Source organism: Njordella aestuarii (assembly GCF_056494165.1).
This window is the reverse complement of sequence record NZ_CM151397.1, coordinates 2,479,868-2,710,553: the sequence shown is the minus strand read 5'-3', so window position 1 is coordinate 2,710,553 and position 230,686 is coordinate 2,479,868. Positions and strand designations below refer to the sequence as shown.

The following is a 230,686-nucleotide window of genomic DNA, read 5'->3' as shown; positions in this document are numbered from 1 at the left end:
GGCTCGAAGGCTGCTCGTTGCGTTTGCCGCAGTCGCATCGATTTGCGTTTTCGTCCCGCCAAATGTATTTGCTCAGGTTAGCGATGCACCACCTTCTGCCGCAACTAACGGTCAATCAGAAGAAACGGTCAAAGGTCCACCTGTAAAAGTCGATGTTAATCCAGCAGCGCGGGACGAAGAGATCCAGAATCGATTGACGCGGATTCTCAAAGCAACGACTTGGTTTCGAGAAGTTGACGTGAGTGTTCAAGAGGGCGTGGTCTTTCTACGCGGCCGAACTACCACCGACAATTCGAAAGAGTGGGCGGGCAACTTGGGGCGAAGTGTTCAAGACGTCGTCGCTGTCGTGAATCAAATCCAAGTCGATGATCCTGAAATTTGGGATACATCTGTCGTCGAAGCTGAACTTACCCGCATCAGCCGATCGGTGCTGCGAGGCGTCCCCGTGCTCGCTTTCTCGATCATTATACTGATCATCGCGGCATTCCTTGCACGCTTCGTTGCCCGGAGCTCGTTATCAATACTTGGGAAGTATGTTCAAACAGATCTACTTCGACAGGTTGCTGCCAAAACAAGTGGCATCGCTCTATTCGTGATTGCCTGTTACCTCGTCTTGCAAATCGCAGGGCTTACGAGGTTAGCTCTCACGTTCGCAGGTGGTACTGGCTTGTTAGGCCTTGCGATTGGTATTGCCTTCAGGGATATCTCCGAGAACTTTCTAGCTAGTCTTTATTTGAGCTTGCGGAAACCATTTGAAGTTGGTGATTTGATCGAAGTCCTTGACAAACGAGGGTACGTCCAACGTGTGACTTCGCGCACAACGATTCTCATGACGCTCGAAGGCAATCATGTGCAAATTCCGAATGCTACTGTCTTCAAGAACGTTCTGACTAACTTTACAAGTAATCCGACGCGCCGAGTCGATTTTGCGATGTCAATCGATTTTGATACTTCGATCGTGAAAGCACAGAATGTCGCTATGCAGATTCTACGCGAGCATCCTGCAGTTCTGAGCGAACCGGAGCCTTGGGTCCTAGTGGATGGATTGAGCCCGACTCGTGTAAATCTACGCGTATATTTTTGGCTGAACGGAAACCACCATAGCTGGTTGAAAGTCAAATCAGCAGTCATTCGCCAAATCAAACGTTCGTATCAGCAGAACAATATTTCGCTGGCAGAAGGAGGAGCTCCCGTCGTGCGTCCAGTAATTGAACTTCTGGAGCCGGATTCGGGGCAAGTATCCGAGGATGCATATCAACCAAACATTTCGAGCTCAGTAAGCAAAGATGACGCTACAAGTCCCGAACCTGTTGCTTCATCCGCCGAAGGCAATTTGACGAATGAAGCAGACGTTATCCGCGTTCAAGCTAAAACGGCGCGGCTGCCTGAAGAAGGTGAGAACTTGATCGCCGATAGTCCTCCTTCGAAGGCATAACCCTCCATTTTGCAGGAGAAGATCCATGAACAAAATGTTTTTCAGCGATGACAATGCACTAGTGCGAACCTTGGTTGTAGGCTTCCTCGCCTACACGATCCTAATTGTAGTCCTTCGCACCACAGGGAAGCGAACTCTATCAAAGCTGAATGCATTTGATTTTGTTGTCACGGTTGCGCTAGGATCGACTCTAGCAACGATTTTGCTTAGTAAAGATGTCGCCCTGGACCAAGGCGTCCTTGCATTCCTCATTTTATGCGGCATGCAATTCGTGGTAACGTGGCTCAGCGTGCGGAGTTCTTGGCTTCGAGGAATTGTCAAAAGCGAGCCAAGGATGCTGATGCACCGAGGCGAACTGCTTCCAACGGCGATGAAGCAAGAACGGATCACGCGCGACGAGATCGAAGCATCGGCCCGTTCGGCAAAGATTGACGATCTTTCCAAGGTGGAAACAGTTGTTCTCGAAACGGACGGAACGATGAGCGTCATTCCGAAACAATGTGCCTAGTCTGATGTTTGTTCGAGCTTCTCTTCGTGCTGAAGCTAGTTTCCAATGCCTCCGTACCTTAGTCCTAGTCAATCTATTCCTAAGAAGTCAGTCCGCGCGACGTCCGAGGCATCTTTCGCAACAAAGTCGTACCAATGGTTACTCGTGTGCGATTCCGCAGATAAAAGTTAGATCTTCTACCAGAGAAATCTTTATCATACTGCCATTACAAAGTATCCGCCTCCGAATCGGCTGACCGACGTGGTATCACAACGAACATTACGATTAACAACGACATGATTCCGCCGATCATCAACCACTCCCAGGGACGCAACTTGTATTCCGAACGGAATTGAAGTTCTAGTTCCAACGGTGCGTTCTCTTCGACTTGGACGCTACGGCTGAAGCTATAAATTGTTCCTTCCTCTGGCACGCTGATTACGATTGCTTGAGGTGCGGGTTCCGTCGTTCGTTGATGCTGGACCAAACGACCTGCAATCTGTTGCAATACTGCGTTGTCTTCGCTTGTATTACCAGCCAATAGTTGGCTCAATTCTTGCGGTCGAAAATTCAACTGGTCTTGCTGTAGAATCGGATTCATCTCCGCGGCTTGTCGCATCTGGTCGTTGTCACTAGCTTGAGCTTGGCCTAGGTCATTGTCCAAGTACAATCGCTGGCGACGTGTGTTCAATCCCACGATGGCTTGCTGGGTTTGCAAATTCTCGAGCTGTACTCGTGCGTCTTCGTTCGAGGCGGCATCAAGTGCGTTGCTGTTAGCGACGTTGCTGAGTGCTCGCTGCGCCTTCGTTTGCTCGCCAGCTTGCAACATTTGAGTCGCTTGCGCAAGCATCTGTTGAGCCTGCTGCGCTTGTGACTTTCGCTTGTCGTCAACCTTCGACAGATAGAACGATCGATCGTAAACGCCGCGACTGTCTTGCTGGATCAATTCCAAATCGCCTTCATCGTCGGTTAACTCGAAACCCCGTGGTGCGATAACGTCCCACTTCACATTCTCTAGCGGAACATTTAGCAACGGACTGGTCAGCTTCAGATCTCGCAGGCTCTCACCCGTAAGCAAATAGACGAAGCGCACTTGAGCAGTCCGATCGTCAATGCCGGGCAAAATGTAGAACTGCCAGGAATTGGCGGCACCACCGCGCCGGATCGAGTGCACACTCTCGCCATTGACGAAGATGTTGAACAGTTCGCCTCCCTCGGGCAACGTGACGCTCAGGCTGCTGCGCTGAATGACTTCCACTGTCACGTCGACGGCTGTCAATTGATCACCGGTGGGCGATAGCAACGTTGTAAGCTTACCCTCAGCCACTCGCAGCTTCAGCGAGTCTGCAAGTGCGTGGCGAATCACTCGCAAGGCTAGCGGAGTCGTCGGAGTGATCGCCCGCAGGGATAGGGCGGGCGCGGTGCGATTACCGGATTCACGAAGTGTGGCCGGAACGACGCTCCAATCGACTCGTTGCCATCCCTGAGTCATGTTACCTGGCTCAATCTCCAAGCGTCCGCCAGTTCGTACTGCAAAGAAATAGGCGAGTTGCCGCGTTTCCGGGAAACCGACCACTTTCAACGTCTCGCTGTCGTTGGCTCGTTCGCCGCGACGTTCAAATTCAATTTGAAATTGTACGCGACCAATAACACGCTGCTTGAATTGCAATTCCCAGCGATCCGAGTCCGGTGCGGTGCGCACAAAATCAGCGACGGCCTTGCCAGTGGCACGGATCGTTTTGATCTCTTCGGCGTCCGTGATTGGCAGAACCACCGGTAAGGAACGGATCGACGCGTTCTGGACTTGGAAGTCAGCGATAATGGTCGATCGCGTCTGACCTTCACGCAGCGTCACTTCATGAAGCACATCGCCAGTGATCCACGCTTCCAATTTTTCTATTCCTAACACCAGGTCCCAGTCTCGCTGCAACAATCGAAACGCAAGAGCCCCTTCGCCGTGACCACCTAGTGATCGTGGGTCAATCTCAGAAACGTTCTGCCGCGTGATCGCTCGCAGGCGCAGACCCGTCATGGGACGAACGACCAAATCACCTGATTGACGGTCTGCTTCATTCACTGCGAAGCGTGGCACTTGCCAATCAATTGCATCGGCTGGTGCTGCACCAGCTAGGGACAACGCAAACGCGTGGTTGCCGATGGTCTTGCCATTCAAATGCATCACGACTTGTCGCATCCCTTCTTGATTAGTTTCGACCCAATGATGCAACGCTTCACCCGAGAGCGATTCGACTTCCAAGCCTGCTGGCAAAGGAAAACTGAGTTGGAACAAACCGGTGCGCGTGATATCGACGTTAAAGTTGATGTTAAGCAAGGTGCGTTCATCGCCGATCGACAACGCTTGTCGACTGATGATGCGAACCTCTGACGTGACCGGCGCGACACGAACATCGATCGAGCCTTCCTCCGAGCCATATCGGTAGACGCGATGCAGAACGGCTTGTGCGTTCTTCGATAGAGTCGCATCGAAATCGCTAAGGCTGACCATCGACAATGCGGCTGAGTCGACTTTCTCCGGTTGAGCATCCGAGCCGAAGGCAACTCCTATCAGCCCCACTTCCCCGCTGGCTTTCTCGACGCGAAGTGGAGTCAAAGCCAGTTCCGTCGGTAGCGTATCCAAGCTTCGCTGCGTCTCGATCAGGACACTAAATTCGGTGCTGACGGCAACTTCGAGTTGCATCTGAAGGCGACGACTATCGGCGTCAAACTGCCAAGAAGCAATCGGGCCTTCAACAGTGCTAACCGTCAAGCTATCGGGGATGTTGACGACTAACTCTCGGATCCGACCCTGCGACGTACGAATGTCCAAACGATGGCGTCCGTCGACCACGCCAGGGCCAGGTGTATAGAGATGCGAACCTTCGACAAAAAACTGTGTTTCCTCCGTCGACAAGTCTCGCGATTGTGGCTGCAGAACGATCTGAGCAGGGCCGGAACTCAAGAGCAGCTTCGCTCTCGTTTCCGCTTCGCCACCTTCGATCGATTCGATGCGAACGGCCGTGCTGCAACTGACTTCCCACGCCGGTTCATCAAGTCGCAAATCCACTTCATGCAAGGCCGCGTGACCGGTCAAAACGGGAATGCCTTCACCCGGTTTGATCGCCTCCAATCGATACTCGAAAGTAGCAGAGTAACTTTTTGGCTGTATTGGCTCGGGTTCGCTATCGTCAGTAGTCTCACGCACCGTTGCCTCGGCCGGTTGCTCAGTCTCCTCATCGAAAGGAATGGTCACGACGTAAGTCAAACCACGATCGGCAACATTGATTTTGTTCAGGCGAAGCTTCTCACCTTCGAATCGAGTCAAGATCGCGGGTGCTTGTAGCAATACAAACTGATCCCCGGGGATGCCGGTGACTTGAATCGAACCTTTGGCATTCAATCGGGCTTCCTTCGCCGCAATCTGCCACTCCTGGAGCAGCGAGTCGGCTGATTCCATTTCCCCTTGTGCAACGTTTGGTTCTTGAGCTCGTGCGACTGACTGGTTACCAAACGAGACGGCACTCAAGGACAATGCCAACAGCAACAGCCCTGTGACCACTGACGGACTTTCTCCACTAGCAGTCGTTGTCTTTGACGGATCAGGAGTATTGCGGCTGCGTTGAGCAAAAAAATCGTGACCGCATGCTACAGCGGTGGGTATGAGAAGCCTGACTAACGTTATCGCAGCGACCACAACAAAGAATCCGACGCCTCCGTTGGGATGCATCAACACGCCCACGATTATCAATGCCAATCCAACTGCCGTGAAAAGTCGATTCGCTTTAACCGCGTGAGTAAACGCGGACAGGGCCAACAACAGACCGCCGGCAGCAATGAGCCCAATCCCAACCCATGAGATTTGGACTCGCCAAGCAGGTACATTTTGCACGCTCAGCGCGATCATTTCGCCCGCTGCAATGACTGGCAAGTTCAGTTGCATGGGCGTTGGAGTATGCAGATGTTCCCACGCATCCCACGCTGCGATGGCCGCTACGACAAGAGTCACCGAAAAGCAGAGCACGCCCAAGAAGCGTACGCTTCCTCGTACCGCGAAAAACAAACCAAACAGAATCAATGCCGCGATGGTCGCCAATGGCGGCAGACCTCGATTCGCCAACCAATCGAATCCAGTCGGCCAAAGCACTGGCATCGTAGGCTCGACTGTTCCACCGCTCGGAAGCAACACGTGGTTCTCATCGCCGCGTACATTCCACTGTGTCTTCAGTACTGGCGCATCAACGATTGGCAGCAACAGTTCGGCGCTATCGCTATCAACCGAGGGTTTGCCAAGCCGCAATCCAACTTCAATCGGGACGTTCGGGTCCGCACCGCCTGGCAGTGGAATCAACGTTTCATTACCTGTTTGCCTCGCGGTTACCGGTTGCCCATTCACCGTCACAGCCCATAACTTGACAGGCTCGCCAGGCAACTGCAGTCGCAGCGTACGTTGGCCACGCGACTTAACGTAATACAACACGTCGGTAACCAATTCACCATCAGGCGAGACACGACTGTTGGCTTCGGAAAACTCTACGACTTGTCCAGCGGTTGTGCCGGGTTCAAACCAAGTAACCTTCAACGTCAGGTCGAATGGTCTTTCGGTATACTGCCATGTTCCAAGCGACGGTGCGGTGCTGAGCAGTCGAAACTCGCCGGGCAGTTCCAATGGATCCAGTACCAAGAGCTGATTCGAAACCAACAGCGGTTCGATCTCAACTTGTACTGGGCTGACGATCTCGATGTAACCTCGGTCTCCTTGAACGTTCAGCGGCGTGATGACGCCTGCCGAAAACGAACCGTCGGCTTCATTCGGCTTCTCTTCAAACGTAATCAGTGCGGTGTACGAACCAAGTACGGGTTGGTGCAGCGTGATAAGCAGTTTGTCTCCCTCGCGCCGCCAAGTCCGAACGTCTTGCCCATCCACCGTGACGTTGCCCAGAGACTGTGGTACCGTCAATTCGAAATCCGCGGTCGGAGCGCCCGTAACCAAATAGTTCACCAGTGCACTGCCGTAGATCGTTCCTTGGCTGAGCGAATAGAGATGAAACACGTCCGATTGGATGCTTCGTTCAAGCTGTTCGATTATCATCGTCGCCGACCAAGCTGGCTCACGAATGCGAAACGCTTGCTGCAAGTTTGGTTGCGGCTTGGGAAAGTACGACAGCGGCTTTTCGACTAAGAGGTCTACGGACTCTGCGACGATTCGAAATCCAGGCGAGCCGACCACGCCGATGTCTCCGCGAACGCCTTTGGCTTGCGGAAACTCGATACGCGGTAGCGTCCATGAACCCGCTGCGGCTGTCTCACTCTTTTCCAATTGCAGGCTAACAAGTTGTCGGCCTTGTACATCACTTTGAAAGATAATTTTGACGTTGCGTTTTTCATCATCGGTAGCCGACGCTACGACATAATCCGCCAAGCTTGCGCCGACCACTGACACCACGGAGTAATCACCAGGGACAGCGAGATCCCATTCTCGAATGGCAGCTTCTCGAATGTCCAATTCGATATCAGCTTCGATCACGCGATCCGACTCAGAGAGTTTGTATAACACCAATGCATTGATATTAACTTCAGGTTGCACTCGATCGGCAAGAAGCGAAAAATCATATTCTGCACTAGGGAAGCGGTATACAAACGCTTGCCTCGCCTGCAAGGCTTCGCCGGGATATTGCTCAGGTGCGAGCTGTGTCAGGCCCTGCAAGTTTGCTGCCTCAACTCGAACCGATCCCACATTGGACACTCGCAAATAACCGGAATGCCGAATAGCTCCGACTGGTCGCAATCGTAAACCCTCGACACGCACGGGAAAGGCATCAAGTGGCGTTTGGCTGCGAACGCGCACGTTGCTTTCGCCTGAGATCGGTTGGCTAAGCGTGATTTCGAGCGACTGTTGATCACCTTCGCCATTGACTTTCCATCCGACGAGATTGTCACCTTCCACATCGACGATCTCGCCGGGGCCAAGTAACTGAATACTGAGCGATTTCAATTGTCCCTGCAGTACTTGGTAGATAAGTTGATGATCCTGTCTCAGCAGTCCTGTTCCAACTTGAGCTTCGACACGAGCCGTCGTCGTAAAGAAAAGCTTCCCTTGATTGGAACTCTGCGCATCCTTCCATTGCAGATGAACTCGCCCAGTTGCTGGTAAAAATCCACGCCAAGCGTCGTCTTCGGCGACGGGAACGATCGATTGCGGTTCACGACGAAACTCGATTTCCGAAGCAAATCCCTTCAACGTCAAGGGTACAACAGCGCTGGCCGCAACCGTCAAATCCATGCTTCGCCAGTTGGCATCGGGCGAAGTCACGCCAGCGACGAACTTCAAGTCGATCGGAAACTCACCTGTTGCAGGGAACACCAACTCATAAGCTGGTCCTTCAGCTGTATTAATGAGCTCCAATCGATAGTCGGACGTGGTTGGCAGTTCGCTAAACGCGGCGTTACCTGATAAGACACGCAACCTTGCCCCCGCTTCGGAGACCTTCGCCTTTGCTGACAAAGCGAATCGCACCGATTTGTCGCTGGGCTCCAGTTCGCCGATCAACGAGGCATCAAACAGCTCGACCGGCTCCGGCGCAGTGCTTTGTCTTCTCAAGCTAAGCAACATTCTTCCGCCAGTCGACGTTTGGAAGTGATTCGAATGCTGCTTGGCCGTAAGCGAAACAAACCCATCGGCCAACGTCACCCGCCCTGTCAACTCAGGTGCATAAGTAATCTCGATACGCGAGTCAAAGCCGATCGCCTTGCCAGCAGCGAGATGCGACAATTCAATATCTGCCGGAGGTCCCGTGTATGCGTGGCGAAGACCAACGACTGCAGTTGCGACGAACTCATCCGTTTGCGGTTGCACGTCACTTTGTTTCACTTGCAAGTCGAGGTACTTTTCGTCGCCTTTGCTGCGCACCGACCACGATTCGATCGCATCGCCGGTGACTTCAATCACTTCACCTGGCCCATTCAATCCTAACACAACCGTCGCCGGTTTCCCTTGGACAACTCGAATGGTTAGATTAATTGACTGCTCGATTGCTTCCGATCCTACACGCACGTCAGCCCGCGCATTTGCAGAATAAAGGAACGCGGGTTCGGGCGGTCGCGATGGTCCAAGCACTATCGTGGTGGTGGCATCCTTGGTCGTCGAACTATCAGTCTCTTGCGCCGATGCCAACGAACTAACGAACAGAGACACGATGCTGACTAAAAAGCAGCTCGTGATAAGATTCTTTGCGTACACGATGCAACTCGTTCTATGTAGATAAGACTTCATGGTTTGACCTGGGGCAGATGCTTAACGCGGTTACTTTTCGCTCATTTGACGCGCAGTATTAATCATGCTTTGCAACTGCTGCACACGAGTGGACGATTCAAAGCTCTTTGGCAGCGACGTCAGAACTTCAGCCAGCGATTTGTATTCAACACTCTCACCTAACGCATCACCGCGAAGCTTTGAAGCGAACAGGGCCGCGGTTGCAGCAAGTCGCAGCCGAGGGTTCGCTTGCTCGATACGAACGGGATTTGGTTCATAAGGAATCGGCCATCGTCGCTCGACCATTCTGCCCGTGGCGAGGTCTTGAAATCGAACGGAGACTGATCCGATGTCTCCACGACCATCGGGCTTGGGTTCAAAGTGGTACAACGCTACTCCGGCCTCCGCCGCAGCCATTTCAGCCGCGTCAACCTTGTCATTCCGAAAATCTTCTTGCTTGAGCAGGTGTTTTTCAAATCCCAACAGTTTGTAATGCTCAACTCGATCTGTGTTAAATTCAACTTGGACTTTGACATTCTTGGCCGCCGGCCGCAATGCGCCGGCGATCTGATCGGCAAAGCCGGAGCTTGCTTCTTCAGCGGTGTCTAGCAAATAGTATCGGCCATCGCCTTGGCGCGTCAGCGCTTCCAACACCTCGTCGTTCAGTCCTTGAGCACTGATACCTGCTGCGTCAAAAGCGATTCCTGCATCGCGCATTTGCAGAACCATTTGTGACAAGTTCGCGGGATCTGCATCGCCCAAGTTTACCGCACCATCTGTCATCATCACGATGCGGTTCTGTAGGCTGGAAGCAGTTTCACCGGAGGCTGCTTCGGTCGCCTTCTCCATGGCCAACTGCAAAGCCGCTTCGATGTTAGTACCGCCTTCGCTCGGCATACTTTCAACCAACCGCACCAGTTCCGCAGCGTTTGAACCACTCACCCGTTCGGCCAACAACCGCGGTGTATTGGCAAAGCTGATCAGCGTCACCTGATCGTCAGCACTCAGTTGTTGTGCAAGTGCCTCAAACGCTCGTCGGATAGTAGCTCGTCGATCAGGTCGCTCCATGGAGCCTGAATTATCAAGCAACAGAGTCAAACGGAGAGGCACATTTTGCGAACGTCCGGTCGCTGCAGTTCTCAGTGATACCCTCACCAAATTGCGTTGCATCAGGAAAGGATGAATCGCTTGTTCGATCTGGCATACGACACGTTCGTCACTCGAGGGCAACGCATCGTAATAGTCAAATGCGTTAACGAATTCTTCAACTCGAACTTGGGAAGCATCTGGCCACTGGCCATTAGCTAGGGCAGCTTGCGCTAGTTTGAACGAGACATCGCTGATATGAAGCGAGAATGTCGAAAACGGATCTCGACTGGCAGACAACTCCTCTAAGACCGTTGTGCGTGCAGGAATCCGCCCCAAAGAATTCCAACCTAACAGTTGTGATTTATCCCTTGCCAAAATGGTACCGAAATCGCTTTGCGAAGGAGCGTTCCAAGTAACTATGTCGTTCCCCAAAGGAGACACGCCTGCGATACCATTGGAAAAATTTCTAGTTAGTTCTTCCGACGGTGCGATTTTTTTGCCAGCGGTTATTTCAGATTCCTTCTTCTCGCCATCGGGCTCACTATCGCTAAGCCTTCGTGCAGCCAGTGGTTGGTCAATGTTTAGCTCGCTGCTGTCAAATATCCTAACACGCGGACCGCTCCTTCTGTCATCCCACTTTCTGTTGTCGAAACCTGATTCATCGACTCTCTCCGCAAGGCCTCGCGTTGTCGACTGTCCTAGCTGAGCGTCTCGATTCTCGGCCAAATATCGCGATTGGTTTGAACTAATGTTTGGAATGCCAGAGGAATCGGCTCGTCCACCTTCATTTCTAGCAGAGCTTTTTGCGTCCTGCGCGAGAGACAATGAGTATAATTCCGTTGAGCTCGAAGGACCTGACGCGGGTTGTTGAAGGGCTGGCAGTGAATCGGAAAATTCGTTCTCAATTGGTCCTTGTGGTTCGGTTGGAGCGTCCAGTACCGCTAGTCCATCGAGCCCTGGCGATCGTTGCAGATCTTCTTGTTCGCGGTTCTCAGCATAAAAATAGCTGGCTTCTGGAGATGCAAAATCAGATGCAACCGAAGGTGGAGCAGGATGTACGAGGCTTCTGCCGTTGGGGACATTGTACGCTAATGCTTCCCCACCACGACCGAAACTGTTGTCCTGAGATTCCATCAAGCCCTTGGCAAAATTGTCCGTCGCTGGCATACCTCCTCCTCCACCGTAACCGCCGCTCGAACTGCTCCCCCGTCCTGATCTCTCCTGTACAACCCCCTCCAAATTAAACCGACTCGAATCCTCGACCGGATCATTCCATTGAGTGGCACTGTGCGATTCTGGCGGTTGCGGATCACTAGCGCTCTTCATCTCCAACGTCTGCGCCAGAGGCACGCTTTGGATGTTGTCGTAAAGGTAGTATGGCTGCGGAAGCGTTTTGCTTAATGAAGCACCTTCGGCCGAAGAGAGTCCAACACTCGTGCCAAGATCAGTCAGCTCATCTTTAAGAGAACTAAGCGGCTTCTGTGCATACTCACGAGCATCCTTGAAGTCGCCATATCGCTCACCAACTGATGGGGCAACGAATGCATATGCATCTGTAGCGCCGCCTGCCGTCTCAACCAATCGACGCGAGGTCATCCGCTGCAATTGAAACATTGCAGCACATACCAACAGCGAAGCGACAGTGGTAAATCCCCATACCCACTTCCTCGTTAGGAATCGCTTGGACGAAGACAATTGCACTGTCTTCGATTGAGGAATCTCCTGCGACGGCGTTGCGTGCACGCGACCTTCAATGACTGCTAGAATCGACTGGCGGCGTTCTTCTGACAATTGCCAAGTGGACGGAGCGTCATCTTCATCGATTGTATCGCTCGTATCCATGTCGGAGAGCGCGGAATGCAAATGCTGCAACTGTTCGTACCATGCCGCCAAACTTGGCTCCTTGCTTAGCATCGACTCTAGCTGTGCACGCTCGAAGTCGGAAGCTTCACCCATTACCAATGCTGTTAGGCGAGCTTCCAATTCTGAATCGCTGTTATCTGAATAGAATGTGTCGTTCATTTCGAATCGTCGACTCCCAACGGTCGAAGCTTGCTTGCCAAACGCTGCATAATGTGATGTAAACGGTAACCTACGTTGCCGATGGATAATCCTGTTTGTTCGCTGATGTCACGGTACTTCAGCCCTTCGAAATATTTCAATCGAATTAACTGTTGATCGCTTTCAGACAGCTCGCCCAACGTTTGCCGCAATTGAATCGTCGTTTCCATCCTTGCCATAATCCGATCGGGTGCGCTTTCGTTTTCGTCCACCGACTGCGTCACCTTCTCGTCATCACACTGCAACGTCTCCCGTTTGCAGTTTCGCAGATGATTCAAACCCCTGTTTCGCACGCTGCGATACAACCACGCGCGGGGAGCATCCACTTTGTCCCAGCTCGAGTGCAACTGGAGGAATACTTCTTGTACGATCTCTTCTGCAACGACCCGCCTCCCTGTCAAAGAAAAGGCGTAGCGCAACAAATTCGCTTCCTCTGCTTCGAACAGCGATTGCAATGAATCACCCGCCCAGTCGCTGCGATCGTCAGCAACTTGGTCTAGATTAAACATCGGATTCGAAGGCATCGGGTTCAACATCGACTCACAACGCAATGTTCCGATGAAGGGCTATTTTGCATAACATTTTTGTTTGACGTCAAAATCGGCGACGGCCCCTTCAACAAAAGTGAAAGTACAGCCGTTGGCCCGACGCCGTATTGTGCTTTGAGGCAGTCGACTCGCAACGCAGCCTTTAGCGCAACATGCGGCGGATACAAGTAAGACCCCGGGATCGCGAAATTCTTAGGTACTCATGCCAAAAAAGTTCTATAAAGTGCGAGCTTGCCGCCGGAACTACTAGTTTCACTACAGAGTAAGCAAAGAACGCCCAGATTGTTGGCAACCCCGCGAAAGCGATCGACTTTTACCAAGCTATTTTGTCGAGTAGTTTTGGCCGCCGTCGCTGGAACCATGCAGTTCCGAGCATAAAACCTCCCGCAGTTTCAACGGGCCCCGGGTACCATCATATCGAAATGAGCGACAAATCTTGGCGCAACGACGCTGGATCGACATTGCTGATCGTGCGGGCGAAATGCTCAAACTCTAATGGCTGATCGCTCCCCTAGAGAACTCGGCCGCAAACCGCGATCTCATCCAAAAAGTATTCGAACGAAGGTTTCTACTGCCGAGTAGTGCCTTATCCGTCGGGACACAAAACAAAAACTAACACCTCTGCGGCCACACACATACCATCCAAATTAGCTTCAACACTGGCCTCGCATATCGAGATCGTGTAAAGTGCGAAGCGAGGCGTTGCTGGGCTAAATCGAGTACGTACAAAGGATTCCAATCGTGGCCCAGAGAAAGCCAAAGACTGGCGACGGCAAGAAAGACTTTCACGTAAAATCGCTCATGCCAAAGAAAGTGTTAGCTTCCGAAGCTTCGATCGAAGAACTGAAAGCCAGCATCCAGCAGTTGCAGGCGATGAACGCTGACTTACGTGCTGCCGTATCCGACTCCGAACGCCAGAGACGGCTGTACGAAACAGTTCTGAAGAACACGCCCGATTTCGTTTACGTGTTCAGCCTTGAGCATCGTGTGCTCTACGCTAACGATTCACTCATCAAAATGTGGGGTTTAGCACCTCAAGATGTCATCGGAAAGACATTTTTTGAGATCGGATACGAGCCGTGGCACGCGGAGATGCACAATCGTGAGATCGATCAAGTCCGAGCGACAGGAAAACCGATCCGTGGAGAGGTGCCGTTTACAGGGACCAACGGTCGGCACGAGTACGACTATATCTTCGTCCCAGTTTTCGGAGCAGACGGCCAAGTTGAAGCGGTCGCGGGAACGACTCGCGATGTGACTGATCGCAAGGAAACAGCGGACCAGTTGCGGCGTAATCACGATACTTTCTTTGCACTCATTCAGAACAACCCATTTGGCGTCTATATAGTGGATGCCGATTTTCGCTTGCGTCAAGTCAGTTTGGGGGCGCAAAAGGTATTTGAAGCAGTTACGCCATTACTTGATCGAGATTTCGCAGAAGTACTCAGGATCATATGGCCGGAGCCGTTTTCGAGTGAAATAATCGCGCTGTTCCGACACACGCTGACAACCGGCGAGCCATACTCGGCGGCGAGAACCATTGAGCGACGTGCCGACATTGAGTCTGTCGAATCCTATGACTGGCGCATCGAGCGCGTCAGTATGCCTGATGGGCGATACGGAGTCGTTTGTTACTTCTACGACTTAAGCGAACGTCAGCAGTGGGAAGCGGCGTTGCTGAATAGCGAAGAACGACTGCAGTTAGCACTCTCGGCCGCGCGCATGGTTGCTTGGGAGTGGACTCCTGTCGATGGCAAGCTCCGAGTGTCCGAAAATGCTTCGGATGTGTTTGGCTTGCGATCAAGCCTCGTCGATATCGAACAAGGTTTAGCGTTGCTGCATCCGGAAGATGCCATGGCGCATCGTGAAACCTTCCAAAAGGCGATTGACGCTTTGACTAGCTATCAAACACGTTACCGTTTGATTCGTCCGGAAGATGGGCAAACAATTTGGGTTGAGGAGCGGGGCCATGCTGTCCTGGATCAACCCAGCGTAGGCGTACGACTTTACGCTGTGGCAACCGATGTCACCGAACGACAGGTCGCCGAAGCCGCCTTGCGCGAAAGCGAGGATCGGTCGACGTTCGTCCGTCGCAGCAGTGGCGTCGGGTTCTGGTACTGTGATCTGCCGTTCGACGTACTTCAATGGGATGAACTAGTGAAAGCTCACTTCTTCTTGCCCCCCGAAGCGGAAGTCACGATACAAACATTCTATGATCGGATCCATCCTGACGATCGAGAGTCGACGCGTCTTGCGATTGAGCGAAGTATTACGCAACGAACGCACTACAACATCGATTATCGTACGTGGAACCCTGACACAGGTGCAACGCGATGGGTGCGAGCGATCGGGCGTACATTCTACAACGAGGACGGAACTCCGACTCGGTTTGATGGTGTTACACTTGATGTAAGCGATCAAAAACGGGCCGAGGTGAGCTTGAGGGAGAGTGAACAACGCTTCCGCGAGATGGCCAATGCCGCACCAGCAATGATTTGGGTGACGAACGAGAAACACGAGTGCACTTTTCTTTCTCAAAGCTGGTTTGATTTTACAGGACAAGACAGTGAAGAAGGGCTAAAGTTCGGTTGGATCAATGCGGTGCATCCCGATGATCGCGAACCAGCCCATAAGACCTTTGTTACGGCAGCTGAAAAAGGCGAATCCTTTGAACTTGAATACCGACTTCGCAACGGAAATGGTGACTATCGCTGGGCTATCGACGTTGGCAAACCACGCTTTAACGTCGCAGGCGAATTCTGTGGCTTTGTTGGGTCGGTGATTGAAGCTCATGACCGTCATGAACTTCAAAAGGCACTGACAGAAGCTCGCGAAGCAGCAGAAGCGGCGAACGAATCCAAGACAACGTTCCTAGCTAACATGAGCCATGAGATCCGCACTCCGATGACCGCGATCTTGGGCTACGCCGAATTGATGAAAGAATTGGCGCATGAGGAACAGGCGATTCAACATCTGCAGACGATTCATAATAATGGTTACTATTTGCTCGAGATTATCAACGACATTCTTGATATCTCGAAGATCGAAGCGGGCAAATTGGATGTCGAGTCCGAAGTCTTTCAGCCGCATTCCTTGATCGAAGACGTAAGAAGCATCATGGAAATCCGCGCACAAGAGCGTGGATTGACCCTTGAGGTGAAGTACGGCATGGTGCCAGAATTCATTCAATCGGATGCTAAGCGACTAAAGCAGATTCTGATCAACCTGGTTGGTAACGCAATTAAGTTTACTCACAGCGGTCGGGTGCAAATATGTGTAAATTTCGATGCCTCGACGAGACTTTTGAAGTTCGACATCATCGACACTGGCATCGGGATTTCAGCCAGGCAGATGGAACGTCTCTTTAAACCGTTCTCGCAAGGTGATGCCAGTGTCAGCAGGAATTTTGGTGGTTCAGGGCTGGGTTTGATCATAAGTCAAAGGCTTGCCGAAATGCTCGGAGGCACTATCAGTGCAAGTAGCAACGAGGGGCAAGGTAGTACTTTCTCGTTCAGCATTCTTGCTGGAGAAGATTCGGATTCGTACTTGGTCTTGGACGAGCGTAAACGTTTTGGAGCTCCAATAGCCACTCCCTCGAACCCCGGTGTTCCAACTAAACTTTCGTGCCATGTGTTGGTTGTGGATGATCGTCGCGATATCCGGTTCTTAAGCAGTCACATCTTAACAAGCTCGGGCGCAACGGTTGACGAATGCGAAGACGGGCTGCTCGCACTCGAATATGTCACCCGTTGCTTAAAAGAAGGTACCTGTCCTGATCTAATTCTGTTAGACATGCAAATGCCGAACTTAGACGGTTACGCAACTGCGGAAAGATTGCGATTGATTGGCTATTCAGGACCCATTGTCGCTCTCACCGCCGACGCCATGCAGCGGGACATGAATAAGTGCATCGAGGCTGGATGCAGCGATTATTTGAGCAAGCCAATTAATAAAGCTCTGCTTTTGAAGAAGGTCTCAGATCTAACGAAGTGATTGAAGGAAAAAATCACTCTAGAACGAAGCGTCGCCCGTTGCGCTTTCTAGGCCAAGAAGTTCACAACTTTGCCTTCAGGCCCGAGCGGTTATATTCATCCAGATAGTGTAAATCGGGACAACCTATTGGAGACTTTTAAGCCTTCAAGATTACTTGCCGAAGCCGACACATTACTGCCGGTTGTGTAAACCGCCGGTCACTTTAATCCTTGGTTACGCCTGTTCGATCACTTTCCAACCATCAATTGGTTTTACCGTAGCACAGCTCGGCCCGCCGTCTTTGCCAGTTCCGGGGATTGTAGCCTGTAGCGACAGCGCTGGGCACTCGAGAATCAAGTCGATCATTTCCCAGGTAATTCCTTGTAAGGGTATCTTGATGCGACGCTGCCAGCAGCTGCTGACCTGTCCGGCTGATTTTCCAATAACAATGTAAATAAACCTCCCAACCGGTGGGCCTTGTACGTGGGGGCCAGTAAAGTCCGGCAAGTCGTCAGAACGTCTGCCTTTGGCCACGATAGTACAATCGAGTGTAGTGTTGCCTGCCGATGAACGATGGATACAAATCGTCTTGTAGTTGCTGCCTTTGCCTTCCTGAATTCCGAAGTCGACTCCTGGGGGAGGATCAAGCAACGTAATGTGCAAAGGGACAACGTATTCCAATTTTGGTTCCTTTGGCATGTTAAACCTTGGCTTCTTCATAAAACACGGCCAGCCAAATCGTTGGCTCGTTAGGAATTGTCCATTCAACCCGGTGCCTCTGATGCGCAGCTATGTTAACGTGGTCACCGGGTCTCAACTCGAGAGACTCCTCCCCAATCGATAGCCGAGCCGCACCCTGAAGCAAGAGTATCCATTCGTGTTGGTCTTGATCGTACCAAAAACCTTCAGGCGACGCGTGACCATAGGAGACGATCCTTTCAATTCGAAAATCGTTTGCTTCCAACAGCGTGTTGAATAGTTCATCAGGAAGATTTGAGGGAAGATCGTGGAAGATATTGCCTGTCATTTAATGCGAGCCTTCTTGGATTGCTTTACTGACTTCTCTCAAATTGATTTTGAGCGATCACCGCACCGCTGACCATATTAGCTAACGTTTAAAAACGTACGTTGCTGTAGAATGCGGTTTACGAGAAATCTGCTCGGTGCGTTTCGCTTCGTTAAGGTCAACAAATAGCGAGAGTGCAACGTACACAAATTCATGGGCTATGGCTAACGTAGAAAACCAAACATGTTCGCGAATAAATTTCAAATTAGACAACTACTTGACGAACTTCAGCCTCCTGAAACCGGCAAGAAGACCATTATTGTGATTGATGACGATAATGCGAAGGTGGTATTGTTCGCTTTTGCTGCTGGTGCAGGACTTGCCGAACACATCGCGCCACTACCGGCGATAATTCAGATCCTGCTAGGTGAAGCACAACTTACGGTTGGCGAGGAGCAAGTGGAAGGCAAGCCGGGGACTTGGATTCAAATGGATGCCAAGACTCCGCATAGCATTCTGGCAACCACGCCGGTTGTCATGCTGCTAACTCTTCTGAAATAGCATATCTTTTCACGCGTCACGCCCCGACTCATTGCATTGACTAAGGACGACAAATGACCAGAATCCATCACATTAATTGCGGAACTCTTATCGTTGAAGGGCACTCAACCGCAATCTACCATTACCTGCTGGTCGAAGACAGTGGCAAGCTTGTTCTGATCGACACAGGCATCGGACTGCTGGATGTTCAACACCTGGTTGAATGAAAAAGACAAGTCACACCAGCACGCCCAGCAACGAATATCGCTCTGAGTGCACCAAGGTCGAACTCGGAAAAACCTACTTTAGCCAAAGCAACAAAATCAGTGCGCCCGAGGATTTGCTAAATCGTTAATCATTGGGCATTTGTTTTGTCAATCGGCAGAAGACTTCCTTGGGACTGCTGTATTTCTTTCCTTCTGAGTCAACTAATGCTGACATGGGCGTGTCGTTAAGACTGTAGCCAATTTCACTGAGCGCCATGCCATCTTCCAGCAGGTACTTGGCTCCTTGAACGTGTTCATTCATTGACCCAATAGCAGATCGGTTCAGAGGCTTGGCAACATATACAGCTTCAAAACTGGGTGCGATGAACTTGCGAAAAACGAACTGCTGTCCATCGTCGGCGGTGAAATCACGAATGGTATCTAGCGCTTTTGTTTTAAAGCTAGATAGGCTCGTTATGCCTTTGCCTAACATTACACAGCAGTAGAACGAAGCCGTATTCATCAAGATGATGTGCTGTGCTCGGTTGAAAATGAACAGGTGGCTTGACCAATCTGCAAGGGGATTTTCATCAAGCTTCATTTCAGCCAGAGCCCCCGCGTGGATCTTGGTGCTAAGCTTTTGAGATAGTCGTAAGATCATTATTGCTCACCGGAATTTTAAAGCCTACGAACATGAGCTAGATTTCAACTTGTCCGCAATGGTCAGTAATTACATCATTCGCAGATGAAAAAGTGAATCGGGCAGCGCTTAAGTTCCAGTAGATTCTAGCGGTATTGAAATGCCGATTATGCAACTCAATCGGCGTTCAGTTTCAGATCGACACAGCAAGCATCTTGGCGTCAAAAATGCAGTCCGCGAATGGCCGCAAGCCGCACTTCAAATAAAAAAGGCCGCTTACGAACTTGTCGCAAGCGGCCTTTTTAGTGGAGGCGGCGGGATTCGAACCCGCGTCCCGTGATACTTCCAAACCGGCTTCTACGTGTGTAGTCGACTTTATCTTCTTATCGCCTCGCTCTGCCGCCATCGACGGGCTGCTTTGCCAGGCTATCTCGAAACTTTTTTAACTACGATCGTGCCGAGCATGGATCGCAGCGGTCCGGATTTACGGCTGACACTCCAGCGCCTCCGACTAGCTCCGGGTGTCAGGGAAGCCTAATTAGGCCGCCAGTGCGAGGTTTTCCTCAGCAATTACTTTTGTGATCGGCTATTTACGTGGCTCACCGACCAACCACGACACGCCACCAAATTCTTCAATTTACCCGGTCGAAACCAGAAACGCCCCCTTAACACTTAAACGGTTCACTGCTTCGCATGCCAGAACCGGACTTACGTCCTGTCAGGATAACTTACAATTAACGCATTTAAGAATACGCACGGTTAAAGGCGGCGGTTTAGCCGACTTTTCCGTGACATTAACAATAGGCGAAGTATCGTTTTACTAACAGCCCTTTTAGGGAAAACTCCTTTCCGAGATCCCGCTAACCCTCGTTGAATGCAAGTTTAAGGGCCACAATTCGCCATAACGGTTGGATTGGGCTGGATTTGAGGGCAAATTCGGCGTGTTGCGAAACAACTTTAATGACCAGGGGTTCAGACACCATCCCCGGTAGAACTACAATATGGCTAAGGTCGGTTGCCACCTACAGGACACGAATGATCTGTCGCCAGACTGTAATTTATGCCTAGGGTGGCTTTGTAATTGGTCTCTGACCGAACATCTTTTCTAGACAAAATATATGTTGCGTTTCACTTTCAGTCTCACGACTCGCTGGCTTGCCATCGCATCGCTATTCTGCAGCATCAGCGCTTGTGACTTCCGCATTTCATTCGCCGCAGATCCTGACCTTGTCGGGATGTTGGCTGATGCGGTCGATCCCCAAGTCGCTGCTAGTATCGGTCTGAGCGACACACAACTGGAACAGTTGAACGGTCTGATTCGCCAACAAGAGTCGCGAGCATTGGCACTAGCTGACCAATTGCGGCGTTTGCCGCCGGAGGATCGTGCCGAGCTGAAGAAGCAATCAATCCGTGCGCTCGAAAAAGAGGCGTTCGACATCCTGTCGCTCCAGCAACGCTCGCAGTTAGAGAGGATTCGGCTGAATCGCATCGGTCTTCGATCGCTCGCTGAACAACAAGTCGTTGAGACGTTGGGGTTAAGCGAAGGGCAACAGGAACAAATCCAGCTGATTCTCGACAGCCGCATCGAGTTGCTCCGCGAGTTCGGTGCCGGTCAAGCCGATGCGGAAATGCAAAAACGTCTTCGGAAAACCCTTACCGGTGTCCAGTACGCGACTTGGCAAGCTATGGCAGGCGGCGTCGAACCCCAAGGAATTTCCGAAGCCGTCGCAAAAAGCCCATCGGATCAAACTGCTGGCGATGCGTCCACAGACGACATTGCGGCTAACGCAGATCCCGTTGATGAAACAGCACCTAATGCAGCCGCTTCCACTGCCGCTGCTACCATTCCCTCCAACGACGACTTCGACGCAGCTCCCATTGCAAAAGCAGAAACCGAAGCAGACCAACGTTACCTAGAACTCAATTTTAACGGGACCGACTGGTCAACCGTTCTGAAGTGGATCGCCACCGAAGCGGAACTGAGCTTGCAGATTGATACGATTCCGCCAGGGACATTTACTTACCGCGATCCCTATGCGAAATACTCTGTAGCCGACGCGATGGATATCATGAATGGCGTCCTGTTAGGCAAAGGCTATACGCTAGTACGTCGTCAACGCACGTTAATGGTGATCGACTTAGGAAGCGGCAAAGACGCGGAAGTAACGCGCGGTTTAATCCGAGAACTTGCCGAATTGGTAACGCCATCACAACTGGATAATCGCGGCGAATTTGAATTGCTCAAGTGTTTGTTTGTGCTTTCTCGATTGACCGTTGAAGAAGCCGAAACGCAGATTCGCCAATTGATCGGTCCACAGGGCTCGGTGATTCCGCTTGCCGCAGCTGGTCAGGTCCTTGTTGTTGAAACCGGAGCCAAGTTACGCTTAATTCGAAATATGATCGAACGAGCTGAAAACCCTACCGGCTCTCGAGCAGCGAAGATAGCAAACTTGCCTCTTCAATATGTTTCTGCGGAAGAAGTGCTCGCGATTGCACGCCCGCTCATGGGACTCCCTGAAGGCAGCAATACAGCGGATGGAATCAGTCTTTCAACAGATTCATTTGGCAACAGGATCTTCGCGACAGGAACTGCCGACAAACTACAGACGCTTCGTGATCTGATTACAGAACTTGACATCGCACCGAGTGCAAATGGGCCGACCAGCGTCAAAGTTGAAGTCCCTTATTTTGAATCCCATCAAGTTCAAGGCTCCGATCCTGAAAACTCGATGAACGTGTTGCAAACATTGCTTGCTGGCACGCCGAACGTTCGAATTTCGCTCGACAGTAAAACCAACAAGATTTCAGCCTTTGCAACGAAGCCGGACCATGAACTGATTGATAGAACGTTGGAAGAACTGTCTGGTTCGGGAAATCAATTCGTCATTATTCCTCTTAAACGAATTGATCCTCAAGCTGCCATTACCACCTTGGAAAAGTTCTTTGGAAAGGCAACGGATGCTGCTGCAACTGCAGCCGCCGGAGCTACTCCACGACCAATCTTCTATGGCGACGCAATGGCTCGCAACTTGATGGTCAAAGGTTCCAAAGAACAAGTTGACCAAGTAAAAAACATTATCGCACAAATCGAGGAAAGCGGCCCCAACCTCAGTATGCTAGGCGACAATGTCAAAGTCTTCCCAGGGACCGGCCGAAAAGCCGATCAGTTCCTGAGCCAGATGCAGATGCTGATGGATGCCAAGAACAAGAACGTTCGAATCCGCATTCGCACTCCGGAGAGCATCGAAAAGCCATCTGCAAGCAACAACGAAAACCGGAGAATGCTGTTAGGCAGTGAACCGATTCCTGCCGAAAAACCTGCTGCTGCGTCGAACGATGCAAAGACTCCAGCGAAGAACAGTCCCAAGGCATCGGAAGAGAAAGCAGCTCCGGCTCAACCATCTGCGATTAACAACCGGATTCGATCTGGACGTTTCGTTCAAGCTACGACCAACGGCGATGCAGAAATCGACGAAGTGCTTACCGAAGATGAAGAAGGAATTTCGGAGATCAATATCATCCAGACTCCATCAGGCATGATTGTAACTTCCGATGATCCAGAAGCACTTGCCGAATTTGAACAGATGGCGCAATTGGTGAATAACCAGCTAGCGTCGAGTCCTGCGGAACCAACAATTTTCTATCTTAAGTATGTACCCGCGGATGCAACTGCGGCCCTGCTAAAGCAAATTTTGACTGGTCAAGTCACCACAGGTGGCGGGGGAGGCGGTTTGTTGGGTGGCGTTGCATCGAGCATGTTAGGTGAAGTTGGTGGCGGAATCATGGGCAGCCTCCTAGGCGGCGGGGGTGGTAGCACGACCACGTCCGGTCCTGGGTTAAGCAGCGGAGAAGTGAGCATTATCCCTGACTCACGTTTAAATTACATTTTGGTTTACGCAAGCTCATCCGACCTTGATTTGATCGATGAGCTTCTGAAAGTGATCGACAGTGAAGATTCACCTATTGGCGTACAGACCAAGGGCAAACCTCAGGTCATTCCAGTTGTCTATGCTGACGCGACCGAGGTCGTTAACACCGTTAAGCAGGTGTTTGCGGATCGGATAGCACAGGCGCCCGGCGGCGCTGGTGGCGGCGGCGGCGGAGGCCGACAACCATCGGCTCAAGATTTTTTGCAACTGCTAGGCGGTGGTAGAGGTCGCGGCGGCAACAATCAAGGCAACCAACAAGCAGCGCAACTTCAGGAACAGACCATGACTGTCGTTGCCGATTCCCGAAATAACACGGTAATCGTCACTGGTCCAAATTCACTGTACGAACAAGTTAAAGAATTTGTCGAGTTCCTGGATCAAGGATCGGAAGATACGCAAGACACCTATGAAGTAGTAACGCTTGGTGGAAACGTAAGTCCTACGATCGTCCAGAACTCGCTAAAGGCAATCTTTGGTGCTCAAGCGCAAACGAATGTCGCGGGTCAAACACCCACGGCTCAGGGAGGTCCAGCTGGCACGTCCGCTTCGCCACAAGACATTCAACAACGTATGAATATGATGCGTCAGATACAAGGTGGCGCAGGCGGCTTCGGCGGACGTGGCGGCGCAGGCGGTTTCGGCGGTGGCGCCGGAGGGTTCGGTGGCGCTGGCGCAGGAGGATTTGGTGGCGCTGGCGGATTTGGAGGGGGTAATCGCGGCGGGGGCGCAGCGGGTGGAAATCGCGGCGGTGGAACCGGAGGCGCAAACCGAGGCGGTGGAGCGCGAACCGGTGGACGATAAGGTTGCATCGTTGTAACCTCTCTTGCACCAATACCTGCTGAAACTGTCGATAAGTAAGAACGTTTGGAACCGAACTATATGACTTTGCAAGTACCCGATATTCTTGTTCGACGTGGACTGATCGACTCACAGACGATGGAGAAGTTCTCGCGGGGCACGAGCGGTATGGCCGCCATGCAAATGGCAATTGATGAAGGGCTTGTTAACGAAGAAGCAGCACTCCAAGCACTCGCAGAAGAAACGGGCCTCGACTACATCGATCTCCGAAATGCGACAGTCGACCTGAATCTACTTGCAACTTTTCCGCAGAAGCTAATCTATCGCCACTCGCTATTTCCTATTCGACGCGAAGGCGACGCGATTGTCGTGGCAACGTCGAACCCACTCGATCTTTTCCCGTTGGACGAAGCAGCTGCGGCAACCGACTGCGCGATTATTCCAATCGTTGCAGAGCGTAACGAAATTGCCAAACTGGTCAAGAAACACCTGGGTGTCGGCTCCGAAACGGTGGAAGGTCTGATCGCAGCGCGAGCTGAGGAAGAAGACATCGAGCTGCTGGAAGAGATTCAGGGCGACGGCAGCGAATTGAGCGAGATGGCTCAAGAGGCATCTGTCGTTAGGCTGGTCAACGAAATCTTGATCGAAGCCGTCGACTCAAGAGCGAGCGACGTTCACTTGGAATCGCAAGCCTCAGGCTTAGTCGTTCGTTATCGCATCGACGGCATCCTACATACGCAGCCTGTTCCAGTCGAGATCCATCGCTTTCAAGCGGCGATCATTTCACGTCTCAAGATTATGTCGCACTTGAACATCGCCGAAAAGCGATTGCCGCAAGACGGACGTATCAAGTTGCGAGTACATCGACGCGAAATCGATATTCGTCTCTCAGTCATCCCGATGATTCACGGCGAAAGCTTGGTCATGCGTATTTTGGACAAGGGCGCGATGAAGTTCGATCTTCGCAACCTTGGAATGAGCGAAGAGACCTTCCAAATCTACAGTCAAATCATTCGTCTGCCGCACGGGATCATTCTCGTAACCGGCCCAACTGGTTCTGGTAAGACGACAACTCTGTATTCGTCGCTCTTGGAAATCAAGTCTCCAGAAAACAAGATCATCACGACGGAAGACCCTGTCGAATATCAGCTTGAGGGCATCAATCAAATTCAGGTGCATCCCAAGATCGGGCTCACGTTCGCTGCCTCGCTGCGTAGTATTCTACGTCATGACCCTGACATCGTACTGGTCGGTGAAATTCGCGATGCGGAAACTGCGGAGAACGCGATTCAGGCATCGTTGACTGGTCACACTGTGTTTTCAACATTGCATACCAACGATGCGGCTGGTTCGTTCACTCGTATCGTTGACATGGGGATCGAGCCCTTTTTGGTGGCGAGCACCGTGGAAGGCATCATGGCGCAACGGCTTGTGCGCAGGTTGTGCCCCAATTGTAAGGAAGCGTACAAACCAGACGCGGCAGATCTTCCCGTCGATTTTCCATGGGAAATGTTCGGCGACTCCCCTCTCTATCGATCAGTCGGTTGCCGAAGTTGTCGGGCTGTAGGATACTCAGGGCGAATGGGTATCTACGAACTCTTAGTTACGACCGAAGCAATCCGCCAATTGGCGCATGACCGCGTCAGTAGCTTTAAGATCAAGCAAGCTGGTATCAAAGATGGTATGAAGACTCTGCGGATGGACGCTTGGCGAAAATGCCTGGAAGGCAGCACGAGCGTCGAGGAAGTTCTCAGAGTCACCAAGAATGATTCGATTGGATAGGATTTATGCCAGATTTCACCTACACCGCACGCGATTTGACCGGTAAGAAGTCAACGGGCTCCATTACCGCCGCTAACGCTCGAGAAGCGTCCGCACAGCTTACAGCTAAATCGCTATTCCCGCTGAGCATCACTGCCGGAAAATCGACTGTTACGATTTCAAGCGGTCGCGTGAGCGGTGCAAAGATGGTCTCGTTCTACTCGCAGCTTGCATCCCTTCTAAGGAGCGGTGTTCCTTTGATGCGAGCCTTAACTGTTCTATCACAACAGTCGGGCTCCAAGACGCTGCAGGAAGTGCTACAAGACGTTAAGTCACGTGTTGAAGACGGCGAGGCGCTTGGAGATGCCTTTGCACGCTATCCCCGCGTTTTCAATATCATCGCCGTCAGCATGGTTCGTGCTGGGACTGAAGGCGGTTTCCTAGAAGAGTCGCTCGAGCGAATTTCTGGTTTCATCGAACAACAGGAAGAGCTAAAGGGAAAAACGATGGGTGCCCTTGCGTACCCAGGTTTTATCATGGCCGTCGGTGTAATTATCGTAACGGTCTTGCTGATTGTCTTCGTACCGAAATTCGACTCGATCTTTGAATCGATGCGGCAACGCGGGACGCTTCCCGGTGCGACCGTCATTTTGTTACAGATGAGTGCGTTCATGCAAAGCTATTGGTGGCTTTTGTTGATCGCAATTGTTGGCACAGTGGTCGGTTTGCGGACATATTTCCGCACAGAAATCGGCGCTAGAAGATGGGATCTACTGAAGATCAAAGTACCGTTGCTAGGTCCAGTACTGCTTAACCTCGCGGTCGCCCGATTTTGTCGCGTTCTTGGTACTCTGCTCCAAAACGGCGTAACGCTGCTCCGTGCTCTTGACATCAGTAAGCATGCGGCGGCCAATCAAATCTTGAGCGAATCTATATCTCAGGCAGTCGAAGAAGTTACTGCAGGGGAGCGACTTGCAAAGCCGTTGGATGCGAGCGGTCACTTTCCCAATACCGTAACCGAAATGATCTCCGTCGCCGAAGAATCCAACTCGCTGGACAAAGTCCTAGTCCAGATTTCCGATTCACTCGAGAAGACGACCTACAGACGGCTGGAAGTAGTGGTGCGGCTTTTGGAACCGCTTATGCTGCTGGTGCTTGCAATGATTGTGATGTTCATCGTGCTTGCACTGATGTACCCAATCCTAACCAGCTCAAGCACTGTGTAGTGACTTGCGTGACTGCGATTAGTTAAGTCGGTTTAGAGTTTGAAAGAACCGACTTGTTTGGGACTAGTACCTATAGATCTGCGGCCGAATAGTCAGGGCTTTTGCTCTTCCTCAACTTTGACACCGTCTTGCAACATCCGCAACGGCGGTGTATCCAAGTCATCAAATTGACCGCTCTTGATCGAACGGATACATGCGACTAGCGCAGCGCCGCCCAGAAGAATAGCAACCGGTAAAGCGATATAGATGACACTCATCGGTATGTCCGGGCGGCGACTGTCATGGAAAGGATGGTAAGCGAACTGATCGGCATCAATATAGCCGCAATCAGAGGGCTAATATAACCTGTTGCTGCTAAACTCACCGCAAGGATATTGTAACTCAGCGAGATTAAAAAATTGCGTCGTATGGTACTGACCGTATTGTGGCAGGCTTGAACCAAATCAGTCAATTGATTCAACCTTCCGCCCGCGAGGTAAACAGGGGCTGCATCTAAACTTGCGGCCGCGCCACCTCGAATTGCAATTCCCACATCGGCCGCCGCTAGCGCAGCCGCGTCATTGACTCCGTCACCCACCATCAACACAGAATGTCCTTCCGTTTTAGAAGCGCGGATCTGCGCCAGTTTGGCTTCAGGCGAAACGCCCCCCATTGTCAAGGCACGTTCAATCCCCAGCTCGCACGCAATGCTTTGTACTGTCGATGGATGGTCGCCGGATAAGATCCCGACTTTCCATCCCAATTCTTTCAGCTTCTGAACAACGTTCGATGATTCTGGCCGTAGTAGATCACCGACCGTTGCGATGCCTGCTAGCTGCGAATCGACTGCTACCAAAAGCGGACTAAACCCTTTAGTAGCAATTGCGTCAATTTTCTGCCTGTCATCGGGGCCAATCCTTATACCGGAACTCGTCAGAAACTTTTCATTGCCAACCAGTACACTGTGCCAACCAACCGTGCCTTCCATACCCAAACCAGTGATTTGACGAACACCATTCGCGGAAGGGATTGCTATACCAGTATGCTGGCAGTATCGCACTATGGAGAGCGCTATTGGATGTTGTGAATGTTGCTCGATTGCGGCCGCCAGGGCAAACGTTTCGTGATCGCCTTCCCACTCGCGAACAACGATCTTACCCTCGGTAAGGGTACCAGTTTTGTCGAACCAAACGATTCCAGGGCGATTGATACGCTCCAATGAATCAGCACCACGAATCAGAATTCCTCGTTTCGCGCTTCGGCCAATCGCCATAGAAATCGCGAGTGGCGTTGCTAGAGCCAAAGCGCACGGACATGCAACAATCAGCAATGCAACAGTATGCCCGACGGCCGCGGAAAGTGAATACTGAGACCAACCTGCAAACACAATAACGGCTATGGCCAACACGATCTTGACGAAGCGACCACCGATTGCATCAGCCAATTGGACGATCGGCGCGCGATGAATGGCTGCTTCTTCGATCAGCGATGCGATGCGCCCGACTCGTGTCGCATTTCCAACTGCTTGTACTTCCAAATCTAGTTTTGCAGAAAGGTTGCAACTACCAGCTTCAACTTTATCTCCCGCAGACACATCTACAGGAGTCGATTCACCGGTGACTAGCGATCGATCAACCTGGGAATCACCTGCAGTAATAACGGCATCCGCGGGAAAAACTTCACCAGCGTCTACGCGGATTTGGTCACCGACTTTCAACAAATCAGCTAATACTCGCCGCGGCTCGCCGTTTGCCCCCAGCTTGTTTGCGTGGCGTGGAGTCAGACGCATCAACATAGCAACTGACTCAGATGTTTTTCTTTGTTGGCGAAACTGAATCCATCGTCCTACCAGCAGCAGAAAGACTAACATTGCCACTGAATCAAAGTACGATTCACCGTGCCCCAGCACTGCTGCGACGACGCTGGCCACTGCTCCGACGCCGATGCCGAGAGCAATAGGCAAATCCATATGCGGCGTCCGTGTTTTAATCGCCGCCCACGCGCCTCGAAAAAACACGCGACCTGGAAACGCCACACTGATAGCACTCAATACGACTCCAGCCGCATGCAACAAATGACGATATTCCGACTCCATGCCGCTGAACTCACCGGCGTAAAGCGCAACCGCGACCCACATAGCGTTCGCAGCACAGAATCCAGCTACCGCGATCCGAATTAGGTGATCTCGATTCTCGAGATTCGTCCGCGCTTGACGATCGCCTTGCATCAGAGGCGAGACTTGGTATCCCAATCGCCCTAACAAGCCACCAAGCTCACTAAGACGCAATGTTTGCGGATCGAAGACGACGTCTAAGGTATGGTCATTCAAACGCACTCGCGCTGAATGCCAACCAGGTTGCGTGTTCGCCGCTCTCTCAATAAGCCAAGCACATGCAGCACAGTGCAGACCTTGAATCGCTAAGCGGCTGCGCAGGAGTCCGCCGGCACACGCAACAGGGGCACTTTCACCAAGAGCTTCAAAATCGTCCAGCTCGTCGAATCGCCCCAAACGTGCAACGCTCTCCAGCGGATCGTTCCCGGCCAATTGATCTCGAAGTGCGTAATAGTCTTCGAGTCCCCAGGAGCGTATGAGAAAATACGCACCGCGACAACCTTCACAACAGAAGCTAAATTCCCCGGTAGCTACCGCTGGCGACGGCAATCCACAGTGCGCACACTTGCTCTCATGAGCAGTTTCAACTTTATTCGATGGCGAGATGGTCGACACAGCGGACTTGGCCCAATCCTAATTGGAGAGTTCAATCTGCAACGCAGCAGGGCAATGGTTCACGCTTCAGAACCCTCAGCGTCTCAGCTGCAACCGTCTGTGATTCGTCACCTTTATCCTCGTTGACATCGTGCATCATCGCATTATGAACACTACTTGCTTTGCTAGTCAAAGAACGCATGTCTACCGCCGCGCGACCGGTCGTCGTATAGACTCCAGAAACCAACAGTAGTATTGCACCTGCCAACGGAAGGGTACTTCGCAGCCTTGGCGCCAATTGCATCGCTCCAAAAACCAACGCGGTGAGCGCCGGAAGTGAACCCAGCCAGAAAGCCGTCATGACGATCATCGCAGATAGACCGTGCCCCGTACCTGCTGCGACCAGTAAGAACATGTATAACCATCCGCATGGCAACAACGTCGTTAGGGCGCCAGCCGCAAACGCTCGCGAAGAACCTGGCAGCCGATTTATTACAGGTCGCGTCTTTGCAATCGCAGCACTGATCCGCATCGAAAACCGGCCCTTACTGGACGAAGGCATGAGGACACGCGCGCGACGCGATCGGAAGTAGGCAACTAGTTTCACGAGTCCCAGCACGATCATAAAAATACCGGCAACACGAGCCGCAGCAGACTGAATGCCGATCGATTCACCACTTGCCGACAACAGGTAACCAGCTGCACCAGCCAGACTTCCCGCAATCAGATAAGTCGTCAGTCGCCCAAGATGATAGGCGGCCAGTCGGACGGACAAACGCGCACGGCCTGAAGTAGATCCAGTAGCCATCAGCGCGAAAGGCCCGCACATGCCAACACAGTGGAGACTACCGAGAATACTCGCCGCAAAAACTGCCAACAATAGTTCGGCGGAGACAAACAAGGAGTTCAACATCAGTTGATCGCCTCGGTTGTAATTGTTTGTTGAGCTATGAAATTTTCGTTATCACGGACGGCTATTAATTCAAATTCCCACATACCGTTACGCAACATGGTGGCCGTCCCGACATAGTGACCTTCACCCATGTCTCGCATCGCGATCGAAGCCACGTCGTTCGCGCGCGCGTGATGGTAGGTCGTCAACTCGATAGCAGCGCCGCTCACGCCTTTGCCGTCCTTGTCCCTTAGCGTCAGTACGACAGTTCGCTGACCGAGCGAATCGGTACCGGCGCTCGGCTCGATGGTCGCTTGCCAGCCAAGCTTATTGCTGGCCGACTGCGCCGCCATGGCCTCGTCCCAATGCAACGCTTTCTGATGATAGTCGGGCACAACTGCAAAAGACGGATCGCCAGTGGCGAGCACAATAGCCATCACGCCGATCAAAATCTGAGCCGTGAGAAAGGCGACCACGAAGGAACCCCAAAACCATGCGGCCTTGCGGTTGGCACGTCTTTCAAGTTCCGTCGTATTCAAACCGATCGATTCAACCATGAAATTATACTCTGCGTAAAACGCGATTGGCTTAGCCCTTAGGACCTAACAAACGATAGGAGACTCGACGCTCATTGCCCGAGTCGTCAGTGATTAAGAATTCTGCTTCAACATTACCAGTTTTGGCGGTCAAGTGCTTGGGAACTTTTACTAAGATCGGCACGACAGACGTTTTTCCTGGTTCGAGTTTCAAGCCTGATTCATCCAGAACCTGCAATACAACTCCAGCGGGCGACGAAGCACTTACATTATACGTCTGTTCGATTTGAGATCGATTCACCAGCCGTAGCCGCATTGAATTCTGCAGCTCACCGCTGACACTGTAAGTGTACGGGTTGCCGCCAGCTCGCAGGATCCTTGCGTCGAACGCATACTTGGTCGATAGGATGCTCAAGAACGCAGTTGCAACGATTCCCAACAATATAATGTACAACACCGGCCGCATGCGCAAAACTCGTCGCGGTTCGCCAGCAACTTCGTCTTGCGAAGTGTAACGTATCAACCCTTCCGGCTTGTCGATTTTACGCATGACTTCGTTACAAGCGTCAATGCACTGCGTGCAGTTGATACACTCCATCTGAAGTCCATCGCGAATGTCGATCCCCGTAGGGCAAACCGCAACGCAACGTTTGCAGTCAATGCAATCGCCATTTTTCGATGCGTTCTCAACACCAACCTTTTGCAATTTTCCGCGAGGTTCTCCACGCTTGATGTCATAGCCGACAATCAGGCTTCTGCGATCAAGCATGACCGATTGAAAGCGGCCGTATGGACATGCAATCAAACAGAGCTGTTCACGGAAAAAGAGGAAATCGTAAAGCATCGCAACGGTCGTCCCACCCATTACCAAGAATGCGAACGGATGGTTGAACGGTGAACTTCGCAGCCACATCGCAAGCTTATCGGTACCAACGAAGTATGCTAAGAAGGTGTGAGCGAGCGCAGCCGAAAGAATCAAATAGATGAAGAAACGCAGGAACTGCATCGGTGCGGATAGCTTGTTTCGAGGCTTTCCGCCCTTGCCCGTTGTACCTTCAAAAAGCCGATCAATCGGTCGAAACAGGAATTCCATATAAACGGTTTGAGGGCAGCCCCAGCCGCACCATACCCGCCCCGCCAGTGAAGTCGCAAAAGCGATCGTCAAGAAGATGCCAATGATCCCAAGTGCCAGAAGCGGTGTATCCGTCGGCAAAAAGGTCTGGCCCAAGATCGTAAACTGACGCGCCGGAATGTCGAGCAACACTGCAGGCTTGCCTCCGATCCGTAGATGCGGAAGCGATACGAAAAATGCGATCAACCCATAAGCCACAATTCTTCGCCGATGCCAGTGTTTACCTAGCGATAAGCTGGGGCGCAGCCAGCGACGCGAACCATCTCGCTCCAAAGTGCTCAGCACATGCTCGGGCGCATCCAATAACGGCAACTTGTCCGTCGCAGATTTCTCTTTCTTATTCGAGCAATTGCCACACGTACCGCTGCACTTTTTCGTTTCCGACAGCAGTGTCAGCGGTAGTCCGTCAGTAGAGTTTACATCATTGTTCGTAGGATTTTGACACATTTAATGTGCCTCATTTGCTTTCGCTAAAATCGACTCTTCATCAATATTCAATTATTATTCGGCTGGTGCATCCGACGCGGGTTCGTTTGCTACAACAGGTGGCACATACTCAGGCCATTCAGGAATTGTTTTTCCCTGAGGTCCCTTTGCTGTTCCACCCGGATTCGTATTTCGCAGACTGGCCACATAAGCAGAGACCAGTACTCGCTCATTTTGTCCCAACCGGTTCCGCCACGCGGGCATCGCGCCTTTGGCGGCCCCTTCATCGATCACTTTATAAATGTCATCGATCGTGTTGATATGGAGGTAGGCATCGTCACATAGGTTTGGACCAATCAAACCACCGCCAGTTGCGCCATGACAAGAGACGCAGTTGGTTTTGTAAACATTGGCACCGAAAGCAACCCAGTCGGGATCGTTCATGTACTTTACAAGCGTCTTTTCATCGCCAGCAAGCTCGCCGATCTCTTCGAACTGCAATCGTGCGTTATCAGCAACTTCGTTGTTGTAACGCTCCTCAAGCGACATCCCTTCGGTACCATGCCAGAACACCGCGTAGGGAAATGCGAATAAGATCGTTCCAACGAACAACCACTTCCACCAACCCGGCAGCGGATTGTCAAATTCTTGAATGCCGTCGTAGTTATGGCCTGTAAGCTCGTCCGTCGTACCGGCGCCCGAAAACCCTTTGACGAGAACTGACTGGTTCTCATGCACACTAGAATGTTGTGTACTACTCATCACGCGGATCCTCCACTTTGTCAGTGAGGGGGATCATCGCAAATCGATGGCTAGCCGTTGGCTTGAGCCGGATTACAGCATAAGTCATCATGGCGAAAGCAACACAAAACAGCACCAGTGCCCATTCGGCACAAACGCTGTAGTCAATCGCACGTAAGACGTCTTTCAACATAGTTGTTATGTATTAGTGATAGGTCAGGTAAGGGGGAAGTTCAGTTAGCGCGGCCCTGTTTTAGGTGGCCCGCGCGAAATTGGTTCAGTACAACACTTGCGATCACTGATTTATAGCGACCGGTTCCGCTTGCGAGTCGGCAGCGGCCGCTGCTGCAGCCTCCGCCTCGGCTTCCCCTGGAAGAACCGGCTCGGGCGTTTGCAATGGATCACGGGCAGCTTCGGGCTCGGGTGTCTTGAACGCGTCAACGCCCATCCGCTGCAGGTAAGCTATCAATGCAATCGCTTGTGAGTCGCTAACAGGCATATCTTTTCCAGCTCCAAGCGAAACTCGGATTGGCCCACCCTGAGCAACGATATCGGCCGCAATGGAAAGCGCTTGCTGTCTTGCAACCTCAGGTGCTTCCGAAAGCTCTATATCGTATTTGGCACCTAGCATCGATGCCGCCCACACGCGATCGGTCGTCTTGTTAAAGTCCAACTCTGTGGTCAGCAAGTGTCGGTACGAAGGCATAACGCTTCCGGGCGAAGTATTCTGCGGGTTGTCCAAGTGTGTCCATTGCCACAAACTACTTTGCTTGCCACCTTCACGAGCCACGTCAGGACCGATTCGGCGACTTCCCCATTGGAATGGATGGTCGTAAACGAATTCGCCTGGCTTGCTATACGCACCATAGCGTTTGGTTTCCGCCAACATTGGGCGAATCATCTGGCTATGGCAGTTGTAGCAACCTTCGGCGACGTAAATGTCACGTCCAGCCAATTCGAGCGGCGTGTAAGGCGTCACAGTGCTAATTGTTGGAATATTGGATCGAATCAAGAATGTCGGAATAATCTCAAACAGACTTGCAACCACGACCGCAACGATAACCCACACGGTGAATCGAATTGGTAAACGCTCCCAGCGACGATGCCATCCGAGCTTGGCCCAAACGTCCAACGATCGAGCCGCGTCGATTACTGGAATCGAAGCCAAATCGCTCTTTGGATTTGGATCCACCGGTGCAGGCAAATGTCGAAGCGGAACCGCCGAATAGACCGGCACATGGTAAACCTTTGGCCGAGTCATCCAGGTCATAAAGTAGTTTACGCCCAGCATTACAACGCCAGCCACAAACATTGCTCCACCAATTACACGGACCCACCACAGAGGTACAATTGATTGAACCGTCTCGACAAAGTCCGGGTAAGCCAACTGGCCACCATCGTCCATCGCACGCCACATAAGCCCTTGTGTAATACCAGCCGCGTAAATTGGCAGGATGTACATCAAGATACCAAGTGTGCCCAACCAGAAGTGCCACGTCGCAAGCTTGACGCTCCATAAAGTCGTCTGAAACAAGCGTGGCGCCAACCAGTAGATCATGCCGAACGACATCATACCGTTCCAGCCGAGTGCTCCCGAATGCACGTGAGCGATAGTCCAGTCAGTATAGTGACTCAGTCCGTTGACTGCCTTGACGCTAAGCATCGGGCCTTCGAAAGTGCTCATACCGTAAAAGGTAATACCTACTACGAAGAACTTTAGAACAGGGTCGACGCTGACCTTATTCCAAGCACCTCTCAAGGTCAGCAATCCATTGATCATCCCACCCCAGGAAGGCATCCACAGCATCACACTGAACAACATGCCGAGCGTACTCGCCCACTCCGGCAACGCGGTGTAATGCAAGTGGTGAGGACCAGCCCAAATATAAATGAATACCAGGGACCAGAAGTGCAGGATCGAGAGCTTATAGCTAAAGACCGGTCGCTCCGCCGCTTTCGGCAGAAAGTAGTACATCAAACCCAAGAACGGCGTTGTTAGGAAGAACGCCACAGCATTGTGCCCATACCACCACTGCATAAATGCGTCCTGCACACCGGCGTAGACCGAGTAGCTCTTGGTCGCATCGATTGGAATCACCAAACTGTTAAACACATGCAGCACAGTCACCGTCACGATCGTGGCGATGTAGAACCACAATGCAACGTACATATGCCGCTCACGACGTGTTACCAGCGTCATGAAGAAGTTTCCACCGAAGAAAACGAGCCATACCACGGCAATGGCCAAATCGATTGGCCACTCCAATTCGGCGTACTCTTTACCTTGCGTGATGCCCAACGGCAAAGTGACTGCGGCGGCGACTATGATTGCCTGCCAGCCCCAGAAGTGTAACCAACTGAGCGTAGTGCTCCACATGCGGGCCTTACAAAGACGCTGCGTGCTGTAATACACGGCGGCGAAGATTGCATTGCCAGCAAACGCAAAAATTGCTGCGTTCGTATGTAGTGGCCGCAATCTCGCAAACGATAGATACTGGCCATAGTTTCCCAGCCCCGCGAACAACTGTGGCATCACCAGCAGCACGGCCACAAGCAATCCTGCCGCAGTACCGACTAGAGCCCAAATGAGCGTCGCAGTTGCGAAGTAGCGAACGATCTTGTCATCGTAGCTAAAGTATTCCAGGTTCGAATTTCGGTTGTCACCGGAAGCGGCATCCGGTTGACTAGTTGCATCAGAGGGGCGATTTGAATATTCAGTGACAACAGTCGTCATCGTGACTGATCTTTTCGAAGATGAACGGATTTTGAATGTCTTGGTACGACCGGCCGGACCAATTACATGCTCTGTTTATCACACGCAGTGCCAAAGCGTCTATCTCACTCGCTGAACGAATTGTCGCATCACTCTTTACCCAGCGTTTTTGCCGGGATGCGACGCGATTAAAATTCTTTGATTCGTTCCAATCACTCGACAGCATGGCACACCGAAGTGGGCTAGGCGTGACGCACATGCACATAAGTGGCGTGCTCAATCGCACAAACCACTTAGAATGCGTTAGACTACAAAACATGGTGCGAATTATAGCGAAATTTTTGTGATCGTTTGTATCGTCCGCGCATCGGATTTCGCCAGCGTTTTCTACATGACTGCTTTGACGCGTCAATTGTGCATATCAGACTTGGGCCGGTGCGGTATACCTTTCGCAAAGCGGTCACCCATCATCGCTAACTCACGATCAAGGCTCACACCGTGTCGACCTCACTTGCTCCACCAGCCTCGCAGCTTTTAGAACGCTATCAACAACTCCAGAAGTATGTCGGTCTGGAGCCCCACGATTTCAAGCTGGCAGTGGACGCTTGGCCGTTGATTAAGCACATCGTCCCTGCACTGGTTGAAGATTTCTATGAAGAGATCCAGCGGCACGAGGCGACCCGCAAGATACTTTCCGAAGCGGCCCAGGTTAGCCGATTGAAAAAGACCCTTTTGAAATGGGTCGAGGAACTGTTCGCTGGTGTCTATGGCGAAGAATTCGTACTACGCCGCTGGGCAGTCGGTTACCGCCATGTCCAGCTAGGGCTTGGTCACGTCTGGGTAAGCGCCGCAATGACGCGACTTCGCGAAGGCTTGACGAAGGAGCTGCTGGCTAACTGGGAGGACACGCAAGCGGGCTATGCGAACACGTCATCGGCGATCCGACGACTGATGGATCTAGACCTGGCGCTGATCGAAGATGCATACCATGCCGAATCGGTAGCGCTACAAATTGCTCACGAGCGGGATTTTGCCGAAGGCATAATCGAAACAGCGCAAGCCGTTGTTATTCTTGTTCGCCCTGACGGGACGATCATACGCAGCAACGCCTTTTTGACTCAGCTACTGGAGAGCAAATCGCCAGAAGCTACCTTGGCGAGCGGGACGCGACCAGCCAAACTGAGCGAATCGCCAGTTGGAAACATCTTCGATCTCGTTTCGCCCGAACAGCACAGGTATTTAACTGGCTTTCTCGCCCAAGCGGCGTCTGGTGGCCAAGTGCGACCTTTTGAAACAGACCTGCGATTGCCTTCCGGATCTACTCGCCATATCCGTTGGTTGGCGCGTGCGTTTGTGAACTCGCCAGAGGGCAACGATGGCGCCAAATGGGAGTTCCCTCAAGGTGTTTCAAGTATACCGAATCGTTCGCGTGGAAGTTCGACTCGCGAGCCTTTGATACTGTGCGTTGGGCAGGACGTGACCGATTTAGCCGAGGCGCAGAGGCTATTAGTTCGCCAAGAGCGGCTAGCTGCGATTGGGCAAACGATGACGGGGCTTGCCCACGAGAGTCGCAATGCATTTCAGCGCAGCCAAGCTTCGCTGGAAACACTGCTGCTGGAATTGGAGGACCGCCCATCGGCCGTTCAGCTAATTGAACGGATACAGCGAGCCCATGATCATTTGTTGCACCTGTACGAAGAGGTACTCCAATTCGCACGACCAGTGCGATTGGAACTACAGTCGGTACGGATAGTTGGCTTGCTTCAACAAACGTGGCTGCATATTCAGCAAACGGGATCGACCGGAGAAATTGAACTGGACGTTGAAGCGAATGTGGTCGACGACGAGGTGCAGGCAGATCCGTTCATGATCGAGCAGGTTTTCAGAAATCTTCTCGAAAACGCAGTTCAGGCGAGTGAAAAGTCGACGAGGATCACTGCCACAATTGCAGACGCTTGGGTCGGAGGATTCCAGGCGGTGGAAGTTGTGATCAGCGATCGCGGTCGAGGCATACCGGCGGAATATTTGGAGCGACTTTTTGAGCCATTTTTCACAACTCGCTCGCGGGGCACTGGGCTGGGGTTGCCCATCGCACGCCGACTGGTTGAATCGCATGGTGGCACGTTGCGAATTGAGTCGGTAGAAGGAGCTGGTGCGAAGGCGATACTCATTTTACCCCGTCGCGCGGTCCCAGAAAAATCGTCCAACTACAGCGGTGAAGACACTCGACGTACGCACACTCCGCGTCAATCGGCGGAAGGTTCGCCCTAAGTCTCTACGTTTCGAGCTGCTCAATACACCCAGCCGTGGACGATTCGACGTGCGCGATCGCAGAGTGTTATCGACGCGTTTTCATCATGGCAATGCCGACGACCAACGCAATGACGGAGATAATTCCCCACTGCGGAATGGTCATGTGTTTGATGCTATAGGACAATCTTTCGCCGAAATTGCTGATAAAGCGACTGACTATATTTGTGGCCAACATCATGGCGACTTATTCCGAAAAGCACTGAAATGGAAACTTGAAAGCAGACGACCGAAATTCTCAAGAACATGATCGGGAAAGCTTAGGTTTGAGCTCACTGCGGGTCGGTGGCAGAGTTCTTGAGGCTCAGAAAAAGTGGGAAATTGGTTGTAGATGTAGGAGTTATATTGATTGCAAAGTCTGGAATGCGAGCTGTTTAGATGTTTGAGCGGCGTGGATTGAAATCCGCGGATGAAAGAGGAATTTGTTTGAGGTCAGGGGTTGCTTGCGTCGACAGAAGAGTTATATTTCTCCACTCAGTCGACCGCACAGGGAAGCAGTTCTTTGTCGGGCGATTTTCCGATGGAAACATTGGGGCCGTAGTTCAATTGGTTAGAATACCGGACTGTCGATCCGGTGGTTGCGGGTTCGAGCCCCGTCGGCCTCGCTCTTTCTCTTTCAGGTTTGTCGTCCATACGACATACCTGCCTCGCTGCACATGTCTTCTGCGGCGGAATTGCGTTTGCAGTTCGTCTGTCGCTACAGCGGCCTGATTATATGCCGCTATCAAGGCATCGCCCGACAAGCCATGTTCCAAATCTGCGTTGACGCGAATTTTCACGATTCGTACTATGGCTGGACCTATGGAAAACCAATCCCACATAGATCGAAATCAAGCGGCCAGAAGCCTTCTTCTGAACGGCACTCTACGAGCTGATCAGACGCCTTGCCAGAACGCCTCGAACGATCAAAGGAAAGCTTCCCTAACGGTCATCCGCAGCGGTGCTGATTTAGGTGTACATGTCGTTATCGATGAACGTATCGTAGTGGGGCGAGATCTTCATTGCGACATCACTCTGCATGACCATCGTGTCTCGCGGCAACATATCTCCATCACTCCACTCAGCGACAATCGTTACTTGGTCCAAGACCTCGGGTCAACTAATGGAACCAGGTTGAACGGCGAACAACTTTCGGTGCCGCAGTTATTAAAGAACGGAGACAAGATCGCGCTTGGCGAATCTGTGATCCGTTTCGAACTTGCTGATAAGATCGACGTCGACTACCAAAGCGAAGTTTCGATTTTGGTAAGCACCGATCCACTCACCGGCTTGCCGTCCAAACGTCGTTTTGATGAATCATTTGAGTTTGCGATTCAGTCCGCCATCCGAACGGCCCATCCGATCGCGTTGTTGATGATGGACATGGACGGTCTAAAGAAGATCAATGACACTCATGGTCATCTATTTGGTGCGCACACTATCAGTTGTGGCGGCCGGATTATCGCCCAGGTGTTACGCGGAGTTGGGCAAGCGTGTCGATTCGGCGGAGACGAATTCAGTGCGTTTCTTCCTAACCATGATTTAACGAGCGCGCTCGAAGTTGCTGAAAAGGTTCGATATGCCATTGAGACCGCCGGATTGGAAAAAGACGGCATTCCTCTTCGCCCGACGATTAGCATCGGAGCCGCCAGCTACCCTGTTGCAGGCACCACTACTCTAGAACTAACGCATGCTGCCGACCTTGCTCTCTATCGCGCAAAAGCCAAAGGCAAGAACTGCGTTTGTAGTTGATCACGACAAAGTAGTAACTAGTTCCCAATACTGCGTCATTACTTCGACTGTTTTGCAAAAATTTACCGCCCGGCTTCGGACACGGTCTAATTCTCCATGCAAACCGAGCCTCTCGTGGCAACAGCAGATCAGTCAATCAACGCGATCGGCTTTAAGAACAAGCTTTTCACGCCGTTGCCGACTGTGAGTGAGCCTCCGGCATTCGATTCGGAATCCTGACGAGCCTTGATCCAATCCTCATCACTTCGAAAAGATTGGAACGAATTAGCTGCGGCGTCTTTGGATGCATGCGCTAGCAGGTAAACCAACGCCACGGGAGCAGCATCCACGTTACCTTCGACTGCAGATGTCTCTTGCCCAACTGGCGCAAACATTCGAAGCAAATTTCCTACGCCGGTGTCATCGTCGCGGTACAGTTCAAAGTACGCTAAGTTTCGCATCCCGTGCTTCTCGAATAACTTCATGGTATGGTCGCGAAATCTAGCATGCAATTTATCCAAGTTACCCTCCGTCGCAATATATGTCCTCAGCTCCACCACATCGTTGGGCCTAACCTTTTGCCAGCCATCAGGGGAGAACGCCGTCGTTTGCAATCCGATCGACGCCATTGGCTTACCAAGCTCTGCCACTACGACATCGTGTTCTGACATTGGAATAGTCGGGTGAACGTCAGACCAAAAAAAGAATACACGCTCGTCCGTGCTCTCCACGGGCACCAATACGATTTTAACTTTAGCGTTTGAATTAGTACTGTCAGAAGTTTGACCCCGCAGTTTCGAAAAAGCGCTCCGCGCCTGCTCTTCACTTCCCTTAAATACATCCACTTGCATCGATTCAGCCGCACCACAAAAAGTCGCAAACCCAGAGAAGCATAAAGCGATAGCCGCAGCGAAAGAATTCGACTGGAACATGTTAGCCCCCTATCGTTCAGAATTGGAAACACATCCATGCTTCAAATAGTTTGCCACACACCGTCGGCACGGATATCTTACACAGTTGACAATGCCTAGTGCAGCAAAGCTTTCCTATGCACGTCGATTGATTCTTTCAGTGTATCCGATCCTGGGACGGAAATGGCTCAACTAACTGGGTGCCACAATTAGTTGAGCACGTTTCCTTTAAGGTTTTTTCCAGCCGAGGAGTCATACCCTCGGCGTTCTCCGAATCGCTCGGGTCGCTCAGCTGCGCTTTCATAATGTAATTTAGCGTGCCAAACGACGACCGCTCACGCGGCTTTAATGGGTTTGTATAACAACTGTCCACGTTCTGGGGTACAATGGCCGGAATATTCCTGGCGACAAGGTCAAGTCGTTACCCCCTGTGCTCAAAATACGTGAAAACTTTCAGAGACTAGCATGACGAAACATAGGTTCAAAAGAAAGCGATTCTTCGTAGAAGGCGGATCAAAAGTAAACCTTTCGAAAATCGATAATGGCTCCGGAAGTGAACTGGCCGATGAGGATAACGCAAGGGAAGCGATGGCAAGTGACTTGACGTACCTTCAAAAGCAACAGGAGAAGCTCTACGCCGAAGACAAGAAGAGTTTGATTGTAATTTTTCAAGGAATGGACGCTGCTGGAAAGGACAGTTGCATTCGTCATGTCTTCAGCGGCGTGAACCCTCAAGGCTGTGCCGTTCAATCCTTTAAAGCCCCCAGTTCCGAAGAACTTAACCATCATTATCTATGGCGGCCGATGCGAGCGTTGCCGGCTCGTGGCAAAATTGCGATCTTCAACCGCTCTTACTATGAAGAAGTCATCGTTGTACGAGTCCATCCCAACTTCTTAGAACCACAAAGAACTCCCGAGCTTAAGAATCCCGAACAGATCTGGAAGTACCGCTTCGAAGAAATCCGACAGTTCGAAAAAATGCTCGTTGAACACGGTACGCACGTCATAAAGTTCTTCCTCCACGTGTCTCAGAAAACACAATTGGAACGCCTCGTCGATCGCTTGGAGGAGCCAGACAAGCATTGGAAAGTTAACATCAACGATTTCGAGGAACGAAAGCTTTGGGACAAATACCAGGAAGCATATGAGGCCATGTTGCCCGCAACCAGTACGGAACAAACGCCGTGGTACATCGTCCCGTCCGATTCGAAGTGGTATGCCCGCGCGGTTGTCGCGGATCTGTTAGCACAGCATTTGGAGGCGATGGATGTTAATTATCCTGTCACTCCCGCCGAAACCTCCCAGCAGTATTTACAGCTTGCCGCAGAGTATCGGCTCAACGAAATGGACGTTGAACCGAAAAAGAAGTCGAACAAGAAAAAGAACTCTGAAAGCTAATCTGTCGACTGTGGACAATAAGTATGGACTTAACAATGTTTAAGTGCGAAACTTTAGGTGGCTGACGGCAAAGTGTGTCGAGATCAATTGACTTGAACTATCCCTGTCCGATCAAAAGAGAAAAATGCGAAACATAGCAGCGATTGTTCGTCCCTTTCTGGTCGACAAAATTTTGGATGCCCTCAAACTCGCCCCTATTGAAGCGATGCGAGTGATCGAAGTGCAAGGTCTAGGCCGTCAAAAAGACTACTTGGACGAGTACAGCGATACCGAGTTCAACACTTTGTTCTTGCCGAAAGTCGAAGTTAGTATCTATGTCAAACACCAACGCGCGGAAGAAGTAATCGATGCCGTTTTGCAGAATGCACGCAGTAATCGGATCGGTGATGGAAAGATTTTCGTCGTGCCCGTCGAACGCGTAATCGACATCGAATCGTACCAACCGGCTACAAAGTAGCTCCAACCTTTGATCGCGATATTAGAAAACAGAATTGATGGACGTCACTAACGAAGAAGAATATAAACGCGTTCAACGCCGCGAGTTGGCTCGGGAAAAAAACCGTCCGAAACCAGTACCGGCTATGGCTAAAAATGGGTTCCTACGGGTAATCGGTGGCGATCTGCGGTCTCGCAAGATTCAGTTTCGAATCGATCCAGATACCCGTCCGATGAAAGATCGCACCCGAGAGGCAATTTTCAACCTCCTCGGAAAGACAATCAAAGACTCTATCGCCATCGACCTCTTCGCAGGCTCAGGTATCCTTGCGTTCGAGAGCGTTTCTCGCGGCGCAACCTATGCCGTCGCCGTCGAGAAGATTCCATTTCGAGCAAGCGAAATTGTTGAGAATGCCAAGAGAATTGACTTGCTTGATTCAATGAAAATTCTCACGGGAGACGCGTTCAAGATATCATTCAACCCCAGCAAAGTCATCGAGTCACTTGAGTTGGACGAAGTGGCTCGGAACAAACCTTGGACTTTGTTTTGTTGCCCCCCGTATGAACTTTGGTCGAAAGCTCCAGACGACATGCGAGACTTGGTCGTAAAATGGATGGAGCACTGCCCTGTCGATTCCAATCTTGTTATTGAATTAGAACAAGCAACTGCTGGCGAGTTTCTGTTTGAAGATCGCTTGTTCGACTGGTTGCGACGCGACTATCGACCTGCGACCGTAGCGATAGGTACCAAGCTTCCTCAGTCCCCAACCTAACAACGTCGCCGCGACAGCAAGAGTGCTGTGCAAAGGGCTTGTTTAATCGTTGACCAGTTGTCTACGATCTCCGGAGAACGCTGCCAGTTCCTTCGTGTATTCATCGAAGAATGCATCGATCTCTGAATCTGTAAATACCTGGGCGTCAAACACAGCAGCAATACTCAGCCGATGGTTGTACTTGCAAATGCCCACGCCTACATGCGTGCCACGGCGGATGGGTGGCCAACCGTAAATAGCAAGTAGTTTTAGGTCGCCAACGGTCGATCTACCTTCGTCATCATGCCGACCGCGTCGCTGACGCGCGGTCACATCGCCTAAGTTTGTGACGACCGCCGTCGCGAGACATTGAAAGCGATGCATCAACGGCCGAACGAACCATCCAAGATCTTTAAATAACTCAAAGAGCTTCACAAAATCGTTGCCTAAACTCAAAGTGCGAATCGACTGCAACTGCTCTTTCACGCTGCTGAGCAACGTTTGTTCGGTTTTACAGGTGTCTTGGTCGGCCACTACAAATGCGAAACCAATCTTGTTCGCTGCCGAGAGTCGGATGTCTTGCCTGACGCGCATATCGATTGGCAAGGACACTCTCAGCCGGTGTTTTGTTGAGCCTTTTTGAGTCTTCCAGCGATGACAGACTTTGAACAGCGTCATAATCGCCCATTCGTTAACGTTGATCGATTGATCGCTAAACGCTTGCCGCAACTCGCGAAGTTCGTCCAGATCCAGGCTGTGGCAGCGAAAGCCAAGCGAAGCAGTTCCATCGACGCTCGACGACCTACGAGACTTACCTTGTATCGAAGTCGGGCCGCGGAAGTGGAAATGGTAGGCGTGAACAAGCTTTTCCCAGAACGTAGTCTTTCGTGTCTCGTGCGTAAGCTTTGGTTCTGGACATTCGCCCCGTTTGGCCAGCCGCTGCGAATCGAGCGTACGCCAACGTAGTAGTTGCTCGTCCTGCTGCGCTAGCGTTTCATAACAATTAGTGGCGTCTTCGATGAACAACCGCATTCCCAGTCCATCAGTAGCCCAGTGCACTGCATCTAAGGCCAGCGTTGTTTTGTTCTCGGATTGTATTACCAGAATCCTGAGATTCGGCTCGGTAAAAGCCTCACCTGCAGGACCGTTCCGCGATTCCCCTTGAGACCGGTTGATAAGTTTCAGTGCGACATGAGCAGCAGTCCGGGGGTCGCCAGCTCCAATCGCACCAGAATCACTCAAGTCCAAGGTACTGCTAAGCATGAATGCCAAGTCGAACGAAGATACCGGGGGCATACCCCAGGTTCGATCGTACTCCTGAACTCTTGCCAAGAGCATTGGATGTCGCACGATCGCACGCTTGAATGCTTCTGTAATCGTTTCCCTGTCAACAACACCTTCGAACAACATCACGATCTGAAAGCGCTTGGGATACTCTGCAACGTGATCCCAGATCAAGAACCTTTCCATTACAGTAGTCGTCAAAGGGAAGGCCGAATGGTCCTCGATTGCATCAGAGTTGATGTCGATTCGTTCCCATGGAATCGCATCAGCCATGCAAAGCCGCCCCGCCATCAACAACAATCGTTTGTCCCTGTATTAGATCCGCATCGGGCGAAAGCAAAAATCGAATAACGGCCGCGACGTCTTCAGGCATAAGAGCTCGACCGTTGGCAATCAGCATCTTCTCGTCAACTGCTTTGAAGAATTGATCGGACCCAGGAAGATTCTCGGTGGCATCGGTTCGTACTAGTCCCGCCAGAACACAGTTGAAGTAGACATTCTGAGGCCCAAGTTCCAGTGCCAAATGTCGCACCAACGCTTCGAGTGCTGCTTTGGAAGCGCCGATCAATCCGTACGCAGGCAAAGCGCGATGTGATCCATGACTTGATAGCGTAACGAACTTGAAGGGATCGTCGCGTCGGCTATAGAATATCTCAGCCGCTTGAGCCAGCAGCATTAATGGCAACGCATTTGTATGCATTGCCCGATCGAAATTTTCGATCTTGGCTTGCGTCACTGGTCGAAAGCCACCACCGGCCGCGTTGCTCACGATCCCATCGATGGTCCCCCAAACGTCCGCAATACTCTCCATCATTTCTTGAACATCTGAAGGTTCGGAAACGTCGGCCTTTACGATCAAAGCCTGCTGCCCCATCTGCTCGATCATATCGGCCACTTCAATCGCGGCGCTTTGATTCGATAGATAGTTTACGACTACATCGCAGCCATTTTCCGCCAGGAGCAAAGCCGTAGCGCGACCGATGCCGCGCGAGCTCCCAGTTACCAAGTATCGTTTTCCCTGTAGGTCATCCATAGCTTCAGCAGTTTACACTTATTTTCCTTAAATTCCATCGCCTGCATGCTCACAGATGAACATTTCATTGCACCAAAAAGTTTGAAACGCAGCGATACGCTCCTCAGATCTAGCAAGAACGCCGGCATGCTCGCTGTGGTCTAGCCCTGCTTGAATTTTGGGCAGCATTTCGAAGTCTTCTTTCAAAATCCGCTTGCCAATCGCAGCTTCAAGACCGCCCCATTTCTTCGCGACCCATCGCTTAAACTTCGAGACTCCCTCGGGCTGATAACCGAACTGCCGGATAATCGAGCGGCTGCGGTTGTGAGCGATCGGTACCACGCTTTGCACTAGAGTAATCGCGTCGGTAAAACTTGTCAGCAGGTTCGGGTAAAGATGATGATGCTCGTATTCACGGCGTGGTGTTCCGCCCAACCAGCTTACAAGATTGCTTTGCGCCCGCTGAAAGAAGAGATCGGTCCTGTTCTCGGCTGCAAACGGCATGTCAGTTTGAAAGGAAGAATGTCTGGAGCTTATTTTGTGATCCGATCGCATTTCGCCGGGATCGGTGCGGAAAGTATCGGGGTGGACGCATTGCACGTGGTATGCTTCGAGCGTGTTTTCTACCGCGACCTTCCAATTCGCGTCGTATTCAACTTCGTACTGCAGCGACATTGGCCAGTCTGCGGAGCATCGGCGGAGATAGATCTCGTACATCGGCCCCAGGTATTCTTCCAATGTTTTCACATTGCTACTCAATGTAATGAATACCAAGCGACCAACTACTTCCGAGCGGTACGTGGCAATTTTATTCGCCGCGCGATCGATCGGTGCTAGATCTTTTGCACAGGGAATCTTCCTTGTTAAGCCATCTTTTCCATAGCACCAACCATGATACTGGCAACTTAATTCTGTGGCGCTGCCCGCCTTTTCCGAGCGGATTAGGCTGTGTCGATGCGCACAGACATTCGATAAAGCCACAATCTCCCCGTCAAAATTGCGAACGATGATTGGTTCGTTCAGCAACGTCGTCGTGATAAACTTTCCAGGCTCGTTCAGTTCGTCGGTCGTACATACGAACTGCCAAGTGTTCTGCCGCATCCATTGTATTTCGCGTGCGCAGATCTCCGGCGTTCGATAAGCCGAGGCCGGGATGCGGTGTGGCAATTTTTGCTGTGCAAGAAAAGGCATTACGTTTATGCGAGCGGCAAGCTCGCCCAAACCGAATTCGAATACGTCGAGTCCTCATCTGCAGCTCCGCAATTGGTAGCCACATTCGAACCTCGACAGTTGACTCTATTATTAATGCACAAACGCAGTTCGATAGCTCCGAGCCGCCAGATAGAGCGTTCCACTATCAGATCGTACGTCAAAATCGAAACAAGCATGATCTTCGGCACGACTTACCATGCGGACGAACGTCAGCAACCGCTCCCCAGGCCTTGGCATGTGATTGATAAATAGCTGCTCGAACGCCATCGGTAAGCATACGGACGGCTTAATTGTCAGATACGATAGAATACCTGCGGCGTACAGCGCTGAATCAAGAATCGCACTCGGCACACGCCAGCCAACAGCATTGCGGTTTAAGCCTGCCAGTTCAATCAACGAAGGAGCGACCATTTCAGCGAGCATTCCCGCATCTGACAAAGCAAAACGCTGAATCAGGCGAAACGGTGCGCCTGAGTAAAATGAGTCTCCAGGTTGAGACCACTTTGGATGATGCCATTTTAAATCGTCGGCGCTGAAGGCAGAACCAAACTCTAATTGCTTCAGAGGCTGAATATTAAACTTTAACTTGCAATCGCAAAGCGTACGGTCCTTTCCGACCACAATTCCACTTCGATTGAGTGCGTCGCCGGCAAGTCGAACTTGAAGGCTGCGCTTGCCACTAGTGCTGGTGGACTGAATGCGAAGCCTATGGGGTTCATCGCAGAAAAATTTGAAAGGAGCGTGAATCTGCAATCCAGTAATACCAATCGGATACATTCGTTCGAATCCGCAACTTGATGCCTGCTCCCCTCGTCGGACTGACAAGGAATAGCTGTGCTGCATTGCAGATTCTACTATTAGCTCCAGCCCGACCACGGCGGGCAACAAAGGCCGATCGTTCAATCGATGCTCGATAAGGAAGGGATCTGATGTCGGCAGCAAAGTCGATTCCACGGTTTGTTCGACCGACTGCCCTTGCACAATCGAATGTAAAGATGCGATATCGATCAACGCGTGCTGGTGTGACGCTCGAGCGATATTGCCTTCTTGCTCAAGTGTTTCTGCCGGATAAAACGCACGGTGATAGCGATCATCGGTTATTAGCACTTCCGATTCACTTTCCGCAGATTCAATTTCGCGAATCAGATGTTGGAGCCCTTCTTCTGCTGGCATGAATTGCATACCAATGCTTTCAAGGGCAAGCTTCGTCTCGGGTTTGGTGGCCATACCAATATCGCCCCAAGCATGCCAGTGAAAAGCAATGCAACGAACGCTTGGTCGTTGCCATTTTAACCAGTCAGTAATCTTCGAGAGTCCATCGTTTGCTCCCGAGTAGTCCGTATGTCCATTAGCTCCGAAGCGACCGCTGATCGAACCAAAACCTATAAAATGCGTCAACGGTTGATCGGATGTTGCTTCGATCAAGTTCAACGCGCCATCCATCTTTGCTGAAAAACATTGCTTCACTTTCAACGGCAATTTGCGGTCAAACCTAGCATCTTGACCAATCCCTGCACCGTGCAAAACGCCTTGTATCGGCCCGTAGTTGGCTTTAACATCGTTCAAGACGGCTTGTAGTGCCGCTGCATCCGCACAATCACAAGCGTGATACTCGACCTGAATTCCAAGACTACGCATCCGCTTCAACGTCTCTTCGATCTCCAGCGTTTTTTCGACGTCCTGCCAGACTTTCAGCGGATTGCGACCGGAATAATGTTCAGCGTTGGCGCGAGCATGCTGCATGACTTGAATCTTCAGCGATCTCATGCCACTTTCGTCCAGCGACTTCCAATCTTCAGGCAAATCCATTAGTTTGGTAACGCCTATCAGATGCAATTCAAGCTGGTAACGAAGCGCGAGCCTTTCAGCCACAAACGCAGTGATGCCTCGCGCTCCTCCAGTACAAATCCATCGGTCTTTCGGTTTTGGCAGCATGTCAGCCCTGCCAATCGCCTCCTGTGCAACGGCTCGCACTACGGCGCGTCCTTTTGGAGTGTAGCTCACTTCCGTGTCATAGCTACCGTAAGCCAACTCCTGAAAAATGGAATCGACAGCCTTCACACGCGGCAATTTTCCCAAATCGATTAGCTTGAATGCGAGGCGGCGATGGCCTGCCATCCAGCATTCAATGATCATTGCTTTGACAAGCCCCGAGATAGCTCCCCCTTCTATCGCTATGGGAGCGGAGCCAAACGCAAACTCGCCACCGAGATTTGGGGTCGCAACGAGAGAGCAATCTTGACTTAGGTTACTGCCGAGGACAAGCGACAGCCACCGTTGGCAAAGCCAAAAGACAGAGTTAACGCCAATATTTCGACGTTGGCTCCACCATTCCGACGATGTTACCGTTTGTGCATTTACATCGTGAGGGGTTGTAATAAACAGATGCGGCAGCGGAGATTTCGCCCACTCTTTTTCGAGGATTTCAGGCCAGCGATCTGCATCGACCTCAGGCAAGTGCAGTGTCTCAATGCCCTCGTTCGCCAGTCGCTCCAACAATTCGTCTGCAATCTCATTTTCGCCGACGATGACCGCTCGGCCATAAAATCGCGGCTGCCCAACTTTCTCATGAGGAGCCTTGAGTTGCGTCGACAGCACGTAACGCTGCGTAACGCCTCCAGCTTGCGGCTTTGCCACACTCGCAGTTCGCGGGCGATCCAAACTCGTGGGCTTCTCTTCCTTTAGCTCAGATATTGCTGACTCGCCAGGAATTGCCTCTTGGAAGAACCGTGCACGAAATTGTCGCTCTGCCGTAAAACTATTCGCAGCTTGAACCGCGTTGCGCATTTTTACGATCGCCGCAGCGCTCGGTTTCGTGTTTTTGCGCACATGAGACACTGGATCTGCTTTAGCAACAACTGCACTGGAAAGACGATTTCTCTCTCTCAGCAAGCCTCCCTCAGGTGCAACAGCTTGAATATTATGAGCTAACTTCTCAGCGTCACGCGAAGGTTCTTTTTTTTTTGCCGGGACCGGGCTACCATTCGACGATTCTAACCTTGATTGCACCGAATCGACCGCAAGGACAGCAGAGTTTGAATCGGTAGCAATCTTGGTAGATAGATGATCAATAATGTCTTGCAAGGTTCGACAATTAATGAACGCCTTGCGGTCTTCCAGCGTGAGTTCAAATTCAAAGGACGACCGAACTTCACCGATCAACTGCGCAAGTTTGATGCTATCTAGCCCCAGATCTGATTCCAGTTCTGCGTTAAGATCGACCATGTCCCGAGGATAGCCGGTGTGTTCCACTACGAAGTCGACCATGAATTCGCCCAGCTCTTTTGCGGAGACGACAGGTGTAGCGACACTGTTTAGTGAGTTAATCGCGACCTCTGGCTTCTGAACGCTGCCAAACTCAGTCGCATTCGTAAATGGAAACTGATAACCATTCTTGATAGCGGGCTTTGGTAGACTCTCGCGCGTCGTTAGCTCAGACGTTTTCTTGTGGCTCTCGACTTGCGAAACAAAGTTAGCTACTTCCAAAGGTGTGCTTTGCTCGAGGATCACATCGCAGATGTCTGCGATAGACCGTACAGTGATACCACGAAATCTTGTTGTATCCAAATCGTAGGTTTGTCGAAGCTCGCCAAACAGTTGAACTTGTTTGATACTGTCGACTCCCAGTTCCGCCTCCAAGTCCCAGTGCGGCTCAATCATCTCGAGAGGATAGCCAGTATGCTCGACAATGAAATCGATGATAAACTGTTCCAGATCTTCGCGCGACGGCAATTCATTCGCGGTGACTGTATGCCCATTGGCTAAATTTTGCAAACTACCATTTGTCGGCACATAAACCAGTTCGTGCGGCGTGCTTTGCGGTGTTTTCGGCTCGGGTGCAGTTGCCGCAAAGGCAGCTTCATCCGACCGCGACTTGTCGACCGGTTTACGAACATTTGTCAAAGCGCTCTTGGCCCGCATTTCGGAACGCCGTGTGGACGTCGCATCAATCAAGCGAGATCTGGCTGAATCGTGGCGTGATGTTTCATGTTGAAGCGCTTTGGCATCCGCCGTTTTAGCTGGGCTAGAAGGAACGGTTTGCTGAACGCTCCCACGCGATTTGTTCGTGGACGATTCCGCTGAAGCTGGCTGCAGATACAGGTTGTCGGCATGAACAACTGAAATTTCAGAACCTTCCGCATTCAACGTTATCAGTTTGCACAGAATTTCGCCCGGCCCAACCTCGACAAACTTGCGTACTCTCATCGAACACAGTCGCTTCGTATCGCGCACGAAGTCTAACGGAGTAACAAGCTGCTCTACTAGATTTCTGCGGATCTGTTCTGGATCGGCAACGAACTGTCCGCTTACGGTGCTGTAAAAAGGAATCCGGGGAGGCTGGAGTTCCAACGTGTTCGCAAAAGCAATCAAATTCAGTTTAGCCGCAGTCAAAATGGGACTGTGGAACGCAGCTGGAACAGGTAGTCTGATGCAGGCGATGCGTTCTTCTTTTAAAGCAGCTTGGAATGCATCCAGGTCGCTTAGACATCCCCCAACAATCGTCTGGTTCGGAGCATTCCGGTGTGTGATTGTCAAGGAACTGAGAGTTCGCGAGCAAATCTTTTCAACCTTATCCGACGAAGCCGAAACAGAGACAAGTCCACTTGGCAATGACTGCGAGCAGCTTAGAACGGATTGCGCACGAGCATGAACAAACCGTAGAGCATTCTCGGGCGACCAAATCCCTGCAACTACCATTGCGGCAAGTTCACCGAGCGAATGGCCTAATACAGCATCAAACCGGCAACCATTGGCCTGGAGCGAAGCGGCGTAAGCAAGATCACTGATAAACATGCTCGCTTGGATTGGCCAAGTAACTTGCGCTGGCGGTCCATCTATTTTCCGAAGCAAGTTCACAAATGATTCGCTCTCCAACGATCGCAGAACTTCATCAAAGTGCTTGATCAAAGCCGTAGCGGCATCTGTCTGCATCAGCGGCTGTGCAAGAATCGCAAGAGACTGAGAGCCTTGACCAGGGAAACAGCCTACAGTGTCCAAACGAGATTGGTAAAACGTCGCAGACTTTCTCAAGCCAACGTCGATAGGATTGCTCGCAGGAGTGGCTTTAACGGGGCGAATCATTGATGAATCTATTCCTGATGTAACTTCTTTGTGGCGATCAGCGCCCACGGTATATCGTACTGTCGACCGGACGTTGCGTTCGCAAGTACTTGTTAACTCTCGCACAGTGCCAGCCGACCGAGCGTCGCCAGTCGCAGCTATGTCAGCCGCGATTCCGATTAAGGCTTCTGCGGATGCGATCTTGCCAATGCGGCGTTCAAGTTGTTCTAAGACTTTCGTCGCGGGGGTCGAAAGCGACAGCTTTTCTTGTGATTCAGTTTCAAACGTGACTGCGTCGATCAGACCAAGGACTTTAGCTTGGCGTTGCTCTGCAAAAGATTGCCGTTGCAGCGTAAATGCGACCACCCCTTCCGCCGGCCAGAGCTCAGCGAGTGAATTTTTTTGACCTGGCAACAGGTTCGCCGTCATGTATCTTGCAAAGGAGTAGTAGTCCAACGAACGAGTGCCAGCCGCACATACCACGCTGTCAACCGCTCCGGTCCGCAAGATTTGCATCGCAATATTGACAGCATGTGCGGACGATTGACCTGCAGCATCGAGCGCGAAGGCACCACCCATCAAGTTGAAGTGCTTTGTTATTCGAGAAGCAAGTGTGCTGCTCGTAAAGCTACCCGTTTCGTCTAAAAGAGCGGGCAGCCGATTAAGCAATGCTTGCTCGAACTCATCAAGTTGTTTTTCAGTAGCTTCATGGCTGTAGCCAAGCCGCTTGCAGACTTCACGCAGCTCTTCACGCGCGTTTTGCAGTCGCAAACCGATCTGCAAACCATGCCCAAACTCCCCTCCAAAGACTGTCCCAACTACAACAGACGCCCGGTTTCTTAAATCGGAGTCACCTAGAATTCCGCTCGCCTCAAGAGCTTCACCCGCCGCCTGCAAAAGCATAAACTGGAGAGGGTTAGCATTCTGAACTTGTTTGGGCGGAATGCGGTTCTTTCGCCAATCGAACTCAAAGTCATCAATGTAACCGGCTTGAAAGTCGAATTCGCTGCCGAGGTCGGTTTGATAAGCTCGCGGCAGCGCCGCTGGCCAACGTTGCGCTAAAGGCGGTCGGATGTAAACTTCGTCTCCCTTGACCAGTCGCTCAAGTGCCGTACCACGCAGTGCACCTGGGAGAACACACCCCAGGCCGACGATGGCAATCGGTTCTGCAATACGCTCGGATACCGAAGACGAACGGCGCCCGTTTATACTTGGGGAAGGCCTAGTATTGGATAACGCGTGGTGAAAATTCGGTTCGTACTGCTCCAGGACCACATGAACATTCAATCCGCCGATGCCGAAGGCATTCACGCCCGCAGTGCGCGGCGATCCATCAGACGGAGCGGACCATGGTTTGCACTCTGTCAAAACGTCGAATGGGACTTGGTTCCAGTCGATGGTTGTGTTCGGCTTCTCGAAATTGATGCTCGGTACTAACGTTCCATGCTGCATGGAAAGCAGCGTTTTGGTTAGTCCGGCAAGTCCGGCCGTTTCGAGCGTATGGCCAATATTTGACTTGACGCTGCCAATCGGCAGCCGCCGCCCGTTTAGTTTCGCACCGTAAAATTCAGCCAGCGCGGACGTTTCGGTCGCGTCGCCAACTTGTGTACTCGTAGCGTGCGCTTCTAAATACTGTAGTCGTTGAAGTTGAGCCTCATCGCGGTAGGCACGACGCATCGATTCGATCTGACCTTCGCGACGGGGAGCCCACAGACTCTTTCCACGTCCGTCCGACGCCATACCGATTCCGGTAATCACGCCTTCAATTTTATCGCCATCGCGAACGGCATCGGCCAGTCGGCGAACGACTAGCGTTACGAACCCTTCGCTGCTGATCAATCCATCCGCAGCATCGTCAAAGGGGCGCGAATCAGTGGCGCTACATGAATGTGCTTGCGAGAAAAGAATCAAACTGTCGACTTTGTTGTACGATGCACCTCCCACGATCGCAGCATCGATCTGGCCAGCATTGAGTGCAACACCAGCCAAGCCCAGAGCCACCAGCGACGAGGCACAAGCCGACTCAATTACGATCTGAGGCCCTTGTACGTCAAGCAATTTCGCGACTAAGCGTGCAATTGCATTTGCATCGACATGCGGTGAGGAACCATCGTGTCGATTCGGCCTTCCCCGCTCCATCGCTTTTTGAAAGAGCTCTTTGATAGAAGCTTGCGCATCTTGGGGCAATGATTGAAAGTAAGGTGCGTCATCCAGGTAGGACGCCGTGGCAGAAGCCATCGTCGCATAAACCAGTTCGCCCGAAACTCCCGCGCCACCACTGTGGCCTATGTAGATTCCGCAACGCTCACTGTTCTTTGCGGCGACAGCGTTCGCGCTGCAATTGACAAGCATTTGCTCCCAAGCCGATTTGGCGACTTGGGCGAACCGCAAATGGCACTCGTCCCATTCAGCAGCCTCTTCGGCGCTAATTCCGAGATATTCGTGATCGATTTCGTCGCGTGTGACGATCGCACCGACGTCACTGTAGGTAGTTGCACGTTTCTTCCGCGCAGTGTCCAAGAATCGTTGACGAGGCACGATCTCTTCTGGTAACGGACCAACTGCAGATCGACCGTTCTTGAGCAAATCCCAGAAGGCAGCTAAATCGTCAGCGCCGGGCAGCTTGCAAGCGACAGCGACTATCGCGAGCGGTTCTTGAATCAGTCCACCGCCAACGCTCAGCTCAGTCGCCGGTCTCTTCAGCTCGGAATCTTCAGGCATCTGTTACCTCACAAGTAACAGCTTCCCTCAAGTTTTCGTTGTCGTCTTCGCTCTGCAACTGACTGACGTGACGACCAGCGAACTCTGAATCGGGTGCTAGCTCCAGAAACAGTTGCGTGGCAACGGAACAAATTGCAGCAGCGTCGGCGACACCATCTGCCACTACTCCAACAATCATTTTTTCTTCAACGGCAGTGTGAAGATCGACATTGCCATCCAGCAATTCGCCCAACAACCAAGTGGGCATGTGCAGCCGCTGCAGCGGCAAACCATCGGCTTCACAATACCAAGTACCACCTTCACAACCCGCCAACGTCAACTGAAATAGCTTCGAGGACGATTTGGCCGCCGCAATATCAAGCTCAATAGCATGCCAGTGATTCAAGCGTTCCACAAACTGACTAACGCTGGCAATCGGCTGCGACTGGGCAAGCCCCGTCGTGTCACGAAACTTTTCGCTAATCGCAAAATCGAACGCAGTAGTAAGTGCTTCAGTATTCATGGCAGGCGGAGAATCGAGTCCGTCGACCGCAATGGTATGTGCGCGGTGAAACAACGGATCGTTACGAAAATACTCAGCGTAGGCCTCTAAATGAACGGTGAACGCAGATTCGTCAACGTCTTCGGGTGCAATGACGGTGGGGATATTCTGCCATTTCTCAATATTCCGACGAATTGCGTTCAAAATAGAGTTAGCAATGTCGTTCACCGTCGAGGGTTCCGGGTGCGTCAAGTGATAGATTTTGTCCCATGCCTTAGGTTGGGACGTAATTTTGCCGATTGCGGATGCAACCCAATCCACCGGTACGACGTTTTTTAGTTCGGAACCGTCCAAGCCCAAACCATTGATTACGTCAGTGATCGTCAAGTTCTCAAAGTCAAGCACACCGGCGGCATACAGTTCGCGAGCAAATCGAACCGCCGCATACAAGGTATGAAATGCGTTCGCCCAGCCATCCTGATGACGGCCTATAACAATGCTTGGACGATAAATCGTTTTGGTGGCGAAACATTCCGCATTTTGAACGAGCTTCTCTCCCGCCGCTTTGGAATATTCATACGGATTTCGAAATGGCGCATGGAGGTTCGCGGCCTGCTCCTTCGCTACTTCGGAGACATCGCCACAAACGTACGCTGTCGATATATGATGAAAGTGATCACAACCAATCGATTCCGCAAACTCAATTAAGTTCTTGGTCCCGTCGATGTTCGTTGCCAGCGGTTCGACCCCGGCCGCATCCATCTCAAAGCGAACGCTGGCTGCACAGTGAAGTACGTTCCTGAACCGCTTTTCAAGTTTCTTATGGACCTGCGGGTCGACATTTAAGCCCGCTTTCAAGAGATTTGCGTCGACCACGTACGGCCGAATCAGATGCTGTTGCGTATCGTTCTCCCAAAACTGAACGATTGACTCAACGCGTTGTTGGGCGGTAAAAGCGCCTCGGCCTCGAACCAGAACGCACACGTCGCGGCCTTGCAACAACAATTCACGTAAGACGAAACGTCCCACCAATCCTGTAGCACCCGTCAGGAGCCATCCGTTATCTGGATCGCAAGACGCTTGCTTTGCGGACAGTGGTTGCGCTGCCGTTTTACGACGTTCTCTGCGGGTTTTTGGGACGGTAATCAATGCAGTTATCACTCGAGAGGTATACAGAACGTCCTTGATTCTCCTAGTTTAGCTCGCGATAAGATTCAGACAATGAATTACTTTTGGCGGAGAACCTAATGGTTTAGCAACAGAGTTGTTTTTGAGCACCACTGCTCAAAAAACTATCAATTTTCGGAGATTTTTGGCCTCAAAATCTACCGAGAAGGCCAATTCTCCATATCACGACGCTTAACTTTGCGCCGCAAGCCAGCCTTGCCACCGACCTTCGATCTTCAGAATGGACGACGTTTGTGAGATAGTGCAACTCAAAAGCCCTCTTGGGGACAATTATATTCCTTCCCCAAAATTTGCGCCTCATTTACTGGCTTGCGATGAGTGCTGGACCGTCGTCTCAATGTGATCCTAGTAAAAATATGTCAAAAAAATTATGCTCAGCGGTATTTGCAAGAAGACATTCGAAGCGAACGTAGGAGTTATTCTGCTTGCTACGCAGCAACTTCCACGCGGCTCAAATTAATTTGCGTTTGGTAAAGGATCTAAGATCTGCTTCAATTAATCTTGTGCGAAACATAAAGTAGACCGTCAACCAACGATCTTAGTTAATAGTCCGACTCGAACTGTTTCAGATACCGCAATCCCAAAGAACTTCGTCAGGAAGAACTCACAGTGCAATTCGTTGAGCTATTCACCAACGTCGACCAACATCTGAACGAACTTGCGGGATCGATGGGGCCGTGGCTTTACATCATCCTGTTCGCCATCATCTTTTGCGAAACTGGGTTGGTGGTCACGCCGTTCCTGCCGGGCGACTCGCTCTTGTTCGCCGTAGGTGCACTGGCGGCTACGGACAATTCTCCCATCGCATTGCTGATTCTTCTGCCCGTGTTAATTGTCGCAGCGATCCTCGGCGATGCCGTGAACTATGCCATTGGAAGGTATCTGGGCCCTAAAGTGTTTTCTGCCGACTCGTCGTGGTTGTTCAACAAGAACCATTTGCTTAAGGCTCAAGCGTTCTACGAATGTTATGGTGGGAAGACGATCATCATCGCTCGTTTCGTTCCGATCGTGCGCACCTTCGCTCCCTTTGTTGCCGGAATTGGGAAGATGCGGTACGGCTACTTCTGGAGCTATAACGTAATCGGAGCGATCGCTTGGGTAACGGCCTGCCTGCTAGCCGGATTCTGGTTCGGAAACATTCCAATCGTTCAAGAGAATTTCGAGATTGTCATCCTTGCGATCATCGGCATCAGTGTCTTGCCGATCATGTACGAAGCATTCAAAGAGTGGAAACTTCGCAAGGCCGCCGTTCAGGAAGATTCGCCCAGCGTCTAGCGCAGGCTCGCATCAAACGACGGTAGGCATAAGTAAGACATGGCAAACGGCAGGCAGTACGATTAATCCAGATCTGACTGCTGGTAGGCTTCGCTGATTGCTTCAGCTGCCTTGGTCATATCAGCCTCAGTGGTATTCCATCCAATACTCAGACGGACCGCGGTCAGACGGTCACTTTCGCTGACACCACCCGCGCGTAACGAGTCAAAGGTGGCTTCATCCATTTCGGCTATCGGTGCGATCGTAGGAACGCTCGGATCCGATTCCACTTGATAATCCTCATCGATGACATCGCTCATCACATTGCCAAAACACTTCACGCAGATTTCCGGTAACCGTTGCATTACGGCTGAAGCGTTCTTGCCCTTGGTCAAAAACAATCGTGTGTTACACAGAACCGAATCGGAAGACGCGAGAGGCGCGAATACTTCTCCTAGGCACTGTCGTGTTGATTCATCAAACACTTGAAAAAGCTGGGTGCAGCGTGATTCGAAACGTCGATAGCTTTTCGCCATCAATTCCGCTGCGGCACCAAGTCCAACGATGCCCGGCACGTTAGGTGTACCATTTCGAATTCCTCTTTCGTACCATTCGCCGTTGATTAGCGGCGCTTGCACGACCTCGTTGCGTACGACTAATGCACCAACGCCTTTTGCCGCATACATTTTGTGTCCCGATATGGAAACAAGGTCGGCTTCTAAAAGTTCGGCCGCGATGTCTGCCTTTCCAATCGCCTGACAACAATCTAGATGAACCACGCACTGGTCACGTCGCCCACTTGCTCGCAGTAGTTCAAACAGCTTGGCAACAGGTTGCACAATTCCTGTCTCACCATCACCAAGGGTTAGGGTAAGAAATGTCGGGCGATCACCTATCGCCGCCACGATGGATTCAGGATCCCACCCGCCCATCGATCCTCCAGAAGCGACCAATACCGTAGCTTGCTCTCGAGCCAGATCCGCCGCGACTGTATGCGCCGCGCAGTGCTCCCAGTTCGTCAGCAGCAATTGCGTGTCGCGGCCGTGGGTGTGTCGCATAGCGTTCAGCCCACTTCGAATCGCAGTGTTCACTGCTTCGGTGCCGCCCGATGTGAAGATAACTTCGTGCGCTTCACAATCGAGCAACGCGGCGACATTCGTCCGCGCATCTTCCAACGCCTCAGCAACGGCTGCACCTGTCCAATGGCTGCTACTTGGGGAGCCATAGAACTCGTATAAGAACGGGAGCATCGCTTCGCGCGCAGCTCCGGCCAATGGCGTTGTTGAGTTATAGTCGAGATAGATGAGTCGCATAGGTTTCCTGGTGCGCCGCAGGACGGCCTACTGCCGAATCATGGCGCGGAATGCATCGATCAATTGAAGAGTTATGGGCCCGACTTTCCCATCAGCAACGATTCGGGAATCGATTTCAACGACCGGAATGACTTCGGCCGCGCTGCCGGTCAAGAAACATTCGTCAGCGACCAAAACGTCATGTCGCGTCATCGCGACTTCATAAGCAGGAATTCCCGCAGCATGCGCCAGTTCCAGAACGGCATTTCTGGTGATCCCTTCCAGAATCCCTGCGTCTTTGGGCGGAGTCATCAGGACACCTTTTTTGACGATAAAAATATTATCGCCTGTACATTCGGCCACTTCGCCTTTGTGATTCAACATCAGCGCTTCGCTGCAGCCGGCTTGCAGGCCTTCAATTTTGGCCAGAATATTATTCAGATAGTTGAGCGACTTGATGCGGGGACTGAGGGCCGCCGGATGGTTCCGAATCGTACTGGCGGTAATGATCTTCAGCCCTTTTTCGTACAATTCTTCGGGATACAGCGAGATCGAGTCGGCGATGATAATAATTTGCGGATCGCTGGTCCGGTTGGGATCCAATCCCAGTGCACCGGCTCCACGCGTGACAATTAGTCGAATATATCCGTCACTCAGGCTGTTTTGCCGTACCGTTTCGTTGACCGCGTCGGCCAAATCAGCTTTCGACATCGGAATTTCGAGCAGGATTGCTCGGGCAGATTCGTACAACCGATCAAGATGCTCGTTGAGCCGAAAAACTTTGCCGCTGTAGCTACGTAAACCTTCAAAAACGCCGTCGCCGTACAAAAGCCCGTGGTCGTAGACGCTAATTTTCGCATCTTCCTTTGCGAAGTACTTTCCATTGATATAAATCTTTTGAGGCATAATCCAAGCGTCCGGGGATGGTAACGAAATATCGGTTAGGGAAGTTAAAGAGAATTGTGTAGCTCGAAAAGGGCTTGCAAATCTAGTGCGGTCGGCGTCGACAATCAACTGTCGCGAGCCGTTTCAACCGCATAGCGTAAATTCAAAGCGTGTTCCTTTAAAGCGTAGGCGACCTGCGGAGTTAACGATTTTCCGCTTTGCAGAGAGCACGTCTGATAAAATAATGTTCATTTGCTTGTGAAAAACGCTTTGGTCTATGCAATATTGGCCCCAAGACGCACAATGACGCATCCGATTTTTCTCGTGAACTTCCAAGGGGCGTTGGCGCGAGATTTTGCTTCTGAAGCGGATAAGAAAAGCTGTGGATCGTCGTTTTTTTGCTTGGTTTTTACTACTTACAAGTCTCTTTTTCCTCTGGAGCAGCATGCAGCAACGCAAGGCGCTGAAGCTCCAACAGGACCAGATTGCCGAACAACTGCAAGAGGAAGCTGATCGCCAGGCGGCTGAAGAAGCCAAACAGGCGATGGCGAAAATGCTCGAACAATCGGACGTTCCCGCTCCGATCGAGGAACCGCTGAAGTTCTATTCGCTGGGCAGCATGAATCCCAACGAAAAACGCCCTCTCCTCGTAACAATCAGCAATCAGGGAGCAAGCGTCGACCGTATCGAAATGGTGTCGCAGGACAAGAACCAGAACTATACCTACCGGTCACTCGACAATCGCTTTGGATATCCCGGCTATCTCGCCTTCGCGGAAGTTGTTGGCGGTCTTGCGATCCAAAATATTCCGCCCGGCTCTCCCGCGGAAATCGCCGGCAACGTCGACCCGACTCTGCCAGATGGCCTGCAAGTAGGCGACATCCTAGTCCAGGTTGGGACTCAAGAAGTCAGAACTCTGACAGATTATTATAACGCGATGCGCAAAACCGAACCTGGCGACGACGCAAGGTTTACGATTCGCCGCGGCGCTGTACTCGTCAACGCAGGTCTTCAGGGCGAAGCGGCTCGAGCTAACTCGCAACCAACGATCGAACTGAAAGCTGTCGAGCCAGAAACTGAGCCAGCTATTGCGCCGGAGGCGGATTCTGCATCTGAGCCAGCGACTGCAATCAGTGAACTGCCGGAAGACTCTGAGCTTTCCGAAGCGGCTCAAGCTACGGACGGTTCAGCTGACGATAGTGCCGAACCATCTGCCGCCGTCGATCCAGCGACAGCGGAGACGCCTCTGGCCGAGGTAACTGAACTGAACGAAGCAGCTACGCCGGTTGTAGAAGATACCGCCCTTCCGGGAACGTTGATGCAATTTGACATCAAACTGCAGGTTCAACCGCTTGATTTGCTACGGAATTCAAACCGTTACCCAACCGAACAAATCGATGGCAATGAGCAGCGCAGTGCTCTCCTAACAACGTTGGCTTCGATCGGCAATCGCACGATTTCTGACGGCAAGCGTTTCATAACTGGTCTTGACGAAATACTGCAGCATAACTGGATCGGTAAGCCATCGGAGGATGGTAACAGTGTCGAATTTGAATTGCCGCTACGGCCGTTCTTGGCTGCAGCCGGAGTCGATGCAGACTTGACCATGGTGAAGACGTATCGCCTGAAAGAATATGATGCCGAAAACCCGCTGAACAATTTCGATTTCGAACTTACAACAACAATTCGTAACAATCGCGATGCTCCGGTCAAATTGTCTGTTCGCCAAGAGGGACTCAGCGGTCTCAACCTTGAAGGCTGGTGGTACTCCGTCAAGCAAAGCACTGCGTTTATGAGTGCGGCGGGCGCTCGGGATGTCGTGTTGTCCCGCGGCAATGACGAGCTTGAGCTGATTACGCGCCGTAGCATCGAGAGTGCCGCACGTGATGCGGCTGTCGCTAACACCGACGTGCCTATTCTCGGACCAGGTGATGCGGCCGAAGCTCGGAATCTCAAGTTTATCGGCGTCGACTCGCAATACTTCGTTTCCGCAATTTTGCCCAAAGACACAAACAAGAGTTCGCTTTCGAATTTAAGCAAAGCCGCCGCAATGGCGATCGCGGACTTGAAGCCACCTGGCGATGTTCAGGCAAGTAAATCGATCGCCATGAACGTTGGATTCTATTTTGATTCTGACGAAGTCGAAGTGACTCCCGCGGCCCCATTCGAACGTAGCTACCGCATTTTCGCAGGCCCGAAAGAGAATGATCTGCTAGCTCATTATCAACTATCCAATGTCATCTATTACGGTTGGACAATTTTTGCGTTAGTTGCCAAACCGCTCTCTTGGATTTTGCACCTCTTTTACAGCATTGTACAGAACTATGGCATCGCGATCATGATGCTAACTGTGTTAGTACGCTCGTTAATGTTCCCGCTTTCGTGGCGAGCTGCGGCGATGGGACAGCGGATGCAAGAGATGGCACCGGAGATCAAGAAAATCAATGAAACTTACAAGGATGATTTCCAGAAACGCAGCGTTGAAACTCAGAAGCTGTACAAGAAGTATAAGTTGAACCCAATGGCCAGTTGCTTGCCGTTGTTCATCCAGCTGCCAATCTTTATCGGTTTGTACCGCACGGTCAGCACCGACGTTGCACTGCGACAGAAGTCCCTTATCCCAGGTCTTGATTGGTGCAGCAATCTTGCCGGTCCAGACCAGTTCGCACTCTTTCCAGCTTGGATGCCGGAGATGCTCGCGGGCAAAGGTACCGGTTGGCTCGGGCCTTACATGAACTTGCTCCCAATCCTAACATGCGCACTGTTTATCATCCAGCAAAAGGTGCTGATGCCGAAAGCGACCGATGAACAAACGCTGATGACACAGCGAATCATGATGTTCATGACTGTGTTTATGGGGGTACTGTTCTTTCGCGTTCCAGCCGGTTTGTGTATCTACTTCATCACGTCCAGCATATGGTCGTTGATCGAACGTACAACTGTGAAGAAGTTTCTACCGCCAGCCAATCCAAATGTAGCTGTTGAAGGTGCGGATGGAACAGTGATCGAAGCAGCTCCTTATAAACCAGCCAAGCCTACGGGGCTGAAACGCGGATCGGAAAAGCCGCCCGAGTCTCTGAGCGACGTATTCCCGTGGCTGAAAAAGCGTTTTGGTAAAGATGGCAACGCGACCGCTGCCAAACCTGACCAGCGTGCGAATGATGTGGCTAATCGGACACGCACCAACAAACGCAAGAAAAAACGACCAAACTGATTCAATTGTGGCTCGCGTGACAACGAAAGCTTGGCTAGTTCACACGCGCGAACTACGATCGGTTTCTTCGCAAGTCACTGAATGCTTTTCATCTGCTAACAGCTCCCGTGAGTCAAACAACTTCTACCGATAACGCAAAAGCGAACGACTACGTAGCGCACGTTCCTGTAAACGTGCGCCCATGGGTGTTGACCGCGGCCGTTTTACACCTGAGCGTTGTCGCGATCTGCCTGTTCTCTTCGCACCGGCTATCCAACCTTGCGATCGACCTGTTAGGGTTTATTTCTCCCTACGCAACGACGCTCAATTTACGAATGGATCTTCAACCTTTAGCGGTGACGGATGTCGAATTGCTCGAAACACCGATCGCAGTTCGCTTTCGCAACTCAAAACCGACCGCTGATTCTCAGTGGATCGACTGGGCCAGTTCATCTCGCACGGTCGATGGCACTTACAGTTCATCGATTCGTCGCCAACGGTATCTTCGACAGCTTGAAGGCCTGTTGACGATTGAAAGCAGCGACGGAATTTCGCAACTGATCGCAGCGATGTTGAACGACATTCAATCCAAACCAGGGGCATCTGAAGTTGACCAGTTTCAAATCGTGCAGCTACCGATTGTGCAGTCGAATGAATGGGAAATCGCCGAGAAATTTCGTCGCGAAGGGAACTTGCCGACGGCACTGCAGCCGGAAGTACTCTTAGCCGCAAACATCGTGCGACTAGAGGACGGCTCAATTGGCGTGCTACCGGAAATTTCCGAATTGCGAACCGCTCCAGTTATCGAAAACGCCACCACGAATTCCAACTAGTTTTTAAACCAACAGCATCTCGTGCAAGATATTATCGCTTACTGGAAATGGTTGTGCAGCAGCAGTGGCCGTTGGTTTGACATGCAGTTTCTGCAACCGCTGCTTTCCGGGCATGCCGCTCTATGTAGGCTGTGTATCGGTGTCGCCTGCGTCCTCTTCTTCAGTTCGTGGTATGGTCGCATCGATACTTGGGCCAGCGACAGCGGTCCACTGAACACAGAGGTGGCTCGCTTTTTGATTGGTGATGGTATCGAAGGAACCGGATCGGCATATCGTTTGTCGCCGTTCTTCGATTTCCAAAGTTCAACCTTCGCCATTATTTACCTATTTTGCGGAACGATCGCTTCGTTTGTCCTCATCACCGGATTTGGTGGCCGCCTCAGTGCCGTGCCTGTTTTGATTTTGATGCTTGGCATCTTGCATCGATTCAGCATGCTCCAGAATCTAGGCGAACTACTCCTCTGTTCGATCGTTCCGTATTTAATGATCGATAGCGGTTGGGTCGGTCAGGCACCGCAACTCGGGTTTGCAGATAATCGTCGGCGGTGGACCGTCGGCCTAATGATAGGCTTGCTGAGGTGGCATCTCATGATTTGGGTTATGGCCTCCCTTGCCAGCCATCTTTCGCAGTCCATGTGGTGGGAAGGCAACGGCATCTGGTACGTCGCTGCTAACGGTCAAAGCCCACTTTTCACGGCTGATTTTATCGCGGCCAATTCATGGGCCTCTCCGCTCGTAAGCAATATTTGGTTATTGTCCCATCTTGCCTTCCTGACGTGCCTGGGTTTTAGCAAACTGAGGCCGCTGGGGATTGTTGTGGGAGTGTTTTATTGGCTGATGGCCTATCTGCTGACAGGCGACTCGATGTACGCAGTGGCTGGTGTCGCGGCGACCAGTTGCATCTTTTACGAGGCGAGTGACATCCTTAAACGTCTCAGGTCCTAGGATGAGTTCTCTCGTTTTGGTAACTGGTTACGGCGGGTTTCTTGGCAAAGCAATTTGCCAGCAGCTGATCGCTCGAGGATACCGCGTCCGCGGGCTAGCACGAAACAGGTACGACGAACTCGCCAAGATCGGTGTTGAAGCGATTGTTGGCGATGCCTCGGATGCAGACGTTTGCCATGCAGCGTCCAAATCCTGCGATGGCATAATTCATACAGCAGCCATTGCCAGTGTCGGTGGCGACCGCAAAGTATTCGAAAGAATCAATGTCGGCGCGACCGAATCGCTCATTGCCGCCGCTCGATCGCAAAGCGTGCCAGCCTTCGTTTATTGCAGTTCCCCAAGCGTCGTTTTTGCCGGTCAACCTCAGTGCAACATCGATGAAAGTACGCCCTATCCCACTCGCTGGTTAGCTGACTACCCGCGTACCAAGGCGATCGCCGAAGCGTTTGTGTTGGCGTCGAACTCCTCTAGCTTGCAGACATGTTCACTTCGCCCGCACCTTATTTGGGGACAGGGCGACAATCATTTGACACCTCGACTGATAGATCGATCGCGGCGAAATCGGCTGCGCATCGTTGGTAACGGCAAGAATATAATCGACACGGTCCATGTCGATTCAGCAGCTCGGGCACATGTGCTTGCACTGGAGAAACTTTGGGACAAGTCGACGGGCGTAAGCGGCAAGCCGTTCTTCATTACCGATGGCCAACCAATTCAGTGCTGGCAATGGATCGCCCATATATTACAGACAGCTGGGCAAGTTCCTCCTACAAAGCGAATCAGCATCAATGCGGCCTACAGGCTAGGACATGCGCTTGAGTTGGCCTATCGCGCCTTTAACATTCAGTCCGAACCGCCGATGACCCGTTTCGTTGCGCTGCAACTAGGGCTAGACCACTACTACAATATTGACGCAGCGCGGAATGCGTTAGGTTACGATCCTACTATTGACCGAGACGCAACTCTGCAAGCCATGGCCGGCTGGCTTCGATCGCTGTAATGCATTGGCGGATCAGTTCCTACCTGGCCATCGCCACGCCGCTAACTGCTGCGATCATTATGAAGAAGAAGATCATGGCGTAGAGGCCAATCATCACAATTGACAGATAACCAATGTATCGCCAAAACGAGAGTTGCGACTGAATAACGTTGGCAATCGAACCGCCGGCATACGACGCGCTCGATCGAGCACTTTGCGCTGCTTTGAAGAGAATGACCGCAGGGAGCAGGTAGACCAGGATGGCCAAGGCCAAAATTACGACCACTCCTACGATTCCTTCTACAACGTCCGATTCGCCCACGAAGACTCCAACAAACGACGCTGCGACAAACATGAACAAGATCCCCGCAAAGAGGAAACCGATTACCGCGAAGTAGGTCTGCCAGCGAGCTAGTGACGTTAGTGACTTCAGCAAGTTCGGCGGTAGTACGGTCGATGGAGTCTCTTGTGTGGGCAAATTTCCATACGAAGGTTCGTACGGGTTGTGTTCATCAACTCGTGGTTGCATGCGTACTGACTTTACTTGGAAGGCGAAAAAGTTTTCGGTGGTTGATCGTCGGATGGTTCGACCTTGTCCATATCATCGCCAGAATCTTCATCGTCCAAGTCTTGGTAGTTGATTGGCGAGATCGCTTTGCGAAGTGTCTTTACCATGTGTTGTACCGGAGCTTCGCGTCCAGTAAAGAGCTTGAATTGATACGCGGCTTGTCGGATAAACATTTCCATTCCGGAAATCGTTGGGCAACCGACCCCTCGAGCCATCTTCAGAAGTAAAGTCTGCTCGGGGTTATAAACCGTATCAAAAACCATCGTGCGTGCGTCGAGATCCTTTGTATCATAAGGCGAACTATCGACATCGGGGAACATCCCAACGGGAGTTCCGTTTACTAGAATATCAGGACGAGTCTCGTATCGATCAGACCAGGCAACCGGATCAGCTTTAATCTGCTTAGCAAGTCGATCGGTGCGATCCGCAGTTCGCGAAGTCAACTTCAGCGTCGCCCCCCGTGCTTTTAATCCATAGCCGATCGCTCTCGTAACGCCGCCCGCGCCCATCAAGAGAACTTGGCGGTTACGGAATGGATCTGGATTGTCTGATCGCTTTTTCATCGCTTCGGTCAAGCAATCCATGGCCGCGCGATAATCGGTGTTGAAGCCTAACAATTCGTTGGTATCGTTAAACACCACCGTGTTGATAGCTCCGATTTCTTGCGCTGCCGATTCAGCTTGACTGAGGTAGCTCATGATCGCCTCCTTGTGTGGAATGGTGACGCTCAATCCACGCACACCATTTTGCGGGCACCATTTCAGGAAATCAGCGAGGTCTTCAGGAGCAATGCGAAACGGGATGTAGCGAGCATTGAGCTTTTCTTGCTCAAACGCTGCGTTATGAATAAGCGGTGAATAGCTATGAGCCACGGGATCGGCGACGACGCCGAACAACACCGTTTCGGAATCGATACTGTCGGCTCGGTATACTTTCTTCATCTGATCAAAGGTCAGCTGCCCCGGAGCAACTCTGCGCTCTGACGAATACACGCAGTAGGTGAACGGTGCGTTGTAGCGAGATGCTAGAATTCGAGAAAGCGCGCCGGTCTCTCCCATGCTAATGCCAATCGTGGGCACGCGGGCTTCGCGCATTAACGCCAACATGCGTTCAACGTCACTGAAACTATTGGCTAGTGCGGCAATCTTGACGATATCAGCGTCCATCGCTGCCAGTTCACGATGAATTTCAACCAGATCTTCGGGCGTACCTTCGAAGTTATGCAGGCTGACGATTCTCTTCGTTTTACCGTACCGCGGAATCTTCATCGCGATATCGAATTCAAGATCGACATATTCGACGCCCATCGCGATTGAAGAGCGAAGCAACATTTGGCGTTCTTCTTCGCTGCGTTGCCAACGGCCACCGTCTTCAGCGCGGCGGCAAGTCACAATCACAGGCGTAGGTCGGTTCTTGAAGAGCCGAGCTAAATCGATGCTGCGTCCAATATAGTCGAGTCGAATTTCAGCAAGTTCAGCGCCCTCTTCGGCTAGGCGCAGGTGTTCGTTGATCGTCGTTTTGTGACGCGTCCGAGCGATTGTGACACAGATCATCGGCTATATTCAGTGCTCAAAAAAATGAAGTAACAGGCGCCCTGCCTTGGTAGTCCATAAAACAGTTTCGGTAGAGACTAAAGTTCAACAATTTTTCGGCATTCGCCGGTCGTCTCCCAACAGTCTTACATCTAAGCGAAAAATGTCGCGGAAATGCCCCGCAATTTTTCGCTCTTTATGCAAAGTCTAGCACCATTGTGATTAAGATGCGGCCGCGGTCGAGGGCAATTCCCATTCCAAAAACCGCTTTAGCAACGTGGGCCCCGGTTGAGTCAGGAAGCTTTCCGGGTGGAATTGCCATCCTTCCAAGGGCCATTCTTTATGTCGGACGCCCATAATTTGCTTTCCATACTTCTCGTTTTCCACCCATGCAGATACTTCCAAGCAATCAGGTAGCGTCGGTGGATCGATCACTAATGAGTGGTAGCGAGTGGCAATAAAAGGGTTGGGCAGGCCTTCAAAAAAACCTCGATTATCGTGACAGATTCGATCGGTCTTGCCGTGCATAAGCTGGGGAGCACGAACAATTTTCCCGCCTAAACACTGTCCGATCGACTGGTGGCCTAAACAAACGCCCAGCGTTGGAATCGTTGGAGCGAACTTGCGAATGGTCTCGACGCTGATGCCCGCTTCGCTGGGAGTGCACGGTCCAGGCGATATCAGAATGCGACTGGGTCGCAGTTTGGCGATGTCGTCGACCGTGATCGCGTCGTTGCGGTGCACTTGGATGTCGATCGTCGGATCAATTTCGCCGAGCCGTTGGACCAAGTTATAGGTAAAGGAATCGTAATTATCGATGACCAGTATCATTCGAGCGGTTTCGATCGGGAGGTGCCAAAATGGTTATTCAGTCCAGCCACTATTGCGGTGGTTGTTCAGCAATTAGAGCAACAATTCCGTAAAGTTGTAGCGAACGCTTTTGAAAAGTAAGTTGCTAGGCCGTTGATTATGGTTCGCGTCAAAGGTATCCTTTACGAAGAGTCTGCGGCTTGGCGGAATTATAAGCTGCAAAACTTCCCACCTAAACCAGGACGCCGACCGCTCGGTGTTCAGAATCATGAAAAGGGCTCGCGGTCAATAAAATCCCATCGGTTTTCAATACCTCGAGAGACTTTACAGTAGGCATAAACGCCTCAAACAACTTGCTTTTTGTCTCAACTTGCAGCAGCCCATTGGTACTTTCGTGCCCGTAGTCCGCTTCTGCTATGTGAAATCCAGCCCACCAACGGAGTTCGGTTCAAATGCCGTGTTCAGGTAATATCTTAGCTCGCCGAGGATTCCTTTCCGTCGGAGCTCTTGGAGCAGTCGGCCTATCGCTTGCCGATTTCCTCCGCGTTCAAAAAGCTCAAGCGGATCAAAAACACTACGACTTTATCGAAGCCAAAGCCGATAGCGTCATTCACATTTTTCTCCCCGGCGGGATGGCTCAACAAGAGTCCTTTGATCCCAAGCCTTACAGCCCGATCGAATATCGTGGCGAAATGGGAGTGACGAAGACCAACACTGGCGAAGTGTTCAGCGAAACGCTTCCGCGACTTGCCTCGATGGCCGATAAGGTTACCGTGATCCGCTCGATGACGCATGGCGAAGCGGCGCATGAACGCGGCGTTCACAACATGTTTACTGGTTACAAGCCGTCACCTGCTCTGGTCTTCCCAAGCTTTGGATCGGTCGTATCCCACGAATACGGTTCGCGAAATAACTTGCCGCCCTATGTCGCTATCCCTAACGTTCCCAATGAATTCGCAAGCAGTGGTTATTTGAGTTCGTCGTTCGGACCCTTCGCCCTGGGTGCTGATCCTGCGAATAGCGGCTTCCGAGTGCAAGACCTGAATCTTGCAGGCGGTGTCGACTTTGATCGATTCAAGCGTCGCCGCGATGCGCTAGAGAAAGTGAACTCGTATTTTGCGACGCGTCAGGCCAGCGACAATGTCGTGGCGATGGATTCGTTCTACGATAAAGCCTACAACTTGATCAGCAGCGATGCCGCTCGCGAAGCATTCAACATTGAAGCGGAAGACGCAGCCCTTCGCGATAAATATGGCCGCAACGAAGCGGGTCAACGATTACTCATGGCGCGGCGACTTGTAGAAGCGGGCGTTCGCTTTGTAACGCTGACATACTCCGGTTGGGACCATCACACACAGATAACAAATGCATTCCGCGGAGCGATGCCGCCGCTTGATCAAGCTCTTGCGACGTTGCTGGAGGATCTCGAAAGTCGCGGACTCTTGGATCGCACTTTGGTTATGGTCAGCAGCGAATTCGGACGGACGCCGAAGATCAATCCTGATGCAGGTCGCGATCACTGGCCAAAGGTCTTCAGTGTGATGCTCGCCGGCGGGGGCGTAAAACGCGGGTTGATCTACGGCGCTTCGGACGCGACTTCCACAGAACCTGATCTCAATCCAGTCGATCCAGCAGATTTGGCAACTACCATGTACCACCTGCTGGGCATCGTGGCTGACAAAGAATTGATGGCTCCTGGTGACCGCCCAATTGAAATTTGTGACGGTGGTAAATTGCTAACCGACATTATTGCCTAGCTTTCCTGACCGAATTGCAGACGCTCAATGTCGCTTGCACTGGCGGTGTTGAGTTAGTCTAACTGCCGCCCTGCCAGCCTTCCTACCATTGCATTCCCTCATGAAAAGCCCCATTTTGACGAGTCTTCTTCGATTTTGCCGACGTTCCGTTGCTCCCCACGTCGCCGTAGCCTGCTTCCTCTTTTCAGCCAGTCTGCTTGCTGTTGGCGCCGAACCGATTGTTAGACGTATCACTCCAGCCGGCGTTACGGCTGGGCAGACGCGGCAGCTTACGATCCTTGGCGAACGATTGTCGGACGTGACTGAAATTGTATTCTTCGAATCGGGACTGAAAGCGACTGGATTTGAAGTTGTCGACGATAATCAAATAAAGTTACAACTGGAAACCGATGCTACGCTTAACAATGACCTCTACGCATTTCGTCTCGCAACCAAATCGGGGTTAAGCAACCTGCGTTACGTTGGCGTCAGTCGTTACAAGTCGCTTAGCGAAGTTGAACCCAACAGCGATTTCGAAACACCGCAAGTTATCGAATTTAGAACTACCGTCGATGGTACGATTCAGAACGAAGACGTCGACTACTTTGCGGTCGATCTAAAACAGGGGCAAGTCGTCAGCATCGAAATCGAAGGACTGCGGCATGCTAATGACCGAAACTTCTTTGATCCTGCGATTGCGATTTTTGACGCCGACCGCTTCGAAGTTGCCAGTAGTGATGACACGGCCTTGTTGCGCCAAGACGGTTTGTGTTCTTATCAAGCTACCAAAGATGGACGATTCATCATCGAAGTGCGCGAGAGCGCGTTCGGCGGCAACGATGATTGCCTTTACCGCTTGCACGTCAGCGACCAGACACGCCCCATCGCAATTGTTCCAGGAGGCGGAAAACCTGGCGAACTGTTGAACGCAACGCTTATTGATGACCTAGGTAACAGTTGGCAAGAATCCTTTCAGCTACCCGAATCTGCTGTCGACAGCTTTGCAATTTGGTCCAATCGTAATGGCAATCAAGCAACATCGCCAAACTACGTACGCGTTGCAGCGATGGAGAATCACGTCGAAGCGGAACCGAACGGCGATATGAATAACGTCCCGGCAGTGACCAGCTTGCCTGCGGCCTTTCACGGCGTTTTGCAGGAACCAAACGACGAGGATTTCTTTGTCTTTACGGCCACCAAAGACCAACAGTTTGAGATTCGATCAGTAGCAAGATCTATCCTGCGTTCACCTGCCGATACGGTAATTAACGTCTTCAAGGTCGGCGGCGGACATATTGTTGGCAACGACGATAGTAGCGGTCCAGATGCTTTCGTCGACTTCAAAGCACCCGAAGATGGAAACTATGCGATCCGCGTGCTGGATCATTTACGCCGCGGTGGACTCGATTTCGCCTACCGAATCGAATGTGCTCCCAAACAAGCAGAAGTGTTTCCAACCGTCGTCGATCAAGAGCGGCTCGTATCCCAAACGATTGTTGTGCCTCGTGGCAGCCGCACTGCGATTGAGGTGAATGTGAATCGAAGAAACATCGGCGGCGACGCTGTTGTGAAGCTTGAAGGTCTGCCGCCTGGGTTGACTTGCGAACCAGCAGTCTGCCCGGCTGATCGTGGATCGGTACCGCTCACCATTCGCTGCGCCGCTGAAGCAAACCCAGTCGGCGCGCTCGCAAACCTAACTACGTCGATCACACGAGCGGAAAACGATATCGTAACTGGCAATCTCCGCCAACGTGTTCAGCTTATCATCGCTCAGAATGACCGAGACGTCTGGGGCTATGACGCCAATCGAGCTTCGGTTGCGATTATCGATGAATCACCGTTTGATATCGAGGTAGTCCAGCCTGGCGTACCTCTAGTGCGTGACGGTTCCATGGATATCAAAGTAAAGCTGCATCGTAAAGAAGGTTTTGATGGCCCCGTCCGATTGCGATTTTTGTACAACGCTCCCGGCATGTCCTCAAACGGTTCGGTCAAGTTTGAAAAGGACCAGACCGAGGTTGTCATACCTATCACGGCCAATGGCAATGCAAAACTTGGTGTATGGCCGATGTCGATCATGGCTTGGTCTCGCGTAGATCGCGGCGATATTCGCATCGCATCTGAACCCTTCACTATTGAGATCGCCGACCGGCTGTTCGAATTTGCCTTTAACAAAGCGATGGGTGAAATCGGAAAACCGGTCGATGTGCTTATCAACGCGAAATTACTTCGCGAAGTAGCCGGCAATATTGAACTTGAAATCCTAGGCGTACCACCTGGAACGACTTGCGCAGCACCAAAACTTCCGTTTGCACCGACCGATGATAAAGTTGTCTATCGGATTGATGTACCGGCAGATGCCAAGACGGGTAGCTTCAAAACGATTATCTGTCGCGCGACGGTAACAAGCGATGCAGGCGTGATCACACAAACGAACGGTAACGGCGAAGTTCAACTGGATGTTCCAATTGTGGCGCCGACTCCAGCCGCAACTCCCGAGCCTGCCAAAACAGAAGAACCCGCAGCGCCTAAGGTCCTGACGCGACTGGAGCAACTGCGAGCCATGAGGGAGTCGAAACAATGACCTTTTTAGCGATTCGTAATTTGTCCGCAATTTATTCCGCTTTGGATTTTCGTCCTATGCTAAATAACAAACCACTGCGCTGTAATCTTAGTACAGCGTATGTGCTATGGTTACTGATCGGCGCGTTCTGCTCACTTCCAAACGTTGCGTTTAGTGAAGAAACTGCGGCGGCAGCGTGGGAACGAATTGATCTTTATCCCACCGAAGTCTTGCTCAACGGCAAAGACGATTCGCAAAGAATCATCGCTGTTGCAACTCGCAGCGATGGAATCACCAAAAATGTAAGCGATCTCGTGAAATGGGATACGGACTCTGTCGACACATTCAAGTTGGATGCAGGCGTATTGACGCCGCTGGCCGACGGTTCAGCAATGCTACATGCTAACTGGAATGGTCTCGCTGCAAACGTTAAAATCACAGTCAGCGAATTCGACAGCCAACAATCGGTTAGCTTTATCAATGATGTAGTACCAATCTTGACAAAGGCCGGCTGCAACACTGGCAGCTGCCATGGTGCAGCGCGTGGCAAAGACGGTTTTCGCATCAGTCTGTTCGGTTACGATCCTCGCGGCGACTACAATCGCATCACTCGCGAAATCGGCGTGCGACGCATCAACATGGCAGTCCCCGAAAATAGTTTGTTGCTCTTGAAAGCAATCGGGGCAGTACCACACAGCGGTGGCAAAAAGATCGAGCCCGATTCACCGCACTATCACACGATTCTTAAGTGGCTTCAAGATGGTGCAAACCTTGATCAAGGCGAGGTTCCTTCGGTTGCCAAAGTTGATCTGTACCCCAAAACGATTGTTATGGAAGGACAAGGCGAAATTCAGCCAATGGTCGCCGTTGCAACATACTCCAACGGCAAGACCCGTGACTTGACGCATCTCGCGAACTTCACAACCAACAATGATCGCTCGGCAGCGGTCGACGTAACAGGCACTATCACCGCGGGCTATCGTGGCGAAGCCTTTGTTATGGCGAGATTCGACGTTCACTCCGTTGGCTCGCAAGTCCTTGCATTGCCCAGCGACCTGAGTTACACGCCACCGGAAATCAAAGGGAACTATATCGACGAACTGGTGGCTGCAAAACTTGAAAAAGTTCGGATCACGCCAAGTGGTCTCTGTACCGATGAAGAGTTTTTGCGACGAGTAACGGTAGATATCATCGGTCAAGTCCCCGAACAAGCCGATGCGCAAGCCTTCCTCGAAGACCAATCACCTGATAAACGTAGCAAGCTTGTCGATTCCCTGTTGGAACGCAAAGAGTTCAGCGAAATCTGGGCCGCCAAATGGGCTCAGATTCTCATGATTAAGAGCAATAACGAAGTCAGCTACAAAGCGGCGTTTTTGTACAACAGTTGGCTGACGAACAAGATTGCCAGCAACGTTCCGATCGATCAAATCGTACGCGAACTGTTGACGAGTTCCGGCGGTGTCTTTGACAATGCAGCGACCAATTTCTACGAAGTCGAACGCGATCGATTGAAGCTGTCTGAAAACACGGCTCAAATCTTTATGGGAATTCGCACGCAGTGTGCGCAATGCCATAACCATCCGTTTGACCGCTGGACAATGGATGATTATTACGGATTCACCGCCTTCTTCGCTCAGATCGGTCGCAAACAAGGCGAAGACTATCGACAGAACGTCGTCTTCAATTCCAACGGCGGCGAAGTCAATCATCCTGTCGGCGGCGCGGTCGTCAAACCGAAGTTCTTGGGCGGCGACGTCCCTGAAATTAAACCAGGCCAAGACCGTCGTGAAGTCCTGGCGAGTTGGATCACTAGTGAGGCTAACCCGTACTTTTCCCTGAGTATTGCGAATCGAATCTGGTCCCATTTTACAGGCACCGGAATTGTTGAACCCGTCGACGATTTCCGTGTTTCTAACCCCGCGTCAAACCCAGAGTTATTGGATGCCTTGGCGGGAAAACTGCGAGAGTACAAGTATGACTTTAAGCAAATCGTGCGCGACATTTGCAATTCGCAGACATACCAACGCAGCAGCATCCCGACAGCAGACAACAAGGATGATCTGCGTAATTATTCGCACGCTCAGCCGCGTCGCATTCCTGCCGAATCGCTGTTGGACTGCATTTGCATCGTGACAAATACCAAGGAAAAGTTCCGCGGACTTCCGATTGGTGCCCGTGCGACTCAAATTGCCGACGGTTCGACCAGCAACTACTTCTTGACAACGTTCGGGCGGTCCCCGCGAACGACTGTCTGCGAAAATGAAGCAAGCACCGATCCATCGCTCTCTCAGGCGTTACATTTGATCAACGGCAACAGTGTGAGCGGAAAGATCCAGCAAGGCAACTTGCTGAACACTTGGATAGAACAAGGCTTGGACGACGATCAAATTATTGAGCAGATTTATTTGCGATCGCTGACTCGAAAACCTACAGCAGAAGAGCTTGAAACGCTAAGACAAATCATTGCCGCTTCCCCCAATCGGAACGTCGGTCTCGAAGATGTCTTCTGGGCAACTTTGAATTCGCGTGAGTTCTTATTTAATCACTAACAATCCATTGCGTCCCTGAGCATCGCTTTGCTGTTAACGCCACTGTGGCGTAGCCAACAAGCGTCCTATTTCCTTGTACTTGATCCTTATGTTCGCAAAACGTCTGCCTTTACTTTTTGCCTTAACCACCATCGGTCCGTTCATGGCGCAGAAAACAATGCTCGCCGATGAAACGATGATCAACTTTGAAGATCATATCAAACCGATTTTTCGGGAGCATTGCGTTTCTTGTCATAGTGACTCCGACAAGAGTAGCGGACTTTCTGTTGAAACATACGCGGCTTCGATTGAAGGTGGATCGGGCGGAGCATCGTTGACGCCTGGCGATTCGGGCAACTCTCGTCTCTACAAGCTGGTTACGCACCAAGAGCAGCCGACCATGCCGCCTGATCAGGACAAGATCGATGCGGCTCAAATCGATTTGCTGAAAACGTGGATCGACCAAGGGATGCCCGAGAATAGTGGCTCACAAATTAAACGCAAGAAAGTGCAGGTCGCCGCGTCGGTAATGGGCGCCTCAGGACGTCCGGAAGGCCCACTGCCGATGCCAAACGATCTATTGCTTGAAACGCCACGCCACACGCAGCGAGCCGCGGCGATTGCAGCCCTCGCCGCCTCCCCTTGGTCTCCGCTGGTCGCTGTCGGCGGTCAGTTTCAAGTCTCGCTTTATCACGTAGAAACGGGCGATTTGCTGGGAGTCGTGCCCTTCCCGGAAGGAGAGCCCCAGTCGATAACTTTCAGTCGCGATGGCCGCCTCATGCTAGTCGGGGGTGGACAGCATGCCAAAATGGGAGTTGCCGCGCTCTTTGATATCGTTACTGGTGAACGCCTAACAACCGTTGGCGATGAGCTAGACATTGTACTTGCGGCCGACATTAGCGATGACAATACGAAGATCGCTTTGGCTGGCCCCCAACGTGTGGTTAGGGTGTACGACATCGCTACTGGGAATTTGCTTCACGAACTTAAAAAACAAACCGACTGGATCTACTCTCTGCGTTTCAGTCCCGACGGGCTATTGATTGCCAGTGGCGATCGTAGCAATGGATTAGTCGTCTGGGAGACTGATACTGGCAGAATGTATCTGGATTTGATCGGCCACAAGGCAGACATTCGTTCGCTCGATTGGCGTTCGGACTCGCTGGTGCTCTACAGCGCTTCGATGGATAACACCGTCAAAATGTGGGATATGAATAACGGTAATCAGATCAAGTCTTGGGACGCTCATGGCGGCGGTGTGACGGCAATCGATATCTGCAATGACGGCACGATCTGCACCACTGGTCGCGATAACTTAGTAAAGGTGTGGGATGCGGGAGGTAACAATGTCGGTCAAATGCCGAACCTCGCGGAATCGGGTATGGAAGCTGCTATCAGCGTCGATGGTCAATACGTTATTGCAGGCGATTGGCTCGGCAACGTCCGTCGATGGAAACGTGACAAAGTCGAAGACGAAAAGTCGCTTCCGGCAAATCCTCCAACTTTGGAAATGCAGATTGCACAAACATCGAAAGAGCTTGACGCGCTGACCGCAGCGCGCGACGCAGCGCAGTTAGAGTTGAATAAGCTAACGTCGCTGACACAACTTCAAGAGACGAGCGATGCAAAGAAGGCCGAGTTCGCTTCTCTTGGCGAAAAGCTTGCCGCACTTCAACAAACGATGACGGCGACCGAAGCAAAAACAGTTGAGCTAAAAGAAGCCGTCGAGCGAGAGAATGCAGCGCTCGAGCTTAAACGAAACGAACAATTAGCACTGAGTGACCGCGTCGCAGTCGCACGGGCTCAGCACGAATCGATCCAACAGAAGCTTGCTAGTCTTGAGAACGATCCCGCCTCGACCAATCCTGAGAGTGCTCAGTCAGAAACCAGTTCGGAGCAAAAGAACAGTCTTAATGAACAGCTTCAGAAGGCTGTAGCAGACGCCGACAACCTTCAAGTTGAAATGAATAACAAGCTCAAGGAGATCGATGACGCAGAAAAAGCGATTGATTCAATTCGAGCGAATTTCCAGCAGGAACATAATACGCTTGCCGTCACCAAAGTAAAACTGGCGGAAGTGGAGAAGGATCGCAGCAACATGGAGGCACAGATCGCTGGTCTCGATAGTTCGCTTGCAGAAGCTAAACAACAGCATGATCAAGCTCAAGCAACATTGCAGCAACACCAATCGGCAGTCGATGCTACTCAAACTCAACTCGTTAAACTAAATCAGCAAACTGAAAAAATTGAGGCCGAGCGAGCGGCGTTTGCTCAGGAGCAGCTCGAATTCGAAGCCAAACTGGCGGAACTGAAACGCGCCGAATCAGAGGCGATCGAACTGGCTGCGGCGAAGAAAGCGGCGATGGATGCCAAAATTGCTCAGATCGCGGAATTGCAAAAGCAAATCGACGATTTGAACGCCTCCAAGTCGACGTTGGAAGCTGAAAAGCAAGCGACCGAGACCGAGGTCCAGGAGAGTCAGAAAGTTGTCGCTCAAATCGCAGACCAGGCTTCGGAGATCCAGGGGGAACTCAAAGCCAGCGTCGAGGAGCAGGAAAGGTTTGAGCTCGCCTACCCAAAGAAGCAATAGAGCAGGTGGTTCAGCTGCGGCAGTGGCCTTGCCTTTTGGAGTAGATTGCGTATTTTCGATGGTTCAACGAGAATCATTACTGACAAATACGCTTGCCGGGCTATGGACCACACCGACAATTTGAACACCTTCGAGCGATGGACCCGAATCCTGTTGCTTGTTATGGGTTGCTCGATTTGTTTTTCGTTAGTGCCTCTGTTCTTTCCCACCGAATGGTTGCAGCACATTCATGATCTTTTAGGAATTGGGAAGGCCCCGCAGCAACCAATTTTTGAGTACATGGCTCGGTCACTGTGCGCGATGTATTTCGCACACGGGATTTTTGTACTCGCAGTCGCAAGCGACGTGCAGCGGTATTGGCCGTTAGTACGAGTCATCGCAGTACTAAATATGTTGCTAAGCGTTGTTCTCTTTGTGACAGATATTTCCGCCGAATTGCCTAAGTTATGGATCGCGTTTGAAGGTCCTCCAATTTTCGCCGGCGCTCTAATCTTGCTATGGCTATGGTATCGCGGCACGAAAGTTAGGACGGCAACGAATCTATTAATAAAGCCCAGCGAGTTAAGTCGCTAGGCTTTTGAATTTACAGTATCGATCGATCACAGGTCTTATCGTTCGATTTGACGCATCACCTGTTCAGCTTGTTGGCGATGCTGCGCGACCGTCTGCTTAGCATTTTCCAGCACTTGCTGTAGTTGACCGTTCGCCTTATCGCTGAGGACACTAAGGGTAGCTTCTTGTTGTAGGTGCGAAGCTGCTAACATTCCGACGAAAGCATCGTCGAACTTATCTTGATTCTCTTCAAGGCCAGCTCGTGCCTCTTGAGCAACCTTGTCTCCGATTTGCTGGTGAATCGATACCCATTGCGAACTCATTTGCATGTTGGAACCGTTACTACCCCAACTGCTATCATTGTCGCCATCGACCGGCGCGTTGCGTTGTGCTCGGTTTGCCAACTCGTCGATGCGTTCCCGCCCCGCTTCCGCTGTGTTTTGGATTGCTTCTGTGGCACGTTCTACACCGTCACCAATACGATCCGCCGCGTTTTCAAGGGGACGACGAACGCCATCTGCATCTCGATTCGCGTCTCGTTGAGCTTCGTTCAGTTCGCGAGTAGCTTCAACATTTGCTTGTCGCTGATCACGTTGAGCCTGGCGGACGTTATCAGTAGTATCGACCACACCTTGGTTTACTGACCGGTTTTGACCTTGATTGGCGTTATAGTTAGCTGCGTCGTCGCTCACAGGCTCATTCACAACTTGCGTTAGCTGCTCAATCAGTCGGTTGTGTTCTTGCTCAACCTTTTGAGCAAGTTCTTTTACGGCTGGCGTCTTGGTTCGTTGGACGCCATATTTAGCAAGCTCAACGAGATTCCGTTGGTCCGAGAGTACCCACTGAGCGATCTGTTTATTCATGACGTTGTGATCACCGCGCATCGCAACATCAGATGGTTGTGTTCGTGCATTAGCTTGCACCTCGGTGCCCGGTGTATTGGTGCCTTGCGCATTGGTTGGCGCTTGAGTGTAATTTTGCGTCCCCAATCCCTGGCCATAAGCGGCGCCGGAAAAAACAGTCAGTGCTAGTGCAGTTGCAAAGATTTGTTTACGTTTCATGATATTCTCCACATGATTGATAATCGAACGAGTGTTAAACATGTGGAGTTTCAATGCAACCAGTGTGCCTAGTGCGAAAACTTATTACGATTCGCTAGCTCGGACACAACCGTTTGCGATTTGTAAACAGAGCCCCAAAAACTGCAGTATCGTGGAGAAGATAGAGTTCTGAAGCTACCACTCACTCGTCGTCGCGGTGGTCAGCGGGCAGGGCAGACGTATTGGCAAAGGAGCAAGAGCCCCGCTTTGCCATAAACGTAGATAAACAAAAGTTAAGCAGTATCGCTTCTAGATTTCAAGAAACAGCCGCGTTGGGTCTTCGATAATCTCTTTGATGGTACGCAAGAACGTGACCGCTTCACGACCGTCGATAATGCGGTGGTCATAAGTCAGGGCCAAGTACATCATCGGACGCACAACGACTTGGCCATTGACTGCCACAGGGCGTTCTTGAATGGCATGCAAACCAAGAATCGCACTTTGCGGCGGATTGACGATTGGCGTCGAAAGCAACGAGCCGTAGATACCGCCGTTACTGATCGTGAACGTCCCCCCTTCTAAATCCGAAGGAGCAACTTTGTTTTCCATCGCCAACTTAGAATAGTCGCCGATCGCACGTTCTACTTGAGCAAACGACATATGCTCCACGCTGCGCAGAACCGGTACAACCAAGCCTTTGCCACCGCCGATAGCGATGCCGATGTCACAGTAGTTTCGGTGAACAAAACTGTTACCGCGGATTTCAGCGTTTACGGCTGGGAAGCGTTGGAGTGCTTCGCTAGCCGCCTTGCTAAAGAAAGACATGAAACCAAGCTTCACGCCATGTTTTTGCTGAAACGCATCTTTGTATTTAGAACGCAGCGACATGACAGGTTGCATATCGACTTCGTTAAAAGTCGTGAGCAGTGCAGCGTTATGCTGTGCTTCCACCAGACGCGTAGCGATCGTGCGTCGAATCATACTCATCGGCTTCGTTTCTTCGCGTCGTTCCGCTAAGTTCGCAGATCCGATCGCCATGGAACTGGACGAACGTGCCTCGACCGATTTTGACGATTCGAGCATAGCTCCTTGCGCCGGAGCCCTGGACGGCGTCGCCGGCTTCGCTTGGCTGGCTGCTCGCGCCACGTCTTCCTTGAGCACTCGGCCGCCAGGTCCCGTACCATTGACTGAACCGGACGCCATCCCCGCATCGCTCATCATACGTGCTGCGGCCGGCATGACATGACCACCACCAGTCGGTTGAGCAGGTGGGGCAGGCTTTTCGGCTGGCTTTGTCGCTGCCGGTGCAGCTGGAGCCGGTGTTGCATCCGAGCCAGCGGGCTTTTCCGATTCTTCAATCTCGCACAGCAAATCTCCCACCGTGGCGAATTCTTCAGCTTGCTTGGCAATCTTGCGGATGTAACCCGACGCCGGCGTGGGGATCTGCACCGACGCCTTCTCCGTCTCAAGTTCGACAATTTCAGTCCCGTTAGCGACCCATTCGCCTTCTTTCTTTAACCACGAGGCGATCTGAACTTCGGTGATACTTTCGCCAACACTAGGCACTTTGACTTCGATCATGGGCTTATTAATCTCTTCTATTCGAGTCGGATTGGGGCTCTATCCGAGATCGATTCCTGAAGTTGAAAAGTTGAAGTTAACTGTGGGATCCATCGTCGGTTTCCGCTTAAAACCGTCGGATCACGCTATTTTTCCCCAAAGTATAACAACGTTACGAATTTTCGATAAGCCGCGCTGAGCGTTCCCGCGATTTCGCCCTATTTTTACCAATCGGATTCGTCATGTTAGACTGCCCCAAGACGTTTCTAGGCGCGCTGCTACAATTGACAATACTTTCGAACAGCTCGTTCGAAATTTAGCGACATGGCCAGTCCCTTTTCCATCTTTTTCTAAACAATGACCAAGATTGAGCGAAATCCGACGCGAGCAGTTAAGATCGGATCGATTACAATCGGCAACGGAAATCCGATTGCCGTCCAAAGCATGACTGCGACAAAGACTACCGACGTCCCAGCGACCGTCGCTTTAGTCAATGATTTGCATGCCGCCGGAGCTGGAGTTGTGCGAATCGCCGTCGATAGCGACAAGGACGCCGAAGCGTTGGCAGCCATCCGCGAGCAGACGGAAGCGAATCTGTCGGTCGACCTGCAAGAAAATTATCGGCTGGCACTTAAAGTCGCACCCTACGTCGACAAAATTCGATACAACCCTGGGCATCTTTATCACCACGAGCGCAGCAAACCTTGGCAAGATAAAGTTCGCTTTCTGGTCGATGTCGCCCAGCAAAATGATTGTGCGATTCGCGTGGGCGTCAACTGTGGGTCGGTAGATCCTGCCCAAAAGGAAAAGTTTGACGAGTCAGACTCGATCGGACCAATGATCGCATCCGCTACGGAACATTGCGAACTGCTGGATAAGCTTGGCTTTTATCGCTACGTCGTTTCGCTAAAGGACAGTGACCCTTCGAAAGTTGTCGAGGTCAACAAGCAATTCGCTGAAATGCGACCTGATGTTCCGTTGCACTTGGGTGTTACGGAAGCGGGTCTACCGCCGGATGGAATTATCAAAACGCGGATCGCTTTCGAACAACTGATTGGGCGCGGCATTGGCGATACCCTCCGAGTGTCGCTGACCGTTCCAAATTCTCAAAAGTCCCAAGAGATCTCGGCTGGTCGCGAGATTGTGGACGACATCTACAATGGAAGACTGCGAAGCGTTGTCGCTTTAGACCCCTCGCGGCTTAACATCATCTCGTGCCCGAGCTGCTCACGTGTCGAGAATGAGGCCTTTGTAGAACTTGCGCAAGAGGTCAAAAAGATGACGACGTATGCAGCCGATTACGCGATAACGATCGCGGTTATGGGCTGTCGCGTCAACGGTCCAGGTGAAACGGACGATGCAGACCTGGGACTTTGGTGCGGTCCGAATCGAGTCAACCTAAAGAAGGGCACCGAGTCGCTGGGCGCATTTACCTATGACGAAATCATAGGCCGTCTGCGCAGTGAACTGGACGATCTGATCGCGGCTAAACAAAAATAAACCTCAAGCCCTACGGGATCTGGATATGCATTGGTTATTCTTCTTGGCTGTTTCGACATTGTCGCTTAATGTATGGAGCCAAGATAGCGAGCAGATTCCGCAGAATGAACTCGTCTCAAGCTGGCTAGAAGATGAAATCAGCGGCCTTGCACAGACTTACGTCTGGTTTCACTCGCATCCCGAAGTGTCATTTGAGGAAAAGGAAACCGCGCTGCAGTTCGCAAAACTGCTGAACGAAGCGGGGTTCGATGTAACTCAGAACGTCGGAGGCCACGGCGTCGTAGCTTTGCTGAAGAACGGCGATGGCCCTACGCTGATGCTGCGAACTGATCTTGATGGCCTGCCAGTTACCGAGCAGACGCCGCTTCCTTTCGCATCGACAGCCAAGTCGGTTTCTCCAGACGGTAGCAGCACCGGAGTCATGCATGCGTGTGGCCACGATGTTCACATGACCAACATGGTCGCGGTTGCTCGATTTATGGCTTCTCATCGCAACATGTGGCACGGAACTTTGATGCTGATTGGCCAGCCGGCCGAAGAGCGAGGCGCTGGGGCATCGGCGATGCTGAAAGATGGACTTTTCGTTCGATTTCCCCGTCCCGACTATGCCATCGCATTCCATGTTGCAGGAGACTTTGCCGCTGGTACCGTTAAGCTCACCCCGGGGCACGCGTTTGCAAATGTCGACAGTGTAGACATCAAAATTAAAGGCCGCGGGGGACACGGTTCCGCACCTCATACCGCAATCGATTCAGTCGTACAAGCGGCTGAACTCGTGGTATCTTTGCAGACGATTGTAAGCCGCGAAGTCAAACCCTCATCTCCTGCAGTCGTTACTGTCGGATCAATTCACGGCGGCACTAAACACAATATCATCGGAAATGATTGTGACTTGCAGTTGACGGTTCGCAGCTACAGTGACGAAGTTCGGCAACAAGTCCTATCGGCAATACAGCGCAAGGCCCGCGCGGTTGCGATGTCGTACAACGCTCCTGAACCTGAGGTTAATTTTAGCGAAGGGACGCCTGCCCTGACGAACGATGATGAACTGACCAAACGCATGCGAAAGGTTTTCGAAGAAGCAATTGGCGTCGACAATGTAGAGCTGGATGAGCCTTCCATGGGCGGCGAAGATTTCAGCCAGTATGGACTCGCCGGAGTTCCGATCTTGATGTACCGTGTCGGAACAGTTTCGCCCGAACGTTTGGCACGCTACAAGGAGAATGACATCCCAGTCCCCTCGCTCCACAGCAGTCTATACTACCCAGATTTTGAGCCTTCAATTCGTACCTCCGTGCGAACAATGGTCGCTGCGGCCTTGGAAATACTGAAATAAGTATGGGACCTGTGACCAAAGCTGACTGGCAGCTGCCGCCCGGTGTCTCACGAGCAACGTGGGATTATGTCTCGAATGAACGCATTGCAACGGACTACGATTCGTTTCACGCTGACCATGGATTGTTGCGTTACGATCAGCAGATTGTGAACGAAATGATCGAGTCGCCAGAGTTCACCGCGCCTAAAACAATTCTCGATTTAGGATGCGGGACCGGCCGCAGTCTCGAACAAGCCCATCTGCGAGGGCACCATACAATCGGTGTCGACTTAAGCCCCGCGATGCTCAGGTGCGCAGTAGACAAAATGTCCAAGCTGAGTGTCTCTCGTGCAGAAACATCGAAGCACGCTTGGCTTCACGCCAATATGGTTGAACTCGATTTTCTTCAGGACAGCACCATCGACTTAGCACTCTGCCTCTACAGTTCGTTGGGTATGGTGCGAGGTCGCGAAAATCGGTTGCGCTGCCTTCGGCATTTGCAGCGAGTGCTAAAGCAAAGTGGTAGGTTTGTGGTTCATGTTCACAACCGTGGCAATTGGTGGACCACTGCTGAAGGCCGGCGAAACATACTTCGCGACTCCAAGAGTAGAGTATTACAAGCATCTACCCATGAGGCGGGCGATCGCTATTACGCTTATCGGAATCTCCCAAAAATGTTTCTTCACATCTTTAGCCATAAAGAGTTACGTCGCGATTTGAAGCAAGCTGGCTTCGAACGTCAACAATGGATTTGGCTCAACCAATCATCCACAGGCCAACTCAAAAACCCTTGGTGGATTGGCCGAATTCGAGCGTCTGGCTTTATCGTAATCGCTCACAAATCGCCCTAGCTCCAAGTCTCGCCTTCTGTCGGCAACCGTTTGTAATACCGCCTTTTAGCGCCACCCGTTCGTAGTACCGCCTTTAGGCGGCATCGCCTCAATAAGACTTAAAATGTTTTTGCACAATCGCAAGGACATCCGTGTGAACTCCACCATTGGAAGCAATCAAGCTACTTGGACAATGACAAGTTATGGAATCTCCGACGCAATCCGTTACTTTGCCACCAGCTTCCTTGATCATCAAGATGCCTGCAGCCATATCCCACGGTTGAAGTTCAAATTCAAAAAACGCACCATATCGGCCATCTGCAACAGCTGCTAAGTCCAAGGCGGCGGCACCAAAACGTCGAATGCCGTGGACATGATGCTTCATCAGCTCTTCGATGCAGCGCAGCGTAGCCGACATCGCTAGGTCGCGATCGTAAAAGAACCCAAAGCAGAAAAGCGAGTCGCGAAAATCGGTTTCCTTGCTAACCCGCATTTTCAGCTGACCGTTGTAGGAGCCCTGCCCGGCAACTGCGAAATACCACTCGTTGTAGAATGGATTATGGACGATCCCCATCTCGATTTCTTCATCACGTTTATATGCGATTGAAACCGCGAACTGAGGGATGTGATGCATGAAGTTTGTGGTACCATCCAGCGGATCAACAATCCATTGCGTCGGAGTTGCAGTCGAAGCGACGAACGACTCCTCGGCCATCATTTCCGCTTCTGGATCAGCCTCCAAAAGCAGTTCGTGAAGGATTCTCTCCGATGCGAGATCTGCTTCCGTAACAAAGTTTGCCTTGCCCTTGGCGGATACTCGCATATCGTTGCGGAAAAACTTCATTAGCTCTTGCCCGGCAACATGAGCCGCATGAACCGCATCCTCCAAGAGCGGATGAGACAAAGCGGACGGAATTTTTGGCACTGACATCGAATACACCTTGGCTGAACAAACGTAGCATGACGGATCGCAACCGCTATCCTAACATTTATCCGAAATCATGCGACCAGAAAACAATTGCTCGCAAAAAAACTCACGCGAGCCTTGCTGGCTTCACAACTAAGCGTGAGTCCCGTAAGTGAGCTGAAGAAATTGTGACGGATTTTGCAAGCAGAGCTAAAAGGTCCAAGTTAGTTCGTCCCAGAGAAATACGAGATCGCGGTTCGATGAAAGCGCTCGAGTTGCTGCGCGATCCATCCTTCGTCCTTCTGCAATTCAACGGCCATAAGTGCAGCGACTTTTGGAGCCGCTTCGACCGCAGCTCGGGCGTTTAGAAACAAAGCACGATTTCGACGAGCCATCACATCCTCTACTGTGCGCGCCATCTCATGTCGCACACTCCAGACAACATCCGAAGCGTACAAAACCAAATCTGGATGCAATCGCTCGACAAGCAACGGATCGTTCTGTTCGAGCACACGAATCCTTGCGAGATCGGTACCATAATAAGACCGCTTCGCCGTCTCAGCTTCATCTCCGTTTCCGCTCGGACAACCATGAATGCTCAATGACATCGTTCGGCAAGGTCGCCACGCAAGGTCGGTCGCCTTGATAGCAAAGTCCACACAATCTTCGCTCATCTTTCGGACGGTCGTCCACTTTCCACCCGCAATCGTAACGAGCCCGCTCGGTGAAGCGACAATGGTGTGATCTCGTGAAAGCGAAGCCGTTCGAGCAGACTTATCACCACGGACCAACGGTCGAATTCCCGTGAAAACACTCAGAATATCATCCCGAGTAGGCGTTTCTGTCAGATATTGTGATACGGTGTCCAGCAGAAAATCAATTTCCTCTTGGCGAGCAAGCGGCTCAAGCGCGACATCTTGCAAAGGAGTGTCGGTTGTTCCAACTAGCACGTGATCATACCAAGGAATCACAAACAGAACGCGACCGTCGCTTGTCTTTGGAATAACCATTGCCGCATCAGACGGGAAGAAAGTTCGAGGAAGCACAATGTGGATTCCTTGACTAGCCGCCACCATCGACGCGATATTCGCATCGTCCATCCTGCGAACTGAATCGGTAAAAGGTCCCGTAGCATTGATAACGACCTTAGCGAGGGCTTCGTAGTCAACGCCACCCTCCTCATCGTGAAACTTCACACCGCAGACTTTCCCCTGTTGGTTTTTAATCAGCACTCGCACAGGAGCATAGTTGACAAGGCATGCGTCGTGTGAGCAAGCCGTTTGAGCCATGTTGATCAACAATCGGGCATCGTCAAACTGCCCGTCGTAGTACTGGACGCCGTATTTGAGTTGCGACTTTAGTACCGAAGGTAATAATGATTGAGCCCGAGAATTACCGAGTGATTCGGAGCGATCAAAACTATTCTTGATTGATAAAGCATCGTAGGCCTTCAGCCCAACAGCGTAATACAATTGTTGCCATTTGGTCGTGCAGGGAATGACAAACGCGAGACTGCTTACGAGATGTGCTGCGTTCTTCTTCAGCAGTGCTCGCTCACGAAGCGCGTCGCGGACAAGAGTTATGTTACCTTGCTGTAGGTACCGAACGCCGCCATGAATCAGCTTTGTGCTGCGGCTTGACGTACCCTTGCCAAAATCGGATTGCTCCAATAACAAACAGCTGAATCCGCGACTAGTGGCGTCCATTGCGATTCCAATACCAGTCGCGCCGCCGCCGATCACAATCATATCCCAAGCTTCTTGACGGTTCGCGATCCGGCTCAGCGAATTATTTCGATCCAGCAGTCTTCCTTCGTCGCCGATCATCGATTCTGCTCCCAAGCCCGCGAACGCTGAAGAGCTTCAGCCCACCTGGCTCTTCGCCTAGCCACTTCGTCAGCTGGCATTGTTGGCTCGAAAACGCGATCTGTTTGCCAGATGTTCTTGATTTCGTCCAAATCGCTCCAGAAGCCAACGGCCAGACCGGCCAAGAATGCCGCTCCCAACGCGGTTGTTTCGATGATCTTGGGTCGCACCACGGGAACTTGCAATATATCGGCCTGAAACTGCATCAGTAAATTGTTCGCCGCCGCGCCGCCGTCGACGCGCAGTTCATTCATCGCGATTTGAGTGTCGTGACGCATCGCATCGAGCACATCGGCGACTTGAAAAGCGATCCCCTCCAAGGCAGCCCGAGCAATATGTGCTTTGGTCGTTCCTCGTGTTAGGCCTACAATCGCTCCGCGTGCGTAAGAATCCCAATGCGGTGCCCCCAGCCCAGCGAAGGCTGGTACCAGGAACACATCGTCGCTATCTTTGACCGTCGCCGCCAAAGCCTCAACATCCGAAGATTTTTCGATAATACCCAAGCCGTCTCGCAACCACTGTACCGCAGCTCCTGCAACGAAAACGCTTCCTTCCAGCGCGTACTCGGTTGACTCACCTACACTGCAAGCAATCGAAGTCAACAGTTTGTTCTTAGACAGTGTCGGTTCCTCGCCAATATTCATGAGCATAAAACAGCCAGTTCCATAAGTGTTCTTGGCCATGCCATGTCGCGTGCAGTTCTGACCGAACAGCGCTGATTGTTGATCGCCCGCTGCACCAGCGACCTTAATCGGGCTTCCGAAGAGTTCCGCTGAGGTCTCGCCATACACGTGGCTGGACGGGAGTATATCGGGGAGCATGCATGCTGGAATGTCCAAGATCGACAGCAATTCCGGGTCCCACTGCTGTGTTCGAATATCCAGTAGCATTGTTCGCGAAGCGTTGGTCACGTCGGTAGCATGAACGCGTCCGCCGGTAAGCTTCCAGATCAGCCAGCTATCGATCGTACCGAACGCCAATTCGCCTTGTTCGGCGCGTTTCGACGCTCCGGGCACGTTATCAAGTAGCCAGCGGATCTTTGTAGCGCAGAAGTACGCATCGATCAATAGCCCGGTCCGTTGCTGGACGATTCCTTCGTGTCCCGCCTCCCTCAATTCATCGCAATATCCTGCCGTGCGTCGGTCTTGCCAGACAATCGCATTATGAATCGGCTCGCCGGTCTTCCGGTCCCAGATCAATGTCGTTTCCCGCTGGTTCGTAATCCCAATCGCAGCGATTTGACTGGCCGATATATCTTGCTTAGCCAGCACCTCTTGGGCAACCGCTAGCTGGGCATTCCAAATCTCACGTGCATCATGTTCCACCCAGCCAGTTTGGGGGTAAAACTGCTTAAACTCGCGTTGAGCCACGCCGATGACAGTCCCATCGTAGTCGAATACAATCGCACGAGAACTTGTCGTTCCCTGATCTAGCGCAAGAACATAGCCCATTAATGACACCTATTGGAGAGGAGACTAGGTCAAACAGCAACTGGTATAAAGGGAATCCATCGAGCATCTGATTATAGTGCAATTCAGCCCTCAACGTAGGTTGATTTAGTCACTAGCACGCTCGAATGCAGACCACCAAAGCGTATCGGGGTCTGATCAAAAGATCTCTCTTTTTCCGCTTTTAGCGGCTCAGTCCGCACTCTTTGGCTGAACATGATCGCATGATACCAAAATGATCGACCTGGGTTCCGCTACTCACCTTGCGATCTGAGCTGCCACCAACGCCGTCGCAAACTTTCGGTTTTCCTAAAGAATCAAAGGACAAGAATTGCCATTCTGCGTCCAGTCGAGATGATGAGCTAAACCAGATTGTACCGCTGCTTCTATCTAGCTTGCTGCGAAGCTTGGGCTACCATCGCAGGACGGTCGCGCAGCGGGATTGCAAGTAGCTCGTCTCTAAATGAAATCAGCCGAGCAGGTTGCTCGGCTGATTATTATCTATTTTTTCAAGAATTGAACTTAGAAGTACATGCCGCTGAAGGCGAAGTAGCCGAGAGCTGCGACGGTCATCGGAATTCCGTAAGGCAACAGCAACATGCGTGGCTTACGCTCCGATGCAATCTCGTAAAGTTTGTCGGCATTGCGGACGCGAAACCATTCGGCAATGATCATCTTGAACTGGCGGAAGTGATGTGACCAACGACCTGACCAAGCGACCATAATCACAGCCATGATGGCTCCGACAATTGTCGTGGCAATAAAGATGTTCAGAACGTGGTTTGTATAGACCCAAGCGCCAATGCCAGCAAGCAATTTCACGTCGCCCGCTCCCATGCCGCCCACGCTATACAGAACATAAAGCAACATCAAGCCTACAAATGTGCCCAACAAACTAAAGCCCAATCCAGACCAGCCACCAGCTACGGCACTGTAGGCCCAGCCGGAGATGATCATAGGAAACGTTATCCAGTTAGGCACCTTGAGGGCGATCCCGTCGATAACTGCAGCCACTACTAATACAACCGAGATCAGCCAAATGTGCCATTGTTGGCACGCCGATACTAATAATGTGTCCATCTGTCCCACCTGCGAGCGAAAATTAATTGAGCTCGAACCGATAGCAGTCGGTGCAGGCCCATGTTTAGTTTAAGTTATGCGAACGGTTGAGCGTTCGTCGATTGCGAATTGCACATGCGAATCGCATGCATCTTCAAGGTCAGCAGTTTAGCGGGCCGCAAAGATCCAGGCGATCGTCGCGGTAATCATGGTGCCCATGCAGGCGATCAATTCCCATGCGCCACTAATTGCTTCCAATGGAAAAAATGTATTTAACATGATTAGGAATTCTTTCCCGTTGTCCAAATGGTTTAGCGTTTTAAATAAATGCAACCGGCCGACGGCGTATTGCAGCCATCGGCCGATTGCCAGCAAGCGTAATCAAGTTAGATTACTTGTTTTCGTCAGCCGAAATTTGAGCTGCAACGCCGTTGAACGTTGCTTGAGCGTTTTGACCAATTGACTTAACAGCGGTCAAGCAAAGAACGATGATCAAGGACAACATTACCGCGTACTCTACTGCGGTTGGTCCGTCTTCATTCTTCAGAAACTTCTTTAGCTTAAGTGCAAAATTCTTCATCTCGAACCTCCAAAACTTGGAATCAGAGGGATGAGCTCTAACCCCGAACATACCTGCAATCAAATCTCGTTTATCCCGCTCACATCGCCATGTGCTCGAGCGAGAACGATTGCTATGAAATCACCCCGGCAGCCCGGAGCGGCTAATCGAACATCGAAAAGCTATAGAAAGCTAGGACACGAATAGATGAATTCAAAATCACCAGCTTGAGATAAACCACAGTTTTCGACATAGTCTCGGAGAGACGCGATTGCGCAATCCGCAACTTCGATACAACCGCTCGATTTTCGCTTTTGATGCTAAGCAAGAACTGCAATTCGTCGACGAAAACGTTTGAGTTGTTCGCAGAACGCTGCTGGATGCGATTCAGTACGAATAATCGATCAGCAGCAATTCACGCGCTCTGGTTGTTCCGGCAAAGCGGGCCAGCCGATCAAAATACTTTTCACGACCGGGATAGCAGCGTTTGAACGCTTGCCGCTTTCTCAACTATAATCAGACGATGGGTTGATTCCGTCTAGCGATTCGCAGTTAGAATGGAGAACCCGTTTTCGCCCCGCCTTTTTCGCCTGAAAGCTAATTCGTTGCCTGATCTAGCGTCGAACTTGCCGAATTTTGACTCGGACGAGTCCTCCAATGCGTTTGATATCGTCTTTTCGGTACCTTTTACTCATCGGGTGCGATTTACGAACGATGTTGCGCAGGCCGATTTTAGCGTGCTGCGACAGCTCCTCCATGGTGATCAAGCTCGAAATTCCCGCGTCCTGCTGCTGGGTGAAGAGAACGTGGCCCGAGCATCCGATTCGCTGTCGCGGTTGAACGGACTCCTCGAGCAGCAGGCGGACGTCGATCTTGTCGCGCCTTTGATCACGATCTCGGGCGGCGAGGGTATCAAGAACGATTCAAGGGCGGTGGAATTGGTTCTGAGCCTTATTAATACTCACAACCTCGATCGGCGCAGTTACGTAGTCGCCGTAGGTGGCGGCGCTTTCTTAGATGCGGTTGGATACGGATGCGCGATCGCGCATCGCGGCGTCCGCTTGGTGCGTATTCCAACTACGACGCTTGCCCAAGCGGACTCGGGCGTGGGAGTAAAGAATGCGATCAACTATTTTGGCAAGAAGAATTGGGTTGGAACATTCGCCGTTCCTTGGGCAGTAATCAACGACCGAGCGCTGCTCGATACCCTGCCCGATCGCGATTTCCGCTGCGGGTTTTCTGAGGCTGTAAAGGTCTCATCGCTGAAGGACGCCGACAAGTTTGATTGGCTGTGCATCAACGCGCACGAGATTGCCAATCGGAATATGGAAGTGGCTACCGAAGCGATCAAGATCTCTTGCGCAATGCACCTTCGACATATCACCGAGGGTGGCGATGCATTCGAAGCTCGCGAGGCTAGGCCGCTCGACTTTGGCCACTGGTCAGCCCATCGGCTGGAAGCGATGAGTGGCTATCGAGTTACGCACGGTGAGGCTGTAGCGATCGGTGTCGCAATCGACAGCATCTATTCTCATTTGGCTTTCGGTTTGCCCAAGTCGGACATGATGCGAATCTGCACCTGTCTGCATGACCTTCGTCTACCGATTTGGCATACTCTGCTCGAACAAAAATCTTTGCTCCTGGAAGGCCTCGAGGAGTTTCGTCAGCATCTTGGTGGCAGGCTGACCGTAACGATGCTCAAGGGCATCGGAGTTCCGATCGACGTACATGAAATCGATTCGAAATTGATGTGCGTTGCGCTCAGAAAGCTGCACGAGATTAGTACTTCATTGGCGACTACTGGTTCCATCGCCGCCAGTGAAAAGGCATCGTACACATCGGAAACTTGCCCGTAATCTTTCCTCGTTCCCAGGCTCTGCCTGGGAACGCACTGCCTTTGAGGCTCCGCCTCTCCTCTCGCGCAGCCATTGACAAAGCAAATACGCAGGCAGAGCCTGCTGTACAGCTGGTTACTAGGCAGAGCCTAGTAACCAGTAAGGGCATCGTACACGTGCCCGTAATCTTTCCTCGTTCCCAGGCTCTGCCTGAGAACGCACTGCCTTTGAGGCTCCGCCTCTCCTCTCGCGCAGCCGTTACCTAAACGAATACGCAGGCAGAGCCTGCTGTACAGTGGGTTACTAGGCAGAGCCTAGTAACCAGTAATGAAAGCGATTGTGATGCGTCATACCTCGTCAACTATGCGAACGAACGACAAATGATGCTCGCTATGCCTTAGATGAAATCCTATCCATTCCAATCGCGTAAGAGAACCCAGTACGGGATGGGGAGGATGCTCCCCCCGATATTGCTGAAAATTATCAATCGCTAACATGAGTCGGTCGCATTGTTCGCCTAACTCACAATTGGGCGGGGGCTGCAATTTGAAAGCGATCGCGGCCGGGATAGGTAGCCAGGGCGGAAAGCGAACACCAGTAACAATTTTACGGCATGGGCGAACGATCCAGCGCACTAGCTTCGGGAACCCGGCGGGTAGCGGAGTCGTATCAATTGAAGCCTCGAATGCGGCCGCCAGGTGATAATAGATTTGGGCAGTCGTCCAGTTCCCCTTGTTCACGTACCGACTCTCGGCCACCCGACAGATGTACGTTTTGAGCTCGTCTAGGTTATTGAAACGTATCATTTCGTTATTCAGACTTAGGAACTTTCCCCTCGTTCACAAGCTCCGCCTGGGAACGCACTGCCTTGGAGGCTCCGCCTCTCTTCTCCTCGCCTTTCCACTCGCTCATCAATCGCCTAACCAAACGCGCAGGCGGAGCCTGCAGTGCAGTGAGTTACCAGGCAGAGCCTGGTAACCAGCAACGGGCCTCGCGACGATGCGACTGTGACCGCTATTGGTCCTACTCCACGTTGCGAATAACCATCAGTCTCGGTTCAGTCATGTCTTCGATGGCATAACGAATTCCTTCCCGACCAAGACCACTCGCTTTCACTCCGCCGTAAGGCATGTTATCGACGCGCCATGAAGGCACGTCGTTCACAATCACACCGCCAACATGTAAATCGTTCCAAGCGGCAAGCACGCGAGAAATATCCTGCGTGAACACACCCGCTTGAAGCCCATATTGGCTTGCATTCACGCGTCGCATCGCATCGGAAAATTCGGAGTATGACTCCAAGACCGCTACCGGGCCAAATGCTTCCGCATTTACAATGCGCTGCGACTGAGGAACGTCTTCTAGTAGGGTCGGATTTACCAACAAGCCTTCCCGATCGCCGCCGCATAACAACGCGCCACCAGCATCGACCGCTTGCGATATCCATTCTTCCAGCCGTTTAGCTTCCCCTTCGGAGATGATCGGGCCGACGAAGGTGTCTTCTGATTTCGGATCTCCGTAAACTAGCGATCTAGTCCTCGCCACCAATTTCGAACGCACTTCTTCGTAAATGTCATCATGTATCAAGATGCGTTGAACACTAATGCAGCTTTGACCTGATTGATAGAATACACCAACGATCAAACGCTCTACGGCCAGATCGACGTCTGCATCGCAATGCACAACACAAGCCGCGTTGCCACCCAACTCCAACACAACTTTTTTCTTCCCAGCGTTCGATTTTAGTTTCCAGCCGACTTCTGCGGATCCAGTGAAGCTGAGAAACTTCAAGCGTTCATCGACCGTAAACGCTTCTGCATCGTTCCTCGCGCAAGGCAAAATCGAAAAGGCCCCAACCGGCAAGTCTGTTTCCGCCAAGATCTCGCCTATCATTAATGCGCTAACAGGTGTTAAGCTCGCTGGCTTTAACACGAATGGACATCCAGCAGCGATGGCTGGTGCAATTTTATGAGCGGTAAGGTTGAGTGGAAAATTGAAGGGTGAAATAAACGAGCATGGCCCGATCGGCACGCGTTTGACGAATCCATAGTAGCCCGACGCTCGAGGCGAAATCTCCAAATTCAAGACCTCACCTCCAATCCGTGTCGCCTCCTCTGCAGCCACCTTGAACGTGTCGATCAACCGAGCGACTTCGCCACGACTGTCCTTGATCGGCTTACCCGCCTCGACGCATAACACTGTTGCCAATTCTTCAGCCCGATCGCGAAATCGAGCAACACAATGTTCAAGTATGGCTTGGCGCTTAAACGGCTTTAACCGAAACATCGGCTCGCAAGCGTCGACAGAGAGCGAAATTGCTTTATCAATCACCTGCTTTGATGCGAGAGAGACTTGGTAAGCAACCTCTCCAGTCCACTTGTCGGTTACATCAAGCTTCGATTCGCTGGTGTGAGGTCGATTGCCGATGTAGTAAGGGTAGCTCTTCATGATTATCCCAGTTTAATACTGTTGTCATCGTTGCACAATTATGCTCCAACGTCGTTATCCCTTTGACTAACAACGACCGCCAGCGACCAGACGAGCACTGCTAAGAATAGCAGCGGGAAGCAGATCAGCAAATGAAGTTTGTTCGCGCGATAGGTTTGTATGACGACATACCACAAGCGGCGAACAAAAATTATGGGAAAGTTCAACCAGAACAATGAACGATTCCTAACAAACGGCAGGATTTGCCTCGCTTGCTTTGCAAGAAAATGTTGCCGGACAGCAAGTCCCCATCGCCATGAATGTGCCGTACTTTCAATGAGTCCAGCACGCGCGTGATGGTAAATCGCGAGGTTTCGAAAGAAATATACTCCGCGGTCGTCCGCCGTAAGTCGCTGCTCAAAGTCAAAGTCTTCGAACACGTGCAAACATTCGTCAAAGCCACCAACTTCTTCGAACACACAACGCGGGACGATCAAGTTAGCCGTCGGTTGAAAGAAGGATTTCCCTTCCCGACGGTATCGATGCCAAAGAAACCAACACGCGTAATGATCTGCCAGTGCAATTGGGTTCGCCGTCTGGCTTGGATGAATCAAAATCGGCCCGCCCATCGCCCCTAAGATTGGGCCCAGCCGCGTGTAATGCTCAACTGCGTAGCTTAAAACATCTTTCTCCACCGGCAATGCATCAGCGTCTAAGAAGTAGAGCAATTCGCCGGAACTCGCGGCTACTGCAGTGTTCCGATTGGCAGACGGGCCGATCTTATTTGAGACGACGAATGTGATATTTCGCGAAGTCAATTGCGAAAGTGTATCGTCTGAGGACTCTTGATAGCCGACGACAATCTCTTTTGTCCATCCGGCTGGGACGCTCAGCTCCATAAGGCGATCGAGCAGCGTCCCAAAGGTGTCTCCACCGTTTCTAACCGGCACAATTACAGAAACAGTTCGCAGAGTCATATTAGTTTAGCTCAATGCGGTCACACGAGCTCAATAATTCGTACTCCTTAGTCGCTCCAGTCAGATGACTCTGCTCATGTCGTTCTTTAGCATTCCAATAATGGCCACTCTTGAGTCCGGAGAATCCGAACAGGCTTATCCTTTCGTGAAACTCGAGTAGCAGAGCCGCCGCGGTGAATCCAATCGTCGGATGAGACACTTGTGAAAAAATTGGCATCAATAGACTTGCATCGTGCAGGCAAGGGGGATCGAACCCAAGCTTCTTGCGCATATTATTGATCGCTATCCAATCAAACGCTCGAGGACAATACGTGACCACTTCGCTTCCCACGTCCGGATTAGGCAAAATGCCTTTGACACGCGTCGGTTCGAAAACCCGCGTCCAGAACCGCTTCCAACGGGAACGCCCAAGCATTCGATCAACCAACCCATGGATGCACCAGTGGGTAGTCCGCATCCCTGTCTGATCTTCGTACCCGCTTAAACGAAAACTATTGCAGCGAATGATCGTCGCAAATGAGTCAATTTTCTTTCCCAAACCGCCAGCGATTGCTCCGTTCCCGACCAGTGCAATCGGAGTCTGTTTGGCTCGCATAACGTCTTCGGTTGATACTCTAGTTGCGTTTGGTAGAAACGGATCCAATCTCTTACTCATAGCGAAGCGCTTCGATTGGATTCAACTTGGAGGCTTTCCAGGCCGGATAATAACCAAAAGTTATGCCGACGACCATAGAAACTGCTACTGCAATAACCGCTGCTGATATCGATGGCTGCGTTGGCCAGTCCATCAGCTTGCCGACCAGCAACGACGCGCCACGACCAACGATTACACCTGTGAGTCCACCGACCAAGCAGAGCACAACCGACTCCGTCAGAAACTGGCGAAGTATATCTTTCGCTTTCGCGCCAACGGCCATTCGTAAACCAATTTCGCGTGTCCGTTCCGTGACCGAAACGAGCATGATGTTCATAATGCCGACGCCGCCCACGGCAAGTGAGACGGCCGCAACTGAAAGTGCTAATGCAGCCATCAAATCCACTGTCTTTTCCAACGCGTTCGAAACTTCCGCCATATCTTGTACTTTAAAGTCACTCTCGCCCGCATTCAACCGATGTCTGTCGCGAAGCAACGTCTCTATTTCGTCAATTGCGAAGGGTACAGCCTCAGGCGAAGCGGCTTGGACCATAATTTGGTGTACACTTTCGTTGCGAATTCGCTGACTTGCCATCGGAACACGGCGGCGTGAAGCGTTACCCTCGTCTGACTGTCCGCTAGAGTCTGAAACGCCGGCACCTGTGACCCGCGCTTTTACGGTCGTCCAAGGCGCGAGCACAATGTCATCTTGGTCGACTCCCAGCAAGTTAGCCCCTTTTTCGCTGAGTACGCCGATCACTTGGAAAGGAACATTCGTAATTCGTATCTCTTGCCCGATCGGATTCTCATCTCCAAACAAACGATTAACGATTGTCTGCCCAATAACGCAAACTTTTGCACCTGAGCGAACTTCGCGGTCGTCAAAGCAACGTCCCAGGGCTAATTCGCTCCAGTTGCGGATCGTAAGAAATTCTTCGGTTGATCCCACCAAGTATCTCGGCACCCAGTTCTTATTGCCATTGACCACTTGGTTCTTGTAGCCGCTGACAATAGGAGCCGCATGGATCGCAAAACTGGATTCGCGACGGATCGCCGCCACGTCATCCGGCGATAAAGTAGCTGCACTGCCACTGCCTTGCGATGCACCGCCACTTGAGACGGCCTCTGGGCTAACCATGATTGTATTGGCCCCCATGTTCGTAACTGTCAGCTGGATTGCTTGTGACGCGCCATTACTGATCTCCATCATCGCAATTACAGCCGCAACGCCGATGATGATACCCAGTGTCGTCAAAACAGTGCGCAGAAAGTTGCGACGCAGGGCTTGCATCGCAATACTTGCCGCGCTGAACAGCATCAAAAACCTCGTCACCAAACCACGACTTGAACGTAAGTTGATCGTGGCGGGCATCGACCGGTTGGCTAGATCGTCGCCGAAGTGCTTCTTGCTAAAACCACTGTCTTCAACGATTAGCCCATCAACCATTCGTATCACTCGGTCCGTATGGCTCGCAACTTCCGGATCGTGCGTAACAATTAACAGAGTAATTCCAGTTTCAGTATTCAGTCGCCGAAATAACTGCAGCGTTTCTTTGCTGGTTTTTGAATCAAGGTTACCTGTCGGTTCATCAGCCAGCAAAATTTGAGGTTGATTGATCAAGGAACGGGCGATTGCAACTCGTTGCTGCTCGCCTCCAGAGAGTTGTGCGGGCGTATGGTCTAATCGTTTCGCAAGCCCAACAATGCCGAGCAGTTCCCGCGTCCGCGCGTTCAGCTTGCGGAAAGAGAGCTGTCCGTGCGAATACGACGCGGGCATTTTCACATTGTCCGAAGCTGCCATACGAGGCAAAAGATTGAAACTCTGAAAAACGAAGCCAAGCTGTTGGCTGCGAATGATCGCCAGCTTGTCTCGGTTAAGTCGCGAGACTTCAATACCGTTCAGTTGATAGCTGCCTTTGGTCGGTTGATCCATGCAGCCAAGCAGGTTCATCAAAGTCGTCTTGCCTGAACCTGACGCTCCCATCAACGCAATAAATTCGCCTCGACAGATATCAAGCGAAACTCCCTTAAGAACCGGGACATCGACTTCGCCAACTCTGTAAGTCTTATGAATATCGTTCAAACGTATAATCACATCTTGCTGTGCATGTGCATCACTCGCAGCGGACTTTCCGGGCGCAAGCAATGCTTTGGTTAGCTTTTCTTGCTTTGCTGGTTGCGATGGCGCAGCGGTAGACTCAGCCGTTTTCGACGGTGGTCCAGATTTCAAATGCATTTTGACTTCATTGCGCACGCGTGGTTGCTCCCGTTATTTTTGGTTCGTTACGCGCGACACAAAGCTCGAGACAAAGTCTTGCTTCTTCTTCTGGACCAGACCGATAACCACCGCGTTATTGTCTTCTAGTGCGTCGCTCGCTATCTCTGTCTGTACTCCGTCAGAAATACCAGGTTCAACTTCAAGTGGACGGACAAAGCCAGGCGTATCTTGCACCCACAATGTCGGCTTCTCGACTTGCACGACCATTTTCCCAGGCTCCATCGACATAGTTGCTTCCACTAAATGCGAACCACGGAACTCGGGAGCGACTTCTTGTGCGGAAGGTTTCCAACGTAGAGCTTGATTTGGTACCAACAGAACGTCGGAGCGTTTCGTCACTTCGAACTGCAGGTTGGCGGTCATGTACGGCAACAGCTTACCGTCGTTGTTCTCGATCTCAACGATAACTCCATACGTCACAACGCTGTGCGCCGTGCTCGCGTTCAATCGAATTTGTGCGACCTTACCAAAAAATGTTTCGTCACGATAAGCATCGACGCTAAAACTCACACTTTGGCCAATATGAACTTGTCCAATATCAGCTTCGTTGACAGCAGCCCAGACCTGCATGCGACTCAAGTCTTTTGCGATCAGAAATAAGCTGGGCGCGTTTAGCCCGGCGACTACAGTTTGCCCGACGTTAACGCGTCGGTCTAAAATTATGCCATCGATAGGTGAACGTATGGTTGCAAAATCGAGATTGATCCTCGCTTGCTTCAACGCGATTTCAGCTTGTTTCACTTTCGCTTGGGCAATGGCCACTTCTGCTTCCGCAACACGGGCAGCAGTTCTCGCCGCTTCAAACTCACTTTCAGAAGCGGTTTCACGTATCTGTTCAGCTCGAGCAAGGTCACGCGCAGCCTGTTGTTCCTGTTCCGTGACACGAAATTTTTCCGCCTTTGCAAGTACAAGGTCGGCCTGAGCTCTTTCAAGCTCGGCGACGTATGGCACGTCATCCAACTGGGCGATCACGGAGCCCTTTTTCACTTTCGACACATAGTCTATTGTCTTGTTAGGATTTTCGAGATCTGGCCCAAAGCTCTTAATTCGACCAACGATCTGTGCCCCAACATCGACAACTTCGACCGGTTCGATCGTCCCCGTCGCAGTGATCGCATGAATAAGATCGCCCCGTTCAATCTTGACCGTTCTAAATTCAGCAACTTCCTGCGTGTCTTCGTTGACATAAAGGTAGCCAACGCCACCGACGATCGCAGCAAAAAATAGTAAGCCTAGCAGTTTCATAAATTCTCGTTAACCTCGAACAGTGCTGGAACACTTGCGTGTTGATCGACAATTCGACCGGCATCTAGCCTAACAACACGATCCGCATGATGGAAATATTGATCGTCGTGGGATATGACTACCACGGCTTTGCCACTACTTTGCAAAGCTGGCAGAATCTCTTCGTAAAACACTCGTTTGTACACGGGGTCTTGATCGGCTGCCCACTCGTCGAACACGTAAATTGGACGGTCTTCCAAGTACGCAGTCAGTAGCGCGAGCCGTTTACGTTGCCCCTTGGACAGGTCGATCGTCGAAAGTTTGCCTTGATCAACTTTAACGAAGCGGTCTAGCTCCAGGTGCTTGAGCAACGACACAAGATGATCTTCGCGACGACTGTGCTCCAAACCAAGTAGTGAATCGAACAGCACAGGTTCCGCGAAAACGACGGAAAAAAGCTGACGATACGCTTCTAAATTTTCATCGAGAACGCGTTTCCCATCAAGCTTAATTTCGCCCGCGCCCGCAACATATAAACCGGTAAGTAGCTTGAGGAAGGTCGTTTTGCCGCTTCCATTGCCACCAACCACAAAGATAACTTCGCCCGGCGAAAGTTCGAAATCGACAGGACCAAATGCAAATGCACGCTCCGTTGAATGGCGATCATAGTTGAATTCAACGCTTGAAAATTGAAGCGTGGTGAACTGATTGGCAATTCTTAAGGGCGGCTCATCGGCCTCGGGTGTAATTGCGGCGCCCAGCTCTCGAATTTTTTGCAATGAAACATTGGCTCGCGACATCAGAGGAATCCACGCGATAATCCGCTCCAGTGGCGTCATCAAATAAAGGATCGTCAACACGCACCCAGTCAGGTTCGCTGCAGTCATGCCTTCGCTTCTCGGCATTACAAAAATGAGGACACCAATCGCAATAAAGAATGTCAGACGCCCCCAACTGATTGCTGCCGCCTGAATGCTATAGCCTATCGTTTGGTTGCGTCGAACTTCGGCATTGGTCGACGTAAGCATGTCGTTTGCAAAAGCGTCCCGGCGTTGTCGATGCATCTTCAGCTCTTTCATGCCGTCAACCAAATTTCGAAGGTGCAGCATCAGAATGTCTTGTGCATCCCGCCCCCGAGTCAAATACTTCTTCGCAAATCCCGCCGTCATTTGATACGTCAGAAAACCTGCTACGATGAATGCAACCGCGGCGAACAGTACTTTGAGTGACAAGCTTCCGAGATAAACAAGCCCAAACACCAACGCCAGCAGGTTGCCGCATAACACAGGTATGCCTTGAACAGCCATGGCAATCATGCTGACATCCGTCGTGAGCGCCGACAGCGCGCGGAAAGTACCGATGGATTCAAGCTGACGTAGTGGTATTGCAAGAATTCTCAGGCATAGACTATTGAGAAGATCTGATACTGAGCGTTGCGAGACACGTGTCAGCAGAACTTGCGATCCTACATTCGTTACGATGATGATCGCACATAGTGTTGCGAACAAGGCAGCATCAAACCCGTTCGTCAGGCTCGAATCCTGCAAAACTTGATGGATTAATGCAATCAGCCCAACTGTTGCGAGCGCATTTAGTGCGCTCATGAGGATTGCAACTGACGACTCAACCCAAGATGCACGCAGCAGCATAAGAATCAACTTCATGATTTCCCTCCGCTGCTTCGATTGGGATCGACGATCACTCGTTCAACCAGCGAAGCGAGTTCGACGACTTCCGGTTTCGCCATCATACTGTAGTGCGATCCCGCTGTCTGGAAAGATGTGAATCGCTGACAAATCTTCTTCCATCGCGGGTCAACGGGTCGAACTGGACGAGCCGCTTGAACTAAGATAGCCTCCCCAGGGTAAGTAACCACTGTATGCCTAGCAATCGCTTGCAGATGAGCTTTGCAGACAGTTGCAAGTCGCCTAATCTCGGCTGCGCTACTATCGTTCACTTTCTCATCTCCCAAGACGCGTGATTTCTCTAAGATCAGATTCCATTGTTTTTCGATACTTAGCTTCTTGAGCGACTTGAGCGGAATTCCTAGCCGTGGAGCGATCTGTTTGACCACGGACTCGTCGGTGACCGCTTCCAATGATCGATCGCGGAGGCTTAAATGCGTATCCAAGAGAATGAGCGGTGACACTTGCTCGTTCGCCTGCAGCAGTTGGCGACCTATTTCCATTGCAAGTAAACCGCCCATGGACCAACCAATCAGCTGGTAAGGTCCAGAAGCCTGTTGCGACCGAATAGCTTCGCAGTACACGGTGGCCATCTTCACTAGATCATCATGCGGATCGTGTCGACCATCTATCCCCAGTCCTTGCAGTGCAAAAACAGGCCGCTGAAGCATCAACTCTCGCGCAAACGGTATAAAATTGACGATGTGCCCACCCAGACCATGGATGCAGAAGATCGGCAAACCCTTACTTTCCGAGTTTAATCGCACCAGATATTCTTCGGGCGGGATCGGCGATAGAGCAGTAACATCGCTACGCGGAACGAGTCTCGTTGGTTTTGGTGATAGCTGTAGTGGTTGAGTTGACTCGATCGCTTCGCCAATCAAGCGTGCCGCCGTACGAATGGTAGGTGCCGAGAACAACTGCGAGACTGGAATGTCGACTTTGTACTTTGAGCGAATCTGGCCGCCAATCTTGACCACCAGCAGAGAGTGACCGCCTAAATCGAAGAAATTGTCGTCTACACTGACGCTCTCGACGCCAAGAGTTTGCTGCCAAAGCTCGACAAGTTCTCGTTCAACGTCGTTACTCGGTGCAACGATTGTTCGAGGTTCGGCAGCATTCTGTTCTGGTTTCGGTAGCGAACGACGATCGACCTTTCCGCTAACGGTAAGTGGTAAGCGGTCCAGCACAACAACAGCAGATGGTATCATGTACTCCGGCAGTTTTGCCGCGGCAAACTCGCGCAAGTTCTTCTCGAGCTCGCCCGTGTGTTCTGGCTCCTTCGCAACACAATACGCCACAAGTCGCCGATCTCCGTTAAAATCAACGTCAAGCACTGCGATTTCACGTACGTTTACATGTGCTGCTAGAACCGCTTCGATCTCGCCGAGCTCAATTCGGAACCCTCGAATCTTGACTTGTCTATCTACGCGACCGAAAAACGCCAAGTTGCCGTCCGGCAGCCAGCGGACTAAATCACCCGTTCGATAGATCCGCTGCGAATTGTCCCAAGGAGCAGCAATGAACCGTTCCGAGGTCAACGCGTGGTCGTTCAAATAGCCTCGCGCAACGCCGATGCCACCAATATAAAGTTCCCCGAGACAACCTCGTGGGAGAAGTCTTTGGCGGGAATCGAGTACGTAAACCTGATAGTTCGGTAGTGGTTTACCAATTGAAATGATGCCGTGTTGATTGCGTTGCTCACTCGTTACCTGATAACTTGTTGCGCAGATCGTTGTTTCTGTCGGGCCATAGCCATTGGTCACTGTCGCGTGCTGGGCGAGAAAATTGACATCATCAAAATGAAGTGCTTCTCCTCCACTTAAAATATGCCTTAACGAAGGCATCTTCGTCTGCGCGGCGTTCAAGCGAGCTAGCACAGTTGGCGCCGCGGCGACAATCGACACTGAATATCGATTGACGAAGTTCGCTAGGCCATCAACGTCCAAGCGTTCGTCCTTGGTCGGAATAACAATCGTAGCGCCCGAGCACAGCGTTGGGAAGATCTCATTGATAGAAACGTCGAACGACAGCGATGTGTTGTGCAAAATCCTATCGGCCGGCCCCGTACGGTACGTTTCAATAAAGGATTGCACTACATTGATGACACTTCGATGCTCAACCAAAACGCCTTTGGGCTTACCCGTTGAACCCGATGTAAAGATTGCGTATGCCAAATTATCTGGCTGAACTTTTGGCAAGGACTTCGGTGAACTTTTTCCATCGGCAGAATCTTCAATGAGGCAGATTGAATCGATTCGAGCCCGTTCGAGCTTAGATCGGTGCTCTTGTGAAGTGACCGCGATCCTGGCCTGGGAGTCCGTCACAATTTGCTGGATACGTTCCGTTGGCAGCTGAGGGTCGAGCGAAACAAACGCGCCGCCAGCTCGCAGAACGGCAAGCATCGAAACAATAGCGTCAGTTGATCGGTCGAAGCAAATCGGAACGAGCGTGTCACGCGTGACTCCAAGTGACACAAGCCGGTGTGCAAGATGACTTGACTTGGCAGTAAGCGCTTCGAAAGTCAATGCCCCCTGAGCCGATTCAATTGCAGTTGCATAGGGCGTTTTTGCGGCCTGTTCTAAGACTAAATCGTGCAAGTTTGTTTGAGTGCGATAGGCTCGCGTTGTGTCATTCATCGACTCGAGCAACTGGCGGCATTCTTCAGTAGGTATCGCGTTCAGCTCTCCGACCGCTTCGTCGGGTCCGTTGATTGCACTCTGAAGCAACGCCTGGTACTGATTCGAAATTGCAGCGATTGTTGATTCGTCGAACATTGACGCATCGTAGCCCCACCAGCCCGACAGGCTATCACCCGATTCGACTAAGTTCAACATTAAGGCGAATTCAGCGTTATGCTCTGTTTCACCAGTCGAGAATGCTTCGATGGAAATCTCCCCTGTTCTGTTAGTCAACGCAGAGCCGCTTGCCTGAAGCACATTGAGCATTACTTGCGCAAAGGGATGTTGCCCGCCCGAGCGATCTGGTTTTAGCTCAGCAACCAATTGGTCGAAAGGAAGATCTTGGTGCTGGAAGGATTCTATCGTTGATTCTCGAATCGAATTAAGTTGGTGGAGAAAACTAACCCCGTCGCTCACTTGGTTTCGCAAAACGATCGTATTCACGAAAAACCCAACAATTGCTTGGGTCTCGGTTCTGTTGCGGCCTAAAATTGGGACAGCAATGCTAACGTCAGACTGTTGAGCGTAACGTCGCAATAGGATATTGAGTACCGTCAGATGGAGTACGAATGTCGTAACCCTTTGCTGTTGTGCAAACTTACGTGCTTGCGCTTGTAGGTCAGCCGGTAAACTAAACGCTAGACGCTCGCCACGAGACTTGTGCGATGAATGCGTATGATCAGCTGGCAAGCGAAGTGGCTCAACATCTGCAAGCTTGCGACGCCAGAACTCGACTAGTGCTGTCCGTGTTTCACCGTCCAACATCCGCCGTTGCCATTCCGAGAAATCGCGGTAACGATAATCCAGCGCTGGCAGATAGTGCGGTTTGCCTCGGACAAGCGCTTCGTAGATCACCGAGATCTCACGAAGCAGGATTTGAATCGACCAACCATCGATAACGATATGGTGCGCAGCAATAACTAACACGTACTCGTCTGAGGCGATTTGCATCAGTGCGACTCGCAGCAATGGCGCCGCCGTGAAATCGAACGGTTGGGAAGCAAACTCGACTGCTTTCGCGCGTACGTAGTCAGCATCAGTTGCCGTATCCTGTGATGAAAGATCAACGAACTCCAGTTGAGCTTTCGTACCTGATGCACCGACCACCTGCATCGGTACATCCTGAACCATTTCGAAGCTAGTTCGGAGCGATTCATGCCGATCGACAAGTGTATCGATTGTTTGCTGAAGCAAATCGAATTCGACCGGTCCGCGAATCAGAACTGCCGCGTGGAAATTGTACGCAGATGTACCTGGATTTAACTGTTGCAAGAACCAGAAGCGTTGCTGACCGTAGGACATTTCACTCCGGAAAGAGACGGCAGCGCGTTTGAAATCGATACGATCGGATACGACCTCGATTGACTGCAGGGTGTCGATTTGCGTAGCGATTGCGCGTACGGTCGGGTTCGCAAAGAGGTCGGACATCGGTAAATCGATTGCGAATCGATCACGCAACTTCGAGACAAGCCGCAATCCTATCAAGGAACTGCCGCCGAGTGCGAAGAAATCGTCCGTAGCACTCACTCGGTCGCGCCCGAGAACTTCAGCAAACAGTTCTGCGACAATCGATTCTGTGGGACTGCCGGCGGGAACCAGTTCATGCTCAACGGCACTCGCTTCCCAGTTCAACGGTGGCAACGCCTTGCGGTTCACTTTACCGCTGGACGTTAACGGAATCGCAGGCAAACTGACGAAAATCGTAGGTAGCATGTGCGCTGGAAGCGATCCAGCGAGGAACCCTCGAAGTTCATCGCTGCTGGCTGCGGTCGGACCTGAGCTTACAATGTAAGCTCCTATCTGCGGGTCGCCATTTGCCGTTTGCTCGACCACAACGACTGCGTCGCGAACTGATGAATGCTTCCGCAGTGCGATTTCAATCTCGCTGAGTTCGATTCTGAATCCACGGATCTTGACTTGGTGATCGGCACGCCCAAAGAACTCAAGCTTGCCATCTTCCCGCCAACAAACGATATCGCCCGTGCGATACATCCGAATATTGTCGCGTTCTCCAAACACTTGCAATTCAAATTGATCGGCAACAAACTTCTCCGCAGTGAGTTCGTCTCGATGCAAGTATCCATCCGCGACGCTCAATCCGCCCAGATACAACTCACCACGCACGCCAATCGGAACTGCTTGAAGATTCTGATTTAAGACATAGGCAGTCGTGTTATTCATCGGCCTTCCAATTGGCAGCCGCTCCGAGTGCATATCATCTGGTAGAAGCTCCGTCACAGTTGCGACCACGGTCGTCTCGGTAGGACCATAACTGTTGAGCAATCGGATATTGCTCCCAAGCGTAAACCATTGACGAAGTCGGTCAGGCAGTGCAGCTTCGCCACCGACGATGATGGTCCGAATGTTGGAAGGAACAAGCAGTGATTTTGCGTCGGCTTCGTGCACAATCTCATGCCAAAATCCCGTCGGGAGGCTCAGCACACTAATTTTGTGATCATTGCAACTTTGGAAAAACTTTCTTACTGAGTCGAGCATCGAGTTATCACGGAGCACCAGCGTTGCATTGTTGAGAAGTGCCAAGAAGACTTCTTCAACGTGAGCGTCGAAACTGATCGAAGCGAATTGTAACAGGCGGTCCTCGTCGCGGACTCCGTACGCATCCGTGGCAGCGAAGACATACGCAACGACCGCTCTGTGAGAAAGGACGACGCCTTTTGGCTGCCCGGTGGAGCCTGATGTGTAGATTACATACGCCGTCGCCTCAGGAGCTAGTGTTTGCGCTAAGTTTTCTTGCGACTGAAGGTCAATCTGATTTGTCTGGCGAACTTGCGTGATGAAACTGAGATCAAGCTCTCGATAAGCGTCTTCGATGCTATTTGAAATCAAATGCTTGACCTTGCTATCGAGCAAAGTAGCGCAATTCCGTGACGCTGGTGCTTTTTCATCAAGTGGTAAGTAGCCAGCCCCCGCTTTCAATACACCTAACAAAGCGATAAAAAGATCGATCGAACGTGGCAATTGAATCGCCACGAGCATTCCGGGTTGGACTCCAACCGATTGTAGTTGTCGTGCAAACTGATTGGCCGCCGCGTTTAAATCCGAATAGCTGATTTCGACATTCCCATCGACAATCGCAACTTTTTGCGGCGTTGTCCGAGCAGCTTGTTCGAATAAAGTGTGAAGGCAGGTCGACGTGCTGGAGTGTTGAATCGGTTGCCCGGCGGGAAATTCAAATGACTGGATCAGCTCTTTATCTGACGAGCTTCGCAACTCGATTTGCGCCGGAGCTACCGAAGCATGTTCAGTCGCCTGCTCAAGAATGGCATGCATCGATTCAACAATTCGTTGTATCGTCGAGGTCTTGAATAAGTCGACGTTGTACACCAAGCGACCAGTGTATGTATCGTCTTGCTCTTGCAGGACAAGATTCAAATCGAAATACGAAGAATGTGAAGGTGCGCCGTTGAGAGGCTCGAACGCTAATTCGGAGTTCTGACCAGCTAGTGGCGCATTGTTATGTAGCACGAACATCACTTGGAACAACGGATGACGGCTCGAATCTCGCGGCGGATTGACGGTACCGACAACTTGATCCAAAGTGAGATCTTGATGCTCAAATGCGTCCAGAACCGTCTGTTGAGTTCGATGAAGAACCGCCTCAAACGTATCGGCCCCATCTAGATCCGTTCGAAGGACCAGCATGTTGATAAAGTAACCAATCAATCCCTCGAGTTCATGCTTGCGCCGATTTGCAACGGGCGAGCCAATCGCAAAGTCGTTTTGTCCAGAGAATCGTGCAAGTGTGAGCTGGAAAGCCGCCAAGAATACCATGAACGGCGTTACACCGTTTGCACGCGAGCATTCACGGACTCGAGCAGCAATCTTCGGCGACATCGATATTTCGACGGAATCACCACGTGTAGTACGAATACTTGGCCGCGGCCGATCAGTAACCAAATCAAGGGCCGGTACCTCTCGTAGTTTCTCCCGCCAATATTCCTGCAGCTTCGCAAGGCGGTCACCTTGCAAAATCGAACGTTGCCAGACAGCCCAATCTGCATACTGTATTGGGAGTGCTGGCAGATTTGGGCTCCGATCATGGCGGATATCTTCGTAAGCCGTCAAGATCTCTCGTGCAAGCACACCTAGCGACCAGCCATCATGCACAATATGGTGCCAAGCGACCAAGATGATATGCTCAGTCTCAGACAGCTTCGCAATATCCAATCGGATAATCGGTCCGTTCTGCAGATCGATTCCTTGCGATGTGCGCTGACCTATCCAAGCTTCAATATTTCGTTGTTGCGTCTCTTTGTCTTGATCACTCAAATCGGTTAACCCGATGTTAGGCATACTCGGGAGTGCAATAAGTTGAACCGGTCGACCATCGATTTGCGGAAAAGTCGTCCTGAGAACTTCGTGGCGGCTGATCACTTCGTGAAGAGCAAGCTGCAAGGCACTGATCGACAGCAGGCCTCTTACACGCAACATCGGATACGTCGTATAAGCGCCGCTTTGCGGGTTCATCGCATCCAGGAACCAGAGTGCTTCCTGTGCAAGTGACAAAGGAGACTCGTCCGTCGTACTGCGACGCGTGATAGGTGGCAACGCGTGATGGTCAGATTTATCGGCGGTTTCTATGCGAACTGCGAGTTTGCGAATCGTCGGTTCCTCAAAGATCACGCGCAGTGGTAACGCGATATTGAGCTGTGATTCAATCCTTGCCATCACTTGCGCCGCTAGCAACGAATGTCCGCCGACAGTGAAAAAACTCGCATCGGTACTGATCGGCTTACGGCGAAGCACTTCTTCCCAAATCGCGAGAATTGCCGCCTCAATTTTTGTTCGAGGCTCGACGATCTCCGCAGTTAAAGCCGTTCGACTTAAGACGTCAGGTTTTGGAAGAATGCGACGATTCACCTTGCCATTGGGAAGCAGTGGGAGTTCCGGCAAAAAGATGAAACGTTCCGGAACCATCGCGTTGGGTAAACGTTCAGCTAAGTACGCCGCCAGTTCGTGCTCAGACAGTCGTGCATCATTCTTTGCGACGCAATAAGCAACTAAAAACTTTTCGCCTGAGTCATTCGCAGCCGCAAGCACGACGCAGGATTTTACGGCATCATAGCGAGAGATTGTTGCCGCAACTTCAGCAGGTTCAACGCGCACACCGCGTATCTTGACTTGGTCATCCAGCCGCCCCAGAATCTCAAGTTCACCGTTTGGCAAGCAACGACCGCGATCACCGGTGTAATAAACTAAGTCGAGCGGATCTTCGGTGAACGGGTTTGCGCGAAAATTAGTCTGGCTCTCAATCGTCCGGTCGAGATAACCATAACTTCGATAAGGCGTACGGATGGCAATCTCCCCCGGTTCGCCTACGCCACAAAGCCGTGTGTCAGCCAGCACTAACCCTTGAGCTTCCGGTAGTGTGCGGCCTACGCTTTGAATGCCGCTTGTCGGATTTTCATCAATGATCTTAAAACACTTGGCTAGCGTCGTTTCCGTCGGGCCGTACAAATTAACAATCTGTGCGTTGCTAAAGGTTTTAACAAGAGTTCCGCAAAGAGTATCCGAAAGCGGCTCACCCGCAGAAAACAACCATCGCAGTGTCGGACATGTCTGCTTGTGATCCCCACTCAGCCAATGCCGCATCAAGCTCGGCACCGAATGCATAGCAGTGATTCGTTGACGATCGAGCCACTGAACGATTGTTGGAGACAAAACGGCATCGCTGCTATTAGGGATGCACAACGTTGAACCGCTAATAAGCGGCAGAAACACATCGCGTAAAACTACGTCAAAGGAAAGTGCCGTAAGTTGAGCGATACGATCGCTTGCCTCGATACCAAACGTCTGTCGTTGCCACAAAAGGAAGTGACTAAGACCTTGGGAACTTCCCAAAATCGCCTTCGGCTTACCGGTTGAACCCGAGGTGTAAAAAATGTACGCTGGCCGATCATCGGGATTATGAACGTAATCGCAAGGCAAAGAACCGCCAGGCAAAGACTCATAGCCGATCTTTTGCAATGCTCCATTTTCAGTCGAAGTGATTCTGATTAAAAGGCTCGTGCCAGCAAGCCGCAGCATTTCGGACTGCCGTTCAGCAGGCAAGTTCGGATCGATGCACAAAAGTATGCGACCGCTCTTCTGGATAGCGAGCATCGCCGCGATAAGCTCGACGGACTTTTCCCCGACGACTGCGACGACGGCCTCAGGTGCATCAGAGCGAACTTCAATCTCTTCAGATATTTGATCAACTAAGGTCGCAAGTTCGCTGTAAGAAAGTTGGCGTCCGATATGCTCGACTGCCACACCGCTAGGATTCTGCTCTACTGCAAGGAGAAAAAGATCATTGACTGTAGGCAACTTCTTATAGTGTATCGGCTGCGCTGGATCTGGGAGATTTCGTAGAGTACTCGGACAAACTAAACTGAATGCACTCAGTTCCTGGTTAGGCGAGTGGGCGATTTGCTTCAGCAGCCACACATACTGATCGAGCATAATCTTGGCTCGTTCAGCCGTGAATAAGTCTGCGTTGTAGACGAGCCGCAATTCTAATTCTGCGGCTTTCGGCGTAGCATAAAGCGTGATGTCAAACTTTGCCATGTGTTCTGGCAACTCGACATGCTCGAGCTTGACGCCTGGCAGGTCCATTTCGGGCAGGTCAAAGCTCATCAAGTTAAGCATAACTTGAAAAAATGGTGTTCTGTTCGAACTGCGATCGATCGGAATCTCTTCCAGCAACCGCTCGAACGGAACATCCTGGTGGCTGAACGCTCCCATCGCGTTGTTGCGCACACGCGTCAACAGTTCACCAAAAGTCTGATTTGGCGCGACCGATGAACGAATGGCTAGCGTATTAAGAAAACATCCGATCAGCCCTTCTAGTTCCTGCCGATTTCGCCCGGCAACTGGTGTTCCGACGACGATATCATCTTGCCCGCTTAACCGCGCCAGTTGCAATTTAAGAGCGGCTAGTAACGTCATGAATGGCGTTGCTGCATGCCGTCCCGAAATTTTCTTAAGCTCGGTCCACACCTCTGCGTCCAGCGACACAACTACGCTCGCGCCACGATTCCCGGTAGACTGCTGACGAGGAAAATCGGTTGGCAGTTCAAGCACTGGCGCATTCGATAGCAACTCGCGCCAGTAAGCGACCTGTTGATTTTCGAACGCTTCGTTTTCACTATCCTTTTGCCAAACAGCATAATCTGCATACTGGATTTCGAGTTCATCGAATACCGGCTCAACACCTTGTACTAGCGCTTTGTAGCACTCCGTGAATTCTTTGGTTAGCACTCCTAGTGACCAACCATCAGAAACCGCATGGTGCATCGTGAATAGCGCGATATGCTCCAAATCAGAAACCCGCAGCAGCCCGACTCGAACAAGCTGGCCTGATTCTAAATCGAATGACCTGGACGTGAACCGTAGAATTTCTTCGTCGATTCGCGACGTCAGATCGCCCGGCAGCACTTCCGATAGGTCGCATACCGTAACTTGCATGGACCATGGGTCCAAGATACGCTGCATCGGACGGCCATCGCGTTTAACAAGTGCAGTTCGAAGAGTCTCGTATCGTTCTATCAAGATGTTCATCGATCGTTCGATCAATGGAACACTGATTCGACCGCGCATACGAATCGCAGCCGAAATGTTGTAGACCGGATTTCCCGGCGTCAGCTGATCAAGTACCCACAGTCGCTCTTGAGCATACGATGTGGCAAACTCAGATCCATCTGCTTCCTGGTTCAATAGCTCTTCAAGCATCTCAAGCCGCTGATCTGGCGAGAGGCCTGCGAGGTCGAATTCGCTATTCATTCCCGTCCCTCACGTCCGATGGCGTTGGTCGCCGCAGCACGAGCAAATCTTGAATCTGACGGTCCGTTAGGTTGGCAAGCTGTGAGGTTGCAGGGCTGCGCGTTGGCTTGCGTTGTAAACGAGGAATCTTATTCGACTGCGCGGGAGGTGTCGCTACCGGTTGCGTCGTAAAGTTACTCTCCTTGAGCGTTGGTTCGCTGGCCGCCGAACGGCAATCAACTGTGAGACGTGCTGCAGAATCGCTGTAGTTATTCTTGAGGTAGTTTGCTAACTTTGCCACCGTCTGGCTTTCAAACAACGCCATAAAGTGAATCTGTTCGTTGAGTTCTGACTGCAACAGATTTAGGAGGCTTCCAGCTTGCATCGAATCGCCGCCCAATTCGAAGAAGTTATCGTGTATTCCGACGCGATCGATGCCCAGCACTCTCGACCAGCGGTTCGCAAGAGCCTGTTCCAGCGTCGTCGACGGCGCAACATACTCGGTGCTCAACTCCGCTCGGGCAGCTTTGTCCTGTCCGTCTGCCAACGAAGAATCAACTAACTGGTTATCGATTGGTTGCTCTGCATGGGATTTACAAAGCCTAGCCGCTGAGCCGCTTCGCTGCGAAGCCATCAATACATTTTCCGGAATAGCGGCATTCTCGAGCCAGAACTTCTTATGCTGCCACGCGTATTTCGGAAGGTCAACCACGTTGTAAGGCGAAGCAAATATCGCTTTCCAGTCTAGTTCTTCTCGGTCGATAAATGTCTTGACAATTCCAGTCGCCTGTGGGAAATCGTGCATACTTTGCAGCATTGTCGCTGCTTCTGCTTTTGAACTCGCTTCGATTCCAGCGCGAATGCGATGATGTTCACGTCTCAACGCGGCATTGGCGCAGATGTCGTACCAAGAAGTATCGGTCGCGTTGAGGTAACTTGCGTATTTGCTCGCAAGTGCCTTCAGAGCGGCCTTGGATTTGGCCGAAAAGACCAACGGCAAACGAAGTTCAGGTGTTATTTGAGACGCCCGAGCAGGTCGCAAAGCGTCACTTGCACGCAGAATCAAATGTGCATTGCTGCCCCCAAATCCAAATGCGCTGACACCCGCCACATACTCACCGCCAGTTGTTTGCCAAGGCTCAGTTGCGCGGACTACTCGCAGCGAACCTTTATCGTTCGGTATGTTTGGATTGAGCCGCTCATGATTGATGGTTGCCGGCAATTGTTCATGCAGCATCGACAATGCGACCTTGATAACGCTAACAACACCACTTGCTGTCTCGGTGTGGCCTAGGTTCGTTTTAACTGACCCGATTCGCAAAGGATCCTGTGCGGATCGATTTTTTGCCATAACATTCTGTAACGCAATCGCTTCAATCGCATCGCCGATCAAGGTTCCAGTTGAGTGCGCTTCGACGTATTGAACGGCGTCGGGGGATATTTTCGCCGATTTGCACGCAGCCTCCAGCAGCAGCTCTTGTGATTCTCGGCGCGGCGCAGAGAGTCCATTTCCAGTCCCGTTGTGGTTGACTGCGCCTCCGGCAATAGTTGCGTATATGCGATCGCCGTTGGCCAGTGCAGCGGAAAGTGGCTTTAGCATTACAACTCCAGCGGCTTCGCTGCGAACATACCCGTCCGCATTTGCATCGAACGAACGAATTGTGCCATGCGGCGAACAAACACCAGCCTTCGTAAGGTTAATCGTGGTCAGTGGATTGAGAGTGAGGTTCACACCACCAACGATTGCAGCGGAACATTCTCCTGCGCGGATGCTGGAACATGCCTGCTGCATAGCCACCAAGGATGATGAGCATGCTGTATCAATTGCATAACTGGGGCCATGCCAGTCGAATGCATAAGAGATTCGGTTCGCTGCTCCGGCCAATGCGTTACCAAGACTTGCATAAGGGTTACCGGCAGTCGAATCTCCAATAATTTTGCCGATATATTCAGCGATTCCAATACCGATAAAAACTCCTGTGGCTGTCCCACGCAATGACTTCGCCTGACTGCCAGCGTCTTCCAATGCTTCCCAAGCGAGTTCAAGCAAGAGTCGTTGCTGTGGATCAATTATCAATGCTTCGCGTTCAGAAATGCCGAAAAATTGATTGTCGAATTGACCTACATCGTGGATGAAGCCACCGCGACGCGTGTTCATTTTCCCCGGCACTGACGGATCAGCATCATAGAAGGCGTCGACATCCCATCGATCGGAAGGCACTTCTTCGATCGCGCTTTGCTGATTGACTAAGAGATTCCAGTAACCATCCAAAGTCGTGATTCCACCAGGCAGCCGACATGCCATTCCAATGATGGCAATAGGCTCACTTTCACGTTGCTCAATTCTCGCAAGCCGCGCCTGAGTCTCTTTAAGAGCGTACACTGCGCGCTGCAGTGGAGTCATATTCTCGAAGCGCGCTGAATGATCGGACATATTGATTGATGTAGTAACTTGGTTGTACGATTCATGGATGAAGCAGATGTAACAGCGTAATCAAAGCTGTTCTAATTTTTCTCGAGATTTTCTAATTCAAGTAACTGCTCCATAACTAATTCGTTCATCTCTTCTTCGGATAGTGCGGCTACCTCAGCAGCCAGATCCACTTTGAAGATTTGTGTATCGTCGTCACTTGCTTTGCGATCTTCCAATGGATCAAGTGCCGAGTCAAAATCGGTAATTTCAATCGCTTTGCCACTGTCGGCAGATTTCATATTCGGAGTCGCCACGCCAACTTCTGCTGCGACATAATTGGTTAACGCATCCAAGGTAGCATAGTCGAACAAGATCGTTGGACTCAGTTTTTTGTCGATTGACTGACCAATTGCATTGCACAGTTCCACTCCCGTGAGCGAATCAAAGCCCAATTCGCTCAGCGGTCGATGTGGATCCGGCGCAGTAACAGACGTCCACGCTAGAATCTGTGCAGCCAGACTACTTAGATGGGAAGCCACGACAGCGAACTGTTCGCTCTTGGGTGTTGCAGCCAGCATAACCAACAGTGCCGCTTGAGCAGTATCTTGCGCCGATTCGGGCTTCAAATGCTGCGATGCGATATCGCTCAGCCACGGGGGAACTGCATTGCGGGGCAGACGGGAAACAAATTTGTCCCACTTCATCGGGATCACCGCAAGTTGTGTTAAGTTCGCCCGCAGGACGTGATGTAGGCACTGCATACCGCGAACTGGGTCGATCCACTCGACGCCAGCGGCAGCCCATCGTTTGTGATCGGCGGCGTCAAGGCTTGCGGCCATACCGACTTCAGACCATGAGCCCCAGTTGATGCTGATCGCTGGCAACTCCATACGTCGACGCTCGTGAGCCAGGGCGTCCAAGTAAGCGTTTGCCGCAGCATAGTTCGCTTGTCCAGGTGAGCCCATGATGGCCGATGCTGACGAGAATAAGACGAACGTCCTAATTGGCAACTCCAACGTCAGTTCGTGTAAATGTCGTGCACCGAGCACCTTGGCAGCAAAGACTTTCTCGAACCGCGACACTGTTAAGTCTTCGATCAAGCCATCGTCCAAGACACCTGCCAGGTGGAAAATTCCGATAATTGGCTTAGAGCCTGAAGAGAACCTGCTTAACACGTTCGAAAGCTCGTTCCGATCTGCGAGATTGCACTGCGCGGTCAAGATTTCGACGCCTTGATTGCGAATTTTGGCAATCGTTTGTAAAGCAGATTCGGTTGGGTTTGATCTGCCAACTAGCACGATCCGCGTGGCCCCGCGATCGGATAACCACTGCGTAAGCCTGAGACCTAGTCCACCGAGACCGCCGGTCACCAAATAGGTGCCATCGGCATCTATCACTCGCGACGCATTTAGGTCGACCGACGTATGACCTAATAACGGATCTCGCAGACGTGGCACGAGTCTTTTTCCACCGCGGTATGCAACCTGAGTTTCGTTTGACTGCGAGAGAACTTCAATCGCGAGTTGCGTCAGATCGCGAGGTTGAAAATCAGGGCTCAAGTCGATATGAGTGCAATGCAAATCTGGACACTCGTTTGCGATTACTCGGGCTAATCCATTTGTCAAACTTTGCAGTGGCAACATCCGCTCAGACGATTGGTCATCGGTATGTGGTACCGCTTGAGCTGAACGAGTGACGGTGTACAAACGGAAGCCCTTAGGAAGTCTGCTCTTTGCCAACGATTGGACAGTCTGAAGCAAAAGCCCCCAACCAACTTGCTGCGATCGGTCCAATGAAACAGGACTGTCATCTGTGATCGCTAGATTACCAAGATGAATAACGCTATCGGGTACGCCACAACGTTCGAAGTAGTCGGCCAGGCAATCGCTTGGCGTCGAGCAGGAATCGATCACGTCACAGCTGTGGCCAGCGCCTTCGAGTTGATCGGCAAGTTCCGTACTCAGCTTTGAACCGACATCCAGAAGCAAGATTCTTCTCGGTTCTTTAAGTTCATCGTCTGGTTGACTAACCTCGGTCGGCTGCTCAATCCAGGCAAGCTCCTTCATCCAACTAAAGTCTATCGGACTTGCGATGGTTGCCAGCCAGTCACGCGGCACCGCGACAAACTTTAAGTTTACTAATTGCAAAACAACGTCACCTGCTTCATCGCAGACATCCAACGATGCAGTGACGCTTTCGCTGGATGACATGTTTAGCTCGAGCGAACAACGAGATGGACGTTTGCTCGATACACTAGCTGTCACACGTTCGACGCTCTGCGGCGTTAGTAAGACTGGCGCATTCTGGATCTTTCGGGCGTACAGTTCGATCAGAGCAAAAATCTCATCGAGCAATGTTGGCGACAAGTGATACCTGCCTTGCTCTGCTCCTGTGTTTGGTTCTAATTGGATATCGAGCTTAACAAGTCCATCGTTAGGTTCGTCACGGTACGCAAACTTATTTAGCAGACTGAATCTTGAATCGTGCGCACTTCCGTTGCGTGACAGGTCATTTTCGAGTTCTTCGATGTCACGCCACTGTTGATTGCTATGTTGTTCTTGATTTGAGATACTAGTGCGTGATTCGACGGTTGTGATCGACGCAGTGCCGATCGTCTCATACTCGGCATTCACCCGCGTGTCCGAACCCACTGTGGAAGCGGGCTGACTCGCGCTAATTTTGATTGTTGGCGACTCGCCTGAGGAATCAACCACCGTTTGCAAGCACGCTTTGCCTTGACGCAGCAGAACGGGTACCCCCAACGCAACGTTGTCCAATGAGACTCTGTTTGCAGTTGGTAGAGACTGCGCTGCTGCCGCAACGAGGGTCTCAATTGCCGCGGCCGGCATCAATAGCTTTTGCCCATCAACGGACCTTACCAGGGTTGGGTCAATCGTTGTCGCTGAAATATTTTGTTCGAAGATCTTTTGCGGAATCGGCAAATTTAGCCGATTACCTAAGAGCGGATGGTGCTCGATGGCATCTTTTTGCTGGGCCTTTCCATCACGCAGGCGGCAAATCAAGACTTCGCCGCCAAAATATCGCGTCCGCTCGAATGGATATGTCGGCAGCGAAACTTTTGCCGCCGATTGCGTGCCGTTCACGGCCGGCAGATCCACTGCAGCGCCAACGGTGGAGAGCTGCCCAAGGCTCTTCAAGATTGACACCTGTTCGTGCTCACCTTGACGCAAGCTAGAAATCCATTGATAGCGAGTCGAATCTTCGACACAACGCATCGCCATGCCAAGCAAGATTGGATTAGGACCAATCTCAACAAACGTATCACAGCCAAGATCGACTAAGGCTTCAATGTTTTCGTTAAACCGAACTGCGTTTCTGGCGTGGTCTGACCAATAATGCGCTGATGCAAACGTTTCGCGATCAGCGATTTCGCCGGTGTAATTGGATGTAATTGGAATGTGTGGCTTCAGGAAATGACACTGGGCGGCTGCGGCATCGATTTCCGACAAAGCAGGTCGCATCAGGTGCGAATGGAAAGCGTGGGAAGTCGATAGGTCCTTGCAGCGAATACCAAGCTTTGTGAACCGCTTGGTCAACTCGTCTACTTCGGAGTTCGTGCCTGAAATTACAACGTTGGACGGACCATTGTAAGCGGCGATCGAGACGCTATCGCGAAACTCGCGAACATGTTCGGCAACCAGGGCAACTGGAGCGAGAACTGCGGACATTTTGCCGCCCTCTGGCTGCTTCTGCATAGCTTGAGCGCGTCGCGCAATCAGCGTGGCTGCGTCGCTTAAATTGAGCACACCACTTGCAACCGCCGCTGCGAACTCGCCGACGCTGTGTCCCATCACAGCATCGGGCTCGATTCCCCAGGCGGACCACTGGCGCAATAGTGCGTACTGGAGTGCAAAGATAGCAGGCTGGGTGTAACCCGTTTGATTGATCAGGTGACTCGCATCGCCAAAGAGCAGATCAACTACGGAGCGAGCAAGTATAGGCTGTAGAATGTTGTCGCATTGATCGATGGCCGCTCGGAATACCGGTTCGTGCTTGTAAAGTTCACAGCCCATTCCAGCGTACTGTGAACCTTGACCGGTGAACAGGAACGCAATCTTTGGCCGTTTGGACTTGAGTGGAGCAGACTTTGTCGCTTGTGAAATGTTCGCCGAGCCAGCAAAAACGCCGAGCTGGCTGGCGAGATCAGAAACAGAATCAACAACGAACGTTTTTCGGCACCGGAAGGCTTCGCGACCGGCGTTCAAGGTATGACTTACATTCGCCAGATCTAGACCTTGCGACTGGACTAAACTGACGTCGGACAATCCGTCTGCGACCTTCCGCGCGTACTGCTGAAGAGCGGCTGGTGTCTGGGCAGAGATAGCAACAAGCTGCAGATGCTTCTGGGACGGGCTTTGGGCAGTCGACTGGACGTTTGGAGCTTCTAGGATTATGTGCGAATTCGTGCCGCCAAAACCGAAGGAGCTGACTCCGGCGTATTGCAATGCGGTGTTACCAATGGTGCTGGTCGGAATTTGAAGCCGATTATCTTCCAGGTGTAAGATTGGATTCGGTTTTTGCAGGTGTAGATGCGGAGGAACTTGTTGGTGCTTCAGGACTAAGACGGCTTTGATAAGTCCCGCGATTCCAGCCGCACTTTCAGTGTGTCCGATATTGGTTTTTACCGAGCCGACCAGAAGTGGTTGTTCCGTTTCAGTAGGCCGATAAACATGCTTGATGGCTTCGAGTTCAATGGGGTCACCGAGCTTTGTGCCTGTTCCATGCGTTTCGACGTACCGAACTTCCGAAGGCCGAACGGAAGCTTGACTCAAGGCTTCGATCATCGCTTGTTCTTGCGCGGGACCGTTGGGTGCAGACAAACCGTTGCTACGGCCGACGTGGTTGACCGAGGTACCGCGAATGATTCCGTACACAGTGTCGTTGTCGGCGATGGCGTCTGAGAGTCGCTTCATGATGACGACGCCACACCCTTCGCTCCGGACATATCCGTTGGCTGATGCGTCGAACGCTTTACATCGTCCATCTGGCGAAAGCATTTGTGCCTTGGTAAGCACAATGGACATTTCAGGACCAAGAATCAGATTTACGCCACCGCTTATTGCAATGTCCGACTCTCTCTCACGCAAGCTTTTGCAAGCCAAGTGCGTGGTGACGAGCGAAGACGAGCAAGCGGTGTCTAGCGTTAAGCTTGGTCCGTGTACATCCAGGAAGTACGAAAGCCTGTTGGCTATGATCGAGTGGGAACTGCCTGTGCCATTGAAGACATCAATGTCGTCGAAGTTGGCCATCTGTCGCAAAACATAGTCACTATAAATTGCACCGATAAATACTCCGGTGCGCGTACCCGCAAGTGAGCTGGCGCGAATTCCAGCGTGCTCTAGGGCTTCCCAGGCGACTTCCAACAAGACGCGTTGTTGTGGATCGATGCGAATCGCTTCCCGTGGCGAGATATTAAAGAAGTCGCCGTCAAAATCCGTTGCATGGTCGACAAATCCGCCGTGCCGAGTGTTAATCGTTCCTTCCGCGAGCGAGTCGTCATTGAAGAATTCGTCAATGTTCCAGCGCTCGGCCGGAACCTCGGTGATTGCATCGCGACCTTCAATCAACAACTTCCAGTAATCATCAACGCTTTGGACTCCACCAGGAAAACGACAACCAATTCCGACAATCGCAATCGGTTCGGCGTCCGAATTTTCCGGTTTTTGGAGGCTCAGTGACGGTCGAGTCACGTGAGAAACTTCGCTCGAACTAACTTGCTTCTGATCTTGCGGCTTTGGGTGATCAACAAGCTGTATCGGCGCGGAGTTTGCAAGCCACTTTGCCAGTTCCGCAATAGTAGGATACTGGTAAATCGCAGTCGGTTCGAGCGGTCGGTCGAGCCATTCCGAGAGCTCGGCAGTGACTTCCACCGCATCCAGCGATGTGAGGCCAAGTTCGACAAAAGGTGCATTGCAATGTACAGCACCCGAGTGTAACTGGAGTCGCTGCGCAATATGGTCAACTAAGAAACGTTCGATTCCAGCCTGCGTGTCGGGGTCGCTATGGCTCGCGACAATCCCTTTACTTTGCACGCTCGACAAAGTGCCTTCGGCCAGCGGCAGTTTCGAAGTTGGCGATGAGTATTTCCAGGAAGCTATAACATGGAGTTCATTGGTCAAATACTGCTCGCGACATGCAAATCTCTGCGTCTTGCCGCTCGAAGTTTGCGGGATACTTCCGGCCTTTACTAGTACCACGGCCGAAACTAACAGCTCGTGGTGAACTGCCACGCTCTTGCGCAAGGCATCGATCGCAGCTTGAGTATCAAATTGGCGTACTCGTGGTTCAATCTCTTGAACAACAACCAATAACTCTTCGCCTTCGCTGTCGATTGAAAAGGCAGCACAATGATTTGGGCGAAACGCAGGATCTGCGTTGGATGTTGTAAGCTCGATATCGTCAGGGTAATGATTCTGACCACGAATTACAATTAGATCTTTGATGCGACCGGTGATGTATAGCTCGCCATCGACGATAAAACCCAAGTCACCGGTGCGCAAAAATGGTCCTTCGCCGGTTGACGTCATCGCTTTGAAAACGCGTGATGTAGCTTCAGGGTTACGGAAGTATCCATCAGCTACGCTGTCCCCCTGAACCCACACTTCCCCCAGCACTCCATCAACACAAGGGGCAAGCGTCTCAGGATCAACTATTTTAAAGCATTGACCTGGCAACTGTTCGCCAGAACCGATGAGTCGTTTTGTACGGGTGCCTTCGCCAGTTGCATCCTCAACAATCGCTTTACTCAGAGCAATGCTATCGACCGCGATCTGTTTCGGTTCGCGTCGTACGGATCCACCGCTGACGATGAGAGTCGCCTCAGCGAGCCCATAGCACGGATAAAACGATTTCGAGTTAAAGCCGTAGGGCGCGAAAACCTCAGCAAATCTGGCAAGAGTAGATGGTCGGACCATTTCCGCGCCTGAAAACGCGACTTCCCAGCAACTCAAATCCAACCCTTCGCAATTTTCCGCCGTGGCTTTGCGTGCAACGAGGTCGTAAGCGAAATCGGGCCCACCGCTCACGGTCGCACGGTCTTCACTGATCGTTTTTAGCCATCGCATCGGTTGCTGCAGGAATGCCGCAGGAGCCATCAGAGTGCTTGAACCGCGTGTGTAGATCGTTTGCAGTATACCGCCAATGAGTCCCATGTCGTGGTAGTTTGGCAGCCAGAAAACGCCACGACTTGCATCGGAGTTGCGAAACGCCTTCTGGATCAATCTGCTATTTGCCAGCAAATTCCGATGGGAAATGCAAACACCTCGCGGCGTCGATGTCGATCCCGAGGTGTACTGCAAGAATGCGAGATCGCTAGCATCACGCGGTCCATTGACGGTTATCTGCTCAAAAGCATTCGGCGAAAATATGTCTGCGATGCTGTCGGTGCTTATCCAACGCAGTTGCTTGGCGGAACTACCATGCATTTCGCCGGTCGTTACAAAATCGGATTCCCAAATCTGTCGCGAGCTTTCGGTTGTTAGGATAACCGATGGTTGTGAGTCTTCGACGATCGAGTGGAGCGCACCACGAACTCGGTTCCTGCGTGGCGGCGCGACCGGGACCGCGACTACACCGCTCAAGAGACATCCTAAAAAGGCCGCGATGAAGTCTAAGCCGGGTGGGTAGATTAGGATCGCTCGCTTACCGACTAACTTCTCGTCGACAAGCATTTGGGCAACGGACGAACTGCGAGACAGAAGTTCGTTGTAGGTCCACGAGTCTAATTCTAGACCGCTTTGATCGATCGATCGGAAAGCAACTTTGGATGAGTTATCGGCCAAGCTGCTTAATAGCTCGGCAAAAGTTGTTGCGGGTTTGGTCACGGTGATTTCTGATTGCTCAACGATTGAGGAGGTAGATCCATCTGCTTAATCGTTCTGGTGTCTTCCGATGACCGACTATGTGGGTTTCGACAATGCTGCTGGAGCATCACACGGCAAATACTGGTCCGCACCGACAGATGCTATGAGGTTGGATGATTAGCTGCCGATTTACGGCTGGCCGAAAGGATGTTTGTCGCCTTCGAACTGGAAGCTTCAGCATTGCTTGGATTTTCACATTGTCAATTTGCTAGCATTGATTTGAGCACTAATATAGCGCAAGTTGCCCAAGTTGCCTATTCTTCGCAAGCATTAGAGTTAAAGAGTTTCGAAAGAAAAAGTCCGCGTGTGGAACGGTCTTCCGAAGGTTGCCAGCCAAGATGTGGTATTCGTGCCGATCTGTAACCGGTTGAAAGCCCAATTTGCCGCCGGATCCACTCGGTTTGCCTCGTACTTATGCCTTGAATACAGCAACTGTGCGGGATCGCTCTCTAAGGCGACCGAGAATTGGTCGAGTGGAATCGATAGCCCAGCCCCAATCGCCTTGATGTAGGCTTCTTTACAAGTCCACACTTCAAAAAAACGCCGCCTGCTCTCCCCGGGCTCCAAAACTGAACGAATGTGCGCCACATCCTCGCAAGCAAAAAAGGATTCCGCCAATCCCAAGAAATCGACATCTTCCCGTACAACTTCTAAATCGACGCCAACATCACGTTGTCTAGTCACGGCGAGAGCCATCCAGTCCTTAGAATGCGTCAGGCTAAACTGCAGATCGTTTGGATTCTGATCAGATCGTAAGAAAGGCTTACCGAAGGCATTGGTTTCAAGCTGAATACTGCTGGGGTCCAGTCCGAGATATACTCCCAATACTCGGCGCATCAATGCGCGTCGTTGGGTGAATCGATACTGTAAATCGGGAAATCGGTAGCGATCGGCCCGAGCACACTCGTCTGGATCAAGAATGCACCGGCAACTTGCTGCCTCGGCTGGGTCTGGCGGCACGCGACCGTACCAGACGTGGACTTCATCGATAAGTTCTTGGAGGCGAGGGTTCTGCATGCTGGTGTATTGTAACGTGATTGCCCAAAGCGTGGGCTATGCGGTACCGGCTTCGCGGAAGGTCTGGCGATTCACGATCAATAATCGCTAGAGCACGGCGGAGTGCAATATGCGATTCTTAAATTCCTTTTTCAACAGCCCAATAGTATTGAAGGGCTCGATCGCCTTCTGAAGTGCACTTCGGATCGCGGCATAATCATCGTGTTTTTGAGATTGATCTAATGTGCGAAGCTTCGCGGAAAAACGTTCGATCACAGAACTCAACGCATGATTTTCGCAACTCAGGAAGCCAGTTTGAGCAGTATCACCATGCTCAGCGATCGCCTTCTCATGAAGTATAACACTGCAAAAGTATGCGGCGGTAAGGTCCATGAACAATTTCGGATTCGGCAGACCAGCGTAACACAATGCCACGAGCTGATCGATCCAACGAATCTCGCACTGTAGTTCACGTTGATAGCTCGCAAGATGTTGGGCAACATTGTGGCTCTCGAACACAAAGATTTTAGCAAGTCGCCCAATTCCGTGCAGCGAATGCGCAATTCCAGTACTGTGCAGTGGGTCGATGAATCCGAAGGCATTGGGTAGAGAAACCCAGCCGTCGCCGAACGCATGGCGATTGCATCGAGCAATTCGTTGCGAAGTAACCAAGTTCGCTGGAGAAATCGTCCCTTGCTCAAGCGACACTATTGGCAAAGCGTGCTGCAGCATGTTTCGCAGTGAAGGATATTTATGCAAAACCTCGGACCACTGCGAGTCGGCGCTTGTTTCACTTTGGTCGGTAGTCATCAGCCCAACACTGGTTATGCCCGAGTCAAAACGCAGCATCCAGAGCCATCCAGATTCAACAACATGGTGCTGAGCGGCGGCGTCAGGGTCAAAGATCGGGGAACTATCAAACCGACGATAGCCGTCAATGTCGTTTACGCTGCCGACTTGTTGGAAATGAGCAAAGATAGCTCGCGCATCTGTCAGCAGTTCTTGGCTGGCATCGCCTGCATGAAACATCGACTGAGCGAACTGGCCGTTACCGGTTGCGTCTAAAATCCACGTCGCCGTGCAAGGTAAGTGCGGCGAAGATGACGTTGCTTCGTGAGTAGATTTGATCGTCAACAACCAGCGGTCGGAAGTGCGTTGAAGTTCGCTGATGAGGCGATTGGATAAGAAATCTACACCGTAGCCTTGTGCAACATCGACTAGAAACTTGTCGACGTCGCTGCGCATCCAGTGCGTATCACTCATTTCGTTGTTGGCGGACGCTGCCACTAAAGCAGAATAACTATGCGAAGAATCGTCAGTGAACTCTTGGCCGGGTTGGTGACTGAAATAGCTGAAACCTCGCTTCAAACCGCAACGCAGCGTTGGATACGATTGTTTCCAGGATCCGTAGCGAGTCAGCGGCAGCCACTCCGCGATTCCGTATTGGTTGGCGAGACAGGCAAGTAGATTGTCAGCGATGGGAGTGCTCGATTCACCGATTGCAAAACGCGGGTGGCGATCGCGATCAATCAAGAGCACCTTTCGACCAGCTTTAGCAAGGATTGTCGCGAGTATACTGCCGGCGTATCCCGAACCGACGCATACAAAGTCATAGTGCCGCATCTTAGAATCTTGGACAATCGCAAGTTAGGCTCGCAAGGTCGATAGAAGTGTCAAGCCCATTCTGACTCCATGTTTTGAGGCGGTTCAGGCGAGGCTCGCGACAGCCGTCACATTGCCCGCTGACTTGATTCCAATTCCAGACGTCGACAGAACAAGTCTGCACATCGTTTTCAAGACTCATACAAGCCACAGCAGCAAGCTCAACATCTTCGGCCGTTGGCGGACAATATGCGCCAAGCGCAACCCATTGCTTCAGGGGCCCCCAATCGGCTCGCGTCGGTATTAAGCTAACGTGCCTCACTCCCCAGCGAAACGCATCTTGCACAGAATCGATGGTAGATTGCATTGCATCGACCCGGGTTTCGTCACAAGGCGGGGCAATCATCACGAACGCTCGACAATCCATATCAGCAGCCAACCATTCCGCGATGGTACGCCGCGCGTCCTCGCTGGTCATCTGTTTGTTAAGGCACTTCAGCACGCGATCATTGGTCGATTCTAGTCCGACTGCGATTTCGAGTTTTGCGGTGAGCAATGCTTGAAAAGCCCCGATATGCCGATTGTTGAAGAGCGGATGGTTCTCCACGACCACTCTTTTGTAAGGTTCACAAAGTTTTGCGATCGTATCGTAGTCATCCACAGGAATCGCAAGCGGATCAAAAAAGTTACTAGCATTATACAGCTTGATCCAGTCCGTCGTCTGCAGACCAGCCAGGGCAGCACCAATCTGCATCGGAATGTGCCCGGGTGGCGTTGGGCCATCGATCGTAAACTTCCACAAGTCGCACATGCTGCAAGTCAGCGGGCACTCTCTACCCGTCAAGAAAGCAGTCGTAGTTGTTACTTGCAAATTGCCATATCGTTCAACTTCCAGCAACGAATCAGCGGCGGGACGAGTGGTATCCACGTTCAGGCGAGGAACTCGATCCTGTTTGATTTCTGAGGCAGTTGGATGATGCAAAATTACACCAGAGCTGGGTTGGAATGCCTTACGAGATATCTAAATCTGTGCTTCTATGTCCATAGATTAGCAAATTCAAGTCGGTACGATTGTGGGTCGAGCGGAAAAATGGTCGTCGCTGCGTCGTCCGCCAGACTACCATGCTGGAATCGCCGTTTCGGAAAGACGGGCATGTCCACCTCGCACCAGTGTTTGACCCCAGCGCTTACGATCTGACCCTTGAGTGCATAGAGTTTTTCGTGGCTCCAATCCGTTAGCTCAATAAAAGGTATCCCTTCTGCGACATCGATTACGGCAGGGAGCGCGAATGGGCTAAAACCTTCAAAACCTAAAGTGGCCGCGGGAGCCCAGGTACGAATATGTCCGCGACTTTGCCCACCAGAATATGTCAACGAATGTTTAATTGCATGTACTCCCCAGCCTTCTTGATAGAGCATCATGTTGTTAAGCACGCTGCGAATCGTCAGCTCCGGGTTCTCTTCGATTGGATAATCTTTTAGGTTTTCATCGCCGCCATCGCCGTCGACTAGATACTTCCACTCCGGGTAAAGTTTTCGAATGCCTTTGCATAACGCCAGGGCCATTGTGCCACTCTCAACATCCAACCGTTTGTAATCTTCCAGCACAGCGATGGTTTCCTTCCAATCGACATCTCGGCTCGAAACGTCGATCACTTCCCAAAGCATATCGAGCCCGCATTGTTTGACGAATTGAGCCGCTTGGTCTGCATCGGCGGCTGAATTGTCAATACGAAGCGTGAACGCCTTGAGCCTCGCTGGACTTTCGCCGCGTTTGAGCAGCAAATCATTTAAGGTGATAAGGACTGCGCCGGAGTCTATACCGCCGGAAAACAGGACGCCGATCGGTGCAGCCTTGGGCAGCTTGTCCAGGTAAGCACTGCACTGCTGGCGAAGTGCTCCGATATAGTCACGCCCAATCAATGCGATATCGGTCGTGTAACGATTCCGCTCAGGCGTAAAAAAGCGTTCGTATTTTGGATTCGGATCAGGACAACCCACCAGTTCTACTTCGGTAACATAGTGCGCCGGGACCATGCGAGTGTACGATGGGTGGAATTGGTCGCCTAAGCCTAACACGTTTAAGCGCTGTCGAATCATTTCCATCCGTTGAGCGATGATCAGCAGAGGTCCATCGGTCTGCTTGGCAAGAAAATATCGCATAGGCCTTCCGATCGAGCGAGCCATGCGGACCGTGCGACCACTAATGGCCGCTATGGCAAACTGCCCCTGAATTTTGGCCACTTCGCTTGCTTGCCCACTGGCGACAAGTTTTTCAGCCGAGGCGTAATCCATATTCAGCAACATGTTCCCGGACGGGTCCATGAGATTTTCGACTTTGGAAACGTATTGCGTGGGATACATGGCTGCCTTCAGATAGAACTTGGTTGACGTCTGCGAACAATTTTACTCCAAGCATCATTCGAAGAGATACCCCAGGAGCTAAACTCTGCGCGGACGCTGGTGGGGGTGCTATTTCTGACGAGTCGCCTACAATTCGCGTTTTGATTTCCAAGCAAAACGCGACGAACCTGTGCGGCATGGCAAACGACCCAACAACAACCGAGCCGACCATTTGGACAGAAGCGAACGAACCACTTCGGCACGATTTTCCGCAGACCAATCGACGGATTCCTTCGTATTGGATGTGGGTAATCCTAGTGTTTGCCCTGGTAATTCGTGTCTCCGCCGCTTTCTATTGGCAGGCTCAGGCCGATGCAGACAACAGTTTCTTTCGGTTCGGCGACAGCGATTCTTACTGGTATTTAGGCGAGCGGATCGCCGACGGTGAAGCTTATGAATATACGGCTGGCGGTTCCAAAATTTTTCGCGCGCCCGTTTATCCAATGCTCTTATCTACAGTTGCTTGGATCGAACCGCAGCGGACCGCGGTGTTGGCGGCGCGGGTTCTGGGATGCTTGCTAGGCACGCTTTCGGTCGCCATTTGCTACTGGATAGCGCGTCGAATTGCCGGAGAACTGGCTGGGCTGTTGGCGGCCGTCATGGCGGCGACTTATCCTGGCGCGATTGGGATGAGCATCTTTATACTGAGTGAGTCGATCTTCTGCCCATTGATGCTTGGCTCGTTAGCCTTGTCGTGGTTAGCGTTCCAGCAATCTACAACTTCAGCTCCGCAAAAAAATCGAGACGAAAGCGAGCAAGTTGCAGCGGTGCGTTCGCGTGTGTGGAGTTCTTGGGTTGGATTGATCTTCTTCAGCGGTTTGCTCAGCGGCATAGCAACGCTGGCGCGGCCCAGCTGGATTCTTTGGATGGGGATGCTGACGCTCTATCTGACTTGCGCACTGGTAGCAAAGCAGGAGAGGCAGACGCGTTGGTTGCGAGTTCGTAGGAGCCTCGGATTGCTGACGCTATTCGCTTGCGGGATGGTCACAGCGATGACTCCGTGGTGGGTGCGGAATTACCAAGCTGTGGGGATATTTGTACCGACGACCTTACAAGTTGGAGCTTCGTTGTACGATTCGCTGCACCCAGGAGCTAGCGGCGGGAGCGACGAGGGGATGACTTTTAGCGGCGATTTCGCGCAAGAGCTAGCATACGAAAGGCAAAAGAGGCAAGCTGCGCAAGATACATCCGTCGCAGAAGACCTGCTGCCGTTTGAATATGCAGTCGATCAACGCATGAAACAGGCAGCAATCCGTTGGTCGCTCGCCAATCCGTCTGACGTCGTCCGGTTGAGTTTGATAAAGTTCGGCCGGACTTGGGTACCGCTTCCATCTGCCAATCAGCTGAACAACCGTTGGATTCGATCCGCGGAAGCTGCGAGCTATTTGGAGATTGTCGTGTTAGCCTTGGCCGCTATGGTGTGGATGCGTGGCAAAGCTGACGGGCTGATCTTATTTGCATTGCCGTGCATCTATTTTGCTGCGATTCATGCAGTGTTCGTCGGTTCGGTAAGATATCGCCAGCCGGCAATTTTAGCACTGTGTATCGTGGCTGGAGTCGGGACCGCAGGGATTGTGGTCGTATGTCAAAGGTGGATAAAGAGCCGAACAAAAATGAACTGACTTCTGGTCAGGTGTCCGCCGCTGCGCGCTCCGCAGGCAGCGTATGGGAAGGCCGACTTCTTTGGCTCCTAGTCATCATCTTGCTAGGTTATTGGGGGCATGGATGGATTCGGCAACGCGTCGATCCCGAGATCCGCATTCGAGCCCTCAAGATTCTGCGCGATCGATACCCTCAGCACATAATAACGCTTGAGTCGGCCCATCTGGTCGAAGGTAAAGCAATTGTGCTGGATGGCTTGCGTATCGCACTTCCTGGCACGCAAGGAACCAACGACGTCGCTCGCATCGGCCGAATAACTGCATCGGGAAATTTTTCACTGCTCAGCCTGGGAAGCGGCGATATTACGATCACCCAAGTGCACATCGATGACTGCAATGTTTCAATATGGCCGGTGAACGATAACGTCTGGTCGCTGCAGACATTGACCAGCAGCGGGCCGCTTCCTGAACAGGTTCCGCCGATTTACATCCGATCGGGAATCGTCAAACTGCAGAGCGAGCCGAATTCGGCTGACGAAATCATCTGCCACGACCTTAAAGCGCGTTTCCGAATCAATCACGCCGATGCCGCGCTTGCCGATCGACCTTATGAATGGCAAGCTCTGATTCGCAGTAACTATTTTGATCTTGTAAGCGTCTATGGAAGTGTGAGCCAAGACAAAAACGACTGGGCCCTTCAAGGTTCCGTGACTCGATGTAATTTTACTCCCGAGCTGACGAGCCGTTTGCCGAAACAGTTTCAGCAATCCCTTACGCAAGTCAGTGGGCTCGACGGCTACATAAGTTCCACCTTCGGCGTTCAAAAACCGCGCGATGGGGCTGTGGCATTTGAAGTCCGCGGCGATATCAGCAACGGCAAACTGATTCACCCACGTCTCCCCTATCCGCTGGAACAACTTGCTGGCCGGATCTACTGCCGAAACGATATGCTGCAACTTCGGGAAGCTACGGCAAGGAGTGGTGATGCGACTTTTACTCTAAATGCTGACGTCTATGGCATGTCCGCGTCAGTGCCGATCATTGTCGATCTGGATGCAAAACAACTGCCTTTGGATGATCGTCTGTATCGAGTGCTTTCGCCAAAATTGAAGGCGACTTGGGATCGCTTGCAGTTGTCTGGCATGGCCGACGCGGCGATTCGCTTTGCCTATGATGGAACTCAGTGGCAACCCACTGTTGATGCTCAATTCCGTTCCGGCACAGTGACCTTTGCGGAATTTCCGTATCCGGTCACCGATCTTACTGGTCGAATTCATTTGACGACAAAATCTGTCCTCTGCGACAAAGCAACCGGAATGGCTGGGGGATCGCCCATCCAACTGCGACTAGCGATGAATCGCGATTCGGATGTCTGGACTTACGATGCAGAGATCTTGGCAGAAAAGCCTATCAAGATCGACGATCAACTGCTCGACGCGCTCTCACCAATAGCAAAACCGACGACATCAGCCGAGCAATTTGTTCGATCCCTTCGGCCTTCTGGGCTCGTCCATGTACGCCATGCAAAATTCTCGCGAAAGAATGCGCAGGCTGCACCGCAGCAATCGATACGACTCGAGTTCGAGCGTGCCGCAATCGCTTATCAAGCCTTCGAGTATCCAGTTTTTGACATCCACGGTTCTGTGGCAATAGATAACTCCCGAGTTACCATTGAATCGCTATCGGGTCAGAATGACAGTGCGAACATTCATTGCCAAGGCGTTTCGATCTGTGACAAAAAGGGCTTGCATAGCCTACAACTTTCATTCAACGCCTTCGCAGTACCGTTAGAGGAAGAGCTTCACCGAGCACTTCCGCAAGGCACTCGGCAGCTTTGGGACGCGATTCAGCCCAATGGCGTGGTGGATCATGTCGCTATCGACATTCTTCAAACAAACAACGAGACCCCACTCGATATCGCAGTTCGAATCGTAGAAAAAGCTGGGGAGTCAAAACATAACAGCCGATCGGTTACGATTCGCCCCAAAGAAATTCCTTATCCGCTGACTGATATTAGCTGCCAGATCTCCTATCGCAACGGCATTGCAACGATCGATCAGATCTCAGGCCAACATGATGTTAGTTATGTGACAGCACAAGGTGAGTTTTTGGTGGCGGCGGATGGAACGTGGAATGGTGAAGTACAGTGGTTGCCGCAAACGCGTGTTATTGTTGACCAAAGTTTTCTGACTGCCCTACCCGGCTATTTGCAGCAACCGATTCTGAATTCGGCTTTCCGCGGGCCAGTTGGTGTCGTTGGTACGACTTCATTCACATCCAGCGGCGACGGCAATTCGATCTCGGTTCGCGATTGGAATCTGGAACTCGCCATTGAGGAAGGTCGTTTGGGCTGGGGCCAGATCGCTTCGGGAATTCGAGGCTCGGTCTACGTTCGCGGCCAGTATGATGGAACAAACATCCTAGCCAAGGGGCAGCTTGCGCTCGATTCTTTACTGGTTTACAACGTTCCAGTTCTGGAGTTGCGAGGGCCTTTCGCCATTGTCGAAGGCAATCTTCTGTTAGGACGAGATAGCGATCCGGTTGATTTGCCGATGGAACCGAACAGTACGCCCGTCGGAGTGCAGCCGGCTTCGTATCAAATCAGGCAGACGCCGCAGGCCAGTTTACAGCCGAAGAATATTGCGATGCCCGTTGCAAATGCTTCGCTGTCCAATCCTCGCGATCCAAACTTTCTCCGTCCTGCGGATGACCCGCAGCTTTTCTTGCATGCAAGCGATGTTATGGCGCGTTGCTTAGGCGGCAAGCTGTATCTACGCGGAAAGCATAACATCATGGGTGGCCGCTCCGAAGTAAGTTTGCAGCTACAGGAAGCGGAGCTGCGGGAGATGCTTATGGATCTTTCGCAAAATGCCAAGGGCGTAAGCGGTAAGGTGTGGGCTGAGTGTAACCTGCAAGGGTCGCTGTTCAACCAGCAGACTTGGACAGGCCGCGGACAAGCTTGGCTGCGACATGCAGACTTGGTTCAGTTGCCGGTTATGACGCGCCTCTTTCGAGTGCTGAGCATTAAAGATCCGGAAGGTGGAGCTTTTGAGAGTGGAGAGTTGCGTTTTGGAATCGATGGTGACCGAGTGCCGATCGACGCCCTTTCGCTTGACGGAGATATTATTTCGTTGCGTGGTAAGGGTTCGGTGAACATGCGCCGAGAGATTAATCTGGAAATGTTCGCTTATGTTGGCAAACGCAGCGTCATTGCAGCGCTTTTGGGACCTATAGTTAGTAATAACGATAACGCGTCGCTGCTGGCCATCGAAGTCGGTGGTACAGTCGATGCGATGGAATTTCGACAAAGCTTAAGCTTGATGAACCCCAACGCCGCTCAACTATTTCCAGAGCGATTCTTTGTACCAACTGTGGAGGCAAGATGAATGCAAGTCCCAATCAGTTCCAGCATTGCGGGAGTCGTCGGTTACGGCGCGACTCGTGATGCAAAAGTGCAAGGCACGGGCGTGGCGAACACGACTGCTGCTCCGCAGATCGGCCCTGCTCAGCTAGAAAAGAATGCCTCGACGGGCGACCGTGATGCTCAAGAGCAGTATATGGGAGACGGCGGACGCCAGCGGTCTTCGCCGGATGAAGCAGAAGAAGCCAAACCTCTTCTACTTGACCTGTTAGATTTACCAGCGGATCAACCTGAGTCAGGAACGCTCGACTTACGAGGCTAATCTAGACAGTTTTTCCAAAGCTGCATGCCTACCTCGTAGCGGCGTTCGCCTAGCACGCTCTTACAGTAGCCGCGTTTGCTTTGAACGATCTAGCCGTAGCTGCGTTCGCCTAGAACGCGGGTGAACCTGGGTGCGTATCCTGAAACCCGTGCGTATCCTAAATGTGGATCGGTTCCTGCAATGTGGATCGGTTCCTGCAATGTGGATCGGTTCCTGCAATGTGGATCGGTTCCTGCAATGTGGATCGGTGCCTGCAATGTGGATCGGTGCCTGCAATGTGGATCGGTGCCTGAAAACGGGTGCCACTGCTGGCTTGCCCAGCAGTGCTCGTGGCGTAACAGGAAAGCTCCCCAACACGCCCCCGGCTTCTGGCGAAGCCAGCTACGATGCGCTTGAGCGACGCGTTTCGACGATCCTAATTCAATTCGTCAAAATCCTCAAATCCGTTTGCACGAAGATACTCAAATTCAAGCTCTGCAATTCTTTCAAAACCGCTCGCTTTCAAAATTTCGGCTCGATGGTAGCGGTAGATTGCCAGGCCTTTGAGCATTGGATCGTTTTGCTTGATGCCTAGCGGGAGCTTCACCTTTTTAGCGTTGGTAGCCAAAGTCTCAGCTAGCTTCTTTGCCCGATCCTGCGATGCTTCAGGCAAAGATTCTTTGGTTCCCGTATCCGCAGGCAAACTATCAAATTCAGTTTCCTCAGCATCATCCGCTTCCTCAGTCGCAACGGTTTGTTCTAAATCGGTGGCTACATCATCCGCATCATCCGGTCCCAGTTCGGTTACTTCCGCTAGTTCGGCGACTTGTTCATTCGAAGGCGGCTTTTCTTCTGTAGACTTTTCGTTCGACTGATTGGATTGAGGTTGCTGAGACGCGTTGCTTTCCGCGACTGCGAGTGCTTCCAGTAGTTGGTCGTTACTGAAGGAGCTGATCACGTCGCGTCGTTGTATATCTTTGATGACTTTGATCATCGATTTCTGAGGAGACGCGAAGATCGCGGTATCAGTGCTGCGGAGTTGGCCGACGAGTTCTGTATAATTATTCAAGATCGCATCTTGCATCACCGGCAAAGCTTCCAGGTGACGACCTTGCGCGTGCATGACCCACGCCTTCGTATCCAAAAATGCTGAATTGCCACGATTGCGATTTTCAGACAGGACTAGATCAATAGCCTTTTCGGCCTCTTCCAGCTGCGTCCCCGCAAGCGAACAGGCGTACGCATACGAGTTGTTCAAGCTCGTTGGACGGTCTTCAGGGTCTGGGTAAACATTAGCTATCGTCTGAATGACCTTTTCATAGCGGTCATCGTCGAAGAGTAAGGATACAAAGATGCTGATAAGGTCAAAGCGTGTCGACTCGGATAATTTTTGGAAATCCTGATGAGTGAAAGCGTCTTCAAATAGTGTGATTGCCGAATCGACATCTCCCGCTTTTACGTAATCGATTAGAACCTCCAAGAGATATTTGGATCGCGCTTCGGGACGGTAGCCTTTGAGCCACGTCACAGCCTCCGGCAATTCCATTTTGGGTTGCGTTTTAAACGACAGTACTTCGTAGTCTTCCGACTTGACGATTTCAGGATTTATTTCTTTGGCTCTCGCTAGGTACTGCCGAGCCTGCTCGCGTTTGGGATCGTTTTCATCTTTGCTAGTTTCGTACGCTTGTTTAGCAGCGGCCACGTACCATTTCGACCGCTCGATCGGCAAAAAAGCGATGAGGGACGGTAAAAAGATGAGTGCGGCAAAGAAAAATGTGACCACTGCGATCAAGATCTTGTCTTTTCGTCCTGATTTATTCAAAAATTCGTCCATGGAACCTGGCCGCAAAAAGGAAAGGCGTGAAAACAAGCGGTTGCGAGTGATGAGCTTGCATCTTACGATGGATTTTCAGAAGCACCAAGTTCCTACGCTTGCAAAACCAACCTGGTTTTTGGGAGAATTTAGTCAATGCCGCTCTTCGAAATCGAAACGGACGCGCACATTATCGTAATTCTGGCAGATGACGAATTGGCAGCCAGGACGCAAGCAACCGAATATTTTCCGCACGACCGCGTGCGTCGGGTCGCCAAACGACCTCGCGACTGTTGGGTAATTTCCAAAGCGGCGCTTGGCCTGAGCGATACCGATAATCAGTTGTGCACCATCGCGCGAGATTGCTTGTCATCATCGTCGGGAGATAAAGTGCAAGCTATACGGCTCTATATGAATCGCACCGGCACAGACCTCGAGAAAGCTCGACGGGTCATCGAATCGAACATGGCGATGGGCTGGTAAACCGAGAACAGTTATGCTTACCACACAGCTCAGTCTGCTTGCTCGATTGCACAACTCTGACGATGTGGAAGCGTGGCGATGTTTCGTCGAATTGTACCAACCAGTTATTTATCGTTCGCTCTGCTACAAAGGCTTACAAGCGGTCGATGCCGAAGATGTTACGCAGCAAGTGTTATTTTCGATCGCTCAGACACTTGCCAAGCGTCCCCATGATCCTGACCGCGCCCGTTTTCGTACTTGGTTGCAACGAGTAATCCGAAATGCAGCTTTGAATGCCTTACAAAGAGTTCGCCCTGATCGTGCAGCGGGCGGAACCGATATGCTGCAAGCCCTTCACGTCATTCCCGAAAAAGAATGCGACGATGCATTGCTGGATCGCGAACATCGAAAGCAACTGTTCCGGGTCGCTGCGGATGGCATTCAACATGAATTCGAGCCCGAAACTTGGGCTGCGTTTTGGCGAACGATGGTTAATAACGAATCGATCGAAAGCGTTGCTCAGTCGCTGGGTAAACAAGTTGGCAGCATATACGCTGCGAGAAGCCGCATCATGCGAAGACTGCGGGAGGAAGTCGAGCGAATTTCGGAATAAGCGAAACCTGAAACTGTAGAACGACTTAAAATCTGCAATTCTTGCTGTCAGACCGCCGCAGCCTCGGTGTATAAGGCCTTAACCAAGCCACATTTGCGAGTCCTCGAACCGTGCTGGATGGCCTGACCATCGCCGATTCGAGTTCATTCGGGCGGTAATGCGTGGCACATGCGGGGGAGACCGCATTATAGGGCACGCGAACAATAGATCATGGCGAGTTATACTATAGAATTCTCCTAAACCTTTGAGCATATGATTGCGATGCACGAGCCGATTGCCTCTAGAACCGAAAGCTGCAACGATGCGTTGCTTGCTCGATTTCTAGACGGCAGGCTCGACGCCGACGAGCGAGCGGCTTTTGAATCCCACCTGAACACTTGCCTTTATTGCCGTGAAGAACTGGCTCAACAAGCTGCAGAGCCGGAGTTTTGGGAAATCGCATCGCTAGCCTTGGACACGCAGGGCGAAGCGAATTGCACGCCGCTTCCGACCCAGTTGCTCGATCTCGACAACCTAACGCAAGACAATCTGGGAATTGAATCGAACGAATCATACTCACGGGCCGGTAGCGAATCGTTCTTGCAACAATGGCTGGCCCCGTCGTCTGATTCCAATTCTATAGGGCGGATTCGCGACTATGAAGTGTTGGAAGTTATCGGTCGTGGCGGCATGGGCTTGGTTCTGCGAGCCTTCGATCCAGTCTTGAACCGCAAGCTAGCCATCAAAACGCTCTTGCAGCATCTCTCGCACGATCCGTCTGCCAAGCAGCGTTTGCTACGTGAGGCACAAGCTGCAGCGTCACTTCACCATCCACATGTTACACCGATCTTCAGCATTGAAACGTGGCGTGATGTCCCGTTGATCGTGATGCCATACGTCGAAGGCGGGACGCTGTACGACCATGCCTCGCGTAAAAGGCTGAGCGTTGATGAAATCATACTGGTTGCACACCAAGTCGCTCAAGCATTGAGTGCTGCTCACGGAATCGGACTAATTCATCGTGATATAAAGCCATCCAATATTTTGCTCGAAGACGGCTTGACTCGAATTCAGTTGTCTGACTTCGGACTCGCTCGCGTACAAGGCGATCTTACGATCACCGAATCCGGCATCCTGGCCGGCACACCTCAGTTTATGTCGCCCGAACAAGCAGAAGGACGCGTGCTCGATAGTCGCTCCGATCTATTCAGCCTCGGCTCGTTACTCTACTGGTTGGCTACAGGCAAGTATCCGTTTCAGGCAGAATCAAGCTATGGTGTAATCTTAAAGCTTGTGCACGACGAGCCGACGCCGCTTGCGGAACTTAATCCAACTTTACCGCCATATTTGCAGCAATTGATTCGACTGTTGATGGCAAAACGGCCCGGTGACCGATTGCAAGATGCAGACGCCGTGGCGAACCTTCTGGAAGCTTGTATCGCTCACCGCGAAAATCCTGCCGATTCGGCAATCCCGGAAAGATTGACGAAGATCAAGCCACAGCGGACGAAAAAACTCGTCACTTCGAAAGCACGCTTGTCGCTTGGCGTCGTCGCGTTGCTTTGTATGCTGTACCTGCTCGCTCGCATTAGCTCCAATCCAGATACAAAGTCCGCTGTTGTTCATGCGATGTCGGTGGAAGATCAAACGAAGGAGCAACATGATTCCTCTGGGCCTACCCTGCGCTATGGAGAGCTTGACGACTCTGATTTGCTGCAGATGCAAAGCGATCTAACTGCAGGCGACGATGTGCACTACTGGCTACGGCGACTTGCATACCTGGATGTGAGTAAAGTACCGCCGGAAGCAATCCCGTATGTGCAAAAATTTGCGGACTCAAGCGACCCTACGACACGGGAACTGGCGCTTGTAACGCTTCGAAAAAATCCATTTGAACTCGTTATGCCATACGGGCCATCCCAAGGCGAATCACTTGGACCAAAACCAGAGGAACCCGTTCCGGAAAATCCGTTTGTTGAAATTGAATAGCAACCATCCAATTTTGCAAGCCACATCTTCACAGACAGAAAGCATTAGTAAAGTGAAAACGTTTATCTTCCGCCTGAAGGTTGTCATCTGTACGCTGTGCTTTTGCTCGAGCGTATCCCTTTCGCAGGTGGCTGGCCAACGGCAGTGGAGCGATTCGACGGGACAATTCAAAATCGTGGCCAGCTTGATTGAAGTTCGCGATGGAAATGTCTTCCTCAAAACTAGCGAAGGCAAAACGATGAAAATCCCTGTCGCGCGACTTAGTAAGGCGGATCAAGAGTTTTTAGAAGGTGGCTCGAATCCGTTCGAAGAACTCGATGAGTCGGACATGCGGGGTGCTACCGCAAGCGACTCACCAACTTTTCAAGCTCCAAGTGCGTCGAGCGAGACGACTGTCGGCGACAACGACACAAATGCTAACTCGGATTGGTCGCAACCACATACAATCAATTGGGATGATGTACCTGAGCTTGAGCGATCTTTCGGATCGGAAAGTAATTTTTCACCTGTCGCGAGCAACGAGTTAACTTTCGAACCGAAAAAAGCATCTCTACCAAAGAAGCTTAACTTTTTCGAAGATATTCGTCGCCTCGAAGTAAACCCCACGTCCAAGAGAGCGGTCGTTGGATACACCGTGAGTTTCAGCGTCCCGAAACCGCTCAGCCGAATTTCTTTGCTCGATCTACCAACGGGCAAAGCCATCAATTCATTGCCGGTGGAAGCAGATATGTGTCCGCTGTGTGTGCTGAACGACGGAACTACGATCGTCATGTACGGCACTGGTCGTGATGGCATGGAAACGTCTGACCAGATACAGCTCTGGAAACTCAGCGGCAAGAAAGTCATTCGCACTGCGACGTGGATCCCTTTCTCGGAAGAGAGCGAATCGTTTGGCAAAAAGAATAACGCCGCAGTTGCCGCAGCGTTCCCACTGATCGATAACAAAGCTATCCTCTTGAGCGACAAAGGGCATTTGGTGTGCTTCGATATTTTCAAACGTCGACCGTTGTGGCATTCCCGACTTTCAGGCAACTTCGCAGTAGATCTGTCGCTTGATGGTAGTCAACTCTACGTAATGGTCGGCCACACGATCATGCAAGTTGATCCGCTGACCGGCGAAGTTAAGGCGTCGACGGTGATGGAAGGCGAACCGCACCTCGCTTGGCCCCGCATCAAACTGAGTCCGTCTGGAAAACGCTTGCTGATCAGCTTTACGACATCACTTCGAGTGCTTGATTTGACTACGGGAAAATGGATTTACGACATTACATTCGCGCAGAATGGCGGCATTGGGGCGCGGGGCCTAAGCTATCCGCATGAAGACTTTGCGCTGCTGGACGAAAGCCTGCTCGTGCACTTACCGACACAGATTAAACTATGCAGTTATCAAGGAGCACAGAAAATAGTCAGCTCGGGCAGCTCAACGTTCATCGGCTTGTTAAGCAATGAAGGTGGCATGGTGGTTCCATCGAAGATTCCTCATCCCAAAGCAGAATCCACCTTGAAGCAAGCTGAAAAGGATCCGAGCGTCTTCCTAATCCATCCAGGCGTCGAGGTCTCGATCAACGCGGCTGGGGTTGGCGGCCAATATCAACAAGAAGTCACTAAGTTTTTAACTAACCAAGCGACTGCGGCTGGCTATAAAGTGGTGCCGAATGCTCCTATTTCGATCGTCGCGACTGTCAGTGGGCCGACTCGCGAAGCGATCTCTTTTATCGCTCGGGGGTCGTACGTTATCAACAAGTACGAATCGTCGATAAGAATCGTCTGGAAGGGAAAGGATCTGTGGAAGACAAGCGGTACAAATGCACCAGGCATGCTGGCAACAGATCCCGGTCAAACCATTCAAGAGAAACTTGATGAACTTGGAAAGAGTCCTAGTTTGTACGTTTTTGAAAAAGCAACGTTTCCTAAACTTTTGCAGCAGCCAAGTGAAAACGCTCAAGACGCCAACATCGCTCAAGACGCGTTGTTGACCTCCAAATTTACCATGCAAGGCTTGGTCGATTCGAACTAAACCTAATTGGTGCCCAGGCAGATCCTGGGCACCAGTCCTAACTCGTTCCCCGGCTCCGCCTGGGAACGCATTGCCTCAGAGGCTCCGCCTCTCCTACTTGAGAACAAAGGAACATACTAATGTGGATCAGATCGGCAGTCTTTGTGTTATCGCTTTGTCTCATCACAAGCCTGGTTGGGTGTAGTGAAAAGACTGATTACCCTGCAGTAAACAAAGACCAAATTTCCCAAGTCACTCACGGCACAAAACTTGAAGCTGCTGTAACGCTGCTTGGCCCTTATCATGAGCCGACTTTGGAGCAACGTCGGCATTTGGAAAGCGTGCTTGAACGAATGCCTCCGAATGTGCGTAGCAATGCCCAGCGAGATCAGGCGGTTGCTTGGGGTAATAACGAATCGTTCTTCGCGGCCGTCGTCAACTCAGAAGGCGTCATCTGGGTGACTTCCTATCGCTTTTGATTGGCCGGTGCTCGATGCGATCGGTGCTCGACTCGCCCCGTGCAGAAGGTGGTCGAGGCATAAGTGTCGGTTGATTGAACTGAGTTCTAAACGAACGCAGCTACGGGAAGACGATGCAAGCGCATCCTAGCTGGCTTCGCCTAGAAGCCGGTCGAGCACTGGGTAGCTCTACTCGTTCCCAGGCTCTGCCTGGGAATGAAATGCCTCGGAGGCTCTGCCTCTCTTCCCCAACAACGGATGACTAAGCAAATGCGCAGGCAGAGCCTACAGTGCAGCCGGTCCCCAGGCAGAGCCTGGGAACCAGGGTAAGTGCGTTCTAAACGAACGCAGCTACGGGAAGACGATGCAAGCGCATCCTAGCTGGCTTCGCCTAGAAGCCGGTCGAGCATTGGGTAGCTCTACTCGTTCCCAGGCTCTGCCTGGGAATGAAATGCCTCGGAGGCTCTGCCTCTCTTCCCCAACAACGGTTGACTAAGCAAATGCGCAGGCAAAGCCTGCAGTGCAGCCGGTCCCCAGGCAGAGCCTGGGAACTAGGGTAGCCACGCAGGCAGAGCCTGCAGTGCAGTGGGTGCCCAGGTGGAGCCTGGGTACCAGGGAAGTCGGTTCACTCCGATAGCCAAACTAACTTGCGTTGGCTGATTTTTTGCGTTCCCAGCCGTCTTCCATATTTTGGATATACTGGCGAAGTCGTTCGTTTTCATCTGTCGTGCCTTTTAGCTTAAGCATATTCTCGACACGCTTATGCAATTCAACGCGGTTGACTGGCTTCGACAGAAAATCATCGGTGCCTGCTGCAACGCCGCGTTCAATATCACCAAGCTCGCTGAGTGCCGTGACCATCAACACCATTGTCTTCGACGTTGCCGGTTCAGACTTAATCGCATGGCAAACCTCAAAGCCATTCATCTTCGGCATCATAACATCCAGAAGCACCAAGTCCGGCTTGAAGTCCCGAACTTTTTGCATCGTGTCCGCGCCGTCGACTGCATATGCCAAGTCGCAGTTGACGTTGGTCAGGTAAGCTTCCAACAACTCACGGTTAGCAACGTTGTCGTCGGCGATCAAAATCCGCGGTGTTTCGCTCATTAACTAACAACCATTGAAGAAGCGCCGGCAGGGACGGGGAACTGATTGGCCATCGCATGCACGTCGCGTTTGATGTTCGCAAGTGTCGCCGTATCGTCCGACTTCTGCAACGCAGTCACGATCCATTTCGCGATCTGTCGCATCTGGTCTGTTCCCATGCCGCGAGTCGTCAGAGCAGGCGTGCCGAGCCGAATGCCGCTCGGATCCATCGGCTTGCGCGTATCAAAAGGAATCATGTTCATGTTGACCGTGATTCCGCATTCATCCAAGGCACGTTCAGCAATCTTACCGCCAATTCCAAAAGTCGTAACATCCACCAACACGAGATGGTTGTCGGTCCCCCCGCTGACCAGCCGGACACCTTGGCTCATCAAAGCTTCGGCTAGAGCAGCAGCGTTGTCGATAATCTGTTGGCCGTAGGCCTTGAAGTCTTCATGAAGTGCTTCGCCAAAACAGACTGCCTTACCAGCAATCACATGCATCAACGGGCCACCTTGAATCCCTGGGAAGACTGCGGAATTGATCGGCTTGGCAAATTCCTCTTTGCACAATATTAGTCCGCCCCGGGGGCCACGCAGCGTCTTGTGAGTCGTAGTAGTCACATAGTCTGCGACCGGCACTGGGTTGTTGTGCAGACCCGCGGCAACGAGACCAGCATAGTGAGCCATGTCGACCAACAATTTCGCGCCGCAGTCGTTCGCAATCTCCGCAAACTTCTCATGCGGAATTTCACGAGGATATGCACTCGCACCGGCAACAATCAACTTGGGCTTATGTTCAGCAGCCAGTTTTGCAACTTGGTCAAAGTCGATACGGTGTGTCTTTTGGTCAACGCCATATGAATGAAAATTATAGAGCTTGCCAGAAATATTCAGATGCATGCCGTGGGTCAAATGCCCGCCTTGAGCCAGATCAAGCCCGAGCACGCTATCGCCAGGTTTGAGCGCTGAAAGATAGACCGCGGTGTTGGCTTGGGAACCGCTATGCGGCTGAACGTTAGCCGCTTGAGCACCAAAAAGCTGCTTCGCACGGTCGATCGCAATCTGTTCCACTGTATCGACATGTTCGCAGCCACCATAATAGCGACGACCAGGGTAGCCTTCCGCATATTTGTTCGTCAGGACGCTGCCGACCGCGTACATGACATTGAGCGAAGTGTAATTTTCGCTAGCGATCATTTCGAGCCCGTTTTGCTGTCGAGCAGCTTCAGATTCGATAGCGGACCAAATTTCCGGATCGCAAGTTTGCAGTGGATTCATTCGAGTTCGAGAGAGGTTTTAAGATTAGTTCGGTGATTAGACAGAGTAATTATAGGTTGCTGTCCATTGTCGGAGCGCGCACAGTTAGTGTCAATCGGCGACTTTGCCCCAACTAACCAGATTCCACGATCGGCGGCGGACGAAAGCGTCGCGACTGGGAAATTTAATCCAAACGTCACGTTGCGTAAGCCCCGCTGCTGCGTTAGTCTGATTGAAGTTCAGCGGACGCATATGGCAGTGCCATGTCTTTTCAGGCGGGGTAACCAGAAATGATCTTGTCAGGTAGTGAGATCGACGCTCGGTTGGGACACGATCTGGATATTGCCCCTTACGATCGTTCAAAGCTGAACCCGAACAGCTATAATCTGACGCTGCACAACGAACTTCTAGTCTATGAAGAAGTCGTTCTGGATGTGAAATTCCCGAACAGGTTTCGTCGAATCACCATTCCAGAAGAGGGGATTATTCTCAATCCGAACCAGATTTATCTCGGGCGGACAGTTGAATATACGCGAACAGACCATCACGTCCCAATGATCGAAGGGCGGTCGTCGCTCGGTCGACTCGGTCTTTTTGTTCACGCCACTTGCGGGTTCGGAAATGTTGGATTCTGCGGCTATTGGACCCTGGAAATGTATACTGTCCAGCCGTTGCGGATTTATCCGGGAATTCCGGTTTGCCAGATCTTTTATCACGAAATCACTGGCGATATCCATCAGTACACTAGCGACAAGTACCAGTACAACCAAGACATCCAGCCCAGCTTGCTGTACCGCGAATTCCTTGGCGATGAGGCTCGAAGGAACGTCATTGATGGCACTTCAGACGAATTCCTTTTCCCGAGTGCTCGGGATAACTATTCCTGATCCACAGGCGATTCTCGGCCAGAAAAACTCCGGCGGCGAACCGCTGGAAGTTCGACTTTGGCGTTTGACGGATTTGGATTGCGACAAATCGTTCTAGTGAAAAAATGATTGCCGAGGTCTAGTCGTATTGACGCTGGCTTCCTTGGACAGATAAATTCATCTCGACCGCGCTGCAATGGATTGCCGCAAACCCGCTTGGCTCGAAAACCAGTAGCCAGAATGCACAAGGAAGGTGCCCAAAATGAACAATTCTTCGACAACTGTTTCGCCACCCGTACCACTATTGGACGTAAATCGCGGAAATCGCGAAGTGCGAGACGAGATTTTGCAAGCCGTTACAGCGGTAATCGACAGCGGACGCTTTCTGCACGGCCCGCAGGTTGGCGAGCTGGAAACGCAAGTCGCTGAACTATGTGAGACCAAACATGCGATCGGTTGTGCGTCGGGCAGCGATGCACTTCTGCTCGCTTTGATGGTTTTGAACGTTGGACCTGGCGATGAAGTAATTCTGCCAAGCTTTACTTTCTTTGCGACCGCGTCCTGTGTTGAGCGATTGGGCGCGACCATCGTATTTGCCGACATTGATCCGCAGACTTACAACATTTCACCATCGCACGTCGAGTCTTTGATCACCTCGCGAACCAAAGCCATCATCCCGGTTCATCTATTCGGACAATGTGCGGCGATGGATAAGCTAACTGCGATTGCGCAGCGGCATGGTATTTCGATCGTTGAAGACGCGGCTCAAGCAATCGGCGCGTCCTACGCGGGCAAGGCGGCTTGCTCTTGGGGAACCATTGGTTGCTTAAGCTTCTATCCGACCAAGAATCTGGGCGGCTTTGGCGACGGTGGCATGTTAACTTGTCACGACGACATGACAGCTGCTCGGCTTCGATTGCTATCTGCTCACGGCATGCAACCAAGGTACCACCATCGTGAAGTCGGCATTAACTCACGATTGGACACGATTCAAGCGGCTGCACTGGGCGTTAAATTCAAACGACTAGACCAATACACTCGAGCGCGGCAGGCGAATGCTGCTCGATACCGCATGCTGTTCGCTGCGTCGCATCTGGATGACAATTGCGAACTTCCAGCACAAGATGCCCAAGCCGTTCACGTTTACAATCAGTTTGGAATTCGTGTTCGCGGCGGATATCGAGACGCGCTGGTTCAGTATCTACAAGCACGCAATATCGGATGCGAAGTCTACTATCCAATCCCATTGCATCTGCAAACTTGCTTCCGACATCTGGGACATCGTACCGGTTCACTTCCTGAAACCGAGCGAGCAGCGAAGGAGATCTTGCATCTCCCGATCTATCCTGAGCTAGCGATTGACGAGCAGCACTTGGTCGTAGAAACGCTTGAGCAATACTACTCAACAGCATACGGTCGTAAGGTTGCCTAAGAAGTTCGTAGCTGCGTCCGCCTAGAACGCGAGTGAAGCTAGTTGCGTTTCCTTTTGGACGCAACTTCCTGAAAACGAGTGCCACTGCTGGCTTGCCCAGCAGTGCTCGTGGCGTAACAGCGAAGCTCCCTACTACGCCCCCGGCTTCTGGCGAAGCCAGCTACGATGCGCTTGGTTGCGCGTGCCTCCGCCTGAAGGCCGTACTACGAACAGATCCCCAGAAAGGGTGCCACTGCTGGCTTGCCCAGCAGTGCTCGTGGCGAAACGGTAAAGCTTCCCACCACGCCCCCGGCTTCTGGCGAAGCCAGCTACGATGCGCTTGGTTGCGCGTGCCTCCGCCTGAAGGCCGTACTACGAACAGATCCCCAGAAAGGGTGCCACTGCTGGCTTGCCCAGCAGTGCTCGTGGCGTAACGATAACACTTCCCAATACGTCCCCGGCTTGTACGCGAAGCCAGCCCAGCTACGACAAGCTCGCAAACCACCCATCTTACCCAAAACAAAAATCTCGCAAAACCGACAAAATCGGTGCGACCTGAACGTTCTAGTTGCCGATACGACTTACAGCGCAACTTCTCATTCGCTGCCCCACATGCAACGTTCCGTCCGCAATTTGAACGCCGAGCGACCTGATGTCAAAGATCGACGAAGCCAATAGCACCACGGCTGCGGCTAAGCGATTCGCGTTCGATCCGGAGATGGTAAACCAAGACCTTTCGTGGCTTTTGGCGTATCCACCGTTCTGCAAAATGGACCATCAGCGGTTTCCAAAGGGGGCTGAATCGGTCGTACAGATTTTGCAGCATGAGAGCCGCGTCAGGCATTTTAGCCAAGGCGACGTAATTATTCGTAACGGCGAGTACGCGAACAGTGCCTTCTTAGTCCTCCGAGGCAGCGTACAGTTGGTTCTAGAAAGCCTGCAGTTCGAAGGAAGCACCGCTAGTTCACCACTTCAAATGAACGTTTGGCAGCGACTTGTCGCTTCCATGCGTGGCGGAAAACCAAGTCGATCGCACACGAAACTCAAACGTGAAATACAATCTGCAGCAGACGAATCCGCGACGCTCAATAACGTAGGCGTCCGCAGTGGCGAGGATCGACCGCAGATATTCCTCAGAGATACGGACGCAATCCTAGAGGGAGCAACAAGCCATCCACTGGGCTCAGGCGCAATCTTTGGCGAGATGGCGGCAATGACGCGTTCGCCGAACGATTATACAGCCATTGCACGCGAGTCATGCACGATCTTAGAGGTCCGCTGGCAAGGACTTCGGCAATTGCGCCGTGACATAATGTTTCGAAAAGCTATCGATGATCGATACCGAGAAACATCCCTACAGACCTGGCTTCGCAGCCACCCGTTGCTTCAGTTTTGCAGCGTTGACGCCATTGAAACAATCGCTCGCAAAGCGGACTTGATCAGCTATGGCGAACGTGAGTGGTTCGTACAATACAAACAAGATCGGACTGCGAAGGTTGCTGAACAAATTGCGGCTGAGCCACTGATCTGCAGCGAAGGCGAGCATGCAAAGAACCTCTACATTGTACGTAGCGGATTCGCGCGAAAAAGTTATGCCTACGGGAGCTCTCACCGTACCATGGCATACTTGGCTCAAGGGCAAGCTTTTGGGTTCGACGAAATTTGCCACAATGCAACACTCAATAGCATCGAAGAGTATCTACCTTACCAGTACTCACTGCGGGCATTGGGTTATCTTGACATTATAAGTATCGACCGCGAAGCGATTCTGGAACATGTCGTTTCGTTTTGCCGCAAAGACGCGTTGCCGCCACCGATACTCAAACCTCGCTTGGATCGGTTTGCATCGATCACAACCGAAGGTCAATATCAACCAATCGATAACCCCAAAGCGGAATCGTTGCTGGAGTTTATCGTTGAAAATCGGCTAGTCAATGCAAAGCAGGCCATGATCATCAACACGGACCGCTGCACACGTTGCGATGATTGCATCCGAGCGTGCGCGGCAGGACATGGCGGAGTTTCCAGATTCAGCCGGACAGGAGTCGCGTTCGGCAATTTTCAGTTTGTCGAAAGCTGCATGCACTGCGTCGATCCGGTCTGCATGATCGGCTGTCCGACGGGAGCGATCCAACGTGACAATGAAACAGGTGTTGTATCGATAAACGATCCCACCTGCATTGGTTGTAAAACCTGCGCGGAAAGCTGCCCTTATCAAAACATCGTGATGGAAGTGATCGACGAAGCTGTTCCCGTGCTGGCAACCTCCAGCGCTACCGAATCGTCAAGCGGAAATGTAAAGATGGTAGCCAGCAAATGCGACCTGTGCCAAAACCTGCCCGGCGGCCCCGCCTGCGTCAACGCGTGCCCTCACGAAGCATTAGAACGCGTCGATCTGAGCGATACCGAGCGCATGCGAGAATGGTTACAAAGTCAATCGATTCGATTCGTTTAGCCAACTATGCATAAACTCAGACCCTACTTTTCACTTGCCGTCGTGGCGCTCGCAGTACTGCTGTTTGCAGCCGTCGAGCAATCCTACGCGCGAGCTCTCGGACGGACAGACCGCTTTACGGGATACTCGTTGGCAGCGGTTTGTTTGGTAGTTCTTTTTCTCCCTTTTCGGAAAATGTTTCCGTTGTTGAACATAGGAAAAGTCGCTGCTTGGCAACAGATTCATCATTTCGCTGGAGTCTTTTCGCTCGTCGTATTCTTCTTCCATGCAGGATACTCGTACGACGGATATTTAGAATCGATGCTAGGGGTCTTGTTTCTGTTGTTGAGCGTTTCTGGGCTGGGACATTGGTATGTCAATCGTCGTATACCGGTTCTCATGCGGACGGCCGGACAACCACTTCGCCAAGAAGACTTGGCCCCCAAACGTTCGACCATCTCGCAGGAAGCGTACTCGGTTGCACTAGCTGCTGCGTCACACGCCAACTCCGCTTGTTTAGCAGAATTTTACACGCGGAATCTTGCTGAATACTTTCATCAAGTACGATCGCTCCGATACTATGCAAGTCCTAACGGTAAGTTGCGCCGCCAATTGCAGATGCAGCTTGATGGGTTTGCACGTTACTTGGACGAGGCGGGCTTGGATGCGAAGAACGCGCTCAGTGATTTAGTTCGACATCGTGACGATGTCGACTTTCAAGCGGCGATGATGTGGCGTATCCGCTGCTGGAACATCATGCACTTTGCGTTCTCCTGGAGTTTCGTGGTCCTTGCAGTGATTCATATCTATGCCGTCCATGCGTTCGCGGGAGATTAGCTCATGCAACGCACAGCGCAGGTCGCTACCGACAAGATTTTACAAGGGCGCATAACGTCTCATTCGCAACTTAGGTTCCGTCGTTGGGCAGCGTGGCTGGGCCTTGCGTTGCTATTCATGGGCATTGCGGTTGCTAATTTCCAACGGCTGACGTTGAGCGTATTGGCCCCTGGTCCGCTATCCGATCCCCATGCACAGATTTGGCAAGGAGTCGCCCGATCTGAAAGTTGTAAGACGTGCCACCCTGGGCTTTCCGAAGAATTGACGCTCGAACAACTAGCCAGTCTTGACACGGCATCGCCCCCTTCACGAGCCATCCACCCCGGCATGTCACAAAGCCAAGCTTGTGCGAATTGCCATGCCGCGGAACTACAGAATTTGCTGCGTGGCACACCGCATGATCTCGAACTGGCAACGCTCAAATCGCTAAGTGAAGCAAGCAAGGATCAGCATGATTTCAAGTTGACAGCAATTATGAAGTCCCCTGCGGAAGCACCTATTGACTGGCAGTCACGATCCTTCATTTGCAGTGACTGCCATCGCGAACATCAGGGTGCTCATGTGTCGCTAGCCGCGATGGACAACAATCGTTGCCAAGCGTGCCATCAACAAAAATTTGATAGCTTCGACACCAATCATGCTCAGTTTACGAACTATCCCGAGCGAAAAACCGGGAGTGTCGCGTTTAACCACCGTTCGCACCAATCGCAACACTTTTCAAAAGCTGGAGCAACCTTCGACTGCAGTCGCTGCCATCTTGAAGACCGGCGAGGTATGACAAGTCTCGTCCGCTCAACTAGCTTCGAAAAGGCATGCGCTTCGTGCCATCAAGACCCGCTTTCCGTCGCACTCGCCGACGGTGTTGTGTTATGGCAGTTGCCGAATATCAGTCGAGACGAACTATCCGCGGTATCAAACCACAAGTTCGAATGGCCTGACATGGCAAGTTATGTTACCGACCTACCTGTTCAACCGCTGATGCGTCAATTGGTGTCCGAGCAGCTAGCAACAGAAGATCAGGGAAACGCGTGGAAGCTGATCACAGAGTTGGCTGTCACGAAAAACCTGGGGGATTTGAACATCGCAAATCCAGACGAGAGGTTGTTAGTTGAACGAACAGCGCTTGCGGCCAAGGCCATATTGCTGGACATTGCAGTCAACGGGCAAGGCGCTTTAGAGAAGCGACTCATCCGTGGCTCGAAAGACGACCAAACCTCGGCTTATGAGTCGCGGATCGCTAAAAAATTAGTACAAGGCGTTCCTCCTGAGCTGTTTGATGCAGCATTTCGTCGCTGGTTTCTGACTAATTCCGCCCCAGTTGAATCGGTCAAGTCGCCTTCCATGCTACCGTCGCCGTTTGCACCACCCGACACCGAGTCGCTGTTGATAGAAACGCCACAACGTCAAACGTTCACAGCGTTTGAATCAAACAACGATGACTTGCTGGACGACACGGATGCTGAAGACTTTAACGCGCCGGGACTTGAGGAGAAACCGTCGTCAACTGAAATTGCGGTTGGCGATCAAACGACCTTTGACGCTCGTAAGCATTTGCAGCATGGCGGTTGGATGATTGATGAAAACCGTTTGGCAATTGTGTATGTCCCAAGCGGACATGCGGACCCGTGGATGCAAGCGTATGCCGAATGGCTGTCGTACCGTCGAGACAAATCAATTGTCGACACTGAGTTTTTGAATCAAGCCGACTCCATCGTGTCGCGTTGTGTTGAGTGTCATCTAACACCAAAGGTCCGCGAAAGTCATCCAAGCGATTTAGCCCCGCTCACCGCAGCGTGGCAGACTTTCGAAGTGAACCCCGCAGAAAAAAAGCTAACTCGTTTCGATCATCAGCCACATCTCAACTTGCCGCAACTGCAAGACTGCACATCTTGTCATGTACTAAACGACACACCACCAGTCGCAGGAGTCTTTGTCTCGTCACAGTTGTCGCCCGTGCAGAGTCGAAACGTGATCGATTCTCATAGCGATTTTGTGCATATGCAGAAATCAAATTGCGTCACATGTCACAACTCTCACTCAGGCGTACAATCTTGCACGATGTGTCATGACTATCACATCAACTCATCGCCAGCTGCAGTGACGCTAACGCTTCCATAAATCGCGGTCACATTTGGATTGCTGCTGAAATAAGTGGTGGTCCCATTCTCTAGCGCTTCTCAGGTGCCATTCCGCACGTCTTGGGCACACTTTACACCGACTCTAATATTTGCAAAGTCTGAGTACTTGTCCAGATGGAAACCGCTTTGGGATTCGGACGTACTTGCATAAGTTGCAGTTACCATTTAGAACAACTCGTTGCAAAATTTTTGAAGGCGTCGAGGAGGCGATATTTTATGTCGAGCGGTTCGGTTGAGCAGGAATCGGAGATTGCAATTTCGTCCAATTTTTCACCATGCATGCAGATTCTGGTCAATCCGATTCGATTACGGATTGTCCAACTGTTGATGAGTGGCTCTCAAAGTCTCGAGCAACTGGCGACGGAATGCGGCATCGAGCTGGAGCTTGTTTTGGAGCACGTTACTGCGATGAGGAAGCAGGGTTTCCTGGACGAAGACGTTGCCGGGCGGACATCGTCGTGGAAAATGACTCGAGCTCATCTGACTCGGATCCTCAAGTGCATCGAAGTCGGGTTGACGAATTCTGTGGTGGAAGGCTGAGCCATCCCGTTCTGGCGAACGCAGGTACGGAAACAGATGCAAGCGCATCGTAGCTGGCTTCGCCTAGAAGCCGGTCCTGCATTGGAAAGCTCTACTGTTTCGCCACGAGCACTGCTGGGCGAGCCAGCAGTGGCACCCGTTTTCCGGAATTTGCATCCAGGGGAAAAGCATCCTGATTCGCCCGCGTTCTGGCGAACGCAGCTAGCTGTTTCGCCACGATCACTGCTGGGCGAGCCAGCAGTGGCACACTTTTGAGAGAGCTTATACGAACGAAAAGCTGGCCCTCAAACCTCCGCCCAACACTCAAGCGCAGCTATGCGTTACGAACACAGCGATTGGTAATTTTGCCGACTTCGCTGATTTCGATTTCAACTACATCACCGTCTTGCAAGAATCTTGGCGGATTTCGCGCCATGCCAACTCCTGGCGGCGTTCCGGTGTAAATAACGTCGCCCGGGTCCAACGTCATCACTTGCGATATGTATGAAACTAATTTTGCGGGTCCGAAAATCATCTCTCGGGTGCTACCATCTTGCAAGACTTCGCCGTTGATCGTGCACCGCACGCTCAGATTGCAAGGATCAACAATTTCACTCGACCTTACAATCGCTGGTCCCAGAGGAGCGAATGTGTCAAACGACTTGCCTAAAAACCATTGCTTGCCCGGCTTTCCAGTCTGCCAATCTCGTGCCGAGACGTCGTGCCCAACGCTGTAACCAAATATTGCCTCCGCCGCAGCAAATTCGTCGATGTCCTTGACCCGCTTGCCAATAACGATCACCAATTCCGCTTCGTAGTCAACTTTATCACTGACGCGTGGCAGTACGATATGTTCGCCATCGCCAATCATCGACGTAGGCATCTTGCAAAAGACGATCGGCTCTTCTGGAATAGCCGCACCTGTCTCCTCAGCATGATCGCGATAATTCAGACCGATACATAGGATCTTCCCTACCTCGCTGAGCGGCGCAAGCACTTGCAAGGGCTCTTCGGAAATCCCCAGACGCTTGGACAGATATTCAATGCGGGATTCGTACGTGTACCAGTTGGTTATGACTTCGTTGGTGCTGGTTGGCAACGTAGGATCGGCGATCGTGATGTCTTGAATTCCCGAGCTCGTGAGCAGACCCCAGCCAATTGTTTTGTTCGGACGGCGAAATCGACAGATTTTCATTTTCGTTCTTTGCTATAACATGATGATTGGTCGCGCTGGAATGCATAGAATCGGTAGCGTTAGCGATATAAACGCTAGCACCGTTCGCCAGCTTCCTATCTTGCGTTGGTCGTTGCGGCTGGGCGGATGTCCAAGTCCGATAAACCATACCAAGATGAGCATTAAGATAAATACCGGCTGGTTACTGTAAATCAGATATGCAACGCTGCTGAAGTAAGCGGTTCGTGCCACCCACACCGAATTCTTCCCAAGCAAACCGAATACAACGTGCCCGCCATCCAGCTGGCTGATCGGCATCATGTTGATTCCAGTAACGAGTAAGCCTATCCATGCAGCCATCAACAGCGGTGACGCAGCAGATGCACTAAAACCGTCGGACACGCCAAACGTTTTCGTCTGCATAAAGTAATCTAGCAACTGCAACAGAAGGGGCTCACCAAATCGCAGACCATTGGTCACAGCAAATTCTGGTTGCGTCTGGTACTTCAGTCCAATGATGGCCAGCGGTATCGCAACGACTAAACCGGCCAACGGACCAGCAATTCCAATATCGAAAATCTGCCGTCGATCTGCGCTGCGGCCATCCATCATGATCAGCGCGCCGCACGTACCAAACGGATTGAACGGAAAGGGGATAAAGATCGGATAGGACGATTCAACACGATAGATGCGTGTCATCACGTAATGCCCCATCTCATGCGCTAACAAGATACCCAGCAGAGCGCCCGAAAAAATAAGGCCCGTCTGCCAGTTCGCGATCAAACATTGTCGTATGCTGATTGCCGACTCTTGCTCCCAAGCCGAGGCAATAATCGTTTCCGGAGCCCACGCTGTTACACCAGCCCAGAATGTTGAAAAAACGGTTAAGACGAACATCAACGTCGGAAAAAACCATCGCTGAGTTCGAGGCTTCTCGGGAGCGAAATCTTCGTCGATCGTGATTGTGGCAGGTCGCAACTCGCTAAAGATGCGTTCCGTCTCTAATCCGAGGGGGTCCAAACGATTTGACAAGTCCAAGCTCTTTCGTACGACCGTAACAGTTAATCCGTCCACATCCACCATGGACCCTACGTCGCCAGCCCTCTCAGGGATCGCGCCACGTTATCAGATGCTAACGCCCGTCGATTTTACGGTAATTGTTGCTCAGCGCTAATCGCATGCTCAACGTTCCCCTAAACTTCGTCAAAATTTCGCTGCTCCGAGTCCATTTGGATAGGCTCATCCTTGACGGTTGCGGGCTTTCCTACGCTCCGGGCATCAAAATGCCACCAGGAACGGCAAAATCGAGCAGCACTTCGCAACTGCTCACGATCCCAGAATCAGGGCCGAACGGACAAAGCTCCGCTCGGCCATCTTTCGCATTCTGCTTGATCGGTCCACAATAATGCTCCAGGATTGTGTCGCTGCTTGATCGACAGAACCATGTTGCCAGCCTTTCCGCCGTCAAACATGTTCAGGCCGTGCATAGTCCAGCGATTCAACAAAACACAACCGAAGAAGCTTCGAAGCGGCATTTCGCTTCCGGACAAGTCTCGAAACTGAAAACAAATATGAAACACTTAAACGCTTCAACCACCAGACGTCCAAACCTCAGGAAGCTCGGTACGTCCAGCTTGCTTGCCTTCAGTCTATTGGCTGGACAAGCCGCAGCGGAAGACTGGCCGCAGTTCAACGGTCCCGATCGAAACGGCCACCTTGATGAAAAGTATCAGCTGACCGAACTGCCCAAGTCAGGGCTTGTGAAGCTCTGGAGTACGCCGATTTCCGGCGGCTATTCGGGGCCTGCGGTAGCGGACGGCAAAGTCTTCGTATCCGACTTTGTGATTGAGTCGGGCGAGGTGACGAATAACCCAGGGGCTGCCGACAAACTGGTTGGTGCGGAACGATTGCTCTGCTTGGACGAATCAACCGGCAAAATTCTCTGGACGCACAGCGATAAACGCAGCATCGAAGTTTCCTTTGGCTCGGGCCCCCGCACCACTCCGACAATCGATGGCGGACTCGTCTATACCTTGGGCAGCGAAGGGCATTTGGAAGCGCTCGACATCTCGACTGGCAAATTGGTATGGGATGTTTCCCTCAAAGATCAATATGCTGCCAAGACACCGACGTGGGGATTTGCTTCTTCACCTTTGATTCATGGCGACCTCCTTTACACGCTGGCTGGAGGCGAGGGGAGCATTGTCGTTGCCCTCGATAAGCGAACTGGAAAGGAAGCCTGGAAGTCGGTGTCGGCGTCTGGGATCGGCTATTGCCCTCCGATGCTGATAACGATCGGCGACGATCAACTTTTGCTCGCCTGGGATGCAGAAAAGCTGAACTGCCTTGACCTCAAGAGCGGCCGCGTGTACTGGTCGGAACCGCTGTCGCCCAGTTACGAGATGGCGATCGCTCCGCCGCTTCAGAATGGCGATCGTTTGTACGTTAGCGGCATCGGCGAAATCGGTCGGATGTATCGCATCAAGCCAGACAATAGCGGACTCGAAACGCTGTGGACAGGAACCCCGAAAACCGCGGCCTACTTCTCCAATGCTGCTGGAATTTTCACTGACAATTTCATCGTCGGTAGCGATTGCGGTAGCGGTAATCTAATAGCGTTCAATGCCCTCGACGGCAAACGCTACTGGGAAACATTGAAGCCAACATCAGGCACCGAACGTCGCGCGAGTCACGGTACCGCCTTCACATTCAAAGGACCGAGCGACGTATACTACTTGTTCAGCGAAACTGGCGATCTGATCGTTGCAGAACTTACGCCGGAGAATTACAAAGAAGTCTCTCGTCAGCACTTGATCGACGCGACCAACAGTTGGCAAGGCCGTGAAGTCGTGTGGGCTTATCCGGCTTTCGCTAACAACACGATCTTCGTACGCAACGATAAAGAAATCGCTGCCTTCCGTTTCAAGTAATCCTCATTTCTCTCTTCTCAAATTAAGTACAAAGCATGACTCATCGCATTTCAGCCGCCTTTTCACTGGTTTTATTGACAGTTTCGACACTGGCAGCCCCCACTACATTGCTGGCTCAAGAAGCTTCTAAAAAAGCGACGACGCTCAAAGAGGCCGTCGGCGGTCGCTTTAAAATTGGAGTTGGTATCAGTGACGATATCGCTTTGCAAAAAGAAAACTGGCCACTTCTCAAGTCGCAATTTCAGATTATTACACCTGAGAATTGCATGAAGCCTCAAGGGGTGCAACCGACCGAAGGCAACTTTAACTTCGACAAGTGCGACGAGTTCGTCAACTTTGCCGTCGAGAATGAACTTGAGATCGTCGGGCATTGTTTAGTTTGGGCAAAGGATGATCGTACTTCAGAGTGGTGGATGAAGCACGGCGGCGAAGAGGTATCAGCGGAAAAACTACTGGAGCGAATGAAGACGCACATCGATACAGTAGCTGGTCGATACGCCGGCAAGATTGCGATGTGGGACGTTGTCAACGAAGCGTTGTCGGACGGCGAAGGCGATTACCTTCGTGATTCCATCTGGTCACGAAAGACAAATGAAGAGTTTATCGTCAAGGCGTTCCAGTATGCTAAGGCAGCTGCACCTGAGGCGCTCTTGATTTACAACGATTATAACTGCTTTCAGCCAGCGAAACGTGAGAAGCTAATTCGGCTGATCAAATCGCTTAAGGAACAAGGCGCGCCGGTCGAAGCTTTCGGATTCCAGGGGCATTTTGAACTCGATAAAATCGCGTTCGATGATATTGAAGCGACGATTGTCGAAATGCGTAAACTAGGTGTAAAGGTGGTCGTCTCGGAACTTGATATCGACGTCGTGTTGCGATCGAAGTGGTGGGCCGAAGATGGTAAGTATCGCGATGAACTAGCCAGCTATGACCCTTACAACGATGGTTGCCCCGAGGAGATTTCTCAACAACTGGCAGACCGCTATGCTCAGATGTTCGCCATGTTCGTCAAGCATGAAGATGTCATCGAAAGAGTATCGTTTTGGAACTTGCATGATGGCCAGAGTTGGTTGAATTATTTTCCGTGGGATCGCACGAATTATCCGTTGCTCTTTGATCGCCAACGCCAGCCCAAACCCGCCTTCGACGCCGTGATTAAGGTGCTGGAAAAGAAGTAGCGTTTCGCATTTTTCAATCGCATCGTAGCTGGCTTCGCCTAGAAGCCGGGGATGTGTTGGGACGCTTTACCGTTACGCCACGAGCATTGCTGTACAAGCCAGCAGTGGCACCCGTTTCAGGAAATGGACCGATTCAGGAAATGGACCCAGGTTCGACCGCATTGTGTTACTGAATCGCGGAGCGATGGCATATTCTAGCCTGGGGTGGAGCGAAATGAGCTGAAGGCGAGTTTACGCGGAACCCCAGGTATATCGCCCCAATGATTTCTGAGTCGCGGAGCGACGGCATATATATCCAGCGTCAGATCAACCTGAGGCCACCGGCGGTTTAACCTTCTGCCGTCGCTCCGCGACTCAAATGCATCTCTTGTATCCCGACCTGGGACTCACGTCCCAGGCTATCGTCTGTCATTGCTCCGCAATTCGGAGATACAAGCGCATCGTAGCTGGCTTCGCCTAGAAGCCGGATATGTGTTGGGACGCTTTGCCCTTACGCCACGAGCACTGCTGGGCAAGCCAGCAGTGGCACCCATTTTCAGAAGTCGGCCCAACATCACTGCTCGGCAAGCCTTGCAGCGGCACTCTTTTCGGAAACGAACTATCTGCGGTACGGATATTCAAATTGCGGTTTTCTGTTACGATTACCGACCAAATTAGGCGAAAGCAGGAACTTAACCGCTTCTTGGAATCATTGGATCGCGGCATTTGTTGAGCCGCTCACGTGTGAATATTATTTCGATGGAATCGATGGAAAAAACAAAAGTTGCGATCGTTGGTATGGGAACGGTCGGAACAGGAGTGGCCAAACTGTTGCTCGACCACGGCGATCGGACTGCTCGGCATGCTGGTCGCGTTCTTTGGCTGGAAAAAGCCATCGTTTCGGATCTGTCCAAACCACGCGAAATCGACTTGCCGGCTGGCATTTTGACCGACGACTTGCAAGAAATCCTACGAGATCCTGAGATAAAAGTCGTCGCACACCTCGTCGGAGGGCTTGAACCGGCCCGCACGATCACGCTGCAGCTGCTGGAAGCCGGCAAAGATGTCGTGACGGCCAACAAAGCTATGCTGGCCGAATTCGGCCCGGAACTGTTCGACAAAGCCCGGCAGTTGGGGCGTTCGATTGCCTTTGAAGCAAGCGTCGGCGGCGGAATTCCTGTAATCGCCAACATCAGCCAGTGCTTCTCCGCAAATCAGATTACATCGTTGGACGGAATTCTGAACGGCACCAGCAACTTTATCATCTGGCAAATGGAAGAAGCGGGTTTGCCTTACGAAGAAGTCGTCGCCGAAGCACAACGCTTGGGATACGCCGAAGCGGATCCGACTATGGATGTAGACGGCAGCGATGCAGCTCAGAAGCTAGCGATCCTCGCCCACCTCGCTTTTGGATCCCGAACTCACTGGAAAGATATACCTCGGCAAGGCCTCGAGGCGTTCGAGCTGTCCGATATCCAGTATGCGCACTCGCTAGGCTATCGAATTCGCCTGATCGCGTCAGCGGAACTTACCGAAGAGGGCCTCAAGCTGTGCGTCGCTCCGACTCTGGTGCGCATCGGTCGCCAATTGGCAGAAGTTCGAGGGCCTTACAACGCTGTTTCAATTATTGGTGATGCTGTCGGAGATATTTTCTTACACGGCCAAGGCGCGGGGCAGATGCCAACGGCGTCAGCGGTCGTTGCCGACATGATCGACACGGCTGTGGGACGTACTGGAATCACTTTCAAGACGTTGGAACTGTGGAGCAATCGACCTTCGAAAGTCGCATTAATCCCGCATGAAAAGACGACTTGCCGTTACTATTTACGATTCTCGGTCAACGATAAACCGGGTGTGCTGGCACAGATCACAGGTATCTTGGGCAAGCAAGGAATATCAATCGCGTCGGTGATTCAGCATGAGCCCAATAACAACTCGGGTGAAGCGATCGTTCCGCTAGTAATCATGACGCATGAAGTCAGCGAAGGTGCTACGGCGGAAGCGGTCAAGCAGATCTGCGACTTGCCGGCGGTAACCGGACCGGCCATCAAACTGCGAGTTCGCAGCAAATCATAACACACTGTTGATTTCGAGCGTTCCGCAACTTTGGTACGCTTGGTCGACTTTTCGCACGATAACAACTGATCATTAAACATGGCAACAAAATACGCGATCATTATACCTGATGGTTGTGCCGACGAACCGCAAGCGGAACTGCAAGGCAAAACGCCTCTGCAAGCGGCTCGCATACCTGCAATGGATTCAATCGCACGAGCAGGCGTCGTCGGGAACACCAATAACGTCCCTCCGCAGTTTACCCCTGGCAGCGAAGTTGCCAACATGTCGCTGATGGGTTACGATCCGCATCAGTTCTTTACCGGTCGAGCTCCGATTGAAGCAGCGGCGCAGGGCATTGAGCTCGGCCCACACGATTGGGCTGTACGCTGCAATATCGTGACCATCATGAATCAGATCATGATCGATTTTACTGCGGACCATATTTCCACGGCCGATGCGACTGAATTGCTAAAGCTTGCGCAGGAGCAACTCGCAACGCCGGAAATTCAGTTCGTGCCCGGTGTCAGCTATCGCAATTTGATGCTCTACCGTCCGACCTCCGGTGATGCTCCGTTTTCGAAAGATACTCGCACGACAGCGCCACATGACTTAACCGACCTAAGCGTTACGGATGACTATCCGCGTGGTCCTGGCAGCGATCTGCTGACCGACCTGATGCACCGGAGTGTTGAGCTTTTCAAGGACCATCCGCTGAACCAACAGCGATCCAATGATGGCCGGTCGCTTGCTACCAATTTATGGTTGTGGGGCTTGGGACGAACGCCTTCGCTCCAGAACTACCATGAACGGTTCGGGCTTTCCGGCGCAATGGTCACCGCAGTCGACTTGTTGCGTGGACTGGCCGCGCTGATCGGTTGGGACCGGATCGAAGTCCCCGGTGCAACAGGCTATCTGGATACGAATTATGCTGGGAAAGGACAAGCGGGCGTTGCGGCGCTCGACAAATACGACGTCGTCTGTGTTCACATTGAAGCGACCGATGAAGCGAGTCACGAGGGACGTGGCGATGAAAAGATCAAAGCGCTGGAATCGATTGACCAGCATATTGTTCAGCCGATCTACGAAAAATTAAAATCGTTTCCTGACTATAGAATCTGGGTTTTGCCGGATCACCCAACTTACGTTCGAACCAAGAAACACGAGCATGGCTTCGTGCCATTTGCGATGGCAGGAACGGGCATCAAGCCGGACCAAGCCACGGAATACAATGAAGTGGAATCTGCAAAATCAGAATTACATTTAGACGCAGGTTGGGAGCTGATGGAAAAATTCGTTGGCTCTACCTTTTAGTCGTCAGGAATTTTAGTCAATTACAGAAGTGACGGTAGCTGCGTTCGCCTAGAACGCGGGGCACGCAAAGTTGATCAAGGCATCCGTCGTTTATGCTGCTGGTAGAGGCAGCTACGGAAGCATACTTACGCACAAGAAGTTTACACTCAAGGATTAAGCTTTAGGTCCGACATCCGGTCGGCGAACTGGAAACAAACATGGCGATACTGGTACAGAAATTTGGCGGTTCAAGCGTTGCGACTCCTGAAAAAATTATGGCAGCCGCGCGTAAAGCGATCCGAGCGCAACAAGATGGTTATCAAGTTGTCGTCGTCGTCAGTGCGATGGGCGACAACACCGACAATTTGATCGAGCTTGCACAGCAGATCAATTTGGAACCATCCGCGAGAGAAATGGACATGCTACTGTCGACTGGCGAACAAGTTAGCGTCGCCTTGATGGCCATGGCCGTACAACGTTTTGGGCACGAGGCCGTGTCGCTGACGGGTGGACAGATCGGCATTCGCACTGACAGTTCCTTTAGCAAAGCGCGCATACGTTCGATTTCAACGGATCGAATCAAGAAGCTACTTGATCAAGGCAACATCGTGATTGCCGCTGGGTTTCAGGGGATTGATGAAGATTTGAACATTACGACGCTTGGACGTGGCGGCAGCGATACTACGGCCGTTGCTTTGGCTGCCGTGCTTGAAGCGAGCGCTTGTGAGATTTTTACTGACGTCGATGGCGTTTACACAACTGACCCTCGGATCCTACCAGAGGCTAGGCAGGTTTCCCAAATCAGCTACGACGAAATGCTGGAATTGGCGAGCTTAGGTGCTGGCGTAATGCATAATCGTTCGATCGAGTTTGCTAAGAAGTTCGACGTCCCAATCCGTGTTCGCAGCAGTTTCTCCGATGCGCCGGGCACCATGATTGTCGCGAGCAGCGAATCGGAAACTGCGCCCGTGTGCGGAGCAGCTTTGACACGCAACGAAGCTCGACTGACGATTCAGCGAGTTGCCGATCGACCAGGGACCAGCTTCCAGATTTTCAAACGACTGGCTGATCGCAAAATCGATGTCGATATGATCGTGCAAAACGTCGGCTCGGATGGCACCGCGAATATATCGTTTACCGTTCCTGAAGGAGAACTGAAGCAGACGCTGAAGGCTCTGGAAGAAGCAAAAGCCACAGTGGGTGCGGCGGGGATCAGTGTCGACAAGAGTGTTGCGAAAGTTTCCGTCGTTGGCTTGGGGATGTCGGAGCAAACCGGGATTGCCCACAAAATGTTCAGCTCGCTAGCCGAAGCCGGCGTGAACCTGCAAATGATTTCGACCAGCGAGATCAAGATCAGTGTTTTGGTCGACCGTGCGTCGGCCGAAAACGCGTTGCGTGCAGTGCATCAAGCCTTCGGACTTGCCAAAGCACCTGCCGACGCAAAAATTTGGGCCGAAACGGAACTTCGCGGGCATGCCGCAACTTCCCCTGAGCAAGTGTTGGAACGCCTGCAAAGCTCCGACATGGAACGGCTTACGCTCAGCGACATTGCCCTCGTCGAACAGCAGTCTCGAATCACGCTTGAAGGAGTCGCCGACCGTCCAGGAGTCGCGGCGGAGATCTTTGAAACGGTGGGCCGCAATGGCGTTTTCGTTGATATGATCGTGCAAAGTTACGACGGCGAAGCCGAAACAAATAGTATCAGCTTTACTATTCCACGAGAACAGTATGAAAGTTGCTTGAAGATTCTCGGAACGATCCAATCAAGCGTTGGCACGGTGGCGTCTAGCAAAGATATTGCGAAACTTAGTGTCAGTGGCATTGGTTTACGAAGTCATACGAGTGTTGCGATCAACATGTTTGAGGCGTTGGCGGATCGGGGAATAAACGTTCAAATGATCAATACCAGCGAGCTGCGCGTGAATGCCGTTGTGGCAGGAGGCGACGGCAAAGCCGGGTTGCAGGCCTTGAATGATAAATTTCGCGGGCTGAATCAGATTTAGAGGCCGAAATACAAAGATTCCCTGGAAAGAGCTGGTTTCGACCGGCTTGAAACAGCGCCGTATGATAGTTTTGTATTTCGAGGACGGCACCATTTTTGGCTAAAATCAGGATTCCCTGACTGCGATACATTACCAAAGGACTACGCGCAGGAAAAAATCGTAGATAATTGGACCAATGGACTGACAAACGTAACCTTTTCAACCGTTGTCGACTGTCAAACTAAATGGCTAAGATCAGCATCCAAGTGCTTCAAGGGGCGGACCGCGGAAAGACTTTCTCCGAGCTCCATACGCCGATCACCGTCGGACGGGAGGAAGGTAATTCGGTCCAATTGAACGATGAACGCATCAGTCGCTTTCATGTCAAAATTCAGGAGGACAACGAGCGTTTAGTGCTGACTGATCTCGATAGCACCAACGGCACGCAAGTAAACGGCCAAGACTGCCAGTTGCGAATCCTCCGCGTGGGCGACATCGTCGCAGTTGGAAGATCGGTACTGCTGATCGGTTCGAAAGAGGAAATCGCCGATCATGTCGAATCATTGACGGCTACGGACGAAGGCACCGATCACGACGGCGTCGAGCACGATTTCGAATTGGCAAGCGATGTGATGGCCATTTCGGAGCAGATCCGTTCTTCCCGTGAGCAATACTTGGTACCCGAACGCCTGACGCCGTGCCAAGCCGCTCAGTTGGCTGAGCTGCTGGAAAATATCGGCCAGCAGCTTAATACGGTGATTGGAGCAAGCCGTGTGTCGGAGGAGAAGGAAAGTGTACTAATCAAGCAGGGTCAGTGGCAAATGCTGTTGGACTTGAGTGCTAACCTTGCGACCGTCGTCCGTGGCATCGGCGACCCACATTCGGCGTAGATCGTTGATAAAAAGCGTGCCACTGCTAGCTTGTCCAGCAGTGCTCGTGGCCCTCTCCCCGTAGCTGCGTTCGCCTAGAACGCGGAAATCTCGTAGCTGCGTTCGCCAGAACGCGGTTGAACCGGGGTGCGTGTCCCGTAATCGGTGCGTTACTTAAAAAGCAAGAAATGACTTCCTGAATCGGGTGCCACAGCTGGCTTGTCCAGCAGTGCTCATGGCGAAACAGCAAACCTTTCCAATACATCCCCGACTTCTAGGCGAAGCCAGCTACGATGCGCTTGGCTTGCGCGTGCTTCCGCCTGAAGGCGGTACTACGAACAGATTCCTGAAAAGGGTGCCACTGCTGGCTTGCCCAGCAGTGCTCGTGGCGAAACAGCACAGCTCCACACGACGTCCCCCGGCTTCTAGACGAAGCCAGCTACAATGCAACGGGCTAATCGACCAACCAAATACCAGTTCCAGCTTGATTTATCAGCCATTTAGCCAAGTTTCTGTCGACACGGCACCTGTGAAAGTTCATAATCGACCTGTCTTTGGTCGGACGAATCCCCTCTTACACAGCCCATTTTTGCTGATCAATCGGCGTTATGAACAATCCACCCAAAGAGCGATTCCAGGCGTTTACTCTAGTTGAACTCCTTGTTGTACTTGCCATCATCGGCATCTTAGCTTGTTTAACGTTGCCAGCGGTCAGCCAAGCTCGAGAAGCGGCGAGAGCTGCGAAATGCAAAAGCAATCTGCATCAGATTGAGCTTGCGACCGACATGTTTCATGACACCTTCAATGCTTACCCACCAGCTCGCTATCAACCGCGTCCCGATAGCCCGCCAGAGATGGCTTGCGGTGGTTCTGAGTCGACTTGGTTGGCACGCATCCTACCGTACCTCGACAATGTTGCGGCTGCCAAGATGTGGGACCATTCGGCACCGTACAGTACGCAGAGCGAGTTGGCGAGAGTTATTGCGACCGATATATATCGCTGTCCGTCACGACGTTCAAGCGGCCAAAACTTTGGTCGAGGGTATGTCATCGCCGCCAAAATGGAATGGGTCATCTTGCCGTGCGGTTGTCGAGTCCGGCAGCCCGGCAGCAGCACCGTTGTTGCCTCCGGTGCAGTGGGTGACTATGGCGGCAATCATGGAGATCTTTCTCCAGGAGCCTACGGTCTACCTACCGATTTTTATTACGGCGGCAACGGCAACGGCATTATCGTGACCAGTCACGCAGAATGTGTCGATGGCTTGCCGGTCGACTGGACCGATCGCGTCACCCGCGCCTCTGTCACTGATGGGCTCAGCAACACGATCATGTTGGGGGAGATGCATGCAACCTTAGGCAAATTGACACAGTCGCCCTTTGACGCGTTTATCTATAACGGCGAAGAGTTCCAGAATTCGACTCGAGTTGGCGGACCTACCGTCCCGATCGTGCAAGATATTCGGGATGAATCTAATGGACTTGTATCATGGGGCAGCTGGCATGTAGGACTTTGTCATTTCGCATTTGCCGACGGTAGCATTCGGTCTGTTTCGAACACGATCGATACCGATGTCCTTGGTGAACTTTGCAATCGTCGCGACGGAAGAGTATCGATCCGAAGTGAGTAGTCTATCGAAACTTCTCTTCCTGGCACTCCTTTGTGTGTTAGGTGCAACGGGCTGCTCACGAGCCTCCAGGGCCTATCCAGTTCAAGGAACGGTGGCTTTCCCCGACGGAAAGCCGGTTCATGTTGGCACGATAGAACTGCGTTCGCGTACACAACCAGTTCAGGCGCGAGGGCAGATTGAGACCGATGGCACCTTTACGCTCACCACTTATGAAACTGGTGATGGGGCGATCGAAGGGCTGCATGACTGTGTGATTGTGCAAATGGTGATGGTCGAAGAATTGCCAAGCCATAAGCCAAGCGGATATGGTTTGATCGATCCCAAGTACGCATCGTACAAAACTTCCGGCTTGGAGGTTTCGATCAACGCGAAAGAGCAAAACCAAGTCAACTTAGTCGTCGAACGAATGCGTGACTTCCGCGGTCGCATCAGTGACATCCACGACCACAAACCGGACAACTGAGTTGCTATAGACTGGTGGACCAAACTCAACGGAAACCGGCGCCTCGCTCGTGACTGCGAATCGAGAGGCGCGGTGTAAGAGCGGAGGTAGGAAGAATATGCCTATGATCAATGACAGTTGAATCAACTCTCCGCCGTGTCAGCGCTGAGATTGCCGAAGGCCGTTTATGGAGGGGCAAAGAGATTCTTTCCTCGAGTCTTTCAACCTATGGTTACTCGCGTGAAATCTTTTTTGAGTACGCAAGCTTGCTGATGAAGATGGGTGACGAATTCGAAGCGGGCAAGTTTTTCTTGCTGTCGGTAGATGATCCAGATTCTACACAAGAGCGTGTCATGACGCTGTTTCTTCAAAGGTTCCAACGCGATACCTGGCAGCAACTGCTTTCACGCTTTCCGAGATCCGCGCGCATTGACAGTCGAGAAGGCTACCCCATGTTTCTGCGCAACCAACTGGTACTTCTTCAGATGCCAGAAGCGTTTTTGAAGGAACCAAAATCCGCGAAACCGTTAGGCAGATACATGCGGCTACTGCCAATGGGCTGTATTGTCGTAGTTACTGCAATTGCGATATGTTCGATAGTTGGCGGTTACACGATCCTTAAGTGGCTAATTGGCTGACAGAAAACGCCATTTATATCGTTCGCTTACGATTTCTATTAGATAAGGATGTTGGTTCGCGTGGAAAAAAAGAAGCAACAATGCGTCATTCTACTGATGGCCATAACGCTGGCATTGACCAGTTGGGGATTACTGGGACAGTGCTACCGAGTTGCAATTGAGAATCTTAAGCTGGGAGATTTCCCCTGGTATGGACGTCTGTTAGTTCCAATGACAACCCTTAGCGGAATTACTGGAACGGCTATTGCCATACTTGGTTATCGTTTGTTAGCTCCCCTCGAGCGTTCATCCAGAAGCGGTTCGCGATTTCTCTTGGCCGGATTGTTCGCGGTTGCGCCGACGGTTATCATAATTCTAATGCGTTTAACATAGCTGCATATTTCCCAAGTGATTTTAACAGCCTCTTACGACCTTCGTCCAATTGGGAAGACAGTCATTCTCGGCGTTGTTCATACAGTTGCATTCATTTTCTCATTCTTGATTTTGGGATGTGTTATTGGGACAGTGATGGGTTTCGCATTTTGTACTTACCTTGATGCTACGATGGTGGACTTTGAACATTACAATCAAACCGTACTTTTGTGCAGCATCACTGGCTTACTCGGCGGCTTTATTGCATCGCTGGTCCTGCTGTTTTTTCGCTGGCTAAGGGGTGCAGTGCGTGCTTGAGTCTTTTTTCTGAACTCCTTAGACTTAACCGACCAATGCCGGCAAGCCAGAAGATTGTTACTCGAGCGTACGGCAGTTCACGGAGATTCTGGTACATGCAAACTCTGCTCATGATCGTGTTGGTGGCCACTGCGATATTGGTTGCTCTTTTTGATATGCGTGAGTTATTTGTTTTTTGGTATTCGGAGACGTTGCCCCCAGTGAACTCTCAAGCCATATCACTTGTATTACTTGAATTGATCCTTTGTATCTTCACCGCATTTGTTGTAAGCTTTCGGCTCTACTTGCATCGTTAAATGGCGGGAGACTTCTTATGGCTAATGGCACGCGCCAGAGTAAAATTGCGAGTTACTACATACTCAAGTCATTTCGAAGATCGCTTCAGCGTCGTAAAGAGACTCTGATATGTGGGGTGAGCTCTGCTGTAAAACTCATTAAGAACCGGAGAATGCGACTACAAACGACGAGTGCGCAGCTCCTTATCGCAACGACCGTAATATCGTTTGGAATTGCTGTTCCGACGAACAAAGCGAAACAGATACTGAATACCTGCTCAGATGATCAAAATGGATGCCCAATTGATCTACTCTCGCAGGAGACAGGGGATGCAGTTCAAGAATATTGTGCGCGTAGGCAAATTGTTCCGCTTGAGTCTGCGAGAGTAACGGCTAAGCTTGAGGCATGGACGTTTTCTGATGGCGTTCTTCTACGGCGTAGAGTTACTTTGCAGCCAAGGGGTTCATGGCATCGGACAATGGATGGGACAACCCCTTTTATTGGGGCAGTTGTTCCTCGTTTGAGGTTGGAAACAACTCCATTCGGTGTGAAAATTCTTAATCCATAGTACATCGTTAATGAAACACCCTGGAGCGCCAGCGATTGATTGCCCAGAACGTTCTGATAGCGTTTTCAAATTTTTTTGTGATTCACAACTACACAGGAGTGTTTAACTTCGATTACAAAAGGCTAGCCAAAGCGATTGCGATTCGCGATCAAAGTTACAAATTGCTGATGTGGATTGCCGACGCAGTTGACAGAGGTGTAATTCAACCCTCTCGAGTTGCACATCATTCCGGTGGTCCCAACGCAGCGGCAGAATGGATTCGTTCCAACTACCTGCATATCCGAGAAGACCTTCGACCGCCGCAAGACGAAATCGACGAATTTGCTGCGTTCTTTAGTACTTACTTGACCTCATCTTTTGACGTAATCGAAAAACCGGGTACGAAGGGCGAAGGGCGGACGTACTCTTCATGTTGTTGCTGCGTTTGTGCGCGAATCGTCAATGCCCCGCATCTGCAGGCCAAAAAGATCTTCACACGAGATAAACGACGAGCTGATCTTCTGATGGTCGAGTGCTTATTAGAACTCGCACGAAAGAATAAGCTTGAGATCAGTGAACACTTTGCAGAAGGCCTCCTAACGAGTCAGTGGACCCGTCGCAGTTCTGCCTACCTCGCCTACGGACACTGGCTGATAAAGCGCCTTGATGGCGAATCGGATGGACCAGCTATTCTTGCCCTTTGGCGCATGATCGCTTGGGATCCGCGCGGTGGAATGCGCCGCGGTTTCCAGCTGAGAATCGCTGACTTTAAGACCGCTGAACGCGAACTGCTTGCGCTAATTCGGAACACTATACACTAAATGAATGGTTTCGGACGAACCCCGGCGGACTCTGCATGAGCAAGCAATTTCGTGAATTAGAGCCTGGCAAGTGCTGACAAGAAGTCGATGTCCATAGTGATCATTTGCGATGCAACAATATCCGGGCTAGAAATGTGATATCATCAAGTACGACACCGACTGTTGTTCGTTTATTCCAATCGACTGACGAGGAGATGTATGATGATCGTAAACCGTCACTGGTATTTGCGTTTTGTAGTCACTTTCGTGATGCTTTCTGTATGCTAGATGGCTTTCGCTCAGGAAACTGATCCAACTTCACAGCCGGTGGAAAGTCAGTGGTTGCCCTTGCGAGCGATGCCGGTGGTTGTCGTCGCCAAAATGAATGCAGATTCAGAGGTAGTTGATATACTTCATCCAGTTGAAGAATCTGGTGTCGAGACGGTTGAGTACACCGTACAAGTTCCCGTGATTGCAAATGGAAAAACAACTTATCGTGCTGAAAGTCGCACTCGCACAATACCTAAAACTTACACGAAGCTGGAGCAGAGGCAAATACCGCTGACTGCTGATATGGCTTTCGAAATTGGTGGACAGAGAATCTCAACGGACGACTTAAAAAAGCGACTCAAGGAACCGACGCACGTGCTCTTTGGCGAAATGCCAGACAAATACGCAATTTCGGTTTTGAAAGATGACCTGATCGTGATTATCGATAAATCCATTCCGAAGGCAGCTCCACCCGCAAATCGCAACTCCGGCACCCCTTGAAATCTGCTCTAATGCAGGAGGTTTCTTGCGGCTGCTTTTGCATATTTCAACGCATCTTGCAACCGCATCCATCTATCTTTTATCCAGGGAGTACATCGAATTGGTTGACAACTCATTGGGTGAAGCAGAATTCTACAGACGCGAAGATTATGCAGGTTTCGGGACTCGGTTGCTTGTGCTGGTTATCGATTCTTGTTTACTACTCTTACTTGGGATAGCACTGTGGATGCCGTTTGCTTTTTTGTTGATGGCAGAAGTGATTGCCTTCGATCCGAGCGGCTACTATTTCGTGATCTATCTTCTTGCCATTTGGATCTATCTTGCCCCACTCAAACGGTCTAGTTTTGGTACGATTGGATTCATGCTTTTCAACGTCAAGCTTGTTTCGGTCAAAGGTGGTCGGCCATCTCTGCTGAACATGACTATGCGCATGGTTATGTGGCTGTTTGGGCCATTCAATCTTGTTCTAGACCTCCTCTGGCTTGGGGCAGATACCGAAAGTCAGTCATTGCGGGACTGCTACCTTGGCACTTACCTGATCAAAAAAGATGCACAACCGATTGGCCGCGGAGCCCTACACCTAACACGTTATAACGCGATGGGATTTGCACTCGCATATCCCCGCGTGTGCCGACCGCAAGAGGTCGTTTAACAACATATTGTCCATTGTAGTGGGAACATGCCGCCTTAGATACTTTTCATACTAGTAATGATCCTGGTTACCAGGCTCTGCCTGGTGACCGGCTGCACGGCAGGCTCTGCCTGCACGATTTGGTCAACCGTAAAGTCGGAGGCAGAGCCTCCAAGACAGCGCGTTCCCAGGCAGAGCCTGGGAACGAGAGTAATCTCGATACCGAATCGCAACGATTCAGCAAATAGGATCAACAAGCATACGACTTGCAGGCCTATGAAAATTCACGTCGGTTCTCTGTTAACGTTTGCATTTTTCATCATTTACCACTACGTGCTTGGTGAAACGCCACTGACCATCATCATGATCCTTTCGTACTTGCTTGCATGGTGCCTAACATCTGTCTGGATTGTTTATCAAGTCAGTAAGGCTTCTGGAAAATCGATATCTTCAAATTCCGGTCGATATTGGGCTACGTTTTTCGTAGGCTTCTTAGCAATCATTCTGATCGGCGAGCGACTTCTACCGAAGATAAATCTTTACGCTAGCATCGCGCTCTTTTTGACTGCCGTTACAGTTTCGCAGGTTGCCGCCATACTATTATTTGGAATACAATCAAGTTCGCGTGAAGGCGACTTCCCTAAATCCCAGATGCCTTGAATTTCGGCGCGGAATCCGATACAGCAACAATTTCTTTATAAGAGTAGTACGATGAAAACTTCTTTTTTTGTGTTGGCAACAGCGTTTGCGATTGGGGCGATTGCTGGATCACTTTTGCGACTTGGTGTCATCGAGATCGCCATTGTTTGGGCGTTGCTCATAGGAGGATACTTTGGAGTACGGTCGTTGCGTTCGTCTGGAAAGTCTGCCATCGCCCAGTGAGCGTGAAAGTCGACATGGCTAACCATGTGGAATTTTAAACCGCGCGTATTTCTGTGTTTCGCCAATTCCAATTCCATGTTTGAAAGGGGCAGTAGTCGGTGAAACATGGGAATGCTGTATCACAAGTTTTGCCCCACGTGCGACTATAACTCTGCGGCGAGAGTAACATTCGACGGTTTCGTTGGCTCGGCAATTTCGCAGGCCCCGGTTGGAGGTGAGATCATTGCTGTCGGACATATGGCCTATATCACGGATAATGGCACTTTGGTCACTCTTCCACATCCAACAGAATCGGAGGCGTTGAGTGCCGCCGGTGTAACTTGGACCGAGGCAGTTCTCAGCGGCCGCTTGCTGTTCATTCACAAACTCATCTGTTCTGATTGCGGCGGAGACAACGCGACAGCTTCTTTCTGTTCGGCAGGCACGGGTTGTTTTACTGGTCTAGGTCTGGGGATTGTCGCGGTTGCTTGCAATATAAGCCTTTTCCATTTTCATCCAGTTCTCGAACTTCTCTTCGTTATGGTGGCGTTGTTTATGCCTGGCTTGATCTTCGAATACTACCTGCGAATTCGTTTCGGAAAGAATGCTTTACCTTTCCAAGCCACAAGTTGCTCACAATGCGGTAGCAATCATCTAGTTAAAGTATCGTCTGCCAGGAAGCGTCGATTTCCTTGCTATCGTTGCAAAGAAAAGTCGCTGACTCTTCGCATTGCAGGAAAGTCATAACGCAATCCTATGTCTTGCAAACGCCAGAGCATACAATGAAGGTACCTGATGCCTGCTAATCAACATGGCGTAGAAATCCAGCACACTAATTGACTTGAGTTGTACTATATTTTCTTTGCATAAGTGACCGTTAGCTGCGAGCGACATAACAATGACAGCGACACCACACGACAGACTCGTCTCATCAGTTGCAGGACTTCCCGACTTCATCGACCTTGTGAATGCGACAATACTGCCTATTGGCCTAGCCGAAACAGCATTGGAAGACAACAGGTCTGCGCTTGAGGAAGCCAGAAGTGTCTTAGGACCGGAGTGCGTAGTACCGGTTCGAAATGAAATATCGTACTTCTCTGAGTGTTACGCTCAAAGTTCGGATTTTAGAAAGCTTGCCCGCGCGTTTTACGTTGAAGCTCGAATCGCTACGGCACATGAGAATTTTGGCGAAGTCGCGCGTATTGGACTAGAGCTTTTCGAATTGTCTAATGCAACTCGTCGCGGCGGACTGCTGATCAACAGTCTCGTTAGCATATCCATTTCGCGGATGGCCATTGATGCACTACGCGTTATTCGGACTAAATTCGATGGAGCTACCCGTCGCCGTATAATTGCAGAACTTTGTCGGCTCGACTTAGAACGTGAATCGTTCGACGACATAGCGGCGAGGGATAGAGAATGGGAAGCTTCGACAAATGAGACAGAAAACGAACCGTACAATTTTACTTCGCAGGAGCTTTCTTCCTGGGAAGAGTGTGGTTTGTCGGAAACTGAGCAGAGTCGGCTCCTGGAATCGCTCCAGCAGATTGCAGATCTTCCTGATGTGGAGCAACAAAATATGCAGCGAGACCAAGACTATCGTGTTGTTGCGTTGATGCGTTTGTTAGCAGTCGACCTAGCATTGCGAGACCACTACGAAGCCTTCGGTGCATATCCGGAAAACCTTTCGAAGGTGTTAACTGGTCCATACTGCAGGCTGCTCTGTGATCCGTATACGACCCAATCGTTTCACTATCACTCATTGCGCAGAAGGGCTTTTCGACTGTACAGTACCGGCCGCAAGCATCCGGATTGTTTCGACCGCTTTGGCCGTCGGGAAAATGTCGATAGTAGCTGCTATAACATTTGCTTGGATGGAGACGATTTTCCCACTTCGGCGACTAGCTCTGGCTTGTGGCGACAGATCGTCTCAAAGATTTGGCGGGGCTGTCGCAGCCTCAGATCCTGGGTTAGCAACAGCGGCTCGTCTTGACTGATTCATGTTGCTCTGGATTTCGACAACGATATTATGAGAGTACGATGGCATGGTCCTGTTTTATTGGGGCATTCGCAAAGCGCAGGTCGAAACCGCTAGATTAATTTTCGAAGCCAATTGATGGACACAATCACACCAGAAAGACATCGCCTCACGCTGTTCAGCCTTCTGGCATTGAATGCAGGCGTAGCTGTGGCTCTGGTTGTTGCGCGCGGGATCTCGCAGCTTCGCTTTCCAGCAGACTCGATCTATTACAATCTTGACCATGTGAAGGTTGGTGGAGTCGATCTGCTGATTGCTGCAGTATACGGCGTCTGCGTTACGACATTTCTGTTTGCCTGGAAGTCTGGGAATTTATGGCAAAGCCCGGGAAAGACGTTGTCGTTCCTGTTTGCAACGATGTGCGTGCTCAATTGGACGCTCGACTTTATTGCCGCACTTGTGACAAGCTATCAATTGCAAACAACACTGCCACCTGGTGTGCAGGACTCGCGCGGTTACGTCGGGGGCATTTGGTATCAAAACTTGTCCGCTTCGATCGGTTACGTCGTTGCTGTGCCCCTTTTGGTAGGAGTAATCTATAAAGCGAGGTATCAGCACTTTACTTGGCAAATCGCCTGGATCGGCTTTCTGCTTTTCGCCATCAGTATGGTGGGAACTATACACTTCAATTTTTATCCGCACTTTCCGATTTGGATCAACCACTGGTATTTTGAGATGGCGATCGGGATTCCGATACTGTCGCTCGCAATTGCGTTAGTGGTCGCGTTATTACGTCGAGAACCTTTAGATTGGTGGACGGTTGTAACCGCACCTTTGATCGTTTGTGTGTGGTGCATTGGATTGGTGCTGAAGGCAGCTGCGTTGTAGGCTGAGACATCCGCTGGGACCACCTGCAAAGAGCAGCCAAATTTTGTCCTCATTGTCGGATTCGTACTGACACACTTTTAAATGAATGAACAATTTCGCAAATGCTTCCTCAGCAACGTAAGGTTTGCCGCATGCCACTTGAGCGACTTTGGGACGACGGCGGGGAAGTTAACGCATCACGCAGTTGCGACTTAGGCATTTCGGATATCAAAAAGTTACTTCGCCGTGGTCGCGTTCAGTTCGTTGTCGCAACTGTTGGCGCACCACTAAAATGGATTCCTGAGCAAGAGACATTTGAATTTTGGGCTAATGAGGCAAAGCTGCACGTTGCTGCACCGGAGCTGGAAGGGTTCCACCTGGAAGATTTCCCTGAAGAATATGCTTATTGCGCGTCTCTGTGGCTTCAGGATCGAGACACTTCAATCGTCTTGTTGGAGATGCATCATTGAAGCCAGCGTCGCATCAGTCACATGTGAAAACAAGAGGCCAAGTAGTCGTCGCCAACAAAACATGTTAGAAATCTCAGATTGAACTTGCGAGGGCGCGGGCCGTTAATCTTACAAGGAACTGAGGAAGAGGATGAAGTTGAACAAGGGCACAAAATGGGGGCTTGGTATTGGGATTCTTGGGGCAATAATCGCGATTGTCGCGCTCGGAATTGAAGATCCGGGCAAAATGGGATCGACGACGTTGCTCGCTGTGGTAGGTGGAGCAATTATCGGGACCGTAATAGGAATGGCCACTGGGATGAAATCGTAAACTGCTTGCTGGATAACCAGTGCTAGACCATGCACCGCGACGTGCAATATTCATGTCCACGCGCCCCACATGGTACACGCTTGCTTGAGGAACCGAAAAGATGACGAATGCGACCGCTGATTTGCTCGCTGCGTTTGATGGGCATAAAGTCGAAGGTGTACGCGCCGCGCTGCGAGCTGGGGCGGACGCATGCACGCCGGTCGATGGCAAGTCACCCGTGCTCTGGCTGTTAGAAGAGTATACGCGTTCCGATCGACTCGGCGATTGCCTGCGGCTTTTGTTAGAACGCGGCGCTGAACTTCCATCTGCCGAGCTTGCGCCAGTATTGCTTAATGATTCCGATGCTTTAAAAGAAATCATTGAAGCTCGCCCTGCTATCCTAGATGAACGTGTGTCTCTCGTTTCATCTTTTACGTCACTGCAAACGGTAACATTACTGCATGTTGCGGCGGAATACGGGAATTTCGATGCCGCTCGGGTGCTTGTCGATGCTGGCGCTGATGTGAACGCGATGGCAGAAGTCGACGACGATGGGCTGAACGGCCATACGCCACTTTTCCATACGGTCAATTCAAGCTTCAATCGATCGGAACCCATCATGCAACTTTTGCTTTCCGCAGGCGCGCGGACCGACATTCGCCTTAATGGGGTAACATGGGGCAAAGGCTTTGCTTGGGAGACAATTTTTTTTGACGTGACGCCCATCTCCTACGCTCAACTTGGCCTAATGCCGCAAGTTCATCGCGCCGAGCATGATATCTATGCCAATATCCAAACACTCCTCAAATGGTCCGGTAGGAAACGCCCAACGTTGCGAAACGTGCCTAACCAATATTTACTTCCGAAAAATCCGTAGAGACTTTCGCCTCGGTCAGCAGGTTGTGGTGACGCGGATGCTTTGAGAGTTCCGATCACAAGAATTGGAGTTGAACAATGTCAAAACTCGATGAGAAAAAAATCGATGATGCTGTTTTGGCACTATTGTTTCTCGGTTGCATTGAAGAGGGCTCTGGATTCAGAGCATGGAAGTCGCACGATTGGCATGCGCTTGCGAGGCTGCACGAGGCTGGCTTCATTGAAAATCCTGTCGGGAAAGCGAAGTCAGTCGCGTTTACATCAGAGGGAATGAAACGTTCCAAACAACTGCTGCACGAATTGTTCGGACGCAACGCAAACGAAGCTGCGGAATTTTAGTCTAATAGCGAAGTCACGACCGCTCGCTCCTAGATCACATCGTGATTGTAAATGTGCGATTCTCCTACGGCAAACCACCTGTGATCAGTCTGATAACAGAGTCGCTCATTTCGCACAGATGTTACATGCGTCATCTGCCTATCGAAGGTCTGCATACAATTGGCTCTCGGTTTGTTCTCCGATTTTCCGGCCTCGTCAATTCTGCCGCGAAGTTAACTTTAACGCATCTACATATGAGTGTTTGCCAACAGCTTATGCTCTAAAGTCAAGTCAAATGGTTATCGCCGGCGGTGGTAACAGCTGGGCGAGGTCATATCTGTAGCGATTATTTCAATTATTTTGGCACGAGATTAGATATTTGAATTCCGGAAGTTGCACCTTGCCTGGCGCAGACTGCGTGCCTCAGAATTAAAGCATGGCAGTCGCACAGAACGCCACGTCGCTCGGTGCCGTTACGATTGTTCCCGTTCTCGATGTCGAACTCTGAGTGCCTCAGGGTGACACGAAATTCGTACACAATACTCTTGGAGAGTTTATGTCCCGTCTTTTCTCAAGCACGATGGCGTTACTGTTAGTATCGTCCTCTGCAATTTATCCCGTAGCCGCTGGCTCGGACAAGAAAGCTAAACGACAGGCTGTTAGCGAAGCAACGCAGCTCGTGAATGAAGCTCTATCTGCCGAGGCCCAAGGCGATTTAGCGGCTCGGCAAAAGCTATTTTCGCAAGCCGCGAATCTGACGGAAATCGAAGCTGCGAAATGGCATAGTGGGTACGTTAAATCGGACGCTGGCCAATGGTTGACCGTCGATGAAAGCATAAAGCAAGCGTCCAACGATAAAAAGCTGGTCCAATACGAAACTATCCGGGCCCAAGCGGCCGACTCGTCCGTCGGACAAATGCAGCTCGCCGTGTGGTGCATCCAAAACGGGATGCTCGATCAAGCCCGTTCGCATTTGAATGTAGTCTTACAGAAAGACCCCGACAATGCTCAAGCGAAACTGGCGTTAGGTTACCAGTTGGTTAGCGGAAAGTGGATTACTCCCAGCGAAGTTCAACAGTTTGAACGGCGGTCGGCTGCGACGAAACAGTCGTATGATAAGTTTGGCAAAGAGATTCGAACGATTGTGCGCAATCTTGAATCAGGCAATGTGCGCATTCGACAAGCAGCGCGCGAGGCGATTGTAAAACTAAACGATCCTGAAGCAGTGCCGGCCATCGAAGCCGTCTTTAATCAGAACCTTCACCTTGCTGAGACAGCCGTGAACTGGTTGAGCAGCATCGATTCCGTTGGGTCTTCTCAGGTGCTAGCGAAGTATGCACTACTGCATGATAAACCTGAAATACGATTGCTGGCGACGGAAGCACTTAAGTACAGACCGCTTCACGACTTTGTGCCTGACCTCCTTGCGATGATGGCAACTCCGATAAGCACATCGTTGGTTCCCATGTATGACGAGCGCGGCGAGGTTGAAGGCTATTCGCAGGCCTTCACACAAGAAAAATTCGACCGTAAGGAAGTTGTCTCATATAACAAAAAGTTTCAAACGAGCGGCAGCAGATCCACTGGCCAGCGTTTTGTCGAATCGCAGCTTGAACTGGCACTGAATCCAGAGACGCAGGACCAAGCTTCGTTGCAACAGACCGCTTCCTCGGAGGATGTTCGTAACGAAAACAATCGCGTCGAGGAAAGAAACTTCCGTATCGGAAATTTGATTGCTGCGGTTGGGAATACTTCTTATAACAACGATGCCAAGCAAATGTGGGGTTGGTGGGACGAATACAACGAGACGGCGTACCAAGAGTTTAAGCCAGAGCGTTATGAGTCCTACAATGAAGAGTATCAAGTTTTGGATTCCGACGACGATGACGATGACGGAAATTCTGGCGAGTGCTTCGTTGAAGGCACGTTGATCGTCACCAATCGCGGCATGAAGGCGATCGATACGATTGTCGCCGGCGATCTGGTATTGTCTCGCAACATCGCGAGCGGTGCACTTGAGTGGAAGCCTGTGTTGCGAGCAACTCGCCGTCCTCCAGAAGCGACGCGTATTTTAACCGTACGTGACGATCGACTTCAGTGCACAACTGGGCATTTGCTGTGGGTGTCGGGCAGTGGTTGGAAGAAAGCGAGCGAACTGAAGAAGGGTGACATTCTGCACGGAGCAAAAGAGCCGATCGTCCTCGACAATGTGGAAGAAGCGTCTGACGCTGCGACGTTCAATTTGGATGTGGCCGACAACGGAACGTACTTCGTAGGAAAGAGCATGATCATGTCACATGATGTGAAGCCTCGGTCTGCGAATCGCGAGATTGTTCCGGGACTGCGGATGGTTTCTACCAAGGCTAAACGCTAATGAACGACATGCCGCGTTGACAAAGAATGCCGTTAAGCTTAAGAAAATAGTCGAGCCGCGTCGTTTCTGATGCGGCTCGATTCATTTTATTATAAAGCAATCGCATGTCGCTCACGTTTCTGAAGTCCTTCATTCGCCGCCCCGGACAGGTCGGTGCGATTGCCCCCAGCTCTCGGTATTTGGCCGCCGAGATGGTGCGGTGGTTCGACTGGGATAATATTCGGAATATTGTCGAGTATGGCCCGGGCACTGGCATATTTACGGAAGCAATTCGCGGCCAACTTAAACCTGGCTCCAAATTCTTCGTAATCGAACGCTGCCCAGATTTATGCAACGTTCTGCGAACTCGGTTCAATGATTTGGATGTTTGCGAAGATAGTGTGCAGAATGTAGCGGCGCTTTGCAAGCAACGCGAGATGACTCAGGTTGATGCGATTGTTTGTGGATTACCGTGGGCATCGTTTCCTGAAGCACTTCAGCAGTCTTGCCTCGATTCGATGGCCGAGGTCCTCAGTCCAAATGCTCAGTTCGCTACGTTCGCATACTGGCAGGGGCTACTATTGCCAGCGGCTCATCGTTTTCGGCGTAAACTGGATAATTACTTCCCTAACATCCACTCAAGTCCTACCGTTTGGAAGAATTTACCGCCAGCTTTTATCTATCGCTGCCAAAGATAGGTCCAGTTTGCCTAGCAGATATAATTCTCGGGGGAACTAATCATGACGCTCAAATCGATGCGTGTAGTGATCGCGAAATCGGCAGGCGGTCCAGAGGTTTTGCAGGTCGAAGAGTCGGCGATACCGGAGCCGGCGTCAAACCAAGTGCTTATCGAAGTGCATGCAGCAGGCATAAACCGAGCTGATCTTATGCAACGATCAGGCGACTACCCGCCGCCCAAAGATGCCTCACCAGTGCTTGGTCTAGAGGTAGCCGGAGTCGTAGTGCAATCGCCCAGCCAATCGCAATGGCGGACGGGAGATCGAGTATGCGCCTTGGTGCACGGCGGCGGCTATGCGGAGTATTGCGTGGCGGACTTGGGGGCGTGCTTGGCAATTCCAGATGCGATCGATTTCAACGAAGCCGCTGGGATTCCGGAGACCTTCTTTACCGTGTGGTCTAATGTTTTTGAACTTGGAAGATTGGCTGCAGGCGAACGATTTTTTGTGCACGGCGGTACCAGTGGTATCGGTACGATAGCAATCCAGCTCGCAAAGGCCTTTGGCGCGGAAGTTTTCGCAACAGCGGGAACCGATGCAAAGTGCGAGGCGTGTCGAAATCTCGGTGCGAAACAAGCGTTCAATTATAAAGAGGTAGATTTTGTGGCGGCCCTGAAGACGGCGGCCGACGGCCATGGAGTGGACGTGATTCTGGATATGATCGGCGGTGCCTATACCGAACGGAACATCGAATGCCTGGCAATGGATGGCCGGATTGTTCAGATCGCAACTCAAGACAATCCGATTGTTCAGCTGAATCTATTGAAGCTGATGCGAAAGCGTGGAGTGCTGACCGGGTCAGTGCTTCGCCCGCGGTCAGACGCCGACAAAAGCCGCATAGCGAGTGAGCTACGCGAGAAAGTCTGGCCAATGCTTGCGAACGGCACGGTCAAAGTAGTCGTCGATCGCGTCTTCCCGATCGACAATGTCCAAGATGCACATCGATACATGGACGCAGGTACTCATATCGGCAAAGTCGTCCTCGCAATGAAATAGCTGGACTCTACCGGTACCACTCGGATCGCTTTATTGAAGGACTGCAAAGTGCGACATGGCTCTAACATTGATCCGCCGAATCGCTTTGAAGTGATTCGCATGGAAGTCGACGGCGATGCTTTAGATGATGATGAAGAATTACGGCAGCAGCAACTGACGCGTCCTGTCGAATATTTGTCAGATCAAACTCAGTCGATTATCGCCGAAAACAATTCGCCTGATGTTCCGTTTCGGTACAGCTTGAATCCGTACCGCGGATGTGTCCACGGCTGCGCGTACTGCTATGCTCGCCCAACGCACGAGTATCTAGGACTGAACGCGGGCTTTGATTTTGAGACGAAGATCGTGGTCAAGGAACAAGCCCCGGAACTTTTTAAGGTATTTCTGAGTAAGAAAAGTTGGGTTCCTGAAGTCATCGCTTTCTCCGGAGTCACAGATTGTTATCAGCCTGCCGAGCGTCAATTCCGTTTGACTCAGCAATGCCTGGAAGTTGCCGACCATTTTAAACAGCCGATCGGGATCATTACGAAGAACGCTTTGGTGGTGCGTGACCTCGATCTGTTGAAATCGCTGGCGGAAAGCAATCTAGTGCATGTTTTTGTATCCATTACAACCTTAGATGCCGCCTTGGCAAGGGACATGGAACCTCGAACTAGCACTCCGGATGCACGACTTCGCGCCATCGCGCAATTGACGGTAGCAGGCATCCCGACGGGCGTTATGATCGCTCCGGTCATTCCAGGCTTGAACGATTCCGAGATGCCACTCATCATGAAACGATCCGCAGAGGCAGGCGCGCTTACTGCAGGATATGTTTTTCTGCGTCTACCTCAAACCGTCGCGCCTGTGTTTGAAGAATGGATTCGTCGAGTCCGCCCTAATAAAGCAGATATGGTGCTAGATCGAATTCGGCAATCGCGCGAAGGCAAGCTGAACAACGCCGAGTTTAAAGCACGCATGGTGGGCTCGGGAGTAATTGCTGATCAGATTCGGCAGATGTTTCACATGTTCCGTAAGCAATACGGTTTAGACAAGAAACTGATCCCATTGGACTGTTCGCTCTTTAACGTCCCGCAGTCATCACCGCGGCAGCTCCGATTGTTTTAGGTCGCCGATCGAGAGTCGAACCAGCAGAGTGGGGGAAATAAAAAAGCCGTGGTACCGACAGTGCTCTCTCTCAAAGGGTCCTCTCCCTCCCTTCGAAAGAAATCAGTTGTCAGAACACACGGCTCTTAGTTCGTTCGAGTGCTGATAGGAACTAAGTTCGATCAGCAGTCGGACAAAAAGCTGCACAGGCTCCTTCTAACTAGGTGGTTAGTGAAACGTACTGCGAACTGAAAGAACCTATTTGCAGCTGACGTGCCGGACGAATTTTTGACAGAGTTGAAACGAGCCTTGGATGGCAGTCGAAGGACATCTTGGGAATGAAGGCACGCTACGAATTGCGTTTAATGTCACAGAATCAGACCATAAGCAATAAAGGAAAAATTTTTCGATATCTAGTCGTCGATGGAGACGTCTCATTGTTGTAGCACTCGTGCCTAAAAACGAGGCAAGTTCAAAGCACCCGCACCCGATCTGGCTTCGCCTACAGGCCGGGCCAAGCGCATCGTAGCTGGCTTCGCCTAGAAGCCGGCGATGTATTGGAAAGGTTTGCCGTTTCGCCACGAGCACTGCTGGGCAAGCCAGCATTGGCACCCGATTTCAGGAAAAGGACCGATTCAGGAAATGGCCCCAGGTTCGACCGCGTTGTGGTACTGAATCGCGGAGCGATGGCATTTGCTAGCCTGGGGTGGAGCGAAACGAGCTGAAGGCGAGTTTACGCGGAACCCCAGGTATTACGCCCCAATGATTTCTGAGTCGCGGAGCGACGGCAGACATATATCCAGCGTCAGGTCAACGTGGGCCCACCGGCGGTTTAACCTTCTGCCGTCGCTCCGCGACTCAAATGCATCTGTTGGGTCCCGACCTGGGACTCACGTCCCAGGCTATCATATGTCATTGCTCCGCAATTCGCAGATACAAGCGCATCGTAGCTGGCTTCGCCAGAAGCCGGGGCAAGCGCATCGTGGCTGGCTTCGCCAAGAAGCCGGGGATGTGTTGGAAAGCTTTGCCGTTACGCCACGAGCACTGCTGGGCAAGCCAGCAGTGGCACCCGATTTCAGGAAATGCAACCTTATAGCATTCGCAAGTTTGTCATGAACTGCAACCGTCCCAGAAATCGCCACCGTTTTCAGGAATCGCACTGAGAGCCCCCGCGTTCTAGGCGAACGCAGCTACGGGGGAGGTCCGCTCCATAAGGTGGCGACGCCAGCTCACTCTGGCTCGCTTACTGGCTGGCCTTGTTCGTCGAAATACCGTTCCGCCACGGCTCGAGCTCCATTTGGAATCTGAGCATAAACCGTCACGCGGTTGACCGTCTTACTACCAGTCTGGAAGGGCGTGCCGCCTCCCTTTGTGATAAAGAATTCCTGAGGCAGTTCAATCGAGCCACCTCCGAGTAGTTTCTCGCGATGATAGTAAAAAAACTCTTTGTTCAACGATATTGTTACGTTTCGATAATCATCGGACGTCGGATTCGTAACTTTGACACTCGACATAAGCCGAACACCAGCGTCGCGATCATTCGGGATCTTATATTGCATGACCCCGATCGAGACATCCACGTCCAACTTCGGTTCGGCCGGAGCTTCGCTTGTGGCGACAAACGTCACAACAAAAGTTGGCGGTATAATCGTGACGCAGAGCAGCATTACAATCAGTTGCCACCGCTTGATAGGCTTGGGACGATTCATCGACGATCTGTTCCCTTCATTTGCCGATGGAAGGTCTTGAATTCTTGCGGCCATTCCGTCTGAAACTGCAACGATTCACCGGTTCTAGGATGCTGGAAACCTAAACTTTCCGCATGCAGTGCAATTCGTTTGTAATTCCAACGCGAATGTTCAGCAGCCGACGACTCGTACCTCGGATCGCCCAAAATCGGATGCCCCGATTCTGCCAGATGAACGCGAATCTGATTTCTGCGGCCAGTTTCAAGCTGTACCTGCAACAAGGTAGCGTCGGAGTATGAAGTGTGCTTGGTCCAATGCGTGATCGCCAACTGCCCGTCTGCCGCGTTTTCCGTCGAATAGCGATTCAGATCTTTATCAGTCGCCAGATACGATCGGAAAGATCCTTCGTTGCCCTGCATCTGCCCTGCAACGATCGCAATATAAACTCGGTTGGGCTTTCGAGCGGCGAACTGATCGCGGATCTTCATTGCAACAGGCAGCGATTTGGCAAAGACTAACACGCCCGAAACGCCTCGATCCAGTCGATGAACACACATCACGCCGCTCGCGTTTCGACGTTTGTCTTGATAGCGATCGATCAAACCGATGAGTGTCCGGTTTTCTTTGTAAGGCGTCGGAACAGTAAGCAACCCTGCGGGCTTGTTCACGACAATGATGTCATCGTCATCGTACAAGATCGAAAACTGGACGGAGGACGAACTAGATTTTGATTTTCCCTTCTTGCTGGGCGTTGCAATCGGCTGCGGTGTATAGTCGATTTCGACGCGATCATTCACTTCCAATCGCTGGTGATTCTGAGCGACAACGCGATTGTTTACACGGACCGCGCCGGAGTGAATAATCTGCTCCGCCATCGTTCGCGAAACCTTGATGTGCGACTGGACGAAAGCAGCCAGATTTCGAGCAGGGAAGGGAATTGATTCACTAACGTGAAATTTTTGAATGGCCAAGGAAAAGTTGCTTTGGGAGTTTGTGAGGAAAACGTTCGTTCGTATTGGATCGCAAGAATCTATTTCAAAAGCTGTGGTAACACGATCGTCGATAAACTGTGTGGAGGAAGCGTCGTCTCGAAGCGATCGCTCTGGGACTGTATTTGGTAAAGCTGCTCGTGGCTGGACGCATTCTGAACGATTATAACTTGCGATCCATCTGGATTTGCAAAGGCGACGTGGTTCGCGGCGTCTCCGCCTGAGGACTTGATGCGTTTCGCATTGGGGCGGACAAACTTCGAACCATGAGCGAGCACATAGTAGGCAACATTTCGCTCGACCTTTTCATCGATCGTCAACGCTCCAAGGCAAGCGTCGCAACCGCCGTCGGTATGTGGATCTTCGTTTTCGTCGGCAGCCAAGTTCCACTCAAGGACGGCTCTTGCCCAATTGTTAGTCGCGCCGATTAGAATATTCTTCGCATGCCATTCTAGGTCACCCGCAAATTGACCATTAGAACTGGTCCATTGTTCGGTAAAGTAGATATGTTTGTCGGGGAAAGCTTCCTTTACCTTCGACATCGCCGCAATGTCCCCCGCATACAAATGAAAGGCTGATCCATCAATGAAGGATGCGGCCTTTGCGTTACTCAAGACAGTGATGGGGTACTCGGGATGGTCACAATTATGATCAAAAATCATAATGCGAGTCGCTAGATTTGCTTTCGTAAGAGCAGGGCCAAGATGTTCTGCGATAAACGTCGCTTGTTCATCGGCCGACATTAACATGCTCGGATTGTTGTGTTCATTTTCAGGCTCATTCTGAATCGTTACATATTGTACCGGAGTGCCTGCATCGTTCATTGCCGTCAAATACTTAACAAAGTACTGCGCAAAAGCAGCATAGTATTCTGGAAGCAGGCGGCCACCTTTGAACGATTTGTTGTCTTTCATCCAAATTGGAGCCGACCAAGGCGATGAAATCAGGACAAGGTTCGGATTTCGATTTCGGATTTCCTTCAACAGCGGTACAAGATCCTTAAGCGCACGCTCGAAGTTGAACGATGATAAATCGGCGTCAGCCGTCTCCGAGTCGGCGTACGTATAGGGCTCGGCACTTAAGTCGGACGCACCGAGGCTAATCCGCAATACATCAAGCCCGATCCCAGCTTCTTTCCGCGTGAAGAGTTCGTCCAGCAGACGGGCTCGTTGCTGCTCGTCCAGTTTGCTATTGATCACCCAAGCGCTGCCGTCCGTTAGGGTTGCGCCAAAGCCAACCATCTCTTGATACGATGTCGTATTATCCAACGTGATCGTTTGCGAGTCCGCCGCCGAGACCGACGCTTCAACTACTGTCAAAGCGTCGGGACGGTGTTCTAACAGCATCGATTTGTCGGCCGTTGTGGTCCATACGCCAGCGATGTTATCCGCACCAAAAGCGACGGCAAGTTGCGAGATGCAGCAGACTGCGGCACAGGCAAATTTAAAGTAGAAGGTGTGTCGTTTCATTTTTGGCAGTTGAGAGTAGCGTCGGAACACGCAATTTTGTTCAGTCACTTCGAACGTTGAATTCCAGCTTCCAGCGTTGATCGCTCGCTTGACCGATGCACCAGAGTTCGAACATGCCTAGTTCTGTTATCTTACTTTGGAATTTTACCGGCACGATTTTTTGGTCGGCCGTTTCCGCGTTTGCTTCCAGCATCATACGCATAGGAGCGGTCTCGTGCAGTTCTTCCTCGTCCCAATACTTTAGCGTCGTGCCAACCTTATCGTCGCCACGAACGGCGGATGCGAAGAAGCGAAAGCTGGCCTCTTTCCCCACAACCAAGCCGATCTCTTTGGAGGGAACGGGCGTTTCTGTCCCTTCTTCCATGCCTTTGGGGACCACGCAGAGAGCTGTCAGCGGCCGAGCCATCCCTGGAACGGCGAGTCCGGCGCTTTCGATGCCGACATAATAGCTCCGGGCGGTACCACCGCGAATTCTAATCCCGCCGTTGTCTTTCGACCAAGCGTAATAAGCAGCTCCGCTAGCGACTGCCGCGTCCAGGTCTTCGACACCGCCCAGAATCGTAACCGCTTGTTCGTCTTGCCGAAATGCACAAAACACTTCCTGCATCCGGCTGCGCAAAGCGTTCGACTTAAAGACGCCGCCGTTGAACAGCAGTCGCGAGGGCAGCACGGGCTGCTCGTGCTCAGCATGTTGTTGGTCGGCCAAAAACGCAGCCACATGGCGCGTGATCGCTGTATCCTGCTCAAAAGGGAGTCCGATTTCCTGAAACCCGGCGGACGAATCGACCTCAGGCCTATCATGAAGTTGGCAATGAGGAAAGAAGCCATCGATCAGCACTTGTTCGACTTCGTGAGCGGCCAGATTTGTCGACACAGTGCCGCCGATCAAACGACTGCCGCGGCCGAGGACTGAGATGGTGTAGCTTTCTTGGTCGCTGCCGGAAAGCAGAGTCTCTTTGGCGTTTCGAGCAGCATGCCAGAGCGACATTGACTGCCAAGCGTTCAGTTTGTGTCCGCTTTCGGTGAATTTGTTGGCTGCGTAGTGAGCTAGCGCCAAATCCATATTGTCGCCGCCGACTAACAAGTGATTGCCGACAGCGATCCGTTTGAGAGTCAGCTCGCCCTGCATTTCGTCCACTTGCATCAAAGCCAGGTCTGTCGTACCGCCCCCGACGTCGCAGACTAAAATTTGGTCCTGCGCTTGCAATTGACGTCGCCAAGTATCGCCCGTTTTCGCGATCCAGTGGTACACTGCAGCTTGGGGTTCCTCGAGCGCAAGGAAGTCGTCAGGCAAGCCAGCTTCGCGAGCCGCTTGGAAAGTAAGCTCCCGGGCAGCCAAATCAAAGGACGCTGGTACTGTCAGCACAACACGCTGCTGAGCGAGAGGGTTCTCGGGAAAGGCGAGTCGCCATGCGGCTACCAGATGTTGCAAGATCAGTCTTGACGCTTGGACCGGTGACAGATGATCGACATCGTCTTCTGTTCCCCACGGCAGGAGCGCCGCGTGCCGATCGACGTCGGGATGGCAAAGCCAGCTTTTGGCTGCAACAATCGTCTGCTCCGGATTTTCAGCGGCAGCGCGACGAGCAAATTCGCCGACGACAATCCGATTCGCTCCCACGTTATTTGCCGCTGTATAAGGCGAATCACCGAAGGCTGGTGCGAGCGACAACGCCTCAAGATCCGTAGCCGCGGACTTGGCAATGTACACGAACGAAGGTAACGAAGGCAAAGATTCGATCTGCGAAACAGCGGTCAATTGCGGGATAGGAAGCAATTGAATCTGCGTGTCTTCCGCATCGATCGCCGTGTACGCGAGCACGGAATTTGTTGTGCCTAAATCAATCCCAATAGCAAATTTTGCAGTCATCAAGGTCTAGTAGTGTGAACGTAGAAATCGCGAAACCATAACGCTAGATCGCTCTAGGGCCTTACCGAGCAGCTGTCTATTCGACTTCGGCAGGCATCAGCACAAACTTGTCCTTTGCGTCGCCAGTCCAAGTCGGCACGTTGGAAGCAGTAGCAATCCACCCCGGATGCACCAGAGTGACGGAAGAATTCGTTTCGGCCTTTCCAATCCGTTTATATCTGGCCGGAGAAGCGTCTGGAGGTAATTCGATACGTGAACCTTCATCAGCATCGCTAAGCGGCTTGAGGGCAAACATCCGTTGGATGACTTTGCTCGTGTCTTGCAGGACTTCCCTGGCGGCCGCGCCGACCTGAGCATCGCTGTAGTTACCGAGGGGCTCTTGGATCAAGTCTAATAAACGTGCTTCCCGTTGTAAGGCCGACAGCAGCGTTAGTGCGTCGCTGCGATTGCTGCTCGCCTGCGACGTAACAGGAGCTGGCGTCGGCTTAACAGCACTCTTCGCAGTTTCCGACGACGATGGCTTTGCATCGGTGAGGTTCTTTGTCGCTGAGTCTTTAGGCGCGAGGGCAGCAGCCAGGTCCGAAGCCGCCTCTGGACGAAACAACGCAGCAAAGAAAGCTCTAAAGGCTAAACCGATTTTCATAAACTACGAACACATTACTGTTAGAGACGGCGACCACTGCGTGAGAATATTTGCTCGGAAATCACTCTGAATTTCCAGCTCAAGGCGTATTTTACTGCTGGAACGCAGAACGCAAACCGCAGATTGCCAATCCCGTTTGTTTGAAACGATCAACTACGGCACTAGCATTGCATTCCCACTTTGCCGACCAAAGTTTGCAGCACGATATTCAAGAGAATTACTTTACGTATATCAATGCAATGTGGTTGGTCCCTTAATTGTGCTTCCCGCGCAGGAAAAGCTACAATGAAGGTAGAGTTTCAACACGGAGTCTGCGCGTTTCAATGTTCCACTTGGCCATGAAGGTGACGTTATGAACGAAGAAGCTGTCTATGTCTGTAGCCACTGCGGCGAGGAAATCGTTGTCGAAATCGATATTTCCGCTGGCCATCATCAAGATTACGTGGAAGACTGCCCGGTCTGCTGCGAACCGATGGTGCTGCATGTCGACTTGGACTCCCACGGGCATGCAGAGCTACGTGTGGAAGCAGAACAAGACTTTGGGAACTAAATCCCGGCCTGCCATCCGTAGAGTCGAACAGTCAGGGTGATTGGCTGTCTGTGCGGCCACTGTTTGGCACACACAGATTCTTATTGCCGTCAATCAAGAAAACTAGTTGAACGGATTGCTTCCGAACGGATCTGCGTCTGTCGCTGGAGCGTCTTCAGCAGGGGCATCGTCCGCACCGAATGGATCGACTGTATCGTCGGTGGCATCCGGAGCAGTTGGCTCAAGTCCCTCAGGAACTTCAGTTGGTGCTGGATCGAGTGGCGCTGGTCGCTCCATTACTTCAGGATCGCCAGTGGTGAATCCGCTATCGTTGCCGAATGGATCAACAACCGAACCAGGATCGGCAGGGGTCGTTGGAACTTGCGGCGCACGTGGCAACTTGTCTTTGTTTTCCAAGCGAACGCGAAGTCGGATGTCTTCAATGGTCGCGCGAGTCGAGCCTTGGATGCGTTCCAGAGCCTTGCCCACGTTCACGACGCGGCCCGAGGTGACTTCGAGCAGTGCTGCTTGCTCGAAATCAGGAATTCCTGCATCGACTAGACCACCAGTTTGGCGGATCGTTGCCAAGCCACGATAGTAATAGACTCGCGGATCTTGGCTGCCAGCGTCGATCGCTTGGTTTAGCCATTCGAGCGAACGGTCGGTCTGACCGGCATAGTACGCGTGCACGCCTCGGCCGTAGACATCGTCCATAACTTGCTGAGCGTTGCCCGACAAACTGCAGCAGGAAACGATTAATGCTGCGGAAAAAAGAGTGCTTATGCGCTTCATACCTAAAATCCCAAACCACACAGTGAGATAAACTTGTTGTCAAATTGGAACGATTGTCCGTGTTCGATCACGACGAAGTATCCAAGCGTTGCCCGAAAACAACGAATTTTGGACTATCGTGGACCGTGGATAGCCCTTTGAATACTAGTTCGCGACGTTTCCAGTTGCAAATACTTGCCGCCCACGAAGTTAAATAGATTTTTTGGACCGGTTTTGCAGCCAACCGCAAGCGGCCCCGCAGCGGGAAGTCGCCCAAGGATCTTGATTTTCCATGGCGAGCCGTTTGGCATGCGTCGACGGGAAAACTTGAAGCAGTCGTGGTGGGCGAAATTTTAAGACAAAGTACAATTCAGCATCCCACCTGCCGTATCAGTTTTGCTGATTTTATTAGCTTTTTCAGACTCTGGACATGATGAAACTCCCGCTTGTACTCGCGTTTACGGCTATGACCTTCCTTTCCTGGGGAACCTACGGCGTGTTGCTGCACGAAGGCAAGGAGGGAATGGAAAATGCCTACTTGAAGCCGTTTATCGGTGTCGGAATTGCATATTTTCTAATTGCGGTTTTAGTCCCTGGCTTTATTCTTGCGCAACGCGGCGAGAAAGGTCACTGGTCGTTCACCGGGACGGTGCTGTCGTTGCTGGCGGGCGGAGTTGGAGCGCTTGGTGCGCTGGGAATTATTCTCGCCCTTCAAGCTGGTGGAAACCCGACCTATGTGATGCCGATCGTGTTCGGCCTAGCGCCGGTCGTCAACACACTGGTCACGGCCACGATCAATAAGACGTTCAATCAGATCTCGTTCTTATTTATGGTGGGGCTTTTTCTGGTTGTCTTGGGAGCTGTCGGAGTTTTGTCCAGCAAGCCTCGACCCGCAAAAACAGCTACGCCTCCTGAATCGCACGCTGCAGTGATGAGTCCATCGGCTGAAGCTACTTCTAAGGTTTCGTCATCGATTGACTTCCGCGAATCGATTGTAGCGGTCGGGCGCAAGCCCTCCGGTTTAGTGACAGAGGACGACTTGGGCCGTTCCGTGAAAATAGCGTACGATTCCGGAACAACTCCGATAGTACAGCCGATGCAAGTTGACAAGCGGTTGCACCTGATCGCCTTCCAGTCCGATTCGGGAACCGCCGAAGTTGCGGAATCGGAATCTGGAACCGCTACGGAAACGCGAGTTATTGAGAGAAATATCGCCGTAACGAAGTCTGCGGAAAAAGGCGAAACGAGCATGTTCTCGATCGTCGCCTCGATGATCCTCGCAGCCATTTGTTGGGGAGCGTACGGACCTGTACTACATATCGGGCAAAGCCGCATGGGTGGCTCGCGATTGCGACCTTTCTGCTGTGTTGGACTCGCCTATTTCTTCATCGCCGTCGCGGTCCCGTTGGCAATGGTTCAAGCTGGCATGGACACGGGGACATCGCATATCAGCGGTTGGGTCTGGTCGATTATTGCCGGTGCCGCGGGCGCTGTCGGAGCACTGGGGATCATTTACGCGTTCAACTTTGGTGGTAAACCGATCTTCGTTATGCCGCTCGTGTTTGGTTTCGCGCCGATCATCAATACGATCGTATCGATGACTGTTCAAGGGACCTTGGGCGAGATCAACGGTCTTTTCTTGGGTTCACTTGCAACAACCATCGCTGGTGCTGTGATGGTGCTCGTTTTCCAGCCGCGAAGTGCTCCTCCGAAGAAGGCAGCGGATACTTCGAAGTCGTCGGCGACTACAACGACGAAAACGGAACAAGTAACTGATCGTCCGTCAACGTCGTCGAGCTCAACTTCTTCGGCACCGGTTGTATCCGATCGAGGCTCGGCGAGTCATACTATAGAACCGGCCACGCCGCCGGTCCCACCCGCTGACAACGACGCGTAGCGCCCCACATCGCTCGACGCGCCGCACTTCCTACCATATAGATAGGTTGACCAACCGTGAAGCTGCGCAACGAGCCACACGATCGTCGAATTTTGACGTTTGCTGCCTTAGTCCTACTGCTGGCAGCAAACTTCTCTCAAGCCCATGCTCAACTCAACGTGCGCGAGGGCCTTGTGCTATGGTTGGATGCAAGTGAACTGGCACAGCAACTGAATGCCGATCAATCAACAGCTCCGGTTACGGTCGCCGATTGGAAGGACGCTGCGGGGAACTCGAACGCCTTCACGCAGCCAATCGAAGCAGCTCGGCCGACGCTTGTTAAAGTCGGTGAAGACTTCGTGGTGCGCTTCGACGGGGAAGATGACTTTCTGCGCAGTGTCGGCAATGGTGGTGAAGCGGAACAGGTGAGCGTCTTTGTGGTTGCTGCACCGCACGAAAATGTCGGTGATTTCGCTGGTTTCTTTGGCGCCAATGGCGTTGAACAACGTGACTATCAATCTGGCTTCAATCTCGATCTCGGGCCTGGCCCAACGCGTAAGTTTGATAACTTGAATGCTGAAGGCCTCGGGTTCGGAGGTGCGGCTGACCTACTCGATACCAGCTTCGCGTTTGGTACACTGCACAGTATGGCCATGATTATGGACCATCGTAATCAAGTCGTTAACGTTCGCGTTGATGGCCAGCAGACCGGTCAACGCTCGCTCCGTTCGTCGCCCGTTTCGCTTGCTGAATTTACTCTCGGTGCTCGCTACTTCCCCATCGGCCCCAACAACGAGCAAGTCCAACGGCCATTGAAGTGTGACATCGCCGAAGTGCTCATCTTCAATCGCACGTTAACCAAGGATGAGATCGCTGCTGTTGAAGCTTACTTAAGCGAAAAGCATAAAACTTTGGCTGAACAATTGCCTGCAGAGCTAAACCTGACTGGTAACCAAGTTGAATTTGTGAAGGTCGAAAACCCACCAGCCATACAAATGCTTGTTCCTGGGTTCGAGGTCACGGAAATTCCGCTTGAACTGACCAACGTCAACAGCGTTCGTTTTCGCCAGGACGGAACATTGATAGCGCTTGGCTATAACGGCGACGTTCATCTGCTGCGGGATACGGACGGCGATGGTTTAGAGGATCAAGCTAAACTTTTTTGGAAGAACGAAGGTAGCCTGCGCGGCCCGATTGGGATGGTCGTCACACCCACAGATTACGTTCACGGCCAAGGGATCTTTACACCCAGCAAAGGAAAACTGTCGCTGATCGTCGACAAGGACGGTGATGACATCGCCGACGAAGAAATCGTCGTCGCTTCCGGCTGGAACGAGATTGTCCAGAACGTCGACGCAACAGGGCTTACGATGGACGCCGAAGGCAATCTTTACTTTGGATTAGGGACCGCAGATTACTCGAATGCTTACCTTGTAGATGAATCGGGCGTTGCCAAGTATGACATCAAGAGTGACCGGGGGACGGTGCAACGCGTTTCGGCAGACTTCAAAACTCGAGAAACCGTTTGTACGGGTATTCGCTTTCCAATTGCCTTTGCATTTAACAAGCATGGCGATCTTTTTTGCAGTGAACAAGAAGGAGCGACTTGGCTACCAAACGGCAATCCCTTTGACGAACTGTTGCACATCGAGCCTAACAAACACTATGGCTTCCCACCTCGGCACCCTCGTCATAATCCCGGTGTATTGGACGAACCTTCGGTGTTTGACTATGGTCCGCAGCACCAATCGACGTGCGGCATGGTCTTCAATGAACCAGTGAATGACGGCCCAATTTTTGGTCCCGCGTGGTGGGCCGATCAAGCTCTCGTGTGCGGCGAATCCCGCGGAAAGATCTGGAGAACGCAGCTCAGTAAATCAGTTCACGGTTACGTCGCCGACACGCAACTCCTCGCCTGCTTACAAATGCTCACCGTCGACGCTTGCGTAGCACCTAATGGCGATTTAGTGGTCGCTTGCCATAGTGGACCGCCTGATTGGGGGACAGGGCCGACGGGGATCGGGAAACTGTATCGCATTCGGATGAAAGATTCGAATGCCGCGCGGCCAGCCAGCGTGTGGGCGAACTCGGAGCGTGAGATCCAAATCGCGTTTGATGGTCCAGTTGATCCAATGATGCTACAAGGGATCGCAGACAGAATAGTGATTCATTCAGGCGATTACGTGCGAGCCGGCGACCAGTTTGAAACCCTTAATCCACCCTACGCAGTTGTTCAGCGACAGTCTGTTGCTCCGCGGCATAAGCTGAACGTTCGAGGCATGGCGATCTCGAGCGATCGAAGAAATTTGCTGCTGCAGACCGACCCAATGACCGCGAACACTCACTTCGCAGTGTCGATTCCCTTTAATGACAAGGACGACAGAAACACGGCAGCGACGCCGAGCGATTCGGCAGCGATCCGTCAGCATAGTTCGATCGATGTCGATTTCGCACTCACCGGCGTCGAAGCAAAATTTGTCGCCAGCGAGCCCAACGAAAACTCTGGAGCTTCCGAATGGCAGGGCTGGTTGCCGCATCTTGATTGGCAAGTTACGAACGAATTCACTAGCCAAAGCGCGACGCACGACCAACTTCGAGAACTCGTTGCTTCTGGCGGCACTTTGTCGATGAAGACTAAGCTCGATTTGCAAGACATCCTTCGCCCCGCCGTGCAACCGGGAGCTACGATCGATTACCAATGGCCGGAAGAGACGGTAAGCTTGCACGTCCAATCGTCGCAGCCTTTCAAGTTTATCGTTGGCAACAACGCCGAGCAGACTGCAGAGAAAACCGACGAAGGCTACAGCGCAACAATTCAAATGGCTACGAGCAACCTTCGTCAAGTTCCGTTCGAAATGCAAATTGGCGTTGCGGAGCACTCAAAGCTCCATTGGACAATTGCCGTCTCCACCAACGAAGACGATCGACAACGCGCATTGCCACTACGTAGATTTTTCTTACCATGGACAAACGACCAGAAGGAAACTCAGACTTTGTCAGAACCGGCCACAATAGCTGAAATCGAAGGCGGTAGCTGGGGCCGCGGCCGTCGTGTTTTCCACAGTGAAGCCGCTAGTTGCTTCAAATGCCACGCAATTCATGGTCCAGGCGAAATCATTGGTCCTGACCTAACAAACCTGGTGCACCGAGACTATGCTTCGGTCCTGCGGGATATCAAGAACCCAAGTTTCGCCATCAATCCCGATCACCTTGGTCAAATTCTGTTGATGAAAGACGATAGGATTCTGACGGGTGTACTGCGGACCGAGAACAATCAACTTTACTTGGGCGATGCCTCTGGTAAGGTCACTCGAATTGCGCGTGACGAGATTGAATCAATCAAGCCGGCGGAAGTTTCGATTATGCCAAAGGGACTGGATGAAAAATTGACGGCAGATCAATTGCGGGACCTGATGACTTTCTTGTTGACTCCACCGCCACAAATGCCGCTGGATTCGCCACTTCAAGCTCCACCTGTTCGAACGCGAGCGGAAGTTGCTCAAGTGCTAGCAGGTGCGGAAAAGCTTCCTGAAGAGCTGCGTCTGCTGAACATTGTACTGGTCGCGGGAGACAAAGATCATGGACCAGGCGAACACGACTATCCAGCTTGGCAGTTGCAATGGGGGCAATTGCTTGTTGCAGCCGAACAGACGACCATCGATACGGCTTGGGGATTCCCGAATGACGAACAGCTTACCAAGGCCGACATGTTGGTTTTCTTTCAAAAAGGTACTTGGGACGATGATCGTCAAACGAAGATGGATGCCTATTTTGATCGAGGCGGTGGAGCGGTTTACATTCATTGGGCTGTGAATGGAGACGACCGCGTGGCCGACTTTTCGCAACGCATTGGTTTGGCATCCAAAGGTGGAAGCATTGGTTATCGTCACGGGCCGCTGAGCTTGCAGGTACACAATACCGACCATCCAATCATGCGCAACATCGATCCGCTGCAGTTGTATGATGAAAGCTACTGGCGACTGACTGGCAATCTCGAAGACGTCACGCTGTTCGCGACCAGTGTGGAAGACGGCGCCGCGACGCCTCAAGTTTGGGCTTATGAGCGAGGAAAAGGCCGTGTCTTCGTAAGCATTCCGGGGCATTACAATTGGACGTTTGACGACCCAATCTTCAGGACACTACTTCTGCGCGGCATGGCTTGGACAGCGAACGAACCCGTCGACCGGTTTAACGAACTCGTACCATTAGGCGCTCGGATATCGAAGTAGCAGAACAGCTCTTCGAATTCTGCTTAACGATTCAAGACTTTGCCCATTGAACAGTAATCGCTCATGCGCTTATTCAGGTAGAGCGCACCGCTTAGTTCTGAATGCTACAATGCGTCTTCTAGGCCAATACTTACTTGACAATCTGAGGACATGTACATGATCGACCCCACGCGCCGTGCGTTCCTCAGAAACGCTAGTTTGTGCTCCGTTGCAGCTACATCTGGCGCGCTAATCTTGAGCGACAATGTGGAGGGCGCTCCCGTAAAAAGTGCTCGGGAATCGCATTTGCGAGTTGCGCTAAATGCATTTTCATTTCTCGAGCTGCTCAATGCAAACGCTAAAGACCGCAGTAAAGGTGTCGACCTGTTTGGTGTTTGCGACTTTTGCGCAGAGCACAATTTTGACGCAATCGATCTGACGGGCTATTTTTTTCCAGGTTACCCGAACGCCCCGGCCGATCAATACATATTTCAACTCAAAAGATATGCGTTTGACCTTGGTCTTGAAATCAGCGGCACTGGCGTACGCAACGATTTCACCTCGGCAGACAAGACCATCCGTCAGGAAGGCATTCAGCGTATTAAGACCTGGATAGAAGTCGCCGCAAAGCTTGGCGCACCTGTGATTCGCGCTTTCGCCGATTCGCAGCCGCCTTTCCATGATTGGCATCAAGCGTCAGGGAGTGCTGAACGAAACGAGGTTGAATCCTGGGTGGCCGACTCCTTACGTGAGTGCGCTGAATACGGCCAGGAGTTTGGTGTTATCGTTGCCGTTCAGAATCACGGTGACTTCATAAGCACAGGCGAGCAGCATGTTAGTCTGCTTAAGAAAGTAGACCACCAATGGTGCGCGGCCCTGGTGGACACCGGGAAATACCTTACCCCCGACCCATACATCGACATCGCGATGGCGGCCCCTTATGCAGTGAACTGGCAGATCAAAGAAACGCTCGACAGTACAACGGAATCTCCACGAGTGGATATGCAAAAAATGCTAACAATCATTAGGAAGTCGGGATATCGCGGCAATCTCCCAATCGAAACGCTATCCATGAAACGTAACGACTATGACCCATACATCGAAGTCCCGAAAGTCTTAGCCGAACTCCGAGCAGCGATGGACTCCACGGTTACCATTAAGCCAGATTGATAGTATTGAATAAGCCGCACGTACTCTGTCGCGAAGCGGCGCATCTCCTAAACGAAAGAACCATCAAATCTCGGAGAGGCTCGACAATGTGGACGATAGAACCGGTCTAAAGCGATTCATCGTCGATTGACTTCACCAAGCCGTTCTCGTCGAACTCGACTGCGTACCAGCCAGTAATGTGAGGATCGTTGTAGACGAACGATGATTCGGTCAAATCAGTGCTTGTGGGCGGTCCACACAACTCAAGGACCTCAGAGCGTGACGTCCCCACTCGGATGCGACTCTTGGCACCTCGCGGCACCTCACTCCGGGTAAGAAAAATCAAGAACGCGAGAAATAGAGATCCAACTGCAATCATCGCAATCCCGCCTCCAATCGATCGCTTTTTCATAACGGTACTCCAGCCCGTTGGTAGGTGACATTCACGACTTCAGAATGCAAACAAAATTCGTATTAGGCTTCTAAGGAAATTTATTGTAGCCACCAACATAAGCCAAGCTACGGCAAAGCATTCTAGGTATCAGCGGGAATGACAGTCCATCGAAACTGTTCGCGAAAGTCGGAGAAACATCGGTCGCAAATCCAATGGTATTCATCTAACGTACAGTATCCTTCATGCAACGTGTTAGGGATGTTTTCAACCATAAACTTGGCAAAACAGAAGTCACAATGATCGTGATCCCATTTCTGATTGGCGGCGTACTGCCGATACGGACGGTGGCATAGCTCAACGCCCGTCAGAAACTTCTCTTGATTTGTCAATCGCCAGTCATCAGGTTCAATCATTTCTGGTGTCTAGCTATTGAAAGAGTTATATGTGAGTGAAATCAGCGCCGCTGCGGCCAATTGAGCGAACTTCGAATCGAAGCAATCTAAAAGTGGCTGGGAATCCTCATCCGGTTGCGTCGCTTTTTCGCAGGTTGGAAACTACTTCGCACCAAGAATTTATCAGGCAAGTAAATTGAATGCAAATACCAAGGAGCCCACCAATGATAACCAGATTGCAGCTCCAAATAAAGCAGCTGGCATGAACAGCGGACGCCCCACGATCAAAAAGCCAATTGCACCGGAAATGAGGAAACCGGGCAACAAAAGCATAACAAATTGAGATACGGGAATGTATCCAACCAGCATTTGGTGGCCAGCGATTGCAGAACAAAGTACTGCCCACCCGGTCAGGTAAGCGAGCAACTCAGAAAGCCCGAATCGGTGTTTGCTGTTTGACGGTCTCATCGTGAAAAGCGATCTAGAGCCACATGGAAATCAGAGTATCGTTGAGTTCAATTGATGGATTCTATCAAAATCGTTGAGCCCCAGTTTCATGACCTGCATATAAAGTTTTCGTCCGTTAGTAGCTTTCCAAAGGTGCCTCACGATCGGACTTAGATGTTTTTGAATCTGGTTCTCCAACGACGTTCGCACTCGACGACTTTTCGCGATTCGAATTCGCTTTCAAAACTGGCCCATTACTTTTGCTTCGCTCAACTTGCATTCTGTGTTTATCGGCTTCGTCTCGCTCAAGTGCGCCGCTGGGAAGGACTCCATCGCGAAAATACTTCTCAAGCTCAAATCCTGGATATACCCAGTGGATGTCCATTCCTTTTATCGTCGTAATCACCTTAGACTCAGCGCCCGTAATTTCCCCGTTCTTAAGTCGTGCCAATTCTTCAAAATCGATTGCTATGTACCGCATTGCGTCATCAATAGAATGACTACCGGAAAAATGCATGCTGTAGTATTCATAGCCCTTAAGATCATCCCAATTCTTGGGAAGGTCGCCATCGTTTTCTTCAATGTACGAAGCGAGAATCCCCATAAAACTCCATTCGTAATAGGACGCGAACACCCCATTCTGGAAATAGCGGAACGCCATAATCGGTATTGCAACGACCAGTGCAACGCCAACGATGAGCCCGATCAGACCTTTGTATTTCGGTAGTATTCCGCTCATGTTTCAATCCGATGACGATCGCACGAACGTCCTACGATCAAATAGCCAATTGCACCGGATATGAGGAAACCAGGCAACAAAAGCATGGCAAATTGAGATAGGGGAATGCATCCAACGATCATGTGCTCCCCAGCTACGGCAGCGAACAGGATCGCCCAACCGGTTGAACACGCGAGCAGTTCAGAAAGCCCAAATCGACGGTAGTTGTTTAACTGAACCATATTACATGCCGATCATTCGTTACGCCAGAAATCCAGGTAGATTCTAACACGGATCGAACTTCACGCTCAGTCAAACACGTGAGTTCCCACCGCAACAGCACAAACTGAACGGGTCAACCGAATACAATTCTCTTGCTCAATTATTGTTTTTGATTGCGGCATCTGCAACTCCAAGCCGCCTATGGAGGCGCTGTCCGTTCGTCGTAATGGCACTAATACCAAACATCTTTCGGTGGAGCGAAGATGAACTGGCTGCGAGGATTCTGCCAAAATTTCAAACTTTGAAAAATCATTGTCATCGACAATAGAGCCACGGCGAGCCACCTCACGATATGCTTTTCGAAGACCTGCTTGACTTTCTATTAGCAAGACTCGCAAAGATGAATCGGGCACACAGAGCGAAATACCATCGACCAATAAACCACACAGCTCACTAATGCCTGTGGCCCGTTGAATGCGGCTTAACAACGTAGGCAGTAGAAGAGAAACCTCGCGTGATGGGTAAGGTTCAGACTTTTGTTTAGCTTGGATCCACGCGTGAGATCCGCAGGCCGGACAAACTGTATCTCCAGGAGGACGCGAGACGAGAACTCTGTGTATAAGTCCACACACGGTGCATTCTAGTCGTTCGCCTTCAGGCGTTCGTGTCGATATCATGTCAACTACAATGAGCGATAAGCCTGCTTCGAGAACTAAAACAAAACGCAAACGAAATTTTCTCCGGCGCACTGCAAGTAACTGTCGCTCTACCGTTTCAGCTCGAAGCGAAATAAATTGACGCGAATGGACAGAGCACTAATAGCTGCAAGACCAGGCTGCGTTTACAAAACGGCCAAACGGATGTGACTGGCGTTGCCGATTGCATGTTGAGATATTGTACCGTCAATCCGATGGCAATTGCAAATTGTGTCGTCGTGACAGCTAGAGAAACCGGTTGAAAAACATTTGAAAGCGTAATCCATCCATCCGGACATCCGATGGCTGTTCCAAAGAGACTTCCAGCTATGGCCAGCGGGACCGGAAACCAGATTAGGACCGCACTAGCGAGCGCACCAACCGTTTCCTTCCTTTTGCGAATGGCTGAATACAAGCCCACGAACAGCAGCACCAACTGTGCCGGCAAGAACGTTAACAATATCGTCACTGAAGTTTGCTCGGCATCTCTGGTCCGAGTCAAAATGCCGAAAGAGACCGTCAGGCAATACCCCGCAAGCAGCAGTATGAACATCGAAGTTGTAAACGGTAACTTGCGCACGGCAATATGATGCTTTGACGAAATGCCTAGTTAGTGTTGCGCCCTGATAAATCGATATACTTGACTTTGCTCATGTTCGAAAAAAACTGTTGGCGTAATCGCATTGTAGCAAAATCCGTCGAGCAATTTTGCAGAACTGCGCTCCATCAATTTTGTGAAGTACTTGAGTCCGATAACGCGGAAACGCAGGAGCGACTGAAACCGACGTATCCAAAACCGATGGTCACTAGGCAGTAGGCAGCAATAGCGACTGGGCTTGCACCATGCTCCAGCATTTTGGACGTGTCGAGGTAACGGTCACCGGTATACCAGCTTGTAGCGATGTACGTGCCATTTGCGAGCACGCAGAAGTTGGCCATGAACCAGGCCCATTCACGATGGATGATCATCGCTAGCAGAACAGGAATAAGCGCGCCGCTGATCAGTCCCGACCAGAGCGTGACCAAAGGGTATGGATCAGGTTCGAAGATGCTGTAAGGAAGACGCCACGGTAACAAATCGAAATCCCTTAGCGAACCACCGCAGCAAGCTCCGCCGATGATGTGTCCAATCTCATGCGTGAACGTCATGACCGCCCATGCCGCAACGAGCAACAATAGGAACTTTGTAAGACGGTGCCGCGCGATCGCAAGTAATTTTGTAACCCAGGTCCGGAACATAACGTGCTTGCGAATTGTCCTTCCGCGGTCGCCTGTTGCAGAATAACAGAATATGAAGCCAATGGAGACATCGACAATGACGCAACACGGGCCTGGAGTCGTTCTAAACGATGGTGTAACTTTGCATATTTGATTCGATCGGCCGAGTTCTGGATGCAGTACCGCGAACAGCCGACTCTAGCACTATCTTAACCGACAGGAACTCCGAACGCTGCCTTCACCGACGGTCGTAAGAGAACAATAATTGTAAAGACGCCCAACACCGTTCCGAATGGCATGAAAAAGCATTCGAGCCCGGCAACTACTAGGCAGAACAAATGCCCTTTGCGTTGAACCAGTTTTCGACCGGCGATGGCAATGCAAATCGCCAACGTAAGTCCGATTCCTATCAATGCCAACGGAAATAAAATGAATAACCAACCCATTAATGCTGGTGGTGCTTGACCTCGCCCAGAATCATCGAGTGCGCCAGAGACAATCGCTATTCCAATGGCGACGTGAATAAACGGGATCAGGGAAAATAGACCAACAATTCCTGCTACAACGTAGTGAAAAATCGATAAAAGTCGAAGGTGGTCGGCGTCTTGATTAGTTTCCAATGTCGGCGTCTCACGTAAAGGTCGAGCTGGGGCGGGAGGAATCAATGACATGCTAGCGAGAGCCATTACCTACTCATGTGCTGCACGACTCGAATCGTCGGTTTGCCTAGGGAAGCATACAAGCAGCAGCGTATAAGTTGACAGTATACCGGAAAGAAGGAGACATGCGGAACGTTTCTGACGAAGTATCAAGTTACCATACAGATCAAAACCTATTGCTACGGGGCGCGAAGAATTGGCACTAGGGTGTGACCGTTACCTCCAGTGAATATGACCCCCGGAAGCTCAAATGCCAATGCAGTGCGGGCATCGTCCGAGATTTCGCAGTTATGCACGCTTACGATCTTTAGACGCCTCATTTTACAGATGTGCTCGATGCACGAATCGCTGATCGCGGTATTGTCGAGAACAAGCGTCTCAACTTGTTCGAGAATGCAAAGCCGTTGCAAGTCTTCGTCTGTCGTATCGGTTCCTGACAAATCCAGTGTCTTGAGCGATTGCAGTTTAGAAATTTCATCGACCGTTAGACTCAAAAACCGCACATGTTCAGGAGGACTAACTAAAATGCCAAGTTCGTGCACATAGTTGAACGGGAGGTGTTCTTTGGCATACGATTGAACATCGATACCGGCCCGATTGGGCACGGCCCATAGCTAAGTTGGTAGGCTTCCTTCGCCAAAAACTATGCAGCTTCGAACATTATCATGAACCTCACCAAAACTCACCGCTTTGAGTGAGAACATTAAGCTGAAGCCAAGCAATAGAAATCTCATCATCTAAAACTCCGGGACGCCGATCGATATCTTAAAGTACTAGCTTGGCAACGTCTCGTTGTTTTGACGAGCAAACCTTCGGAACCGCGAAGCTAGTGATGAAATGCATCAAAAGGGGGCATCATTTGAACATCCCAGAAAATTGAGTGAGGGTGACAGATGGCGCCGAACCGTACCCACCCGTGCCAATGTCGAGTTCATTTTCTGATATCAAATCCCCAAGGTCGATGATTACGCCCGAGTCCGATAGGCCTGGCACATCCATCAACATTCTTTCTTTGTTATTGATTGACAATGTAATTTTACCGCCCTCCCAAGAGCCATTGAAAGAAATGAAAAGCTTATCGTGCTCTCCATCTTCAAAGAGGCAAAAGTGCAAACGACGTTCAAGAGACTGCTGAAGTTTCGCATTCGCCAAATCCAACTTACCAAGTGTACCTACCGACATGATATTGACCGAGCCTGATGCTCGCAGAGTCGCGTAGAGCAAAGCCGCGAAAAAACAGGAGACTAGTAGGAGAAAGAATCTTGGACGCTTCATAACTTATTTCTCCACTAGCAGGATATTAAACTGACTTCAACTGATTCGCGCTTTGCGTGCTTTCGTCGGGCCCTCGATTGTGTCGAAGTAATGCGATAACACAAACGATCGCTACTGGATAGACTGCGAACTGCAATGATGAGGTTTCTCTGCCAACGGCATCATTGATAAACAAAGAACTGTCCCAGAGCCCATGCACCACCATCGGAAGAATCAATGTCCCAGACATGCGCCGCATCGCATAGAATCCGCTTCCCATGATGAAGGTAAGGAGGACTTGAATCGGCATTGCCCACCACGGCAACCCAAATAACACATTCGGAACATGCAACGCAGAAAACAATGAAGTGCTGATGAGCCAAACATCACGCTCGCAGAAACGGCTTCGCAGACCCACAATCATACTTCCGCGCGTGATCATTTCTTCGCCAAACCCAACTCCCATAGCTCCCAGTGAAGACCACAAAAGCAGTCCCGCCGAAACCGGGCCAGAGAATGCGCCGAGGAAGTTGATCGAAATGATCCCAATCGCGACGGCGGGCAACGCCCAAATCCAGACCGGGCCAGATTCCGTGTTGTCGAATAGTACCAGTCGCCACCAACCCAAAAAACTGATAGCAACTATTAAAAATGCAGAGCCAAATAAAGTTGGAAGAGCATACCAAAGCTTTGTTGTCTCGACGCTCTTGCCAATCGCATTGTAATCAACTCCGTTGATCGTCCAAACGGTGAAGAATATGGCAAGATAACCGAGATATAGCAGTATGCCGATCCAGACAGAGGGCTGGTATTTTGAAACGTTTTTTCCAGTATTCATCGAGTCCTCGTCTATCCTTTTAGTGGATGCATGCCTGTTGTTTGAAATAAGCAGACAGGCACCCTAACAAGCCCTAAGAAAGCGTTCAGATTCAGCGTTAACACACGACATATCTTCCACCTGCTCTCGATCGCAACGGCTAAAAAAACAAATCGCCCACGGCGTCAGCATCATGAGCGAAAGCAAAACGATTGTCATTGATAATGGATGGAAGCGAGGCGACGCGACGCTCCATTCATAGATCAAAGGCACTGCAATCGCCGACGTCAAGATGACTCCCGCCAGTATTGCCACGTAACGGCGCCGAGCACAACCAAAATACTGGCCAACTAACCAAAACACGGTTATGGGAACGAGCATGAGTGGAAGTGCGAGCAACATCTGCCTTTCAAGCACCCTTGTCGCAACGGCGGTAAAGACAGCTACTGCAGAAACAAAAAACATAAGCTTGGCGATAGACGCACTCGAAGTGCTACTTTGTGAATTGCCGATACGCCATTGAGGCCAACGAAAGAATCTGATGAATGCAGACTGGATGCACGCGAGAGCACCAAATACAAGAATCGAAAATGTAAGGTTCTGAATATCAATATTCGGCGAGCTGGCCACTAATCCGACGGCAAGAAGCACAATTCCGGATGCCTTTTTCCAAACACCAGTCCCAGGGGCATACAGTACCGCAACCGAGAATGGAACGCCGCTCAATCCGAGGTAATACGCGAAAGCAGCCACGTCCAGCGATACAATCGCTTTTGAAAAGGGCAAGTAACGAATCAACAACAACGCCCAGATCCGTAAGCACACCAACACGGCGATTAACACAAGCGGCATAACCCACCACCGACGCCCGAGTGCTAGGTCAACAGTCCAGCGTTGCGCGTTTTGTTTATTTGATTCGTTCAAACTATACATGTCCGTGGATCCGAGATGCGCTTGCACAGCCTGACCTGTAGCGAATTGCCAAGCGGATTTTATTGATCATTAAAATTGCTCGATGCTTGGTAGCTTCGCGTCGCAGCATCGCCTACATCACGTTCGTGACGGCGCTGAGTGAGAACTTACGCGCTTCTGGTGACTGTAAATGTCGCTTCCATCGCTTCGATGCGTCGCTACACACTACTGACGACGGCGGGCAATAAACAGCGCATGCCAGAGGCCATTGTACAGGACGGTGGTCGAGCCGATTTAGCTTTCCAGCGTGGCTTTCAACAGAATCTTGGCCGAGTTACGCAAGTCGTTGGGGGCAGCAATAGATCATTCCAAGTCAGGCGTTGTGGGCAATCGAACCGCTCCCGGCGTCGCCAAGAAGTCGATGCGGAAACGAAACCGCACCGACAGCCTGCGGCGGAGTCTGGGAAATGTGCCAACGGGGACTGGCATCCAGCATTCGAACTTCCAACGTAGCTGGGAAGCAACGGTAAGAAGTGCGGCGAGATCGTCGCTGGGTTACGATGTGGCATTGGTAAAACGCTTGGCTTCTAGTATGTTGTGAAACTGAATTGTAGAAGATGCGGTCAGCACTTAACAAAGCTTGCCTCGTTGCTACGATTTTTGTGTGATCGACTTTAATTTTGCAGTCTCGCAAGCCCCTACTGCCTCGATGAACTCCTTCTTTTTGCGTCATGAGTTTCTGATTCGACGACTTCACTCGCTCAGTGGGTTAGTTCCCATCGGAGCGTACATGACCGTCCATTTGCTGACGAATGCCACGTTGCTGACTGGGCCGTCCAAATTTCAGGTGCTAGTCAATGGTATCCATTCGCTGCCGATGCTGACTTTGATCGAATGGCTCTTTATTTTCTTGCCGATCATTTTCCACGCCGTCGTCGGGGTTTGGATCGCTCAAACCGGGCAATCTAACTCCCAGCTTTATGGTTATGGGAATAATCTTCGTTATACGTGGCAGCGATACACGGGCTACATTGCCATGGTGTTTATTTTCGCACACGTCTTCCATCTGCATGGTTGGTTCCATTTTGATTGGTGGTTGAACGCGGTCGCGACGCCCTTGGGGATGGCTCAGTTCCGTCCGTTCAACGCGGCAAGTACTCTGGCGTTGGCGATGAAGGGCATTATTTGGCCTATTGTCTATATAATTGGTGTTGTGTCTTGCGTGTTTCATTTTGCCAACGGAATTTGGACAGCAGGAATCACTTGGGGAGTTTGGATTTCGCCTAAAGGACAGCAACGGGCGACAGTCGGCTGCACAATTTTTGGCGTAGTGTTGACGATGGTTGGGTTGTCCGCGTTGGTCGGAGCAAAGCTGACGGACGTTGAGGAAGCTCGCGCGGCGGAAAAGTCGATTCATAAAGCGGCCGTCGAATCGGGCTTTATTCTCGCAGATCCCCGTAAACTGAGCGCCGACCCGTCGGACGTTCCGGTTTCCAAATAGGCATCGTGGTGGAAGTATTGTCGCGTCCCGTTATTTTGCGGGTCTTGCAGACGGTTGGATAAATGAACTTGCATATCGCAAAAACTGCTCGATAAGGTTTGGTTGAATGGCTGGTCCGAAAATTGTAATTGTGGGTGGTGGTCTAGCAGGTCTAGCGGCCGCCTCCAAGTTTGGCGAATTAGGTGTTAATGTCGACCTGCTGAGCCTAACTCCGGTCAAACGTTCGCACAGCGTCTGTGCCCAAGGTGGCATCAACTCGGTCAGCGACATGACGCGGCAAGAGGGAGACAACGAGTGGAAGCACTTCGACGACACCATTTACGGTGGTGACTTTTTGCAGCACCAGCCGCCTGTGAAGGAGATGTCCTACTGGGCTCCTAAGGTCATCGATTTGATGGACCGCATGGGAGTGACCTTTAACCGCACTCCTGAAGGGTTTCTTGACCGACGGCGTTTCGGCGGTACTTTGTACAAGCGAACGGCGTTTGCCGGAGCGACGACCGGCCAGCAATTGCTGTACGCGCTCGATGAGCAGACGCGACGCTGGCAGACACAGGGCTTAGTTAAAAAGTACGAGTTTTGGGATTTCCTGGGACCAATTCAGGATGAGACTGGTCGTTGCGTCGGGGCTGTCGCTCAAGACATGGTGACGATGGAGATCCGGTCTTTCCCTGCCGACGCGGTGATCGTGGCGACAGGCGGTTGCGGTCTGGTCTATGGTCGATCAACGATGTCTGTTTTCTGCACCGGCAGTGCTGCTAGCCGCATTTTGAAAGCTGGTGGGAAGTACGGTAACGGCGAATTTATTCAGGTGCATCCGACTGCGATTCCGGGTGCCGATAAACTTCGTTTGATGAGCGAATCCGCGCGTGGTGAAGGTGGTCGCGTGTGGGTGCCGCGCAAACCGGCCGATGGACGCGATCCAAAGACGATTCCTGAATCCGAACGATACTACTTCCTCGAAGAACGCTTTCCAAAGTATGGCAACTTGGTGCCACGCGATATTGCGACGCGGCAAATCTTCAGCATTTGCGTTAACGAAGGATTGTCAGTAGACCCAAATCGTTTGTGCGTTTACCTCGATTTGACTCATATTCCACGACCTGAGCTCGATCGCAAGCTTGGGGGGATTCTCGAAATCTACGAAAAGTTCCAGGGAGTAGACCCTCGCGACGAGCCCATGAAAATCTTCCCTGCGGTCCACTACAGCATGGGTGGCCTGTGGGTCGATTACGAACGAAGCGCGGAAGGCGGACTCGTGGTTGGCTCGCCGAAAAACCAAGTCACCAATATTCCTGGTCTGTATGCAATCGGCGAATGCGATTACCAATACCACGGCGCGAATCGGCTCGGTGCGAACTCCCTGTTAAGCTGCATTTTTAGTGGTCTTTTCAGTGCTCCAGGCATTGTGAACTGGGTTAAAAATCAGAAGAAGGCGGCAGCGGAATTGCCATCAAGCATGTTTGAAGGCGCCGTGCGTCAGCATCAGCAGCGTCACGACGACTTGCTGAAGTGTTCCGGTGGTGAGAACCCGTACCTGATCCATCAAGAACTCGGCGACATTATGACGCGTGCGGCCACAGTTGTTCGCGAAAACACGCAACTTACGGAAGCGTATTCTAAGGTGCTTGATCTGCAAGAGCGAGCGGCGAAGTGTTCGTTAAGCGACACAGGCGGTTGGAACAATCAAAATGTTATGTTCACTAAATCACTTCAAGATATGATTCCAATCGGACTGTGCATTCTCAAGGGCGCGTTGATGCGTGATGAATGCCGCGGCGCACACTACAAACCAGACTTTGAGATGCCTGCTCTAACCGCTGAAGATCCAGTCGAGCGAGCTCAGCAAGCAGAACAGTGGTGTGACCGCTTCGAAGACAACAACAAGAAGTATCTTAAGAGCTCTGTTGCGAGCTGGAATGGCTCGGAACCAGACATAGTTTATGAAGATGTCGATACTTCCCTGATCGCACCTCGTCCACGACTGTACGGTCTGGTCGGTGCGGAAGAAATTGAAGTAGCGTGGAAGAAACGCGTTGACGCAAAGAAGAATAAGCCAGTATTGGCTGCGACCTAACCAACAATTTGATGCTGGTGGACGTAGGTCTATCAGGATTTCCTTTTGAACATCCGGTTTGTTAAAAGTAATAACGTTAATTGATCATGATTGCTCCAGCTGACTCCGCACAAAAACGATTGCGCCACGACAAAGTTCACGTTCGGATCTTGCGTCAAGATGCACCGGGCGAAATGCCTTATTGGGAAAGACACACAGTTGCCTACGAGCCGGACATGAACGTAATTAGCGTTCTTCAAAAGGTCGCAGCTCAGGCCAAGACGATCGACGGCAAATCGGTCGCACCGGTAGCTTGGGATTGCGGCTGTTTGGAAGAAGTCTGCGGTTCGTGCACGATGGTCATCAACGGTCGCGTTCGCCAGAGTTGTTCGGCGTTAGTTGACCGATTGCTCGAGGATGTGCCCGGCGAAATCGAGCTACGTCCCATGATGAAATTCCCTGTGATCCGGGATTTAATGGTCGACCGCAGCCGACTTTTCCGCGCGTTACAACGTGTTAAAGCGTGGGTACCGATCGATGGCTATTATGACATGGGCCCCGGTCCACGGATTTCTCGTGAAACGCAAGAAACATCCTATCCGCTCAGCCAGTGCATGAGTTGCGGTTGTTGTTTGGACGCTTGCCCTCAATATCTGAAGGTTGAGTTGAAACAAGAGTCTGGCGAGTCTGACGAAGCGTTTGAAGCTCGCAAGTTGAAGGCTTATGACGAGAGTTTTGTGGGTGCTCATGCTATTTCGCAAGCGATGCTCTTTAATATGAACCCAGTCGGTGCTGCGCTAGCAGGCGAGCGAATCGAAGCGTTGATGCAGCCGGGCGGGATTCAAGCTTGCGGCAATGCCCAAAACTGTGTCGCCGTATGTCCGAAGGAAATCCCATTAACACGCTCGATCGCCCGAGCGGGTCGGCAAGCGACGGTCCATACGATCAAGAAGTTTTTTGATCGTTAAAGTAGGGCGTTGATTGTCGATGACCATCTGTTTTGTAGAAATTCTGAAACCACACCTAGCTTCAGCCGCGTTCTAGGCGAACGCAGCTACGTTAGAGCACGAGCGCATCGTACACGCGCATCGTAGCTGGCTTCGCCTAGAAGCCGGTTGCGCAACCGGAAACGCACCCCTCGACCGCGGCACTGCTGGACAAGCCAGCAGTGGCACACCGTTTTAGGAAACTTACCAATTTCAGATAGCTCCATCGTCTCCGGAATCGCACTATGATTCACTCGCGTTCTAGGCGAACGCAGCTACGTTAGAGTAGACGCGCATCGTACATGCGCATCGTAGCTGGCTTCGCCAAGAAGCCGGTTGCGCAACCGGAAACGCACCCAGCGGCCGCGGCACTGCTAGACAAGCCAGCAGTGGCACACCGTTGTAGGAAACTACCAATTTCAGAAAACGCACCGAGCTGCAACCGCGTTCTAGGCGAACGCAGCTACGGGAAGAGCACAATCGCATCTTACACGCGCATCGTAGCTGGCTTCGCCTAGAAGCCGGTTGCGCAACCGGAAACGCACCCCTCGGCAGCGGCACTGCTGGACAAGCCAGCAGTGGCACACCGTTTTAGGAAACGAAGCCAATTCCGATAGCTCCATCGTTTCCGGAATCGCACTATGATTCACCCGCGTTCTGGCGAACGCAGCTACGGGATGAGGGCAATCGACACTTCGTGCGATTTGTTATAATGCTCTGTCGGTGGAAGTGATGTCTGATCGTGCCAGCCGAGGAAGGACTTGTGTGATGCTGCTTGGGATTAAACCTACGAACGACTTTGCGTTTAAAAAGATCTTCGGTTCGCCAGAGAACTCAGAAGCATTGATTGGTTTACTAAACGCAATCCTCAACTTCGCTAACCCGATTGTGAACGTGGAGATCAAGAACCCGTTCAACATGCAAGAGTTTGAACAGGGCAAGCTGATTGTGCTCGACCTGCGATGCCTCGATTCCAGCGGTCGCTGGTTCAACGTCGAAATGCGGGTGTCGGGGTTTACCGGCTTGCTGCAACGGTTGGTTTACTACGCTTGCGACATGTACACCAGCCAGCTCAATGTAGGCGGGAATTACACTACGCTACGATCGGCGATTTCAATCTGTTTGCTGAAGCCGAACATTTTTAAGGGAGATCAGGCGCATCATCGCTTTCAGATGGTTGATTTGGAAAGTGGTCGCGAATTGCCAGATGGGATTGAAGTCCACACGGTCGAATTATCGAAGTATAATTTGGATGAAGCGACAATTCTGACTGCTCCGAAGATTGAGCAGTGGGCGTTCTTGTTGCTGCGAGCTCAGGACTATGATGCCGGCAGGCTGCGTGAGTTGTTGCCCGGAATTGAGTTTGGAAAAGCCATTTCAACGATAGAAAAAATATCGGCCAAGACGGAGGACAAGCAGATGTACGATCAACGCGAGAAAGCTCAACGAGACTACGAATGGGCTATCGCCTGTTCGCTGAGGGAAGGGCTAGAGAAAGGACGCGAAGAAGGACTCACGAAAGGACGTGAGGAGGGCATTGAAAAGGGACGCAAGTCGATGGTTATTGAGACTGTAATGATGCTGGAGGAGCTGCTCGGCGATTCCGTCTCAGAAGCGGCTACCCTCGAGCAGTTGGAGTTGGATGTTCTGACAACCAAAGTGGCAACGCTTCGAAAACGCCTCCGCGACCGGCAAAGTTAACCGCAACCGCAAACGCACCCCGCGGCCGCGGCACTGCTGGGCAAGCCAGCAGTGGCACCCGAAAAGCGACTAAGATGTGCTCGTGTGCATGGCCCCGATCAGCTCGCCAACACTGTTAGCTCCGATGCTCGCGAGGGCTTCCGGTATCTGGCTAACGAGTCGTTCTGAAACCAGCGGATCAAAGTAGTTCGCGGTCCCGATCTGAACGGCGCTCGCACCGGCAACTATAAACTCCATCACATCATCGATGTTGCAAATCCCACCGATGCCAATAATCGGTATCTTTACCGAAGCAGCAATCTGGTAGACACAACGCAGCGCAATCGGCTTAATCGCTGGCCCGCTCAGGCCTCCGACTTTATTTCCTAACAATGCGCGTTTGCGACGCCAGTCCACAGCCAACCCAAGCACCGTATTAATGCAACTCACCGCGTCAGCGCCGGCTTCTGCTGCGGCCTGGGCGATCGGAGCAATCGCAGTTACGTTTGGAGTCAATTTGGCAATAATCGGAAATCGACTTACCGACCGCACGCCCGCAACCACGTCGTAACAAGCTTGAGGGTTAGTCCCAAAATCGACCCCGCCAGTTACGTTTGGACAAGAGATATTCAGCTCCAACGCTGCCACTCCGTCCGCTTCGTTCATCCGTTCCGCCAAGACAATGAACTCGTCCTTGCTCTTGCCCGCGATACTAACAATCACTTTAGTCGGCAGCGAACGCAGATAGGGCCAGTGGTTTGCCAAGAAGTAATCGATCCCGTCATTGTCCAGACCGATCGCGTTCAGCATGCCTGCCGTAGTCTCGACAGTTCGCCATGGAGCGTTCCCTGGCCGAGGAGCAGCCGTGATCGTCTTGGGAAGCACACCACCTAGTTTGCTCAAGTCGAGCATACCGGCCATCTCACGGGCGTAACCGAATGTACCCGAAGCCGTCAAGATTGGGTTCGGCAGTTCCAATCGCCCCAACTTCACAGACATATCGACGGCTTTTGAGTCGACGTCGAGCAGGGATTCAGCTGGGACCACGGAGCACTCACTTTCGAGACAGACAACGACAGACAACAGGGGGCCCCTACAGGATTAGCATACAATCGCCGTAGGAGTAGAAGCGGTAGCCTTCTTCGACAGCGACTTGATACGCACGAAGGATCAATTCTCGCGTTGCAAAGGCACTCACCATAACCAGCAAAGAGCTGCGAGGTAGATGAAAATTGGTCAGCAGCGCGTCGACCGCGTTAAACTTAAAGCCCGGAGTGATGAACAAATCGGTCTCACCTTGCCAAGGCTTCAGGACACCATCATGCTTGCTAGCCACCGACTCGAGCACGCGGACAGTCGTCGTCCCAATCGCGACGATTCGGCCCCCTTCGCTGCGCGTGGTTTGCAAACGTTTTACGACCGGTTCGGTTAGCTCGCACCATTCTGAATGCATCCGATGTTCGTTCAGATCGTCGACTTGAATTGGTCGGAAAGTGCCAATGCCGACATGCAGCGTGCTGGTCACGAAGGCCGAGCCGGCTTCGCGAATCGATTTTACGAGATCTGGGGTGATATGGAGCCCGGCGGTGGGAGCGGCGACCGAGCCTGGTTTGCGAGCAAACACGGTTTGATAACGTTCGATATCTTCCGACATCATCTCGCCGTTGCGAATATAGGGCGGCAACGGCACGCGACCGCTCTGTTTTAGAATAGTCTGCCAATCGGCGGCGGGTTCGGGACGAAAGATTGCATGCCCTCCCTTTTGCTGCGAAATCAAGACCAGCCGTTGAACTTCGCGACCGTCGCAATCGCGGAGAGTAACCGTTTCGCCGATAGCCATCTTTCCGCGCGTCTTGCACAGCATATCAGCCATACCCGTTTCCGGGTCGCTCTGCAGATACAGCCCTTCCCAGCGGCCGCCAGTGAGCGTTCGGAACCCGATTAGCCGGGCCGGAATGACTTGGGTATCATTGACGACGACGGAATCGCCCGGTCGCAGGAACTGAGGCAGATCCCGGACTTGGCAGTGTTCGATGCGACCTGTGTCACGATGCACGACCATCATACGTGCGGAAACACGTTGTTCTGGGGGTTGTTGAGCGATTTGGTCGCGTGGCAAATCGTAATCGTAAAGTTCGATACGATTTTCTTCGGTATTGGAGCGTGTCATAAAACCTTTGGATCGGAGCTTGAACAGTCCGCTTTTGGGCAACTTTCGATCTTGGTTTGAACGAACCGCTCTGCTACTTTAGCGACTCGCCAGTAAGTAATAAACGGCGAATGATTCGATTCTGCAGGGAAGGAGCCAGGGATGCCCAAAGTTGATGATATCAGGTCGCAAGTTCAAATCCGTTGGATGATTCGGCGCGACATGCAATCGGTTTTGGACATCGAAAAGCAGAGCTTCGAGTTTGCATGGAGCGAGGATGATTTTATCCGTTGCTTGCGTCAACGCAACTGCATCGGCATGGTTGCGGAGCGAGGCGAGCAGATCGTTGGATTTATGATCTACGAGCTGCATAAGAATCGTCTGCATGTGCTCAATTTCGCAGTGCACGAGGACTTCCGTCGCTCTCGCGTGGCGACCGCCATGATCGACAAACTCGTGGGAAAGCTTGCATTTCAGCGTCGCAACCGAATCATGTTGGAGGTTCGCGAAAGCAACCTATCGGCTCAGCTTTTTTTCCGAGCCAGCGGATTTCGGGCGATTAGTGTGTTGCGTGACTTCTACGAAGATTCGACGGAAGACGCTTATTTGATGCAATATCGGTACGAGCCACGCGTAGAAGAGCTTCCAGTATCCGACCGCCAACACAAACTCGCCGGCTAGTTCACACACGGCTTCTCCTTACACAACTGCATTCGCCAAGAACGCGGGTTTTACGTCCGTAGCTGCGTTCGCCTAGAACGATCTTGCAGTAGCTGCGTTCGCCTAGAACGCTGATGAACCTGGGTGCGTATCCTGAATGCGGATCGTTTCTTGAATAGTATGCCACTGCTGGCTTGTCCAGCAGTGCTCGTGGCGTAACAGCAAAGCTCGCCAACTCATCCCCGGCTTCTTTGCGAAGCCAGCTACGATGCACTTGTATCCTCTTTCCCGTAGCTGCGTTCACGATTGTCTGCTGTCTGGAGGGAATGAGTCTGTTCGTAAGCTTGGCGGCAAAGTAAATTGGGGCGTACTGAACACTTTGTCATCACAAACACAATTTGTAGACTTCATTGGAAAATCATCTGCTTGCATTTGAAATCGACCTGTTGGCCGATGGCCGAGTATGCAGCGCTGTTTCGCTCGATGGTGAACTCTGCGCGTATCTTGCGAGTTTCGTCGATTCGTTCATTTGGGATCTCCCGATTTGGATCTGCGCGGAACAGACTCGTGCTGACCTGCGGGACGCCTTCCAGGGAGATGTCGGATTCGATGGCGTACCAATTTTGCTGCAATGCCAGCTTGAAAAACGAGCAATCACCGAAGTCACGTTGCGGAGATATCGTAAGATTGGACGAGACAAGTTTCTGGCAGGCTATCTTTGCAAAGTTGAACAGACCGATAGCGCTTCACTCATGCAGGACATTCGATTTGCGTCGGCGCTTTCTCAGGCACTCTTGAATGGCATTCCTGATTGCATCAAGGTACTGGATTCTGACGCTCGACTGCTAGCCATGAGCGAGCCTGGTACCTGTTTGATGGAGATTGATGATTTCCAGCAGGTACGTCATCGTCAGTGGCACACGATGTGGCCTGACGAGTCGCAATTGTTGGTTAGGGAGTCATTCGGTAAGGCATTGTTGGGTGAGTCGACGCGATTCCGCGGATTCTGCCCCACTGCCAAAGGCACTCCGAAATGGTGGGACGTAACGGTTTCTCCCATATTTGACGAAGCTGGGAGGCCAGACCGCATTGTGGCTATGTCGCGGGATATTACCGAATTCCGTCGCCACGAGTTGGAAGCTTTCGAAAACGAATCTCGCTTCCAAATGCTGGCAGATAACATGGCCCAGCTCGCATGGATGGCGGAACCAGATGGCGCAATCTTTTGGTACAACAAACGTTGGTATGAGTTCACCGGTACGACGTTAGAAGAAATGCGAGGGTGGGGATGGCAAAAAGTTCATCACCCGGACTATTTGGACAACGTACTGACACGCTTCACAGCTTCGGTTGAGAAGGGGGAGCCGTGGGAGGACACCTTTCCATTGCGCGGGATTGACGGCGAGTATCGTTGGTTCTTAACTCGAATGATGCCGATTCGCGACCAGTCGGGAACGGTTGTTCGATTGCTGGGTACAAATACCGATATTACCGACAAGCTGCGAGTGGCGGAAGAACTGCGGCGCAGCGAACAGAAATTGCAAATCGGAACGGCAGTTGGTGGTCTGGGACTAGGCGAGATCGACTACCGCACCAATACCATTACGATGACTTCGGTGATGGCCGAAATTTACGGCCTTCCTGTCGAGAAAAAAGTAGTTAGCCGAGATACCGTTCATAACCTTTTCCACCCTGACGACCGAAGTGGATTATTGGAGACGATTGCTTCCGCAGCCGCCTCACCCGATCGACGGTTTGAATGTGAGCATCGCATTATACGGCCGGACGGACAAACTCGGTGGCTGAGCATTTGCAAAAACTGGGTTCATCAGGATCAGGCTGATGGAACTTCTCGCGCTGTTTATTCTCTGCTTGCTGTGCGTGATATTACGGCCCAGAAGGAGACCGAGTTTGAATTACGCGCATCTCGGCGTTTAGCTGATGCGGCGAACCAAGCGAAAAGTGATTTCTTGGCCAACATGAGTCATGAAATTCGCTCGCCTATGACGGCAATACTTGGTTACGCTGACCTCTTGGTCGCAAAAAATGACGCAGAAAAAGAGTATATTGAAACGATTCGGCGCAATGGTCAATTTCTTCTCAGCCTGCTGAATGATATCCTCGATTTGTCAAAGATCGAGGCGGGCAAAATGGAGATCGATCGTGTCAAATTTTGCCCACGGAAACTTGTTGAAGACGTTTGCTCGTTGATGAACATCCGTGCCGTCGAGCGTGGACTGCACTTGAGTGTCGAATTCACTGCGCCACTTCCGAGCGAGATTGAGAGCGATCCAGTTCGCTTGCGACAAATATTAATTAACCTGGTCGGCAACGCCATCAAGTTTACCGAGAAAGGTTCGGTTCAGGTGCGGAGCAGCTATCGTCTTGAAACGGACCAGCTGGTCGTTGAAATTGTCGATTCGGGTGTTGGAATCTCGCACGAGTATCTGGAGAAGCTGTTTCAGGTTTTCGAGCAAGGTGACACTTCTATCGGACGTCGATTCGGCGGTAGCGGTTTAGGACTGGCGATCAGTCAGCGACTTGCGCTCATGTTGAACGGTTCAATCCAGGTTCAAAGTCGCATCGGATATGGTAGCGTTTTTGCCCTGACGCTAGATCGAGTAAATGGTAAGGCTCCGACACTCTCCACTTACATAACGCCCGAATCGCTTAGCATCGCGGACATAGCTCCCGCGACAGGCCAAGTTTCTGCTATGCGACTTGCGCAGCCGCGACGTATCTTGGTGGTGGACGACCGCCGCGACATTCGCGTTCTGACAGCCGCTTTCGTTAAGAAGATAGGTGGCTTGCCGTTTCAAGCAGAAGATGGTTTGGAAGCAATCGCAATGCTGCAAAGCCGCAACGGTTCTTCAGAACAGTTTGATATGGTCTTAATGGATGTTCAAATGCCTAAGATGGATGGCATTATGGCTGTTCGAGAAATTCGTAACCTGGGATTCTCGCTTCCGATCATTGCTCTTACCGCCAATGCAATGGATTCGGACCGCGAAGTCTGCCTTCAAAGCGGGTACTCAGATTTTCTCAGCAAACCAATTCAATTCGAGCGTTTCGCAACGATCGTAAAGCACTATCTGTCCGATGATTTGTCCAATCTTATGCGGCCCAATAAATTGACCTCTTAGTTACGCACTCTATTGCCAAACTCGCGTTATTGGAAGAAGTAACTGGAAAGAAGAAAGTGTTCGCCATATACAATGGCTGCGCACACGAGTAAAAACAAAGCGACTTCCCAAAGCCCCTCTTGGTCCCTGGCCAGCCTTACCCAAGAACCAACCAGCAGTACGTAAACGAGGCTAGTTAGAGAATCGGCAAAAGAATCCGCCGCCGTTTCTTTGGTATCAAAGACAAGCCAGCCGACCAAGATAAAAAGAGGTATGTTGGCGAGCAGCAGAATCGTCCAGTACATTTTCACTCTCCGTTCTAGATTCTTGTTAAGAATCCACCGCGAACTTTATACGGCTTCCACGAACGAAGATTTTCCTCCGATACCGGTCGCATGTCTAGCTATAGGAGGTAGAACCTTTCCAGAGGTTGATCCTTACCTGCCTGTCCATAATGTAGCAGAACTGTATTGGGGTGACGGAACGAGAACCACAAGCAATAGGGCTCGACCAACATTTCTCTGCGGCCCAAGCTTCAATGCACCACAAGGTTCAGCTATGATGTTCGAGCGACAGACACATACAGATTAGCTTTTGTGGAGTAGGGATCATGTTCGGTTATATCTCGCGGGTAAAGAATTCCTTCTTCGCCATGATCATCGGATTTTTGATGATCCCTGTTGCCATGGTGCTGCATGGCTGGAATGAGTATCGAACTGTCCATCGAGCCAAAGGTATTGCAGAAGCAAAGCAAGTTGTAGTATCGGTTCCGAATCCTATGGAGATCGACGCCAGCCTTGATCAACGCCTTGTGCACTTGAGCGGCAGAGCGGATACCGAAGAAACTCTGGAAGACGAAGAATTCTTCGTACGCGAAAATGCAATCCATCTAGTTCGGCACGTCGAGATGTTCCAGTGGGAAGAAAAACGCGAGAACAAAAAGAAATCGGGGGCACAAACCGAAAAAGTCGTCTATTCCTACCGGCAGGTGTGGAAGGATGAGCCGATCGACAGCAGTCGGTTCCGTGAATCGGTTGGCCATGAAAACCCATCAATGCCATTGCGCAGCCAGCGTCAAACGGCGAACTTAGTGTTCGTTGGCGCTTATCGCTTGAACAGTCAGCAAAAAGACGACATCACAAATGCGATACCTGTCCCCATTGTCGAAGGAGCAGTGCTGGAAAACCTTAGCGAAGAGGAGCGTTCGAAAGTAGCATTTCGAAACGGCGAGATGTTTCGCAGCGAGACACGCCCAGAACCGAATACGCCTCGGATCGGCGACCTTCGTATCCGCTTTGAAAAGACGCCAGCGTGTGACGTGAGCTTGGTCGCGCAACTTCGGGGTCCGACCTTTGGACCATTTACTACTTCGAACGGCGAGACCATCCAGCGCCTTTACGCAGGAACATTGACGGCCGAGGAAGTGATGCAAAAGCTTGTATCGGAGAATAACACGATGGCTTGGGTTTTGAGGTTTGTGGGTTTCGCGCTAAGTGTCACTGGATTTGCCATGTTCCTAAGTCCTTTGAGTGCAATCGTGAGTGTTATCCCGCTGCTTGGACGCCTAACGGGAGGTCTCATGTTCTTAGTGGCGACTCTGTTGGGATTCTGCACTTCGCTCGTCGTCATCGGATTATCCTGGATCGCTGTTCGTCCACTCATGGGCATCGGTTTGCTGTTGGTTGCCGCGATTATTGGTTTTGCGGTGATGAAGCTTCGCAGACCAGCAAATGCACAATTCTCATCTCCGGCAATGCCGCCGCCGCTACCACAATGATTTCGAACTCAGGAAGAAGCCCTTCGCAGGTTGGCAAGTTCGTTTTTACCACCAGCGGTCTGCGTAGCCCAACAGTATTTTTAAAACCATTTGACACTGCCCACGCGTCGACCTGCGCGACATCTTTTTTGCTAACAGATTTTGTCCGCTCCGGCTCAATAACCGGATTTTAAAGATTGCGCTGTCGATCAGGAACTGATTTGGTAGCAGACGTAGATCAAATATCCAGTCCACGTTAAATAGAGAAGGGCCCAGAAAATTGTGACTGGGCGAATGCGCTGCAACAAGCTCGGTTTGGGTTTAACGCCACCGAGCTCTTTGGTTTCCTTGCGGCCATTGCCGTCAGACGAGATCTTAGTAACGCTGACATCGCCGGATGCATCCGTGTTTGCATCACTTGGTTCAGTCATTGTTCAGCTCGAACACAGGCTTGAACGCATCGTCGAAATCGTAAACGTTGTCAAAATCGCTGCGTTTATCAGACTTGCTCTTGCGCATTTCCTTGATGCGGATCAAATTATAGACGATCTCGCCAAAGTCGCTGGTAGCGTAGATGCCCCAACTGTTAAGAACCAGTTTTGACATATAGCCATATTGTTCGTTTGCAAAGATTCGGATTGCTTCGCAAAGCTGTTGACCGGTCAGGTGCTGTCGTCCCGCGCCCTTTTCGCTCTGCCCCGGCATACGCAAGATTTCTTGAGCGTATGTTAGTGCTTCACGAACGAACCGATAAGCATCCAATCGGTAACGCTGGTCTTGCTCCAACAACTGAATAATCGTGGCCAGTTCATCTTTCATAGTTTAACTCGTACAACTGCAATGCTAACAAACTGATGCACTGGACCAAAAAGTATTCAGTAGCGACGACGACACGTCGCTTACTTCAAAATCATGTCGTCGGCAGTGCGGCCTGATGGAATCATGGGCAACACATGCTCTTGGTAGGGGACTTGAACATCCAGTACGTAAGGACCTGGATAATTGATCATTTCCTTAAGTGCCGCTTCCAACTCGGAACGTTTGCTAACCGTTGCTGCTCCACATCCATATCCTCTGGCAATTTGCACAAAGTCCGGATAGCGGGCTTCGACGAACGAATGCGGTTCGGTTTTACCCGTACCGCTCGCTTCCTCGTGGTCGATGGGCCCCAGATAGGTATGTGCGCGGTTTGCGCCTTCAAATCTGTCTTCCCACTGTACGACCATCCCGAGATGCTGGTTGTTCAGCAACAAAACTTTGACTGGCAACTTTTCACAATGCAGCGTCGCTAGCTCTTGAATATTCATCTGGAAAGAACCATCGCCGTCGATGTCAATGACAAGCGCATCTGGATTCGCCGCTTGGACACCCATCGCCGCGGGAAGGCCAAAGCCCATCGTGCCCAATCCGCTACTGCTGAGCCACGTGCGCGGCTTGCGGAACTTGAAGAACTGTGCGGCCCACATTTGGTGCTGGCCGACGCCGACTGTTACAAACGTTTCACGGTCCTTCGTTAGATTGGAAAGTGTTTCAATCGCATGCTGCTGCAAGATGCCTTCGTAGGCCCGATCATAGTCGAACGGGTGCTTCGCTTTCATCTCCGAACAATGCTTGACCCACGGACCGATCTCTGTCGGCTTTTCAACGATCTTGTTCAGCTCCGAAAGTGCATAACCAATGTCGCTGCAAACTGAAATATGCGCGACTTTATTTTTATTCAGTTCTGAAGGGTCAACGTCAACGTGGACGATCTTGGCGTGCTTGGCAAACTCCTGAAGCTTGCCGGTGACACGGTCATCGAAGCGAACGCCAAACGCTAGCAGCAAATCGCAATCGCGGACTGCATAGTTTGCGTAAGCCGACCCGTGCATGCCCAACATGTCCATCGAAAGCGGCTCGTCTCCGGGATAGATCCCCAACCCCATGACGGTCATAGTGATTGGCATCCCGGTTTTGGCGATCAAATCGCGAATTTGCTGCGAAGCGCCTGCATTAATAATCCCGCCTCCACAGTAAACAATCGGGCGCTTGCTGTGCTTGATCGCAGCTGCGATTTGGCGAATCTGTTCTGGTTTTGCATTGGGATGCTTGCTGGGTTTATAGCCTGGCAAGTTCATCGGAACATCCCAATCAACTTCGCACTGGTCCATCTGAACGTCTTTTGGCATGTCAACCAAAACCGGACCTGGACGTCCCGTCGTAGCGATGTGAAACGCCTCTTTCATGACGCGTGCGACGTCGTCAACTTTGGTAACCAAATAATGATGTTTGGTAATTCCGCGACAAACTTCAACGATCGGCGTCTCTTGGAACGCATCTGTGCCGATTACAGCCGTCGGAACCTGACCGGTAATTACAATCAGCGGAATACTGTCCAGTTTCGCGTCAGCGATCGCAGTTACGAGGTTCGTCGCACCTGGTCCACTGGTCGCCATGACCACACCAACTTCGCCAGTCGAGCGTGCAAGGCCTTGAGCCGCAAAGGCGCCACCTTGTTCGTGACGAGGAAGAATGGTGCGTAATTGCGCACTGTAGCGAGTTAGTGCTTGATGCATCGGCATTGAGCAACCGCCAGGGTAAGCAAACACCGTATGCACACCGTGATCCACCAAGGACTTGACGACGATATCAGCCCCCTTCATAAGTGTGGTAGCGGTAGCGGGTTTTGCAACAGTGGCCATAAAAGGTTCTCCGAACGACGTTTGTAGGGTATCGCCCATACAAATTGATAAGTTTGCCAAGATCTCCAGAATACGAACTGGAGCCCATTTATTCAACGCTTAATTGCCAAGTTGCCCTACCTGATTCCCCATTCTGTGGGTTCAGGCGGAGCAACCGGCAAGCTCGCACAATTCGCTCGCGTCACGATCGCACTGACGAATCGGCATAGCTTCACACGCGGGAAAGAGAGGTGGACGCCGATTTGGTTCGATGCGGTTTATCCCCGGGCCGGTTCGCAGTCTGGCCAAACGCAAACGTTCAACCATCTCACTTCCCTTGCGTAGGCCACAGCTGAACCCGTGGAGAAACAGTTAAGACAACAGAAATCGATCTGACCTGCAGCCGTGGGGATCCCCGGAAGCGTCCGAGCGTACGCCAGCCTCGACAACTAGTAGATATCTGGGAGCGATTTTAGTTCGACTAGAACTTCAAGCTGCGTATTCTGACGCAAGATGACTGCTTTGATCGGTTGATTGATCGGAGAAAGCCCGACCGTCTGAACCAGGTGACCGTCGTCTTCAATCCTGACGCCATTAAAGTACAGAATAATGTCGCCAATCCGCAGTCCAGCAATCTTCGCTGGCGATTCGTCGCGAACCGTCTTTACCAAGGCCCCCGTCGGTGCCTTCAAGCCAAACTGGCGGGCTTTAGTCTCGTCGAACTGGTTGTCCATTTGAACGCCCAAGTAAGCGCGTTGCAATTGGCCGCTGCTTACAAGTTGCTCGGTAACCGCCATTACCAAGTTGATTGGGATCGTAAAACCGATGCCTTCGTTTCCACCCGAGTTACTAGCGATCGCTGTGTTGATCCCAATCACTTCGCCGCGCAGATTGAATAATGGTCCGCCACTGTTACCAGGATTGATGGCCGCATCGGTCTGGAAAAAGTTTTGGATGTCGATTGCACGATTACCAAGATCCAGATTACGCCTACCTTTCGCACTCAGAATCCCCGAGGTCACGCTGTGGTTGAGGCCGAATGGGCTGCCGATGGCAAAAACAGGATCGCCCGCTTCCACCACGTCACTGTCGCCGATGTGCGATGGCACAAACGCTTCGCCGTCGACTTGGATAACGGCAATGTCTGTCGACGCATCGCTCCAAACTCGCACGGGTCGCAGTCGCACATGCTCGGACGTTTCAATACGGATCGAACGCAAGTCTGCCGCGTGAATGACGTGACGGTTTGTAATCGCGTATTGATTGCCCCCGATGTCGACCATAACACCAGCCCCAGCCTCTTCAATCTTTCGATTGTCGGAACGCGAAGAAGTGAGCGAGGAATCGGTGCTGGAATTCTTGATCGCTTCAATATGAACAATGCTCGGCATCGCAAGCTTCACAGCGCGTCGCAGCAGAGAGAACTGTTCGTATCGCTCAACGTCTTCGGCTAGCCTTGAAAACTCAAGCTCACGCTCAACCGCCCCAGGAGCTCGCATTTGCAGGGTGGGGGCCATTCGATTTTGGCTAACCGGCACCTGCGCATTAGCGATCGAGAATGGAAATGCCGCACCGGCCAACATGGGGATTGAGAGTCTTACAAGGCTTTTTAGTTGCAACATCTACAATCCCTCGAATTCTCAAATACTGGAGCGGTACTTTTTACTGATCGCCGTCGCCGCGGGCAAACCGTTGGGCCGCGACTGTGTTCGATTCCAAAGTAAACTGCGGGCAGTCCTCTTCAAGAGAGAGCGGAACCGCTCCTGCCTAATCGACTCGCATGAATATCGCACTTGCTTGATAGCGATTATGACAGCAAAGATTTGTTCCGCGACTTTCCATTCCGACACATCGTACGGTTTAAGGAATGCCACTCAGATTTTTTAAAGTGTGGCGTACGCTTGCACGGAAGCAAATCATCTGAGCAGATTTGCAAATTCAAAGTCGATCGAACTTTCAGATCTAAAAACGCCAACAGGCAGATGCATTCGCACCTGCCTGTTATTGTCTAATCGCTTGTTATAGCGGTCGTGCTTATTCTTCGGTTGATTCCGGCGATTCAGGTTCTTCCGGTTGTACTTCTGGCAAGGTCGGCGCCGAATCTTCGGACGAGCTAATCACTTCGCCCTCGACAACCTCCCCCTCGACCAAGTCATCGACAATCGCATTTTCGTCTGCCGGAACGCGGACGATGGCAATCAGCCGATCGCCTTCATCCATACTCATAATACGAACACCTTGAGTGTTTCGGCCAACGACCGAAATATCCTTGGCAGCAATGCGTTGAATCTTTCCGCGAGCCGTCATCAACAGGAGTTCATCACCGTCAACGACCGGAACGATCCCGACCACTTGGCCGTTTCGCTTGGACGTCTTGATGTCGATCACGCCTTTACCGCCACGTCGTTGAGTTCGGTAACGGTTAGAAGAATTAGAATCTTCTGTCTCCGCTTCTGCTTCCGGCTCGGCGTCTTCGGCAGCAGCAACCGCATCGATTACTTCTTCTCCGTTTTCGCCGACGACTTCTTCAGGCGGCGGAGCGAGCACGTCCCCTTGGCCAAAGTAAGTACGCTTGCCATACCCAAACTCGCAAGCCGTCAACAGCGTCGCAGTCGGATCGGCGACCACCATTCCGACTACCAAGTCCGCTTTGCGAAGCTTAATACCGCGAACTCCAGAGGTATTTCTGCCCATCGGACGGGCGTCAGTTTCAGCGAAACGAATAGCCATTCCACCCGCTGTCGACAAGATGATCTGATCGTTAGGCTTCACTAACACCACATCGACCAGTTCATCGTCCTCACGCAGCTTGATCGCAATGATGCCACCCTTCTTGGGACGGCTATATGCCTCCAGTTCAGTCTTCTTCACAACGCCATTCTTGGTGGCCATCATCAAGAAGTAGCCTGGCAAGTTAAAATCACGAACCGCTACGCAATCAAGAATCTTTTCATCAGGCGTCAGATTCAACAGATTAACGATCGCACGTCCGCGACTTTCGCGACTCATCTGCGGAATGCCATAGATCTTTTGCCAGTAAACTTTGCCTTGATTGGTAAAGAATAGCAAATACGCATGCGAGCTCGCCACAAACAGATGCTCAATCGGATCTTCATCTTCGGACTTGGCACCAGCAATCCCCTTACCGCCTCGTTTCTGGGCGCGATAAGTTGTTGCAGGAATTCGTTTGATGTAACCGCGATGCGAGATCGTAACCACCATCGTTTCTTCGGTGATCAAATCTTCGATGTTGTAGTCACCGAGCTGTTCTTCGGAGATGAATGTTCGACGATTATCCCCGAATCGGTCCGCAAGGTCAGCCAGATCCTGACGAATCATATTCAAGATTCGCTCGGGGCTAGCCAATATGTCCAAATACCCGTTGATTTCATTCAACAATTCCGCATGCTCGTTGGCGAGCTTTTCTTGTTCCAGGCCAGCCAATTGACCAAGCGTCATGCGTAGAATCGCGTCGGTCTGGATACTGGTCAGACGATAGACTTCCGCTTCGCCGCGGTCTGCTTGAAATTCTTTATATCCGCCTTCGCCCAGCGCCCGTGCCATCATCGCAGCCGGCACTTCGACGCCCATCAAGCGCTCTTTAGCTTCCGCTTGCGTCCGAGACCGGCGAATGATCTGAATGATGTGATCGATATCCGCTAGCGCCAGCAACAATCCTTCGACCACATGCTTGCGTTTCCGGGCGCGATTCAGCAAGAACTGAGTGCGCCGACGGATTACGATAATTCGGTGCCGGATATACTCTTGGCACATCTCCTTGATATTCAGCTCGCGCGGTTTACCGTCCACCAACGCCAGGAAGATCATCGAGAAAGTATCTTGCAGCGGCGAGAATTGATACAACTGGTTGAGCACGACTTCTGGATCGTGCCCTTGCTTGATATCGATTACCAGCCGAACAGGTTCTTTCAAGTCGCTTTCATCACGAATCGACGAAATGCCCTTGATTCTATCGCCGCGGACAAGGTCGGCGATCTTTTCGATTACTCGATCTCGGAATTGTTGAAAGGGAATTTCATGAACGATGATCCGTGAACGATTTTTCTTCTCTTCGATCGATGTCCGCGCACGCACAATAATCGTCGACCGGCCACGCAGGTAAGCTTGCTTGATGCCAGCTCGACCACAAATAGTTCCGCCAGTCGGGAAGTCGGGGCCGGGAATGATCTCCATCAACTCATCGATCGACACTTCGGGCTCGTCGATGATGCGAATAATTGCATTACAAACTTCGCGTAAATTATGCGGAGGAATACTAGTCGCCATGCCTACGGCGATACCTGTTGCGCCATTGACCAGCAAGTTCGGAAACTTGCTCGGCAATACAACGGGTTCGGTACGCTGTTCGTCGTAGGTCGGAATAAAGTCGACCGTATCGAGCTTGATGTCTTCCAACATGGACGCCGACGCGGGGCTCAAACGTGCTTCCGTATATCGCATCGCAGCAGCGGGAAGTCCAGCGATTGAGCCAAAGTTACCTTGCTTGTCGATCAAAACGTGGCGCATATTCCATTCTTGCGCCATTCGCACCAACGTGGGATAAATGACTGCTTCACCGTGCGGGTGATAGTTACCAGATGTATCGCCGGAGATTTTCGCGCATTTAACTCGCGACGCCCCCGGTGTCAGGTTCAAGTCGTTCATCGCGACCAAGATGCGTCGCTGCGAAGGCTTCAAACCGTCGCGGACGTCAGGCAATGCACGCGACACGATAACGCTCATCGCGTACGTCAGGTAACTGTCGCGCAACTCGTCTTCGATCGGTATATCGATCATCCGACCGCCACCGCCACCGGTAAACCCGGCGTCTGCCGCATCGTCCGTCGGCGGAATGCCGTTTCCATCATCGCCCCCAGCACTACCTGGGCTCATACCGTTCTCATCATCTGGCGGGATAGTCGACAAGCTCTATTTCCTTGAAAAATCTAACGAAAAGTCCAAAATTGAAGTCGAAAGTAGATATCTTTGCTTCAAAATCGAGCAAATTTGCTTTCAAAAACGAACTCGCAGTTCCGTTCGCTCCGCAGTTTCAATTTCGGCCGTAAGTATAGCAAATTGAAGAGGTTTCGATAAGCGGACATCGCACATTCCCCTCATGAAACCGGCATCACAAGATTTAGCCGTTTTGGCAAGATTTCAATCGTCAGTGGAAGCTGGCCTCCATAATCGCCATCGATCTGGTACGACACCGCCGTGTCCGCCTCAATGACCACGGACTTCGCTGCTACTGTTCGAAAGGCGGCTAGCGTTCGATGCCTGTTAACCGCCAAATACATCAAATAACGCAACGACGGAATGACGCCGCCGCTACGGAAACTGCAGATATCCAAAAGCCCATCGTCGCTTAATGCCCACGGCGCAATCGGCAGGCCTGCTGCATATCGAGGCACATTGGCAATGAACGCCCATCTAGCATCCCAAGTTACTCGCGCATCATCCCCAACTGGCGGAACGACCAACGGACCAACTCGCGCCTGATCCAAGCCCAACTTTGTTTCCGACTTAATCGTCGTCGTTTGCGGCTCGGCCTCCATTACTCCGCTCGCCGTGATTTTCAACTTTGGAAATTTATAGCTCATTACCGTCCGCCATATCGGCACGGCATACGACCAGTGCCGAATGTGCCCTTCACGACGAGAATCCAACTCATGGACCACGCTTGCATCAAAGCCAACGCCAACCATCACGAGAAACAGCCGACCATTGGCACTACCGCAATCAATCTGTCTGGTCTGCAACTTTCGAATGGACTCTGCAACACAAACGGGATCGCACCGGCATTCCAAATATTTTGACAGCAAGTTCTCGGTGCCCAGCGGCAAAATCGCGATGGGAACTTCCGCATCACTTCTGGACGCGACAGCCGACACGGTCCCGTCTCCACCCGCCGCGACCACAGCACGCAGTTTGCCTTGAGCTCGCCCCACTGTGATTCGTTCCGCTAGCTCGGCTAAATCTGTACACACGACTGGCTGCAGCTGTCGCTCGCGGAGCTCATTACACAAGGATGCCAACAAGTCGTCGCGCGATCGAGCGCCGCTCTTCGGATTCGCTGCAATGATTACCTGATCCGCCGACATCAAAGAAACCTTCTATCCACACACAAAAAGAACTTGAAAGGAGTTTATCTCGCGAGTGAGCCCAACGACACGCGGTCATCTTCGAACCAGACCTGAATATTCCCAGGGAAAACTAAATTCATTTGCTCCCCCGCAGGCAACTTCGGCAGCTTGATTATATCGCACAATCGAGCCCAGTGTTCAGCCGTCATGTCCCGTTGCGACCATCCTTGCCGCTCCCACACAGTTCGCAATACTTCAGCCGCGATGAACGAATCCAGGCCGAGAAAATGCGAAATAGAGATCGATGCCTTCGACGTCTTTAGGTCTACTGATTCCTCCACAAAAGTGTCCACCAACGACTGTATAAATTTTATAGCCGATGACAGCTGCATCGCTGATTGTGCAATATTTTGTTTGGCGGCGGGATGGACGTTTTCAAGCAAACTCGGCACGACCAACTGCCGAATGCGATTTCTGGTGTAATCGTTAGTTTGGTTCGAAGCGTCATTGCGATAGGCTTGCTGGCACTTTTCAAGATAGCCAACCACTTCGTCACGCCACACGGTCAACATGGGTCGTGCGAGAACCAGCTCACCGTCACCTGGCCGAAACGCTTGAATCCCCGCCAGCCCCCGCAACCCCGCTCCGCGGCACCAACGGTGAAGCACCGTTTCCACTTGATCGTCCGCCGTATGCCCGGTCACGACATACCGAGCCCCAATCTTCATCGCCGTTGATGTCAAGAAATCATACCGGTCCTTTCGCAGTGAAGCTTCATCCCGAACCTCCCGCCCCGCATGCTCGCAGTGATACCCAACGCCCAACGTTCCTGCGAGCTGCTCGACAAAGTCTTGATCGCCATCGGAAGCATCACCCCGCAGTCCGTGGTTGAAATGGCCCAAGTTCAGAGTCACTTTTGGTGGAGCCAATCGCGTAAGCGCAACCGCCAACGCAGTTGAATCAGCTCCACCGCTACATGCAACCAGCACTGTTACTCCGGCCCATCGCTCTGTTGGCCACGTGCTTAGAATTTTCGACTCAACTGTCTCCAACACTCGAACCCAATTCACTTTCCGGTAATTTTTCAGCAGCGCTAGTATCGGACCAAAGTCCCGCTGGCCAGAGTCCAAAATTGATACTGCCTGAACCTTCGCTGCTCGGATATAGTCTCTAGAACTCTCCGCCGCCCTTTATACAGTTTAAAATGCAATCTGGATATTACTATGTGATCGCCGCCCATGCGATGTGGGGCTTTTTCCCGCTTTACTGGCGATTGCTAGACGACATCCCGCCCGCAGTGCTCGCCTGCCATCGCATCGTTTGGTCGTTCCTGCTAATGCTGGTTGTAATCCCCGCAATTGGTAAATCACGCCAAGTCATCACGGCGACTCTCGATCGCAAGATTATCACGACCTACGCAATCGCAGCGATCCTCATCGCTCTCAACTGGTTCTCTTTTCTCTATGCGGTCAGCAGCAACCGCGTCCTGGAAGCCTCATTGGGCTATTACATCAGCCCCTTGTTTAACGTATTGTTAGGCGTTGTGGTCTTAAACGAACGGTTGAGTCGCCCTCAGTTGATGGCGATCGTCGTGGCCACTATCGGCGTAATCATAATGGCCAGCAGCAATCACGGTTTCCCTTGGGTCAGCCTGCTTATGGCTTCGTCATTTGCCTTCTATGGTTTGACCAAAAAGCGAGCGCCATTAAATCCGATTGTCGGCATGTGCCTGGAAACCGGCGTTCTGTTTATCCCAGCCCTTCTATGGATCGGGATTGGCGCGAATGGGTTGCAACAGAATTTTGGTCAAGGCACTCTTAAAGTCTGGTTGCTTTTGATGGGCGGCGGAGTCGTTACGACGTTGCCCCTGATCCTTTTCGCCACCGCAGCCCAACGGGTTTCGTTAAGCACCATCGGAATTCTGCAGTACATCGGCCCTACACTGCAGTTCTTAATTGCTGCGTTTGTTTTTAAAGAATCGCTGGAATTGCCACGCCTGATCGGCTTTGCGTTCGTATGGACCGCCGTTCTACTGTACATCTACTACATGGCCTACGCCGCACCGCGCCAAGCTCGCCGAATTCCGGCCGCTTAGCCCCTATGTTGCCAACGCATCTAGCTGCAATAGGCTCCAATTCTGTTAAGCTTAGTAACGTCAGACACGGACTAAGCAACACGCAACTTGGAGAATATTTATGGCACCACGACTTGCAACCATCGTGGGTTTGGCTGTCGCTTCTGTAGTGGGACTATCCTTGAGCATCGCACAAGAAGTTGAGCAAGAGGCGACCGCGACAAAGCTGCGATGGTGGAAGGGGAATCTGCATACACATTCGCTATGGAGCGACGGCGATGACTTTCCCGAAATGATCTGCGATTGGTACAAGTCACACGATTACAATTTTCTCGCCATATCGGATCACAATACCCTCAATCAAGGTATGCGTTGGATCTCCATGGAAGAAGTTGCGAAACGTAGCGAAATGCGTGCGTTCGCAAAGTACCTCGATCGGTTCGGAAAATCTTGGGTGGAGACGCGAGAGGAAGCGGATTCGGTGCTGGTTCGGCTTAAGCCTCTTGAAGAATATCGATACCTATTGGAACAACATGACCGGTTCATCTTGATACCGTCGGAGGAGATAAGCGCCCAGGCTGGCAAGCTGCCAATCCACATGAATGCAACCAATTTGCGCGAAGCGGTTCAGCCTTTAAATGGCGACTCTGTTCGCGAGGTCATCGAGCATAACCTGCGGGCCGTTACGGACCAAGCAGCTCAGGATGGCCGAACCGTGATGGTGCACTTAAATCATCCAAACTTTCACTATGCCGTGACCGCCGAAGAACTCGCGTCGGTCGTAAGCGAGCAGTTTTTTGAAGTCTTCAACGGACATCCAGGCGTCAACCATCTTGGCGACGACCAGCATCCAAGCGTCGAACGCATCTGGGATCTGGCAAATGCCATGCGGCTCACGCAGCTCAACGCCGCTCCGTTGTTGGGTATTGCGACCGATGATACGCACGAGTATCACGGTGAACAAGGTGCTCGACCTGGTCGCGGATGGGTCATGGTTCAAAGTGAATTTCTTACACCCGAACATCTTATTCGACAGATGCGGAACGCACGATTCTATGCATCAAGTGGCGTCGTCTTAACAAGCGTCGAATTCGTCGACTCGCAGAAAACATTGAAGCTATCGATCGATGGCGAAAAGTCAGCCAAATACAGGACCAATTTTATTGCCACCTTAAAGCCAGCGAAGTCTGCGGAATTGCCTCTGCCGCAAGAAATTGGAATCGTCGTCGGAAGCGCCGACGGCCTTGCCCCTGAGTACACTTTCCAAGGACACGAACTGTACGTTCGAGCGCTGGTCACGAGTTCTGACTCGGTCGATGACCCGACCTGGGAAGGCCAGAAAAAGCAAGCTTGGACGCAACCTGTCGGCTGGTCCTTGCCGCAATAGTTAAAACCACCACCGCTTACTGGATATCAAGCCGGGCGATTGGTGGCAACATGCTGTTAAGCCGATTTCCGACAGGCTTCATCCATCCCAGACCTCGACCGTTCCAACGCATGAGGCAAACGACTGGCTCCAATTGCCAATCATTCGACCTTGCGATCGCTTGGCCAGTAACGATCGCTTTGGCAACATGGCCAGGCACTTCCAACGCTTGTTGTGGTTGAAAATACTCCGATGACAAGTGGGCGAGTTCTTGCGTCGGTAGCAGTTGGTCACCCTTGCGATTAGCCAGCAGGGGGAACGCTTCTTCGCCGATTCGGCCACTGCGCAATAGATCCAAAGCGGGTGAGTCAGAAGAAATTGCGCGTAGATGGGCTTCATCACCCAGCATATGTATGCCTGTAAATTGGCCGAGCGCGGCGGGGTCCATCGCGGCAGATTGGTGCGTCTGGCCGGAACGATGACGCGTCCTTTGCAACTTGGTCGATTGCGATGATTTACTTCGACGATTACTTGTTTCGTTTGGAATGCTAGCGGTTTTTAAAACGCGAGCCGCGAACGCCCCAGCACAGGGATGTCGATGAGGCCACAAGCGATAGCACGCTTCTCCCAAGGGCGACTGCCAAGCAGCGAGCGAATCGAGCGGCATGGGACGAAACGCACCAGGAAACTGTTCGCACATCCAATCAACTTGTGATTCATTCTCTTCGTCAGCATATGTACACGTCGAATAGACGAGTCGCCCGCCCACGCGCAACATGCTCATGGCTGAACGCAGAATACGACGCTGGCGTTGCGCCGAATGCTCGATCTGTTTCGCAGAAAAAGCATCGTCGTTCCGTTTCCCCTTGATCGTCAACGTCTGGCCGCTGCACGGTGCATCGACGATGATCAAGTCGAAATATTCATCGAAGGGCTCTTGAAGCTGCTCGGGATCTTGATTTGCAACAACGTAACGCGGATTCCCTGTCCGTCCCAATTGATGACGAAGGATGGAAACGCGTGACGCAATCGGCTCGTTCGCAACCAAAATTCCGCGATCATCAAGCTTTTCTAGCAGTGCCGACGCCTTACCGCCTGGAGCGGCGCAAAGATCGCACACATTGTCCGTGGGCTGCACCTGAGCGAGCGCTACGGCGAGCAATGAGCCAGCGTCCTGAATATAGTAGTCCGCGGTTGCATAGTTCAAGAACTGCGAGGGACGGATGTTGGAATCAGTTACGATTCTTGCAAGAGGATACCAAGGCGCAACGCTGTGTTCGAATGGCAAGTCTGCTATGTTCTCCAACTCGGAGTGCAGGCGAACACTGCGGGGAGGATGGCGAAGCAAAGAATTTTCGAAATCGATGGTTTCCGAGTCAGGTAACGCTGCGGAGAAAGAATTCATTGATGAGCTGACGATGGAAAACGATGATGGTCAATAAAGTGTAGCACGGCTTGTTGAACGTTCCGATCGTCCATCAGACTGGAATGGAGCACAGGGACCTCGAGGGAATCGGTAGCCGCATCAAGTTGCGTTTCGGCGACACTGACAATGAAATCGCTGCCCTCGTTGACCAGCGGATTGCGAAGACGCGTTTCGTCAATGCGGCCGGCGATAATCCCAAATGGACAGTGTGGCGTTGCAAGTGTCGCTTCGATCGATTCCCAGTCGCGCCCAAGTTGCATCGCTCCCTCACCCGCTACGACACCGAAAACTCCGGTCTTGCCGAGCGACCTCGCAATTGCGGCCCCTTGATTCGGCGGGCCGAGCATTACAAAGCTGCGGATGCGAGCGAGCGTCGCTTGATCGTCAGCCTGCTGCCAGTCGTAGATCGCTCGACGGATGACAATGTTTCCCATGCTATGCGCGACAAAATTAATTTCGCAGTCACCTCCTGGTAGCGATGCGATCACGTCTCGCAAGGCTGCAGCATGCATGGCAAGGTCATTGCGAGTGCTTGCGTACTCGAAGCGAATCGGTCTTAGCGTGGTCTCATTTGCAAAGGTCTTTGAAAGATCGCTCATACAACCACTCGTCCGGAAGAGCCCGTGGACTAACAACACGACGCGCTTCGATTGCACAGTTTCTTGCCGAACAAGTCGATCAAGAGCTGACTGGCAAGCATTGCGACTTCCCCACGCTTGGCGATAATTCTCAGGGTCGATCAAT

Annotated in this window: 164 protein-coding genes, 1 tRNA gene and 1 other RNA gene (2 of these 166 cut by a window edge); 83 read left to right on the top strand and 83 right to left on the bottom strand. The window is 51.6% G+C overall.

Translation table 11 applies throughout. The features are described 5' to 3' along the window. Positions 1-1,435, top strand: the 3' portion of a protein-coding gene (locus SH451x_RS10485; RefSeq protein WP_479362410.1) for a mechanosensitive ion channel domain-containing protein. 59 nt of this gene lie to the left of the window's left edge; the window shows 1,435 of its 1,494 coding nt (coding positions 60-1,494); the start codon falls outside the window, past its left edge; its stop codon occupies positions 1,433-1,435. A 25-nt stretch (positions 1,436-1,460) separates the two neighbouring features. Beyond that, positions 1,461-1,943 carry a DUF421 domain-containing protein gene (locus SH451x_RS10480; protein WP_479362409.1) on the top strand — a complete coding sequence of 161 codons (483 nt, stop codon included), beginning with the start codon at positions 1,461-1,463 and terminating at the stop codon, positions 1,941-1,943. Between the two features lie 205 nt (positions 1,944-2,148). Here SH451x_RS10480 and SH451x_RS10475 read toward each other — a convergent pair whose 3' ends face one another. The 3 genes from SH451x_RS10475 to SH451x_RS10465 all read right to left on the bottom strand — a co-directional run bounded on the left by SH451x_RS10475 (position 2,149) and on the right by SH451x_RS10465 (position 12,842). Beyond that, positions 2,149-9,156 carry a hypothetical protein gene (locus tag SH451x_RS10475; protein ID WP_479362408.1) on the bottom strand — a complete coding sequence of 2,336 codons (7,008 nt, stop codon included), beginning with the start codon at positions 9,154-9,156 and terminating at the stop codon, positions 2,149-2,151. A gap of 63 nt (positions 9,157-9,219) precedes the next feature. Further along, positions 9,220-12,279, bottom strand: coding sequence for a vWA domain-containing protein (locus tag SH451x_RS10470; protein ID WP_479362407.1), 3,060 nt, complete (start codon positions 12,277-12,279; stop codon positions 9,220-9,222). Next, entirely contained in the window at positions 12,276-12,842 is a 567-nt protein-coding gene (locus tag SH451x_RS10465; RefSeq protein WP_479362406.1) for an RNA polymerase sigma factor, read from the bottom strand. The genes SH451x_RS10470 and SH451x_RS10465 overlap by 4 nt, the downstream gene beginning before the upstream one ends. A gap of 765 nt (positions 12,843-13,607) precedes the next feature. Here SH451x_RS10465 and SH451x_RS10460 point away from each other — a divergent pair. Continuing rightward, positions 13,608-16,859, top strand: a complete 3,252-nt coding sequence (locus tag SH451x_RS10460; protein WP_479362405.1) for a PAS domain-containing protein — start codon at positions 13,608-13,610, stop codon at positions 16,857-16,859. 213 nt (positions 16,860-17,072) lie between these two features. Here SH451x_RS10460 and SH451x_RS10455 read toward each other — a convergent pair whose 3' ends face one another. Both SH451x_RS10455 and SH451x_RS10450 read right to left on the bottom strand, forming a co-directional pair. Further along, positions 17,073-17,537 carry a DUF5990 family protein gene (locus SH451x_RS10455; protein ID WP_479362404.1) on the bottom strand — a complete coding sequence of 155 codons (465 nt, stop codon included), beginning with the start codon at positions 17,535-17,537 and terminating at the stop codon, positions 17,073-17,075. A 1-nt stretch (position 17,538) separates the two neighbouring features. Further along, positions 17,539-17,865, bottom strand: coding sequence for a cupin domain-containing protein (locus tag SH451x_RS10450; RefSeq protein WP_479362403.1), 327 nt, complete (start codon positions 17,863-17,865; stop codon positions 17,539-17,541). A 222-nt stretch (positions 17,866-18,087) separates the two neighbouring features. On the opposite strand from SH451x_RS10450, the gene SH451x_RS10445 reads away from it, so the two are divergent. Together SH451x_RS10445 and SH451x_RS10440 are read left to right on the top strand one after the other, a co-directional pair. Next, positions 18,088-18,405 (top strand): cupin domain-containing protein, encoded by a 318-nt coding sequence (locus tag SH451x_RS10445; protein ID WP_479362402.1) that lies wholly within the window; start codon positions 18,088-18,090, stop codon positions 18,403-18,405. Positions 18,406-18,458: 53 nt separating this feature from the next. Continuing rightward, a complete protein-coding gene (locus tag SH451x_RS10440; protein WP_479362401.1) occupies positions 18,459-18,611 on the top strand; it encodes a hypothetical protein in 153 nt (50 codons plus the stop codon). A gap of 124 nt (positions 18,612-18,735) precedes the next feature. On the opposite strand, the gene SH451x_RS10435 is transcribed toward SH451x_RS10440, so the two are convergent. Further along, positions 18,736-19,251: a DUF6933 domain-containing protein gene (locus SH451x_RS10435; RefSeq protein WP_479362400.1), complete on the bottom strand. Its 516-nt coding sequence runs from the start codon at positions 19,249-19,251 to the stop codon at positions 18,736-18,738. A 282-nt stretch (positions 19,252-19,533) separates the two neighbouring features. Next, positions 19,534-19,895, bottom strand: a transfer-messenger RNA (tmRNA) gene (ssrA, locus tag SH451x_RS10430). 453 nt (positions 19,896-20,348) lie between these two features. On the opposite strand from ssrA, the gene SH451x_RS10425 reads away from it, so the two are divergent. The 3 genes from SH451x_RS10425 (at position 20,349) to SH451x_RS10415 (ending at position 26,944) form a co-directional block, all read left to right on the top strand. Further along, on the top strand, positions 20,349-23,960 hold the full coding sequence (locus SH451x_RS10425) for a secretin N-terminal domain-containing protein (RefSeq protein WP_479362399.1): 3,612 nt from the start codon (positions 20,349-20,351) through the stop codon (positions 23,958-23,960). Positions 23,961-24,038: 78 nt separating this feature from the next. Next, the gene (locus SH451x_RS10420; RefSeq protein WP_479362398.1) at positions 24,039-25,739 is read left to right on the top strand and encodes a GspE/PulE family protein; all 1,701 of its coding nucleotides are present in this window, start codon (positions 24,039-24,041) and stop codon (positions 25,737-25,739) included. Positions 25,740-25,744: 5 nt separating this feature from the next. Continuing rightward, positions 25,745-26,944: a type II secretion system F family protein gene (locus tag SH451x_RS10415; protein ID WP_479362397.1), complete on the top strand. Its 1,200-nt coding sequence runs from the start codon at positions 25,745-25,747 to the stop codon at positions 26,942-26,944. A gap of 92 nt (positions 26,945-27,036) precedes the next feature. On the opposite strand, the gene ccoS is transcribed toward SH451x_RS10415, so the two are convergent. From ccoS to ccoN, 8 genes are all read right to left on the bottom strand, one after another. Beyond that, positions 27,037-27,201 (bottom strand): cbb3-type cytochrome oxidase assembly protein CcoS, encoded by a 165-nt coding sequence (ccoS, locus tag SH451x_RS10410; RefSeq protein WP_479362396.1) that lies wholly within the window; start codon positions 27,199-27,201, stop codon positions 27,037-27,039. Continuing rightward, positions 27,198-29,651 (bottom strand): heavy metal translocating P-type ATPase, encoded by a 2,454-nt coding sequence (locus tag SH451x_RS10405; protein ID WP_479362395.1) that lies wholly within the window; start codon positions 29,649-29,651, stop codon positions 27,198-27,200. The genes ccoS and SH451x_RS10405 overlap by 4 nt, the downstream gene beginning before the upstream one ends. Before the next feature lie 31 nt (positions 29,652-29,682). Continuing rightward, complete coding sequence (locus SH451x_RS10400) at positions 29,683-30,543, bottom strand: sulfite exporter TauE/SafE family protein (RefSeq protein ID WP_479362394.1); 861 nt, start codon at positions 30,541-30,543, stop codon at positions 29,683-29,685. Continuing rightward, positions 30,543-31,079: a FixH family protein gene (locus SH451x_RS10395; RefSeq protein ID WP_479362393.1), complete on the bottom strand. Its 537-nt coding sequence runs from the start codon at positions 31,077-31,079 to the stop codon at positions 30,543-30,545. Before SH451x_RS10395 ends, SH451x_RS10400 begins: the two co-directional genes overlap by 1 nt. 31 nt (positions 31,080-31,110) lie before the next feature. Beyond that, positions 31,111-32,637: a cytochrome c oxidase accessory protein CcoG gene (gene ccoG, locus SH451x_RS10390; protein ID WP_479362392.1), complete on the bottom strand. Its 1,527-nt coding sequence runs from the start codon at positions 32,635-32,637 to the stop codon at positions 31,111-31,113. A 54-nt stretch (positions 32,638-32,691) separates the two neighbouring features. Next, entirely contained in the window at positions 32,692-33,378 is a 687-nt protein-coding gene (locus tag SH451x_RS10385; RefSeq protein ID WP_479362391.1) for a cbb3-type cytochrome c oxidase N-terminal domain-containing protein, read from the bottom strand. After that, positions 33,371-33,550 (bottom strand): hypothetical protein, encoded by a 180-nt coding sequence (locus SH451x_RS10380; protein WP_479362390.1) that lies wholly within the window; start codon positions 33,548-33,550, stop codon positions 33,371-33,373. Before SH451x_RS10380 ends, SH451x_RS10385 begins: the two co-directional genes overlap by 8 nt. A 102-nt stretch (positions 33,551-33,652) precedes the next feature. Continuing rightward, positions 33,653-36,091: a cytochrome-c oxidase, cbb3-type subunit I gene (gene ccoN / locus SH451x_RS10375; protein ID WP_479362389.1), complete on the bottom strand. Its 2,439-nt coding sequence runs from the start codon at positions 36,089-36,091 to the stop codon at positions 33,653-33,655. 477 nt (positions 36,092-36,568) lie between these two features. Here ccoN and SH451x_RS10370 point away from each other — a divergent pair, with 477 nt between their 5' ends. After that, entirely contained in the window at positions 36,569-38,341 is a 1,773-nt protein-coding gene (locus tag SH451x_RS10370) for a protoglobin domain-containing protein (RefSeq protein ID WP_479362388.1), read from the top strand. A 67-nt stretch (positions 38,342-38,408) separates the two neighbouring features. Here SH451x_RS10370 and SH451x_RS10365 read toward each other — a convergent pair whose 3' ends face one another. Continuing rightward, positions 38,409-38,561, bottom strand: a complete 153-nt coding sequence (locus tag SH451x_RS10365) for a hypothetical protein (RefSeq protein ID WP_479362387.1) — start codon at positions 38,559-38,561, stop codon at positions 38,409-38,411. Between the two features lie 350 nt (positions 38,562-38,911). On the opposite strand from SH451x_RS10365, the gene SH451x_RS10360 reads away from it, so the two are divergent. Both SH451x_RS10360 and SH451x_RS10355 read left to right on the top strand, forming a co-directional pair. Then, a tRNA-Asp gene (locus SH451x_RS10360) sits at positions 38,912-38,985 on the top strand. 196 nt (positions 38,986-39,181) lie between these two features. Further along, positions 39,182-40,111 (top strand): GGDEF domain-containing protein, encoded by a 930-nt coding sequence (locus SH451x_RS10355; RefSeq protein WP_479362386.1) that lies wholly within the window; start codon positions 39,182-39,184, stop codon positions 40,109-40,111. Between the two features lie 128 nt (positions 40,112-40,239). Here SH451x_RS10355 and SH451x_RS10350 read toward each other — a convergent pair whose 3' ends face one another. Next, positions 40,240-41,022, bottom strand: a complete 783-nt coding sequence (locus SH451x_RS10350; RefSeq protein WP_479362385.1) for a hypothetical protein — start codon at positions 41,020-41,022, stop codon at positions 40,240-40,242. Positions 41,023-41,466: 444 nt separating this feature from the next. Between SH451x_RS10350 and SH451x_RS10345 the strand changes: the two genes are divergently transcribed. The 3 genes from SH451x_RS10345 to SH451x_RS10335 all read left to right on the top strand — a co-directional run bounded on the left by SH451x_RS10345 (position 41,467) and on the right by SH451x_RS10335 (position 43,607). Next, entirely contained in the window at positions 41,467-42,399 is a 933-nt protein-coding gene (locus SH451x_RS10345) for a PPK2 family polyphosphate kinase (protein WP_479362384.1), read from the top strand. A 124-nt stretch (positions 42,400-42,523) separates the two neighbouring features. Next, positions 42,524-42,856 (top strand): P-II family nitrogen regulator, encoded by a 333-nt coding sequence (locus tag SH451x_RS10340; RefSeq protein WP_479362383.1) that lies wholly within the window; start codon positions 42,524-42,526, stop codon positions 42,854-42,856. A 37-nt stretch (positions 42,857-42,893) separates the two neighbouring features. Continuing rightward, positions 42,894-43,607, top strand: coding sequence for an RsmD family RNA methyltransferase (locus SH451x_RS10335; protein ID WP_479362382.1), 714 nt, complete (start codon positions 42,894-42,896; stop codon positions 43,605-43,607). A 42-nt stretch (positions 43,608-43,649) separates the two neighbouring features. Here SH451x_RS10335 and SH451x_RS10330 read toward each other — a convergent pair whose 3' ends face one another. The 5 genes from SH451x_RS10330 to SH451x_RS10310 form a co-directional block, all read right to left on the bottom strand. Beyond that, positions 43,650-45,143 carry a hypothetical protein gene (locus SH451x_RS10330; RefSeq protein WP_479362381.1) on the bottom strand — a complete coding sequence of 498 codons (1,494 nt, stop codon included), beginning with the start codon at positions 45,141-45,143 and terminating at the stop codon, positions 43,650-43,652. Then, positions 45,136-45,903: an SDR family oxidoreductase gene (locus SH451x_RS10325; RefSeq protein ID WP_479362380.1), complete on the bottom strand. Its 768-nt coding sequence runs from the start codon at positions 45,901-45,903 to the stop codon at positions 45,136-45,138. Before SH451x_RS10325 ends, SH451x_RS10330 begins: the two co-directional genes overlap by 8 nt. 27 nt (positions 45,904-45,930) lie before the next feature. After that, on the bottom strand, positions 45,931-47,073 hold the full coding sequence (locus SH451x_RS10320; protein ID WP_479362379.1) for an aromatic ring-hydroxylating oxygenase subunit alpha: 1,143 nt from the start codon (positions 47,071-47,073) through the stop codon (positions 45,931-45,933). 111 nt (positions 47,074-47,184) lie between these two features. Then, positions 47,185-54,876 carry an SDR family NAD(P)-dependent oxidoreductase gene (locus SH451x_RS10315; protein WP_479362378.1) on the bottom strand — a complete coding sequence of 2,564 codons (7,692 nt, stop codon included), beginning with the start codon at positions 54,874-54,876 and terminating at the stop codon, positions 47,185-47,187. Further along, a complete protein-coding gene (locus SH451x_RS10310) occupies positions 54,869-56,506 on the bottom strand; it encodes an SDR family oxidoreductase (RefSeq protein WP_479362377.1) in 1,638 nt (545 codons plus the stop codon). The genes SH451x_RS10315 and SH451x_RS10310 overlap by 8 nt, the downstream gene beginning before the upstream one ends. Positions 56,507-57,154: 648 nt before the next feature. Here SH451x_RS10310 and SH451x_RS10305 point away from each other — a divergent pair. Then, the gene (locus tag SH451x_RS10305) at positions 57,155-57,820 is read left to right on the top strand and encodes a DedA family protein (protein WP_479362376.1); all 666 of its coding nucleotides are present in this window, start codon (positions 57,155-57,157) and stop codon (positions 57,818-57,820) included. 62 nt (positions 57,821-57,882) lie between these two features. Here SH451x_RS10305 and SH451x_RS10300 read toward each other — a convergent pair whose 3' ends face one another. Next, on the bottom strand, positions 57,883-59,112 hold the full coding sequence (locus SH451x_RS10300; protein WP_479362375.1) for a cysteine desulfurase family protein: 1,230 nt from the start codon (positions 59,110-59,112) through the stop codon (positions 57,883-57,885). A gap of 27 nt (positions 59,113-59,139) precedes the next feature. Further along, positions 59,140-59,997 carry a branched-chain-amino-acid transaminase gene (gene ilvE, locus SH451x_RS10295; protein WP_479362374.1) on the bottom strand — a complete coding sequence of 286 codons (858 nt, stop codon included), beginning with the start codon at positions 59,995-59,997 and terminating at the stop codon, positions 59,140-59,142. 361 nt (positions 59,998-60,358) lie between these two features. On the opposite strand from ilvE, the gene SH451x_RS10290 reads away from it, so the two are divergent. The 4 genes from SH451x_RS10290 to SH451x_RS10275 all read left to right on the top strand — a co-directional run bounded on the left by SH451x_RS10290 (position 60,359) and on the right by SH451x_RS10275 (position 65,947). Then, entirely contained in the window at positions 60,359-63,190 is a 2,832-nt protein-coding gene (locus tag SH451x_RS10290) for a YidC/Oxa1 family insertase periplasmic-domain containing protein (RefSeq protein ID WP_479362373.1), read from the top strand. 107 nt (positions 63,191-63,297) lie between these two features. Continuing rightward, positions 63,298-64,002: a Rossmann-fold NAD(P)-binding domain-containing protein gene (locus SH451x_RS10285; RefSeq protein ID WP_479362372.1), complete on the top strand. Its 705-nt coding sequence runs from the start codon at positions 63,298-63,300 to the stop codon at positions 64,000-64,002. A 21-nt stretch (positions 64,003-64,023) separates the two neighbouring features. Beyond that, positions 64,024-64,947, top strand: a complete 924-nt coding sequence (locus SH451x_RS10280; RefSeq protein ID WP_479362371.1) for a hypothetical protein — start codon at positions 64,024-64,026, stop codon at positions 64,945-64,947. A gap of 1 nt (position 64,948) precedes the next feature. Beyond that, positions 64,949-65,947: an NAD-dependent epimerase/dehydratase family protein gene (locus SH451x_RS10275; protein WP_479362370.1), complete on the top strand. Its 999-nt coding sequence runs from the start codon at positions 64,949-64,951 to the stop codon at positions 65,945-65,947. Positions 65,948-65,966: 19 nt separating this feature from the next. Here SH451x_RS10275 and SH451x_RS10270 read toward each other — a convergent pair whose 3' ends face one another. The 3 genes from SH451x_RS10270 to SH451x_RS10260 all read right to left on the bottom strand — a co-directional run bounded on the left by SH451x_RS10270 (position 65,967) and on the right by SH451x_RS10260 (position 68,857). Further along, on the bottom strand, positions 65,967-66,455 hold the full coding sequence (locus SH451x_RS10270) for a hypothetical protein (protein ID WP_479362369.1): 489 nt from the start codon (positions 66,453-66,455) through the stop codon (positions 65,967-65,969). Positions 66,456-66,466: 11 nt separating this feature from the next. Then, a complete protein-coding gene (gene aroE, locus SH451x_RS10265; RefSeq protein WP_479362368.1) occupies positions 66,467-68,047 on the bottom strand; it encodes a shikimate dehydrogenase in 1,581 nt (526 codons plus the stop codon). Positions 68,048-68,248: 201 nt separating this feature from the next. Beyond that, complete coding sequence (locus tag SH451x_RS10260; RefSeq protein ID WP_479362367.1) at positions 68,249-68,857, bottom strand: anthranilate synthase component II; 609 nt, start codon at positions 68,855-68,857, stop codon at positions 68,249-68,251. A gap of 431 nt (positions 68,858-69,288) precedes the next feature. Here SH451x_RS10260 and SH451x_RS10255 point away from each other — a divergent pair, with 431 nt between their 5' ends. The 5 genes from SH451x_RS10255 (at position 69,289) to SH451x_RS10235 (ending at position 78,826) form a co-directional block, all read left to right on the top strand. Then, positions 69,289-70,593, top strand: a complete 1,305-nt coding sequence (locus SH451x_RS10255; RefSeq protein WP_479362366.1) for a DUF1501 domain-containing protein — start codon at positions 69,289-69,291, stop codon at positions 70,591-70,593. 100 nt (positions 70,594-70,693) lie between these two features. Then, the gene (locus tag SH451x_RS10250; RefSeq protein WP_479362365.1) at positions 70,694-73,156 is read left to right on the top strand and encodes a PPC domain-containing protein; all 2,463 of its coding nucleotides are present in this window, start codon (positions 70,694-70,696) and stop codon (positions 73,154-73,156) included. Then, a complete protein-coding gene (locus SH451x_RS10245) occupies positions 73,153-75,684 on the top strand; it encodes a DUF1549 and DUF1553 domain-containing protein (RefSeq protein ID WP_479362364.1) in 2,532 nt (843 codons plus the stop codon). Before SH451x_RS10250 ends, SH451x_RS10245 begins: the two co-directional genes overlap by 4 nt. 142 nt (positions 75,685-75,826) lie before the next feature. Then, positions 75,827-78,253 carry a c-type cytochrome domain-containing protein gene (locus SH451x_RS10240; protein WP_479362363.1) on the top strand — a complete coding sequence of 809 codons (2,427 nt, stop codon included), beginning with the start codon at positions 75,827-75,829 and terminating at the stop codon, positions 78,251-78,253. 102 nt (positions 78,254-78,355) lie between these two features. Beyond that, a complete protein-coding gene (locus SH451x_RS10235; protein ID WP_479362362.1) occupies positions 78,356-78,826 on the top strand; it encodes a hypothetical protein in 471 nt (156 codons plus the stop codon). Between the two features lie 35 nt (positions 78,827-78,861). On the opposite strand, the gene SH451x_RS10230 is transcribed toward SH451x_RS10235, so the two are convergent. Together SH451x_RS10230 and odhB are read right to left on the bottom strand one after the other, a co-directional pair. Continuing rightward, positions 78,862-79,866: a hypothetical protein gene (locus SH451x_RS10230; protein ID WP_479362361.1), complete on the bottom strand. Its 1,005-nt coding sequence runs from the start codon at positions 79,864-79,866 to the stop codon at positions 78,862-78,864. A 288-nt stretch (positions 79,867-80,154) separates the two neighbouring features. After that, the gene (gene odhB / locus SH451x_RS10225; RefSeq protein WP_479362360.1) at positions 80,155-81,426 is read right to left on the bottom strand and encodes a 2-oxoglutarate dehydrogenase complex dihydrolipoyllysine-residue succinyltransferase; all 1,272 of its coding nucleotides are present in this window, start codon (positions 81,424-81,426) and stop codon (positions 80,155-80,157) included. A 336-nt stretch (positions 81,427-81,762) separates the two neighbouring features. Here odhB and SH451x_RS10220 point away from each other — a divergent pair, with 336 nt between their 5' ends. Genes SH451x_RS10220 through SH451x_RS10210 form a run of 3 tightly spaced genes read left to right on the top strand, consistent with a single transcriptional unit; the run spans position 81,763 to position 85,071 of the window. Beyond that, positions 81,763-82,905 carry a flavodoxin/ferredoxin-dependent (E)-4-hydroxy-3-methylbut-2-enyl-diphosphate synthase gene (locus SH451x_RS10220; RefSeq protein ID WP_479362359.1) on the top strand — a complete coding sequence of 381 codons (1,143 nt, stop codon included), beginning with the start codon at positions 81,763-81,765 and terminating at the stop codon, positions 82,903-82,905. A 25-nt stretch (positions 82,906-82,930) separates the two neighbouring features. Continuing rightward, positions 82,931-84,241 carry a M20 metallopeptidase family protein gene (locus SH451x_RS10215; RefSeq protein WP_479362358.1) on the top strand — a complete coding sequence of 437 codons (1,311 nt, stop codon included), beginning with the start codon at positions 82,931-82,933 and terminating at the stop codon, positions 84,239-84,241. Positions 84,242-84,243: 2 nt separating this feature from the next. Continuing rightward, positions 84,244-85,071 (top strand): class I SAM-dependent methyltransferase, encoded by an 828-nt coding sequence (locus SH451x_RS10210; protein WP_479362357.1) that lies wholly within the window; start codon positions 84,244-84,246, stop codon positions 85,069-85,071. Between the two features lie 88 nt (positions 85,072-85,159). Here the strand turns inward: SH451x_RS10210 and SH451x_RS10205 are convergent, their stop codons facing one another. The 5 genes from SH451x_RS10205 to SH451x_RS10185 all read right to left on the bottom strand — a co-directional run bounded on the left by SH451x_RS10205 (position 85,160) and on the right by SH451x_RS10185 (position 90,909). Next, positions 85,160-85,981, bottom strand: coding sequence for an inositol monophosphatase family protein (locus SH451x_RS10205; RefSeq protein ID WP_479362356.1), 822 nt, complete (start codon positions 85,979-85,981; stop codon positions 85,160-85,162). Positions 85,982-86,181: 200 nt separating this feature from the next. Next, positions 86,182-87,783 (bottom strand): glycerol-3-phosphate dehydrogenase/oxidase, encoded by a 1,602-nt coding sequence (locus SH451x_RS10200; protein ID WP_479362355.1) that lies wholly within the window; start codon positions 87,781-87,783, stop codon positions 86,182-86,184. Beyond that, positions 87,780-89,273 carry a glycerol kinase GlpK gene (gene glpK, locus SH451x_RS10195; RefSeq protein WP_479362354.1) on the bottom strand — a complete coding sequence of 498 codons (1,494 nt, stop codon included), beginning with the start codon at positions 89,271-89,273 and terminating at the stop codon, positions 87,780-87,782. The genes SH451x_RS10200 and glpK overlap by 4 nt, the downstream gene beginning before the upstream one ends. Before the next feature lie 519 nt (positions 89,274-89,792). After that, on the bottom strand, positions 89,793-90,350 hold the full coding sequence (locus SH451x_RS10190; RefSeq protein ID WP_479362353.1) for an A24 family peptidase: 558 nt from the start codon (positions 90,348-90,350) through the stop codon (positions 89,793-89,795). 370 nt (positions 90,351-90,720) lie between these two features. Continuing rightward, positions 90,721-90,909: a Flp family type IVb pilin gene (locus tag SH451x_RS10185; protein WP_479362352.1), complete on the bottom strand. Its 189-nt coding sequence runs from the start codon at positions 90,907-90,909 to the stop codon at positions 90,721-90,723. 536 nt (positions 90,910-91,445) lie between these two features. On the opposite strand from SH451x_RS10185, the gene SH451x_RS10180 reads away from it, so the two are divergent. Then, complete coding sequence (locus tag SH451x_RS10180) at positions 91,446-92,744, top strand: 3-dehydroquinate synthase (RefSeq protein WP_479362351.1); 1,299 nt, start codon at positions 91,446-91,448, stop codon at positions 92,742-92,744. A gap of 326 nt (positions 92,745-93,070) precedes the next feature. On the opposite strand, the gene SH451x_RS10175 is transcribed toward SH451x_RS10180, so the two are convergent. The 14 genes from SH451x_RS10175 to SH451x_RS10110 form a co-directional block, all read right to left on the bottom strand. Beyond that, a complete protein-coding gene (locus SH451x_RS10175) occupies positions 93,071-93,529 on the bottom strand; it encodes a DUF1569 domain-containing protein (RefSeq protein ID WP_479362350.1) in 459 nt (152 codons plus the stop codon). Between the two features lie 217 nt (positions 93,530-93,746). Beyond that, complete coding sequence (locus tag SH451x_RS10170; protein WP_479362349.1) at positions 93,747-95,171, bottom strand: aldehyde dehydrogenase family protein; 1,425 nt, start codon at positions 95,169-95,171, stop codon at positions 93,747-93,749. Positions 95,172-95,209: 38 nt separating this feature from the next. Beyond that, positions 95,210-96,127, bottom strand: a complete 918-nt coding sequence (locus SH451x_RS10165; protein ID WP_479362348.1) for a glycosyltransferase — start codon at positions 96,125-96,127, stop codon at positions 95,210-95,212. A gap of 1 nt (position 96,128) precedes the next feature. Further along, a complete protein-coding gene (locus SH451x_RS10160) occupies positions 96,129-96,782 on the bottom strand; it encodes a glycosyltransferase family 29 protein (RefSeq protein ID WP_479362347.1) in 654 nt (217 codons plus the stop codon). Beyond that, a complete protein-coding gene (locus tag SH451x_RS10155) occupies positions 96,775-98,997 on the bottom strand; it encodes an ABC transporter permease (RefSeq protein WP_479362346.1) in 2,223 nt (740 codons plus the stop codon). Before SH451x_RS10155 ends, SH451x_RS10160 begins: the two co-directional genes overlap by 8 nt. Before the next feature lie 33 nt (positions 98,998-99,030). Beyond that, on the bottom strand, positions 99,031-100,284 hold the full coding sequence (locus tag SH451x_RS10150; RefSeq protein ID WP_479362345.1) for an efflux RND transporter periplasmic adaptor subunit: 1,254 nt from the start codon (positions 100,282-100,284) through the stop codon (positions 99,031-99,033). Next, the gene (locus SH451x_RS10145; RefSeq protein ID WP_479362344.1) at positions 100,281-101,927 is read right to left on the bottom strand and encodes a cyclic peptide export ABC transporter; all 1,647 of its coding nucleotides are present in this window, start codon (positions 101,925-101,927) and stop codon (positions 100,281-100,283) included. Before SH451x_RS10145 ends, SH451x_RS10150 begins: the two co-directional genes overlap by 4 nt. Continuing rightward, the gene (locus tag SH451x_RS10140) at positions 101,924-112,411 is read right to left on the bottom strand and encodes a non-ribosomal peptide synthetase (protein ID WP_479362343.1); all 10,488 of its coding nucleotides are present in this window, start codon (positions 112,409-112,411) and stop codon (positions 101,924-101,926) included. Before SH451x_RS10140 ends, SH451x_RS10145 begins: the two co-directional genes overlap by 4 nt. Continuing rightward, a complete protein-coding gene (locus SH451x_RS10135) occupies positions 112,404-114,824 on the bottom strand; it encodes a type I polyketide synthase (RefSeq protein WP_479362342.1) in 2,421 nt (806 codons plus the stop codon). The genes SH451x_RS10140 and SH451x_RS10135 overlap by 8 nt, the downstream gene beginning before the upstream one ends. Positions 114,825-114,895: 71 nt before the next feature. Next, a complete protein-coding gene (locus SH451x_RS10130; protein WP_479362341.1) occupies positions 114,896-122,647 on the bottom strand; it encodes an SDR family NAD(P)-dependent oxidoreductase in 7,752 nt (2,583 codons plus the stop codon). Positions 122,648-122,962: 315 nt separating this feature from the next. Then, positions 122,963-123,703 carry a 4'-phosphopantetheinyl transferase family protein gene (locus tag SH451x_RS10125; RefSeq protein WP_479362340.1) on the bottom strand — a complete coding sequence of 247 codons (741 nt, stop codon included), beginning with the start codon at positions 123,701-123,703 and terminating at the stop codon, positions 122,963-122,965. An 87-nt stretch (positions 123,704-123,790) separates the two neighbouring features. After that, entirely contained in the window at positions 123,791-125,305 is a 1,515-nt protein-coding gene (locus SH451x_RS10120; RefSeq protein ID WP_479362339.1) for an NAD(P)/FAD-dependent oxidoreductase, read from the bottom strand. A gap of 1 nt (position 125,306) precedes the next feature. Further along, positions 125,307-126,266 carry a radical SAM protein gene (locus SH451x_RS10115; RefSeq protein WP_479362338.1) on the bottom strand — a complete coding sequence of 320 codons (960 nt, stop codon included), beginning with the start codon at positions 126,264-126,266 and terminating at the stop codon, positions 125,307-125,309. 53 nt (positions 126,267-126,319) lie between these two features. Next, on the bottom strand, positions 126,320-127,648 hold the full coding sequence (locus SH451x_RS10110) for an asparagine synthase-related protein (RefSeq protein ID WP_479362337.1): 1,329 nt from the start codon (positions 127,646-127,648) through the stop codon (positions 126,320-126,322). A 176-nt stretch (positions 127,649-127,824) separates the two neighbouring features. Here SH451x_RS10110 and SH451x_RS10105 point away from each other — a divergent pair, with 176 nt between their 5' ends. From SH451x_RS10105 to SH451x_RS10095, 3 genes are read left to right on the top strand one after another with little or no spacing between them, the layout of a single operon-like run. Beyond that, positions 127,825-129,309 (top strand): hypothetical protein, encoded by a 1,485-nt coding sequence (locus tag SH451x_RS10105; protein WP_479362336.1) that lies wholly within the window; start codon positions 127,825-127,827, stop codon positions 129,307-129,309. Further along, positions 129,270-132,674 carry a hypothetical protein gene (locus SH451x_RS10100; RefSeq protein ID WP_479362335.1) on the top strand — a complete coding sequence of 1,135 codons (3,405 nt, stop codon included), beginning with the start codon at positions 129,270-129,272 and terminating at the stop codon, positions 132,672-132,674. Before SH451x_RS10105 ends, SH451x_RS10100 begins: the two co-directional genes overlap by 40 nt. Further along, complete coding sequence (locus SH451x_RS10095; protein WP_479362334.1) at positions 132,675-132,971, top strand: hypothetical protein; 297 nt, start codon at positions 132,675-132,677, stop codon at positions 132,969-132,971. 415 nt (positions 132,972-133,386) lie between these two features. Here the strand turns inward: SH451x_RS10095 and SH451x_RS10090 are convergent, their stop codons facing one another. After that, entirely contained in the window at positions 133,387-134,784 is a 1,398-nt protein-coding gene (locus SH451x_RS10090) for a hypothetical protein (RefSeq protein ID WP_479362333.1), read from the bottom strand. 135 nt (positions 134,785-134,919) lie between these two features. Here SH451x_RS10090 and SH451x_RS10085 point away from each other — a divergent pair, with 135 nt between their 5' ends. From SH451x_RS10085 to SH451x_RS10065, 5 genes are all read left to right on the top strand, one after another. Beyond that, entirely contained in the window at positions 134,920-135,246 is a 327-nt protein-coding gene (locus tag SH451x_RS10085) for a DUF6793 family protein (RefSeq protein ID WP_479362332.1), read from the top strand. A 13-nt stretch (positions 135,247-135,259) separates the two neighbouring features. Next, entirely contained in the window at positions 135,260-135,838 is a 579-nt protein-coding gene (locus tag SH451x_RS10080; RefSeq protein ID WP_479362331.1) for an RNA polymerase sigma factor, read from the top strand. Between the two features lie 252 nt (positions 135,839-136,090). Then, a complete protein-coding gene (locus tag SH451x_RS10075; protein WP_479362330.1) occupies positions 136,091-137,806 on the top strand; it encodes a serine/threonine-protein kinase in 1,716 nt (571 codons plus the stop codon). 52 nt (positions 137,807-137,858) lie between these two features. After that, positions 137,859-139,823 (top strand): SHD1 domain-containing protein, encoded by a 1,965-nt coding sequence (locus SH451x_RS10070; protein WP_479362329.1) that lies wholly within the window; start codon positions 137,859-137,861, stop codon positions 139,821-139,823. Between the two features lie 119 nt (positions 139,824-139,942). Beyond that, positions 139,943-140,281, top strand: coding sequence for a hypothetical protein (locus SH451x_RS10065; RefSeq protein WP_479362328.1), 339 nt, complete (start codon positions 139,943-139,945; stop codon positions 140,279-140,281). Positions 140,282-140,902: 621 nt separating this feature from the next. Here SH451x_RS10065 and SH451x_RS10060 read toward each other — a convergent pair. After that, positions 140,903-141,367: a response regulator gene (locus tag SH451x_RS10060; RefSeq protein WP_479362327.1), complete on the bottom strand. Its 465-nt coding sequence runs from the start codon at positions 141,365-141,367 to the stop codon at positions 140,903-140,905. Then, on the bottom strand, positions 141,367-142,626 hold the full coding sequence (glyA, locus tag SH451x_RS10055; protein WP_479362326.1) for a serine hydroxymethyltransferase: 1,260 nt from the start codon (positions 142,624-142,626) through the stop codon (positions 141,367-141,369). The genes SH451x_RS10060 and glyA overlap by 1 nt, the downstream gene beginning before the upstream one ends. Positions 142,627-142,895: 269 nt before the next feature. Here glyA and dcd point away from each other — a divergent pair, with 269 nt between their 5' ends. The 6 genes from dcd (at position 142,896) to SH451x_RS10025 (ending at position 150,831) form a co-directional block, all read left to right on the top strand. Beyond that, positions 142,896-143,492, top strand: a complete 597-nt coding sequence (gene dcd, locus SH451x_RS10050; protein ID WP_479362325.1) for a dCTP deaminase — start codon at positions 142,896-142,898, stop codon at positions 143,490-143,492. Positions 143,493-143,733: 241 nt separating this feature from the next. Beyond that, positions 143,734-144,903: a DegT/DnrJ/EryC1/StrS family aminotransferase gene (locus SH451x_RS10045; RefSeq protein WP_479362324.1), complete on the top strand. Its 1,170-nt coding sequence runs from the start codon at positions 143,734-143,736 to the stop codon at positions 144,901-144,903. 631 nt (positions 144,904-145,534) lie between these two features. Next, positions 145,535-147,337 carry a cyclic nucleotide-binding domain-containing protein gene (locus tag SH451x_RS10040; protein ID WP_479362323.1) on the top strand — a complete coding sequence of 601 codons (1,803 nt, stop codon included), beginning with the start codon at positions 145,535-145,537 and terminating at the stop codon, positions 147,335-147,337. A gap of 6 nt (positions 147,338-147,343) precedes the next feature. After that, positions 147,344-148,153 (top strand): hypothetical protein, encoded by an 810-nt coding sequence (locus SH451x_RS10035; RefSeq protein WP_479362322.1) that lies wholly within the window; start codon positions 147,344-147,346, stop codon positions 148,151-148,153. A gap of 3 nt (positions 148,154-148,156) precedes the next feature. After that, positions 148,157-150,271, top strand: a complete 2,115-nt coding sequence (locus SH451x_RS10030) for a hypothetical protein (protein WP_479362321.1) — start codon at positions 148,157-148,159, stop codon at positions 150,269-150,271. Between the two features lie 236 nt (positions 150,272-150,507). Continuing rightward, positions 150,508-150,831 carry an ArsR family transcriptional regulator gene (locus SH451x_RS10025; protein ID WP_479362320.1) on the top strand — a complete coding sequence of 108 codons (324 nt, stop codon included), beginning with the start codon at positions 150,508-150,510 and terminating at the stop codon, positions 150,829-150,831. 313 nt (positions 150,832-151,144) lie between these two features. Here SH451x_RS10025 and SH451x_RS10020 read toward each other — a convergent pair whose 3' ends face one another. From SH451x_RS10020 to SH451x_RS10010, 3 genes are all read right to left on the bottom strand, one after another. After that, positions 151,145-152,005, bottom strand: a complete 861-nt coding sequence (locus SH451x_RS10020; protein ID WP_479362319.1) for a fumarylacetoacetate hydrolase family protein — start codon at positions 152,003-152,005, stop codon at positions 151,145-151,147. 12 nt (positions 152,006-152,017) lie between these two features. Next, positions 152,018-153,016 (bottom strand): site-2 protease family protein, encoded by a 999-nt coding sequence (locus SH451x_RS10015; protein WP_479362318.1) that lies wholly within the window; start codon positions 153,014-153,016, stop codon positions 152,018-152,020. 308 nt (positions 153,017-153,324) lie between these two features. Next, positions 153,325-153,519, bottom strand: coding sequence for a hypothetical protein (locus tag SH451x_RS10010; protein ID WP_479362317.1), 195 nt, complete (start codon positions 153,517-153,519; stop codon positions 153,325-153,327). A 36-nt stretch (positions 153,520-153,555) separates the two neighbouring features. Between SH451x_RS10010 and SH451x_RS10005 the strand changes: the two genes are divergently transcribed. From SH451x_RS10005 to SH451x_RS09875, 27 genes are all read left to right on the top strand, one after another. Beyond that, positions 153,556-154,914: a PQQ-binding-like beta-propeller repeat protein gene (locus tag SH451x_RS10005; protein WP_479362316.1), complete on the top strand. Its 1,359-nt coding sequence runs from the start codon at positions 153,556-153,558 to the stop codon at positions 154,912-154,914. A 35-nt stretch (positions 154,915-154,949) separates the two neighbouring features. Next, a complete protein-coding gene (locus tag SH451x_RS10000) occupies positions 154,950-156,092 on the top strand; it encodes an endo-1,4-beta-xylanase (protein WP_479362314.1) in 1,143 nt (380 codons plus the stop codon). 747 nt (positions 156,093-156,839) lie between these two features. Beyond that, positions 156,840-158,147: a homoserine dehydrogenase gene (locus SH451x_RS09995; protein WP_479362313.1), complete on the top strand. Its 1,308-nt coding sequence runs from the start codon at positions 156,840-156,842 to the stop codon at positions 158,145-158,147. 78 nt (positions 158,148-158,225) lie between these two features. After that, positions 158,226-159,440: a cofactor-independent phosphoglycerate mutase gene (locus SH451x_RS09990; RefSeq protein ID WP_479362312.1), complete on the top strand. Its 1,215-nt coding sequence runs from the start codon at positions 158,226-158,228 to the stop codon at positions 159,438-159,440. A 197-nt stretch (positions 159,441-159,637) separates the two neighbouring features. Further along, complete coding sequence (locus SH451x_RS09985; RefSeq protein WP_479362311.1) at positions 159,638-161,422, top strand: aspartate kinase; 1,785 nt, start codon at positions 159,638-159,640, stop codon at positions 161,420-161,422. Positions 161,423-161,646: 224 nt separating this feature from the next. Continuing rightward, positions 161,647-162,291 carry an FHA domain-containing protein gene (locus SH451x_RS09980; protein ID WP_479362310.1) on the top strand — a complete coding sequence of 215 codons (645 nt, stop codon included), beginning with the start codon at positions 161,647-161,649 and terminating at the stop codon, positions 162,289-162,291. A gap of 587 nt (positions 162,292-162,878) precedes the next feature. Then, positions 162,879-163,898 carry a DUF1559 family PulG-like putative transporter gene (locus tag SH451x_RS09975; RefSeq protein WP_479362309.1) on the top strand — a complete coding sequence of 340 codons (1,020 nt, stop codon included), beginning with the start codon at positions 162,879-162,881 and terminating at the stop codon, positions 163,896-163,898. After that, positions 163,891-164,361, top strand: coding sequence for a hypothetical protein (locus SH451x_RS09970; protein ID WP_479362308.1), 471 nt, complete (start codon positions 163,891-163,893; stop codon positions 164,359-164,361). The genes SH451x_RS09975 and SH451x_RS09970 overlap by 8 nt, the downstream gene beginning before the upstream one ends. 110 nt (positions 164,362-164,471) lie before the next feature. Continuing rightward, positions 164,472-164,978 (top strand): hypothetical protein, encoded by a 507-nt coding sequence (locus tag SH451x_RS09965; protein WP_479362307.1) that lies wholly within the window; start codon positions 164,472-164,474, stop codon positions 164,976-164,978. Positions 164,979-165,038: 60 nt separating this feature from the next. Further along, positions 165,039-165,350, top strand: coding sequence for a hypothetical protein (locus SH451x_RS09960; protein ID WP_479362306.1), 312 nt, complete (start codon positions 165,039-165,041; stop codon positions 165,348-165,350). 392 nt (positions 165,351-165,742) lie between these two features. Next, positions 165,743-165,943, top strand: a complete 201-nt coding sequence (locus SH451x_RS09955) for a hypothetical protein (RefSeq protein WP_479362305.1) — start codon at positions 165,743-165,745, stop codon at positions 165,941-165,943. Between the two features lie 625 nt (positions 165,944-166,568). Further along, positions 166,569-167,291, top strand: a complete 723-nt coding sequence (locus SH451x_RS09950; protein ID WP_479362304.1) for a hypothetical protein — start codon at positions 166,569-166,571, stop codon at positions 167,289-167,291. A 267-nt stretch (positions 167,292-167,558) separates the two neighbouring features. After that, on the top strand, positions 167,559-168,041 hold the full coding sequence (locus SH451x_RS09945) for a hypothetical protein (protein WP_479362303.1): 483 nt from the start codon (positions 167,559-167,561) through the stop codon (positions 168,039-168,041). Between the two features lie 100 nt (positions 168,042-168,141). After that, complete coding sequence (locus SH451x_RS09940) at positions 168,142-168,693, top strand: RDD family protein (RefSeq protein ID WP_479362302.1); 552 nt, start codon at positions 168,142-168,144, stop codon at positions 168,691-168,693. 255 nt (positions 168,694-168,948) lie between these two features. After that, positions 168,949-169,332: a hypothetical protein gene (locus SH451x_RS09935; protein ID WP_479362301.1), complete on the top strand. Its 384-nt coding sequence runs from the start codon at positions 168,949-168,951 to the stop codon at positions 169,330-169,332. 51 nt (positions 169,333-169,383) lie between these two features. Then, entirely contained in the window at positions 169,384-169,554 is a 171-nt protein-coding gene (locus SH451x_RS09930; protein WP_479362300.1) for a hypothetical protein, read from the top strand. Between the two features lie 105 nt (positions 169,555-169,659). Then, positions 169,660-170,280: a hypothetical protein gene (locus tag SH451x_RS09925; RefSeq protein WP_479362299.1), complete on the top strand. Its 621-nt coding sequence runs from the start codon at positions 169,660-169,662 to the stop codon at positions 170,278-170,280. 151 nt (positions 170,281-170,431) lie between these two features. Then, positions 170,432-171,526 carry a hypothetical protein gene (locus tag SH451x_RS09920; protein WP_479362298.1) on the top strand — a complete coding sequence of 365 codons (1,095 nt, stop codon included), beginning with the start codon at positions 170,432-170,434 and terminating at the stop codon, positions 171,524-171,526. A gap of 123 nt (positions 171,527-171,649) precedes the next feature. After that, entirely contained in the window at positions 171,650-172,399 is a 750-nt protein-coding gene (locus tag SH451x_RS09915) for a hypothetical protein (protein ID WP_479362297.1), read from the top strand. 101 nt (positions 172,400-172,500) lie between these two features. Further along, positions 172,501-172,848: a hypothetical protein gene (locus SH451x_RS09910; RefSeq protein WP_479362296.1), complete on the top strand. Its 348-nt coding sequence runs from the start codon at positions 172,501-172,503 to the stop codon at positions 172,846-172,848. A gap of 130 nt (positions 172,849-172,978) precedes the next feature. Next, positions 172,979-173,158 carry a hypothetical protein gene (locus SH451x_RS09905; RefSeq protein WP_479362295.1) on the top strand — a complete coding sequence of 60 codons (180 nt, stop codon included), beginning with the start codon at positions 172,979-172,981 and terminating at the stop codon, positions 173,156-173,158. Between the two features lie 100 nt (positions 173,159-173,258). After that, positions 173,259-174,014: an ankyrin repeat domain-containing protein gene (locus SH451x_RS09900; protein WP_479362294.1), complete on the top strand. Its 756-nt coding sequence runs from the start codon at positions 173,259-173,261 to the stop codon at positions 174,012-174,014. 77 nt (positions 174,015-174,091) lie between these two features. Further along, complete coding sequence (locus SH451x_RS09895) at positions 174,092-174,352, top strand: DUF6429 family protein (RefSeq protein ID WP_479362293.1); 261 nt, start codon at positions 174,092-174,094, stop codon at positions 174,350-174,352. Positions 174,353-174,887: 535 nt separating this feature from the next. Further along, entirely contained in the window at positions 174,888-176,705 is a 1,818-nt protein-coding gene (locus SH451x_RS09890; protein ID WP_479362292.1) for a polymorphic toxin-type HINT domain-containing protein, read from the top strand. Between the two features lie 104 nt (positions 176,706-176,809). Further along, positions 176,810-177,382: a class I SAM-dependent methyltransferase gene (locus tag SH451x_RS09885; protein ID WP_479362291.1), complete on the top strand. Its 573-nt coding sequence runs from the start codon at positions 176,810-176,812 to the stop codon at positions 177,380-177,382. A 42-nt stretch (positions 177,383-177,424) separates the two neighbouring features. Further along, on the top strand, positions 177,425-178,417 hold the full coding sequence (locus tag SH451x_RS09880) for an NAD(P)H-quinone oxidoreductase (RefSeq protein ID WP_479362290.1): 993 nt from the start codon (positions 177,425-177,427) through the stop codon (positions 178,415-178,417). 48 nt (positions 178,418-178,465) lie between these two features. Further along, positions 178,466-179,524, top strand: coding sequence for a PA0069 family radical SAM protein (locus SH451x_RS09875; RefSeq protein WP_479362289.1), 1,059 nt, complete (start codon positions 178,466-178,468; stop codon positions 179,522-179,524). Between the two features lie 1,208 nt (positions 179,525-180,732). Here the strand turns inward: SH451x_RS09875 and SH451x_RS09870 are convergent. The 5 genes from SH451x_RS09870 to SH451x_RS09850 all read right to left on the bottom strand — a co-directional run bounded on the left by SH451x_RS09870 (position 180,733) and on the right by SH451x_RS09850 (position 186,162). Continuing rightward, positions 180,733-181,212, bottom strand: a complete 480-nt coding sequence (locus SH451x_RS09870; RefSeq protein ID WP_479362288.1) for a hypothetical protein — start codon at positions 181,210-181,212, stop codon at positions 180,733-180,735. Then, on the bottom strand, positions 181,209-182,162 hold the full coding sequence (locus SH451x_RS09865; RefSeq protein ID WP_479362287.1) for an RluA family pseudouridine synthase: 954 nt from the start codon (positions 182,160-182,162) through the stop codon (positions 181,209-181,211). Before SH451x_RS09865 ends, SH451x_RS09870 begins: the two co-directional genes overlap by 4 nt. Before the next feature lie 59 nt (positions 182,163-182,221). Next, a complete protein-coding gene (locus SH451x_RS09860) occupies positions 182,222-183,649 on the bottom strand; it encodes a glycoside hydrolase family 30 protein (protein WP_479362286.1) in 1,428 nt (475 codons plus the stop codon). A gap of 40 nt (positions 183,650-183,689) precedes the next feature. Next, a complete protein-coding gene (locus SH451x_RS09855; RefSeq protein ID WP_479362285.1) occupies positions 183,690-185,519 on the bottom strand; it encodes an Hsp70 family protein in 1,830 nt (609 codons plus the stop codon). A gap of 76 nt (positions 185,520-185,595) precedes the next feature. Continuing rightward, positions 185,596-186,162 carry a DUF2760 domain-containing protein gene (locus tag SH451x_RS09850; RefSeq protein ID WP_479362284.1) on the bottom strand — a complete coding sequence of 189 codons (567 nt, stop codon included), beginning with the start codon at positions 186,160-186,162 and terminating at the stop codon, positions 185,596-185,598. A gap of 352 nt (positions 186,163-186,514) precedes the next feature. On the opposite strand from SH451x_RS09850, the gene SH451x_RS09845 reads away from it, so the two are divergent. Next, entirely contained in the window at positions 186,515-186,712 is a 198-nt protein-coding gene (locus SH451x_RS09845) for a CPXCG motif-containing cysteine-rich protein (protein WP_479362283.1), read from the top strand. A gap of 102 nt (positions 186,713-186,814) precedes the next feature. Here the strand turns inward: SH451x_RS09845 and SH451x_RS09840 are convergent, their stop codons facing one another. Further along, positions 186,815-187,483 (bottom strand): tetratricopeptide repeat protein, encoded by a 669-nt coding sequence (locus tag SH451x_RS09840; RefSeq protein ID WP_479362282.1) that lies wholly within the window; start codon positions 187,481-187,483, stop codon positions 186,815-186,817. 409 nt (positions 187,484-187,892) lie between these two features. Between SH451x_RS09840 and SH451x_RS09835 the strand changes: the two genes are divergently transcribed. From SH451x_RS09835 to SH451x_RS09825, 3 genes are all read left to right on the top strand, one after another. Next, positions 187,893-189,359 (top strand): hypothetical protein, encoded by a 1,467-nt coding sequence (locus tag SH451x_RS09835; protein WP_479362281.1) that lies wholly within the window; start codon positions 187,893-187,895, stop codon positions 189,357-189,359. Positions 189,360-189,415: 56 nt separating this feature from the next. Then, entirely contained in the window at positions 189,416-193,567 is a 4,152-nt protein-coding gene (locus SH451x_RS09830; RefSeq protein ID WP_479362280.1) for a ThuA domain-containing protein, read from the top strand. A gap of 156 nt (positions 193,568-193,723) precedes the next feature. Further along, positions 193,724-194,716, top strand: a complete 993-nt coding sequence (locus tag SH451x_RS09825) for a sugar phosphate isomerase/epimerase family protein (protein ID WP_479362279.1) — start codon at positions 193,724-193,726, stop codon at positions 194,714-194,716. A 106-nt stretch (positions 194,717-194,822) separates the two neighbouring features. Here SH451x_RS09825 and SH451x_RS09820 read toward each other — a convergent pair whose 3' ends face one another. The 11 genes from SH451x_RS09820 to SH451x_RS09770 all read right to left on the bottom strand — a co-directional run bounded on the left by SH451x_RS09820 (position 194,823) and on the right by SH451x_RS09770 (position 202,444). Next, on the bottom strand, positions 194,823-195,107 hold the full coding sequence (locus tag SH451x_RS09820; RefSeq protein ID WP_479362278.1) for a hypothetical protein: 285 nt from the start codon (positions 195,105-195,107) through the stop codon (positions 194,823-194,825). Positions 195,108-195,229: 122 nt separating this feature from the next. Beyond that, the gene (locus SH451x_RS09815) at positions 195,230-195,502 is read right to left on the bottom strand and encodes a hypothetical protein (RefSeq protein WP_479362277.1); all 273 of its coding nucleotides are present in this window, start codon (positions 195,500-195,502) and stop codon (positions 195,230-195,232) included. A 162-nt stretch (positions 195,503-195,664) separates the two neighbouring features. After that, entirely contained in the window at positions 195,665-195,949 is a 285-nt protein-coding gene (locus SH451x_RS09810; RefSeq protein ID WP_479362276.1) for a hypothetical protein, read from the bottom strand. A gap of 115 nt (positions 195,950-196,064) precedes the next feature. Further along, a complete protein-coding gene (locus SH451x_RS09805) occupies positions 196,065-196,667 on the bottom strand; it encodes a hypothetical protein (RefSeq protein WP_479362275.1) in 603 nt (200 codons plus the stop codon). A 975-nt stretch (positions 196,668-197,642) separates the two neighbouring features. After that, a complete protein-coding gene (locus SH451x_RS09800; protein ID WP_479362274.1) occupies positions 197,643-198,143 on the bottom strand; it encodes a hypothetical protein in 501 nt (166 codons plus the stop codon). Between the two features lie 146 nt (positions 198,144-198,289). Next, positions 198,290-198,802, bottom strand: a complete 513-nt coding sequence (locus tag SH451x_RS09795) for a hypothetical protein (RefSeq protein ID WP_479362273.1) — start codon at positions 198,800-198,802, stop codon at positions 198,290-198,292. 188 nt (positions 198,803-198,990) lie between these two features. Then, a complete protein-coding gene (locus SH451x_RS09790) occupies positions 198,991-199,467 on the bottom strand; it encodes a hypothetical protein (protein WP_479362272.1) in 477 nt (158 codons plus the stop codon). Positions 199,468-199,619: 152 nt separating this feature from the next. Next, positions 199,620-200,045 carry a hypothetical protein gene (locus SH451x_RS09785; RefSeq protein ID WP_479362271.1) on the bottom strand — a complete coding sequence of 142 codons (426 nt, stop codon included), beginning with the start codon at positions 200,043-200,045 and terminating at the stop codon, positions 199,620-199,622. Positions 200,046-200,295: 250 nt separating this feature from the next. Continuing rightward, the gene (locus SH451x_RS09780; protein ID WP_479362270.1) at positions 200,296-200,715 is read right to left on the bottom strand and encodes a hypothetical protein; all 420 of its coding nucleotides are present in this window, start codon (positions 200,713-200,715) and stop codon (positions 200,296-200,298) included. Between the two features lie 25 nt (positions 200,716-200,740). After that, a complete protein-coding gene (locus SH451x_RS09775; protein WP_479362269.1) occupies positions 200,741-201,532 on the bottom strand; it encodes a CPBP family intramembrane glutamic endopeptidase in 792 nt (263 codons plus the stop codon). 63 nt (positions 201,533-201,595) lie between these two features. Next, positions 201,596-202,444, bottom strand: coding sequence for a hypothetical protein (locus SH451x_RS09770; protein WP_479362268.1), 849 nt, complete (start codon positions 202,442-202,444; stop codon positions 201,596-201,598). A gap of 138 nt (positions 202,445-202,582) precedes the next feature. On the opposite strand from SH451x_RS09770, the gene SH451x_RS09765 reads away from it, so the two are divergent. The 5 genes from SH451x_RS09765 (at position 202,583) to SH451x_RS09745 (ending at position 208,667) form a co-directional block, all read left to right on the top strand. Continuing rightward, entirely contained in the window at positions 202,583-202,936 is a 354-nt protein-coding gene (locus SH451x_RS09765) for a hypothetical protein (RefSeq protein ID WP_479362267.1), read from the top strand. A 196-nt stretch (positions 202,937-203,132) separates the two neighbouring features. Then, positions 203,133-203,924 (top strand): succinate dehydrogenase cytochrome b558 subunit, encoded by a 792-nt coding sequence (locus tag SH451x_RS09760; protein WP_479362266.1) that lies wholly within the window; start codon positions 203,133-203,135, stop codon positions 203,922-203,924. 106 nt (positions 203,925-204,030) lie between these two features. Continuing rightward, complete coding sequence (gene sdhA / locus SH451x_RS09755) at positions 204,031-206,001, top strand: succinate dehydrogenase flavoprotein subunit (RefSeq protein WP_479362265.1); 1,971 nt, start codon at positions 204,031-204,033, stop codon at positions 205,999-206,001. Between the two features lie 86 nt (positions 206,002-206,087). After that, positions 206,088-206,948 carry a succinate dehydrogenase iron-sulfur subunit gene (gene sdhB / locus SH451x_RS09750; RefSeq protein ID WP_479362264.1) on the top strand — a complete coding sequence of 287 codons (861 nt, stop codon included), beginning with the start codon at positions 206,088-206,090 and terminating at the stop codon, positions 206,946-206,948. A 786-nt stretch (positions 206,949-207,734) separates the two neighbouring features. Continuing rightward, positions 207,735-208,667 carry an Rpn family recombination-promoting nuclease/putative transposase gene (locus SH451x_RS09745; RefSeq protein WP_479362263.1) on the top strand — a complete coding sequence of 311 codons (933 nt, stop codon included), beginning with the start codon at positions 207,735-207,737 and terminating at the stop codon, positions 208,665-208,667. A gap of 69 nt (positions 208,668-208,736) precedes the next feature. Here SH451x_RS09745 and SH451x_RS09740 read toward each other — a convergent pair whose 3' ends face one another. Both SH451x_RS09740 and queA read right to left on the bottom strand, forming a co-directional pair. After that, positions 208,737-209,645 (bottom strand): dihydroorotate dehydrogenase, encoded by a 909-nt coding sequence (locus tag SH451x_RS09740; RefSeq protein ID WP_479362899.1) that lies wholly within the window; start codon positions 209,643-209,645, stop codon positions 208,737-208,739. A gap of 94 nt (positions 209,646-209,739) precedes the next feature. Further along, complete coding sequence (gene queA / locus SH451x_RS09735; protein WP_479362262.1) at positions 209,740-210,816, bottom strand: tRNA preQ1(34) S-adenosylmethionine ribosyltransferase-isomerase QueA; 1,077 nt, start codon at positions 210,814-210,816, stop codon at positions 209,740-209,742. 186 nt (positions 210,817-211,002) lie between these two features. Between queA and rimI the strand changes: the two genes are divergently transcribed. Next, positions 211,003-211,476: a ribosomal protein S18-alanine N-acetyltransferase gene (gene rimI / locus SH451x_RS09730; RefSeq protein WP_479362898.1), complete on the top strand. Its 474-nt coding sequence runs from the start codon at positions 211,003-211,005 to the stop codon at positions 211,474-211,476. A gap of 389 nt (positions 211,477-211,865) precedes the next feature. Then, positions 211,866-214,598 carry a PAS domain-containing protein gene (locus SH451x_RS09725; RefSeq protein ID WP_479362261.1) on the top strand — a complete coding sequence of 911 codons (2,733 nt, stop codon included), beginning with the start codon at positions 211,866-211,868 and terminating at the stop codon, positions 214,596-214,598. A 26-nt stretch (positions 214,599-214,624) separates the two neighbouring features. Here the strand turns inward: SH451x_RS09725 and SH451x_RS09720 are convergent, their stop codons facing one another. Further along, positions 214,625-214,882 (bottom strand): hypothetical protein, encoded by a 258-nt coding sequence (locus SH451x_RS09720; protein ID WP_479362260.1) that lies wholly within the window; start codon positions 214,880-214,882, stop codon positions 214,625-214,627. 305 nt (positions 214,883-215,187) lie between these two features. Here SH451x_RS09720 and SH451x_RS09715 point away from each other — a divergent pair, with 305 nt between their 5' ends. Next, positions 215,188-216,354: a TMEM43 family protein gene (locus SH451x_RS09715; RefSeq protein WP_479362259.1), complete on the top strand. Its 1,167-nt coding sequence runs from the start codon at positions 215,188-215,190 to the stop codon at positions 216,352-216,354. A gap of 188 nt (positions 216,355-216,542) precedes the next feature. Here the strand turns inward: SH451x_RS09715 and SH451x_RS09710 are convergent, their stop codons facing one another. From SH451x_RS09710 to tilS, 7 genes are all read right to left on the bottom strand, one after another. Then, positions 216,543-216,764, bottom strand: a complete 222-nt coding sequence (locus SH451x_RS09710) for a hypothetical protein (protein WP_479362258.1) — start codon at positions 216,762-216,764, stop codon at positions 216,543-216,545. After that, positions 216,757-217,152 carry a Minf_1886 family protein gene (locus SH451x_RS09705; RefSeq protein WP_479362257.1) on the bottom strand — a complete coding sequence of 132 codons (396 nt, stop codon included), beginning with the start codon at positions 217,150-217,152 and terminating at the stop codon, positions 216,757-216,759. Before SH451x_RS09705 ends, SH451x_RS09710 begins: the two co-directional genes overlap by 8 nt. 80 nt (positions 217,153-217,232) lie before the next feature. After that, positions 217,233-219,014: a biosynthetic-type acetolactate synthase large subunit gene (ilvB, locus tag SH451x_RS09700; protein ID WP_479362256.1), complete on the bottom strand. Its 1,782-nt coding sequence runs from the start codon at positions 219,012-219,014 to the stop codon at positions 217,233-217,235. A 428-nt stretch (positions 219,015-219,442) separates the two neighbouring features. Next, positions 219,443-220,615: a S1C family serine protease gene (locus tag SH451x_RS09695; protein ID WP_479362255.1), complete on the bottom strand. Its 1,173-nt coding sequence runs from the start codon at positions 220,613-220,615 to the stop codon at positions 219,443-219,445. Positions 220,616-221,027: 412 nt separating this feature from the next. After that, a complete protein-coding gene (gene gyrA, locus SH451x_RS09690) occupies positions 221,028-223,886 on the bottom strand; it encodes a DNA gyrase subunit A (RefSeq protein WP_479362897.1) in 2,859 nt (952 codons plus the stop codon). A gap of 221 nt (positions 223,887-224,107) precedes the next feature. Continuing rightward, a complete protein-coding gene (locus SH451x_RS09685; protein ID WP_479362254.1) occupies positions 224,108-225,094 on the bottom strand; it encodes a diacylglycerol/lipid kinase family protein in 987 nt (328 codons plus the stop codon). A 44-nt stretch (positions 225,095-225,138) separates the two neighbouring features. After that, positions 225,139-226,146, bottom strand: a complete 1,008-nt coding sequence (gene tilS / locus SH451x_RS09680; protein WP_479362253.1) for a tRNA lysidine(34) synthetase TilS — start codon at positions 226,144-226,146, stop codon at positions 225,139-225,141. A 134-nt stretch (positions 226,147-226,280) separates the two neighbouring features. Between tilS and rarD the strand changes: the two genes are divergently transcribed. Further along, positions 226,281-227,171 (top strand): EamA family transporter RarD, encoded by an 891-nt coding sequence (gene rarD, locus SH451x_RS09675; RefSeq protein WP_479362252.1) that lies wholly within the window; start codon positions 226,281-226,283, stop codon positions 227,169-227,171. Positions 227,172-227,271: 100 nt separating this feature from the next. Then, entirely contained in the window at positions 227,272-228,537 is a 1,266-nt protein-coding gene (locus SH451x_RS09670; RefSeq protein ID WP_479362251.1) for a PHP domain-containing protein, read from the top strand. Positions 228,538-228,553: 16 nt separating this feature from the next. On the opposite strand, the gene SH451x_RS09665 is transcribed toward SH451x_RS09670, so the two are convergent. Next, complete coding sequence (locus SH451x_RS09665; RefSeq protein ID WP_479362250.1) at positions 228,554-229,921, bottom strand: RsmB/NOP family class I SAM-dependent RNA methyltransferase; 1,368 nt, start codon at positions 229,919-229,921, stop codon at positions 228,554-228,556. Next, a protein-coding gene (locus SH451x_RS09660) for an esterase/lipase family protein (RefSeq protein ID WP_479362249.1) crosses the window boundary here: on the bottom strand, positions 229,918-230,686 show its 3' portion. The gene runs 239 nt beyond the window's last position; 769 of the gene's 1,008 nt are visible here — the last part of the coding sequence; the start codon falls outside the window, past its right edge; it ends in the stop codon at positions 229,918-229,920. The genes SH451x_RS09665 and SH451x_RS09660 overlap by 4 nt, the downstream gene beginning before the upstream one ends.

Coding starts and splice junctions, on each gene's coding strand:
- SH451x_RS10005 (WP_479362316.1), top strand. CDS start 153,556: ATGAAACACTTAAACGCTTCAACCACCAGACGTCCAAACCTCAGGAAG.
- ilvB (WP_479362256.1), bottom strand. CDS start 219,014: ATGGCCACTGTTGCAAAACCCGCTACCGCTACCACACTTATGAAGGGG.
- SH451x_RS10250 (WP_479362365.1), top strand. CDS start 70,694: ATGAAAAGCCCCATTTTGACGAGTCTTCTTCGATTTTGCCGACGTTCC.
- SH451x_RS10455 (WP_479362404.1), bottom strand. CDS start 17,537: ATGCCAAAGGAACCAAAATTGGAATACGTTGTCCCTTTGCACATTACG.
- SH451x_RS10160 (WP_479362347.1), bottom strand. CDS start 96,782: ATGAGTAAGAGATTGGATCCGTTTCTACCAAACGCAACTAGAGTATCA.
- SH451x_RS10320 (WP_479362379.1), bottom strand. CDS start 47,073: ATGCCTTTTCTTGCACAGCAAAAATTGCCACACCGCATCCCGGCCTCG.
- odhB (WP_479362360.1), bottom strand. CDS start 81,426: ATGATCGAAGTCAAAGTGCCTAGTGTTGGCGAAAGTATCACCGAAGTT.
- SH451x_RS10260 (WP_479362367.1), bottom strand. CDS start 68,857: ATGATACTGGTCATCGATAATTACGATTCCTTTACCTATAACTTGGTC.
- SH451x_RS09685 (WP_479362254.1), bottom strand. CDS start 225,094: ATGTCGGCGGATCAGGTAATCATTGCAGCGAATCCGAAGAGCGGCGCT.
- SH451x_RS09995 (WP_479362313.1), top strand. CDS start 156,840: ATGGAAAAAACAAAAGTTGCGATCGTTGGTATGGGAACGGTCGGAACA.
- SH451x_RS10480 (WP_479362409.1), top strand. CDS start 1,461: ATGAACAAAATGTTTTTCAGCGATGACAATGCACTAGTGCGAACCTTG.
- SH451x_RS10340 (WP_479362383.1), top strand. CDS start 42,524: ATGCGAAACATAGCAGCGATTGTTCGTCCCTTTCTGGTCGACAAAATT.
- SH451x_RS10100 (WP_479362335.1), top strand. CDS start 129,270: ATGTCAAAGGTGGATAAAGAGCCGAACAAAAATGAACTGACTTCTGGT.
- SH451x_RS09915 (WP_479362297.1), top strand. CDS start 171,650: ATGGACACAATCACACCAGAAAGACATCGCCTCACGCTGTTCAGCCTT.
- SH451x_RS09790 (WP_479362272.1), bottom strand. CDS start 199,467: ATGGCTCTCGCTAGCATGTCATTGATTCCTCCCGCCCCAGCTCGACCT.
- glpK (WP_479362354.1), bottom strand. CDS start 89,273: ATGGGCTATGTTCTTGCGCTAGATCAGGGAACGACAAGTTCTCGTGCG.
- SH451x_RS10185 (WP_479362352.1), bottom strand. CDS start 90,909: ATGAAGAATTTTGCACTTAAGCTAAAGAAGTTTCTGAAGAATGAAGAC.
- SH451x_RS09930 (WP_479362300.1), top strand. CDS start 169,384: ATGAAAACTTCTTTTTTTGTGTTGGCAACAGCGTTTGCGATTGGGGCG.
- SH451x_RS10030 (WP_479362321.1), top strand. CDS start 148,157: ATGCAACGCACAGCGCAGGTCGCTACCGACAAGATTTTACAAGGGCGC.
- SH451x_RS10385 (WP_479362391.1), bottom strand. CDS start 33,378: ATGAGTAGTACACAACATTCTAGTGTGCATGAGAACCAGTCAGTTCTC.
- SH451x_RS09895 (WP_479362293.1), top strand. CDS start 174,092: ATGTCAAAACTCGATGAGAAAAAAATCGATGATGCTGTTTTGGCACTA.
- SH451x_RS10420 (WP_479362398.1), top strand. CDS start 24,039: ATGACTTTGCAAGTACCCGATATTCTTGTTCGACGTGGACTGATCGAC.
- SH451x_RS10135 (WP_479362342.1), bottom strand. CDS start 114,824: ATGTCCGATCATTCAGCGCGCTTCGAGAATATGACTCCACTGCAGCGC.
- SH451x_RS10155 (WP_479362346.1), bottom strand. CDS start 98,997: ATGCATTTGAAATCTGGACCACCGTCGAAAACGGCTGAGTCTACCGCT.
- SH451x_RS09980 (WP_479362310.1), top strand. CDS start 161,647: ATGGCTAAGATCAGCATCCAAGTGCTTCAAGGGGCGGACCGCGGAAAG.
- SH451x_RS10175 (WP_479362350.1), bottom strand. CDS start 93,529: ATGATACGTTTCAATAACCTAGACGAGCTCAAAACGTACATCTGTCGG.
- queA (WP_479362262.1), bottom strand. CDS start 210,816: ATGACACGCTCCAATACCGAAGAAAATCGTATCGAACTTTACGATTAC.
- SH451x_RS09665 (WP_479362250.1), bottom strand. CDS start 229,921: ATGAATTCTTTCTCCGCAGCGTTACCTGACTCGGAAACCATCGATTTC.
- SH451x_RS10240 (WP_479362363.1), top strand. CDS start 75,827: ATGGCGCAGAAAACAATGCTCGCCGATGAAACGATGATCAACTTTGAA.
- SH451x_RS10165 (WP_479362348.1), bottom strand. CDS start 96,127: ATGACTCTGCGAACTGTTTCTGTAATTGTGCCGGTTAGAAACGGTGGA.
- glyA (WP_479362326.1), bottom strand. CDS start 142,626: ATGAATCCACTGCAAACTTGCGATCCGGAAATTTGGTCCGCTATCGAA.
- SH451x_RS10200 (WP_479362355.1), bottom strand. CDS start 87,783: ATGATCGGCGACGAAGGAAGACTGCTGGATCGAAATAATTCGCTGAGC.
- SH451x_RS09780 (WP_479362270.1), bottom strand. CDS start 200,715: ATGAAGCGTCCAAGATTCTTTCTCCTACTAGTCTCCTGTTTTTTCGCG.
- SH451x_RS10230 (WP_479362361.1), bottom strand. CDS start 79,866: ATGAAACGTAAACAAATCTTTGCAACTGCACTAGCACTGACTGTTTTT.
- SH451x_RS10065 (WP_479362328.1), top strand. CDS start 139,943: ATGTGGATCAGATCGGCAGTCTTTGTGTTATCGCTTTGTCTCATCACA.
- SH451x_RS09975 (WP_479362309.1), top strand. CDS start 162,879: ATGAACAATCCACCCAAAGAGCGATTCCAGGCGTTTACTCTAGTTGAA.
- SH451x_RS10335 (WP_479362382.1), top strand. CDS start 42,894: ATGGACGTCACTAACGAAGAAGAATATAAACGCGTTCAACGCCGCGAG.
- SH451x_RS10045 (WP_479362324.1), top strand. CDS start 143,734: ATGAACAATTCTTCGACAACTGTTTCGCCACCCGTACCACTATTGGAC.
- SH451x_RS09695 (WP_479362255.1), bottom strand. CDS start 220,615: ATGTTGCAACTAAAAAGCCTTGTAAGACTCTCAATCCCCATGTTGGCC.
- gyrA (WP_479362897.1), bottom strand. CDS start 223,886: ATGAGCCCAGGTAGTGCTGGGGGCGATGATGGAAACGGCATTCCGCCG.
- SH451x_RS09745 (WP_479362263.1), top strand. CDS start 207,735: ATGCTGCTTGGGATTAAACCTACGAACGACTTTGCGTTTAAAAAGATC.
- SH451x_RS10125 (WP_479362340.1), bottom strand. CDS start 123,703: ATGCAGAACCCTCGCCTCCAAGAACTTATCGATGAAGTCCACGTCTGG.
- ccoG (WP_479362392.1), bottom strand. CDS start 32,637: ATGTGTCAAAATCCTACGAACAATGATGTAAACTCTACTGACGGACTA.
- rimI (WP_479362898.1), top strand. CDS start 211,003: ATGATTCGGCGCGACATGCAATCGGTTTTGGACATCGAAAAGCAGAGC.
- SH451x_RS09850 (WP_479362284.1), bottom strand. CDS start 186,162: ATGAAAATCGGTTTAGCCTTTAGAGCTTTCTTTGCTGCGTTGTTTCGT.
- SH451x_RS09955 (WP_479362305.1), top strand. CDS start 165,743: ATGCAAACTCTGCTCATGATCGTGTTGGTGGCCACTGCGATATTGGTT.
- SH451x_RS10105 (WP_479362336.1), top strand. CDS start 127,825: ATGGCAAACGACCCAACAACAACCGAGCCGACCATTTGGACAGAAGCG.
- SH451x_RS10275 (WP_479362370.1), top strand. CDS start 64,949: ATGAGTTCTCTCGTTTTGGTAACTGGTTACGGCGGGTTTCTTGGCAAA.
- rarD (WP_479362252.1), top strand. CDS start 226,281: ATGCAATCTGGATATTACTATGTGATCGCCGCCCATGCGATGTGGGGC.
- aroE (WP_479362368.1), bottom strand. CDS start 68,047: ATGATCTGTGTCACAATCGCTCGGACGCGTCACAAAACGACGATCAAC.
- SH451x_RS10270 (WP_479362369.1), bottom strand. CDS start 66,455: ATGCAACCACGAGTTGATGAACACAACCCGTACGAACCTTCGTATGGA.
- SH451x_RS10025 (WP_479362320.1), top strand. CDS start 150,508: ATGTCGAGCGGTTCGGTTGAGCAGGAATCGGAGATTGCAATTTCGTCC.
- SH451x_RS09710 (WP_479362258.1), bottom strand. CDS start 216,764: ATGACTGAACCAAGTGATGCAAACACGGATGCATCCGGCGATGTCAGC.
- SH451x_RS09825 (WP_479362279.1), top strand. CDS start 193,724: ATGATCGACCCCACGCGCCGTGCGTTCCTCAGAAACGCTAGTTTGTGC.
- ilvE (WP_479362374.1), bottom strand. CDS start 59,997: ATGCCTCAAAAGATTTATATCAATGGAAAGTACTTCGCAAAGGAAGAT.
- SH451x_RS09945 (WP_479362303.1), top strand. CDS start 167,559: ATGGCTTTCGCTCAGGAAACTGATCCAACTTCACAGCCGGTGGAAAGT.
- SH451x_RS09870 (WP_479362288.1), bottom strand. CDS start 181,212: ATGAATCGTCCCAAGCCTATCAAGCGGTGGCAACTGATTGTAATGCTG.
- SH451x_RS10450 (WP_479362403.1), bottom strand. CDS start 17,865: ATGACAGGCAATATCTTCCACGATCTTCCCTCAAATCTTCCTGATGAA.
- SH451x_RS09910 (WP_479362296.1), top strand. CDS start 172,501: ATGCTTCCTCAGCAACGTAAGGTTTGCCGCATGCCACTTGAGCGACTT.
- SH451x_RS10140 (WP_479362343.1), bottom strand. CDS start 112,411: ATGAATAGCGAATTCGACCTCGCAGGCCTCTCGCCAGATCAGCGGCTT.
- SH451x_RS10220 (WP_479362359.1), top strand. CDS start 81,763: ATGACCAAGATTGAGCGAAATCCGACGCGAGCAGTTAAGATCGGATCG.
- SH451x_RS10440 (WP_479362401.1), top strand. CDS start 18,459: ATGACCAGAATCCATCACATTAATTGCGGAACTCTTATCGTTGAAGGG.
- SH451x_RS10235 (WP_479362362.1), top strand. CDS start 78,356: ATGGACCACACCGACAATTTGAACACCTTCGAGCGATGGACCCGAATC.
- SH451x_RS10095 (WP_479362334.1), top strand. CDS start 132,675: ATGCAAGTCCCAATCAGTTCCAGCATTGCGGGAGTCGTCGGTTACGGC.
- SH451x_RS10190 (WP_479362353.1), bottom strand. CDS start 90,350: ATGGACACATTATTAGTATCGGCGTGCCAACAATGGCACATTTGGCTG.
- SH451x_RS09965 (WP_479362307.1), top strand. CDS start 164,472: ATGACAGTTGAATCAACTCTCCGCCGTGTCAGCGCTGAGATTGCCGAA.
- SH451x_RS09760 (WP_479362266.1), top strand. CDS start 203,133: ATGAACTCCTTCTTTTTGCGTCATGAGTTTCTGATTCGACGACTTCAC.
- SH451x_RS09820 (WP_479362278.1), bottom strand. CDS start 195,107: ATGAAAAAGCGATCGATTGGAGGCGGGATTGCGATGATTGCAGTTGGA.
- ccoN (WP_479362389.1), bottom strand. CDS start 36,091: ATGACGACTGTTGTCACTGAATATTCAAATCGCCCCTCTGATGCAACT.
- SH451x_RS10255 (WP_479362366.1), top strand. CDS start 69,289: ATGCCGTGTTCAGGTAATATCTTAGCTCGCCGAGGATTCCTTTCCGTC.
- SH451x_RS09835 (WP_479362281.1), top strand. CDS start 187,893: ATGATGAAACTCCCGCTTGTACTCGCGTTTACGGCTATGACCTTCCTT.
- SH451x_RS10210 (WP_479362357.1), top strand. CDS start 84,244: ATGGGACCTGTGACCAAAGCTGACTGGCAGCTGCCGCCCGGTGTCTCA.
- ccoS (WP_479362396.1), bottom strand. CDS start 27,201: ATGAGTGTCATCTATATCGCTTTACCGGTTGCTATTCTTCTGGGCGGC.
- SH451x_RS09860 (WP_479362286.1), bottom strand. CDS start 183,649: ATGAAACGACACACCTTCTACTTTAAATTTGCCTGTGCCGCAGTCTGC.
- SH451x_RS09815 (WP_479362277.1), bottom strand. CDS start 195,502: ATGATTGAACCTGATGACTGGCGATTGACAAATCAAGAGAAGTTTCTG.
- SH451x_RS09705 (WP_479362257.1), bottom strand. CDS start 217,152: ATGAAAGATGAACTGGCCACGATTATTCAGTTGTTGGAGCAAGACCAG.
- SH451x_RS10315 (WP_479362378.1), bottom strand. CDS start 54,876: ATGCCTGAAGATTCCGAGCTGAAGAGACCGGCGACTGAGCTGAGCGTT.
- SH451x_RS09900 (WP_479362294.1), top strand. CDS start 173,259: ATGACGAATGCGACCGCTGATTTGCTCGCTGCGTTTGATGGGCATAAA.
- SH451x_RS10110 (WP_479362337.1), bottom strand. CDS start 127,648: ATGTATCCCACGCAATACGTTTCCAAAGTCGAAAATCTCATGGACCCG.
- SH451x_RS10330 (WP_479362381.1), bottom strand. CDS start 45,143: ATGGCTGATGCGATTCCATGGGAACGAATCGACATCAACTCTGATGCA.
- SH451x_RS10000 (WP_479362314.1), top strand. CDS start 154,950: ATGACTCATCGCATTTCAGCCGCCTTTTCACTGGTTTTATTGACAGTT.
- sdhB (WP_479362264.1), top strand. CDS start 206,088: ATGATTGCTCCAGCTGACTCCGCACAAAAACGATTGCGCCACGACAAA.
- SH451x_RS10325 (WP_479362380.1), bottom strand. CDS start 45,903: ATGGATGACCTACAGGGAAAACGATACTTGGTAACTGGGAGCTCGCGC.
- SH451x_RS09890 (WP_479362292.1), top strand. CDS start 174,888: ATGTCCCGTCTTTTCTCAAGCACGATGGCGTTACTGTTAGTATCGTCC.
- SH451x_RS10120 (WP_479362339.1), bottom strand. CDS start 125,305: ATGCGGCACTATGACTTTGTATGCGTCGGTTCGGGATACGCCGGCAGT.
- SH451x_RS10355 (WP_479362386.1), top strand. CDS start 39,182: ATGGAAAACCAATCCCACATAGATCGAAATCAAGCGGCCAGAAGCCTT.
- SH451x_RS10035 (WP_479362322.1), top strand. CDS start 147,344: ATGCATAAACTCAGACCCTACTTTTCACTTGCCGTCGTGGCGCTCGCA.
- SH451x_RS10300 (WP_479362375.1), bottom strand. CDS start 59,112: ATGCGACTCATCTATCTCGACTATAACTCAACAACGCCATTGGCCGGA.
- SH451x_RS09740 (WP_479362899.1), bottom strand. CDS start 209,645: ATGTCTGTGAAGTTGGGGCGATTGGAACTGCCGAACCCAATCTTGACG.
- SH451x_RS10180 (WP_479362351.1), top strand. CDS start 91,446: ATGGAGAACCCGTTTTCGCCCCGCCTTTTTCGCCTGAAAGCTAATTCG.
- SH451x_RS09935 (WP_479362301.1), top strand. CDS start 168,949: ATGAAAATTCACGTCGGTTCTCTGTTAACGTTTGCATTTTTCATCATT.
- SH451x_RS09840 (WP_479362282.1), bottom strand. CDS start 187,483: ATGAAGCGCATAAGCACTCTTTTTTCCGCAGCATTAATCGTTTCCTGC.
- SH451x_RS10150 (WP_479362345.1), bottom strand. CDS start 100,284: ATGAAACTGCTAGGCTTACTATTTTTTGCTGCGATCGTCGGTGGCGTT.
- SH451x_RS10345 (WP_479362384.1), top strand. CDS start 41,467: ATGACGAAACATAGGTTCAAAAGAAAGCGATTCTTCGTAGAAGGCGGA.
- SH451x_RS09845 (WP_479362283.1), top strand. CDS start 186,515: ATGAACGAAGAAGCTGTCTATGTCTGTAGCCACTGCGGCGAGGAAATC.
- SH451x_RS09770 (WP_479362268.1), bottom strand. CDS start 202,444: ATGTATAGTTTGAACGAATCAAATAAACAAAACGCGCAACGCTGGACT.
- SH451x_RS10470 (WP_479362407.1), bottom strand. CDS start 12,279: ATGAACGACACATTCTATTCAGATAACAGCGATTCAGAATTGGAAGCT.
- SH451x_RS09810 (WP_479362276.1), bottom strand. CDS start 195,949: ATGAGACCGTCAAACAGCAAACACCGATTCGGGCTTTCTGAGTTGCTC.
- SH451x_RS10090 (WP_479362333.1), bottom strand. CDS start 134,784: ATGGACGAATTTTTGAATAAATCAGGACGAAAAGACAAGATCTTGATC.
- SH451x_RS09720 (WP_479362260.1), bottom strand. CDS start 214,882: ATGTACTGGACGATTCTGCTGCTCGCCAACATACCTCTTTTTATCTTG.
- SH451x_RS09885 (WP_479362291.1), top strand. CDS start 176,810: ATGTCGCTCACGTTTCTGAAGTCCTTCATTCGCCGCCCCGGACAGGTC.
- SH451x_RS10380 (WP_479362390.1), bottom strand. CDS start 33,550: ATGTTGAAAGACGTCTTACGTGCGATTGACTACAGCGTTTGTGCCGAA.
- SH451x_RS09795 (WP_479362273.1), bottom strand. CDS start 198,802: ATGTTCCGGACCTGGGTTACAAAATTACTTGCGATCGCGCGGCACCGT.
- SH451x_RS09805 (WP_479362275.1), bottom strand. CDS start 196,667: ATGAGCGGAATACTACCGAAATACAAAGGTCTGATCGGGCTCATCGTT.
- SH451x_RS10400 (WP_479362394.1), bottom strand. CDS start 30,543: ATGTTGAACTCCTTGTTTGTCTCCGCCGAACTATTGTTGGCAGTTTTT.
- SH451x_RS10215 (WP_479362358.1), top strand. CDS start 82,931: ATGCATTGGTTATTCTTCTTGGCTGTTTCGACATTGTCGCTTAATGTA.
- SH451x_RS09990 (WP_479362312.1), top strand. CDS start 158,226: ATGGCAACAAAATACGCGATCATTATACCTGATGGTTGTGCCGACGAA.
- SH451x_RS10445 (WP_479362402.1), top strand. CDS start 18,088: ATGTTCGCGAATAAATTTCAAATTAGACAACTACTTGACGAACTTCAG.
- SH451x_RS10245 (WP_479362364.1), top strand. CDS start 73,153: ATGACCTTTTTAGCGATTCGTAATTTGTCCGCAATTTATTCCGCTTTG.
- SH451x_RS10365 (WP_479362387.1), bottom strand. CDS start 38,561: ATGATGTTGGCCACAAATATAGTCAGTCGCTTTATCAGCAATTTCGGC.
- SH451x_RS09775 (WP_479362269.1), bottom strand. CDS start 201,532: ATGAATACTGGAAAAAACGTTTCAAAATACCAGCCCTCTGTCTGGATC.
- dcd (WP_479362325.1), top strand. CDS start 142,896: ATGATCTTGTCAGGTAGTGAGATCGACGCTCGGTTGGGACACGATCTG.
- SH451x_RS10170 (WP_479362349.1), bottom strand. CDS start 95,171: ATGAAGAGCTACCCTTACTACATCGGCAATCGACCTCACACCAGCGAA.
- SH451x_RS10425 (WP_479362399.1), top strand. CDS start 20,349: ATGTTGCGTTTCACTTTCAGTCTCACGACTCGCTGGCTTGCCATCGCA.
- SH451x_RS10435 (WP_479362400.1), bottom strand. CDS start 19,251: ATGATCTTACGACTATCTCAAAAGCTTAGCACCAAGATCCACGCGGGG.
- SH451x_RS10205 (WP_479362356.1), bottom strand. CDS start 85,981: ATGTCAGTGCCAAAAATTCCGTCCGCTTTGTCTCATCCGCTCTTGGAG.
- SH451x_RS10145 (WP_479362344.1), bottom strand. CDS start 101,927: ATGAAGTTGATTCTTATGCTGCTGCGTGCATCTTGGGTTGAGTCGTCA.
- SH451x_RS10085 (WP_479362332.1), top strand. CDS start 134,920: ATGCCGCTCTTCGAAATCGAAACGGACGCGCACATTATCGTAATTCTG.
- SH451x_RS09985 (WP_479362311.1), top strand. CDS start 159,638: ATGGCGATACTGGTACAGAAATTTGGCGGTTCAAGCGTTGCGACTCCT.
- SH451x_RS10040 (WP_479362323.1), top strand. CDS start 145,535: ATGTCAAAGATCGACGAAGCCAATAGCACCACGGCTGCGGCTAAGCGA.
- SH451x_RS09880 (WP_479362290.1), top strand. CDS start 177,425: ATGACGCTCAAATCGATGCGTGTAGTGATCGCGAAATCGGCAGGCGGT.
- SH451x_RS10395 (WP_479362393.1), bottom strand. CDS start 31,079: ATGGTTGAATCGATCGGTTTGAATACGACGGAACTTGAAAGACGTGCC.
- SH451x_RS10080 (WP_479362331.1), top strand. CDS start 135,260: ATGCTTACCACACAGCTCAGTCTGCTTGCTCGATTGCACAACTCTGAC.
- SH451x_RS10350 (WP_479362385.1), bottom strand. CDS start 41,022: ATGTTCCAGTCGAATTCTTTCGCTGCGGCTATCGCTTTATGCTTCTCT.
- SH451x_RS10060 (WP_479362327.1), bottom strand. CDS start 141,367: ATGAGCGAAACACCGCGGATTTTGATCGCCGACGACAACGTTGCTAAC.
- SH451x_RS09670 (WP_479362251.1), top strand. CDS start 227,272: ATGGCACCACGACTTGCAACCATCGTGGGTTTGGCTGTCGCTTCTGTA.
- SH451x_RS09925 (WP_479362299.1), top strand. CDS start 169,660: ATGGGAATGCTGTATCACAAGTTTTGCCCCACGTGCGACTATAACTCT.
- SH451x_RS10010 (WP_479362317.1), bottom strand. CDS start 153,519: ATGCCGCTTCGAAGCTTCTTCGGTTGTGTTTTGTTGAATCGCTGGACT.
- SH451x_RS10415 (WP_479362397.1), top strand. CDS start 25,745: ATGCCAGATTTCACCTACACCGCACGCGATTTGACCGGTAAGAAGTCA.
- SH451x_RS10020 (WP_479362319.1), bottom strand. CDS start 152,005: ATGAAAATCTGTCGATTTCGCCGTCCGAACAAAACAATTGGCTGGGGT.
- SH451x_RS10465 (WP_479362406.1), bottom strand. CDS start 12,842: ATGCCTTCGAATCCGATGTTTAATCTAGACCAAGTTGCTGACGATCGC.
- sdhA (WP_479362265.1), top strand. CDS start 204,031: ATGGCTGGTCCGAAAATTGTAATTGTGGGTGGTGGTCTAGCAGGTCTA.
- SH451x_RS10075 (WP_479362330.1), top strand. CDS start 136,091: ATGATTGCGATGCACGAGCCGATTGCCTCTAGAACCGAAAGCTGCAAC.
- SH451x_RS09715 (WP_479362259.1), top strand. CDS start 215,188: ATGTTCGGTTATATCTCGCGGGTAAAGAATTCCTTCTTCGCCATGATC.
- SH451x_RS09920 (WP_479362298.1), top strand. CDS start 170,432: ATGACAGCGACACCACACGACAGACTCGTCTCATCAGTTGCAGGACTT.
- SH451x_RS09905 (WP_479362295.1), top strand. CDS start 172,979: ATGAAGTTGAACAAGGGCACAAAATGGGGGCTTGGTATTGGGATTCTT.
- SH451x_RS09855 (WP_479362285.1), bottom strand. CDS start 185,519: ATGACTGCAAAATTTGCTATTGGGATTGATTTAGGCACAACAAATTCC.